Source organism: Synechococcus sp. PROS-7-1 (assembly GCF_014279795.1).
Lineage (GTDB): Bacteria > Cyanobacteriota > Cyanobacteriia > PCC-6307 > Cyanobiaceae > Synechococcus_C.
This window is the reverse complement of the sequence record NZ_CP047945.1, coordinates 1-230686: the sequence shown is the minus strand read 5'-3', so window position 1 is coordinate 230686 and position 230686 is coordinate 1. Positions and strand designations below refer to the sequence as shown.

The window sequence follows — 230686 nt, the reverse complement described above, 5'->3', positions numbered from 1 at the left end:
GGCAAGAGCGTGTTTGTGGTGCGCTTTGCAGGCGTTGAAAGCCGCGACGCGGCCGAAGCCTTGGTGGGCCAAACCTTGATGGTGCCTGCCGATGACCGCCCCGAGCTGGCAGAAGGAGAATTCCACCTGCTGGATCTGGTGGGTCTGGAAGCACGGTTGAGCGCCGATGGGGACGCCATCGGCACCGTGCAGGATCTGATCAGCGGCGGCAACGACCTACTGGTGCTGGAACGACCCGACGGCCGCACCCTGATGATCCCTTTTGTGGAGGCGATCGTGCCCGAAGTGCATCTGGAACAGGGCTGGCTTCTGGTCAACCCACCGCCAGGTCTGCTCGAGCTCTGAATCCACCCCGATGACTGCACAGGTGACAGCAACGGAGCTCCTGCGCGACAATCACCGCCACTCCGTCACGCGCCCCCAGTGACCACCCCCCTGATTCCGGTGATCCTCTGCGGCGGCACCGGCACGCGCCTCTGGCCCCTCTCCCGCGCCAGCTATCCCAAGCAGTACTGGCCCCTGGGCGGCAGCGGCGATGAAACCCTGCTGCAGCAGACCCAGCAGCGACTGGACGGGCTTGAAGGCCTGGCGCCGCCTCTGTTGATCTGCAACGACGACCATCGCTTCATCGTGGCCGAGCAGATGCGCCAGATCGGTGTGGAGCCCGGCGCGATCCTGCTGGAGCCCATGGGCCGCAACACCGCTCCGGCTGTGGCGGTAGCCGCTCTGCAAGCCACGGCCCGCGGAGAGGATCCGCTGCTACTGGTGCTGGCCGCCGACCACGTGATCCGTGATGGTGAACACTTCCGCGCTGCCATTGATGCCGGACGCAGCGCCGCCGAAGCGGGGCGCCTGGTGACCTTCGGCATCGTGCCCACCGCACCGGAGACGGGCTACGGCTACATCGAAGCGTCCGAACCGCTGCAGCCTGGGGCCCTCACCCCCGTGCCGATCGCCCGCTTTGTGGAGAAGCCCGACCGCGCCACGGCTGAGCAGTTCCTTGCCAGTGGCCGCTTCACCTGGAACAGCGGCATGTTCCTGTTCAAAGCCAGCGCCATGCTGGCCGAACTGGAGCGCCTGGCACCGGAGGTGGTGAGCTGCTGCCGTGCCGCTTTGGAACAAGACGTGGCCGATCTGGATTTCCTGCGCTTGGAGCGGGAAGCCTTTGCCAAATGCCCGAATGTGGCCATCGACGTGGCCGTGATGGAGAAAACCGAGCTGGGCACCGTGCTTCCCCTCGCCGCCGGCTGGAGTGATGTGGGCAGCTGGAGTGCCCTGTGGGACACCGCCGATCGCGATGACGACGGCAACGTGCTGCGCGGCCGCGTGATCAGCGAGGGCAGCCGCAACTGCTATCTGCGCAGCGAACACCGCCTGGTGGTGGGCCTGGGCGTGGAGAACCTCGTGGTGGTGGAAACCGACGACGCCGTGCTGATTGCCGATCGCAGCCAGGCCCAAAACGTGAAGACGATCGTGAAGCAGCTGGAGGCCGACGGCAGCCCAGAAGGCAAGGCCCATCGCAAGATCTACCGGCCCTGGGGTCACTACACCGGTGTGGTGGAAGACAGCCGCTGGCAGGTGAAGCGCATCTCCGTGAAACCTGGCGCCAGCCTTTCCCTGCAGATGCATCACCACCGCGCCGAACATTGGATCGTGGTGAAGGGCACAGCCCTGGTGGAACGCGATGGCGACCAGCAGCTAATCGGCGAGAACCAGAGCACCTACATCCCCCTCGGTTGCCGGCACCGGCTCACCAACCCCGGCCGCATCCCGGTAGAGCTGATCGAAGTGCAGAGCGGCGCTTATCTGGGCGAAGACGACATCGTGCGCTTCGACGATGTGTACGGCCGCAGCGATGCGGCCGCCAGGGCAGCCCTCACTCCACAGTGACGCTCTTGGCCAGGTTGCGGGGCTGATCCACATCCAGGCCCCGATGGGCCGCGATGTGATAACTGAGCATCTGCATAGGCACCACGGTGAGCAGGGGGCTGATCCACTCGCTCACCGCCGGCACCGGCAGCAGCTCATCAAACAGATCCGTATCCGGACCTTCGGGAGCCACCCCGATCAGCTGGGCATCGCGAGCCTTGGCTTCTTGGGCATTGCTGAGCACTTTCTCGAACACCACCCCCGGCACAGCGATCGACACCACCGGCACCCGGGCATCGAGCAACGCGATCGGCCCATGCTTCATCTCACCGGCCGGATAGCCCTCGGCGTGGATGTAGCTGATCTCCTTGAGCTTGAGCGCCCCTTCCAGCGCGATCGGGTAGTTGATGCCGCGCCCCAGGAAAATCACATCCTGGGTGTCGGCGAACCGGTGCGCCATCGCTTCTGAGAGCTGATCGTGCTGCTCCACCAAGGCGCTGAGCTGCTCGGGCAGGCCGCGAAGTTCAGTGATCAAACCGGTGATCTCCGCCTCGCTGCGGCTATGGCGACGGGCCGCAAAGGCCAGGGCCAGGGCGTAGAACGCCAGCAACTGGCCCAGGAAGGTCTTGGTGGCCGCCACGCCCACCTCGATGCCGGCACCGATGTCGAGAATGTGCGGCACCTGCCGGGCCAGGGAACTCTCCGGTCGGTTCGTTACCCCCAGCTGCCGGGGGGCAAAGGCTGGATCGCTATGGCCCTGGCGGCGCTCCACATCCATGGCCAGGGCCGCGAGCGTGTCCGCCGTTTCACCCGACTGGGTGACACCGATGGTGAGGGTGTTGGGCGCCAGCGGCGGCGGCGCGTAACGGAATTCACTGGCGTAATCCACGCTGGTGGGGACACCGGCGAACTGCTCCAGCAGATAGGCCCCCACCAGAGCGGCATGGCGACTGGTGCCGCAGGCCAGGATCTGAATGCGCTCGATACCGCTGTAAAAGGCATCGTCAAAGGGCAGAGCCACCGGCTGCTGCGCCGGTAACCCCTTCGGCAAATGGCGCTCTACCCAGAGCCGGGCCGTCTCGGGCTGCTCGTGGATCTCCTTGAGCATGAAGTGGCGGAAATGCCGCTTGTCGGCCACATGCTCCTGGCCGCTGAGAAGGGAGGGGCTGCGCTGCTGACGCGCCCCGTTGGCGTCATAAAGCTCGATCCCCAACGGACCAAGCAGGGCCACCTCCCCATCCTCCATGGGCAGGATCGTGCGCGTGAAACCGGCCAGTGCCGGGGTATCGCTGGCGCAGAGAAACTCCCCCTCGCCCAAACCGATCAGCAGGGGAGCCGCCTTGCGGGCCACCACCAGCGCCCCGGGCACTTCGGCCCAGAGCACGGCCAGGGCATAGGCACCCTGCAGGCGAGGAAGCACCGTTTGCACGGCCTCCAGCAGCAGCGCTCCATCAGCGCTGCGACCAACGGCCTGCAAGCGCGCCAATTCGGCGGAAACCAAGTGGGGGATCACCTCGGTGTCGGTGTCCGAGCGGAAACTCACACCGTTGGCGCTGAGCTCCTCCCGCAGTGCCCGGTGGTTTTCGATAATGCCGTTCTGCACGACCGCTACAGCACCACTGCCATCGCGGTGGGGGTGTGCATTGTGCTCCTCCGGCTTGCCGTGGGTGGCCCAGCGGGTGTGACCGATGCCAACCAAGCCCGGGGCACCTTCACGCTCCACTCGGGCCGACAGGTTCACCAACTTGCCCTTGGCACGGATGCAATGCAGCTGCCCCGATTCCACCGTGGCCACACCGGCAGAGTCGTAGCCGCGATATTCCAATTGGCGAAGACCCTCGAGCAGCAGGGGTGCCGCGTCCCGGGAACCGATCACCGCAACGATTCCGCACATACAAAAAAGCCCGGCACTGCCGGGCTGAGCTTATGGGTTGTGAAGCAAAAAGAGCTGTGAAGCGAACGAACCGTTGGATCGTTCAGTACGACAGGCCCATGCTGCGGCTGGTCTCATCACCGAGATACACGCGGATGCTGAGGAAATCGGTGGGGCAGGCGGTTTCACAGCGCTTGCAGCCCACGCAATCCTCGGTGCGGGGAGAGGAGGCGATCTGACCCGCCTTGCAGCCATCCCAGGGCACCATCTCGAGCACATCGAGAGGACAGGCACGCACGCACTGGGTGCAGCCGATGCAGGTGTCGTAGATCTTGACGGCGTGGGACATGAGCCCGTCTCAGTGCAGTTGACTTGGCGTCAACGTACCTGCCATGGCCGCCCCTGAGATCGTGCTCGCGCTTCGCCGTCACTGTTGTTAACGCCCGTGGCTGGTGCTGCCGGCGCCAGCCCGTAAGATGCGGCGTCCCGTCTTCACGGCCATGTCTCAGGAAGCGATCCTCGAAAAAGTCCGTTCGATCGTGGCGGAGCAGCTCAGCGTCGACGCCGGCGAAGTCAAGCCGGAGTCCAATTTCCAGAACGATCTGGGCGCCGATTCTCTCGACACCGTCGAGCTGGTGATGGCCCTGGAGGAAGCGTTCGACATCGAAATTCCCGACGAAGCCGCCGAAGGCATCACCACCGTCGGTGACGCCGTTAAGTACATCGAAGACAAGCAGGCCTGAGGTTCCGCAGCATGGTGGAGGGTCTCCAACGCGTCGTGGTCACCGGCCTTGGCGCGGTGACACCGATCGGCAACAGCGTTGCCGACTACTGGGACGCACTCACGTCCGGCCGCAATGGCGTCGCAGGCATCACCCTGTTCGACGCCTCCGAGCACGCATGTCGCTTTGCTGCGGAGGTGAAAGCATTCGATCCCACAGGGTTCATCGAGCCCAAGGACGCCAAGCGCTGGGATCGCTTCTGCAAATTCGGTGTCGTGGCGGCCAAACAGGCCCTGGCCGATGCCGGCCTGGCCATTACCGCTGACAACGCCGATCGCGTCGGCATCATCATTGGTTCCGGCGTGGGCGGTCTGCTCACCATGGAAACCCAGGCCCATGTCCTGGAAGGGAAGGGTCCCGGCCGGGTGAGTCCCTTCACTGTGCCGATGATGATCCCGAACATGGCCACAGGCCTGGCGGCGATTGCCGTGGGGGCCAAAGGTCCCAGTTCGGCTGTGGCCACCGCCTGTGCCGCAGGATCCAACGCCATTGGTGACGCTTTCCGCTTGCTCCAGCTCGGCAAGGCTGACGCCATGCTGTGCGGCGGAGCGGAATCGGCGATCACCCCCTTGGGAGTGGCCGGATTTGCAAGTGCCAAGGCCCTGTCCTTCCGCAACGATGACCCGGCCACAGCCAGCCGCCCCTTCGACCGCGAACGGGACGGCTTCGTGATCGGCGAAGGGGCCGGCATGCTGGTGCTCGAAACCCTCAGCCATGCCGAAGCCCGCGGCGCCAGCATCCTTGCTGAGGTTGTCGGTTACGGCACCACCTGCGATGCCCATCACATCACCTCGCCCACGCCGGGTGGTGTGGGTGGTGCAGCCGCCATGCGCCTCGCCCTGGAAGACGGTGGTCTTTCAGCGGCCAGTGTGGATTACGTCAACGCCCACGGCACCAGCACACCCGCCAACGACAGCAACGAAACCGCTGCCATCAAAAGCGCTCTGGGTGACCGTGCCCTGCAGATCCCGGTGAGCTCCACCAAGTCGATGACCGGTCATCTGCTGGGCGGTTCAGGGGGGATCGAAGCCGTGGCTTGCGTGCTGGCACTCCGGCACAACGTGGTCCCTCCCACGATCAATTACGCCAATCCCGATCCCGACTGTGATCTGGATGTCGTTCCCAACACAGCTCGAGACCACAAACTGGAGACGGTGCTTTCCAACTCCTTTGGCTTCGGCGGTCATAACGTCTGCCTGGCTTTCCGCTCGATGGGGTGAGCGGCGACACCGCACCCCTCCTTCAAACTGTCCGCAACGCACTTTTCACCATGGTCGCAGCGCCCGCCTCTCTCGACACGCTCTGCATCAACAGCATTCGCTTTCTGGCTGTTGACGCCGTCAACAAATCCAAGAGCGGCCACCCTGGCCTGCCCATGGGTTGCGCCCCGATGGGTTACACCCTCTGGGACAAGTTCCTGCGCCACAACCCCAAGAACCCCAAGTGGTTCAACCGCGACCGCTTTGTGCTCTCCGCCGGGCACGGCTGCATGCTGCTGTACTCCCTGCTGCATCTCACCGGCTACGACTCGGTATCGATCGACGACATCAAGCAGTTCCGCCAGTGGGGATCCAAAACGCCTGGTCACCCCGAAACCTTCGAGACCCCCGGCGTGGAAGTGACCACCGGCCCCCTCGGCGCTGGCATCTCCAATGCAGTGGGTCTGGCCATTGCTGAATCCCACCTGGCGGCCAAGTTCAACAAGCCCGACGCCAAAGTCGTTGATCACTACACCTACGTGATCATGGGCGACGGCTGCAATCAGGAAGGTGTGGCCTCGGAGGCCTGCTCCTTGGCTGGTCACCTGAAGCTGGGCAAGCTGATCGCGCTGTACGACGACAACCACATCACCATCGACGGCCGCACGGACGTGTCCTTCACCGAGGACGTGCTCAAGCGCTACGAGGCCTACGGCTGGCACGTGCAACATGTGGCCGATGGCAACACCGATGTGGAGGCCATCGCCACAGCGATCGAAGCGGCCAAGGCCGTCACCGACAAGCCCTCGATCATCAAGGTGACCACCACCATCGGCTACGGCTCCCCTAACAAGGGCGACACCGCTGGTGTGCACGGTGCTCCCCTTGGCGAGGAAGAAGCCGAGCTCACCCGCAAGCAGCTGGGTTGGAGCTATGGCCCCTTCGAGGTTCCCCAGGAGGCCTACGACCAGTACCGCCAGGCAATTGAGCGGGGCGCCAGCCAGGAAGCCGAGTGGAACCAAACCCTCGCCGCCTACCGCAGCCAATACCCCTCCGAGGCCGCTGAGTTCGAGCGCATGCTGCGCGGTGAACTGCCCCAGGGCTGGGACAAGGACCTCCCCACCTACACCCCCGACGACAAGGGCCTGGCCACCCGCAAGCATTCCCAGATCTGCCTGGGTGCCCTGGGTCCCAACCTGCCGGAGCTGATCGGTGGTTCCGCCGACCTCACCCACTCCAACTACACCGACATCAAGGGTGAAACCGGTTCCTACCAGCCGGAAACCCCTGAGAAGCGCTACCTGCACTTCGGTGTGCGCGAGCACGCCATGGCAGCCGTGCTCAACGGCATCGCTTATCACAACAGTGGCTTGATCCCCTACGGCGGCACCTTCCTGGTGTTCGCCGACTACATGCGCGGCTCCATGCGCCTGTCGGCCCTGAGTGAACTGGGCGTGATCTACGTGCTCACCCACGACTCCATCGGCGTCGGCGAAGACGGTCCCACCCACCAGCCGATCGAAACCATCCCCTCCCTGCGGGCGATGCCCAACCTGATGGTGTTCCGTCCAGGTGACGGCAACGAAACCAGTGGTGCCTACAAGCTGGCGATCGAGAACCGCCACCGCCCCAGTGCCCTTTGCCTCAGCCGTCAAGGCATGGCCAACCAGGCCAACTCCTCAATCGAGAAGGTGGCCCATGGCGGTTACGTTCTCGAAGACTGCGCCGGCACTCCCGATCTGATCCTGATCGGCACTGGCACCGAACTCGACCTCTGCGTGCAGGCCGCCAAACAGCTCAGCGCTGAAGGCAAGAAGGTGCGCGTGGTCTCCATGCCCTGCGTCGAACTGTTCGACGAGCAAAGCGACGCCTATAAGGAGCAGGTTCTCCCCTCTGCAGTGCGCAAGCGCATCGTGGTGGAAGCCGCTGAAAGCTTCGGTTGGCACCGTTTCGTGGGCCTCGATGGTGACACCATCACCATGGATCGCTTCGGCGCTTCCGCCCCCGGTGGCACCTGCATGGAGAAATTCGGCTTCACCGTGGAGAACGTTGTGGCAAAATCCAAAGCCCTTCTTGGATGACCTCATGCCCGTGAACCGTCAGCATCAGCCGACTGGTTCCAAGGAGCATGATCAACAGCCTGCCCCTTCTGCCGTCGTGCAGAAGGGGTTTTTTCATGATTCAGACCCTCAACCGGGCGAGCAACCTGAGAAGAAACGGGGACAGAAACGGCGCTTCGGTGCCGCTGGCCTACTGAATGTGCTGATCACCAATGCTGTGCTGCAGATTCTGCTGGCCAGCAACCTCGTGGCCGTGACCATGGCCACCCTGATCAGCCAAGTGATCAACACCTGCCTGGGCTATGCCATTTATGGGAAACTGGTATTCAGAGCTAAAGGACTGCGTCACCACAGGCCGTTGCTTCGTTATTTGTTATTGATGACGGCCATGTGGCTTCTGAATGCTGCAGGAATTGAGGCCGGCGAAAGCTTCGGCATTCAGAGAAATCTTGCCGCTGCCGCACTGATCCCTTGCCTCGCCGTGATATCCTTCGGCGCACAGAAGTACTGGGTGTTCAAGTAATGAAACTGAGCATCATCATCCCTTGTTACAACGAATCAGCCACGATCCTGTCGTTGATCGCTGCAGTTAAACAGTCGCCTGTGTCCGAGCGAGAAATCATCATTGTTGACGATGGCTCAAAAGACGGCACTCGCGACATCCTGAACACACTGGACGATCCCGAAGTGCGGGTGATCTTTCACAAGGTGAACCAAGGCAAGGGAGCTGCACTACGCACAGGCTTCCAGCAAGCCACCGGCGATATCTGCATCGTTCAAGACGCAGACCTGGAGTACGACCCCCAGGAATTTCCGATTGTGATTCAACCGATTGTTGATGGCAAAGCGGATGTGGTATTCGGCAGCCGTTTTCAGAGTGGCCGGCCCCATCGCGTGGTGTACTTCTGGCACCGCGTGGGCAACGGCGTTCTCACCTTGATGAGCAACTTCTTTACAGATCTGAATCTTTCAGACATGGAAACCTGTTACAAGGCGTTCCGCCGTGAGGTGATTCAAGCGATCAACATTCGCGAAAATCGCTTTGGCTTCGAGCCAGAAGTGACTGCCAAAATTGCAAAGATGAATCTCCGCATCTATGAAGTTGGAATCTCTTACTACGGCCGCACCTACGACGAAGGCAAAAAGATCGGCTGGAAAGACGGGGTCAGAGCCATCTACTGCATTCTCAAATACAATCTTTGGGCTCAACGCTGAAGCACTATGCGCATCACCCGTAACCTGATCACTGGTGGCGCTGGTTTTCTCGGCTCACACCTCACCGACAGGCTGATGAACGCCGGGGAAGAGGTGATTTGTCTTGACAATTACTTCACCGGGCGTAAAAGCAATATCGAACAATGGATCGGACATCCCCGCTTTGAACTGATCCGTCACGATGTGACCGAGCCGATTCGCCTGGAGGTGGATCGCATCTGGCACCTGGCCTGCCCGGCATCGCCGGTGCACTATCAGTTCAATCCAATCAAAACAGCCAAGACTAGTTTTCTTGGCACCTACAACATGCTCGGCCTGGCGCGGCGCGTGGGCGCACGTTTGCTCCTCGCCAGCACCAGCGAGGTGTATGGGGATCCAGAAGTGCATCCCCAACCAGAAAGCTACCGGGGGTGTGTGAACACAATCGGCATCCGCAGCTGTTACGACGAAGGCAAACGCATCGCCGAAACCCTCTGCTTCGACTACCAACGCATGCACGGCACGGAAATCCGAGTAATGCGCATTTTCAACACCTACGGGCCGCGCATGCTTCCCGACGACGGACGGGTGGTGAGCAACTTCATCGTGCAGGCCCTGCAAGGACAACCCCTCACCCTCTACGGCGATGGCAGCCAGACCCGCTCCTTCTGCTATGTGGATGATCTGGTTGAAGGAATGATCCGGCTGATGAATGGCAACCACACGGGCCCCATCAACATCGGCAACCCGGGTGAGTTCACCATCCGCCAGCTGGCCGAACTGGTGCGCGATCGCATCAATCCAAAGCTCGAACTGATCACAAAACCTCTTCCCCAAGACGATCCGCTCCAACGCCAGCCGATTATTGATCTTGCCAGACAGGAGCTGGGCTGGGAGCCAAAGATTGCCCTTCAAGATGGTCTAGAATCAACCATTGATTGGTTTCGTCAAATTACTGGAGGGGTTGATGCATAAGACCTGGCGCCAACTAACGAAATCAACATTTGGAAGCTTTGCCCACTGGTGGCTTATTCCAGCAATCGCGGCGATCATGGTTCTTTGGCCAACGGTTTCAAGTGGCTTGAATCAATTACAAACAGATCCTGGCGACGTCATCTTAAATATTTACTTTCTAGAACATTCACGTCAACATTTAACAAGTCTAAATATACTCCAGCCTTCTTTATTTTGGTCGCCTGACTTTTTTTGGCCAATCAAAAACACCCTTGCATGGAGCGATCATTTATTAGGACCCAGCCTGCTTTACAGCGGGTTCAGGCTTTTCATGCCAATGTTTACTGCGTATACGGCTTGGCTCTTGACTACTTTAATGTTTAACTATATGTCCGTACGCTGGGCTCTAACAAAAATCAGCCCTTACGCATTACCGAGCTGGATCAGTGCAATCAGTCTTTTAGCAGCGTTTAGTCCCGCCATTACCAGACAACTGGATCACCCTCAACTCCTCAGCCTTTACTTAATTGGGCCAATCCTGGCTCTTTGCAATCAATTAATTACTTCAAAAGTCTCAGATTTCACGGCAAGTCATTGGCTTTTCCTGGGCGCACTGTTACTCGCCAACGGATTTTTCAATATCTATATATTCACTTACACATTCTTTGGCGCTGCGATATGCATCGCGGTTCATATTCTCAAACGCATCAAGCAAAGCAACCTGGACTTCAAAAAAGGTGATTACTTACTGCCCTCAATTGCACTAATTACCGGATCCATTGCAGTTAATTTTTATATATATTCTCATTATATAAATTCTTTAAAGACGTTTGGAAAACGAGATATCAATGAAATCATAAGCAACTTACCTGAACCACTTTCGTGGTTTACAGACAGCAGCCAGCTTCTCATTGGGGCACCGTTTCATACGCAAACACTCCCCAGCGAATGGCTGAGTGGAGTTGAACAAGATATTTTTCCTGGGTGGGGACTTTTAATCGGACTCGCAGCAGCACTTTTAACGGTGAGGAGGGTCAAAGAAAAAGAGCAAAAAAAATCACTTTTACTGTGGCTCGTCGTCATCGGAATAATGATTACACTCACTCTCAATTGGCAAAACATAACCCTCTGGCCATTTGTCAGCAAACTTCTTCCAGGTGCAGGATCTTTACGAGCTTCGAGCAGAGTCGGTATTTTTATAATCCTTTTTAGCTCTGCACCAATCTCAATCGCTGCGTCTGAGTGGAAATACAAATACAAGAGTATTCCCAAAATAATTACGGAAAGCCTCTTACTAACTCTTTCTTTTGCGACCATATGGAGGGTAAATTTTTACACTTTTTCATTGCAAAATTGGGAGACAAGGCAAGCACATCTTAATCAGTCTCTCTCTAAGTATAAGTCGAATTGCGATGTTTTTTGGGTCCAACATGGCGAAGAACATCCTGTAGTAAGCAATATTCAGGCTCTTCATGCTCAATTAATAACTGGGATTCCTACGCTCAATGGCTACTCTGGACATCGTCCAAAGGGTCAACGTTGGGCTGTGGAAAAACAGAGCTTTGATCAAGTCAAGAAATGGCTTTTTTCTTCCAGTCAGGCCAGAAAACACCAATGGAAAACAGTTCCAGAATCAGCCACGATCTGCGAACTCACAAATCAAAACAAGCTCGCACCGTTTAACGTCCAAAAATATCAATTTAACATAAAAAAGTAACTGCAATAGTTATATTTTAATTATATTTAGAGAAGCATATGTTGAGGTCACTTTTTTGCTCCAGCCCATCAATTGATCTTGACTCCATCACAACATATTATCTCCTAAGCGAATCTTATATGGAAAGAAAGCACAACTCAATCTATGTCAGGAACTCTACGTACTTGAACTGCTTCTTGACAGTGGTCAGCTCGTAAAAAAAGAAGCCGAGCGACTTGCCCCCCCTTCAACTCATTCTCAGCTTACGATCACTTTCTCATTTTCACCCGGATCGACTGATTTATCCCAGATTGTGTCAGCAAATCCAACCAAAGAACATTTAAGGTATTATTGAATATCTGGGGAACAGATCTCAAACAAACCAACAGTACCTAAATGAAAACGTCATCCACTCTCGGAAGATTCGCTCTACTTACCTTATCAGCAGTTCTAGCATGGACAGTAATATTCACACCTTACAATAATTCTCCGCCAATCCGATCAGATGGAACTGGTTACCATATTTGGGTTCACGCTTTCAAAGATCGAACTTGGAACTTTTGCAATCACGAAGCGGTTCTTGAGCCAGTTGGAGCAATTGCAATGCGAAGCGTTGACAATAACGTATGCGGGAATAAGTATCCTCCAGGAGTGGGGTTAATTCAATTTCCGTTTACTAGTTTATTTTCTTCAGAAAATATCGTAGATGGCTTCACTGAAGAAGCGAATCTCACTATCTTAATCTTAGCCTCCGCTCTCCTCATTGGTACGGTTTACATTACAGGCTTAACAATGCATACGTTATCAGTAACACCAATAACTATTTTTTTAGCAAGTTTTGCAGGCATATTCGGGACTGGCCTCTTTCACTATGCGACTTATGACGCTTCTTTCAGCCATGTTTATAGTGCATTCTTTTTCGCATGTACGCTATATATAGCAACAAAATTGGATGATGCAGGCCGCACAAGCTCGGCTCTTTTAGGACAGATTTTATACGCAACTTTCTGTTTTTTACTAATTCTAATTCGCCAAACAAACATACTACTCATTATTGGTTCATCACTAATTCTGGCCATGAATAAAAATATTAAAAATAAAAGCAAGTCGGTTTATGCGCTCTTAAGTGCATCTACGACAATTCTCGGAGTTGCATTTTATATTGCTTACAATTATTATCATCTTAACGAGGTAACACTCTCAACCTATGGCGGCGAACAAATTGTAGGCATTGCCGAGCATAGTCTTAAGGTATTTGCCTCTTACGAAAGAGGTTTGTTTACATATTATCCGATTTTCCTAGTAGCATTAGGCATTGGAATCTTTGCCCGATATAAACTATTGTACTTTGTAATGATAGGTCAAATCATACTTTTTGGCCTCATTTATGGCTCATGGCACTCTTGGTTTTTGGGAGGAGGATTGGGACATAGAGGCTTTGTTGATATGACTCCAATACTCATCATAGTTATAGGCCTTGGAATCGAAGCTATTAAAAAAACTAACTTCTCTAAAATAGTTTTACCGTTGACATTAACATTAATAGCTTTAGCCATTTACGTAACCTCAACAGTACAACACGCTTATTGGAACTCAAATTATCCATTTGCAGGGGCAGATCAAACTCTTTACTGGAAAACAATACTGCCTGGAAAAACTAAATAAATACAATTTTTTGTAGAATTCTCGTCAAACTAGACATTAATGTTTAAAATCATTCAGCTTTTTCCATCTTCACCCCAGCCAGATCACCGGCTCCGCCCTTGGCCTCCAAAGCCTTCTCGAGCCCCTCGATGTCTTCGTCAGTGATCTTGGTCTGCATCGGGCAGTGCTTCGGTCCACACATCGAGCAGAACTCGGCCTGCTTGTAGATGTCGGCCGGCAGAGTTTCGTCGTGATACTCCTTGGCGCGCTCGGGATCAAGTGACAACTCAAACTGCTTGTTCCAATCGAAGTTGTAACGGGCACGGCTGAGTTCATCGTCGCGGTCGCGGGCACCAGGACGATGGCGTGCGATATCAGCCGCATGGGCCGCAATCTTGTAGGCAATCAAACCTTCACGCACGTCTTCCGCATTGGGCAGACCCAGGTGCTCCTTGGGGGTGACGTAGCAGAGCATCGCCGTGCCATGCCAGCCAGCCATCGCCGCACCGATCGCGGAGGTGATGTGGTCGTAACCGGGGGCGATATCGGTGACCAGGGGACCCAACACATAGAAGGGAGCCTCGTTGCACTCCTCCATCTGCTTCTTCACGTTGAACTCGATCTGATCGAGGGGCACGTGGCCCGGACCCTCCACCATCACCTGCACGTCGTGGGCCCAGGCGCGGCGGGTCAGTTCACCCAAGGTCTTCAGTTCAGCCAGCTGCGCCGCATCCGAAGCATCGTGCTGGCAGCCAGGCCGCAAGGAATCACCAAGAGAGAAGGTGCAGTCGTAGCGCTTGAAGATCTCGCAGATGTCGTCGAAGCGCGTGAACAAGGGGTTCTGGCGGTGGTGATAGAGCATCCACTGGGCCAGGATGCCGCCACCACGGCTCACGATGCCGGTGAGACGTCCCTTCACTTTGGGCAGGTGCTCAATCAGCAAACCGGCGTGGATGGTCTGGTAGTCAACGCCCTGCTGACAGTGCTTCTCAATGATGTGCAGGAAATCGTCCTCATCGAGCTTCTCGATGGAGCCGTGCACGCTCTCCAAGGCCTGATACACAGGCACCGTGCCGATCGGCACTGGCGAGGCCTCGATGATCGCCGTGCGCACCTCATCCAGGTTCACACCACCGGTGGAGAGGTCCATCACCGTGTCAGCGCCGTACTTCACCGCCAACTTCAGCTTGTTCACCTCTTCGGCCGCATCGGAGGCGTTGGGGGATGCGCCGATGTTGGCGTTCACCTTGCACTTGCTGGCGATGCCGATCGCCATCGGCTCCAAACCGGTGTGATTGATATTGGCCGGGATGATCATGCGGCCCCGGGCCACTTCCTCCATCACCAGCGACTCGGGCAGATTCTCACGCTTGGCCACATAGGCCATTTCTTCCGTCACCACGCCTTGGCGGGCGAAGTGCATCTGGGACACATTGCCCTGTCCGCGGCGGGACTCAACCCAGGAAGCGCGCATGATTCGTTCAGCGAGAGAACTGCCAGGGGCCGGCCCATAAGCCGCAGATCACGCGCATTCACTTCCCTTGCGCCGGCATCACCCGGATCAGGTTCGGAGGGTGTGATCTCAGCCCAGGCCTCCAATGGAGAAGGCCTCGGGCACCCCTAGTGGTGCTCAAAAGCTAGCAATAGTCAGGGCAAGCGGGGGATCAACCTCCCTGAAGACCATTCAGCGCCGCAGCCACCACCCGATGGTCCTGGTCCTGCTGCAAGGGTTGAAGCAGGGCGCGGGCCTGCTCGCCGATGGGGACACCCTGGGACTCGCGCACGATCCGCCCGAGAATTTCAGCACCGCTCACCCGCACAGTGCCGTCGCCATCAGCGATGGCGATCTCGGCCAGCTCCAACAGCCAAGCCAGGTTGATCTCCGGTTGTTCCGCCAGTCCAGAGAGGATGCTGCAGCGCACCAGCCAGGCGCCATCGGCACCAAACGCAGCGCGCAGCAACGGCCAGGAACGCACCACGCCATAGCTCACGAGGGCATTGGCGGCCTCGGCCCTCACATTGGCGTCCTCATCGCTGCTGAGAAGCTGCTCCAGCACGGTCCAGCCCTGGTCAGTGCGTTTGTAGCCCAAGCCACTGCAACTGAGAGAGCGCACCAGAAACGCCTGCTGCTGCGTTCCCAGCACCAGCAGGGGCACCGCCTCCTCATCGCTGCAGAAGCGCAGCTGGGTGAGAGCGGGCATCGCCCGGGTGGGATCCCCGGAGCCAATGGCCTCCCTGAGGGCGTCGAGATCCGGGGCGTCCCCCGGGGGGGTCTGGGGGCTGGATGCCATCGGGTCAGGACTCCTCGAAACGATTGCTGCGCAGGGCCACCAACAGCCGATGACGCCGACGCCGCCGGCCCACCACGGCATGGATCACCAGGCCTGTACCCACCAGGATGGCAGGGAGAGACTGCAATTTGTCGGCACCCTCCCGTTGCAGTAGAGCCACCACACCCAGCAACACCAACAGAGGAGCTGCCAAGGACAGCAGCACATGCAAGCGGGTGCGAGGTGGCCGGTTCATGCCGGAGGCTCCCAGGCGAGAAGCGCCGCCGTCAGCACGCGGATTCCCACCGCCAGACAGGCTTCATCCGGCAAAAAATGACCGTTGTGCAGGGGCGCGCAGCCCTCAGGCCCGGCCACCCCCAAACGGAACATCGTGCCGGGCACACCCTTGAGCAGCTCGGCAAAATCCTCAGCCCCCAGGGAGGGCTGCTCCAGCCTCAACACCTGGGTTGCCCCCAGCTGCTCGATAGCGCAGCGCTCCAACAGAGCCGTAAGGGCAGCGTCGTTGTGCACCGGAGGCGAGATGCAGCGGTAGTGCACCCGAGCCGTGGCGCCGAAGCCCGCGCACAGGGCCTGCACGGTGTCTTCGATCCAGGCGGGCAGACGGTCATGCACATCCGTGCAGAGACAACGCACCGTGCCGAGCAGACGCACCCGATCAGCGATCACGTTGAAGGCCTTCCCCCCTTCGATGTGCCCGAAACTCACCACCACCGGATGCAAGGCATCGAGCCGGCGACTGATCGCCTCCTGCAACCCGGTCACCACTCGCGAAGCGATCCAGATCGCATCCACCGATTGATGCGGACGGGCGCCATGCCCTCCTTCACCGATCACTTCGATCTCCAATTCACCCGCCGCGGCCGTCAGGCTGCCGCTGCGCACGCCGATGCTGCCAACCGGCAAGGACGGGAACACGTGCACGCCGAACAATCCGTCCAGTCCGTCGGTAGCTCCGGCATCGCGCATCCAGCGCGCACCTTGGGCAAGCTCTTCAGCGGGCTGGAACAGCAGGCGCAGGCCGACAGGCTGCTCCGGCTCACTGGCCAGCAGCCGGGCCACCCCCAGACCGATGGTGCTGTGCAGGTCGTGGCCGCAGGCGTGCATCACCCCCTGGCGCAAGGAGGCATAGGGCAGACCCGTGCGCTCCTCCACCGGCAGGGCGTCCATGTCCACCCGCAACCCAAGCTTGGGACCCTGCTCCGGCCCGAGATCCGCCACCACACCGGTGCGTCCCACACCCTCACGCACTCGCCAGCCGGCCTCCCGCAAGGCACCCGCGAGCAAGGCGGCGGTCTGGTGCTCTTCGCCGCTGAGCTCGGGATGGGCATGCAGGTGGCGGCGAAAGTCCACCAACTCCGGCAGCATCGCTTCCAGGCGCTCAGTCCAGGGCAACGAAGAGGTCATGACACCTCCAAAGCGAGAAAGCGCTCGAGATCAGCGATCGGTGTCGGCGGCCAGCGCCGCACCTGGGCCAGCCAGGCCGAATCCCGATAACTGGGATCCAGTCCGGCAGCCGCAGCCCAATGGCTTTCGGCTTCGCCGCGGGAGCCCTGCCGCCAGAGCAAAGCGCTGAGTGCGGCACGGGCATCAGCAAACAAGGGATAGCGGCGAATGAGATTGCGCAGCTGACGCTCAGCTTCCGCAAGATCCTCAAGCTGGTAGAGGGCCAGGGCATCACTGGAGCGAGCCATGGCAAATCCCGGGCGGGCATCGGCGGCTTGGCGATACAAACGCTGGGCTTGGGTCCAGTCGCCCTCAGAGCCACGCACATTGCCCAGGTTGTAGAGCGCCGAAGCATCGAGGGGATCGCGCTGAAGGATCCAGTCGTAATCAGCCGCGGCCTCAGGCCAACGCTGCAAGGCTTCCTCGGCGGTACCCCGATTGAGATGGGGATCGGCATCCTCCGGTGCCAGGGCGATCGAGCGGGTTTGATCGGCGATCGCCCCCTCAGGATCCCCCAGCATCAAGCGGATGTTGCCGCGATTGCTCCAGGCAGCAGCATCCCGCGGCGCCAGCTCCAGCACTTCATCCCAAAGGGGCAGCGCTGCCTCCGGATCGCCCTGGCGGCTCAGGCTCAAGGCCCGCTCAAACAAGCGCGGCAGGTCCCCGGTATCAGGATCGCCTGCCGCCATCACCGGCCCGGGCAGAACCAGCAGGGCGAACAACACCACCAAGGCGAAAAAAGAACGCAACAGCAAGGACAACCGAGTCATGCCACCTGCTCCTGGGACTCTGGCCAACCGAGATGGCCCCGGCCCGCGGCGGTCACCACCCGGCCCCGGGGGGTGCGCTGCAGAAAACCAAGCTGAAGCAGGTACGGCTCCACCACCGACTCCAGGGTGGCCGGGTCCTCACCAAGGGCGGCCGCCAGGGTATCGAGGCCGGCGGGACCACCGCCATGGGACTGCAGCAGTAGTTCCATCAGGCGGCGATCACTGGCATCCAACCCCCGGCCATCCACGCGATGCAGGGTGAGAGCTTCATCCACCAGAGCCTGATCAATGCAACCCTCACAGGCCCGCACGCAGGCCACGTCGCGCACCCGCCGCAACAGGCGGTTGGCAATGCGGGGGGTGCCCCTGCAGCGGCGGGCGATCTCCGTGCAGGCCGCCGCACTGAGTTCGAGATCGAGCAGGCCGGCAGCCCGTTCCACGATGGCCTGAAGATCCTCCAAGCCGTAAAACTCGAGCCGCTGAATCAGCCCGAAGCGATCGCGCAACGGCGAGCTCAGAGCCCCGGCCCGGGTGGTGGCCCCCACCAGCGTGAAGGGAGGCAGGTCGAGGGCACGGGTGCGCGCCGTGCTGCCCTTGCCCACGGTGAGATCCAGGCGACGATCCTCCATGGCCGGATAGAGCAGCTCTTCGGCCACCCGGCTCAGCCTGTGAATCTCATCGATGAACAGCAGATCCTTGGGCTGCAGGGTCACCAGCAACCCCACGATGTCGCGGGGGCGCTCTAGGGCCGGTGCACTGGTGATCCGGCAGGTCACCCCCAGCTCTTCGGCGAGCACCATGGCCATGGTGGTTTTGCCCAAGCCGGGGGGGCCGTAGAGCAACACGTGATCGAGAGCCTCGCCGCGGCCGACGGCCGCCTGCACGGCAATGCCTAACACCTGCTTCAGCTCGCGCTGACCGATGTAATCCGCAAGGCGCTTGGGCCGCAGGCTGTCCTCCTTGGCACCAGACCGTCCTGGATCGAGGTCATCCCCTGCCTGCCGGGCCCCGTCCACCACCCGATTGGGGACGCGATCCGGCCGCGAACCCTGGGATGCGGCGTTGGAGGAAACGATCGCCATGATGGAAGGGTACCGACCCCTGGATAGGGTCGGGGAATCAAGCGGCTGAGAGGCCTGAAGGGGGATGGCCAAAGGAGGAGGCAAGAAGAGTGCCGCTGCTGCGCGCGCCGCAGCCAACCGGCTGCTGGCGGATAACCGCTTGGCCCGGCATCAATACGACATTCTCGAGACGCTCGAAACCGGCATCGAGCTGGTGGGCACCGAGGTGAAATCAATCCGGGCCGGGCAGGCCAACCTGCGCGATGGGTTCTGCCTGATCCGCAATGGAGAGCTGCAGCTGCACAACGTGCACATCTCCCCCCACACCCATGCCAGCGGCTATTTCAACCACGACCCGTTGCGGGTGCGCCGCCTACTGGCGCACCGACGAGAGATCGACAAACTGCGCGGCCAGTTGGACCAGAAAGGACTGGCGCTGATCCCCCTCAACCTGCATCTGCAGGGCTCCTGGATCAAGCTCACCCTGGGACTGGGCAAGGGGCGCAAACTCCACGACAAGCGCGCCGCAGAAAAAGACAAGCAGATCAAGAAAGAAACTCGCGCAGCACTGTCGCGTTACTAATTCGAAACGAGAGCGGAACTAGTTCGTGTCAGAAGAGGAAGGCTGCGCGTCTGCCTCCACCACCGGCTGGGACGCCTCCTCAGCGGGTGGCTCCTCCACCCCTGCCGGCTTCGGACCGGGCGGCTCCGGCAAGGTTTCCACGGGGCCCTCGGCCCCGGTGGCCGGATCGGGGATGGGATTGGGATCCACATCGGGCAGGGGCTTGGGCTCCGGGAGATCCGCCCGACAGGACAGGGTGAGCAACCCGGAGGACACGCCGTCGTTGGTGATCAGCACCTGCACCGGCGATCCAGCGTCTTCGCTGAGGGTCACCACCCGCAGCGGCCCGCGATCGGCGGCCACCTCCCCGTCGGCGCCGTACACCGTCATCTGCATCAACGGTGTGCCGTTGATGCCCAATACCAAGCGTCGGCCGGCCGGGACGGTGATTGAAATCAAGCGGGCTCCGCCTGCGGGAACCCGGCTCGAGAGCACGGTGGGCGCGCCGGCACGGGCCTTCACCGCTTCGATGCGCACATCCTCCAGGCTGCGCAGTGCCGCCGCAAACCACAGTTGCCGGAACGGTTCAGGTGGCTTCACCCCCGTGGCCACACCGGGCAGAAGCGTCTGCGCCGATGCACTCACCAATTGCTCCACCACCCGGGCATTCACCCCCTGCTGCACCAGCGCCTGGCGCTGCTTTTGCCAGTCGGCATCTTTGAGGCGGCCCAGTCGGGCGCGCAGCATCGGCGGTAGCTGCTCCACCCGGGCCAGCCATTCCTCGGCCAGCTCATTCCAAACCTGCCTGAGCGGGGCATCCTCGAGGGAATCACTGGGCAGGCGGCCATTGCGCTCGGGGAAGCGGGCCAGCAGGCTGGCATCCACTAGTTGCAGGAACCAGCTGCGATCCACTTGCAACGCCCTCAAGCGGCTCAACAGTTGCTGGCGTTGATCCACTTCCGCCGGGGGAAGGCTGGCGGTGGGAGAGCGACCGATCACATCCCGCTCGGTTGATGGTGCCGATCCAGGGGGATTGCCGCGACTGAGCAGGAACCATCCGATCGCCGTCCCCACCAGCGCAGACACCAACAGGGCAGCCACAACCGGCCAGAGCCTTCCCTCCGCGGCTTGCTGGCGCTGTTCGGCGCGGGGACGGGGCCGCTCGGATGCCTCTGCTGTCGCCCCCAAAGGCGGCAGGTCTGGCGACGGTGGCGGCGCCTGGGGTGCTGCCACCACCACCGGTGCCAGCACCAGGGTGCGGTCCGCCCGAGGCTGGGGTCCGGTGGACTCGGGCATGGTGACCCGCTGCAACGCTTTCAGCGCCTCGCTGGCGGTGGCAAAACGCCGATCCCCCTGCTCGGATAACAGGCGTTCGAGAACCGTGCGATAGGGCAACTCCAGATCCAGATCCGCCGGCAACATCCAGTCGTCGGCTTCAGACGCCAGGAGCTGTTCGGGTGGACGGCCGCTCAGCAGGGTAAGGGCCGTGACCCCCAGCGCATGCAGATCCATCCAGGGCGCAGCGGGCTCCTGCCGCCCCTGGGCTCTGGGGGCATAGGCCGCCGAAGCCCCGGGAATCGGCTGCTCACCGCTGCGCTGCAGCAAACCGAAATCGATCAACACCGGCAGACCGTCCTGGTCGCGCCGGAGCAGATTGCGGGGATTGAGATCGCCATGCACCAGCTGCTGGCCATGCAGCACGGCCAAAGGCGGCAGCAGCTGGCGCAGCAGCAGGAGCACTTCGCCCGGCCCGAACACCAGCTGGCGCTCCAGACGCTGCGCCTGGATCTGCAGCAGGCTGGAGCCCTCCTGCCATTCGCGCACAAGCCAGAGGCTGCCCTGCTCTTCCAGGAGCCCACCGAAGCGGGGGATCTGGGGATGCAGCACCGACTGCATTGCCGGCCATAACCCACGGATGCGCTCCGAAGCCTGGGCATCCCGGAGCTGACGCACCGCCACCGGCGCACCGGCGGCCATCTGATCCGCCGCACACCAGAGCGTTCCCTGGGGATGATCTGGATCCGCAGACAGGCAGCGATCCAGGCGGTACCGGTCAGCCAGCAGGGTGCCGATCACAACGTGGAGGCGGTGGTGGGCTGAATGGTAGGGGCAGTGTCCTGCTGACACCGGGGTGGGTAGCCCCTAGGGTCACCGCCAATGCGCCCAACCGCCATGGCTTCCGGCACGCTTCTGACCCGGCTGATGGCCGTGCGGCATGCCAGCGAAGCCCTGATCGAGCCGCTGGACACCGAAGACCTCAACCTTCAGGGCATGGCCGATGCCAGCCCTCCCAAATGGCATCTGGCCCACACCACCTGGTTCTTCGAAACGTTTGTGCTGCGGCCCCACCAGCCGAGTTATGAACCGGCCGACGCCCGCTGGGGTTACCTGTTCAACTCCTATTACGAAGCCGTCGGCCCCCGCCAACCCCGTCCCCAGCGAGGCCTATTGAGCCGGCCGCCGATGCGGGAGGTGAGCCAGTGGCGGACCCGGGTGAACGAAGCCCTCGAACGCCTGCTGGAGAGCAGCGACGATGCGCCCTGGCTCGACCTGGTGGAGCTGGGACTGCAGCACGAGCAGCAGCATCAGGAACTGATGTTGATGGATCTGCTCGACGGCTTCAGCCGCCAACCGCTCGAACCGGCCTACCGGACGGACTGGCAGGAGCCCGCATCAAGCGGCAGCGATGGCCACCACCCCAGCTGGTTGGCCTGCGCAGGCGGCCTCGTGGAGGTCGGGCATGCCGGATCCAACTTTCACTTCGACAACGAAACCCCCCGGCACCGGGTGTGGCTCGAGCCGTTCCAGATCGCCGATCGCCTCGTGACCAATGGCGACTATCTGCAGTTCATCAACGCGGGTGGCTACCAGCGCCCCGAGCTCTGGATGAGCGAGGGCTGGGCGGAATGCTGCCAACGGGGCTGGCGGGCACCCCGCTACTGGCGCGGAGATGCCGGCGGCGACGGTCCCTGGCACTGGGAATTCACCCTTGGAGGACGCTGTCCCCTGGCGGAGCACAGGCCGGTGCGCCACCTCAGCTGGTTTGAGGCGGACGCCTATGCCCGCTGGGCCGGCGCTCGCCTTCCCAGCGAGGCGGAATGGGAACTGGCCAGCCGCACCCAGGGCGAGCAGCTGCAGCAAAGCCACGGCGAGCTCTGGCAGTGGACGTCGAGCCCCTACCGCCCATACCCGGGATTCCAGGCGGCCAGCGGTGCGGTGGGCGAGTACAACGGCAAGTTCATGACCTCCCAATTCGTGCTGCGGGGCAGCAGTCAGCTCACACCCAAGGGCCATTCCCGCGACACTTATCGCAACTTCTTTCCCCCGGCCAGTCGCTGGATGGCGGCCGGCCTGCGCCTGGCCCGATGACCACGCTCACGCCATCGAAACCGGAGCTGATCGATCTGCATCCGCCGGCGGCGGACATGCTGCGCCTGGTGCGCCAGGGCCTGCAGCAGGAACCGCGCCAGCTCCCCGCCTGGTTCCTCTACGACGCGGAAGGCTCACGCCTGTTTGATCAGATCTGCGAGCAACCCGAGTACAGCCTCACGCGCACGGAGATTGGGCTGCTGGAGCGCTCGGCTGCAGAGATCGCCACCGCCCTGGGAGACGGGGTGATCGTGGAGTTCGGCGCTGGCAGTGCCCGCAAGGTCGGCCCCCTTCTCAACGCCCTCCAACCCTCCGCCTATGTGGCCCTCGACATCAGCGCCGACCATCTCCGCCAGGCCACAGCCGCCCTGCAAACGCGCTATCCGGGCGTGCCCATGCTGGGCATCTGCTGCGATCACAGCGCACTGAAAGCCCTGCCGGGGCATCCTCTGCTGCAGGGCCAGCGCCGCATCGGCTTTTTCCCGGGAAGCTCCCTGGGAAACTTCACCCGCCTGGAGGCTGTTGCGCTGCTGCGGCGCTTCCGCCAGCTGCTTGATGGCGGACCCCTGCTCCTGGGCCTTGATCAACCCAAAACACCTAAATGCCTCGAAGCGGCCTACGACGATGCCGCCGGCGTGTCCGCTGCCTTCGCCCGCAACCTGCTGCATCGGCTGAACGCGGAGCTTGGGGCCACATTCGACCCCGAGCGTTTCCGCTATGAAGCGCGTTGGCAGGTCGCTGAGCACCGGGTGCGCATGGCCCTGGTGAGCCGAGAGCCTCAGTCGGTGTGGATCGCTGGTGAGTGCTGGCATTTTGCTGCCGAGCAACCGCTGGTCACCGAATACAGCGTGAAATACACACCGGCCATGGCCCGCGCCCTGGCCGCGGAAGCGGGCTGGCGTTGGCGGCAGCGCTGGCACGACCCGGCCGACGATCTTTCCCTGCATTGGCTGGAAGCGGCAGACTGAGTCCAGCAGTGGAGCGGGGCGCCGCCATGGGTCGAGAAGAGCAACGCCGCACGGTGCGACTGCAGCGGGAATCGCTGATGGAGGAGCTGGAAACGGTCTACCGGCAAGCCTTCGAAAGGCTCAGTGAGCTAGAGCTGGGGGACGGGTCGGTGGCCCGACTCACCCAGCTGCTGCTGCGCTCGCGGGATGGGGCGATCACCCCGCTGCAGGAAGAAATTGAAGCGCCATTGATCACCCGGGCTCCGGATGAGACCGTTCACGAGGCTGTGGACTGATGGCTCCGACCTGGCTGGATCAACTGGAACGCAACCTGGAGGATCGGCTCAATGCTTTTCTTCAGGCCAACCCGGACCAGGATCGCTTGCTGCGCCAACAGCATCTGCAAGACCGCCAGCGCGACCTGAACCGCCGCCGCGATCAGATGCAGAGTCAGGCCAAAGACCTGCGCCGGCAGCTGTTATCCCTGGCGGAACAGGTCCAGGCCTGGGGTGAGCGCAGCCGCAAAGCGCACGCTGCCGGGGAAAAGGAACTGGCGGCACGCGCTGAACGCCACGTGCAGACGTTGATGGAGCAGGGCCGGGATCTCTGGAGTGAACTGGAGACGCTCGGCCGCGATTTTCAAGGCCTGGACAGGCAGATCAGCGAGTTACGCCAACAGGCTTCAAGCCAATCGAAGGGACGCAGCCTCGATGAAGACTGGGCCCTCTTCGAAGCCAGACAGGAACTGGAAGAGCTCCGGCGCCGCCAAGGACTCGACTGATCGCCCCTTGATCACGCAGCCTTGATCAGGCCTTGGGCGCGGGGGGCTCCAGGCTCACGTTCTCCGGCGGAGGTGTGGGATCGGGATCGGCAATCAGCATGTGCTGAAGCACGATCTCGGGGCGCTCACTATCGCGCCAGCGAATCCGGTAGGCGGGCATCTTGGTGCCCCGGCTGGTGGTCTGCTCCACAGGCTCCATCACCCAGCCGCGGCGGGAACGGCCCTGGGGATTGCGCTTGACCACCGCATCGGCGTGCTTGAAGCGGAAACCTACGCGCTCACCACTCATGGGAAAGGGACCATGCCACTGTGCACCATTATCCACCCCGAGGGTGCCCAAGCGCTGAGTGGATGGTCCAGCTTGTCGCTCAGCCCTCCGGACGCAGCAACGGGAAGGCGATCACATCCCGGATGGAAGGACTGTCGGTGAGCAACATCACCAGGCGGTCGATGCCGATGCCCAGACCTCCCGTGGGGGGCATACCCACTTCCAGCGCCTGCAGAAAGTCCTCATCCACCCCCTGGGCTTCCTCATCGCCGGCCGCCCGACGGGCCTGCTGAGCCTCCAGGCGCCCGCGCTGGTCGACCGGATCAATCAACTCGCTGAAGGCATTAGCAGTCTCCCGTCCAACGATGAACAGTTCGAAGCGCTCCACCAGGCCGGGTTTGCTGCGGTGTTTGCGGGCCAGAGGTGAGATCTCCTCGGGATAATCGAGCACGAAGGTGGGCTGAATCAGGTTGGCTTCCACGGCATGTTCAAAGGCTTCATTGAGCAAACGGCCCACCGAATCGGCAGTGTCTGGAACCGGGAGCCCCTGGGCTGCCATGGCCTCTGCCGCCGCCCCCCGATCCTTGAAGGCCGTGAAGTCGAGGCCGGTGGCCTCCTCCACCAGCTCATGCATCGTCGCCCGGCGCCAGGGCGGAGTGAGATCGATCTCTGTGCCTTGATAGGTGAGCTGCGTACCGCCACACACCTGCTCACAAACCGACGCGATCATCGACTCAGTGAGGTCGATCATCCCTAGATAATCGGTATAAGCCTGATACACCTCCACCGAGGTGAACTCAGGGTTGTGGCGGGTGCTCACCCCCTCGTTGCGGAAGATGCGACCGAGCTCGTACACCCGCTCAAAACCGCCCACCACCAAGCGTTTGAGATGCAATTCGGTGGCGATGCGCAGGTAGAGCGGCAGATCCAGGGTGTTGTGGTGGGTGATGAACGGGCGCGCATCGGCTCCACCCGCCTCCGACTGCAGCACGGGCGTTTCAATCTCCAGGAACTCGCGCTCGTCAAGCCAGCGCCGGATCGCACTCACGGTCAGCGCCCGGCGGCGGAAGGTCTCGCGCGACTGGGGCGTCACGATTAGATCGAGATAGCGCTGGCGGTAACGCTTCTCGACGTCCGCCAAACCATGCCACTTGTCTGGCAGGGGCTGCAGCGACTTGGTGAGCATGGTCCACTCCGCCACTTTCACCGACAGCTCCCCCCGGTCGGTGCGGCGCAACGTGCCACGCACGCCGATCAGATCACCGGCGTCAACCAGAGATGTGATCTGCGCGAACGCCTCACCGAGCGCCGCCTTCTCCAGGAACAGCTGGATCGTGCCGGTTTCGTCGGCCAGGGTGAAGAACGCAAGCTTGCCCATCACCCGCCGGGTCATCACCCGGCCGGCAACGGCCACCGCGCAATCCCGCTCCTCTCCCTTGGGCAGATCGGCATGGTCGCTTTGCAGCCGAGCCATCCGATCGGTGGGGTCAAAGGTGAGGGCATAGGGCTCCCGGCCCTGGTCGCGCAGGGCAGACACCTTCTCGAGGCGGGTCTCACGCAGATCGGACACGGGGGGGATTGCAGTCGGCGCCATCCTGCCGGGCGACGGTGCCGTTGCGACAGATCAGCCCGCCGCGGCCACCGGGGCGTTGTCGCCCATGCGTTGAGAGGAGTAGCCGATTCCGCGCACCGTCAGAATCAATTCAGGGTTGCGAGGATCGGGCTCGAGCTTGCCGCGCAAGCGGGCCACGTACACGTCCACCACGCGCAGATCGGCCGCACGGCGGGGTGGATAGCCCCAGAGTTGCTCAAGGATCTCGGCGCGGGGGACCACCCGACCAGGTTCACGAAAGAGCAATTCCAAAAGGCTGAATTCCGTGTAGGTGAGGGCGATGCGCTCGCTGCCACGCGTCACCTGGCGGCGATTGGTGTCCACCACCAATTCACCGACCCGAACCACGCCTTGTCCTGTGGGCAGTTCCCGGGGCTCGGCATTTGCCGAACCGCGTCCCACCCGGCGCAGGATAGTGGCGATGCGCGCCTCCAGCTCCTTGGGGCTAAAGGGCTTGGGCAGGTAATCGTCGGCACCGAGATCCAAGCCGGCAACCCGTTCGGAAATGGCTTCCAGGGCTGACAAGAAAATGATCGGCACGCAGGATTCAGCCCGAAGACGGCGGCAGACCGCAAAGCCATCGAGCTTCGGCAGCATCACGTCGAGCACCACCAGATCCGGGGACTCCCGGCTGAACACCTCGAGAGCTTCTTCGCCGTCTTCCGCGCACACCACCCGATAACCAGCAAGCTGAAGACGCATCACCAACACGCGACGAACCGCCGGCTCGTCGTCCACCACAAGCAAAGTTGCCTTCGCTGACGCCGGTCCGCTGTCCACGGGCCCCTGGCCATTTTCAAGCTGGGATGGCCCGCCGGACATCAACCAAATAATGAAGAGATGCAACCCTACCGTTCAACCTGAACGGAATGAGGCCGAAGCACATCCCCAGAAAAAGCCTTTGGCTTCTTTTAAGAATTCCGCGACAAGCGCTTAAGGCCAGCGGGAGCTGGCGTAACGATTCCATTGCTGCTCCGCTTCCAGCAGGGCCTGATCGCTGCTGATCTGACCGAGCATCGCGCGCTGGAGCTGGGTGTAGACAATGCTCTGCAGCCGTTTCACCCCAGGGGTCGACGGCACCAACACCCGCGCGCGATTGAGAACATTGGCCGACAACAAACGAGCCTCTCGGATCTGAGCCTTGTCTGCGCTGGCCGGTTGCTCGGCTTCCAGCTCAGCCCGTACCTGCTCGAGGGCCTGGCGTGAGGAGGGCAGCACCCGCGCCTCCCGTGCGAAACGAGCCTGGTTGGGCCCATTGGTGAGAAACAGGGCCAACTCCACCGCCTCCTGGGCCTGGTCGCTCTGGCGCGGCACCGCCAAGGTCATCAGCGCCACATTGGCCGTTCCGTCATCACCAATGAGCGGCGGCTGGGGCCGGGTGACCGCCGCCACCCCGGGGGCATTGGTCTGGATGTTGCGCAGGGATTCAGCGCCAGTAGCCAGCAGCGCCAGCTCTCCGCTCTGATAAAGCTCGATCGCTCGCCGCTGCCCTTGGCTCACCACTTCCCTCGGCAGCAGCCCCTCCCGGTAGAGATCCGTCCAGAAGGCAAACGCCTTGCGGCCAGCAGGGGTGTTGAAGGCCGCCCGCTGGCGGTCATCGAGCAGAGTCACACCCATCTGCACCATCGACTCCAACAACTCAGCGGAGTCATCCGGCACCACAGTGACGAACAGGCCATAACGCCCGGTTCGTTCGCGGATTGCCCGGGCATAGGCGGGAACGTCCTCCCAGCGCCGAGGCGCCTGCTCCAGGCCGGCCTCGCGTAGCAGGTCGCGGTTCACCAGGCTCAAACGCACCGTGAGGTACCAGGGGATCGCGATCTGGCCGGCCTCTGGATCCTGGGCTGCCGACCAAACCGACGGCAGATAGCGCTCCGCCGCACCCGCAGGCAACAACGGGGTGAGGTCCGTGAGCCCTCCCTTGCTGGCCAGGTTGGCGGCGAAGGGGGGATTGAGATTCACCACATCCGGGGCTGTGCGCGCGAACACCGCGGCCAGCAGCTTGCGCTCCACCGATCCCCAGGGCAGATCGGTCCACCGCACCGGCGCTTCAGGGTGGCCGCTCTCCCAGGCCTTGATCACCGAGGCCATGTAGGGATTGAATTTGGGCGCTAGCTGCAGGGTCCAGAGCTGCAAGGTCCCCTCCGGCGCCGCCGGCCGGCCACATCCCCAGCCAAGCGTGGCCACCCCTGCGAGAGCCAGGCCCACCAGCCATCGCCGCGTTCGCCGTCGTTGCTTGAAAGTCATGCAGGTGCGCGGCGTCGCCAGAGGAGCAGTTGCCAGGATCCGACCATCGGCGCCAACAGTCCAGTGATCAACGCTTGAGCCAGGGTGGTGTGCAGGGCCCAGGCCTGAAGCATCGGCTCAGACGAACCCAGCACCAGCAGCTGCAACCAGAGGCTCAAACCCAGCACCAGGGTGCCGATCCAAGCGAGCAAGCCGATGCTGAGACTGCGCTGAATCGGGGCACCGCGACGGCCCAGGCGGCCCCACCACCATCCCATCAGCACAAGCGCAGGCACCTGGCTGACATCACCCAGGCTGAGGCCGTCGAGCACCAGACCGAGGGCCGCGCCTGCCATCCCCCCCGACACCGGGCCATCAACAAGTGCCCAGGGCAGCAACCAGAGCATCGCCCAGCTGGGCCCGACCCCATCCAGCGCCAGCCAGGAGGGAGCAACCAGCTGGAGCAGGGGGACCAGGAGAGCGGATGCCACGCAAATCGGTTGACGGTGCAAGCGAGCCATGCGTCAGCGCACCTGCACCTGCACCCAGTCGATGGCATCGGGCGGCGCAATCAACTGCACAAGGGCGGTGGGCGCGGGAACGCCGCGGAGATTGACGGACTGCACCACGGCCACCGGCAGGTTGGGGGGAAGCAGGGTGCTGGCCGGGGATGTGCTCACCAGATCACCGGGCCGCACCTGCACATCTTTGTCCAGAAACTGCAGCTGGGGCCGAGCAGTACCCAGACCTGCCAGCAGGCCATGCTGACGGGTTCTCGGCAACCAGACGCCGATACGGCTCCCCGGTGCCGTCAGCAAACGCACCCGACTGGTAGCCGGCGTCACGCTCTGAACGCGACCGATCAACCCACCGGGGCCAATCACCGCATCATCCTTGGCAATGCCATCGAAGGAGCCTTTCCCAAGCTCCAGTTGCTGCCACCAGCCCGATGGCGTGCGCGAAATCACGGCCGCCTGCACCCGATCACCTGTGGACAGCTGATCAAGCTCGAGCAGCCCGCGCAGCCGCGCATTGTCCTGCTCCAACAATTCCAGCCGAGACGCGTCGTTCTGGCGAGCGGCGGACTGAATCCACTCCCGCTGCGCGGACCCCGGCCAGAAAGGCCGGCTGAGCAGAGCAAAAGCATCTGCAAACCCGGCGCCCTTGCTCAGCCGCACCAGCCCGAGAACCGCCAGGAGGATGAACCAGGGCCACAGCCGCTGAAAAGAGCGCAGTCGGGACCCCTGAGGCCACTGGGACAACCCCATGACAATCAGACGGCAGCAGCGGCGCGCACGAACTCAGGGGTGTCCAGCACACGCTGCAGACGCTTGTAATCCTCAAGCACCTGCCCACACCCCTTCACCACGCAGAGCAGGGGCTCCTCGGCGATGTGGGTGAAGATGCCGGTTTCATGGCTGATCAGGTCGCTAATGCCGCGCACCAGTGCCCCGCCTCCAGCCAGCATGATGCCGCGATCCACGATGTCGGCAGCGAGCTCAGGAGGGGTGCGCTCCAGCGTGCGCTTGACCGCTTCCACGATCACATTCAGAGGCTCGGCAATCGCTTCGCGCAGATCACCGGCCTGCAATTGAATCGTGCGCGGGAGACCGGAGAGCAGGTGCAGGCCACGCACATCCATCACGGTCTGGTCGAACTCGTTGTCGGGGAAGGCCGAACCGATCCGAATCTTGATGTCTTCAGCGGTGCGTTCACCCACCACCAGGTTGTGAACCTTCTTCAGATAAACACCGATGGCATCGCTGATTTCATCGCCAGCCACCCGCACCGACTCGCTCAGCACGGTGCCGCCCAGGCTGAGAACAGCCACCTCAGTGGTACCACCGCCAATGTCCACAATCATGGTGCCGACGGGCTCGGTGACCGGCAGGCCGGCTCCGATCGCGGCCGCCACCGGCTCATCGATCAAATGCACTTCCCTGGCACCAGCGAGACCCGCCTCACGAACGGCGCGGCGCTCCACCCCGGTGACACCGCTGGGAATACCGACCACCAGCCGGGGGGCCACGATGCCGCGCCCCTCATTGCCCTTCTGAATAAAGGTTTTGAGCATTTGCTCAGCGGCGTCGAAGTCGGCGATCACACCGTCGCGTAGCGGGCGCACAGCACGGATATTGCCTGGGGTGCGCCCGAGCATCAGCTTGGCCTCATCGCCCACAGCGAGGGTGGCACCCCGCTCGAGATCGAGCGCCACCACGGAAGGTTCCTGCAACACGATGCCCTTGCCTGAAACGTAAATCAGGGTGTTGGCGGTGCCGAGGTCGATGCCGATGTCGCGGGAGAGTTGGAAGCGACGGAAGAGCACTGGCTGAGACTTGGTTCGGCGAATCATAGAGGCAGTTTTCAAGCCCATCTGTTACATCCGCCGATGAAGGTGGAACTCCTAGAAGGCAGCCACGACAACCGTCAGTTCTGACATCCGTGGCGCATCATTGACCCACTAACAGGAGAGATTCAATGGGAGTCAATTCCGTGACCCTGGTCGGCCGTGCCGGCCGCGACCCCGAAGTCCGCTATTTCGAATCGGGCAGCATGGTCGCCAACCTCACCATCGCGGTGAATCGCCGCAGCCGCGACGATGAGCCCGATTGGTTCAATCTGGAGATCTGGGGCAAGCAGGCCCAGGTGGCCGCCGATTACGTGAAAAAAGGGTCCCTTCTTGGGATCATCGGCAGCTTCAAGCTCGACCGCTGGACCGATCGCAACAGCGGTGAGGAGCGCAGCAAACCCGTGGTGCGCGTCGATCGGCTTGAGCTGCTTGGATCCAAACGAGACAGCGAAGCAGCCGCTGGTGGCGGCAGCTTCGGTGGCGGCAGCGCCAGCGACGAGGACGTTCCCTTCTGAGACTCTGTTCAATCGGCGGCGTTGCGGCGCCGCCAGACCCTGAGGCCAAGCCAGATACCGCCAGCGATCACTGCGATCACCAGCAGCACCTTGATGAGCTTGCTGACCGGCTCGATCCAGAGCTCCACATTGCTGTAGCCCTCGCCCAGCACCATGCCGGCAATGGTGAGCAACAGGGTCCAGATCAGACTTCCGGCCGTGGTCCAGATCAGAAAGGGCGTCAGCGGCATCAGCTCAATGCCTGCCGGAACGGAAATCAGGGTGCGGATGCCTGGAACCAGGCGACCCCAGAACACCAGGGCCGTGCCGTAACGGCTGAACCAGCGCCGGCTGCGCGCCAGTTCTTCCGGGCTGATGCCAATCCAGCGGCCATGGCGCCCGAGCCATTGCTCGATGCGCTCCTCATTGATCAGCCTGCCGATGCCATACCAAGGCAGTGCACCAATCACGGTGCCCAGAAGACCGGCAAGCACCACGGGAATGAACTGCAGCTGGCCCTGCTGCACATAGAAGCCCCCGAGGGGCATGATCAGTTCGGAGGGAATGGGCGGAAACAGGTTCTCGAGGAACATGGCCGCAAAGATCGCTCCATACCCAGCCCAGGGATTGGCGGCAACGGCCTGACCGATCCATTCCGGCAGCTGGGTGACGAATTCAGAAAGCCCCATGGAGCCTGCGCACGCTCGCGCAAGTCTTCCATGGGGCACGCTGGTTGCTGATCCGAAGGATCAGTAGCGGTAGTGGTCGGGCTTGTACGGACCCTCCACCGGCACGTTGATGTAATCGGCCTGATCCTTGCTCAGCTCGGTGAGCTTGGCGCCGATGCGATTGAGGTGCAGACGGGCCACCATCTCATCGAGGTGCTTCGGCAGTACATACACCTCCTTGCCGTACTCGTTGCCCTTGGTGAACAGCTCGATCTGAGCCAGCACCTGGTTGGTGAAGGAGTTGCTCATCACGAAGCTGGGGTGCCCGGTGGCGCAGCCGAGATTCACCAGACGGCCTTCAGCCAACAGGATGATCCGGTTGCCGCTGGGCAGGGTGATGTGGTCCACCTGGGGCTTGATGTTCTCCCACTCGTACTCCTTGAGGGACGCGACATCGATCTCGTTGTCGAAGTGGCCGATGTTGCAGACGATGGCCTCGTCCTTCATTCGCTTGAGGTGCTCGTTGCGGATCACCTGGTAGTTGCCGGTGGCGGTCACGAAGATGTCCATCTCCTCCACCACGTCCTCGAGACGGACCACGCGGTAGCCCTCCATGGCCGCCTGCAGGGCACAGATCGGATCCACTTCAGCGATGCACACGGTGGCGCCAAGACCGCGCAGGGACTGGGCTGAGCCCTTGCCCACATCGCCGTAGCCCATCACGAGAGCCTGCTTACCGGCCACCATCACATCGGTGGCGCGCTTGATGCTGTCCACCAGCGACTCGCGGCAGCCGTAGAGGTTGTCGAACTTGCTCTTGGTCACCGAGTCGTTCACGTTGATGGCCGGGAAGGGCAGCTCGCCGCTCTTCTGCATCTTGTAAAGACGGGCCACACCTGTGGTGGTCTCCTCAGTCACGCCCTGAATCTGAGCCTTGGTGCGGCTGTAGAAGCTGGGATCCTGGGCAAGCTTCTTTTTGATCGAAGCGAACAGGAACGTTTCTTCCTCATTGCCAGGGTTATCGAGCACGGTGATGTCCTGCTCGGCCTTGCTGCCCAGCATCACCAGACCGGTGGCATCGCCGCCGTCATCCAGGATCATGTTGGGGGAGCCACCGTCGCTCCACTCAAGGATGCGGTGGGTGTAATCCCAGTACTCCTCGAGGGTCTCGCCCTTGACGGCGAACACCGGGATATCACGGGCAGCCATGGCGGCCGCCGCATGATCCTGGGTGGAAAAGATGTTGCAAGAGGCCCAGCGCACCTCAGCACCAAGCTCCACCAGAGTCTCGATCAGACAGGCGGTCTGAATGGTCATGTGCAGGGAGCCGGCGATGCGAGCCCCCTTCAGCGGTTTCTCACTGCCGTACTTCTCACGCAGGGCCATCAGGCCGGGCATCTCGGTTTCGGCGATGTCCAGCTCCTTCCGGCCGAACTCCGCCTGATTGATGTCCGCGATGACGTAGTCCTGTGCGACCTGCAGGCCGGTCGTTGCCGAGGGTGTTGCCACCATGTTGAAACGCTCCCAGGGGAGAATGTGAACGGGAATCTCTGCGGAGTCTCCGAGGCTTCGGGCTCGCGTGTGGCGCAATCTACCGATCGGACCTGGACCCTGAAGGATCTCGAGGCGACGCGCGCCCTCGGGCAGTGGCTGGCAGGTGAGGAGAAACGGCCCGCACTACTGCTGTTGAAAGGAGAGCTCGGAGCCGGCAAAACCTCGCTGGTGCAGGGCATCGCCGTGGCCCTCGGCATTGAAGAACCGATTACCAGCCCCACCTTTGCCCTCTCGCAGCATTACCCCCAGGGGCAGCCACCGCTGGTGCATCTCGATCTCTACCGGCTGGAGCTTGCCGCCGCGGCCGACGACCTCTTTCTTCAGGAAGAAGAAGAAGCCCGGAGCCTCGGTGCGCTGCTGGTGGTGGAGTGGCCCGAACGCCTCAGCCTGGCGTTACCGGAAGCCTGGACCCTGAAACTGGCGCATCGGCCGGAGGGTGGACGCGAGGCAGCACTGACAGGACCGAACCTGCCTCCAGCGCCAGCAGGAGTGGAGATGTCAAGATCCGACGTGCCGTGATCACCCCCGCCCGTGGACTGCCTCTGCCTCGGCTTGCTGTGCGCTGATCTGGTATGCCATCCGGTGCCTTCGCTGCCGGAGCAAGGGCAGCTGATGGAAACCGAACGCATGGAGCTCAGCCTGGGGGGCTGCGCCGCCAACACCGCCTTCGATCTGGCCAGGCTGGGCGTGAGCACCGGGATCAGCGGTTGCGTTGGCGACGACGTGCTGGCCGACTTCATCGTTGCAACCCTGGATGCTGCGGGGGTGGACACCCGCGGGGTGGTGCGCTCGGCGGCCGTGGCCACGGCCTCCACCGCGGTGATCAACGTGCGCGATCAGGACCGGCGCTTCATTTCCTATGCCGGAGCTAACACGGCCATGACCGCGGCGGCGATTCCAGAGGGGCTGCTGGAGTCGGCCAGCGTTCTTTACATCGGCGGTTTTCTGATGCTGGACGGCCTCGAGAGCGACGCCATGCTCCAGCGCCTGACGCAGGCCAGGGAGGCCGGCACCCGCATCCTTCTTGATCTGGTGCAGGTGGACGATGCCGATGCCATGGAGCGCCTGCAACGGGTGCTTCCTTACACCGATGTTTTTCTCCCCAACAACGACGAAGCTGCTTTGCTCACTGGCTTCAGCGATCCCTGGGAGCAAGCCGAAGCCTTCCGCGCCGCGGGCGCCCGCACCGTGGTGATCACCGAAGGGGAACGGGGGGCTCATCTGATGAACGAGCAGTTCAAACTGCGCGTCGGCGCTTACGACACCGACTACCAAGGCGGCACCGGCGCCGGCGATGCCTTTGATGCAGGCTTCATCGCCGCACTGCTCCAGGGGCATGACCTGCCCACCTGCCTGCGCTGGGGCAGCGCCCTCGGCGCCAGCTGCGTGCGCAGCACATCGGCCACCGGCAGCGTGTTCAACCGGGAGGAGGCCCTCCAGTTCATGGAACGCCACGCGATCACGGTTGAGCGCTGCTGAGCTGCGCGAACACGGGCTTGAGCGCGGGGTACAGCTGTTTGTAAAGAGCATGACGTTCCTGCAGGCGCGGTGCCTCAGGTCCTGGGAACAACGGCGGAGCAACCGTCACCCAGGCTTCACAAGCGTCGCCCACGTTGGCGAACGCGCCTGCACCCACCGCGGCCAGCAGGGCCGCGCCGTAGGCCGTGGCATCCACCGTGGCGGTGAGCGCCACCGGGCAGCCCAAGAGATCGGCGCAGAGCTGGCGCCAGAGCGCGCTGCGCACGCCTCCTCCAGACAAATGCACGCAGCGGGGATCCAGACCGGCCTCCCGCAGAAGACCAAAGCAATCGCTCAACCCGTGGGTCACCCCCTCCAGCACAGCCCGGGCGAAATGACGACGGTCATGGCGCTGATCCAGGCCGATGAAACACCCCCTGGCACTGGCATCGGCATGGGGGGTGCGCTCACCGGAGAGATAGGGCAGGAAAAACAGATCCTCGGCACCGGCTGCAATGCCGGCCGCCATGGCCTCAATGTGCTCAAACGCATCGTCATCACTGAGGTCTGGCGTGATCGCGCGCCGGAACCAATCGAGGCTGCCCGCACCGCTGAGCATCACCCCCATCAGGAACCAGGTGCCGGGGGCTGCATGGCAGAAAGCGTGGAGCCGCCCCTCGTCTGCACTGCGCCAGCGTTGCATCGGTGCAGCCACCACACCACTGGTTCCCAGCACAGCACCAGCCGAGCCCTCATGCACCAACCCACAGCCGAGAGCCGCCGCCGCCTGATCCCCCGCACCCGCCACCACGGGGGTGCCCGGCCGAAGGCCGATCAGCGCTGAGGCCTGCGCTGACACCTGGCCCACCACCGCCGCACTCTCCACGGCCTCAGGCCACCAGGATCTCGGCAGTTTGAGGTCGGCGAGCAGCGCATCCGACCAGCGCCGTTGGGCGCAATCGAACACAGCTGTGCCACTGGCATCGGAGACATCAGTACCCATCGTTCCGGTGAGCCGAAACCGAATCCAGTCCTTGGGCAGCAGCACCGTGGCGATGCGTGCGAAAGCCTCGGGCTCGTGCTCGCGCATCCAGAGCAACTTGGGGGCCGTGAACCCGGGCAGCATGCGATTGCCGGTGCAGGCCAGCAGATGCGCCAGTCCGAGGTGCTCTTCCACAGCGCGGCACTGGAGTTCACAGCGCCCGTCATTCCAGAGTTGGGCCGGTCGGATGCACTCGCCCTGGGCATCGAGAGCCACCAGTCCGTGCATCTGTCCGGCGAGACCGACCGCATCGATCGCCCCGGGATCGAGACGGGCCTCCGCAAGAGCCGCAGCCACGGCCTGGAGGGTGCTGCGCCACCAATCCTCAGGGTCTTGCTCGCTCCATCCCGCCCGCGGCACCACGGGGCGATGGTCGCCATGCCCCACAGCGCACACCGTCCCAGCGGCATCAACCACCAGCGCTTTCGTGGCACTGGTGCCCAGATCAATGCCCAGAACAGCCATGGCTACACCTGCTCCAGGAACCCCAGCACCCGGGACGGCAGCGGCTGGGGATCAATGCCACCGGCACCAGCGCAGACCAGGGCACCGCAGGCGGCGGCATAGCGCACCACCGCTTGCACCCCAGCTGCATCCAGCGTCTGAGGCTGACCTTCCACCGGCGACAGAGACACCAATTGATGCAACAAGCCGGCGGTGAAGGCATCACCAGCGCCGGTGGTGTCCACCACCTGAGGCGGGGCCAGCACCGCCATCGCGCCGCAGTGACCAGCGATGCACCAGCGCACGGGGTCACCGCCATCAGTCACAACCACATCCGGACGCCGGGGCAGGGCCGCACTGATCTGATCAGGCGTACTGGTGTGAAACAGCCACTCCGCTTCTTCCCGGGCCAGCTTGAGCAGATCGGCCTTCTGCACCAGAGGCTGCATCAGCGCGAGCGCCTGGGCATCGGGTCCAGCCCCGGGATCAGCACCTGGATCCCAAAAGGTGGGGCGCCAGTTCACGTCCAAAGCCACCCGCACGTCATCGCGCTCGGCCTGCGCCACCAGCGAGCGCAGGGCCGCCGCCGATGGAGCACTGGCCAGCGGGATGGTGCCGATCAGCAGCCAGCGCGCCCGTTCCGCCAACGCCGGCCAGTGCGGATCCAAGGCAGCCTGATCCAGGAACTGGTCAGCGAAACCGGCACCACGATCACCGGCAAAACCTTGAAACACCCGTTCACCACTGGCATCGCGGCGCACCAGCACCACCCGTGAGGGCCGCTGATCGTCGAACTGCAGGCCACGCAGATCCACCCCCCGATCCCTCAGTAGTTCCAGAAAGCTGTCGCTGATCGCATCGCGGCCCAAGCGCCCGATGAAGGCCACGGAGGTTCCCAACCGGGCCAGCGCACAGGCCACGTTGGCCGGTGCACCGCCAAGGCGGTCGTCGCAATCACCGGGCATCGCCGTGGCCGGATCCCCGCCCAGGGGGCCGAGGCGATCCACCAAGGCTTCTCCCACGCAAAGCACTTGCGGAGGCGAACTCACCATCAAACGTGCTGCAGATTTCTGCAGGGTGGCCAAGGATCACCATGCCGTCAGTTGATTGCTTCACAGGAACCCAATCGCCTGAATCAACAGTGAGACACTTCTCTGACTACCGATGCAGTCCGGGCCATGGCGACGGAACGGATCCAACAACCGCAACGATCAAGCGGCTTATGGATCCTGATCCAGGTGCTGATGATTGGTCTCGGGGCGTACTACATCACGTCCATCGCCAGACCCGGCCGTACTGACGCCGACATCATTGTTGGAACGCTGGCTGGCCTGCACAACCTCACGCTCTTCTTCTGGGATCAAGACCGACTCGCCAACCTCACCGCTCTGCTGATCTCCCCGTTTCGAAGCATCTCCACCGCGATCTATGCCTACACCGCGGTGCAAGCGGCTTATTTCTCAGGCCTGGTGTTCATCATTTGCGGCTTGATGCATGCCCGCCGATCCACACGCCTGATCGCTTTCATCGCCGCCATGGCAATCCTGGGGCAATGGATTCCAGAGAAACAACTGTTTGTTTTCGCCAAACACGCCCAGCCCTATGCCGTCTCAACATTGGCTGTGCTGGCGGCTTACGTCTTACCGCTGAAAGTGAAGCAACGTCTGAGCCTCATCGCTGGCCAAATCAGCCTGATGTTGATGGCTCTACTGTTAAATCCTTTATCAGGCTTTCTGGCACTAACCCTGCCACTTTCGTCCGTCATTCTCTGCCGACGCGAACAACGGCGTCGAGCCATATTGTCAGCAGCAGGATGGATTGGGTTGTTGATTGGCACCATCCTGACCACGCGATGGATTCAGCAAATCTATCGCCAACGCATGAACGTTGTTGCAACACCTTTGTCGTTGAATCCTGGTCAAATTCCAGATGGATTGGCAGTTGCCTGGGAGCGCCTTCTCAAATCCTATGACGATCAAACCTTCGCACTGATAGCGCTTGGCCTCATGATCACCTACGCGGTGGTTTGCTGGATCTGGGAGAGCTTCTTGATCACCCACACCAAGAGTTCTGAAGCAAACACTGATTCAGGGACAATGGTGGGCTGGGCGATCACCCTGAATACCACCACCCTCCTGCTCATCGCCGCATCGGTGTGGGTGCAGGCCTTTGGATACCCCCTCCGCTACTTCTTCCCGATTTATTTATTAGCGATCACGGCGTGCGTCAAAACCACAGGTGATCTAGCAACGGCGGCTCAAAACTGGATCAATCACCATCCCCAATCCCAACGGTTCATGCAGGTCACCCTCGGCGCCCTGGGCAGCGCTGCACTGATCACAGGCTTGAGCCACGAGGCCCAACCAATCGCGCCACCACTCATGGCCTACACAGAAATCCGACGTGTTCAGCCGGTGTTCGACTATCTCGAACAGAGCAAGCTGCAATCGTCAGCGATCGGCGGCAATTTTGGCCTCAGCTGGGCTCTCTATGCCTACTCCCTTGAACAGAACAGACCGATCCCAACCGTTTCGGGGCGCTCCACATTCGACCCCGCTTCACAGGTTCAACATCAAGCCTTCGCCAACCAGATCCTGAGTGGGCAACCAGCCGATTTCTACTGCCTCAGGCGTCGCAAAAACGACCCCAATGAGTGCAGGGACTGGGTGCAGCACAAACTCAATATTCACTCGCCCGACAATCTCAACTGGACGGTCAGCGAGTCCACGGTGATCACCATTCCCAATGAGGGCAAACGGCCAACAACGATCCTGAAGTTTCGCAGTGAGCCTCAGCCAAAACCCGACGCCGTCACCCCAGAACGTTGAGCAGGGCCTCGATGATGCGGGCATTGGCCGCCGGGAAGGGAAAGTTGCCGAGCTCCTCGGGCTTTACCCAGCGCACCTGCTGACTGGCCAACGGCTGGGGCTCACCCGACAGCCAGCGGCAGAGGTGCACGATGAAGCGCAACTTCTTGTGGCTGTAGGCGTGGTCGACGGTGATCAGTTCCTGATCCACGGCCACGTCAATCGCCAGCTCCTCCTGGAGCTCCCGGGCAATGGTGTCGGTGATGGCTTCGCCAGGCTCCTGCTTTCCCCCCGGGAATTCCCAGAGTCCACCGAGCAGGCCCTCGTTGAGGCGCTGATCAATCAGCACCTCGCCCGCCTGATTGAGCACCACACCCACACCGATCACGGAGAACGGAAGGCTGCGGGGTGCATCGGTCACGGGATAGGCCTCGGGAGTGCCGGCAGCGTAAGCAGCGCAGTGGTCACGCCAGGGGCACCTCGGGCAACTGGGATTGCGGGGCGTGCAAAGCGTGGCCCCCAGATCCATCAGAGCCTGGTTGCAGTCGCGGGCTCGACCAGGCGTGGCCGCGATCAACGCCTCGCTCCACAGCCAGAACTGCGCCTGAGCCCGCATCGGCGGCGTGGGATGGGCCTGGAGCCGAGCGAGCACGCGCCGCACATTGCCATCCAGAATCGCCAAAGGACTGTTGAAGGCCGATGAGAGGATGCCTCCAGCGGTGCTGCGGCCAATCCCCGGCAAGGCCAACCAAGTTTCGAGATCGCTTGGCCAACCCCTGGGTTCGGCGCCACCCGCCCCCATCGCCACCAACACTCCAGCGGCCACCTTCAAGCGCCTCGCCCGGGAGTAATACCCCAGACCCTGCCAGCTCAGGAGCACAGCCTGTTCCTCCGCTTCGGCCAGATCCTCGAGCCGGGGAAAGCGTTCCATCCAGCGTGCCCAGTAAGGAAGCACCACCTGAAGCTGGGTCTGTTGCAGCATCACCTCGGCAATCCAGATGCCATAGGGAGACAGCACCTCATCAGGCCGTGGCCAGGTTTGATCCGCAGTAACCATCCAGGGTTTCTGCTCCGGATCCCGGCGGCCATGGGCCTGCCACCAAGAGAGCAGAGCGCGTGCGCGTGGATCCATCAGAACCAACCCGGAGCCGCCATCGCCACGCCGAGATAGGTGCCGATGGCATAGCCCAGCAGCCCAAGCGCCACCCCGGGCACGGCGAGATCATCCCGTTCGAGGCTGGTGGCCAAAGCCAGGGCCGTGCTCGGACCACCGATCGCCGCTTGGGAAGCCACCAACACCTCGGCCATCGGCACTCGGCAGCGCGCCAGCGCCAGCACCACCACAGCGTGCATGCCCACCACGATGGCGGCGTAGACAAGAATCCAGAGGCCTTCGCTGAACACACCGGCCAGGGGGGTGCTCAACCCCACCACTGCAAAAAACGGTTGGATCAAGAGCTGGCCGCAGTCTGGACAGGATCGGCGCGTCCTCGGTCCTGGCAACTGCGCTGCCAACACAGCCACCGTGGTGAGCACGAGGATGAACGGCACGCCAACCCCGATCCACGCCAGTCCCTGGCTGAGTCCATGGCTCAGCCCAACGGCGCCCAAACCCCAGAGCAGCGCCAACAGCCAGTCACGCCCTGCTGGCTGGGCCTGTGTGGTTGGCGGCGAGAGGGCCAACGGCTGCGGCGTTCGCGCTGATGCAATGAGGCGATTCCTGCGGCCAAGGCCCATGCTCAACGCGAACCAGAGCGTGAACACAATCTGATCAGCGGCTGTCGCCAGAGTCAGCAACGCATCCGGCGGGGACAAAATCCGTCCCACCGCCACAAGATTGAGGCTGCCGCCGGAAAACGTTGCGGTGTAAAGGCCCATGAGATCGGAACGCTGATCGCCGAGGGGTTGCGCCAGCGCAACGGCACCCACCACCACGCCCACCACGGTGGCCAACACAACAACGCCAAAGAGGAGCAGCAAAGGCCGGGCCCGCTGCAACAAGGTTTTCAACCTGATGGCGAGCAACAACTCAGCGATGGCCAGCGACGTCAGTGGCCCGCTGATCCAGCCTGAAATCCGCGCGTCCGGTTGCCAGCCGAGGCCATTGCGGACCGCCACACCGAGCAAGAGCACCAGCATCGTGACGCCCAGCCTCTGGCCCCAAAGCCATCGGCGCGACAGCCACCAACCCAGGGCCGTCAGCCCGGCGATTCCCAAGAAAGACAAAAGCCTGGTTGGGCAACAGACAGGCTCATCATGATGAAACGGTGGCCTCAACCAACGCAGCAAACGCGATGCGACCGAACTGGATGCAATGGATGGTCGTGCAGGCCTTCTTCTGCATGAACCTGGTATGCGTGATTGGGTATGCGATTGCTGCTGGCGATTTGGCCACACAGCTTGACCTCTCGCCAGAACAGTTGGGACTGATCGGTGGTGCCTACTTTGTTGCCTATTCCCTCTCCCAACTCGTCCTTGGCCTGCTGCTGACCTGCGTTCCATTGCGTCCACTGATCGGCGGCACCGCTGTCATGGCAGCGATCGGAGCCTGGGGAATGGTCACGGCCGGATCGTTCCTGTCGTTGCTGTGGGCACGTGTGCTCCTGGGTATCGGATTCGGCATGGCCTTCGTGGGCGTGGTGCATGTGATCGGGAGGATCTATCCCAAGCGCTTCCCACTGATGCTCAATATCAGCCAGAGCGCAGCCAATGGTGCCGGTGCCTTGGTTGGGTTGTTCGCCTTCTTACCCGTGGTGCACACGCCATCACGCCTGTTCAGTCTTTGCACCGCGATCCTGCTGATCCTGGCTGTGCTGATGCTTCTCCTGCTTGGAGACTTGGGGAATGGCACGAATCCCGCCCCAACACAACCACAGGGATGGCACGCGATCACGGCAGGCTTGGGCGAGTGTCTTGGCAGCCTCTCGTTCTGGGTTGGAACCCTCTATTTCCTTGGCCTGTTCTCTTGCTTCCTGGCCCTTGAGGATCTCTGGAACATTCGCTTTCAGATCAATGTCTTTGCCCTCAAGGCCGATCTTGCGGCCACGATCAATGCCATGCCTGTGATTGGCCTGGCCTTTGGTGGGGTGATCAGTGGCGTCTGGGCTGAGCGCACTGGCCTGCAGCGGCCAGCCCGATGGTTCTCCGTTCTGGCGTTGCTGATGATGATGCTTTTGATCAGTGTGCGGCTCAGCGAAGGGGTCGCCTTTGTGGTGCTGTTCTTGCTTGGCTTTGGCCTGGGAGCAGCACCCCTTGGACTTGCATTTGTGCGACAGCAGCTCTCCGAGCGCGCTGCGTTGGTGGCATCTCCGCTGCTGCTCACCGTTGTCTTCATGGGGGCTGGGGCCTTGATGGCAGGGGTGGGACAGGAGCTTGCGGATGACTCCGTGCTCTCGTTCAGCCTCTACCAAGAAGCGATGACAGCCTTCATCGTTCCAGTGGCGATTGCAGTGGGTCTTGGCTGTCGGATCCGGTCCCCATCCCATTCAGGAACAACGCCCTGAATCATCCAAGAGGGATGAAAGCTGGATCGTCGGATTGGCCCTTGCCCTTGCCTTGCTGGTAGAGGTCAGACAATTGTTGGTAGGTATCCCTTAAAGCCGAGGCGCGCTGTTCGAACGCGGTGCGATCACTTGGAGCGCAATTCTCAATCAGATCGCAGATGCCATAGCCCGTCCAGTAACTGTTCTCGCGGGCATAACCACCAGGCTCATGTTTGAACACTTCCTTTAAAATGTTGAGATCGTGCCCGATTTTGAAGGAGTCTCGCGAGTCTTCGTGGCTGAAAAAGTAATAGAAGTTGTCGAAGCCAGCCCAGGTGATCGCCGACGAGCAGAGCGGGCACGGCTCGTGAGTGGCAAGGAACAACACATCACTGGGCGCGACGTGCTGTTCCCTTGGAGAGGCGTAATAGTGGTTAATCGTCTGCACTTCAGCATGAAACAAAGGATTCAATGTTTCCTGATTGGTGTCAGCGATGATCGTGGATAAATCATGCTTATTCAGCATCGCTGCGCCAAAGAGCTTGTTGCCTTTGACGACCTCCCGTGCTGTGAGGGGAACAATTTCATGCTCCATCACCTCGAGAAGACGATGAATGAGCTGCGGGTTGGGCGTGGCTTTCTGCCCTGGGCGTTGATCTGATGCCATGACGATGGACCGGGGCAATCCCAGCGCGATCGAACTCAAGCGTGCCAGTGAAACTGACCGTTGTCAGTCCACCCACTGCAGAGCAGCCACCAGCATCGCTGCCGGCTTAAGAGCTCCGTTCTCTTCCTGGGCGAGGTCGAGGCAGTTGTTCACGATCAGGAAGGCATCGCCTCCTGGTGGCCCGAGGGCATAGGCCGCAGGAATCCAAACACCAGCTGAATTGGCCGCTGCCAAAAGAATCCTGCTCACGCTGGGCACGGCCGTGGGCTGCAAGTAAACAAGCGCTGGAACGGAGCCATCACTGGAAACGCTGCGATAAAAACTTCGCTCCAACCCTTTGACTGGCTCCAGCGTGTTGAGAAAAGACGCCGAGCCGTAGGCGGAGCACTTGGGGCCCGAATCGGCGCAATCCGCCGCTTGGCCATCCGTGCGCACAGCGATTTCCGAGCGCCTCCACACAGGGGGCAAGCGGGTAGGCGACCCGCTCATTCGGCGCTGCAGCTCCTTGGGGCTGAGGCGATTGAGTGCCTGGCTTTCTGCCTGATCAATCAGGATCGTGAGCGTCTGTTGGGCTTTCAGAAAAGCCTGGGGATCTTTGGTGGGATCCGGCACTCGGAACTGACCCTGCCCATCGCGAAAAGCAGGCATCAGGTCAGCGATGCCCTGCTTGCTCGCAAGCTGGCGCTCCAGATCACTGGACCCCATGGCTAATGCCGGCAGGCTTGGCACGAACGTGATCCAGAGGACGACCAGCAGCAGAACCAGACGACGACCCATGGGATGCCCCAAAACAGCAGCATTTTGCCCCCATTCCCTCCCCCGCGCTTGCTCTCATTCAGCAGGAGGGCTCAACCCGATGGGAACCGGCGTCGCGGTGGAACAGGCCGCTCAGATAGTGCTGAACCACGGCACGATCCTTGCAACCCTGCTGAAACAGGAAGCCGGCGATGGCGGACTGCACCAGCCGGTACTGATCCCATTGGGGGTGCTCCTCGATGAACACCCCCATGGCGCGATGCAAATCCTCGGGCATCTGGTTTTCCACACTCACATGGGCCGGTATCGCATCAGGCGTCTCGTGCAACTCAGACCTTCGTTGTCAACGACACCATCACGACACGGAACCTGCAGTGATGTCAAAAAACCGGACTCACTTCGACTTGCTCGCTCTGAAACCAGACAAAGGCTGTCCAGCACTGGCTTCAGCCGCAGCATCAGTGTCAACGAACACAGCACACAATCGTTTTTGCTCTTCCCGTCAAGGGGAAAGCTGCTTTTCCCCTGCCGCCAGACCAAGGCCTCCCCTGGTCCACGATCCGCGCGAACAGGCCTGTGGAAAAGCTGTGAAAAACGTTCGGGTTGGCGTGGAGTTGCCGTCTGTTCACCGCTCCTGATCAATGCAGCACAACCCACGAGCAAGTCCCATCACCCACCACTCACCCACCGCCTGCCAACGCTCACACACAACCACCGACGTCCCCCAAAAAAACAAGTAGGTTCCGCGAAGCAAAACCAATTCACTGTGCGGCGAACCCTGGCGCTGACCCTCACGGCTGCGACGTTGCTCGCTGGTTGTGGCAAGCCGAAAACCCAGGCGAAGAAGCTGCTCACCGTGAAGACGGCCCGCATCGCTGAGGCCACGTTCCAGCCGAGCATTGAAGCGATCAGTGTGCTGGAGTCCACGACCACGGTGTCGCTGAGGCCTGAAACCGATGGGCGTGTGGTGAAAGTGCTGGCCAGCGACGGTGAGCGCGTGAAGGCAGGGCAGCCAATCCTCGAGCTCGACAACGTGCAGCAGAGTGCTGCGCTCGACTCAGCAAAAGCCCAAGCACGCACCGACAAGCTCAACGCTGAGCGCTACGAATTCCTCTACCAAAACGGTGCCGCCTCAGCGAAACAGCGCGACCAATACGTCACCCAGGCGATCGCATCACGCGACCAGGCCCTCTCCGACGCCGCCACCCTCGGCTACAAGTTCGTGCGTTCGCCGATCGACGGGGTGGTGGGCGACCTGGACAGCGTGAAGCTGGGGGATTACGTGCAGACCGGCCAGGCGATCACCGGCATCGTGAACAACTCCACCCTCTGGACCCTGATGCAGATCCCCGCCACGCAATCAGGTGCCGTGAAAATCGGTCAAAAGGTGAAGGTGGCGTCGCAGACCAATCCGCCGGTCACAGGCGAAGGAACGGTGAGCTTCATCTCCCCCTACTTCGGCATCAGCGGCAGCACCAGCTCTCCCAACGCTTTGATGGTGAAGGCCACCTTCCCCAATCTCACCAACCAACTCAAGACCGGCCAGTTTGTGAAGAGCCAAATCATCGTGGGGAACAAACAAGCCCTGGCCGTGCCGGTGCAGGCCGTGTTCATGCAGGCGCAGCAACCCTTCGTTTACGTCACGGTTCCGGTGAGCAAGGCCCTGCCGAAGATCAAGGCCTCCGCCTCCGTGCCAGAGAAGCAGAAGAAAAAGCTCGAGAGCCTTCCCCCCAGCACTCAAATCGTGGTGCAAAAAGCAGTGGAACTTGGTGAATTGCAGAACAATTTCTATCCACTGAAGTCAGGCCTGAACAAGGGTGACACCGTCGTTGTGAGCAAAACAGCCCTGCTCAGCAACGGCATTCCTGTGAAGACCACGAACTGACCGTCCCATGGCCTTCTCCGACAACTTCATTAAGCGGCCGGTACTCACCACGGTCTGCAGCATCCTGATTGTGCTGATGGGCGTGATCGCGATCCCGACTCTGCCGATCGCCAATCTCCCCAACATCGCCCCGCCCCTGATCCAGGTCACCGCCAACTACAGCGGCGCCAATTCCCTGGTCACGGAACAGGCAGTCACCAATCCGCTCGAGCAGCAGATCAACGGTGCACCCGGAGCCTCTTACATCTACTCCACCAGCAACATGGAGGGGCAGAGCATCATCCAGGTCTACTTCGACGAGACCACTGACATCGACATCGACCAGGTGAACGTGCAGAACCGCGTGTCCCTGGCGATGCCCCAACTGCCCAGCCAGGTATCAGCCACGGGTGTCTCCGTGCAGCAGTCGACCCCCTCCATCCTGCTGGCCTATGAGGTGTCCTCAACCGAAGGACAATTCGACTCGGCCTATCTCAACGGCCTGGTGTACCAACAGCTCTATTACCCCCTGGAACGGGTTCCGGGCGTCGCCAACGTGAACATCCTGGGGGGAACCAATCCCGCCTACTGGCTGTTCATCGACCCCGACAAATTGGCAGCGAACAATCTCACCGCCAACCAGGTGGTGGATGCAGTCAAGGCTCAGAACACAACGGCGATCGGTGGTCTTGTGGGTGGGCCACCCGCAGCCGGCGATCAGGCCTACACCTACCCGTTGTTGGTGCAGAACAACGGCAATCTGCTCAGCCTGGAAGACTTCGAGAATCTGATCATCAGCCGCACGGAAACGGGGAATCTTCTTCTGCTCAAAGACGTGGGTGAGGTGCAATACGGCTTCAACAACTACACATCAGCGGCCGTGGATCGCTCGAGCCACGATGCAGTCTCTGTGGCGGTGTTTCAGACCCCGGAAAGCAACGCCCTGGATGTGGCGGATGCCGTGGTGAAACAAATTGACGCCTTTGCAGCGACGGCTCCACCTGGTGTGACCGTGTCGCAGGTGTACAACATTGGTCAATTCATCGAATCGTCCGTGGAGGGCGTCGTCGATGCCCTCGGCCTGGCGATCGTGCTGGTGCTGCTGATCCTTTTCCTCTTTCTGCAGAACTGGCGCGCCACGGTGGTGCCCAGCCTGGCGATCCCTATTTCCCTGGTGGGCACCTTCGCCTTCATCAAGGTGTTCGGATTCTCCATCAACCAACTCACCCTGCTTGGCCTCGTGCTGGCCACCGGTCTGGTGGTGGATGACGCCATCGTGGTGATTGAAGCGGTGTCGAAGAACATCGAATCCGGCATGAAGCCAAGGCAGGCCGCCCTGGCCTGTATGGGAGAGCTGTTCGGTGCCCTTGTGGCCACAGCGCTGGTGCTGATGGCGGTGTTTGTTCCTGTGGCGTTCTACCCAGGAAGCATCGGCATCATCTATCAGCAGTTCGCACTGACGATCGCTTTCTCAATCGCCATCTCCGCGTTTAACGCGCTCACGTTCTCGCCCATGTTGTCGGGCCTGATTCTCAAACCGGGACAGACCGCACCACCGAAAGGCTGGATCTGGCCAGTGGCCGGCGTGATTGTGGGTCTGGCCTTCGGGCGTTTCAGCTCAGCAGCCTTCGGCAACTGGACCTACGTGCTCGGCGTGGTGGTGGGCGGATTGGCAGGGGCGAATCTCTCCTTGATTTTCAGGGTGTTCAACACCAACTTCTCCCGGCTGCAGAACGGCTACTCCCGACTGATTCGCACGCTGATCAAGGCCAGACGCTGGGTGATGGTGACTCTGGCTGGCGGCATTGTGCTCACGCTTTTGGCCTTCACAGCCCTGCCCTCGGCGTTCATCCCCGATGAAGACCAGGGTTACCTGGCGGGCTTTTTCCAATTGCAGAACGGCGCATCGCTCAGCGAGACCCAAAGCTTGGCCAAGGAGATTGCAGCGGTCGTGAACGAGGAGGGCGATGTTCTGAACACCAGCGTGATCAGTGGTTACGGCTTCAACGGCTCCAGTCCCGACCAGGGCACGATCCTGATTGGTCTGAAACCGCTGAGTGAACGGCCGGGCGCGGTGAACAGTTCCTTCGCCATCGCTGATCGACTTAATGCCAAGCTCTCGGCCCTGAACAGCGGCTTGGCGGTGGTGGGACAACCGCCAGCGGTTCCAGGGTTCTCAGCCCAGGGTGGCTTCTACTTCCAGTTCAACGATCTCAGCGGTAATTACAGCTTCAATCAGCTCGATGATCAGGCGCAGACGCTGATCAAGGCCGGAAAAGCCAGTGGCAACTTCTCCAACCTTTACACCCAGTTCATTCCCAGTGCTCCAGCCTTCGGCCTGACGGTGGATCGCGCCGTGATGGGAGCCCTGAATGTGGATTACGAGGAGGCGATGAACACCATCGCCGTGCTGGCCGGTGGCTCCTACACAGGCCTCACCTATGAGGACGGCCAGGTGCGCAATGTGTACGTGCAGGCCGAAGCCGAACAACGCGACGACATTGAAAACATCCTCAGCTACTACGTGAAAAATCGCGATGGCGACATGATCCAGGTGTCGCAGTTCGCGTCATCGGAACTGTCGAGCGCTCCTCCGATCATCAGCCACTACAACCTCTATCGCACAGTGCTGATCCAGGGAGCCCAAGCGGTGGGCAAGAGCTCCGGGCAGGCCCTGAGTTCGATTCAGGCGCTGTTCAAGAAGGAGAACTTCAACAACATCGGCTATGCCTTCACCGGCCTTGCCGCCCTGCAACTCTCCGCCGGCAGCGCCAGTGTGCTCGTGTTCGGCTTCGGCATTCTGATCGTGTATCTGGTGCTGTCGGCCCAGTACGAGAGCTATGTCACTCCGGTGATCATTCTGATGACCGTGCCCCTAGCGATGCTTGGGGCCCTAGCGTTTCTGGCGATCCGCTCCATCGACCTCAACATTTACGCCCAGGTGGGTCTGGTGACCCTGATCGGTCTGGCGGCCAAAAACGGCATCTTGATTGTTGAAGTGGCGGAACAACACCTCGAAGAGGGCATGAGTGCCACCGATGCGGTGATCGCCTCAGCTGAATCGAGACTGCGGCCGATTCTGATGACGGCGATCGCGGCCCTTGCTGGCTTTCTGCCGCTGGTGGTCGCCAACGGCGCCGGTGCCCAAAGTCAGCAATCCCTGGGCACGGTGATCTTCGGCGGACTGGTGGTCGCCACCGTGCTCTCCCTCGGCGTGGTGCCGCCTTTCTACGTGGTGATTAAGGGACTAGAAGAACGCCTCTTCGGCAGCAAGCCAACGGATGGTGATGATGATGGATCCCTCGCCAGTGCCAGCTGACGCGGCGCACTGGACCTGGGAGCAGCCCGATGGATGCGGCCTTGATGTGGCCTGGCGCCGGCAGGGCCAAGGCCAAGACACCAGTGCATCGCCGGCTGTGGTGCTGGTGCATGGCTTCGGTGCCAGCAGCGGCCACTGGCGTCACACCATGCCGTCGCTGGCCGAACGAACCCCCACCTTCGCCCTTGATCTGATCGGCTTCGGCGGCAGCAGCCAGCCAAGGGCCGTGCTTCCCAGCGATCCCGATGCCCAGCGCCAGGCGCCAAGTGATGAAGCGCTTGTGTATGGGTTTGATCTCTGGGCTCAGCAGGTTGAGGCCTTTTGCAGGCAGATCGTGCAACGCCCTGTGCTGCTGGTGGGCAATTCCATTGGCGGTGTGGTGGTACTTCGCGCCGCCCAACGGCTGGGGGCGCACTGCAAGGGCGTGGTGCTGATCGACTGCGCCCAGCGCCTGATGGATGACAAGCAGCTGGCCAGCCAACCGGCCTGGATGGCCTGGATCCGGCCGTTTCTGAAAACCCTGGTGAGCCAGCGCTGGCTGAGCACGGCCCTGTTCCGCAACGCCGCCAGGCCCAGGGTGATCCGCAGCGTGCTCGGCCAGGCCTACCCCAGCGGAGCCAATGTGGACGACGACTTGGTTGACCTGCTGTACCGACCGACGCAGCGATCCGGAGCCGCCGAAGCCTTCCGGGGCTTCATCAACCTCTTTGATGACCACCTGGCTCCGGAGCTGCTGGCCAACCTGGAGCAGCCGGTGCACCTGATCTGGGGCGAACAGGATCCCTGGGAGCCGGTGGCGGAAGCCCAGGATTGGGCTGAGCGCTTTGCCTGCATTCAATCGCTCACAGTGCTGCCCTTGGTGGGACACTGTCCCCACGACGAAGCACCGGAGGCGGTGAACGCCCGGTTGCTGGAGATTCTCACGGCGCAGGGAGCATGAGCGACACCAGCACGCAGGCCCGCCTGGATCAACTGGCCGTCCACTGGAACGAAGCGGAGATCCCCCGGCCCTCTCTCGACCGTTGGCTCGCCCAGTTTGAAGCCGACGACCACAGCATCGCCCTGCGGCTGCTGGAGTGCATCGAGATGCACAGCTGGGCCAGGCTGCTGCGTGAATGCCGGCTGCTGCACCAACGGCTCTGCCGAGACCTGGCCGGCGATGGCTTTGATGTGGCCAGCTTCCGAGACATCGACATCACCCGCGCCTTCGTGTGCAAAAGCGGTGATCTGATTGCCTACGCCTACCGCAAGGCCAACCGCTTGCCGGTGACCTGTTTTCGCAGCATGGACGCACTGCTGGCCGATCCGCCGGCCGACCAGGACCGTCGAGCCCTGGTGGTGCTGGATGACTACATCGGCACCGGATCGCAGTTTCTGTTTCATTTCCTGGCCCGGCAACCGGCCCATCTCAACCTGCTGAAGCGCTACGCCAAGGTGCGGTTGGGGGCAATCGTGGTACACGATGATGCCCGGCAGAAATGGACATTGCTGCAACATCGCTGCTTCCGCGATGTGATGGCAATCGAAGAGCAAGAGCTGGCCTGCATCGATTTCTCCGGAGAACGGGAGCGTCTGATCACCGCCCTGGCCCAGCTCAACTGGAACGATTGCGGCTTGCTGGCCGCCCAAAAAGACTTTCCCGTGACCGCCCATCCGGGTCTCAGCCAAGAGGAACGGCTGGCTCTGCAGCACTTCCTGCGAAAGCAACAGCAAAAGGAAGGATCAGGCACCACCGAGTTTCTATTGGGTCACCACTCGTTCTTCTATGGCGCACCCAATGCCCTGGCGCGAGTGCTGCTCCCCCTGTTCAAACGGGTGGAGGACTTCACCGCCTACGACAGCAAGACTCTCGTTGGATTGCCTGCACCAATCATCGATTACGACATCGACAACCCGCAGGCCATCTCCTATCTCAGGTGAGCTGATTCAACAGAAGCATTGTTGACGCAAGGACCGATCCCAAGAGCCATGGAAGAACACAATCCAAAATCAATCCGGCACATTCCTCAACAGACGATTGAGATTATCCTCTGTGTTGTTCTTTTCTTCATCACCCTGGCACTCACTTGGCCAGGACTTAACCAGGCAGCTGGGTTAATCGGAGAGGAAAGCACCCGCGTATCCATCGCCGCTCAAATCGCTTCAACAGGAAATCTAGATCCTTACTGGTATGGCCATCCAGCAACACTGATTAATTATTTACTCGCACTGATCTACAAAGCTAGCTACGCATTAGACGGGCAAGCTTTTACACGAGAAACATACATCAAGGATCACGAGCAGCTCGTGACGCTTGGCCGCTTAATCTCTCGAATCATTGCAGCATTATGCGCCCCAATGATTTATCTGATGAGCCGAACAATTTTTCCAATTCGCTGGGCGCTTCTGGCAACAGCCATGACCATTTTTAATCCCCTTTTTATCACGCATTCTCATCGCGCCAGATCTGACCACCTGCTCACTCTCATCCTTCTCAGCTCAGGGCTGATCACAGCCTCAAAAGCATCGATCAAACAAAAGCTAATCCCACTCTCCATCCTCTCTGGCCTCGGGCTGACATTTAAATACCTAGCCGCTTCAGTTTTTGCCTCCACCCAGCTTCTCATTGGCCTAAGCTCATCACTGACTCGAAAGCAAAAGCTAGTCAATAGTCTCAAAAGCGTATCAATATTCGCTAGCACAATTCTTCTCACATCACCCTACTTATATCTGCGCTGGCAGACTGCCTACCTTCATTTCTCTGGAGAGGTCAACAAAAAATCAAACTGGGCCCCACTTGCCGCATTGAAAAAATTTCTACTTATTAATGCTTATGGCTACTCCGTGACCGGGATTCTTCTTCTCCTTGGACTCGCCCTCATGTTGCTCGCTCTGCAGCGCAGCAACTTCCAACAAGCTGTACGCAGATCACTGAATCCACATCGCTTCATAGGGATTGCAATCATTTATGCGCCCTTCATAGGCATCGGCTTTGCGGCGAGTACTTACAACTCAACATGGCTGACACCTGCACTCCCCTTCGTATCAGCTTGCATCACAGGCATTCTGAAAATCGGGGTTGACTCAACAGCAACCAAATCCAAGCGGGCTTTAAGAATAGTTTCCTTGATCACAATTGCGGCTATCGCCACCTCCCAGGCCAAAAAAACCTGGGCCATTCATCAACTGAGAGTACAAAATGGCTCCACTCGCAATGCAGAAGCATGGCTAAAATCTCAAGAAACATCTACCGTTCAAACGATTCTTTTTTTACATCCTAAGGATTCTCAAGATGCAGCAGGTGCGTTTCCAAGATTCAACCGCCAGCGCTATCAAGCTTTTATTGCTGCAGAGAATGGAATCATCCGAAGAATCTGCTCAAATTCACCTTATGACTGGATCAATGACAATCCCTCGAAACATCTTATTCATTGTGAATGCTTTCCGCAGCCTGTTTACAGCTCAAAATCTCACAAAACAATAGAAGAGCTTGTCCAAGAGTTTGACTTTGTTATTACATCTGAACGCTACCGAGAGAGTCTCCCAGAATCCACAGAAAAAGAAATTGTATTTTCAGCTCCCAGGAACATCGTGGCTTTAAATTACAGCAAATTTAATTTCCCTCAAGGTGATTCAGGTGCCTGGAAAACAATTATTGTTTATAGGCGATAATAAAATTATAGATTATTGATTTGGCGACCTCGATCAGCAGGCGACGTAAGCCTCCACCTGATCACTGAGGCGACGCAGACCGGCAAGTCCGTCACGCTCCAGGTTGCGAACCCGATCCCGGCTGATGCCGATCACGCGACCGATGCCTGTGAGGCTCATCGGCTCCTCGCCGTCCATCCCGTAACGCATCCGCAGCACACGCTCCTGCAGTTCTGGCAGCTGGCCCAGCAGATCTCTCAGGTCACCCTTCAGGCACTCACCTTCCACCTGCTCACTCGGCAGCTCTCCATCACCGGCCAATAAGTCCAGCAGCTCCGTGTCATCCCCATCGCCCACCTTCATCTCCAGGCTCACCGGCTGACGGGCACGGCACATCAGCTCCTTCACCTCGTCCTCGGGAAGCTCCACAAATGCCGCCAGCTCCGTCACTGATGGCGTCCGCCCTAAGTCCTGGCTCAGTTCACGCTGCCCTTTCTTCAGTTTGTTCAGCATCTCGGTGATGTGGATCGGCAGCCGGATCGTCCGGCTCTTCTCCGCAATCGCCCGCGTGATTCCCTGGCGGATCCACCAGTACGCATAGGTGCTGAATTTGTAGCCCCGTGTTGGGTCGAACTTCTCCACACCACGCACCAAACCAATCGTTCCCTCCTGGATCAGATCCAGCAGCTCCATGTTCCGCTTGGTGTATTTCTTGGCCACGCTCACCACCAGGCGCAGATTCGCCGCCACCATCCGCTCTTTAGCGCGGCGGCCCGCCTGCAGCTTGCGCTTCAGTTGCACCGCGCTCAATCCCGCTGCTTTGGCCAGCTCCGCTGCAGGCACGGCTTCTCCACCGCGCTTCTCCTGCAGCTCTGCTTCTGTGGCCTCAAGCTCCATCAGCTCCTGCACCTGACGGCCCAAGGTGATCTCCTGCTGATGGCTCAGCAACGGCACCCGGCCGATGTCGCGCAGATAGGAACGCACCAGGTCGACATCCGTGCTGGATGAACGAGAGGCCATCGACTTGGTCGGAGCACTCTTGGTGGGCTGCTGACTACTGGAAGCCGACTTAACGGACAGCGCAGGAATGGTGATTGAAGCTGCGGCGAGGGGGGGAGCCATATCGCTTCTTTGAGTTGTGTGAAGCGTACTCCTAAGAAACGTAAACGAGCTCTCAGAAAAGAGCTGCAGCCAAGAAATGAGCAGAAATACCTGTGGACTGAAGCAGCTGGGGCATATGCACGAGCAACCACTGCGCTGTTTGCAGATAGATCAGAGTCCCCACCACATCGGTGCAGGTGGTGATGAAGGGCGTGGACATCAAGGCCGGATCCAGCCCCATCCGATCGAACAGCAGTGGGAAACCGGCTCCGGCCGTGGCCGCCAGGGTGGTAATGGCCAGAAGGCTGGTGCCCACAGACAGACCCACCAGCGGACTCTCCCCTCGCCACCAGGCAAAGGGCACCACCAGGATCATCATCAGCACTCCCAGCAAGAATCCTGCCGTGGCCTCACGCACCACAGCCTTGATGCGCCCGAGGGAGGCGATGCTCTGGGTGCTCAGACCGCGGATCACCACAGTGGAGCTCTGAGCGCCCACATTGCCGCCGGTGCCCGCCAGCAAGGGAATGAATGCCGCCAGTAGCACCACCTCCTTGAGCACCTGCTCGTTGAGAGCAATCACTTCCGATGTGAAGAAGCTGGCCACCACGAGCACCGAGAGCCACACCACCCGGCGGCGGGCCACGGTGAACAGATTGCTCTGGAAATAATCGTCTTCGTCGCCGGCTTCCACAGCGCCGGCGGCGTAGAGGTCGCGGGTGGCCTCCTGTTCGATCACATCGATCACGTCATCCACGGTGACGATCCCCACCAAGCGTCGCTCCCGATCCACCACCGGCACCGCCAGAAAGTCGTAGCGCTGAATCGCCCTGGCCACGTCTTCCTGATCTGTATCGGTGCCCACGCTCACCACCTCCCGGGTCATCACATCACCGATCCGGTCTTCAGGGTCGGCTGTGACCAGATCACGCAGGGACAGGATGCCCGTGAGATGTCGCTCTCCATCAGTGACGTAGAGGCTGTAGATCGTTTCGGTCTGACGCGCCCGCCGGCGCACGATCGTGAGCGCCTGGGCCGCACTGTGAAACTCCTTGAGATCGATGTATTCCGTCGTCATCAGACGGCCGGCGGTCTCCGGGGCGTACCCCAGCAGCTGAGCCGTGACTTTGCGCTCCGCCGGGCTGAGCTCCGCCAGCAGACGGCGCACCACCTTGGCGGGGAGTTCATCGAACAACCGAACCCGGTCGTCCGGAGACATCTCCTCGACCAGCTCCAACACCTCGCCGGAGCGCAGCCGTTCCAACAGGCTCTGCTGCACCGCTGGATCGAGATACTCGTACACCTCGATCGCTTCATCTTTGCTGAGCAACCGAAAAGCCAAAGCCTGAAGGGTGCGCGGCAGGCTGCCGATCGCTTCGGCGACGTCCACGGGCTGCACGGGCGCCAACAGCATCTTGACGCCGTCGTAATTGCCCACGCTGAGCATGGATTCCAACTGGCGGGTCACCACCTCCGCTAGCACCGGTGCTTGATCCATGCCCCGTGCCCAGCAATCCCAAGTGTATGTCGGTTCCGGAGGGTTATCGTCTGCGCCGAATGCTTCGTTCCGCCATGGCTCCCAGCGTCAGCAACGTGTCCGTCCGTACCCCCGACGGCAGTGAAAAATCCCTCGGCAGCTATGCAGGCCAAGTGCTGCTGATCGTGAATGTGGCCAGCCGATGCGGATTCACCAAGCAGTACGCCGGTCTGCAGACCCTGCAGGACACCTTCGGACCCCGCGGCCTGCGAGTGCTGGGCTTCCCCTGCAACGATTTCGGCGCCCAGGAGCCCGGCACCCTGGATGAGATCAAGAGCTTCTGTTCCACCACCTACGGCGCCAGCTTCGAGCTGTTCGACAAGGTGCACGCCACCGGCAGCACCACCGAGCCTTACACCACCCTCAACCAAACCGAGCCGGCCGGTGATGTGGCTTGGAATTTCGAAAAGTTCCTAGTGGGCAAGGACGGCACGGTGCTGGCCCGCTTCAAGAGCGGTGTGGCCCCTGAGGACGCCGAACTCAGCGCTGCGATTGAGGCGGCTCTGCAGGCCTGAGCCAGCGGACGCTGACGCTGCGGCCAAGCCCAAGCCCAAGGGCTGCGCCACCCAGGCCCAGCCCGAGGGTGGCGCCGATCAGACCGATCGCGGCTGTGGGCTGCCCCGCTGCGATCAGACTGACGCAATCCACCATCCAGCTGCTGAAGGTGGTGAGCGATCCACAGAAGCCAATCCCGATCAGCAGCTGCAGCCGCGGCCGGTAGGGAAGCCCAAGCAGTAACCCCAGCACCAGAGATCCGAGCACATTGGCCAGCAGGTTGCGATCGGGTGCCAGCACAGACAGCTGCCAGCGCAAGAGAGCACCGGGAATGGCACCCAAGGCCACCAGCAGCAATTCCTGAATCTCCTGCCGTGCCGTGGGCTGGAATTGTTCAGCCATCAGCCAAACCCAGGCCGTAGCCACCAGAGGCCACCAACAGACCGGCCAGCACCGACCCGGCCGTGAGCAACAGCGCTTCTCCCCACTGGCGAGCGCGCAGGGTGACCAGCACCTCCACAGCAAAGGTGGAGAAGGTGCTGAGGCTGCCAAAGAAACCAACGCCGATCAGCAGAATCAACGACGACGTCGAGCCAGGAGGTTCGCAGCGGCCGGACGTCTGCAAACCGAGCACCAGCCCCAAGGCGAAGGCCGCCACCAGATTCACCAGGAAGGTGCCCCAGTGCTTGCGCGGCACCATCGGCTCGAAGTGATTCACCACCCGCAGGCGCAACCAGGCCCCGGGGACGGCACCTAAACCCACAAGGAGCGCCTGGGAGGGAACGATGTCAGCCATGAATCCAACCGCGTTGCCGGTCAGTCCCTCCAGGGAAGGCCGGATGGGACGCCACCTGCACTTGAATCCAATCGCGACCATCGGCGCTGCGCCAGTGACGCAACAATTGCAATGGGGTGCCAATCTCCAGACGACGCAGGGCTGGAGCCGATAAGCCAGGCCCGGCTTGAAGCAGACAATCACTGCCACTGAGTAAGGGCCCTTCGCCATCCTGACGGCGGATCTGGGGCAGACGCCGTTCGGCTCCACCGGCCGGTAAGGCCGCAGGACCCAGCAAGGCCACACCCAGCAGCCAGCCCCAGCGGAGCACGGAGGTAGCGGAACGGGGCATCAGATGTCGAGGGCCGCCATATCGAGCTCGGCGCTGTGGGTTTCGATGAATTCGCGGCGCGGGGCCACCTTGTCACCCATCAGGATCGTGAAGATGCGGTCGGCCTCGAGTGCATCTTCAATCTCCACCCGTTTCATGGTGCGGGTGGTGGGATCCATCGTGGTTTCCCAAAGCTGCTGGGGCATCATTTCACCAAGGCCCTTAAAACGCTGGATGTTGTAGTTGGCTTTCTCGCCAAATCCTTCCAGGGTTTTCTGAAGCTCCGATTCGTTGTAGCAATAAGTGTGATTCTTACCGCGCTCCACCTTGTAGAGGGGCGGGCAGGCGATGTAGATGTAACCACCTTCCACCAGTTCTTTCTGATAGCGGTAGAAGAACGTGAGCAACAAGGTGCGGATGTGGGCACCATCCACATCCGCGTCGGTCATGATCACGACGCGGTGATAGCGAAGGTTTTTAACATCGAAATCTTCTCCCTTAATCCCCAGGCCAAGGGCCGTGATCAGAGCCTGAATCTCCGTGTTCTTGTAGATCTTGGCGTCATCGGTTTTCTCAATATTGAGAATCTTTCCGCGCAGAGGCAGGATTGCCTGGAAGCGTCGATTGCGGCCCTGTTTGGCTGAGCCACCAGCCGAATCTCCCTCCACGATGTAGATCTCAGATTCGCTGGGATCGCGGGAGCTGCAATCAGCAAGTTTGCCGGGCAAGGTTGAACTCTCCAGCACGCTCTTGCGCCGCACCAGCTCACGGGCGCGTCGGGCGGCTTCGGCAGCATTGAAGGCCTGGATCGCCTTCTCCAGGATCATGTCGATCACACCCGGGTTGAACTCCAGGTACTGACTCAGGGACTCGCCCACCAGGCTGTCCACGATGCCGCGCACTTCGGTATTGCCGAGCTTGGTTTTGGTCTGCCCCTCAAACTCCGGCTCGGGCACTTTCACCGACAGCACGGCCGTGAGGCCCTCGCGGATGTTTTCACCGGCGAGGTTGGAATCCGACTCCTTGCGCTTGCCGCGCTTTTTGGCGAACGTGTTGAGCGTGCGGGTGAGCACGGTTTTTAACCCCTCAATGTGTGTGCCCCCGTCCACGGTGCGGATGTTGTTGGCAAAGCCCAGGATGCTGTCGGAATAGGCATCCACACACCACTGCAGCGCCGCCTCAACAGACACCCCGTCTTTCTCGGCATTCACATAGATGATCTCGGGATGAAGGGGATCCTTCTCCGCATTCATATAAGCGACGTATTCCTTGATGCCGCCCTCATAGAAATAGATCTCTTCGTGAGGGTTGCCTTCGGCATCGCGAGCGCTCTCGCGCTCGTCACGAAACACGATGCGCACCCCGCCATTGAGATAGGCCAGCTCACGCAGGCGAGCCGAAAGGGTGGCGTAATCAAAAACAATGCCGACGGTGAAAATCTGAACGTCAGGCTTGAAGCACACGCTGGTGCCGGTGAGGCCTTCCTCGTCTGCCGGCTGGGGCTCGGAGACCAGGCTGCCGATCGGAGCGCCGCGCTCAAAGCGCTGACGGTGCACCTGGCCCTGACGGCGCACGGTGACTTCCACCCATTCACTGAGGGCGTTGACCACCGACACGCCCACCCCGTGCAGGCCGCCGGACACCTTGTAACCACCGGCGCCGAATTTGCCGCCGGCATGGAGCACGGTGAGCACGGTTTCCAGAGCGCTCTTGCCGGTGCGGGGGTGGACGTCCGTGGGGATCCCGCGTCCATTGTCGGTGACGGAGGCGGAGCCGTCCTCCCCAAGCACCACCTTGATCTCCGTGCAATGCCCAGCGAGGGCCTCGTCCACCGAGTTGTCCACCACCTCATACACCAGGTGGTGAAGTCCACGCGGCCCTGTGGAGCCGATGTACATGCCCGGGCGCTTGCGGACGGGCTCAAGGCCCTCGAGCACCTGAATCTGTTCGGCACCGTAGGCCGCTTGAACTTTCGCGGCTTCGCTCATGCGATTTAGGTCGGCCAGGCTTCCTGTCAGGCTGAATCTACCACCGGCGTGCCAGAGGCGCTCACAGAGGCCTCTGAGGCGTCATTTTTCCTGGGGGTGCACCCCCTTTGATGTGCGATGCCTCACACCAGCCCTGAGACGGAGGCCCGAAACAACAGCAATGCCCCCCTCGTGGTGGTGCTGCTCGGCCCCACCGCCAGCGGCAAAACCGCCCTCGCTCTAGAGCTGGCCGAGCGCTTCGCCCTGGACATCATCAATGTGGATTCCAGGCAGCTCTACCGGGAGATGAGCATTGGCACCGCCAAGCCCAGCCCGGAGCAACAGGCCCGCATCTGCCACCATCTGCTCGACCTGCGCGATCCCGACCAACCGATCACTTTGCAGGAATTTCAGCAGGAAGCGCTGCAGGCCGTGAACCACAGCCTGGCCACCCGCGGCGCCGCCTTTCTGGTGGGCGGCAGCGGCCTTTATCTCAAAGCGCTCACCGGCGGCCTGCGTCCCCCCGCCGTGGCGCCCCAGCCGGCGCTGCGCCGGCAATTGGCACACCTGGGGCAACCGCTGTGCCACCAGCTGCTAACGCGCGCTGATCCTGAGGCGGCCGTGCGCATTGCCAGCGCTGATGCGGTGCGCACCCAACGCGCCCTGGAGGTGCTCTATGCCACGGGAGCGCCGATGAGCGGCCAGACCAGTGCCAGCCCGCCGCCCTGGCGCGTGCTGGAGCTGGGACTCAATCCCGCCAACCTGCGCCAGCGCATCAGTGAACGCACCCAGGCGCTGTACAACCAGGGATTGGTGGAAGAAACCCGCCATCTGCGCGAGCGCTACGGCGCAGACCTGCCCCTTCTGCAGACCATTGGCTATGGCGAGGCCCTGCACGTGCTCGACGGCACGCTCAGCCTTCAAGCAGCGATCGCCCAAACCACCCGGCGCACCCAGCAATTCGCCAAACGCCAACGCACCTGGTTCCGGCGCCAGCACCAGCCCCAGTGGTTGCCCGATGACAATCCCCTGAGTGAAGCCGGACGCCTGATCGAGGCGGGTCTAGGGTGAAGAATGCAACCGCGGCGGGTTCTCTTTCCAACGGCCCGCGGCCCCTTTCCTCACTGAATGCCACCACGTCCCCGTTTTGACCGCCGTGCTCCCGTCCGGGAGCTCCCCAACATCAACGACCGCATCAGCTACCCCCAGCTTCGGGTGGTGGATGCCGACGGCACCCAGTTAGGGGTCATCGACCGGGAGAAAGCGCTGGAGGTGGCGCAGGAACGGGAGCTCGATCTGGTGCTGGTCAGCGAAAAGGCCGATCCGCCGGTGTGCCGGATCATGGATTACGGCAAATACAAGTTCGAACAGGAGAAAAAGGCCAAGGAGGCCAAGAAGAAATCGCACCAGACCGAAGTCAAAGAGGTCAAGATGCGTTACAAGATCGATCAACACGATTACGACGTGCGGATCGGTCAGGCCCAGCGTTTCCTCAAAGCGGGCGACAAGGTGAAGTGCACCGTGATCTTCCGCGGCCGGGAGATTCAGCACACAGCGCTGGCGGAAACCCTGCTGCGCCGGATGGCCAAGGATCTTGAAGAGCCGGCTGAGATCCAGCAGCCCCCGAAACGGGAAGGCCGCAACATGATCATGTTCCTGACACCGCGGAAGACGCCGCTGGTGAAAAAGGACGACAAGGAGGAGAGCGCCACTCGGGCCGTGCGCACGATCACGGCGCCGCCCCGGCCCACCGCCGCCCGGCTTGCGAGCAAGCCCGCGGGCAACGGCTAACCCTGTCGATACAGGATCTCGAACAGCAAGGCCAGTGGGAACAGGCCTGGTTGCTGCTCAAGCAGCAATGGCTAGCCAAGGGATGTTGCACGGCCGATCACTGGCATCAGGCCGGACGCTTGCTGCAGCGTCTTGGCCGTCAAGCGCAAGCGCGACGGGCTTACCAACGGGTCCTGGAGCTCGAGCCCCAACGTCCACGCACCTTCAGCAACCTGGTGCTGCTGGAACTGGATGCGCTCCAGGCGGATGCGGCCAATCATTGGCTGCAACGGGGTCTGGCGTTACCAGACCTGAATGATGCCGATGCCGAACTGCTGCATGCAGCGGGATGCGACCTGCGCCTGTTTCAGCGCCGTCCATCAGAAGCTCTGGATCTCTGCAACCGGCAGCTACAACGACAGCCTTCGGTGACAGCCTTAGCCAACCGTGCCCTGTGCCTCCAGCAGCTCGGCCGCAAACCTGAGGCCATTCACAGCCAGGAGCAGGCCCTGCGGCTGCATCTGCAGCTTCAGGCACCCGAACTTGCCTCACAACCCTTCGAGCAGCTGGTGGGAACGCCCTGCCGGGATCTGGAGGCTTCGATTCAGCTGCAACGGCAATTGCTCAATCTGGGCATCTACCGCCTGCAGGCGGACGGCTTCGACCAAGCGGCACAGACGCTTCTGCTCGCAGGCCTCAGCAACGAGCGAGCCGCGTTTCTCGACCATCGGCGTCAAGCGACGTTGTGGAAGGGAGAGCTCTGCCAGCGGCTGATCCTCTGGGATGACCAGGGTTTCGGTGACGCCTTGCAAAGCGTGGGCTGGGTGTCTGCTGCGGCCCAGCGTTGCCAGCACCTGGAGCTGCAGGTGCGCCCTGCTCTGATCCCTTTGCTCGAGCAACGACTGCATCGCGAGCAGAACGTGACCATCAGCCCCTTGAACGGGGCACAACCTCCCTGGGGGGCCGCCGACAGCAGACAACTGGCACTGTTTTATCTGCCCTTTGTTCTCAAGCGATGGACGCCGGCCTCCCCCCCGCGGCTGGGCTATCTCAAGCGCTTGCGCACTGATCACAGCAAGCGGCCTCGCATCGGGCTGCTCTGGAACGCCGGGCGACACCGCACGCCAAGAGCAGAACGCAACGCACGGATCAGGGATGTTCCTTTCGATCAACTCTGGTCTGACTTGGGGGACCTACTCAACGCAGACAACCTCGATCTGGTGAGCCTGCAACTGGACCAGGACAACCGTGATGCCGTGGACCAATGCACAGGGGGGGCGATGGCCTGGCCCCTGGCATCACCCTGCTGGCTGCAAACGGCACGGGTGATGGACAACCTGGATGCGGTGATCTGCGTGGACACCTCCATCGCCCATCTGGCCGGTGCCATGGGAGTGCCAACCCTGCTGATGCTGGGCGATCCCTGTGACTGGCGCTGGGGAGCTGATGGGGACGCGACATTTCTCTACAGCGCGATGAGGCTAGTGCGCTGCCCATCACCAGGGGCCTGGAAACCCATGCTCGAGGCTGCCCGTTCCCACTTGATCGCCCTTCTCAGGCAGCGCGGAACGGCGTAAAAGCAAACTCCAACCCGAAGAATCACGGCCAAGAACTTGGGCCAGTTGCATCTCGCTACAGCTCATATCGAGCCCAGGAGCCGTGCGCACAAACAGAAGCAAAACCAGTCTAGAACGTATTCGTTACGCTACAGCCGCAAAATCGTTACGGAAACGCGTCAATAATGTTGCATCTCCGGATGAATGCACATCCGGAAAAACTGGCATAGGGACACAGACCACCCAGGCAATTGTCACCAAGCCTTCCTGTCCTTAGGGTGGCCGCATTCCGACCTGGCCCACCGGCGTGCGATTCCACATTCAGCAGGAAAGCGACATCCCGGCGTCGACCCAGCTCTACAACCAGATCTGCTTCGCGATCGCGGCCCGGCACTACCCCCCTGGGCATCGCCTGCCCAGCACCCGGCAGCTGGCCATGCAGACCGGCCTGCACCGCAACACCATCAGCAAGGTGTACCGCCAGCTGGAAACCGATGGTGTGGTGGAAGCCATGGCCGGCTCGGGCATCTACGTGCGCGACCAGCAGAAGCCCCGGGAGATCCGCACACCGATGAGCCCGCGCAACCGGGGGGTGACCGACCTCGACCGGGAAGTGCGCAAATGCGTGGACGGATTGCTGAACGCCGGCTGCACTCTTCAACAAACCCGTGATCTGCTCACCCGGGAAATCGACTGGCGCCTGCGCTGCGGTGCCCGGGTGCTGGTCAGCACCCCCCGAGAAGACATCGGCGCCTCGATGCTGATCGCCGAGGAACTGGAACCCTGCCTGGACGTGCCGGTGGAAGTGGTGCCAATGGAGGAACTTGAAAGCGTGCTGGAGAGCGCCAGCAACGGCACGGTGGTGACCAGCCGCTATTTCCTGCAGCCGGTGGAGGAACTCGCCAAACAGCACGGAGTGCGGGCCGTGGCGGTGGACCTCAACGACTTCCGCGCTGAACTGGCCATGCTCAAGGAGCTGCGGGGCGGCAGCGTGGTGGGTCTGGTAAGCATCAGCCCCGGCATCCTGCGGGCGGCTGAGGTGATCCTGCACAGCATGCGCGGCAACGAGCTGCTGCTGATGACCGCCACCCCCGATGTGAACAGCCGCTTGCTCGCCCTACTGCGGGCCTCCAGCCATGTGCTCTGCGACCGTCCCAGCCTGCCGCTGGTGGAACAGAGCCTGCGTCAGAACCGCTCACAACTGATGCGCATGCCCCAGGTGCACTGCGCCGAGAGCTACCTGAGCGCCGACACCATCGAACTGCTGCGCAAGGAAATCGGCCTGCAAACCGCCTGATGGCGTTCAACTGCCACAATGGCGCCGACTAGCGCTGAGGGCGCGGCGGACAGGCATGTTGAAGCACATCCGCGCCGACCTGGCGATCATCCGCGAGCGGGATCCAGCGGCCCGTGGCCCGCTGGAAATTTTGCTGTGTTACCCGGGCTTTCAAGCCCTGAGCCTGCACCGGCTCAGCCATCGGCTCTGGCGCTCCAGGCTCCCCTTGAAGCTGGCAGCCCGCCTGCTCAGCCAACTCGGCCGCAATCTCACCGGTGTGGAGATCCATCCCGGCGCCAGGATCGGCCATGGCGTGTTCATCGACCACGGCATGGGCGTGGTGATCGGCGAAACCGCCGAAGTGGGTGACCGCTGCCTTCTGTACCAAGGGGTGACCCTGGGGGGCACGGGCAAAGACCACGGCAAACGCCATCCCACCCTGGCCAACAACGTGGTGATCGGCGCCGGTGCCAAGGTGCTAGGCGCGATCAAAGTGGGCGCCAACACCCGAATCGGCGCTGGATCGGTGGTGGTGCGCGACGTGGAAGCCGATTGCACGGTGGTGGGAATTCCCGGACGCGTAATCCACCAAAGCGGCGTGCGCATCAACCCTCTCGCCCACTCCGCGCTTCCGGATGCGGAAGCGAATGTGATCCGCAACCTGATGGAGCGGATCGATCAGCTCGAGGGGCAAGTGCGAAGCCTGCAGGACAATCTCCGCACCATGGCCGCCGCCAGCGGTCGCCCCCTGCGAGAAGTGCGCACCGGCAAAGCCCAGAATCTCAAGGACCGGGAGATCCTCGAGTTCCTGGGGGATTAAAAGAGGCTCCCTGGCCTCAGGCCGTTGTTCGCTGGCTCGCCGACTGCCCTGCAGGCGGTGCGGGCTGGAACATGAACATGGAATAGATCACGTTGCGGCGCATGTTGGTCATCATGTCCAGGAACATGTCGTAGCCCTCGTTCTTGTATTCGATCAGGGGGTCCTTCTGGCCGTAGCCGCGTAGACCCACCGACTCGCGCAGGGCATCCATCGACTGCAAATGTTCGCGCCAGAGGGTGTCGATCTGCTGAAGAATGAAGAAGCGCTCTGCTTCGCGCATCAGGCCCGGACGCTGGTCTTCGATCTGGCCCTCCTTGAGGTCGTAGGCATTGCGCAGTTGCTCCTGGAGAAAGGCCTTGAGCTCCTCCATCGACAGGCCCTGGAGCTGATCGGGCTGGAGGTCGTCGAGCAGATACACAAACTCCTGCACCTTGCTCACCAGCTGGCTCACGTCCCATTCTTCCGGCGGCAGATCCGGATTCACGTAGGCCTCCACGATCTCGTTCATGGTGCGCTCGCCATAACCCACCACCTGCTTTTTGAGCTCACGGCCCTCCAGCACCCGGCGTCGCTCGGAATACACCGCCTTGCGCTGGTTGTTCATCACCTCGTCGTACTCGAACACCTGCTTGCGGATGTCGTAGTAGTACGTCTCCACCTTTTTCTGGGCCCCCTCAAGGGAGCGGGTGAGCATGCCCGATTCGATCGGCATGTCTTCCTCCACCCGGAAGGCATTCATCAATCCAGCCACCCGGTCGCCCCCGAAGATGCGCAGCAGGTTGTCGCCGAGGGAGAGGAAGAAACGGGTGGAGCCCGGGTCACCCTGACGGCCCGCCCGGCCGCGCAACTGGTTGTCCACCCGGCGGGATTCATGGCGCTCGGTGCCGATCACGTGCAAACCACCGGCCTCACGCACCCGCTGCTCTTCCTGCTTCACCACGTCGTCGTATTCCCCCTTCACCCGGGCGATGGCCGCACGCAGGGCGGCAATGGCGGGGTCGTCGGTGGGGGCTTTCTCTGCCGCGGTGGCGATGTGGTCTTCCAGTTCGATCACCGTGAGCGCCCGGTCGCCCCAGGCCTTGACCAGATCCTTGGCCAGATCGGCCAGAGCCTGATCGGTGTCTTCCGTGAGCTGACAGGGATAGAGGCTGCCGATGGCCCGGGCCTCACTGGGGGCATGGCCATGGGGGCCGCTGGCGGGAGCTGCCTTGGCAGCAAAACCGCCGCCACCCTCAGCGCCACTGCGCTGCAGGGGCACGGGCGGCCGGTGGCCTTCTTCGGGACGCACAAGCCTGGAGAGCAGCACCTCCCGCAGCTTGAGGCGGGCCATGTAATCGCTGTTGCCGCCAAGAATGATGTCGGTGCCACGGCCGGCCATGTTGGTGGCGATGGTCACCGCCCCGGAGCGTCCGGCCTGGGCCACGATCTCGGCTTCCCGCTCCACGTTCTCGGGTTTGGCATTGAGCAGGTTGTGGGGAATGTCCTCTTCCGCCAGCAGGGCACTGAGCAGCTCACTCTTTTCCACACTGGTGGTGCCCACCAGCACCGGACGGCCCTGTTGGTGCACCTCCGCGGTTTCCTTGGCCACGGCCCGCCACTTGGCCTCTTCGGTTTTGTACACCTGGTCCACCCAGTCCTGGCGGGCCCGCACCCGGTTGGTGGGCACGATGGTGGTTTCGAGCTTGTAGGTCTTCTCGAACTCGGTTTCCTCGGTTTTGGCCGTGCCGGTCATCCCAGCCAGGCGGGGGTAGAGCAGGAAGAAGTTCTGGTAGGTGATCGAGGCCAGGGTCTGGGTTTCCGGCTGGATCGGCAGGGCTTCCTTGGCTTCGATCGCCTGGTGCTGGCCGTCGCTCCAGCGACGCCCCGGCATCACCCGGCCGGTGAATTCATCCACGATCACCGCTTCGCCGTCGCGCACGATGTAATTCACATCGCGGGTGAACAGATCCTTGGCCTTGAGGGCGTTGGTGATGTAGTGGGCCCAGGGATCCTGGGGGTCGTAGAGGTCGGCCACGCCGATCATCTGCTCCGCCTTGGCAAAGCCCTCATCGGTGAGGGTGCAGCTGCGCTGCTTCTCATCCACTTCGTAGTCGCCCTCGGGATCGATCCCGTCCTTGCCCATCTCGGCGGCCCTGGTGAGGGCTGCGGCCACTTCCGCCGCCTTCTGATACTTCTCCTGGGGCCGCTCCACCTGGCCGGAAATGATCAGGGGGGTGCGCGCCTCATCGATCAGGATCGAGTCGACTTCATCGATCACGCAGTACTGGAACTCCCGCTGCACCACCTCGTTGATGTCGGCGGCCATGTTGTCGCGCAGGTAGTCGAACCCGAGCTCGGAGTTAGTGGCGTAGGTGATGTCGCAGCCGTAGTTGCGGCGGCGCTCAGCAGGGGTCATGTCCTGCTGGATCAACCCCACCGAGAGGCCCAGGAAACGGTGCACCTGCCCCATCCACTCGGCATCACGGCGGGCCAAGTAGTCGTTCACGGTGACCACGTGCACGCCGCGGCCGGTGAGGGCATTGAGGAAGCTGGGCAGGGTGGCCACGAGGGTTTTGCCCTCGCCGGTTTTCATCTCCGCGATCTGGCCCTCATGCAGCACCATGCCGCCGATCAGCTGCACGTCGAAATGGCGCATGCCCAGCACGCGCTTGCCGGCCTCACGCACCACGGCAAACGCCTCCGGCAGCAGCTCATCAAGCACAGGCCGCTGCTGGTCGAGGCTGCCGGCGTTGTCGAGGCGCTGACGGAACTCAGCGGTGCGCCGGCGCAGGTCGTCGTCGCTGAGGGGCGCCACCTCCTCCTCGAGGAGATTGATGTCGGACACGATCGGCTGATAGCGCTTCAGCTTGCGGGCATTGGGATCACCCAGCAGCAGCTTGAGCATGGAAGGCGCTAAATCGTCTGCGCGCCAGCCTACTGAGGTCTCTCAGCAGGGATACTGCGGCCATCCGTACCGCACAACGTTCATGGCACGCCTGGAGCAGGCCCTGCAGCTGCGCCGGCTCAGCCGGTCACTGAGCATCTGCAGCAACGACCCTGACGTACCTGCACGTCGGGTGATGAAGGCGTTGCGAGGCCTGGGAGCCGGACGCCCGCGGCTTCTCAAGGGATTGCGGGCCGGTGGTCGTGTTGGCCTCGACCTCAGTAGTCACCATCCCAAGCTGCGTTTGTGGTCGGCCGCTGCCGGCCACCCGAAGGCCGGATGTGGCGACGCTCTTGAGCTCCTGCAAATGCTTCAGAGCACCGAGGCCTGGCATCAGGCGGGCGAGACCCTTAGGCGAGAAGCCGCCAACCGTCGCCTGCAGCTGTGGAACCACCGGGGCCGCCTGAAGCATGCAGACGCCGTGCTGGCGCACCTGCGGCAGCACCCCCAGGCCCCCCTGTTTTTCTGGCACCACTACGACCGACGAGGGCTGCTGCCTCGCAGTTGGATGGCGGTGTTCCAAGGGCTGAAGGCCGCGGGCTGGTGCGTGGTCGTGTCCAGCTCCGAGCTGGCTGCAGAGGCTCTGGACGCCTTGCAACACCAAGGGATTCCAGTGCTGCTGCGAAACAACATCGGGCTCTGCCTCGGGGCCTACCGGGACTTCTGCTGCCTGCTGAACGAAAGCAGCGACCTGACCAGAGCACGAGCCACGCTGGTGCTGGCCAACGACAGCACCCTGCCGGTAGGAGGGGCCAACGCCTTCCTGCGCACGCTCAGCTTGATGGCGGATGAACAGGATCCAGCGCTCGGTCAACTGAGCGGGATCACCGATTCCGTTGAACGGGATCGTTACCACGTGCAGTCCTATCTATTGATGGGCAATGCACGGCTGATTCAAGCGCCCGCCTGGGAACAGTTCTGGAGAGAGTTCCCGATCAACGGCAGCAAGGATGATCTGATCAACCAAGGCGAGCTGGGACTCAGCCAGGCGTTGTTGCAGGCGGGATTCACGGTGAAAGCCCGCTTTTCTCTGATTCATATGTTGCTGGATGAATCCACCACCCATGGGGAACTGGCCCGTTTCGAGGTGCGCGAACCTCGCGAGGTCAACCTGAGCCTGTTCGCCTGGCAGTCACTGCTGAAGCAGGGCTGTCCCTTGCTCAAAAAGCAGGTGCTCTTCAACCTGCCCCTGCGTCAAACGCTCCCACTTCCCCTTAGCGAACTGAAGCCTTATCTCGGGCCTGACGACGACGGCCTGCGCGCAGACCTCGAAGACCTGCTGCGGTCCCGCTACTTGAACCCTTGATAAAGTCGCCTTCAAACGATCCTTCTTAATGCGGCTGTCCATCCTGGTGGTTTCAAGGACAGCAGCGCTGATCAATCGCCTTTGCGACAGCCTGGATGCTGCCTGCAGCCTGGCACCTCTCGACGTTGAAATCCTCTGCTCCTGGAACGGCAGCGATGCTGAGGAAGCGCAGATCCGCAACAGCAGCCGTTACGACTTTCACATTGCCCGCAGAGTGCCTTATCACTTCGCCGGCAACATGAATGGGTTGGCGGCGCGCGCCGGCGGCGAGGTGTTGATGCTCGCCAATGATGATCTGATTCTCGATCGCGATTGTGTTGACGCTGCTCTGAGCGTTCTCAAGCAACAGCCAGAGGTAAGTCTGGTGGGAGCCGTGCTGCGCGATCAACAGGGGCGGCTGACGCACGCGGGCATCAATTTCGACTCCAGGGGTTCTGCCTATCACCTGCTCGATCGCTTGATTCCCGCCGATCGACCCGAGGTCACGCCCACAGGACCGGTGGCGGCCGTCACCGGCGCCCTGCAGTGGATCCGTCGCGATGACTTCCAAAGGGTGCGGCTGAATGAGCACTACAAGGTGTGCGGGGAGGACGTGGAGCTTTGTCTGGATGTGCAGCAGACCCTCGGCCAGCAGGTCTGGCTGAGTGGAGGGTCGTGTGCGATCCATGAATCCGAGAGCACCCGCAGCACCCAGGAAGGACAGGCCGGCAATAGTGAAGACCTCACCCGTTTGCGAGCGCGCGTGCGCGCGTTCCTGAACCAAGCCACCCCAGCGCAGCTGCAGCTGTTTCTGCAGCAGCAGCAATGGGAGTCACATCAACTGCGGGAGATCGTGATCCATCAACTTCCCGAACTTCTGGCCAGGGTGCATGAGCTGGAACCCCTCCAGGCCGAAGTAGACCGTCTTCGCAGCATCGAAGACCAGATCAAGGATCTTGAGGAGGAATTGCGTGGTCGAGACCTGGTGCTGATGGATCTCAGGGAAGAACGGCTGCGCCTTAAGCAACGCAACGAGGCTGTGTCGCGATGACCAGTACATCCCCCATGCCGTCATCCCATTCCCTGCATGGTCTTCGGCTGGTTGTGACAGCCATCGATCTCGAGCAGAGCGAGCACCGCGGCATTGCCGTGTACAGCAAAGGTGTGCTTCGCGCCCTGAAACGAGCCGGCGCTGAGGTATGGCTGCTCACCCAATTTGATCCACCGATGAACGATCTGCGCTCGCGGCGCATCCCCAAAACCACGGCAGACACCGTGTTCTATGCCAGGGTGCTCGAGGGCCTGAACACCGGTCATCGCCATCTGGCACAGATGAGCCTGCGGCAGCGCGTGCTGCGGGCCTTGCCGATCGTGAATCAATGGGTGCCGCCAGTGCTGAGGGCCCGGAGCAAACTCAGCACCCTCTTTCCCCAGCGCCGCTACCCCAGTCGGTCTCTCAAATGCCTGCCCATTCGCGAACTGTTCGACAACCCCTACCTGCAAACCGAACGGCTCGACTATCTCCTGAATGTGGATGGGCTGATCTGCGCCGATGACATTTTTGTGAACAGCTTCCGCCTGGCCAATCAGAAACCCGGCGAGATGCTGGAACTCGACCTGCAGGGATTCGATGGGCTGATCACCACCTGCCCGTTGCAGATCAGGCCCACGAATCCAACCGTATTCATCCAGACCGTGCATGACCTGATCCCACTCGAGTACGTGCAAACGAGTGACCACGTGCCTGGTTTTGCCCGACGCCTGCGCAGTTGCGCCCCGGCAGGTCGGCTGTTCGTTTCCAGCGCAACCCAACGCAAATTCAATGCCTCCATTCTGCCAACGGCCATGGAGGGAGCTGCACACCACAGCAGGGTTCTGATCCAATCACCCTCCCTGCAATTTCCAGGCGACGCACTCGACTGGGAAGCACAAATGCCGTCGTTGAAGATCAACGCCGAAGGCAAAGAGCGGCTGCAGACGCTGCAACCCGGTGGTTATCTCCTGTTCAATTCATCGGTGGAACCGCGCAAAAACCTGCTGTTTGCGCTCCGGGCCTACGTGGAATCGGGCATCGAACGGCATGGCATCCGCTTCTGTATCACTGGCATGCTCAAAGACGATGCCTACAGCGCCTCGGTGAGCCGCCTCGTGAGCGGTCACAAGAGCATCCTGCTCACCGGCTACGTGGATGAAGCCACCAAACGCCACCTGTACCTCAACGCCCTGGCCCTGGTGAGCCCTTCACTGGTGGAAGGTTTCGGCATCCCCGTGCTCGATGCCGCCTGCCTTGGCCTCATGGCCCTTGCCAGCCCATCAGCGTCGCACCAGGAAATCCAGGCCCTGCATGATTTCGATCAGCACGTGCTGCTCTGCTCCACCCTGCAAACCAGTGACTGGGCCAGTGCCATGCGCCTGGTGACCCTCAAGCAGGAACAGGAGCAGACCGATCTGGACCCCCAAGCCCTTCGCCGGCACCTCAACCGTCTGCGCAGCGAAAGAATCCTCCGCTACCGCCGTTACCAGCGCTTGGTTGACCAGAGCTTCGACACCACCATCTGCGAACTGGTTCAAGCCGAATCCGGGGCGGCCACCCTCTCGCACACCACCAGGGCACGTCAGCTGGCGCCAAGAGCAGCCAACTGATCTCTGATCTGGGCGATCTGCCGGTCCACAGAGAGGGATCGGGCCAGGTCCAGACCGGCAGAGGAGAGATGGCTCCACAGAGCTCCATCCCCCAGCAACGCGCGCACCTGGCCGGCCATGGCCGTGCCGTCGTCGTCTGTGGGGAAAAACAGCGATGAACCCTCATGGAATTCCCGGTGCACAGGGATGTCGCTGATCAGGGTGGGAAGGCCTTCGGCCTTCGCCTCCAACACCGGGTAATCGAAGCCTTCTTCTGTGCTGGCGGAGAGCAGGGCCATCGCGGCGCGCACCAGGGCCATCAGCTCAGCCTGGGGCAGGGCATCGATCAACTCAACCTGCTCTGGCCGGGGCAAGCTTTGACGCAAGCGCTGCACCAGAGGGGTCTGGCGACCGCCGCGGCCGATGATGCGCAGCGTTCCACTCCACTGGGGCCACTGGCGCTGCAACTGGTCGATGCCCCGGAACAGAGCCGGCAGATTCTTGTTCACGTCGTGCCGGGCTAAAGCCACCAGGTCTTGGCTGGACGGCGCGAGGAGTGGCGGGCGCTGGATACGGATGCCATTGGGAATCACCTCGATGCGATCCGATTCCACACCGAATGCCACCAGTTGATCCGCCACATAACGACTGATGGCGATCAAGCGCGTGGCGGCCTGGCAATGGCGCGGTTGCCAGAGGCGATAGCGCAACCAAGCTTTGCGGCTGTTGGAGGCCACCAGGGGGGTGAGGTCGTGGCAGGTGATCAGCTGGGGAACGTCTGGCCAGCAGAGCAGGGCATCAAAAAAGGGCGAGTAGATCGCCTCGAACTGATCCAGCTGGATCCCATGGCTTTGCAGCAGAGCCGGCAGGTTGAGGCCGTGCTGCACCAGGCTGTAGCGCTGCAGAACGCGCATACGCCGCCCCGGCGCCCAGGCCGGAGGCTGAGGCAACCACTGCCCAGGCGTCAGCAAGGCGCCTTGACCATCAATCCCGAGCTGCAGGCGCAGACCATCGAGTCCGGGCACCACCCGCTGCACGTAGCTGCCGAAACCGGAATGGCCGGGCAGCCAGGAGAGCAGGTTGATCAACTGCATCAGATCAGGAAGGGGATGTTGCGACGTTCGCTGTTGAGCAGCCTGATCGCAATCCAGATGCCCAGGGCATTGGCCGCCAGCAGCACCAGGCCCACACCCCACTGCACCTCACCCGCCATCAAGGTGTGACGGATCGGCGACAGAATCCGGTAAAGAGGATTGATGTTGGCCGTCCAGGCCATGGCCCCGAGATTCTTCTTTTCATACAGAATCGGCGAGAGCAGAAACACCAACTGCAGCACGATCGGAACGAGCTGGTAGAGATCACGAAAGCGAGCCCCGAGCAGGCAGGTGAGCATCGGAAACCAATACAAAAACAGAAATAGATTCAGCAGTGGCAGCCAACCCCAAAGCAGCAGATTGATTAGCAGATTGTGCTGGAAGAAACTGAGCGCCAGCAACACCATCAGGAAGGATTGCAGGAAGGTTTGCAACTGAAACGCCCATTCCTCCAGGGTGTAAAAAATCGGATGCAGATTGATGTTGTGGAGGTGATCGCGGTTGTGCTCAAAGAGATTCGGCGCACCACTCACGGCCGCGCTGATGGTGTTCCACACCACCAGGCCCAAGCCGAGATACACCACATACACGGTGAAGTTCTGCACCTTGAACACGGTGCCGTACACCGCCGCCAGCACGGCGATTGAAAACAGATTGGAGAGTCCGAGCCAGAAGCTCCCCAGGGTGGTGCGCGCGAATCGGGCACGGGTGCGGGCCGTGGCGGTGAACCACCACACCCGGCGGCTGCGCCAGGCATCGCGCAGGGTGCGACGCACAGACTCGCGCCGGGGACGACCAGAAGCAGTGGAAGCAGACACGCTCATCAACCCTGGGACGCGTGGTAATGGCTGAGAGCCTGCTCAAGTGGCCCATCGAACACGATGCTGCCCTCGCTGAACACCAGCCCGCGGCTGCAGAAACGCTTCAAGAGATCGTCGGAATGGGACGCCAGCAACAAGGTGCCCGCCGACGCCAGAAAGGCCTCAAGGCGATTCTTCGCCTTCTCGTAAAAGCTGCTGTCTCCAGCGCCAAAGCCCTCATCCATAGCCAGACATTCATGCCGGGATCCGGTGAGCACAGCAAAGATCAGGCGCGCCGCCATGCCCTGGCTGTAGGTCTTCACCGGCAGATGCACGAAATCGCCAAGCCCGGAAAAGGTCACCACATCGCTGCAGAAGGCCTCGAAGCCTCGCAGGTTGCCGTGCATCATCAGGTAATGAGCCTTGATCGCTTGTTGTCCACTGAGCTCAGGGCTGGTGATGAAGCTCTTGTGGATCATCGGATGCACGGGTACATGGGCCTGAAACACCCCGGCTGAGTGTTGATACACCCCGGAGATCAGGCGCAGAAATGTGGACTTGCCAGCGCCGTTGTGGCCGATCAGGGCCACCCGCTCACCTTCATGCACGGTGCAGTTCACGTTTTCCAGGGCCGTGATTACCGCACCGCCACGGCTGCGATTGAGGCGTCCGCCCGTCACCGAGCGGATCAGGGTGGCCTTAAGGCTGCGGGTTTCGGTGGTCGCCACCGGAATATCCAGACGCACGTTCTCTAAATGCAAAGCCACAGGCTGTTCAGCGGCGACCTGAACCTGGGGCTTGGTTGTGAGAACGTCCTTAGGCATCGCGGGCAGACTACCGCTGATCCCAGGCGCTGAGATTCGTCAGCCAGACGCCGCGAGCAAACATCGCTCGGTAGCGCTCTCGGGCCTGCTGCCCCAAACGACGGCGCAACGCAGGATCAGCCGCCAGCCTCTGCAGCACCTCGGCAAGCGTGTCCGGGGTCTGCGCCCAGCGCAGGCCGGGCAACTGCCCAACCCAGCCCATGCCAGAGCGGCGGCGTTGAAACGCCAGTGCGGGAATGCCGGCCGCCATGGCCTCCAGTTGCACGATCCCGAAGGCTTCATTGCTGCGATCCGATGGCAACACCAGCACATCCGCCGCAGCTAGCTGGGCGAGCTTGGCGCTCTCATCCAAGCGGCCAAGGAACTGCACCGATCGCTCAACCTGACCTGAGAAGAGATCGCGGCTGAGGGATTCGAACAGCGAGCGCCGCGGCCCATCACCCACCACCACCAGGCGCCAGGGTTGGGAGAGGGTGGCCAGAGCCTCTAGCAACCAGTCGAGCCGCTTGTAGCTGTCGAGGCGGCCGATGAACAGCAGCTGCAGGGGCCGTTCAGGCTCGGCCAGCCGTTGCGGCAGGGCGAGAGCGCCGGCCTCCTGCTCAGCACTGAGGCAGCACGAGAGCACCGCCACCCGGTCCTGATGGCAGCCGCAACGCAACAACTCCTCGCGCAACAGCGGCGAGGTGGTGATCACACCGCCCAGCCGGGGCACCACCAGCAACGCCAGCCGCTGGTAGAGCGCATACAAACGGCCATTCAGGCCAGCCTCGGGCTCCAGAAAGCAATGCCAGTGGGCCGTGACCCGGCGGCGCGGCCGCAGCACGCGGGCCAGCACCAGCAGCAGCAACACCCCCGGAGAGGGCAGATGACCATGCAGAGGCCGCGAAGAGCGCAGCAGCTGCCAGAGAGCTCGCGACGGCAGGGGCAACCGCAGCCGTCCCAAGGCCGGCGTGCAAGGCAGGCAGCGGCGCGGGTAGGTCACCGCCAGGGCATCCAGCTCGCTGGCGCGCAAGCCCTGGACATCAAAGCTCCACACGGTGCCGCCCCACACGGCGGCCAACTCGTGGGCCACCCGCTCAACGCCGCCGTAACCGGGCGGCCATTCCCGCAGCAACTGGTCAGGCATGAACAGGCTCGCCACGCACGCGCAGGATCAAGGGCACCGTGAGGGTTGCAGGGTGGCTGATGCCGTGGGCCCAGAGACCATTCTCCCCCCAGCAGTCGCCATGGTCGGCACACACCATCACCGTGCCAGCGCTGAATCGTTGCAGCAGTGGTGCCAACTGCTGATCGACCCATTCCAGGCACGCCCGCTGCCGGCGCCGACTCTGCCGTGCACTGCAGGAAGACCCACCAAAGGGCTCACAGGGGCTGGGCCAGCGTGGCCAGTCCGCACCCTCATGCCAGTAGGGCAGATGGGTTTCACCAACGTTGAGAAACAGAAAACAGGGCTGGTCTGGCGGCAGCTCCTGCAAGCGATCATTGATCCAAGCCAATTGCCTGTGCAGACTCCAGCAGTCACCGGCGAACTGAAACCGGTCAAACGGTTGGGCCAACACGGAACCGGTGGCTGTTGCGGTGTCGAACCAGCCCACCGCACCACTGCCGATCGTGCTGTACCCCTTGCGCCGGAACCCATCGATCACATTGGCGCCTTCCAGTGCAAAGCCCAGGGCGTCGTCACCCTGATCCTGCTGGCGCTGCCCATGGCCCAGGCGAAACAACTTGAGCACCTTGGGATTGAGCAGAGGCGCTGAACTCCCTTGAACGCCTGGGGTGAAGCCCATCCAGAACGCCGCATGACTGCCGTAGGTGAAATGACTCGGAGCCATCGCCTTGTGCAGCGGCCCCAGAGACGCCAGGTGGGGGAGCGCACCCCTGCGATACGACGCTCGAAACGTGTCGTAGCGACAGGAATCGAGGCTGATGAACAGCACATCGTTCATGGCCGGGTCAAGGCGTCGCCAGCGGCAAATCCAGCCAGGGATGTCGATCCTGGAGCGTGCGCGAGAGCGCTCTCCAGGAGCGGTTGGTGGCGGTGTGGCTCATGGAGTCGGCGTGGCTGCGGTACACCGCCAACACTTCAGGGCACTGAAGTCCATAAAAACAGGCATCCAGCAACTTGCACCAGAAGTCGAAATCCTCCCAACCACCCTGGATGTGGGTGTAGCCACCGACGGCAAGCCAGGCCGTGCGGCGCACCAGAGCCATCGCATCCACCACATTGCCGCCAAGCAGGCGGGATCGCTGCCAGCTGGCTGTGCTTACCAAGCTGCGCTGATCATCCGGCCGGCCAGCTTCAACCTCCACGGCCAGCAACGGATGCACCACCGCCAGCTGCCCATCACCCGTGCCTGCCAGCTGCAGACAGGCCTCCACGGCCCGGGGATAGAGGGCATTGTCGGCATCCAGCACGAAGCACCAGGGGCTCTGAGCCGCTGCAAAGGCCGTATTACGGGCCGCTGCCAGGCCGGCATTGCGGGTATGGCTCAGCAGCAGCAGGCGCACAAACGGGTGATCCGCGTGGGCCAAACAGCGCTCCATCCAGCCCTTCACCTGTTCGGCTCCGGCATCGCTGGAGGCGTCATCCACCACGATCAGTTCGAGCCCTGCAGCCGTTTGCGCAACGACGCTGTCAAGCGCCTCACTGATGCGATCGGCGTAATTAAACAAGCTCACCACCACCGCGGCGGTTGGGCTGGTGCCATTGCCCCAGGCAAACAACTCCTGCGTGGGTGGAGAGGGGCGGTCTTCGGCCAACACCCGCAACGGACGTCCAGCCTGGAGTGCCCGCAGATCAGCAGGCGTCACAGACGCGGAAAGATCCCCGGCCTGCAGCACCTGGGCTGCCTCCTGGGATGCAGCGCTGAGCCAGCCGGCCCGAGCCAGGCCAGCCACCGCATCGGACACCACCAGCTCTGGCCAACCCGGCCAGTACTGAATGCGTGGCAACAGCAAGGTGCCAGTTCTGGATTCCTGGGTGAGGGCCTGCTCGAACTCCCGGCCTGCGGCACCCAGCACGACCAAAGCTCCCGGCTCCGGTGGGGCCATGCCCAGTTGCTGGGCCCAGGCAGACGCCATGGATGCCAACGGCTGCTGCAACCAGCCATTGGTCGGTGCGTGTGGATCCAGCCACCAAGCCGGCAGTCCCAGATTGCGGAGTAGCAGCACCCGGGCTGGTTCGGGATCAAGAATCAGCTGCTGGGCGCGCAGGTGCTCCAACCAGTGCTGGGCCCGCTCCGGCGGCGGCAACTCCAAGTTGAGGGCGATTCGCTCCAGGGGCCCCTTCGCAGCGGGATCGGGGCAGAGGCTGATCCTGTGGAGCCCACAACGCTGCGGATCGATGCGCCTGCCTCCGAGATCCTGCAGCGGGGCGCGTTGCAGCCATTGATGGGGCTCGAGCTCCTGCCATGCAGGACCACACACGTGCAGCACAGGATCCGGGGCTAACGGGGGCACGGCATGGGCCCGTGGCGCCGAACAGGAGCGATAACAGTCCAACCAGTCGCTCCAGGCCCGAGGGTCTGCTGCTGACGGCCGCTCGATGCCCAGAGCCAGAGCCTCCGCCAGCCTGCTGGGCAGGTCTGAAGCCGGAAGGCGATGGGGCAAGGGCTGGCGCAGCAGCCGTTGATGGAGCTGTTTCAGTTGGGGGTGCGTGGCCGGGAGCTCGGAGGCCTCGCCATCACGGTTCAAAGTCTGGTTCAGGAGGGCCAGCAGCCCTTGGCGCTGAACGGCCCCCGGGGAGACCCCTGGCAAGGCCTGAAGCCAACGCTCCAGCCAGGCCACAGGACGATCGCCCACCGACGTTGCATCGATGAGCGAGAGCGGGAGGGCAGCGCTGCGCGCGGCGTGAATGGCCTCGAGGTTGTGCCGCCACCAGAGCTGCTGGGCCTGGGATGAGGCGATTGTCGCCGGATCGCTCAGACAAATCTGCAGGTGCAGCGCAACACCGAGCTCTTGGGCCAGGTCCCTCCAGAACGGAACCAAACGTCCATCGCAGAGATGGTCGATCACCAGAACTTGCGTCGGTGCTGCCAACGCCGCTGCCAACTCTGTTTGCAGATCAAGGCGCGCCGCCGAGGTGGCAGGGTGCTCCCTCCAGCCTGGAGGCAAGGCACTGCTGTGGCCTGATGCCGGCCAACGCAGCTCCAGATCCGCCAGGAGGCGCGACTCGGCTTCGGCAACACCGTTGCGCACCATGCCAACGGAGTCGAGACTCCCCAGCAGGGGGAGGAGTGGCAAGCGCGTCCATTGCGGCATGCCCACGAGCAGCAGCAGCGCAGGATCGGACACAGGCCCAGCCAACCGAGGTCGGCGCGACGTTATCGCGCATGACCGCTGAGCCGCAGTCTGATGCCAGCATGCAGCGGCGAATAATGCGGTTCTAACTGGCGTGCTGCAAGCAACCGAGAAACGCTGTGTGCTGGTTCTGGGCATGCACAACAGCGGCACCAGCCTGCTCGGCAATCTGATGCACGCCGCTGGGCTGCCCCTGGGGCCGGATTTGCTGCTGCGCGATCGCATTCCTGAAGACCGCCGCCCCCGTTACGACTATTTCGAAGACGATTCGATCGTGCAGCTCCAAGACCGCTGCCTGCTCGACCTGCAACGGCACTGGAGTAGTTACCGCAGTGCCTTCCAGCTGCCGGAACGGGAGCATCCTGCGCGGGAGCACTTCCGGAACGCCCTGGCATCGCTGCTGCCTTCGCGGTTCCAACACAGCCCGCTCTGGCTGGTGAAAGATCCTCGCAGCGCCATTCTGGTGGAGGACTGGCTTGAAGTTCTGCAGGCTCTCAGCATCCAACCCTGTCCTCTGGTGGTGCACCGCGATCCGACCAGCAACATCCGTTCCTTCAGCAGCAAGGGGCAGGTGCCGCCTCTCTGGGCCGAAGCGCTCTGGCAACGCACCTATGCCCAGTGTCTTGCTGCAGTGCAGCAGGTGCCAGATGGAGCCAGCGCCTTCACCAGCTTCGAGCGGCTGATGAGCCAGCCTGCTGAGGAAATCGGCCGGCTTTGCACTTGGCTGCAGTGGCCCCTCGCCGAGACCTTGCAAAGCGCACTGGCGCAACGCGTGGACCGATCACTGCCCACAGAGCCCCTGGGCATGGCCTGCGATCGCCCGAACGATCCTGGAGCGCCTCAGGCCGACCTGCATCCGGCCACTCAGGCCCTGCGTCAATGCCTCGAACACCAAGGCGGGGGCAGCCACAACCTCCCTCCCCTCCTCGCCGACAGCCTGAGCCAAGCAGCAGCTCAGGGCACGGCGCCTCTGGAACTGAACAGCGTGCTTCAAGGAGAGCAGACGCTCCTGCCCAAAGTGGACGTCACCATCGTGACCAGTGAGCTGCAGGGCTGGGGCGGTGGAGGTGGGATTGGCTCAGCCCTGCGCGAACTGGCCGAGACCTTGCGTGCAGCCGGTCATCGGGTTGATGTGTTGCTGGTGCAACCGGGCAGCAGCGTCGACGGGCCAGAACTCAAAGGTGTTGGCGTGCATCGACTGGACAGCAGCGGCTGCAGCCGCCTGGAGCTGGTGAGACAGGTGGCCGCTTGGCTCAGGAATCACAACAGTGATGTGGTGCACCTGCATGACTGGTTGGGACTCGCGAGCGGGCTGAAAGAGGCTCTCCAGCCCCATCCACCGCAGTTGGTGGTTGGGCTGCATGGCCCCAGTGCCTGGGCCAGGAGCGGGAATCCCTGGCCCCGAGACGACGCCGGCGCGTTGCTGGCGGACGAAAGCCAGCTGTTTGATGAGGGGCTTGTGCGCGCCCTGGAAGTAGACGGGCTGCAGCAAGCCGATTGGCTCGTTTCCCCGTCTCAGGCGATGGCTCACTGGGTGAGTGAGCATCTGCTCCACGGCGCCAGGCCAGCACACCTGGTGGTGAATCGCAATTGCCCTCTACCGCAACGGCTGCAAGCCACCGACGCCAAGCAGACGCCTAAGGGTGAACGGGTGGATTGCGTGTATTTCGGCCGGATGGAGCAGCGCAAAGGGCTGACATTGTTTCTCGCTGCCTTGCAAGGCTTGGAGCCTGCACCCGAGCGCGTTCTCTTCCTCGGCACGGATTGCGTGGTGGGATTGCAAGCCAACGGAGAGCCGTTATGGGGAAGCCAGCTGGTGCGAGACCAGCTGCAGGGCATCGGGATCGCCACACAACATGAGCAGGGTCTGCTGCGTGATGCGGCACTGCAGCGCCTGATGGAGCTGCAGGCCGTGGTGGTGATCCCCTCGCTGATCGAGAACAGTCCCTGCGTGGTGGAGGAGTTGCTGGACAGTGGACTGACGATGGTGGTGACCGACGTGGGTGGCAGTGCCGAGCTGGTGCGAGCGCAGGATCGTCGCTGGCTCAGCGCCGCAGACGCCCCCAGCCTGCGCGGCCATCTGCAGGCCGCGCTGATGGCCAGACAAACCGGGTCTGAGGACTATCAGCTCGCCAGTGCGGTGGAGAGCTGGCGCATTCAACAGAGCTGGCAAGCCTTCCATGAGCGCTTGCCCCGGCGGCTGTCGCCGCTCCCCTCTCAGGAACCCGCTGCTGAGGCCGTCGCTGAGCCGCTTGCAGCAGCGGAGCCACGACCACCACTTTGGCGACGCGCCGCCGGCAAAGCCAAGCGTTTGGGCGGCAAAGTGAAGCGCAAACTGAAGGCCTTGGTTGGCCTTGGATCCTGATGGACCCGTCCTCCTCCCCGTCGAGCTTGCAGCGGCTCTCCAGCGCGGGCTTGCGGCAGTGGCGGCGAACCCGGGGACAACTGGGCCTGCGAGAGCGTGAACCAAGGCCTCACTTCCTGGGGGTGGGAACGCAGAAAGGGGGAACCACCACCCTTTATCAGCTGCTGAAAAGCCACCCGGAGATCTATCTCCCTGAGAACAAAGAAATTCACTACTTCACCAAGTTCTACGACCGTGGAGAGGCCTGGTACCGGCAGCAGTTCGCCAACGCACCAGCCGGACTGCTGAGGGGGGAGATCACGCCTTATTACCTGTTCCATGAGGCCGTGCCTTCACGCATCCATGCCCTCAGGCCCGACATGAAGATCATTGCGCTGCTGCGCCATCCGGTGGAACGAACGCTCTCGCAATATTTTCATTCCTGCCGGTGGAATCTCGAGACCCTGCCGCTGGAGGACGCCCTGGCAGCAGAGCCTGAACGGCTCCAGGGAGCTCTGGAGGTGATCCGTCAACCCGGTGGAACCCATCTGAGCTACCAGGAGCACAGTTATCTGGCCCGCAGCCGCTACGAGCAGCAGCTCACGCGTTATTTCCGCCTCTTTGGGGAGCAGAGGGTGCTGGTGTTGCGCAGCGACGATCTGTTTGCGGGTGACCGGGCCACCCTCGATCGGCTCAGTGCGTTCCTGAACATCGACTCTTTTGCAGCGTCCACGCCCGTGCCCAAAGCCAACAGCGGCGAAGGCGAAGCCAAGCAGGTGCCTGCCGAGGTGAAGCGGCGCCTTGAGGCCGAACTGGCCCCCACCTTCGACTGGCTCGATCGGGTGCTGGGGATCAGCTGGTAAGGCCCTGGCGACGGGCGGCAAGGGCCCTGGCTGCCGCCAAGAGGGACAACCCGAGCAAATCCGGACTGGAGCGCTGCAGCCGGCGCCGAGAGCGTGGCTGCAGACGCTGCTTCAACCAGCTGCGCGTAGACGGATCGAGCAAGGCCTGCAGCAGGCTGACCAGCTGATGGGGTTGGTCCACCTGAACGCGCAGTGCAGCCTCAGCGGCCGCCTCCCTCAGGCCGCGGCTATCGGCAACGATCACCACACCCCCGGCCGCGGCTGCCTCCAGAGCCGGCAGGCCGAATCCCTCCACACGACTGGGCACCACCACGGCCAAAGCCTGGCGGTAGGCCAGGGCAAGCTCCGGCTCGGTGAAGTGCACATCAACACAGCGGCCTACCAATTCGGGACTCGCCTGTTCCAACTCCTCACGGACGGATTTGGCGCTTTTCCCGCAAAGCACCAGCTGGAGCGTGGGAAGGGCCCCGACAGCCCGAGCGACCAACTCAGGGTTTTTATAACTGCCGAGGCGGCTCGTTCCTGGCAGCAGCACAAACGCGTCCCACAGGCCAAGGCGGCTCTGCAGAGAGTGCCAGAGTCGGTCGGCGCCTGGCGCAGCCACCGTGGCGGCAAAAAGAGGGTCAGCTGCGGGGTGACACCAGGGCACTGCACCCCTGGGCAATTGCAGAAGCTGCTCGATGTCATTGGCTGTGGCCGCGGAGACCGCAAGCTGCGCCTGCGCGCCCAGCAACCAGCGGCGGCGCAGAGCAGTAAGAGCCTCCGGCACCTGGCTGCGCTCCGGGATGCAGTCGTGCACCAAGGCCAGCTCAGGAATCGCCGGCAGTGGTTGATCACCGCAACTGGAGATCCAGCTGGAGAGAAACACCTGCGCCCGCCAGCGGCGAGCTAGATCCGCATTGGCCGTTGTGATTTCAGCCACTCCATCCCAATCCAGGGGATCGGCAGGGGCCGCCTGGATCACCTCGAAGCGACTGGTGAGAGCCATATGGCTGTCACGATCGATCAGGCACAGGGGTGCCTGGGGCGTGATCAGCCCGGGCAGGGACCAACAACCAAGAATCTGCTGCCACACCCGGCCGATGCCGCCCAGGGGCCGGCAGAACCAGAGGCCATCGAGCAGCAGCCTGGGCCCGGGAGCACCGGCAAGCCTCAGCTCGAGCTCCTGCTCCAGGGGCTTCAGCGGCCGGCTACTGGGGCGGTGGCTTGCCCAGTGTGAACGGGCTGCCTCCAGCCCCTGGCCATGCCAGCAGCGCAGCACCTCCGCCACTGGCCTCCCCTCTCCGAGATTGGCAGCACAACTGAGCGGTTGTTCGCGATCCACAGCCAAGGGCAGAGCCGCTTGTAGCTTGCCTGGCAGCGAACGGATGGTCATGGCCTCAGCGCCTCTGCCGGCGATGGTGGTGATCAATCTGGGGCGCAGCCAAACGAGGCTGGAGCAATTCCGGCAACGCAGTGGGGTGCCGGCGGCGCTGATCCCGCGCCTGCAAGCCATCGATGGCCGAGCTCTCCAGGCTGAGACGCTGATGGCGCGCGGACTGATCGACGCGAGCGTGCAGAGCTGGCCGAAAGGGCAGCTGGGATGCGCCCTGAGCCATCTCAAGGCATGGATGCACTGCCGCCGCAGCGGGCAGCCCCTGCTGATCTTTGAAGACGATGCCCTGTTCGCCGCAAACTGGACGCAACGCCTCCGCCACTTGATGGATCAGGCGCCTGGCGGTTGGGATCTGCTGCTCCTGGGGTGGAACATGGACAGCTGCCTGCACGTGGGCTGGGGCCCGGCGATCACGGCCACGGCACTCTTTCAACCGCGCTTCCCGGCAGCAGACGCGCTGGAGAGCAGTTTGAACAGCAGCCAGGGGCATCTCTGGTTTCCGCTGCACAAGGCCCTGGGGCTGGCGGGGTACGTGCTCAGTGCCGCCGGAGCCGCTCGCCTGCTCAGCTGGAGTCTGCCCCTGCGCACCCTGCCCATCGAGGCTCCAGACCTGCCGTCGCGCCCATGCTTCAGCCTCGACGGGCAGCTGAACAGCCTTTACCCGCAGATCGCCGCCCACGTGTGCGTGCCCCCCCTGGTGCTGGGCGCCAACGACAAGCCCCGTTCACTCACCAGCCGATGAGGGCCGCAAGCGTGAGGCCGATCCTCTACTACGTGGATCACACCTGCCGGTTTCCCCACAACAGCGGCATCCAACGCTGCGTGCGCTCGATCGCCAGGGCTTTGATCCATGCTGGCCAGCCGCTGATTCCGGTGATCTGGAACCGCAACAGCCAACGGCTGGCGGAACCCGGACCCGCTGCTCTGAAGCATCTGGCCGCCTGGAACGGCCCGGAGGTGACCAGCTGGAGCCGCTGGACCACCGAGACGCCACCGCCACAGTGGCTGCTGGTGACAGAACTGGTACGGGGCGCGAACAACCCCAGCCGCGAGGCCTTGCTGAAGGCCTGCCGGCCCTTGCCGCTGGCAGACGCCTGGCTGTTTCACGACGCCATTCCCCTCCGGCAGTCGCAGCTTTACGGGCCAGCAGCCCAACGGGTCGCGGCCGAGCATGGGGCCTTCATGCACCAACTGGGACAGGCTCGGGTGGTGTTCTGCAATTCGCAGCAAAGCCACCACGAGCTCAGCGATTTCCTAGAGCAGAACGGGGGGAAACCTGCCAGCCATCTGCACACCCTGGTGCTGGCAGAACGGTTTGGAGCGGAACGTTCGGCGCCGATCACCCGCAAACCGGCCTCAGCGCCCCTGGAGCTTCTCTGTGTGAGCACCCTGGAGCCCCGCAAGAATCATGCAGGCCTGCTGAAAGCCCTGGCCTGGCTACACAGCCAAGGAGTGCGGCATTGGAGGCTCACCTTGGTGGGCTGGCCGGCAGAACCGGCGATTCAGCGCCTGCTCGATCGCAGCCTGCAACGCGGCCTGCCCCTGCGCTGGTTCGATCGGGTGACGGACGCCCAGCTGCTGGCGCTCTATGAACACTGTGACTTCACCGTCTTCCCCTCCTTGGAGGAAGGGTTCGGACTGCCCGTTGCCGAGAGCCTCTGGCATCGGCGACCGTGTGTCTGCAGCGGCAGCGGAGCCCTGGGGGAGCGGGCTGCAGGCGGAGGGTGCGAAACGGTTGATCCCCAGCAGTGGCCATCCCTGGCCGCCGGCCTGATGCGGTTACTCACGGATCCGCAGCGCCGCGGCCAGCTGGAGCACGAGCTGGAGCAACGCCATTTCCGCAGCTGGTCCGACGTGGCCCAGGAGCTGCTCCACCGTCTCAAGCAGCTGGAGCCGCCGCCGCCCAACGCAGGGCAGTGAGCAGATCGGCACCGAGCTCCTCCAGCACCTGAATCGCCAGACGCTGCCCGGCGGCGGCAATGGCGGCGCAAGCGCGGGGATGGCTGCGGCACCAATCGATGCAGACCTCGAGATCCGAGAGATCGGCGCGGATGGGCACCAGATGTTCATAGGCGCGAAGCCGGTGATGAAACCACTGGCCGCGAGCGCTCTGCACCCGCAGCACACAGCTGCCGCTGAGGAGCTTCCAGAGCAAACCCCAGGAATTGACATTGCCATCGATGTCGAGCAGCCAGCGGTGAGCGGCCAGCTGCTCAGGAGCCAGGCGTTCCGTCAGCAAACCGTCTGCTTGCAACTCCTGGCGCAGGTCGTGATCGGCCTGGCTGGAGGCCGCCTGCACCACGGCGGTGAAGCGGGCATCACAGCCCTCGAGCTGCTGCAAGCGGCGGCAGAGCCGGTAGCGCGGCAGCTGGAGCAGCCGGTGGCGATCAAGCGCGGGCAGACCGGTGCTGCTGCCCCGCCAGATCACCCGGTCGTGGCGCTGGGACCAGGGAGGCAAGGGTGTGTGCCGCCAGGCCTGGCGCAGGAGCAGAAAGCCGCGGCTTGCCAGGCAGTAGGGATCGGGAACCCCACCGAACGATGGAGCACTGCGGGCGAACGCCGCATCGAAATGCAGCAGGCGGGCGTGGCGGGGCTGTTCATCATGCAGCTGCAACCCCAGGGTTTGCCCCTGTGCCGGCAAGCCCAGCGCCTCGGCCATGGCCAGCAGCTGCAGCAACGGTTGCCGGCGGCTCAGGGCCATGGCCGCCATCGCCGGCGGCTTCAGCAACTGAACCCCTCCATCAGCGCAGCGCTGCAGCTGCAGGCAGGTGTCAGGCCCCGAGAGCACGGAGGCGAATGCGTTGTGCTCACGCTGCCAGCAGGCCACGGCCGCCTCCCGGCGGGACAGCCCCTGCAGCTCCCGCAGGAACCGGTCTGGACCGAGCGGGTCCCAGACCGGCATGGCGTCTCTCACGCGTGACGGGCCAGCCAGTTGAGCACCTGCTCAGGCGCCACCTGCTGCATGCAGGGGTGGCCGTCCACGAGGCAGGCATCGTTGCGGAAGCGGTTGTCGGCGCAGAGGGTGCAGCGATGCTCCGACACGGTGCGATCAAGGTTGTCCACCCGCGGCAACCACAGGCGAATCGGACTGGCCCCATCGCCCTGGGCATCGTTGCCGACCACCGCCAGGGTGGGGGTGCCGACGGCGGCGGCGATGTGCAGAGGCCCGGCATCCACGCTCACCACAGCCCGCGCCTGCCGGCAGGCGCCCGCCAGCTGGATCAGGCTGGTCTGGCCGCGCAGATCGATCAACTCGGTGCTGGCGAGCAGGGCCTCTTCCCCGCCTTCGGAGTGGTACTCGCTGCGCTGGGTGGCGGGGGCACTGCCCACCAGGCCCACGCGCAGGCCCCGGGCACTGCAGTGCTCCACCACGGTGCGCCAATGGGCAAAGGGCCAGATCTTGGCTTGGCGCGCTGTGGTGGCATGAATCAATACCTCCGGCACCGGGAATCCCGGGTCTTCCCAGGGCAGCTCGATCGCCGCGAAGTCGGTGCGGATGCAGGCCAGCCGGCAGAACAGCTCAGCGATGTAATTACTGCTGAAGTGGTCGCGGTAGCGATCCAGAAACTCAGGACGGTCCCAGTCGGGATCGGCCAGGAAGCGTTGGTGGGGCTCCTCTCCCCAGGGCAGATCACGGCGCAGGTTGGCGCTGAGACTGCCGCCCGCCACCCAGGTGGGGGCGAGCTGGGCGGTGAGCACCTGGGTGACGGGGTTGAAGCCATCGAGGTTGATGGCGAGATCCACCGGGCCGACCGTGTGAGAGCGCTCCTGCAGGGCCTGGGCCAGCTGCGCCGACGCCTCGAGACCGGCTTGATCCCAGCTGCTGCGCCAGGTAATCCAGGGGCAGGCCTGCTCGAAGTCAGCGGTGACCTCACTACCGATGAAATCAATGCAAGCCGACGGCCAGCGCTGGCGCAGCCCGCGCAGCAGGGGCGTGCTTTTCACATAGTTGCCCACCTTGCAGGAGCCGAGCACCACGATGCGAGGCGCTGCTCCGAGCTCCTCTCCGCTGTAGCGCTGCATCAACCCAGCTCCGATCCGGCTCTGATTGTCATGGCAGCCTTGCCGTTCCTGCAAGCGCCCGTTGTCCACTCCCGGCCCCCGCATCGACCTGCTGGTGAATGCCCCGGGCAGCTGGAACACGGTGCGGGTGGCGCAACCGTTTGAAGCCTTAAAGGCTCAGGGATGGGATGTGCGCATCCATCACCCACCGATCCAACCCCTTGCCATGGTGCGCGCCTCCAGCCTGGTGATCTGGCAACGGCCACTGCCAGAACAAACCGCCTCCTGGGCGAATGCCCTGCAATGGGTGCGTTCCCGCGGATCGCTGCTGCTGGTGGAGTGGGATGACCACCCCGATCTATTCCCGGAGCGCACCCGCCAGAAACTACGGCGAACGCACTGCTGCCACCTCAGGCTCGCCCATGCCCTGCAGGTGTCCTGCCCGAAGCTGGCGCAGGCACTGACGCCCTTGAACCCCCACAGCCTGGTGGTGGAGAACGCCGTGGCGCCGATCCCGCCTCTCAATCTGGGCAAACATCAGGCTCGGGAACCCCTACGTGTGTTTCTGGGCAACCTCAACCGCACCCAGGAGCATCAGCAGCTGCAACCAGCTTTGCAGGCCTGGCTGCAGGAGGCCCCGGAGCTGCAGTTGGTCTGCGCCGGTCACCAAGACCTGCCGCTTCAGGCCCGACCGGGCCAGATCGAGCAGCATCCGCTGCTGGCCTATAGGCGCTATCGGCAGCTGCTGGCAAGTTGCCACATCGCTCTATTGCCCCTACAGGAAGGCATCCCCCAGGCCTGCAAAACACCGATCAAGTGGCTGGAGGCTGCTGCGGAGAGCACCGTGGTGGTGGCCGGACCGGAGCTCTATGGCCCCTGGCTCGCCAACGATCGCCTGGGGCTTTGGGCTGCCGATGGCCCTGACCTCGTGGCCGCCGCCCGGCGCCTGGCCGCCAACCCAGACCTACGCCGCACGATCGCGGCGGCAGCACACCAGGCGATCCAGGCCCATGGGCTGATGCAACAAAGTCAATGGCGCGGCGCGCTCTACCGCCATCTCTGGCGTGTGCGCGGTGCCCTGGATCAGCGCCTGCTGCAACGCTTTCCCAGCCTGCAGACTGGGCCGCAATGATCCCGCAGCACCCTTAACCGCGATGCGCATCCTGATCACGATCGTGCATCACTGGAATCCAAAAGGGAATGGCAATCACGCCTCCTTGCGGCCCAACCCCGAGCCCCGCCTGCACGCCCTTCAAGATCAACTGCTCAGCTTCCGGCGCCTGGATCGACGCCAGGGAGCCCTGAATATCCACACCAAAACCGTCGAGAACGCCAACCAGAGCCTGCGCCACAAACTGAGCGTGCGGCTGGTGACCGATGGCCAGCACCATCTGGCGGAACGGCTTGACCCGCTCTATCAAAACTGGGTTGAGCACGTGCCCACTAGCCCGGAGGATCCGCGCCATCTCGGCTTCGAAGCCCAGCGCCTGCTGGCCGAGGGGCTCGATGAGCACTATGACCTCTACGCCTACTTCGAAGACGACCTGCTGATCCACGACCCGTTCTTCTTTCACAAGATCGCCTGGTTCCAGGCCCACATCGGCAAGGACGCCGTGCTCCTGCCCCAGCGCATGGAGTTGTTCTGGAAAGCCGATACCAACGTGGACAAGTTTTACATCGATGGCCCAATCCCGAGGGATTACCTGGAGCCTTTCCTGAAGCACACCAGTACTCCTGTGGGGGCTCCGCTACCAGGGGGAGACATCGTGTTCATCCCACCGGTGAATCCCCATGCGGGCTGCTTCGTGCTGACCCACGCTCAGATGCAGCATTGGAGCGAGCAGGACTGGTTTCTCGACGGAGACTGCAGCTTCATTTCACCGCTGGAAAGTGCCGCCACCTTGGGGCTCTGCAAAACCTTCCGATTGTTCAAGCCCCATCTGGCCAATGCCGCGTTTCTGGAACTGCAGCACTGGGGAACCAGCTTCCGCAGCTTGATCGGGGGCGTGGTCAGCTCGCCTGGGACAGATCCCGGCGCAGCCAACGGCGCAGACGCAGCAGACGACTGCGATTGAGCTGGGACAGGTCCCGTTCAGCCTGGCGGCGCTGCTGCAGTTCTTCTGCCAGGGTGCGGCCATAGAGCGCTTCCGCCCAGGCCAGCTGCTGGCAGATCACATCGGGCATCAGGCGCTGGCGCGTCTCGCCCCGGGCCTCGGCCTGCAACCACTGGTGCAATTCCAATGCCATCTGCAGCAGGGGTGATCCCTCCACCGACTGGGGGACATCGGACCGTTCCGCCGACCACGGGTTGTGGCGCTGCGCCTGTTCCTCCTGTTCCCAAAGCAGCAGGCGTTCATGGCTGCGCTCTGGCAGCTGCAGGTGGAAATGGCGCTCCAGCTGGTCGAGCACACCGTCGGGATCCCAGCTCAAGCGTTCCTGCTCCAGCACCAGGCGCTCCTCGCCACGGGTGGCGGCCTCCATCGCCAGCATGCTCTGCAACCAGATCAACAGGCCGCGATCCCGGCTGCAGCCAGACTGCCTCGACAAGCTCTCTGCCACCTCGAGGGGATGGCGCAGCACCAGCACGAAACTGGTGCTGATCGGCAGCGCCGCGAGCGTTTGCTTCCAAAGGGGCAAGAGCCGTTCCTGGCCGGGGAGCTGAAGCACCCGCAGGCCCTGGTTGGGCAGGCACCCTTGAAGCACATCCAGCAGCTGCTGCTGCAAGCCGGCAGCGGCGTCACTGCCGTACCAACGGGCTGGCAAGCTGCGGATCGACAGACCATCGGTGCCAGCGGCTTCCAAACTGGCTGCATGCAGCTTGGCGAGGGGCTCGCTGCTGATGGCGGGAGCGCCGCAGAGTTCCAGGCAGCGACGCAGACGCTGGCCCCCAGCCTGGGGCAATCCCAGAACCAGCATCAGCCGAAGGGTGTCTGCAGTCATGGAATCCCCGTTGAGGGGCTCAACGTATCGTTCGCACAGAGGGATGGCCAGAACAGCCGGTGCGGTTTCTGTTGATTCACCAGAACTTCCCCGGACAGTTCCGCCAGCTGGTTCCCTTTCTGAGCCAACGGGGCCATGAGCTGGTCGGGATCTGCAGCCATCAGCGCCCTCTCGCCGAGATTGCTAACACCCGGGTGCTGCGCTACCCGGAGCCAGCACCAGCGCCTCCAGAGCTCCAAGGCCGTTCGCGGCTTTGGCATGAAGCGCTGGCACGGGCTGAGGCCGTGGCCCGACTCTGCACTGAGCTCAAGCAGCAGGGCTGGCACCCCGACGGCATCGCCGTGCATTGCGGCTGGGGTGAATCTCTGGGGCTGCAGGAGATCTGGCCGGACGTTCCTCAAATCGTGTGGCCTGAGCTGTGGATGCGCCCGGAGCATCTGGGGCTGCAACCCACGGATCCTCTGGTCCATCTGGAGCGCAACCTGCTCACCCGCACCGCCCTGAGCATGGCCAAGGCCTGGGTGCTGCCCACCCAACACCAGGCCCGGAGCCTCCCCCCCTGCTTTCAGGATCAGCGCCTGCATGTGATCCATGAAGGCATTGATGCCAAAACAACAGCCATCCCCAATGCGCAGATGGCGTTTGAAGTGAGGGGCAGCCGCATCGACCGCACGGTTCCCACCCTCACCCTGGTGAACCGCCAGCTGGAGCAGCTGCGAGGCTTCGACACGTTCATGCACTCACTGCCCCAGCTCCAGAAGCGCCATCCACGGCTGCGGGTGTTGATCGTGGGTGACAACGAGTCGGGATATGGCCCTGGCCATCCCAGTGGACGCGCGCTCAAGGAGGTGATGCTCGAAGAGCTCAGCGGCCAACTGGATCTGGGGCGCATTCACTTTCTCGGCCGCATCCCCCATCCCCATCTGATCAGCCTGCTGCAGGTGAGCAGCGTGCACGTGTACCTCAGCTCCCCGTTCATCCTGGGCTGGAGCCTGCTGGAAGCGATGGCCTGCGGCTGCTGCATCGTGGGCAGCACAGGGGCTCCCGTGAACGAAGTAATCGAGCACGGCGTGGAGGGCCTGCTGGTGCCCGGCCGGGATGCCAACGCCCTGGCGCAGGCTGTGGATCAGCTGCTGAACCATCCTGAGTTGCGCCAACGGCTGGGGAAAGCGGCCCGGCAACGAGCCCTGCTCTACGACCAGCGCCTAACGCTGCCCGCCCTGGCCGCACTGCTCGAGCAGAGCGGAAGGAGCAAGCAAGCGACGTAATCTTGCGCCCATGAAACGCCCCTTGCTTCGGCACCTGCTGATCCGTCTGCGGGTGAGCCGTTGGCTCGCACCCGGTGTGTGTGCCGTGCCCTACGTGGGCTCTCTGCTGTGGCTGCTGCTCAAAGGCCAGACCTGGATTGCTGGGGTGATGCTCTCTCCCTTGCTGGTGCTGGCGCTCCTGCTCGGGCTCACCTGGCTGCTGGCCCAACTGGAATTCAAGGGCCGCTGGAATGGCTAAATGGCCCGCTTTGATGGTGGCGCCGGACATGTTCCGGCAAACCACCAATCTCAACGGTCGGCGCTGGGCAGGCAGCGCACTGCTGGAGGCCTGGGCTCAGTTCTTGGGAAATCGTGACCTCCACCTGGCCTGCGCTGATCCTCAGTACCCCGCCCAACTGAGCGATGTGCTCGCTCAGGCCGGCCACCGGGGACAACGGCATGGGCATGGCTTGCTGCATCCCCATCCGTATCAAGCGATCGGGGGCTTGTTCATTCCCGATCCCAACCTGGGGCGCTGGAGCCGCTGGCGGGCGCGCTGCGGCTCCCAGCACTTCTCATTAATCGGCCAGATCCACACCCTGAACACGTCGTCGGCGGTGAGGATGATGGAATCCCTGGTCACCGAGCCCGTCCAACCCTGGGATGCCCTGATCTGCAGCAGTTGCGCAGGCCGGGATGTGGTGAACGCGATCCTGGACGACCGGGAAACGTGGATGCAGCGTCGCTTCGGACCGCACCAGCCTCCCCAGCGGCCCCAGTTGCCGGTGATCCCCCTACCGGTGGCCGTGAACGCACTAATCGAGGCCCTGCCGGACCGCAACGCAGCCCGCAAGCAACTTGGCCTGCCGCCAGAGGCATCGGTGTGCCTCTGGTTGGGCCGGCTGTCGTTGTTCACCAAACTCGACCCCTGGGCGCAATACCGGGTGCTGGAGGCGGTGGCCCGCCAGCTCCCGCAGGAGCTGTGGCTGATCGAATGCGGTCCGGATGATTCAGAGCCGCAACGAGATCACCTGGCCCAGTTGCGGGCCCTCTGCCCGAACGTGCGCTTTCTCAGGCTCGGCGGCAGCGAGGCGGTGCCGGAAGAGGTGAAGCACCAGGCTCTGGCTGCAGCTGATGTGGCGATCTCCCTGGTGGACAACTGCCAGGAAACCTTCGGCCTGTCGCTGGTTGAGGCGATGGCGGCGGGGCTACCGATGCTCGTGTCCGACTGGGATGGCTACCGCAACCTGGTGCGCCAGGGGGTGGATGGTTTTCTGGTTCCCAGCCGTTGGCTGACCGATGCGCACCTGGCCTCCGAAGGGCTGGCCTGGGCCCAGGAACTCGGCTTGCAGAGCTACCCGGGAATCGCAGGAGCCCTGGCCCAGCTGGTGGCTCTCGACACCAACGCAGCCGAGGCGATGCTGCTCAGCCTGCTCCAAGATCCCAGCATGGCCCGGGCCATGGGACGCCAGGGACGGCAGCAGATGCAGGAGCGCTGCGAAGGGCAGCAAGTGATGCGCCGCTACGACGACCTCTTCGCCGATCTCGCTGAACGGCGGGCCCAAGCGCAACCACAAGCTGAGCCACCGGCCGCTGCGATCGGCCTGAACCCGGTGCGCCTGTTCAGCCGTTATGCCAGCTTGCCAACGGCAGCCAGCAGCCCTAACGCCACCAACAGCCTTGATGCGCTCCCAGACGTGGTGCGGCAGGGCCGCCTGCCGCTCTGGAATGAGGTGCTTAGAGCCTGCCGGGATGAGGACAGCCGAGCACGCCTGCAGCAGGCCCTGCCCGAGAAGCATCTGTGAGAAAGTTGCAACGATTCTCCCCATCACAACGATGAAGGCCTGGACCGTGACCAGCGCAGTGGCTGGAAGCATGCGCGATGAACTGGCCCAGTTCTGGTTGGCAGCACCTGAGGACATTCTGGAAAGCCTCTGGAACAGCCAGGTGGGTGAAGCCACCCGCCAGCTCACGGCCCAGCTCACCCCCAGCACCTACCTGCCGCCGGAGCAGGTGGAGCTGCGCAACCGCCTGGGAGCCCAGCTGCAAAAGGGGCTGCAGCAACCCGGTGCCGTCAAGGCTTTAATCGCCAATTTCCTGTTCTCACCCCCCGGCAAGCTCACGATCGCCAACCCCCAGGCCAACCTGCCCGGGTGGCTGGTTCCAGGCTATCTGGCGCTGTACGAACAAGGCGGGGCCAGCGGTGCTGGGCAACCACCCGTGCCTGCACAAATGCCGCAGCCCACCCCCAGCCAAGCGCCAACCGCTCCGGATTTCGGGGCGATGCCCTCGAGCCTGGAGGCGTTCGTGGCCAACCGCATTCAGCTCAATCGCCTGTTGGGGCTCTCCAACCTCTATTACATCGATCCTGAGGATCAAGAGATCCAACAGGAATTGCGCCAGCTGCGTCTGCAGCTCGCACAACTAATCCTGCAGTGCCCCGAGCAACAACTGGAAGGGCATTTCCAGGGGGATTTCAGCGATCGCTACTGGGCGCTGGTGCGCTCTGGTGTGCAGAAAGAAGTTCTGCAACCGGTGGAAGAGCAACTGCGTGAGCGGGTGACGCAACGCCTGCAACCCACACAAGGTGGAGGCTTCGGGACCCCGGGGGCGGTGAATGCCTTCCTGGTGGCCATGACGCTGTTCGAACCCGGCAGCATGCAGGTGGACCAGCCGGAACAGAAGCTGCCGCGCTGGTTGCTGCAGGGGTATCACGACGTGTTTGCCCAGGCCCTGAAGGGCTGAAGGAGCGCCGATGCGCATCCTGATCAGCCACAGCACCTATCCCTCCCAGTTCCGCAGGCTGGCCCCCGCCCTGGTGGCCGCAGGCCACGAGGTGGTGTTCCTGCATCAAGGCCGGGAATGGCACGCACCGGATCCCCAAGGGGTAAAGCTGGTGGGTTACGCCGCTGCGAGAAGCAAAGATCCGGAGCACTGTCACCCCTACCTGCGGCGCTTGGAAACCGCTGTGTGCCAGGGGCAGGCGGCCTATCGGGCCGCCAGAACCCTGGATCACGAGGGGTTCCAGCCGGATGTGATCCTCAGCCATGCCGGATTCGGCGCAGGGCTTTACCTCGGTGATGCCTTCCCCCAAGCCAAACGCATCAGCTTGTTTGAGTGGTACTACAACGCCTTCGGCAGTGATGTGGATTTCCTGCAGAAGGGGGTGGTGGAAGCCGATCGCCAACTGCGCCTGCGCACCTGGAACGCCCAATTGCTGCTGGAACTGGCGGATTGCGACGCCGCCGTGGTGCCCACCAATTGGCAACGCCAGCAGTTTCCCGAGGCCCTGCGCTCCCAGCTCACCCTGATCCATGAAGGGGTGGATGTGGAACGCTTGGTGGCCTTGCGCATCCACAAACCGGCTCCTCCTCCCTGGCTGCCCCAAGGCAATGGCGTAGAAGTGGTGAGCTACGTGAGCCGGGGCTTCGAGGCCTACCGCGGTTTTCCCCAGGCGATGGAAGCCCTGGCACTGCTGCAGCAGCAGCGCCCGATGGCACATGTGTGCATCGCCGGGAACGACAGCGTTTGCTACGGGCAGGAGCGCAGCGATGGACGCAGCTGGGGGCAATGGGCCAAGGACTGCTGCGGCCTCGACCCCGCCCGCACCCACTGGCTGGGCGCCCTCGGCACTGAGGACTACCACGGGCTGCTCGCTTACAGCCAAGCCCACCTGTACCTCACGATCCCCTTCGTGCTGAGCTGGAGCTTGCTGGAGGCGATGGCGGCCGGTTGCGCAATCACCGCCAGTGCCACGGCTCCCGTTGAAGAACTGATCAGCACGGAACGCGAAGGCCTGTTGGCGGACTTCTGGGACCCCAAGGCGATCGCCAGCCAACTCAACCGGCTGTTGGGCGATTCGGCTCTGGCCGAGGCCCTTGGAGAGCGCGCTCAAGCCAAAGTTGCCCCCTACAGCGCGGCAGCTGGACTTGAAGGTTGGGCTGCTCTGATGGCAACCCTGCAGTGAGACGGTCTTGGGACCTGAACAATCCGATTGACCAATTATTCAGGCATGAGTAAAAATGCCACTGCTGTGATGGATTACCCGTCACACAAGCTCAATCCGGCCCCGGGTGGGTCGGTTGTGAGGAGTCCACACCCCCCCCACCTCTCACCATCGATCGATGACATCCACCGTCTACAACTCCATCCTCGGCACGGACACCGTTGACAACATTTCCGGAACTTCCGGTGCTGACTCAATTTCTGCTCTTCAAGCCAGCGACTTCGTTAACGGCCTGGGCGGCGCTGACCTGCTCTTTGGCGGCAAAGGCAACGACGAGCTCGTGCAATCCGCTACAGCCAACGAAACCCAGATCAGGGGCGACGAAGGCAACGATGTGATCACCCTGGGGGTGACCGCTTCTGGGGCCACCCTCTACGGCGGCAAAGGCAACGACGTCATCACCTTCGGCAAAACCTTCACCAACGCCTACGCCAGCGGTGACAAGGGTGCTGACACTCTGGATTTCAAAGTTGTGGTCAACTCCACACTGAACGGTGACGGCGGCGTTTCGGCCGGCGACGAAGGCAATGACGAGATTACCTTCACCACCATCAGCAACGGTGTGGTGCTTGCCGACATCGGTGACGACATTGTTCAGTTCAACGGAAAAGCGATTAGTTCTACCCTTTACGGCGGCAAAGGCGACGACACCATCACTGACGATGGGTCCAGCCTGAGCAAAACGCTCGTGCGCGGCGACCTGGGCGACGACGTCATTAACTTCGCAAATACCGCACAATTCATCAACTCCACCATCCTGGGTGATAACGGCAGCAGTGATGGCGGTGATGACAGCATCGTGCTGACCAACACCGACTCCTCCAGCGTTTTCTCATCTGTTTCTGTTGAGGGTGGTGCTGGTGCTGACACCATCGAGTTTTATGCTGGCGAACTTCTTTCCTCCAGCTTCAACGCCAACGCCGGCAATGACGTCTTCTCCGTGGGCGGCAGCCTGATCGGTACCACCGTCTACGGCGGCCAGGGCAACGATGTAGTCTTCCTGACCGGAGATACCAGCGCCAACTTCGGCATCACCGGCGGCGTGGTTTCCCTCGATAAGGGCAACGACGTTGTCAGCGGCAAAGCCATGAGTGCCACTCTGCTCGGTGGCGACGGCGTCGACGTCATCGGTGGTTCCTTCTCCAGCGCCTACCTCCAAGGCAACGCCGGTAATGACTTCATCGGCAGCTTCACTGCTAATAAAGTCACCATCTACGGCGGCCAAGGCGCTGACACCGTTGCTGCTTCCTCCGACAACGGAGTTACGGTCGAAGGCATCGTGATGACCTCCGGCAAGGTCTATCTGGACAAAGGCAACGACGTCTTCTCCGGTGCCAACTACATCTCCTCTTCCAAGATTCTTGGTGGTGACGGCAACGACACCATTTCCTTGGGCGTTGCAACTCAAGGTGGCGTGTCCTTGGTTGGCGGAACTGGCGCTGACTCCATCAAGTACAACGTGGTCGAGGGCGAAGCCTCAGGAACAACTGGTCAAAACCTTGGCACCTACTTCTTCGGTTTTGGTGGCGGCAACGACACCATCGACTTCACCAGCACAATCACAAACGGCAACATCACCTTTGCCATTGATGAAACTTTCAACGGCACAGGAACTTACGTCACCTTGGGCGGCACGAGTAACGCTGCAACGTTGACTCTGGGCACAACCACCGTCACCTTCACCGCCGGTGCGGCCTCGTTCGGTTCAACCAGTGCTTCAGTAGGCGATCTCTCCATTACCTTCACCAACGTGAGCGCTTCCTCGATCACCAGCCTCGGCTGATCGATCCTTCACACACTGTGTGCTCCAGGCTCCCTTCGGGGAGCCTTTTTTATGCTCGCCCCTGGCCCTGATCTGCACGCCATGCCTGCTGCCACCTATGCCCTGCCCCTGGAGCAGGAGCGCTGCTGCTGGCCCCAGGAGGCGCAACGCCAGCTACAAGATTGCCCGCCCCACGCCATCCTGCGCCGGGCCGTGCTCTTGCAACGCCTGGGTGAGCTCAGCGCTGCCGAAGCAACCCTGCTGGCCGCCCTGCAGGGCGGCGATCCAGCTGATCGCTGCCTGGCCCTAGACCTCTTAGTGGGCCAGCAGCAGCGCCGTCAGCAGCGCCTCTGGGCCCTGCAACTGCTCGAGCAAGCCGAAGCGGCGCTGGCCCAAGCAGGAGAGACCTTGGCTGCAGCACGCCGGCAGGCACTGCAAGCCAGCCTGATGCTGCGGCGCCGCCAGCTCCAAGACCTCGCCAGCGCCAGCGAGCCACCCGATGCATCCAAACACTCGCCGCTGCAATGGCTGCAGGCGCTGCAGGAGCAATTCCTGCGCCAGGAACTCGATGGCCTCAGCCTCAGCCTCTGCCAGTGGCCGAGCAATCTCGACAGCCCGGAAGCGCTCGAACTCAAGGCTGTGGCCCTGCGAGCCCTCGGACAACGGGACGCAGCCATGCAGACGCTCGATTACCTGCTGCAGCGCGGCCACGGCAGCGCCCTGGCCTGGCAGCAAACCCTGCAGCTCAACAATGCCGCCGGCCTTCACAACGGCCTGGCGATCACCGTGGCAAGCCGGCAGCATCCCCGCCACCCCGAAATCGCCCACATCCGCAATGCCGTGCAGCTGATCGGTCGCCAAACCGCTGAAGGCCGCCGCAGTGCTTTTCAGGAGCGCCTGCAATACAGCCTCGGCAGCCTGAACGCCCACCCCGGCGAGAGCGATGGCAACCTGCTCAATGCCTACGACCAAACCGGTTGCAGCCATTTGATGCCCTGGCTGCATCCAAACGCCTGGCAAGCCCTAGAGCAACGACCGCTGCTCTGCTCCAATCTGGTGATGCAGCTGGCCTCCCAGTCCCACCCCCGGGCCGTTGAGGCCACCGAACGGCTAGCAAAGCGTTACGCCGTCCCTACAGCCCCCACCCCTGGCCCCGCCAGCACACCCCTGCGGGTGGCCCTGGTGGGCCCGGATTTCGCTTACCACCCCGTTGGCCGGTTCGTGCAGATGCTGCTGGAAGCCGGTCTCGGCCAGGGCGGAACTCTGTTTCTGGCCTCAACACAAGGCACACCCATGCCCCGCACCCAGGAGCTGGCCGGTAACCAGCTGATCGATCTCTCCCAGCGCAGCGAGGCTGATCAACTGCAGAGGATGCGCGATCTCCAGCTTGATGTGGCCGTGGATCTCACGGGTTGGACCGCCAACCACAGCGCCCACCTGTTCGCGCCGCGGATCGCCCCCGTGCAGATCAATTACCTGGGGTATTACGCCTCCAGCGGTCTGCCGGCGATGGACGCCTGGCTCGGCGATCAGGCCCTGTTCCCCACACCGATGCAGGAGTGGCACAGCGAGCGCATCGTGCGCCTTCCCCGCGCATTTCTGGCCTGGAAGCCCAGTGAGCACCTGCCTGAAGGCAGGGTGGACGTGCCGCCAGGGCCGGACGGCCCCGTGACCTTCGGTTGCTTCAACCATGCTCGCAAGCTCAGCGCCGCCACGCTCACGCTTTGGGCCCAGCTGTTGAACGCCGTGCCCTCCGCCCAGCTGGCCTTGAAAGCGTTCGCCTCCGATGATCCCGGGGTGGCCGAGCTGATCCAACGGCGCATGCGCCGCTGCGGCCTCCCCCTGGAGCGGGTGATCTGGCTGCCCACCACGGCCCGGCCCGACGACCACCTGCGCCAATACGGCCTGATGGACATTGCCCTGGATCCCTTCCCAAATGGAGGCTGCACCACCACGTGCGAAGCTCTGTGGATGGGGGTGCCGGTGATCACGCTGTGCGGCAGTCACTACGTGGGCCGCATGTCGACGGCCGTGTTGGCAGCGGCCGATCTGCCGCAGTACATCGCCAACAGCGAAGACGCCTATCTGCGCATTGCGGTGGACGCGGCCGCCCAAGTGAACGCCCTGCGTCAGGGGCGCCGGGCGTTGCGCAGGCGGGTGCAAACCAGTGCCCTAGGCGATGCCGAAGGGCTCGCAACAGCCCTGTGGAGCTGCTGGGGAGCGTTGCGTCAGAGCCTGGCGGCGTAAGACCGCCGCTGCCAGAGCTGGCGATAAAGCGCCTCCATGGCCCGGGCCAGGGAGGCACTGTCTGCCAGATCGGACGCGGCCACGTGTGCGCGTAAAGCCAGTCGTTGCGGCTGATCGCGCGGACCCTGGGCTGCCGCCAAACGGGCTTTCTGCACCATCTCCTCGAGGCTGCGGCTGATCGCCGAACCCAGGCCAGCGGCAGCGAGCACGGAGGCGGTCTGCCGTTCCACCATCACCTGACCCATCACAGTCAACACCGGCACCCCCATCCACAGAGCCTCACAGCTGGTGGTGGTGCCGCTGTAGGGCCAGGTGTCGAGGGCCACATCCACCTGGCCGTAGCTGGCCAGGTGGGCGGACTGATCAACGCTGCGGGGCAGCAGCTCCAGGCGTTCCGGAGCAAGACCCCGCTGCATCAACCGCCCCTGGATCCGGTCCCGTTCAGCCTGTTCTTCAAAGGTGGTGCTCTTGAGCACCAGCACGCTGTCAGGCACAGCCTGCAACACAGCCACGAAACGATCGAGGCAGCCATCCCCGAGCTTGCGGCTGTGGTTGAAACTGCCGAAGCGAAAGCGCTGATCGGCAGCGGTGCGCTCCGGCAGGGGAGCCTCCTCCGGCTGCGGATAGGCCAGGTAGGCCCGGGGCAGAACCAGCAACTGCTCGTTCACACCACGCTCGTGCAACTGAGCAGGGCCAAAACAGGCGGCGTCACCAATCCAACCATCGATACAGCGCAGGTAGGTGCTGGCGGGATAGCCCAGATAACTGAGCTGAATCGGAGCCGGACGGGCCGTGAGCGGCCGCAGGCGCTGCTGGGCGGTGTAGCCCCCCAGCTCCACGATCACATCCAGCTGAAGATCGGCCAGCAAGCGCGCCACTTCCTCATCCCTGCCGAAGCGCAGCTCATGCCAACTGGAGCAGGCAGCCCGGATGCGCTCGGTGAAGTGATCCTGCAGGCGCCCGCAGGAGAGGCCCACCAGCTCCAACTGTTCAGGATCGTGGGCCTCCAGCAGGGGCGCCATGAAGCGCCCCACCGGATGCTTGGAGAAATCAGCCGAAAGAAATCCCACTCGCAAGCGGCGCTGGGGATCAGGATCGCGGATGCGGTCTTGCCAGATCTCTTGCAAGGGCAGCGCCCTGCGCTGTTCCCAGCGCTCCACCTCCTGGCGCAACTGCTCGGCGGGAAGCAGGCGATGGCCAGCCGTGATGAACTGATGCACCGTGAACGGCTCATCCTTGAGCCCGGGCTGATCCAGGGTGCCCTGCAACAGGCGCAAGCCTTCGGCGCTGTGGCCCTGCTCCACCAGCAAACTGCCAAGCGCCAGCTGGAGGTCCGGCCGTTCCGGGGCCAGGCGCACGGCCTGGCGCAGCGCCTGGGTTGGCGCCACCATGCGCCGCAGCTCCTTGTGGCAGGCCGCCACATTCAGCCAGTGGTCCGCCACCGCCGGCTCCAGGCCGGTGAGGCGTTGGTGAAGTGCCAGGGCACCCTCCGCATCGCCTTCGCTCATCAACAATTGAGCCCGGGCCCCGAGCATGCGCGGAGACTCTTGATCCACATCACCGCGTTCGAGCGCGGTGCGGGCCTCCTGAAGGCCGCCCTGCTCCGCAAGCAGAATGATCAGATTCGCCAGCGCCCGGGGATCGTTGGGAGCGATGGCCAAGGCTTCACGGAACTGGGCGATGGCCTCCCGGGGTGCGTCGCGTTTGGCCAGGCAGGCGCCATATTCCAGGCGAAGTTCCGAGCAGCCCGGCTGCGCGGAGACCAAGCGTGGCAGCAGTTGCAACGCCTCATCCACGCGATCGCAGTGATGCAACGACAGCGCCAGTGCCTTGGTCAGATCGTGGTTGCCGCTGCTGCGTTGCAGTGCCTGCTGCAAAAGATCAACGGTGATGGCGGCCTTGCCCTGATCGCGCAGCAGATTGCAGGCATTACAGAGCAGATGCACATCATCGGGGAAGGCCGCCAAGGCCCTGCCGTAATGAGCCTCCGCGGCATCCAGCCGGCCCTGGGAGCGCAGCAGGCTGCCGTAATTGGCAGCGAGATCAGCGGCGGGCGCCTCGGCCATCAACTGGAGATAAGCCTGCTCAGCCTCGTGCCAGTGGCCCGCCCGATGGGCTTCCACAGCCTGCTGACGCAGCTGGGCCGCGTTCATACAACTCAGCGGATCAGCTCAACTTAAGGTCTACGTTCGATCGAACCGACGGATGTGGGGCCTGGAGACTGCCTGCTTGCTCTTTCTGAAGGCTCCCTGAAGGCCGAGACGGCCCTCAACCAAGCCCGTGCAGAGCTTGATCAGGAGCATGCATCGGCCGAATGGGCCGTGGTGGCCTCCGCCGCTCTCTGGATGCTGAAGCGTTTCCAGGAGGGCTACGAACTGCACCGCAGCTTCAGCAGCCATCTCCAGAACGACGGCAATGCCTGGCTCATCGCCGGCCTCTGCGCCCGCAAGCTGGCCAACCACCACCAAGAAGCGGAACAGGCCCTGCTGCGCGCCACCAGCCTGCTGCCCGAGCGCAGCGACGCCCACTACAACCTGGGCAATCACTACAGCGACCTGGATCAGTACGACAAGGCCGTGCTCGCCTATGAACGCAGCCTCGCGCTCGATGCCAATGGAGCACAGGTTTGGCACAACTACGGCATCGCCCTGCGCGAACGGGACCGGCTGGATGAAGCCGAAATGGCCCTGCAGAACAGCCTGCAGTTGGATCCCTGCAACGCCGATGTGTGGTGCAATTTCGGGCTGATTGCCCATGCACGCGAACACTTCGACCTGGCCAAACGCTGTTATTTGCAATCGATCCAGGTGGACCAGCACCACGCCGAAGGCTGGGTGAATGTGGGCATGGCCCTGCTGGAGGAACTGAAGCCGGAGGAAGCGCTCGAAGCTCTGCAACGCGGCAGCGCCCTCGATCCAAGCTCACCGGAAGCGGTGTTCAACATGGCCCTCACCCTGCTCTTGCTGGGCGACTACGACGAAGGTTGGCGGCTGTACGAAACGCGCTTCACCACCAAACAATTCAGCGGCAAACAACCCCCCTGCAGCGGGCCCTGGGTGTTGACCATGGAGCAGCTGCAGGCGCTGGCCCGTGAGCAGCGCCGTTGCCTGGTGTGGACCGAACAGGGACTGGGGGACGTGATTCAGTTCCTGCGTTACCTGCCGATCCTGCAGGCGCTGGGGGTGTCGTTTGTGTTTGCCACTCGCCGCACCCTGATCCCGCTTGTGCAGGAATGGGGACCTCCAGGCCTCACAGTGTGCGATGACACAGCCCTCGATGAAGACCTGAAAACAGCCCCGCACCTGGCCCTGCTCAGCCTGCCCCGGCTCCTGCGCACCACGCTCAGCACCATCCCTTCAGCAACCCCCTACCTAAGGCCGCCAGGCCCACCTCCAGCCCAGCTGCTGGTGCCAGCTCCCCCAGGGGGGATCGCCGTGGGCCTGGTGTGGGCCAGCAATCCCGGCAACAAGGCGATGTATCGCCAAAAGAGCCTGCCCCTCAAACTGCTCCTGCCCAGACTGTTGCCAGCTCTGAGCAACGACCTGATCGAATTGCACAGCCTGCAGGTGGGCAGCGATGCGGATGAACTGGCTCCTTACCAGCACCTGGAGGGGCTCGTAGACTGGAACGGACGCCTGGATCACTTCGGCGACACCGCCCATGTGGTGAGCCAGCTGGATCTGGTGATCAGCGTGGATACCGCCGTGGCCCACCTGGCTGCAGCCCTGGATCTGCCCACCTGGGTGTTACTCCCCAACAATGCCGACTTCCGCTGGTTGCGGGATCGCTCGGATTCCCCTTGGTACAGCAGCATGCGCCTGTTCCGCCAACCCAAACGCCACGACTGGAGCAGCGCCATCGATGGGGTGGTGGACGCCCTAGGCGAGGTGCTCGGCCTCGATCTCAACGCCCTGGCCCAGGAGGTGCGCTGATGCAGTGGCAACACTGGACCATCGAGGACGAAGCCCTGCAGGGCCTGATCCGCCGTCAGGAGCTGGCCCCCACCCTGCTCAAACGCTGCATCGAAGAAGAGATCACGGCGCTTGTGAACCTCAGCGATGCTTGCCTCGACGATCTGGAACAGCGGTTCCGTGAGCAGCAGTCGCTGCAGAGCGACGAGGATCTCCAGGCCTGGCTGGAACGCAAACACTGGAGCCAGGAGGATCTGCTCCTCCATCTCGCCCGTCCAGAAGCGTTGAAATGCTTCTCGGAGCAGCGCTTCGGGCCGGGCCTGGAAGAGCATTTCCTCACCCGCAAAAGCAACCTCGACACCGCGCTCTATTCCCTGCTGCGCGTGCGCGATCCCGGGCTGGCCAGGGAGCTCTGGATTCAGATCAGTGAAGGGGAGATCAGCTTTGCCGATGCCGCTGCCCAGCACAGCGATGGTCCTGAAGCCAGCAGCCGTGGCCTGCTGGGGCCCATGGCACTGGGTGATCTGCAACCGGAACTGGCTGAGCGACTGCGCCACATGCAACCCGGAGACCTCAGGCCCCCTGAAGCCCTCGGCCCCTGGGTGCTGCTGCTGCGCCTGGAGAAACTCACCCCGGCACGCCTGGATGAGGGCATGCGCCAACGCCTGCTGCAGGAGCAGCTGGATCAGTGGCTGCAGGCGCGCTGCCAGGCCGTTCTCGAGGGTGAGCAGCCCGAGGAGTTGCATTACGATCCATCCCCATGAGCACCGTCGAAACACTCCAAGGCCTGCTTCGTCGTTTCGAAGCCTTCGCCCATCTGAGCGAGGGCGATCTCAAACTGCTCAGTGAGCAAGCCCAACCGTTCTCCTGCAGCACCGGCCAGGAGTTGCTCAAAGCCGATCGCATGCCCGAGCAGGTGTACGCGATCGTGGAGGGGCGGGGCCGACTCCTGCACAACGACCCGGGCGTGCGCCGCCCGCTCACCTTGGCGCTGTGCCATCCCGGTGACCTGGTGGGCTGGGCTGGCCTGGCCTGCAATCATCCCTGTGAGTGGCTGACCGCCTCAACGCCCTTGAAACTGATCGGCATTCCCGCCGACACCTTCCTCGCCCTGGCTGAGTCGTCCGACTCCCTGAGAGCCTGGGTGGATCGCAACAATTCTCCGGCCGAAATCATCACGGCCCTCGAACCCTCCCTACGCAAGCGCCCTCACGCTGACCCCGACGAACGGGAGGTGCTGCGGCGGCTGTTGCCCCACATGCAGGTGATCCAGGCCCGAGGACTTCGCCGGTTGCCAGCTGAAACGCCAGAAGCGATCTGGCTTTGGGACAGTCTCCCCTGCGCAGACCAGGCCGCAGACATCCGCATCGGTGAGCCGGTGGATCCAAAGCAGCTGGCGGCCTTGGCCGAGAACCAATCCCTGCGTCTGCTGCGCATCGATGCGGAGGCCTGGGAGCGGGAGTTGAGCCCTCCTCTGGAATCTCCGGATGTAGTGAATCAGATCAGTAGCACCAACCTCTGGCAGGGCGATCGCTATGCCGACATGGCCGCGCCTGAACCCACCGGCGCCATCACCACCAGCACCCCATCCGCCGCTGATGGCAGCGGGCTGGGCCCCAAACTCGATCGCCTGCCCGTGCGCACGGGCATTGGTCCGGTGGCCCAGGCCCTGGCCTGCATCGACATGCTGTGTGCCTTCCACGGCATGCCGTTCCGCCGCGATGTGCTGGAACGCATCACCAAGGAAAAACTGCGCGACCGGCCCGCGAGTTTGCAAAGCATGGGCGAGCTGCTCAGCTTCGCCAGCTTCCGGGTGAACCAGGTGGACATCGCCGTGCATCAGATCCACCGTGCCAGTACGCCCTGTGTGGCCCTGGTTCAGAACCAACCCACCGTTCTTTACAAGGTGGTGGCCGGTGAAGTTCTCGGCGTGATCCCGGAGTTCGGGCGGGTGCGCTTTCCCGTGTCGGAACTGGGAGCACCGAATGAGGGCCTCAGGATGCTGGTGGTCACACCCGGAGCTGATTCCCAGCGCCGCAAGTTGGGTTTCGGCTGGTTCCTCCCCCAACTGCGCAAATACCGGCGCAGCCTGATCGAAGTGCTGGTGGCCTCGCTGATCCTGCAGCTGCTCACCCTGGCCAACCCACTGATCATCCAGCAGATCATCGACAAGGTGATCGCTCAGCAGAACCTCGACACGCTCTACGTGCTGGGGATGCTTCTGCTGATTGTATCTGTGTTTCAGGGACTGCTTGGTGCCCTGCGCACCTATCTCTTCGCCGACACCACCAATCGCATCGACATCGCCCTCGGCGGCGAAGTGATCCAGCACCTGCTGCGGCTGCCCTTGCGCTACTTCGACAAGCGACCGGTGGGTGAACTGCAGACGCGGCTCGGTGAGCTCGCCAACATCCGGGGCTTCCTCACCGGCACCGCCATCACCCTGCTGCTGGATTCGGTGTTCTCCGTGATCTACATCGGCGTGATGGTGGCTTACAGCGGCGTGCTCACCGTGGTGTCGCTGGGTGTAGTGCCGTTATTTCTGGGACTCACCTTGCTGGCCTCACCGATCATCCGCAGCCAGTTGCGCAAGGCGGCGGAAAAAAATGCCGTCACCCAGAGCCAGCTGGTGGAAGCCCTCAATGGTGTGCAAACGATCAAGGCGCAGAACGCCGAGATGAACATGCGTTGGCGCTGGCAGCGCAACTACTCCGCCTTCATGAGCGAAAGCTTCCGCACCCTGCTGATCGGGGTGAGCACAGGAACCGCGGGCAGCTTTCTCAACGAACTCACCGGCCTGCTCACCCTCTGGGTGGGGGCCTTCCTGGTGATCAAGGGCGAGCTGACGATCGGCCAGCTGATCGCCTTCCGGATCATTTCCGGTTATGTGGTGGGCCCGCTGCTGCGCCTGGCCACCTCATGGCAGAGCTTTCAAGGGGTGGCGCTCTCGATTGAACGTCTCAGCGATGTGGTGGATGCCAAGGCCGAAGGCGAAACCGAGTCGGGAGATCAATTGCCCCTGCCGCCTGTGGCCGGAGAGGTGAGCTTCCAAGGCGTGGATTTCCGCTTCAACGAAGGGGCTCCCTACGTGGTGAAAAATGTGAGTTTCAGCGTTCCCGCCGGTTCATTTGCTGGAATCGTGGGCCGCAGCGGCAGCGGCAAGAGCACGATCATGAAGCTGCTGCCGCGGTTGTATGAGCCTGAAGCAGGCAGGATTCTGATCGACGGCTACGACATCAACAAGCTGGAGCTGAGCTCGATCCGCCGGCAGATCGGCATCGTCCCCCAGGACAGCCTTCTGTTCGATGGCACAGTGCGCGAGAACATCACGCTCACCGCGCCGGAGGCCACCAGCGAAGAAATCACCTATGCCGCCAAGGTGGCCTGCGCCCACGACTTCATCATGGAGTTGCCCCAGGGCTACGGCAGCCGGGTGGGCGAACGGGGCAGCGCGCTTTCTGGCGGACAACGCCAGCGCATCGCCATCGCCCGCGCCGTGCTGCAACGCCCGCGGCTGCTGATCCTCGATGAGGCCACCAGCGCTCTTGACTACATCACGGAGCGTCAGGTATGCCTCAATCTGAAAAAAGCCTTCGAGGGCAGCACCGTTTTCTTCATCACCCACAGGTTGTCAACCATCCGCGCCGCGGACGTGATCCTGATGATGGATCAGGGGTCGCTCGTGGAACAAGGAAGCCACGCCGAACTCCTCGAGCAGGAAGGTCGTTACTTCGCCCTCTACACCCAGCAGGACACCGGCCTTGACTGATCCCTCCACCTCCATCACCCCGCTCCCGAAGGGTCACAAACCTTGGGAAGGCAGTTCCGCGGTTGTGGAACAGGGCCGGCACTGGTCGTCGACGCTCGTGTGGCTGAGCTCCGCCATCTTCGGATCGGTGCTGATCTGGGGTTTCAGCGCGAAAGTGGATCAAACCATCAGTGTGCGCGGCAAACTGGAACCCGCCGGCAGTGTGCGCGAGGTGGATTCACCAGCCTCAGGCGTGGTGAGCAAGGTTCTGGTGCGAGACGGTGAAACCGTTACAGCCGGCCAACCCTTGCTGGAGGTGGAAGCCGAGGGGATTCGCAGTCAACGCCAATCCACCCTCACCACGATCGCCCTGCTCGAGGCTCAGAACCGCTCCCTGCAACGTCTGCTCGACAGCAATGGCAGCAGCGAATCCCTGGGCACCACCCTGGAAGCCCCCACCAATCTTGCTCCTGCTCTGCAGGAGAAGGTGACCACGGCCCTGCAGCAAACCCAGCAGATCAAGGCGCGCCTCAAACAGATCGATGTGCGCCTGAAAAGTCGGCGTGAAACCCTGGCGCTCTCCCAACGGATCGCCGACGACCTCAAGCCGCTGTTTGAAAACGGTGGTTACTCCCGCATTCAGTACCTGCAGCAACTGAATGTGATCCAGGAACAAACCAGCGAAATCTCCTCTCTCAATGAAGAACGGGAGAGTGTGATCGGCAGCGTGGCCGGCCTGATCAACCAGAACAACCGGGATCTCGCCAATCTGAAAGCCACCCTTAATCAAGTCAACGAAACCCTCTCCTACCGAACGGTGAAGGCTCCGATCAGCGGCACGATTTTCAATGTGCAGGTGAGCCCCTCAGGTTTCGTGGCCACCGATCAGGTGGTGATGGACATCGTGCCCAGCGAACGCTTGCAGGCTCAGGTGGCCATCAGCAACAGTGATGTGGGCTTCATCAAACCTGGACTTCCCGCCACCGTGGCCGTGGACTCCTTCCCTGCCGGTGAATTCGGCTACATCCAGGGCACGCTCACCTCGCTGGGCTCCGATGCCCTGCCTCCCGACAGCACCAATGGCATGTCTCGGTTCCCGGCCACCATCAGCCTGAAGGAACAGACCGTGGAATCGGGTGGCCGCAAACTCAATCTTCAAAGCGGCATGGCCGTAACCGCCAACATCAAGTTGCGTTCGCGGCCCGTGATCACCCTGGTGAGCGACATGTTCACCAAACAGCTCGATGGCGTGAAGCAGTTCCGCTGATCCATGGACCTGCTGGTGATCACCAACCTCTACCCCCCTCAGGAGCTGGGGGGGTACGGCCGCGCCATGGCCGATTTCGTGTGGGGGTTGCAAGCACGGGGCCACCGCATCCAGGTGCTGAGCGGCGATGCCCCCTATCTCGGACCGAGCAGCCATGGGCCCAGCGGCGAACCGGTGGAACGGCAGCTGGAGCTCAAGGGAAATTTCTGCAACGGCATCAATCATGAGTTCAACTGGCCCAAGCGGCGAAGCATTGATGCCCGCAACTGCGCCCGCCTGCAGCAGTGGCTGCAACGGCACCGCTGGGATGGCGTGCTGCTGGGCAATATGGACCTTCTCGGCGTGGAGTTGCTACCCACGCTGATGCAAGCGGGACTGCCCGTGCTCCATCACATCGGCTTTGTGGTGGAGCCCTACGAGGCCAAACATGCTCCACCCATGGCTTCCTACCGCATGGTGGCGGCCAGTGAAGCCGTGCGCGCCGCCCAGATCAGGCATGGCTTTCGCGTGGATCCTGATGCCGTGGTGTACCCGGGATGCCGTGATGACCTATTCGGTGCAGCCGCAACCGAAGGCAGGCCGCTGCCTCCACCCCCCGGAGGCCTCAACCAGCAACCGCTGCGTGTTGGATTTGCCGGGCTGATCATTAGCTCCAAGGGCGCGCACACCCTGCTGAAAGCGGTGCGCCTGCTCAAGGAACGGGGGGTGCCGATCGTGGCCAGCTTTGCGGGCAAACGCTTTGCCCGCGCTTACGCCCACGCCATGGACGTGTACATCGAACGCCACAACCTGCAGGAGCAGACCTCTTTCGTGGGCGAACTCAACCGCAGCCAACTGGCCCGTTTCTTCCGGCTCCAGCACGCCTGTGTGTTTCCATCGATCTTCCCGGAAGCCTTTGGCATCGTGGCCGCCGAAGCGATGGCCAGTGGTGTCACCCTGGTGAGCAGCGGTGCTGGCGGTGCTGCAGAGCTGTTCGAACCCGAGATCAGCGGCCTGACATTTGCAGCGGAGGACGCCTACGCCCTGGCCGACCAGCTCACGCGCCTGGCCACCGACCCTGATTTACTCCTGCGTCTGCAACAGGCAGGCGAGCAGAGGGTACGCCAGCACTTCAGTGTGACGGCCATGGCCTGCAAGCTGGAGCAGCTGTTCCACACCACACCCAGGAGCTGATCCAGGCAGCGTTCGAGCTGTGAGCAAGATCACAGCCGCGCCTGATCCTGATCATCAACCCAGAGAAAGTTTCGAACGACAGTAAGTGCATCGGAGGAACAACTCCACCCCTCCGCCTCACCTCTTCTCTCCTTCATTCCCCTTTCTCATCATGGTCTTCGCTCCGATTTACAACGCAACCGATGAAGCCAACCAGTTCCAAATTGAAAGCGAAACTGTCAACTACTCCAACAGCAACGATGTTGTCGACGTGAACAACGCCTCGGATCTGATCCGCGGCAAGTACACCCTGCTGCACAGCGGTGATGATCAGTTCTTTGGCACCAGCTTTGATTCACCCGGCTGGGACAACATCGCCAATGGCAACCGAGGCAATGATTACCTTGAAGGCAGGCTGAACAGCCGCGACTACCTGCGTGGCGGCAAAGACAACGACAAGATTTACGGCAACACTGGTGGCAACGACATGCTCTTTGGCGACTTCGGAGAAGACGTTGTCGCCGGCTCCGACTGGGGCAGCAACATCATCCGCGGCGGCAAAGGTGATGACACCCTCCTTGGTGGCAACAAGCGTGACCTCCTGGTTGGCGACTTCGGCACCGACACAATGAAAGGTGGTGCCGGCAGCGATTTCTTTGTGCTCCGCACCGACACCAGCAGCAACACTGGCCTCAGCAACCTCACCCCCAACGCCGCAGAGGCCGATCGCATCACCGATTTCGCCGCGAATGATTACCTCGTGATCACCGGGGTGGACTCCAGCTTCGATGTGAACCTGGTGTGGAACAACGGCGACTACCTCGTGGAGGTGATCACCGAAGGTGGTCCTCAGTACGCCGGCATCATTGAGAGCCCTGGCTTCTTCCCCAATCAAGAACAGATCCTGATCGGCCAAACCGCCTCCGACATCCTCGCTGCAGCCGATGGCAACGCCCAGGCCTTCACCCAAGACCCCAACCTGCTCAACAGCTTTGGCGTCTAAGCAACCCCTTCCTCTCCGCCAAACGCGACGCCCTCTGCCATCACTGGCAGGGGGTTTTTCGCGACCCATCAAATTCTTAAAACTTCCTGGAACACACCAACCCTTCAGCTCACCACCAACACAGTTAAGGAGCGCTCCATAGGCACAAGCAAGGCACATGAGCTTCAATCCTTCGTTTCCCGATCAATACAAGCCGACATCCACCCAAAACGTCTTTGACTTTGTTGACAACGTTGTTCAATATTCAACCTCCAATGATGTGATTGGCCTTCCTGGAGACAACAGTGCTTTTCCTGAGGCAATCCGCGGAAAATACGTGCTGTTGCATGATGGCGCAGATGAATACTACGGCACTGATTTTGATTCCTCTGTTTGGGACAACATCGCCAATGGCAACAAAGGATCCGACTTCATGCGGGGCCTAAACAACAGCCGCGACTTTTTACGAGGCGGCAAGGATGATGACAATATTTGGGGGCGAGAGGGAGGCAATGATTTTGTCTTAGGCGATGCAGGCGATGACCTTGTTTACGGCTCACTCACTGGCGAAAACATTGTTCGTGGCGGCAAAGGCAATGATTTACTTGTTGGCTATGACAAGCGCGACCTCCTGGTCGGCGACTTCGGCAAAGACGAATTGAGAGGCAACGGCGGCAGCGATTTATTTGTGCTCCGCACCGACACCAGCAGCAGCTCAGGCCTCAGTAACCTAAGCGCAAATGCCGCCGAAGTAGATATCATCCAAGACTTTGACAACACAGAAGGGGACTATGTTGTTCTGACAGGAATCAGCTCAACAGACCAGATCAGTCTTCAATACAGCGGCGCGGACATATTCATCAAAGTCATCCAACCTGATTTCACCAGCCTCTACGCCGGCAAACTGACAGCTCCAGTTGGCTTCGATAAAACTCGCATTTTGGTTGGCGACACAGCCGATCGGATCCTCGCTGCGGCCAGTGGGGACACGAATGCATTCGGCATCGATCCCAACCTGCTCAACACTTTTGGCATCTGAGTCGCAACGACCGTGCTGAGTCAGCCCTCTGCTCTCACAAGCAGGGGGCTTTTTCATGCCTCAATACCCCCTGTGAGCAAGATCACAGCCGCGCCTGATCCTGATCATCAACCCAGAGAAAGTCTCGAACGACAGTAAGTGCATCGGAGGAACAACTCCACCCCTCCGCCTCACCTCTTCTCTCCTTCATTCCCCTTTCTCATCATGGTCTTCGCTCCGATTTACAACGCAACCGATGAAGCCAACCAGTTCCAAATTGAAAGCGAAACTGTCAACTACTCCAACAGCAACGATGTTGTCAATGTCAACGACGCCTCGGATCTGATCCGCGGCAAGTACACCCTGCTGCACAGCGGCGATGATCGCTACGTCGGCACCAGCTTTGATTCACCCGGCTGGGACAACATCGCCAATGGCAACCGAGGCAATGACCGCCTCCAAGGCCTAAACAGCAGTCGTGATTATCTGCGTGGCGGCAAAGACGACGACAGGATTTACGGCAAAATAGGAGGCAACGACATGCTCTTTGGCGACCTCGGAGAAGACCTTGTCTATGGCTCCGCTTTTGGAAGCAACATTCTCCGCGGCGGCAAAGGCGACGACTTCCTGCAAGGCGGCAACAAGCGTGACCTCCTGGTTGGCGACTTCGGCACCGACACAATGAAAGGTGGTGCCGGCAGCGATTTCTTTGTGCTCCGCACCGACACCAGCAGCAGCACTGGCCTCAGCAACCTCACCCCCAACGCCGCAGAAGCCGATCGCATCACCGATTTCGCCGCAAATGATTACCTGGTGATCACCGGGGTGGACTCCAGCTTCGATGTGAACCTGGTTTGGAACAACGGTGACTACCTCGTGGAGGTGATGACCGATCTCGGCCCTCAGTACGCCGGCATCCTCGAGAGCCCGGGCTTCTTCCCCAATCAAGAACAGATTCTGATTGGCCAGACCGCCTCCGACATCCTCGCTGCAGCCGATGGCAACGCCCAGGCCTTCACCCAAGACCCCAACCTGCTCAACAGCTTTGGCGTCTAAGCAACCCCTTCCTCTCTGCCAAACGCGATGCCCTCTGCCCTCACAGGCAGGGGGTTTTGTCTTGGCGCAGGGGACAATGGATGGAAACTGTCGATCTGCAACGCCCATGGCCCCACCTGTCGCTCTGATCACCGGCATCACCGGCCAGGACGGCAGCTATCTGGCGGAACTGCTGTTGGAAAAGGGCTACCAGGTGCACGGCATCAAGCGCCGGGCCTCCTCCTTCAACACCACCCGGATCGATCACCTCTATCAAGATCCCCACGATCTGGATCGGCACCTCTCCCTGCATTACGGCGATCTCTCCGACGGCAGCAACCTGCAGCGCATCATCGAGCTGGTACAGCCTGATGAGATCTACAACCTCGGCGCCCAGAGCCATGTGGCGGTGAGTTTCGAGGCCCCTGAATACACCGCCAACGTGGATGCCCTCGGCACCCTGCGCATCCTCGAGGCCGTGCGCATCCTCGGCCTCACAGGCAAAACACGCATCTATCAGGCCTCCACCTCCGAGCTCTATGGCCTTGTGCAGGAGGTGCCCCAAAAGGAAACCACCCCCTTCCACCCGCGCAGTCCGTACGGCGTGGCCAAGCTCTACGCCTACTGGATCACCGTGAATTACCGCGAGGCCTACGGGATGTATGCCTGCAACGGCATCCTCTTTAATCACGAAAGTCCGCGCCGCGGCGAAACCTTCGTGACGCGCAAGATCACCCGCGGTCTCGCCCGCATCGATGCCGGGCTCGATCAGTGCCTCTACATGGGCAATCTCGACTCCCTGCGCGACTGGGGCCACGCCCGCGATTACGTGGAGATGCAGTGGCGCATGCTCCAGCAGGAGCAGCCACGGGATTTCGTGATCGCCACCGGCCGCCAGGAATCGGTGCGCCGCTTCATTGAGCTCTCCGCCAGTGCCCTGGGCTGGGGTCCGATCCGCTGGGAGGGCAGCGGCATCGAGGAAACCGGCCGCCGCAGCGACACCGGCGCTGTGGTGGTGCGCATCGACCCCCGTTATTTCCGCCCGGCAGAAGTGGAGACCCTGCTCGGGGATCCAAGCCAGGCCCAGGCGCTGCTGGGCTGGACCCCCACTACCACTCTCGAGGAGCTGGTGACCGACATGATCCACAGCGATCAAGACGAAGCGCGCAAAGAGGCCTACCTCAAGCGCAAGGGCTTCCAGGTGGCCAGCGCCCGCGAATGACCCACTCCCCAGCCATGGCTCTCTTGCGCCCCAGCGATCGCATCTTCATTGCCGGTGCCCGCGGCATGGCCGGCAGTGCCATCAGCCGTGCCCTTACCCGCGCCGGGTACCACGAGCAGCTCACCCCCAGCCGCCAGGAGCTCAACCTGCTTGATGATGCCGCTGTGTCCGCCTGGATGCAGACCCAGCAACCCGATGTGGTGGTGCTGGCGGCTGCCACCGTGGGCGGCATCGAGGCCAACCGCAGCCGCCCCGCCGATTTCCTGCTCCAGAACCTGCGCATCGAAACCCAGGTGATCGAGGCGGCCTGGCGCGCCGGCGTACGCCGCTTGCTGTTTCTGGGCAGCAGCTGCATCTATCCCAAATTCGCCGCGCAACCGATCCGCGAGGAGGCCCTGCTCACCGGCGCTCTTGAGCCCACCAATGCCTGGTACGCCATCGCCAAAATTGCCGGCATCAAGCTCGGTGAGGCCCTGCGCCGCCAGCACGGCTTTGATGCCATCAGCCTGATGCCCACCAATCTCTACGGGCCCGGCGACAACTACCACCCCACCGGCAGCCATGTGCTGCCGGCCCTGATCCGCCGCTTCCATGAAGCCAAACAAGCCGGCGCCGCCGCGGTGACCTGCTGGGGCAGCGGCACACCCCTGCGCGAATTCCTGCACGCCGACGATCTCGGCGAAGCCTGCGTGTTCGCCCTCGAGCATTGGTCAACGCTTGGCTCGAACGCTCCCTGTGATGACCAGGGCGAGCCACTCGCCTTCCTGAACGTGGGCACGGGCATCGATCTCTCGATTCGTGAACTTGCCGAACAGGTGGCGGCCACAGTGGGCTTTCAAGGTGCAATCCACTGGGACACCAGCAAGCCCGATGGCACCCCCAAAAAACAACTGAACGTGAGCCGGCTCAGCCAGCTGGGCTGGCGTGCACGCATTGCCCTTTCAGAAGGCTTACCCCTGGCCTATGAGGATTTCTGCGCTCACCTCAACGACGGCAGCCTGCGCGGTTAGGGCCTTTGAAAGCCTGAGCCGATGCGCTCCCCGCCGTAGCCGGCGCGGCTGCGCACGGTGCTACACCAATGCTGATGCTCGAGATACCAGCGCACCGTGGCCTCCAGCCCCTGCTCAAAGCGGTGGCGCGGCTGCCAGCCCAGCTCGGTGGTGATGCGGCTGGGATCAATCGCATAACGGCGGTCGTGTCCGGGCCGATCCTTCACCAGGGTAATCAGGTCTGCATGGGGCGCAGCACTGGGGCACGCCTGATCGAGCAAGGCGCAGATGGTCTCCACCACCTCGCGGTTGCTGCGCTCCCCATGGCCGCCCACGCAGTAGCTGCGGCCGATCTGCCCCTGGGACGCCACCAGCAGCAGGGCATCCACGTGATCGTCTACGAATAACCAATCGCGCACGTTGGCACCATCGCCGTAGAGGGGGATCGGCTCACCAGCCAGGGCCTTGAGGATCACCACCGGGATCAGCTTTTCCGGGAACTGCCAGGGGCCGAAATTGTTGCTGCAGTTAGTGAGCAGCACCGGCAACCCATAGGTGTGATGCCAGGCACTCACGAGATGGTCGCTGGCGGCCTTGCTGGCGGAATAGGGACTGCGCGGGTCGTAGGGGGTGGTCTCCGAGAAACGGCCCGTGGCCCCGAGAGAGCCGAACACTTCATCGGTGCTGATGTGCTGGAAACGGAAGGCCTGCTGACGCTCCTGAGGCAGAGCCTCCCAGTGGGCAAGGCAGGCCTGAAGTAACGAGAACGTACCGGAGACGTTACTGTCTAGAAACGCGGACGGGCCATCGATCGAGCGGTCCACATGGCTTTCCGCCGCCAGGTGCAGCACCAGATCGGGATCGGCCTGCTGCACGGCCGCTGCCGTGGCCACCGGATCCACCAGGTCGACCTGCTGGGGCACATGGCGTTCGGCGGCGTCTGGCCCGAGATCCTTGAGCACAGCCTCAATGCTGCTCAGATCACTGGCGTAACCGAGCTTGTCGAGGTTGAACACCTGCGCCTGGCTGTCTGTGAGCAAACGGCGGACGACCGCGCCGCCGATGAAGCCGGCACCACCGGTGACCAGCACCCGTTGAACCGACGCAGGCACACAGGACACAACGCTTAGGCGAATGGTGCGGCGAGCTTACGCAGCCCGCTCAAGCCAGGGGCGGTGCCTCCGACCCAAAGCGGTAGCTCCAGAGTTGGTTGTTCATCACCGCCTCGGAGGCATCGCCAGTGGTGATGGCAGCAAGCTGCTCCAGATTGAGGCTGGAGCCGGTGTAGAGCGCTTCCAAACTGCCATCAGCGAAAATCCCCAGGCCGGAGAGGCCACGGGCTGAGGCCTCAGCAAACGACAAACGATCGGTGCTCACCCCGAGGATGCGGATCTGATCAAAGGCATCAAGGCCTTCAATGATGTCGGCCTTTTCGCCATTGGGACTGTTGCCGGCTTTGCCGTACCAGTAATTCTCAAGGAACTGATCGGACTTAATCGCGATCAGATCGCTCGAGCCATCGCGCTGATCGGTGTAGGTGTTCCAACCGAAATCACCGTGGAGCTCATCAGCGCCAGTGCCGCCCATGAGGATGTCGCGGCCATTGCCGCCGCGCACCAGATCATCACCGCCTTTGGCATCGATGATGTCCCAGCCGGCGAGGCCACGCAGGATTTCGCCTTGATCGCTGCCTTCGAGAATCGAAGCGGCCACCTCAATGCTCTGAGAATTCGGGAGTTGGGATCGATCAAAGCTGAGCTGCTTGGCCTTGAGATCGTTCCCACCCGTGCCGGCACGGGCGATGCGGTTCACCGCCAGGGTGGAGGTCCAGCTGCTGGTGCGAACCTCAACCGTGCGCCCGCCGTCATCCAGCACCTGCAGGTTGCTCTTCTCAAACCCAAGCCACTGACTCATCAGCGCCGACACTTCCATGCCGCCTGAGGCCACCAGCAACTGACTGGTGCTGTCGCTGTCGCTTTCCGTACCCCAGAGCGAAATCAGGGCGTTGAGGTCGTTATCGGTGAAGAACTCGGGCCAATTGCCGCCCTTAGGGTTGCGATAGGCCATGACCGTATCTTCCGGGAAGGCACTGGCCCAGGGATCGGTGCTGCCGTTCACCGTGTCGCCATCACCATCCTCGAAAGGATGCTCGAGGCCGAGGGCGTGGCCGAGCTCATGGATCAGCACGTAGCGGCGGTAGTTCTCGTCGAACTCCACCTCGGGATAGTTCACGAACAGTTCCCAGCCACCGAGGCCGGAAGTGGTGGCCAAACCGAGGGTGTTGCCGCCCCCGCCCAGGTTGATCTCCATGTCGTAGAAGAGATCCACATCCGCACCAGCAGCCGTGCTGGATTCACGAAAATCCAGATCGAGGATGGCGTCGAGACGCTCCACCACCGAGCGGAAATAGTCCTGATCGGCCGCAGAAATTCCCACCGATTCGATCGTCTGCTCCCCGAAGCCGCCGCCAGCCACGGTGACGGCGCCGCCCGGGGTGTGCAGGTAGTAATCCAGCACCCCGTCGGTCGCCGTGGCGCGCTCGGTGTACGCGGCGTTGCTGTTGTCGATCAGCCCCTCGGGGGCGATGGATAAGGAATACACCGGTGTGCCGTCACCGCGCCTGCCCGCCGCAAAGCGCTGCGCCCGGGCCTGGTTGCAGAGCATGCACATGGGAAATCAACAGTTGGCAATAGCAGACCCAAGGTACCGAGATCAGCCCAAAGGGATGTGTCTGAACTGTGAACAGCGTCTGAGTACTGGCTGAGAGCTGAGCGATGAGGGCTCAGCGGCCGCCAGCCTTGAGCACGGTTTTCACGGTGCGCAGCAGGATCACCAGATCCAGCCAGGTGCTGAAGTGCCGCAGATAGTAAAGGTCGTAGGAGAGCTTGAGATCGGAATCCTCGATGCTGCTGGCATAGGGCGCGCACACTTGGGCCCAACCGCTTAAGCCCGGTCGCATCCAGTGACGTTTGCGGTAATGGGGGATGCGCTGCTCCAGTTCCTCCTCCAGTTCCGGGCGCTCCGGGCGCGGGCCAATCAGGCTCATCTCCCCGTTGAGCACATTGAGCAACTGGGGCAGTTCATCGAGTCGAACCCGCCGCAACCAGCCCCCCACCGCTGTGATGCGTTGATCGCCAGGCTGGGTCCAGCGGGCCGGGGCATTCGCTGGCTGCACCGTCATCGTGCGCAGCTTGTACACCGTGAAGGGCCGGCCCAACCAACCGCTGCGCTGCTGGGCGTAAACCACCGGCCCGCGGTCTTCCAGCCAGATCAGCAATGCCGCAAGCAGCACGAAGGGAGCGGTGAGCAGCAACAGCACGGCCGCCACCAACAGATCGGCCATGCGCTTGAGCTGGGCCTGCACACTGAAGGTGGCGGCCCAGGGCAGGTCGTCGTAGGCGAGCACGGTGTCAGCCATGAGCACCGGCGGCAAGCGCTCCTGCTGCTGCTCAAACAGGCTCAGCACCGAGAGTGCACGCACCTGGCGCGGATCGCGCATCTCCAGGCTGGCGCGCAAGGGGCGCAGCCCCGGGTCCTGGCGCACCGCCTGGCTGAGTGCCACCAGGATCGGCTCCTCGGTCTGATCGAGCTGCTGGGCCAGGATCTTGGCATCCACCGGGCGCAAACGCTGGCGCTGAGGTACCCGCCGCCAGGCCCCCAGCACCGTGTCCAGCTCCTGGGGCTGGGCAAGCAGCAGCATGCGCGGCGCCTCAGGCAGCAACAGCCCCCGGCGCAGCCCCACGCGCACCGCCAGCGCCCAGAGGGTGAGCGCCCCGATCCAGAGCAGCTGCACCCGCCGGTACACCAACCACACCGCCTCGCTGGGGTTAATCAACCAACGGGCGATCGCCACCACCATCAAGGTGACGGCCGCGGTGATCAGCAGGCGCTGCAGCAGCACGGGCAAAGCCAGCCGCCGCCAGCGCAGCACGGTGTAGCTACCGAACAACCAGCCCAGCAGGGGATAGAGCAGCAGCACGAACACCAACCAGGGCCCCTGCCCCTGAAGGCTCTCGCCGCCCAGGGCAACGCCGGTCCAGGCCGGCATCGAGAGAATCAGGGCCAGGATCAGGACCTGACCGAGCCAGTCGAGCAGCAGGGCCCGCAGCAGCAGCGTGCGCGGATCATGCATCCACACAGGCGATCACCTCCGCAAGGGCCTGGCGCCAGTGCCGGGCAGGCAACCCCAGCTGGGCGCGGGTGGCCTCGCAGGCCAGCAGGGAATAGGCAGGACGCTGGGCCGGGGTGGGGTACTCCGCAGTGGTGATCGGCTGCACCGCCGCCGCTGCGGGGATCAGGCCCCGGGCCGCAGCGAGCTCGCCGATGGCCACCGCAAAGTCGTACCAGCTGGCGGCACCGGCATCACTCCAGTGCTGCCATCCGCTGAGGTTCTGCTGGATCAGCGCCCAGCAGGCAGCGGCCAAGCCCGGGGTGGCCGTTGGGCAGCCCACCTGATCAGCCACCACCCGCAGGGGCTGGCCCGCTTCGGCGTTGCGGCGGTGCAGGCGCAGCATGGTGAGCAGGAAGTTGCGGCCCACCGGGCCATACACCCAGCTGGTGCGCAGGATGGCGGCCCGGCCCCCGTCGTCGGCTCCCAGTTGCTTCGCCACGGCCTGCTCGCCGGCGGCCTTGGTGGTGCCGTACACCCCGAGGGGATCGCAGGGCTGATCGGGCTGGCAGGGTTGCCCCTGGGCTCCGTTGAACACGAAATCCGTGCTCAGCTGCAGCATGCGCCCGCCCGTTTCCGCTAAGGCCTGAGCCAAGGCCGCGGGAGCGCCAGCATTCACGGCCTGAGCCAGAACCGGTTCGCTCTCGGCCTTGTCCACAGCGGTGTAAGCACCGGCATTGAGCACCCAGGCCGGCCGGTGGCGGTGCACGGCGGCGCGGCAGGCCTGGGGATCGGCCAGATCGAGCTCTGCGCGGCCGGTGGCGATCAGTTCAATGCCAGGGGGGCACGCGGCGATCAAGGCCTGGCCCAGCTGTCCGCCGGCGCCGGTGAGCAGCACTTTCACGGGAACACCTCAGCAGCAGCTTCCGCGCTGGCTAGCAGCGGTGCTTCGGCATCCTTGGGCGCCAGCAGCGGCTCGGGCACACCTGCTTGCTCCAAAGGCCAGGCGATCGCCAAAGCCGGATCATCCCAGCGCAGGGAGCGTTCGCAGTCGCGGTTCCAGAAGCCGCTGGCTTTGTATTGCACTTCCGCCACATCCGTGAGGGTGAGGAAGCCATGGGCAAAGCCCACCGGCACCCAGAGCTGCTGATGGTTTTCGGCGCTGAGTTCGGCGCCCACCCACTGCCCATAGGTGGGCGAGGCCCGGCGCAGATCCACGGCCACATCAAAGATGGCACCCACGCTGCAGCGCACCAGCTTGCCCTGGGGTTCGGGGGGCAACTGGTAGTGCAGGCCCCGCAGCACACCGCGACTGGAGCGGGAATGGTTGTCCTGGCGGAACACCAGCGCCTCCGCCTCCGCGGCGGGCACACCGGCATCGATCAGCTCAGCGCGGAAGCGGCGCTCGTTCCAGCTCTCATAGAAAAAGCCGCGGTCGTCAGCGAACACCCGGGGAGTGATCAGCAGGGGGCCCTGCAAGAGGTGGCCCGCAGCGGTTTGGAGCACTTCAGCTGGCATGCACCTGCTCCCGGGGTTGCCCCTCCAGATTGCGCTGCAGCAGGGCATGCTCACCGCCACTCTCCTTGAGCATCTGCAGCAGATAGGCGCCGTAGCCGCTCTTGCACAGGGGCTGGGCCAGGCTCTCAAGTTGATCGTCGTTGATCCAACCTTGGCGCCAGGCCACCTCCTCCGGGCAGCCCACCTTGAGCCCCTGGCGGTGCTCGAGGGTGCGGATGTAGGCCCCGGCCTCATGCAAGGAATCAAAGGTGCCGGTGTCGAGCCAGGCCATGCCCCGCCCCATCAGTTCCACCGTGAGCTTCTGCTCGTCGAGATACATCTGGTTGAGACTGGTGATCTCCAGTTCCCCCCGCGCCGATGGCCGCACCTGACGGGCCCGCTCCACCACCGAAGCGTCGTAGAAATAAAGACCAGTGACGGCGTAACGGCTGCGGGGCTGGGCCGGTTTCTCCTCGATGCTCAGGGCCCGGCCTTCGGCATCGAACTCCACCACGCCGTAGCGCTCCGGATCACGCACGGGATAGGCGAACACCGTGCCCCCCTGGTCGCGAGCGGCAGCGGCTTGCAACTGGGGGATCAGTTCATGGCCATGGAAGAGGTTGTCACCAAGCACCAAAGCGGCCGGCGATCCATCTAAGAAGTCGGCGCCGATCAGAAAGGCCTGGGCCAGGCCATCGGGGCTGGGCTGCACGGCGTAGGCGATGGTCATCCCCCAGGCGCTGCCGTCGCCGAGCAGGCGCTGAAACGCCGCCTGGTCGTGGGGGGTGGTGATGATCAGCACCTCGCGGATCCCCGCCAGCATCAAGGTGCTGAGGGGGTAATGGATCATCGGCTTGTCGTACACCGGCATCAGCTGCTTGCTCACCGCCGTGGTGAGCGGCGCCAGGCGGGTGCCACTGCCGCCCGCCAGGATGATGCCCTTGCGCGTCATTACCGCCCTGCCGCCAACTGCTGAACCGGCGTTATTTCAGCATGGGCGCTCTGTTCGTGTCCTGCTGGGCCACCCGCACCAGCCAGGCGCGAAAGCTCTGAAGGTCGGCCGCCAGGGCCTCCCACACAGCCGGCAGATCGCGAATCAGCAAGGCGATGGGTTCAGGCCGCAGTTCATCGGCGTAGAGATTGCGCACCAGGTGGCGAAAGCGCAGGTACTCCTGCAGCCGCTGTTGCGTGCGCTCCCTCAACACAGCGGGTCGGCTTTCGCTTTGCAAGGCCATGCGCTCCAACAAGCGCCGGTGCCAGCCCTCACCGCGCGCCGGCGTGCCGCCATTCACAACCCTGCTCACCAACAGAAGGGATCGCTCCACACCGGTGTAAAAACTGTGCAGCCGCAGTGCTGCGGCTTCAACCACCTCGGATCCATCGGGCAGACGGGGCTCCATCGCCTCAAGGCCTTGCACCAGCTTCTGGAGCCTCTGCTCTTCCCGCAAAAGGTCGTCGCGCAGTTCCAGGAGGTCGGACGGGGTCATGACAGGTGGTTTAAAGCTCCTGGCTATGGCGCAGCAAACGGGCCAGCAGATCAGGCGGCAGATCTTCGGCGCGCTTGAGATCAACGCTGAGCGGTCCAGGGCGCTCCGCCAGGGCCACCGCCTCCAGCCAACCTTCAGGCGGCAAGCCCTCAATCAACAGATCCAAGTCGGAATGTTCGCGAAAGCCTGAGGCCAGCACCGACCCGAAGCACCAGATCCGCGTGATCGAGGGCCAGCGTTGCCGCCACAGGGACGCAGCCTCCCGCGCCTGGTCGAGCCCCTGGGCACGGCGCCGCTCCAGGCGCTGCCTGTCGGCAGCAAAGCGCTGCTGCCAATGGTGCTGGGCATGAACCGTCATGGCCCCATTTTGACTGGGACCGCAAGAAGTAAGGAGTAAGGACGCATTCCAGCTAACTTGTTTTTATCGGGATCAAGAAACCTGCATGACCATCGACATCGCCACCGTCACAGCCAAAGGACAGGTGACGGTGCCTAAAGCCATTCGGGAAGCGCTCGGGCTGCGCCAGGGCGATCGTTTGTCCTGGGAAGTGGAGAACGGCGCAGCACGGGTGAAGCTTGTCTCACCCCTTGATCTCGACTACCTGCAGGGGCTGGAAGCCAACCTTCAGGACTGGGCCAGCGCAGCTGACGATGAAGCCTTCGCGGATCTGTGATGAGTGAGCCTTACCCCACGTTTTCACTGGTACGGGTTCCATTTCCCTTCACGGATCGCACCACGATGAAGCGGCGCCCTGCATTGGTGGTTTCGGCACCACACTTTCAAAGCAACAGCGGCCATTTGGTGCTGGCCATGGTGACCAGCGCCACAAAGTCAAGCTGGCCGCTGGATTGGTCGATTCAAGAGTTGGAGGGCACCGGGTTACCCAAGCCATGCATGGTGCGGCTCAAACTCTTCAGCCTGGATGAACGATTGATCCTCAACGGCCTGGGTGCCTTGGCCAAGAGCGACCGCATCGGTGTGGCCGAGTGCCTGCGGCAGTTGTTACCTCTGCAGTGAACGCCCACTCGCTTGCCGAGGCCCATGGCCGCCACGATCTACCTGCACTGGACTGCCACCGGCTACGACTGGATCCGGCCTGGCCACTATCACGTGATCATTGGCGGCGACGGCCGGGTGCACCGGCTGCATGCCACCAGTGTGGATCTGCCGGCCCACACCTGGGCGCGCAACAGCAATGCCGTGGCCCTCTCCTGCGCCTGCATGGGCGGTCAACCTGATCCCTGGACGCTGCCGCCTACGCCGGCGCAGCTGGAAAGCCTCTGCGCGGAAACCGCTGCGATCGCCACGAGCTGGGGCTGGAGCGCCAGCGACATCACCATCCAGCGGGTGATGACCCACGCGGAAGCCGCCTCCAACAAAGACGGCCGCGTGATGCACGACAACTACGGGCCGGTGGTGTGGGGCGGCACGGGTGAGCGCTGGGATCTGCTGCAGCTGGAGAAAAACGGCCCCCTCGATGGCGGTGAGCAGCTGCGGCGACGGATCCGGGAGCTGATGGCTGGCGGCACAAGCCAGACGCCCAGCCCCAGCACTGACCGCCTCATCTTCAAGAGCAACACCACAATCCAGGCACGCGGCGAAGCTCTGGATGTGGCGATCGACAGCGAAGGGCGCTCCTGGGCCCTGGCCGCTGATCTTCTGGAGCGCTACGCCATCCCCCATGCCTGGGATGCCAACCAACGCCGGATCCTGATCGGCGCCTTGGATGTGGCTCCCACCTACCGGGACGACAGCGTGCAGGCGTCGGTGGGTTGGCCCCTGTTCACAATGACCCTGCAAACCGGCAACGCGCCGGTGATCCTTACCGGCGTCGTGCGGCCGTCCGAAGCTAAAGATCGCGCCTGGTGCCGGGTGCTGGAGTTCGCCGAAGAATTCGGCATCTCCGTGAGTTACGAGCCGTTCACGCTGCTGCAGCGGCGAGGCGGCTAGGAGCCAGGGGGATAGGAGGATGGCGTCATGACCCGCTACCGCCTGGTGGAACATGCCCCCGGAGCTCCGGGGCTGCGTTGGTTTGGCCTGGGACCAGACCTGCGGCCCACGCGAGGCCTGCTCAAGCTGCAGCGCCTGTTCCGCAAACACGCTTTCTGGGCGGAGAGCCGCAGCCAAGGCCAGCTCAAGCGCATGCTCAAGGGCAGCACCGTGGTGATGAGCCTCTGGCGCGGCAAACGCCTGGTGGGCTTTGGGCGGGCCACCAGCGACGGCATCCACCGAGCCGTGCTCTGGGATGTGGTGGTAGCCGGCGACCTCCAGGGCCGAGGCCTGGGCCGGCGCGTGGTGGAGGCCCTACTCAGCGCCAAAACAATCCGCCAGGCGGAGCGGGTGTATCTGATGACAACCAACAGCGCCGGTTTCTACCAGCAACTGGGATTTCAAGAAGCCACCCCCCAACAACTACTGGTGCGCAGGCAATGAATCAGATCAAGCGGATGAAGAGATTCGAACTCTCGACCCTCTCCTTGGCAAGGAGATGCTCTACCACTGAGCTACATCCGCAGGTCGACGCAGGAGCTGTGCTCTCGGCGACATGAAGAGTATGCACTAGCGAGGGCCCAGGGATCAAGCAGCTAGGGCGATGGGTTGGGATGAGACTCAATGGTGGGAGTCCACACAAGGCTGATTTAGCTGCTGGTGTCTGCTCTTTTCCGCAGGGCATCACCTGTGCGCTGGATGGCCGTTGCCAAGGGAATCGTCACTTCAAGACCAAGGCCATGACGCGCCTTTGAGATGTCAGGTACGTAGCGATTGCGAACAGCACCTGGAGCGGGCTGGCCAAGAACGCGAACAGGTTTCTCTGGCGCAAGGATGTCACGAACCAAATAAGCAAGGTCAGCAATACTGAACACCTCGTCTAATCCAACATTGCAATGCTCTCCAGACTTGCACTACCAAATCAAGGCGGAGAGCCAGTGAGCGAAGCCCACTGATCGAGAAATTTGCAAAAAGGGGGCAAGTGCAGTCAAAACGGACAGTAATGGCGCAGAAAGCGAGAACACCTCATAAGAACATTTGGAAGCAAAGTATTGAATGAGATGCAAAGCCAACCCAACAATGGCAAAGTAGCGGGCCGCAACAGATTCAAAACTGTCAAGCTCTAAGAATCAAGCATAAAGATGCGAAACAAAAAGTTACTTCAGACCGTAAACATTATTAGAAATGTTCAAAACGGAATAATATGGAAAGCCTTCAAAAAACAAAGGATCAACCGAAGGCACGAAAACAAAAAAGCAATTGCAAATAAATATCGTATTATAATAATTGTCACATGAATGGCAAGAAACTACGGAGCCTCGAATCAGGGTGCACAAAAAAATAATTAGTGTGAATGGTTTCATCGGTGACAGTATCAAAAAGGTCTAAGCAACAGTCGCTAGAGGCTACGAAGACGGAGTAACCCATACCCCTCATAAGGTGCAAAACATCATTAGGATGACAACCAAATGGTGCACTCCATTTGCGCAACAATTCAAGAAATAGAATAGGCTTGTGTGTATTTATAAATTCAAGGCCACCTTGCATAACAAACAATTCATTACCCTCGACGTCACATTTAACAAAGTCGCAACGTGAGTCAGAAGAGAGTTGAGAAGAAAAATTATCGAGGGTACTGAGCTGACATTCAATCTTCTCAACGTCTTGTCTATCCGCTAGGTTTCTCATCGATGCATTGCCAGAACCCTCTGGATAAAAATAGAAAGGAAAAGTACCAGGAGAAGATGAAAAGCCAAAGTTATGGCAAGTAATATTGGTACTGCATTCAAGTGACAGTGTCGAAGCAGTCGGTCAAATGTCTTGGGAATAGGCTCAAAAGCATGCACAGATGATTCCTTATTCGTCGATGCAACAAGGAGAGAATACCAACCTATATTTGCACCGATGTCCAGCATCGTATTTATATGCCCAGCAATTTTACGGACTATAGATGTCTCTGTCAATTCATAATCATTGAAATTTAAAGCCTCAATAGGTGCAGTGCGAAAATCAAGAGGATCTACCTCCATCAGAAGATTGTCAACGCGAGATCTCATTACAACAAGATTGTCTGTGATTTCAATGCTAGCAATATCTGTCTCGGCAATGTCTCTTGCATAAGCAAGAAGCTTTGAGTGAAAATCAGCATGAGCTTCCTTGATATATCGGGTTTCACAATTAGATTACCAACGTATTTGGCCTTTAAATCACGAAAAGATTCTGATTTTGAAATGAGTCAATAGCAAAAAAGAAAGCGGCGGAGAAGGGACAAATCGAGAAACTTACCGCTTTAAAACACTATACAAAATTACAAGAAAAACATCAAGGATAATCAAGAACAAAGAAATGATTCAATAGTTCTTGAAAATCCGTCTTTAATACCAATCACCGGTTGCCATCCTAAATTCATAATTTTTTCGATACTAGGAGTAGCATACTGGATTGGGCTCTTCATATAAGTGTCATCAGTAGGCTGATTCACAAAATTGACACTTTTTACTCGCTCCGGATACAGATCTTGCAAGATATTAGCGAGTTCACGTATTGAAACATCCGAATAAGGATTTGCAATATTGTAAGCTTCACCCTGAAGACCATTCAAGAGAACAGTTAAAAAACCTCTAGTAGCATCAGATATGTAGCAGAATGACCTTCTAGCAAGTCCATCACTTTTCAAACTAATATTTTGCGCCAATATTACGTCTTTAACAAAATCTGCAAAAACACGGCCATCATCAAGGTCAAAACCAGGGCCGTAGGTATGAAAAGGCCGAACTACCGAAGTGTGAAGACCAAATTGTTGGGCCCATGACGCACACATAGTTTCACCAATCCTTTTGCTTTCAGCATAGCAAGATCGGACCTTAATTGGATCTAAATAACCATAATTTATCTCGGATATAGGAAGATCTAGATTTGTTGTGGAACCATATATTTCACCACTACTGAAAAATAAGAAACGTCTAGTGTTATTACTTACGCAATAGTCAAGAAGGTGAGAAGTCCCTAGGGTATTAGCTTTTAAAGTTCCTACGGGATCCTTTCCATAATATTTAGGGCTAGCTTGACTAGCTGCATGGATTACATATTCAGCGCGACTAAAATTACCAGGCAGTGGAATTGTAATGTCATGTATTACAATATCAAGCCTAGGGTTTTCCAAGCAAGAATTTAGCCGCTTTTTAACGTTTTCAATATTACGAGATAAACACACTACATGGATATCAAGACCATATAGTTTATTTAGATTGAGCAATGATTTAACTAAATATGAACCAAGTAAACCGCTACCCCCAGAAATTAAAATGTTAGCGCCATTCAACAAAGACCAATCTAAGCCACAAGAGGCAATTTCATCCAGGTCAGAGCCAACAATTGGGTTGGGATCAACTTGAAGCATGAATCAAAAAAGAAGTATCAGCTAAGGGGTAATGATCAGAAATCGATCAGTAGGAAGCCGAATCAGAATGCTATAAAGAAATACATATTTGTTTATGCTGTGTTTAACACTCAAATCCAAGAGCATTTAACTGCTTGATGACACTGATGGGCAAGTCTGGTTGCATATTGCACAAAGGAGCAGACTCTAGAGTACCATCAGCCTTCTTGATAGTTTTCGTACGCGGAATTATGGATTCATCTTCAGGACATTTCACCTCACACACAATTGGGAAAGATGCATTGGAAGACTCAAGAACAACACTCTCCAATGAATCCAATGCCTCAGCATATCGATACTCAATCCCGTAAGCTGCACACAAAAGCCTCAAATTCGGAAAATCAACACCGGTAGACGAATCCGTACCGCATTGCCTCCCCGGGAAAAACGTATTCTGTGTGCTACGAATCGAGAGATACCCACGATTGTTAAGAACATAAAGAGTGATAGGAAGATTGTTTGTAATTAGAGTCTGCAATTCTTGAAGGTTTAACTGAAACGAGCCATCGCCAGTAACAGCGTGTACTCTTCTACCTCCTGAAGGCAGCCATGCAGCAACACCAATTGCAGCAGGCAGCGAGAACCCCATATCCGCCTGTGCTCCGGACGTTACATATCGTTGGCTGAAAGTTTTAACAAACATAATTGATGAAACATAATATGCACTGCCGGCATCACTTACTAAAAAATCATGCTCACCAAAATTAAGACATATTTGGGAAACAACATCGTAAATACTTATGGATCCACGCGAACTAAATTGTTCCTGAACAGGCAGCAAGGCTTTCATCCTCAAACAAGCATCAAGCCATTGCAAGCGCCCATCTTTATAAGAATCACCAGTACGAAGAGAAGGCAGGAGCTTGGTGAATTCAAATGCATCTATTTGAAGCAAGACCATAGCAGAACGAGTCTTCTTAGAATGCTCATTTGAATCAATATCTACAATATAAACTTTGGCATTGGGTGCAAACTTTTCATATTCAAATCCTATTACTGATGTTGCCAACCTACTTCCAATGGCAATAACCAAATCTGAATTATAGATAGCAATATTTGCACGCCTGGCTGCCTTAAGTCCCGCTACACCAAGATAGTTAGGGCAAGATTGATCAATAAAGTCTGCGGCTAAATAAGTAGAAACGATTGGAATATCATGAGTGACACAATACTCCTCAAGAAGGGCAATACCTTTACCACCATTACTGAGTCGCAGCCCATTACCGACAAGAATGACCGGCCGTTGAGAAGATTTGAGCGAATCGATAAAACTATCCAAAACCTCCTTATCTAGGCTTGCAAAGCCAGCATCAAAGGACAAAGCAACAGAATCAGGCTCAGGTAGCGCCTCTTCCTCTGCACTTAATACTTGAGATTGCACATCCATTGGAATATCAATCCAAACTGGACCGGGCCTACCAGAAAAAAGCCACTTTGGTATTTTTGCCAGGCAGTCAAAATATTCTTCTTTAGATCCAATATATATAGCTTGCTTAGTAAGCGATTTGACAACAGGAATTATATCAAGCTCTTGCACGCCAAATGAACGCAATGCAAGTCCAGAATGATATGTAGTTTCTTTTTTCTTTACCTGTCCCGAAATAAAAAGCACAGGCTGACTATCTTGCCATGCGTCCAATAAACCGGTAAGTGCGTTTGTGGCCCCACATCCGGTAGTAGTTACGCAAACTCCAATTCCACAAGCTTTTGAGTAACCAAGAGCACCCATTGCAGAAGCCTGTTCGTGATGATTATAAATGCAAGTCAATCCAGGGGTATTTCCAAATGCATCATTTAAAAACATAGCTCCACCCCCAGTCAAAGTAAAAACTGTGTTGCAGTTAAGGCAATTTTTAACGAAAAGTGCGAGATGCTGGGAAAGATTCATTGCAATCAATCTCCGTTATAACTGGACAGTGCACTATAAAAATAAGCACCCAAGTCTGCTATATCTACATCTGAGCCTGCACAGCTCAATCGAAGATGTGACTCTCCTTTGGAGCCAAAGTAAATGCCTGGCACTGTTGCAATACCAGCCTCATTAAGCAAATGCATTGCAAATTTCTCGGAATTGTTTGAAAATTTACTTATGTTGGGAAAGACATACATCGCGCCTTGGGGCAACCAATTCATAACCAATCCAGCAGATTGGAGTTGAGAACATATCTCAATTTGCCTACGCCTGTATGTTGAATACATTTGTTTTGTAGTCGCTCTTGGACACAAAATTGCTGCACGAGCAGCATCCTGAATAAAACCTGGGACACAAGAAACTATTGACTCAGATAGTAAAGTAATTTTAGCGGATACATTAGCAGGAGCAATTACAACACCGACACGCCAACCTGTCATAGCAAATGCTTTGCTAAAGCCATTTATAACAATTGTCCTTTCTTTGCACGAGTCGAGTGTTGAAGCTGAGGCAAATTTTACCTCATAATCATAAATCATTCTAGCATAAACCTCATCGCTTATAATATACAGATCGTGCTTTACCGCAAAATCATATAATTTTCCAATGGTTTCTGACGAAAAAACAGTGCCCATAGGATTAGATGGTGAATTAATTAAAATCGCTTTCGTTCGTGACGAAATAATTGATTCAAGGTTATCAAAATTTGGAATGAAGAAATTTTCAGCGGAAAGACCATAAAAAATAGGCTTAATTGCGGCGATTTCAACTGCTGCTAGATATGATGGGAAGTAAGGATTTGGAATAAGAACTTCATCCAAAGGATCGCAAATAGACTTTAATGTATAAAAAATAGCTGAATTCGCTCCTGTCGTGATAGTAATTTGTTCTTTGCCGGGGATAAATCCTCTCGAAATACCAGTTGTCATGCGGACAGCTTCAATTAGGTCATCAGCGCCTCTAGCAGGCATGTAGTGCGTATTACCTGATTTCAGCGATTGAATACATGTTTCAGTGATAAGCTCTGGAGTATCAAAATCAGGATCTCCCAGTTCAAAATGCAATATGCGTTTACCAGCTTTTTCTAAATTCTGGCAAGCCGCCAAAATTTGAAACATTGGTTGACCTTTGAGATTGTCGAGCGAACTAGAAGGGGTAGGCATTTTTTAAAAATTGGCATGGATCATCTTGTTCAGTTTAAATTACATATAACAGCAATTTTATTTTGTATTGCTGGCGACAAGGGATTTTATTACTGATATCTCAACGTCCAACATTTTGGGAGTCAGACCCGGATATGTCCCCAAAAACAAAGTGTTTGCCATGATTTCATCAGAACCCACCATATCGCCGACGATTCGCAGAGCTTCAGGCTTGTCAACCCGCATCTGCACAAAGGCCGGCTGACGAAGCAAATTGCCGCCAAACAACATGCGATTGCCAATCAGATTGCGGTCCAACTCCTGCGCAAGCTCCGTGCGGCTGAAATGTGAGTTGGACTTCACTGCAATCTTGAAGCCAAACCAACTGCAGTCTGTACGACAACCGGTCTCATCCCAGGAAAAACCGTGAGTGGAATCCCAACCGCTGGCATGCGTTGGCAAAGCAAACTCCAACACGCCCTCGTAAGAGGCTAGGCCCCGTCGCAGTGTCTCCCAGTTTTGCTTGCGAGCCTCGATGAACTCGGGCAACCGTCGAAGCTGAACACGCCCGATGGCCGCCTGCGGATCCAACGGTTTGAGGTTGTAGCCCAAATGGCTGTAGGTGTACTTGTGGTCGTAACCCTCAGGCAGTTCACCAAGCTGCCAGCCAAAACGCTTGTTGCAGGTGTTGTCGACACCACTTGGACACCAACAATCCCGGCCCCAATCGCGGAAGCTCTCGGCAATCACCTTCAGCTTCTGATCGCGCACGATGTTCACAGCACCGCCTTCGCCCATGGTGAGGTGGTGAGGCGGATAGAAGCTCTGAGTGCTGAGATCACCCCAGGTGCCAGTCCAGCGGATCACTCGATCAGGGCCTTCATCGAGGCCAGGGCTGTTCTCCATGAAGCCAAGGCGTTCCGCCAGCTCCCGGGGCATGGAATAACTACAGCCCAAAGCGTCGCAGTTGTCTTCCACCAACCAAAGGTTGTACTTCTGGCAGAACGCCAAGGTGGCAGCAAGATCGAACGGATTCCCCAATGCGTGAGCCATCATCACGGCCTTCGTTTTGCCCTTGCGGTAAGCAGCCTCAAGTTGATCGCAGCGCGCATTCCCAGTGATGGGATCCGCATCGATAAACACCGGCACGGCCCCCACCTGCACAATCGGCGCCACGGTGGTGGGGAAACCAGCCGCAACGGTGATCACCTCATCGCCTGGCTTGATGCGGCGTTCGTCCGCAAGCTTGTGAGACGTGAGGGCGGATATGGCGATCAGGTTGGCACTCGAGCCCGAATTCACCAGCAGGCTGTGACGCACACCGAGAAACGCGGCTAACTCCTGCTGAAACGCAGTGCCTTCATGGCCGAGAGTGAGCCAGAAATCCAGCGTGGTGGAAACAGCAGCCTCCACCTCATCTTCCGTAAACACACGCCCGGCATAGGGGATTGGCGTTCCAAGCTGCCACGGCTGCCGATCGGCATCAGCCGCAGGCCGAAAACCAGCATGAGCAAGGCGAGAGTACTCACGCGTGAGCTCAAGGATTTGCTGTTTCAGTGCAGAGAGCTCAGTCATCAATCGTCCTAGGAGTGACGTGCCTTAAGGGCAACCTGGTACGCCTGCAGATCGGCAAGGCAACAGTCCACTACTGATTTGCCGTCATTCTGCCCCACGTACCAGTGCGCAGTGCGACGCACGGTTATGCCGAAATCCCAGAGGGGCCGCCAGCCGAGCCTGTGATGCGCCTTATCAATCTGCAAGTGAAGGAGACTGGCCTCATGTGGGGCTGTCGGGTCGCTCTGATCAACCCATGTACCGGGCCAACACTCCAAGATCGTGGCAACCAACTCCTTCACAGACCGGTTGCTCTGGAGGGTCGGGCCGAAATTGAACGGTTCACACGGCGGTTTGTCCTCAGTTAGCAAAGCTTGGGCGAGCCGTAGGTATCCAGCCAGAGGCTCAAGCACATGCTGCCAGGGCCGTGTGGCCTTGGGGTTACGAACCGGGATCGGTTCGCCAGCGGTGAGTGAGCGCATGGCATCAGGAACAATGCGATCTCTGGCCCAGTCACCACCACCGATCACATTGCCAGCCCTGGCGGTAGCGATGCGTAAATGCGCCGTTTGATGCGGGCCTGTGCCACAAAAGCTGGAACGCCAGCTGGAAATGGCGATTTCCGCTGCTGCTTTGCTGGCGCTGTAGGGGTCGTGACCACCGAGGTGATCAGCCTCTCGGTATCCGTAAACCCACTCCCGGTTCTCATAGACCTTGTCGGTGGTGACCATCACCACCGCGCATGGGTGCTGCAACGGCCTCAGCGCCTCGAGCACATGCAAACTGCCCATCAGGTTGGTTGACCAAGTGCCGAGGGGATCCTCATAACTACGGCGCACCAAAGGTTGGGCCGCCAGATGGAACACCACCTCTGGCTGTGCTTTTAAAACCAGGGCCTTAAGAGCTTCAAGGTCTGCCAGGTCTCCGATCTGATGCTGCCAAGCCTTTCCTGGAAGTCGCGCGCGGGCCAGCTCTCGGAAGAGGTTTGGCGCTGGTTCCGGCTCCAGAGCCAAGGTCCACACCTGCGCCCCGAGCTCCTGTAACCAGAGCAGCAGCCAACTGCCTTTGAAACCTGTATGGCCGGTGAGCAGTACGCGCCGCCCACTCCAGAAAGAAGGATCAAGCATTACCAAACCTTCCAGGGAGCCTTGCCCTTACCCCAGAGATCTTCCAGAAGCACACGGTCCCGCAGCGTATCCATGGGGTGCCAGAAACCATTGTGCTGATAAGCGCTGAGCTCGCCATCGGCAGCAAGACTGCGCAACGGTTCCTGTTCCCAGATCGTGGTGTCGCCATCAATGCGGTCGATCACATCGGGTTCCAGCACAAAGAAGCCACCACTGACCCAACCGCCATCTCCTAAAGGCTTTTCTTGAAAGCCGCTAACGCCAGCACGATCGGTGAGATTCAATGCGCCGTAACGTCCGGGCGGCTGAACAGCCGTAACGGTTGCGAGGCGTCCATGGGCCTTGTGATGAGTAATGAGAGCTTTGATATTCAAATCAGCCACCCCATCGCCGTAGGTAAAACAAAACGGCTCGTTTCCCAGATAATCCCGCACACGCTTTAAACGACCACCAGTCATGGTTGATTCACCAGTGTCGACCAACGTAACCTTCCAAGGTTCTGCTTTTTTTTGATGCACCTCCATTGTATTTGCGCTCATATCAAACGTGACATCACTCATATGCAAAAAGTAATTGGCAAAGTATTCTTTGATCACATAGCCCTTATAGCCGCAGCAAATCACAAATTCGTTAACTCCATAAGCACTAAAAATTTTGAGGATATGCCATAGAATGGGCTTCCCACCAATCTCAATCATGGGCTTGGGCTTAAGGTGGGTCTCTTCGCTGATGCGAGTTCCCAGACCACCTGCTAAAATTACAGCACGCATTACTCTTTTGAAATAACATCCAAATTAGCATCAATCAGTTGCTCGATGCGTAGCGGAGAGAACTCTGCTGCACCTATAGGTGAACCTCTAAGTGCCTCAAAGCTTGAGCCAACAACATAATCAACAGCACTTGAAAAGCCCAAGGTGTAAGGCCAGCCACCAACAAGAAATTCACGCGAATTTAAAACAGAAGGTTCAAGTAAAAAAATTAATCTCGACTGACTATTAGCAAATAACGCAAAGTTAGTACATCCACTACTCTCAGCGAGAAAAATGCTAGGTCGCGAAAAAAGAGAAAGCCTTTCCGAAGCTGAATATTGAACTGGATCAACAACATGACCACCCATGGAAACCACGAGATCTTCTATATCGGCAAGATTTTTGATACGAGCGCGACGAGCATCATTCCGAGTTAATAAGACAATTCGTCCATTCAGAGGTGTAGCCTGAGATTGAGACAAACCTTTAGAGCAATTGTGATGTAAGTAATGTCGGGCATGAAACAAAGAAAGCGGCTTATTCTCAAAAACAGGGAAGATTATTGATGACGGACAAAACCAAAAAGCCGTGGTGTTGAATTGTCGGAAAAGATCATGAAAGAATCGAGGCTGGAAACGATTGATAAGACCAAAGTATTCACTCTGCCAAGAGACTGGAGCTTCGAAGATAGGGATTTCACTCGGCAATGATTCGAGGGGCAACCCCGAAGATGAGAGCTTCGCAAATAACGACCAAAAATCAAGCAAAAAATGTGTAAAATTTAACGAGTGATTCGCGTAAAAGAATGCCGAATTAGGCGATATGCTTGGCAATTCAGATGGCAAATTAAAGGAGATAGCATTTTTGCTACTTTTAATAAAAGAAAATGCACGATCCCAAAGTGATTGCTCACTTGACTCAAGCAAAAAACCTGATTGTGTAGTCACAAAAGAGCGAACCTCTCCACTCGGGAATCTGTAAACCAAGATGCGAGGATTGTGGATCTCTAAGAGTTCTAATTTTGTGTTAGCAAAAAGATGATTTTTTAGATAGCTCTTCGAGTTTTCGGCAAGAGGCATATGGGGAATAGACTTGTAGCACTTATGGATAAATTCCCAATCCTCAAGGTTGATCGAAGCAACGTGCGATACAGAAGGATCTACACAAAGCGTATTCACATCAAGTGAGCGCTGAAACAATTGATTAGACATTAAATTTTACTCAATTGAAAAGGAATTTCTTCAAAAAGATTCAAACGATTCAAAAGAATGGTCCTTATAGAAGGCAAGACAGTAGAATCACCTAAAATCTGATGAAGATATTGCTTTACCTGCCTACAACACGCATCGATGTCAGATCCGAACTGAAGTGTCCATTTGTAGCCAGGCAACAAATTAGAGATTGATTCAGAACCACAATAAATTGGCATGGACCAACCCAAGACAGCATCAGCAATCTTCTCAGTAATATAAAACGGGTGAGAGCTATTTTCCAAAACAATTGTAGCCAAGTATGGATCAATCGCATCTTTTTTATTGGCCAAAGGATTATGGCCAAATCCATAAATATCAATCAAATCTCCGAAATAACTCTTTAATGCATTGGCAAATTGCAGTCTCCACCCGTAACCAAGCCCACCATTTTTAGAGCTGAGTATTATTGAAAGTAATTTATCTTTTTTAGGCATCGGGAAAGTGATCAGCTGGCTCAGCTCACTAGTTGAATGGAGAGGTACATGAGTTAAACCAGCATTTGTAGAAAAATCGATATCATAAAACCAAGGAACGCAAGGATACGACTGGATTACTCTACATTTGGTCGGGAGATTTGCGAGCACTTGCGGGAATGGCGTAAATATGAAATCAATATTTGATAAAAATTTCAAGGATGGTGACCAGATATCAGGGTTCTCCATACATATATGAATGCGCTTTACTTGCGGATATTTTCTGGCAGCAGACATATTTTTTTCATCTTGTACAAGAATATAATCATAGCCAAAATCTTGATCACAATTAGAACTAAATTTAGCTCTCGAAGACAAGCCAGAGCAATTTATTGTCTGGCGTAGAATACTAATTGGACCCCACATCTCGTCTAAAAGAAGGATTTGCATCTAGCTCGTTAAATTACCACTATACTAACACGCAGAAAAGAGTGGAAAAACGAGCATCAGACAAACAAATTATTATGCTTATATTATGAATAATTTTTAGGCAATTAATTCAGCGAAACAAACAATAAATATGTGGCAAAACTAACATTAATATTAAAAAATTAAAGCCAGACACAAGCAAGTTTTATGGCATATATCGACCAGACCTGGCACCAGCCAAATACACTTTCTACAGAATCAAGCAAATTAAAGTTAACGCAGAGAACCCTAAACTGGATTATTTTAGCATATATGTTGCCACAGCGAACACAAGAAAAAGGCCTGCGAAAGACGCGGGTATTTTTAATAAAAACGCATTTATATATGCCCCGATGGACTTGATTCCACTAACTAAATAATCAAAATCAACGAATCTTCCGAAGATCTTAAACTTTTAGAATGTAGCGCTTGCTGAGTGATGGCAAATGCCACCAATTATTGACTCAAATTCATGAGAATCACTCACATTTTCGAATATCAGTTCGATTCTAATAATATTGACAAAGTCAGGAAGCTGGCTATTAAATATAATCAATAGCAAATCAATAACTTTCTCACAGTTTGAGCCATAAGGCCGCCCACTGCCGCAGAATAAATGTTACATTATTTATAATAATAATGAGACTTATTTATGGGTAATTTTATTCATTGATTGGTTTAAATTATTTGAACAAGTATTTAAGGATTGAAAATAGTAAGGCCTGTCAATGGCGCCAAAAATTAAAGAACAAATTAATTTAGAGAGGCCTTTAGAGTCAAGCAACTCAGAGTTATTCATGAAAATAGTTTCGAACAATCCTTTGCAACCTATAGAGTTTAGACCAAAGTCAGATGTATAAGAGTCAATTTTACTATCCAAATCATAGTGCCTCAACATAATATGGTAAGCAAGAGGAAGAACTCTCGCCCAGTCGTGAAGTCCAGACCTAAAACCTAAAGTGATTATATTTTGATTCATCTGGGAAAAAGAATATAATACTGATGGTCTAAGGTCAGAGGCTAAAAAAGACCACTTTGCATGTAAACGATTCAAATGACTACCACCACCTGGATAGCCATATGAATTGGTATTACTATTTATCCTAATAATTATGTTAGAATTGTCATGCAAATTTGCGCAAAATCCATAAATCGCTTGTATGATAGGATCCCAAAAATCAAAAATATTACATATATTTTGAGGGTGATGATTAGACTCTGGATATATAGCTATCAAAACACGCTTGGGCAAAGAAATTGAAGATCCTAAAGCATTAAGCTGGCATGATTGTGCAAAATTTTCCAAAGCAAAATCATTATTAGAGTCACCAAATATGTAAGGATACGCACATGGATTATTCCAGCCCCAATAGAAGCCAGGACAATCAATGAAGGGTCTTAATCCTCTATACCATCTATGCAACGGATGATGAAGACAAAGATAGCGTGTTACAGCTACTTCATCCATGACATCCTCAATATATATAAGCTCAAGTACACTCGACGACCCTTTAAATATATTGTCCGAAGAGATACTTATAAAAAGATCAACAATTTCTTTTTGGCGCCTCCAAGCAATGATTTTCCATTTTATGGTCGGACGCTTGTAATTTAACCAAAGTAAAGCATTAAACGTGTCACCACCACTACACAAGAGCAAAATGTAAGCAACTTCATTTTCAGAATAGTCAATTTTATCAATTGACTGAAGGGTTTTGATTTTAAAAAAATTCATTTGCCTATTTTGAGGAAGATTCATAAAATTGGATATATGATAAACCAGAGTTTCTCTTTGCATTCACAGCAACAGCTGTCTTTAAACCGCTAGGCTTGCGATCATTAATTAAAATTCTTTCTCCGTGACCTAGATTGGAAAGAAGTTCAACTCTACAGTCAACTATGGCTTTGATCTTGTCCATAATTAAAACAGAATCTTCCGCAGATCTTGCAGTTGTTATGACTAACGTATCACATGAATTTATATTCTTCAGAAAGTCTTTCACGCCACTCAAAAATTGCTGAGAATCTCCAAGTTCTAAATGCGAATTATGCTTAACAATAACCCCGTCAATATCTATAAACCAAGTCTTGGGCAACCTAGAAACTAAATTAACAGAAGTATTCAAAAAATCATTGTACAATATTACTCCTTTAAGAAAAGCTCCGATTATTCCATTGACGTCATTTTCTAAATATCCGGCAAGACTCATCCAAATAAGGGAGTGCAAAAGTCTTAAAATATCAGGTCTATCGACCTGATTATAAATTAATTCAGAATATTGTGAATAGGCAGAACGTGGCAAATAGAGAGTGTATTCATCCGAAGAAGTAACAAAAACAGTATAATTATTCTTATTAAATAAATCATAGGCTCCCTCAACGGAGTATAATATTTTTGCATAATCGTAATAACTATCGCCATAAACCAAAGACGAACCAAACTTGCCTCTTGGGTCTATAAAATAGCAATTACGATCATTCGTAATAATTGTATTAGAGAACGTGGGATCCCCATGAATTGGAACGAATTGATCGCAATGGTTAGCAAAACTAGATAAAATTATAGATCTAAAGTCGCTTAAATTATTTGAACATAGGGGATTTATGTAGTTCTTTCCATTAATACAAATATTGGTGGGCTCAATCGGGAGTAGTTTTTGTACTTTATGAACGCGGTGCAAAGTTTTTTCGAGATATACATTTATTATGTCATCTTGCTTGGAAGGTACAGAGTCAAATTTGTGCACTAATTTTATGCTGGATAAAATCGAACGAATGATTTCTTCTGAAGGCTCAAGATCATCCGGATGGAACCCATCAATTTTTTCTATGACCAATGGATCAAAACTATAAATACTTGGTATACAACTTAATTGTCCGGAGAAGTGTTTATACCAATTAATTTCTGAATCGAGAACATTTTGATATTCTTCTACAATGCACTGTTTCCTTACATGCTCCCCAAGAAAATCAATTCTGTTGAAAAATCTAGCTCGAGAATATGTGTTCCGACTGAAAAGCTTCTCGTAACTTTTTAAATCTCCGACTTCAGCTAAGTCTTTCGCGTAACACGCTAAAGGATTATAATTCTCTTTTTTTGCAAGATATTTACAAAATTCTCCACTAGAAGGCATATCGACAAATGTAGTTAGAGCATCATAGAAATAAAATATTCCACAAACACCGTACTCGTTGCTTGGATGCTCAATAAGACCCTGACCTTTAATATAAGACCATCGACACGTAAAATCTCTTGAAAGACATATAGTATCAATTGAGTTAGAAATATCAATTTCTTCAAAGGAAGAGGCACATAAATACAAATCACACCACATTATTAGAACTTTTTCAAGATTATTTTCTGCCACTATTTCGCTAATGCCACTTGCTGTGCCACGACCAGATGGAGCATGCAAACGCAAATTGAATTTAGGATAAGAATCTAGGAAAGCCTTTAGAATATCTTTCTTATAATCAGCAATAATATAGATTTCGGGATCATCAAAAACCGAATTTATAACACTAAGGTTATGATAAAGTAATGTTTTATGCCCAACATTAACTAAGCATTTCGGAATATTGATCGTTTTATGGCCCAATCTTGCTCCTTTCCCACCAGCCTGAATAATTATCGATAATTTATCGGCAGACATCTTTGTAAAATCTAAACGTATTTATTCTAATGCATGTCAATCCAAAATGTCTCCTGACTAGTAAAATTCTTAATACATCACAGATATGATGACTAATTTTTGTATGAGGATATTGAGTGGCATTAGCGCGCAACATTCGAATCGCTAAAGTTCTTTTAATGCTTCGACCAACTCTCCGTATTTATAGAATACAAATATAACAATCACGGGGCTACCTTAGTATTAGGGCTTGGTCAAAAAATTATTTTCCTATAGCAGTAGCATCTAGTAAGTATACTCTAAGAACAATTATTATCACAATATAAATAAATACTATTGTATTTTCGCACTCCTGGCAATTTTCAAATTAATTCAATAAATACTAACGCTAGCAGGCGATCTAACAAGCCTAGATACTAATAACTCACATTAATTTTTGATTACCAGGACGTCTTGATGTCAAAAATTTAGCAGTATTGTACGTAATTAATTTACTAAACAAATTGGAATTTATCTTCAAATGTAAACTTTGTTGCTGGGTTAACAAGCAAAAATTATCGATACGAAAAGAATCTTTATTTTTGACAAGGTATCCACAAGAAATGCTGTTACTATCGTGAATAATTCTATATTTTAAAACAAGGTGATAGTGGGTCAAATATGTTTACATGATTTTCCCAAATGGATCAACTCCTGAAACGTAGAGCTTGATATTAATGATTTTTTGGTCGCTACAACTTGCTCCTGTCGCACAGAAAGCATGTCCTCCAGGGCCTCCACTGCCTTACCGGCCACCTGCACCAGATCGGCATCGGGGCCATCGGTTTTGAGCTTGCGGCTCAGTTCAAGGAAGCTCAGGATCGAATTGCTGGCTTTCTTGCCCGCAGCCGTCGGCACAATGCCGTGCTTCTCGTTGTAGGCCTGCTGGATCGTGCGTCGGCGCTCGGTTTCGCTGATCGCCTTGGCCATCGAATCGGTGAGGTTGTCGCCATAGAGCAACGCCACACCCTCCACATGGCGCGCAGCCCGGCCGATGGTCTGAATCAACGACCGTTCCGCCCGCAAAAAACCCTCTTTATCCGCATCCAGAATCGCCACCAGGCTCACTTCCGGGAGGTCCAAACCCTCCCGCAGCAGGTTCACCCCCACCAGTACGTCGTATTCACACAAGTACCTTCATCAGACTCCCCATCTCCAAGGCCTGCAATCCATAGCTCCAACCCAGATTGCTCTTGATACCCGCTCGCTCCAAGGCTTGCTGCATCGTGTCAGTCGTAAGCACCCCAAAGATCACCGGAACGCCCGTATCCCGTGCCACAGAGGCGATGCCTTTGCTGGCTTCGGCGACGACAACGTCGAAATGGGGGGTGTCTCCGCGGATCACCGCGCCCAGGGTGATCAATACCTGATAACGGCCGCTACGTGCCAGGTTTTGAGCCACCACTGGAAGCTCAAACGATCCCGGCACCCAAGCCACATCCAACTGGCTGCTCTCGGGGGTCACGTCCACACCGTGGCGGTGCAGACAGTCCAGGCATCCGCTCAAAAGCTTGCCGGTCACCAAATCATTGAAACGAGCAACCACCACAGCGATGCGCAGGCCCTGCGCGTCAGTGAACCGTCCTTCAAAGGTGGCCATTGCTGGTCGCTGTCAGAACAACCATCGTGGCATCACACCACAAAGAAGCTCATCCCCCAGTTCACCAGCACCAGCGCCACCCAGGCGATGCCGCCCAGCAGGATCAGGCGGTTGGAGCGGCCGCTGTCCTCATTGGAGGCGTAAAGCACCGGCACCGCCACGATCAGGGCGAACGACATCACCACCAGGGCCAGCACGGTGAGAGTGTTGAGGATCTGCATGGGAGAGGGCGACGCCGGGTCGATCGATGGGGATTCTCCCACGGACCAGCCCGCCCCTGCGGCAGCGGCGATAGCAAGCTTCACAGCCTGTGGTGATGCCAGTGCGCAGGCACCGAGAATGGCTGCATGCCCATGCCCGTCTGCCTGGTTCACTTCGGCCCCTACCAGCCGCTCTGGCAGCAACCAGGGCTGCTCCAGGCGGGGCCGCAGCTGCCTGATGGTCCTTACTCCCTGCAGCTCAGCCAGCCCACCATCCAGGCCTTGCGCGCAGGCCTCAAGCGCCGCGCTTGGCCCAGCCGCAGCGTGCTGCTGCACTACAGCGACCCCTTCTTGATGCGCGCCTGCCCGCTCCAAGGCGTGCGGCAATGGCCTGGCCCGCGCCTGCTGGCCTGCGGTGATCTGCACCACGGCCCTGCGCCCCTCGACACCCTGGCTGCTTACCAGGGCGAAGAGCCCCACGACGCCGTGATGCTCACCTTCAATCCAGCCCTGTTGGGCGAGGTGCAGGCACGCCTGAACGTGCCCGTGCGCTGCCTGGCCCCCAGCTTCTTTCGCTACCCAGCAGCCCAACGGGCTGCATCACCAGAGCGGGTGCTCTTGCACGTGGGCAGCCTCGGGCCCCATCACCCCAGGCGCCGCGCACTGGTTGAAGCCCTGCAGGCCAGGGGCCGCATCCCCTTCCGCCATGCCACCACCGCCAGTGCCGAGGAAGCCGCGGAGCTCTACGCCCGCCATGCCCTGGTGCTGAACGTGCCCCTCAACCACGATCTCAACCACCGGTTGTTTGAGGTGATGGCCGCCGGCACCGCTCAGGTGGTGTTTGCAGATCCTTCCCTGGTCGGGCCCCTGCAACACCTGACAGAACGCCCGGATGTGTTCTGGGCAGGCTCGATTGAGCAGCTGGAAGCACTGGTGCAGAGGCTGTTCTCCAGCCCTGAGCCCCTGGATGGCCTCGCCGTAGAACCTCCCCCGTACTGGGCCCTCCAAGACCTACTGAAAACTGCGTTTCAACCTCAGTTGGGATCAGTACGATCCGGCCAGACCGTTCTGCTCTGATGCCGCGCTCCGCTGCCCAATCCGAGGAGCAGACCCTCCAGGGCAGTCTGTTCGGGGCTCCAGAACCCGCTGAACCAGCCAAAAGCCGCTCCAGCCAACCTGCCAACCCGGAGCTGGAGGACCTCACGGACGCCAGCCTCAGCGCCGATGCCGCCGCCCGGCCCCGCCAACGCCAGCAGCGCGAGGAGAACAAAACCGATAGCGCTGATCCAACTGCAGAAGGCTCCGGCGACGACGACGGCAGCAGCGACGAACCCGCCTGGGCCCACCACAGCCAGGTGGATCCGGCCCAGCTCACGCCGATGCTGCGCCATTACGTGGAGCTCAAATCTGAGCATCCCGAGCGGGTGCTGCTGTATCGCCTCGGTGATTTCTTCGAGTGCTTTTTCGAGGATGCGGTGGAGCTCTCCCGGGTGCTGGAGCTCACCCTCACCGGCAAGGAAGGGGGCAAAGCAATCGGCCGCGTGCCCATGGCCGGCATTCCCCACCACGCCGCGGAGCGCTACTGCGCCGAGCTGATCCGCCGCGGCTATTCGGTGGCGCTCTGCGATCAACTGGAAACCACCCCCGCCAAGGGCGCCCTGCTCAAACGCGGGATCACCCGCGTGCTCACCCCCGGCACCGTGCTGGAGGAAGGCATGCTCAGCGCCCGCCGCAACAACTGGCTGGCTGCCGTGGTGGTGGAGCCCGCCACCAGCAAAACACCCTTGCGCTGGGGCCTGGCCAGCGCCGATGTGAGCACCGGCGATGTGCGCGTGATGGAACGCACGGGCAGCGATGGCCTGCACCAACAGCTGGCCCAGCTCGAGGCTTCCGAGCTGCTCTGGGCAGCCGAAGACAGCGCAGAAGCCGCGCGACCCGCCTGGTGCCCCGATCGCCTGCGCCTCAGCCCCATGGCCCGCACCCCCTTCAGTGCCCCCCAGGCCGAGCAAACCCTCAAAACCCACTACCAGCTGACCAGCCTCGATGGCCTCGGTCTGCCGGAGCTGCCCCTGGCCCTGCGCGCCTTCGGGGGGTTGCTGCAGTACGTGAACGACACCCAGCCCCTGGAGGAGGACGCCCGGGTTCCCCTGGATGTGCCGGCGATCGTGCACAGCGGCGAGGCCCTGGTGCTCGACGCCCAGACCCGCCGCAACCTGGAGCTCACCGCCACCCAGCGGGACGGCCAGCTGCAGGGGTCGTTGCTCTGGGCCATCGATCAAACCCTCACGGCCATGGGCGGCCGCTGCCTGCGCCGCTGGCTGGAAGCCCCACTGATGGACCTCAGCGCCATCCAGCAACGTCAGGCCGTTGTGAGCCTGCTGGTGAGCGGCCGCCCCCTGCGCCAGGCCCTGCGCCGGCTGCTGCGGCCCATGGGCGATCTCGAACGCCTGGCGGGCCGGGCCGGTGCGGGCCATGCCGGCGCCCGCGATCTGGTGGCGATCGCTGATGGCCTCGAGCGCCTGCCCCAACTGGCATCCCGCCTGCAAAGCAGCCTGGAGCAGTGGCCAAGCGAGCTCACGGCCTTGCAGAAGCCGGAGCCCGCCCTGGCTGAGCTGGCCGCCAGCATTCGCCAGACCCTGATCGACGCCCCGCCCCTCTCCCTCAGCGAAGGTGGACTGATTCACGACGGCGTCGATCCCCTGCTCGATGGCCTGCGCAACCAGCTCGACGATCAAGACGCCTGGCTGGCGGAGCAAGAGCGGCTGGAACGCGAACGCAGCGGCAACAACAACCTGCGCCTGCAATACCACCGCACTTTTGGCTACTTCCTGGCGGTGAGCAAAGCCAAGGCCGGCTCGGTGCCGGACCACTGGATCCGCCGCCAGACCCTGGCCAATGAAGAGCGCTTCATCACCCCCGAACTCAAGGAGCGGGAGGGGCGCATCTTCCAGTTGCGGGCCCGGGCCTGTCAGCGCGAATACGAGCTCTATTGCAGCCTGCGCGAGCAGGTGGGAGCGATGGCCGCGCCGATCCGCGCGGCAGCCCGAGGCATCGCCTGCCTCGATGCCCTCAGCGCCTTGGCGGACACCGCCGCCACCGGCGGTTGGTGTGCCCCGGTGCTCAGCGACAGCCGCCAGCTGGAGATCGTGGCCGGGCGCCATCCGGTGGTGGAGCAGCTGCTGGTGGAAACGTCCTTCACCCCCAACGACCTCAACCTGGGCAATGGCACCGACCTGATCGTGCTCACTGGCCCCAATGCCAGCGGCAAAAGCTGCTACCTGCGCCAGATCGGCCTGATCCAGCTGCTGGCCCAGATCGGCAGCTGGGTGCCGGCCACCTCAGCCCGCGTCGGCCTCGCCGATCGCATCTTCACCCGGGTGGGCGCCGTGGATGATCTCGCCGCCGGCCAGTCCACCTTCATGGTGGAGATGGCGGAAACGGCCAACATCCTCCACCACGCCAGCGCGCGCTCCCTGGTGCTGCTTGATGAGATCGGCCGAGGCACCGCTACCTTCGATGGCCTCTCGATCGCATGGGCAGTGAGTGAACATCTGGCCGGCGATCTCAAAGCCCGCACCGTGTTCGCCACCCACTACCACGAGCTCAACAACCTGGCCGGCGAACGCGCCAACGTGGCCAACTTCCAGGTGATGGTGGAGGAAACCGGCGCCGATCTGGTGTTCCTGCATCAGGTGCAGTGCGGGGGCGCCAGCCGCAGCTACGGCATCGAGGCCGCCCGCCTCGCCGGCGTGCCCACACCCGTGGTGCAACGGGCCCGGCAGGTACTCGATCAACTGGCGGCCTGAGCAGCCCGCAGCAAAGCATTCACGGAGGCAGCCACCAAGCCGGCGCCGCCGCGGGTGCCTTCCAGGCGAATCTGGGTCAGACCAGTGGCCGCCAGGCGTCGCTTGCTCTCCGGCACCCCCACAAACCCCACCGGCATGCCGATCAGAACAGATGGGGCATCAGCGCCGGCCTGCACCTGATCGAGCAGCTGCTCAAGCGCGGTGGGGGCACTACCCACCAGCACCAGCGGCAAGGCGCTCCCAGCCGAGCGGGCCGCTGCGCTGAGCTCCGGCCAGGCCCTTTGCATCGCCGCCGCCGAGCGGGTGGACCCCTGCGGCGAGAGCGCCGGAGCCCAGTCGAGCAGGCAGCGCACCTCATTGCCCAGGGTGCGGGCCGCCATCGGTGCCACCGCCGCCGCCGCCATGGCCGTGTCCGTGAGAATCACAGCCCCACCGGTGAGCGCCTGCACAGCGCGGGCGCAGGCGCCATCGCTGAACTGCAGCAGGGGCCTGAGACCAGGATCACCGCTGCTGTGCACCAGGCGCTCCAGCACCTGCTGCTCCAAAGGGCCTAAACCCGTCTCCCCCAGCAGGGCCCGAATGCGCCGGATGCTTTCCGTGAAGATCGGGTGATCGGCCATGGGGGCGCTCCTCAAATAGGCATTGCCACACAGGGCAGACTTCAGCATCCTCTGATGCCTCGCCGCCATGCCGATCCAGTTGCTGTGGGGCGATGATTCCGCGGCACTGGAGCGGGCCATTCAAGCCGTGATCGACAGCGCGCTCGATCCGGCCTGGGCCAGCGTGAATCTGAGCCGACTGGATGGCAGCGAAAGCGGGCAGGCCCGGCAGGCCCTGGAAGAAGCGCGCACACCGCCGTTCGGCAGCGGAGCGCGGGTGGTGCTGCTGCAGCGCTCACCTTTCTGCAATGGCTGCCCCAGTGAGCTGGCCGATCGCTTTGAAGCCTCCATCGACGCCATTCCCGACAGCACCGAGCTGCTGCTCTGCAACCCCAACAAACCCGATGGCCGGCTGCGCACCACCAAGGCCCTGCAGAAACGGGTGAAGGCAGGGCAGGCCAAAGAACTGAGCTTCAAGCTGCCGGCGGTGTGGGATGGCGCCGGGCAGCGCCAGTTGGTGGAGCGCACCGCCAGCGAGCTCAAGCTGAGCCTGGAGCCCAAGGCGGTGGACGCCCTGATCGATGCCATCGGCAGCGATAGCGCCCGGCTGGCGATGGAACTGCAAAAACTGGCCCTGCATGCGGAAAGCACAGGCAGCCCACACATCAGTGCCACGGCGGTGCAGAGCCTGATCGATGGGCTCAGTACCAATGCCCTGCAGGTGGGCGATGCCCTGCTCGCCGGCGACCCCGGAGAAGCGATCGCCCTGCTGGATGCCCTGTTCGATGGCGGCGAACCGGCCCTGCGCATCGTGGCCACCCTTACCGGACAAATCCGCGGCTGGCTCTGGGTGCTGCTGCTCGAGCAGCAGGGGGAACGGGATGTGGCCGTGATCGCCAAGGCAGCCGGCATCGGCAACCCCAAGCGGATCTACGTGATGCGCAAACAACTGCAAGGCCGCAGCCCAGAGCGCTGCCTCAACCTGCTTGGCCGGCTGCTGGATGTGGAAGCAGCGCTCAAACGCGGCGCCCAACCCGGCGATGCCTTCCGTGACGGCCTGCTGGGATGAACCGGCCAGCCAACCGCCACGGTGAGACAATCACCTGCGACATGAGGCGGCGTGGATGGCCCTGCTGGTGCAGAAGTTCGGCGGCACCTCCGTTGGCAGCGTGGAGCGCATTCAGGCTGTGGCCCGGCGCATCGCCGCCTGCAAGGAGGACGGCAACGACCTGGTGATCGTGGTGTCGGCCATGGGCCACACCACCGATGAACTCACCGCCAAAGCCCGCGCCATCAGCAGCAACCCGCCCCAGCGGGAGATGGACATGCTGCTGGCCACTGGCGAGCAGGTGTCCATCGCCCTGCTCTCGATGGCCCTGCATGCCCTGGGCGTACCAGCGATCTCGATGACCGGCGCCCAGGTGGGCATCGTCACCGAATCAGCCCACGGCCGTGCCCGCATCCTCGATGTGCGCACCGACCGCCTGCGCAGCCGCCTGGCTGAAGGGCAGGTGGTGGTGGTGGCCGGCTTCCAGGGCACCAGCCAGAGCAGCGGCGGCACAGCTGAGATCACCACCCTGGGCCGTGGAGGCTCGGACACCTCAGCGGTGGCCCTGGCGGCAGCCCTCGGCGCCGATGCCTGCGAGATCTACACCGATGTGCCCGGAGTGCTCACCACCGATCCGCGCAAGGTGGCCGATGCCCAGCTGATGCCGGAGGTGAGCTGCGATGAAATGCTCGAGCTGGCCAGCCTCGGCGCCGCCGTGCTCCATCCCCGCGCCGTGGAGATCGCCCGCAACTACGGCGTCACCATGGTGGTGCGCTCCAGCTGGAGCGAGGACGCCGGCACCACGCTCACCAGCCGCAGTGCCCGGCCCATCGGCCGCGACGGCTTAGAGCTGGGCCGGCCCGTCGATGGCGTCGAACTGGTGGAAGGGCAGGCGGTGCTGGCGCTCTCCCACGTGTCAGATCAACCGGGCGTTGCCGCCCAGTTGTTTGAAAGCCTCTCCGCCGGGGGGGTGAATGTGGATCTGATCATCCAGTCCACCCACGAGGGCAACAGCAACGACATCACCTTCACCGTGGCCGAATCCGAGCTGGAGAAGGCCCGCCGCATCTGCGCCGACCAGCTGCAGACCCTGGGCGGTGAGCTGGTGGCGGAAGCCGGCATGAGCAAGCTCAGCATCAGCGGCGCGGGGATCATGGGCCGCCCCGGCATCGCCGCCGGCCTATTCCAGACCCTCTCGCGGGTGGGCATCAACCTGCGCCTGATCGCCACCAGCGAAGTGAAGGTGAGTTGCGTGGTGGAGGCATCCGCCGGTTCCAAGGCCTTGCAGGCCACCCAGGACGCCTTCGAGCTCGCGAGTGATCTGATCAGCCTCAACCCCCTGCCCAGCGGCGAAGGCGAACCGGAAGTGCGCGGTGTGGCGCTCGACCGGGATCAGGCCCAGATGAGCGTGCGCCACGTGCCCGACAAACCCGGCACGGCCGGTGCCCTCTGCAACGCCCTGGCCGATGCGGGCATCAGCCTCGATGGCATCGTGCAGTCGGAGCGGCAGCATGCCGACGGCAGCCGCGACATCAGCTTCACGCTCAAACGCGACGACCGCGCCGCCGCCGATCGCGCCCTCTCCCACCTGCTGGCCCAATGGCCCGGCGCCCTGCTTGAGGATGGACCCGCCATTGCCCGCGTCAGCGCCGTGGGTGCGGGCATGCCAGCAACGGCCGGCACCGCTGGGCGCATGTTCCGCTACCTGGCCGACGCCGGCGTGAACATCGAGATGATCGCCACCAGCGAAATCCGCACCAGCTGTGTGGTGGCCGAAAGCGATGGCATCGCCGCCCTGCAAGCCGTGCACGCCGGTTTCCAGCTGGGCGGCAGCACCCGCCATCAGGCGCAGGGAACGGAATCGCCGAACGCTTAAGAACTCAGACAAAACTCTTAACTACTTAGATAAAAATCCCGTGAGATACCTTGTCCCAAGCCCAGACCGATACGGACGATTTGGACATCAAACACACTCAATCCTGTCGGCCCTGCTCCTCGCCTATCTCTCGGATAGCAAGGTAGTTCATCCCAGATATATGTATTTTGCAGAAAAATGGAACAGTGTCGTTGACTGGAGCAGAAGCAGATTTGCAACAAAAGAAATCCCAGATAAGCCTCTGCACATCAACTATTTACAATTCAGCACCAAGCCCGATGAACACGGCAATACAAAAAGTCGCTTTAACAGCGCAAAAGCCATCAATGCCGCTCTTCAATCAATCAACAATACAAAAGACAATAGTTTGATTTTTCTACCATTCGACCAACCAACAGGGCTGCTAACAAAACTGTTGGATCTTCATGAAGTCAGGCAAGACTTTAGAAATTTGTTCATTGACAAGAATTTCAAAAGACCCAGCGATCGCTATGCTTGCATTCACATCAGGAGAGGCGATTGCACCCAAGAAAGGCATCCCCAGTGGTTCGTTGACGATGCTTTTTACATTAAACTAATTACGCTACTCCTGAAGGATTTACCAGCTGATTACGAAATTCAAATCTGCACCCAAGGTTCTAGCGAATGGATAATACAAAAATTTAAAGATGCATCTTTTAATGGTCGCCTAAAAATCAATACAACCGACCAACTCTTTATCAATGACGCAGAAATCAACGATTTCTTATTGATGAAAAATGCAGATATATTGTTCTGCGCCGGTTCATCTTTTTCATATGTAGCAGCATATGCTGGGAATCACAAATTAGTGTTTGACGTCGAAAAAGGCATTAGCTTAATGCTAAATGAATGCATTAATCTCAGCACAATGCATGAGGAGTGGAGCTGTGTAGTAGAATTGATTAAGAAAGAAATTGCAAAATTCAAATAAGAATACATTGTTCAAATAACAAAATCATTTTACTCGCCATTTCGACCACGACAGATTGGGTGTGTTCGCACTAGTAAACTGGTTCCTCGAAGTTGAGCTTCTTAAAATATCCACCTCATCTTCAGCGCCAGCTGATCAAAGAACTGGGACTTCAGCACGTTACAAAAAGCGCCAATAAGAGACGCAGTAAAGATATAAAAAACTGACAATTAATCCTAGAAAAATATTCAAGTAAAATGAATACTGTACCAAGAAAAGTTATATTATACATTAACTAAAGGCACTAATCCAATCCATTTAAGTAATAAGATACAAATTCTTCTCGAAACGGCTGAAGCAGACTTGCATGAATAGCTCCACCAATATGCGTGAAGGGCAAAGACATATGATTCCCCAGCAAAGCAATTATTTTAAATCACTTGACTTCAAAGCACGCTATGCTAAAATTTAATTTAAGAATTTCTCAAAAATGAGTTTAAAAATTCTAGCTTCTGCGTTAAAATTGTATAAAATAGTGTTATTCCGCGAATCTCGGACAAGGATTTAAAATGAATTTAAATAAAATTTTCTACAATAATTTTCTAGAATCAGGAAATTTAGCAGTTTATGATATATTTTCAACTAATTTTCAGTATATTGTCTCCGGAAAACCCAAAAATACGAGCATAAACGCTGGAATTGTGATTCAAGGAGGTGTTGCAGATAGCTTTACATTGGAACTGGTAAAACTTGCAGTCCGCAGGTATAAGCTAACATATTCAACGTGCAAAATAATTATCAGCACATGGGATAATATCAATGAAGAAATTAAAGAATCATTAATAGCTGCAACGCATGAACATAAGGATGTTTTTTTAATATTGAATCAAATGCCCGAGTATACAGGACCCAACAATGGTAATTTGCAAATTGTTAGTACCATTAATGGGGCAAGATTTGCAAAAAATCTAGGTGTTGAATATGTCTTAAAAACACGAACTGATCAAATATTCGGTGAATTCTTGTTCCTTGATCAACTATTATCATTACATAGATCTTTTAAGGCAAGACTACCAAAATCACAGAAGGGGAGAATAGTTGTAGGCTCAATGGGGACATTCCGAGCAAGGCCCTTCTGTGTAAGTGATTTCTTTTCATTCGGCTTTACAGATGATATAATCTTAATGTGGGATTTAAAACTCGACGATCCAAATCAAACACCAAGAGACATCATTATTAGACATAGATCAATTAATGATGAGCTCCCATTTACTGAACATGATCTAGAGCATTTTAGATTTGTCACTTCGAGCTCAAGAGCCGGAGAAGGTTATTTTGCAAGCAACATATTATACAAATCAGGGCGCAATTACAGCTATGATTGGAAAGATAGCGAGGAATTTATCGCAAGTTGTTTTATTGTTGCTGATACTTCCAGTCTAGCTCTAATATGGCCTAAATATGGAATGACTAGCTCATTTAGTAAATATAAATCAGGGCATGCATGGGGAACAACATTTGAAAAATCAACATATGGGATGTCAGAAATTAATTTCTGCAAATGGTTAGAGTTTTATATGGAATTAACCGATCACAATCCGAATAAGAAATAAGTAGATTATAAAGCCATAGTTCATCTTCAATAAGCACTAAATTACTGGTTGAAGATTCTTACAGAAAATCAGGTCTGAAATGTCTCCTTGTTTAAGCATAAACTTTTAAAGATGCTCTTTAATAACTACTTGCATAAAAAGGAGGTTATCCCATTTCCCTTACTGATACAAAAGCATGATATTGCAGGTGCGAATTCAAGGAATACAACCTCTACTCTTGCAATAGATTTAGCTAATTTGATCATTAATTGCATCAAGAGCGGTATGCAAAATACTATTACTATAACTTAAATGGCAGCCATCCTGAAATATACCCGGCTTAGGCGTCAAGTCTTGTGTTATTAATTCATTAAATATTGATGCATAGTAAATATTATTATTTAATGCCCTAGTTTTTAACCCATCGGCCCATAATTGCGAAATATAATTACGATATTGTGTGTCAGCGTATCTTGGATATGTGCGATCATCTCCTGTTGAATCTGAACTAGGATGCCCCCCCCAAGCAATAGGCTTGTAGCCTAAGTTTTTCAACGCCATCAGAACATTAAAAAAACGATTTAAACAATTATCGACAATTACTTCTATTTTTTTATCTTGCAAGTGGGCTTGTCGTGGTAAGTGTAATCTGCAATCAACTTCACCCACAGGTATCAACAAACAGTCATTATGTTTTACATTATTCAATTCAAGCATCGTAAGGAGTAAAGGTAGGTGCTTAATGCCAAATTTATAGGCAGTTGTTGGACCAATTGAACATGACTGGATCTTTAAATCATGCTCTTTTGATATAAAGAACTTAGGCGACCATCCGAAGTGACCAGGGTGTGTAAAAGTGAAAAAATGAGCATGGCTATTGCCAACAACGTAAAGGTTTTTCATGTCTATTTTTATCCACAAGGCATTTCAATTTAACATGCAATAAATAATGGGACTAGATAAGAAGCCTTTATTGTTTTGAGAGTATTCTAGCCAATAACTAATACATCAATCACGTGGTGTCATCTATTGGAGAAGCTTTGGTTGTATTCTAGTGTATCTAAAATTTCAGAAATTAGATAATAAACAAATACACAGCGTAGTCCGTTGCTAAAATGATTGTCTCTGAGCACCATTTCCACAATAAGACTAAATACTGTCAATTCAGGCCGATCTGTTATTGACTTACGATGCACGAGGCCATATAATTAAATTGTATAATAACTATGAAATGAAAATTGATCATATTTTAGCGCATAGGGGTATTTTTTCAAGCGTGGCTGATCCAAACTCATCGGATGCGTTGACTTTAGCTTTAAATAGTGGCTTCGGCATCGAAACAGATCTACGTGATAACGATGGAAAAGTTGTTGTTTCACATGATCCACCTCGAGCAGGAACAAAACCCCTCACCCTTGAATGGCTTCTCGAGAACGTCGCCCTATCTTCAACAACTAGCCGTATTGCTCTTAATATTAAATCTGACGGACTATCCTCAATGGTTGAATCAGCAATAAAACAAACAAATATACCTATGAGTCGCTTTTTTGTGTTCGACATGTCGATACCAGACAGCCTTTCCTATTTAAACGGAACGATTCCAGTCTATTCACGAATCAGTGATTACGAGCAAATTCCTGCATTTAAAGACAAAGCCAAGGGTATTTGGATTGATAATCTAGACGGAACTTATCCACAGGTAAAAATCGCAAAAGATCTTATTAGTGAAGGCTTTCGGGTCACAATAGTCTCACCAGAATTGCATGATCGTGACCATAAAATTGTTTGGGCTGAAATCCTTGATTGCAAAATCTACCGAAGCCCACTCTTCGAACTCTGCACCGATTTCCCTAGGGAAGCTCAAAAACAATTTTGCTTGGATTAAGGCATTATGATAAAAGCTATTCTATTTGACATGGACGGAGTACTGATTGACGCCAGGAATTGGCACTATGACGCTCTTAATCGTGCTCTCGAACTTTTTGGATACACTATCAGCCCTGAAAGCCATTTATCTACATTTGACGGACTTCCAACAAGAGAAAAACTGAAGATTCTCTCGAAGACAAGAGGCTTACCAGAGGGTCTGCACGAATTTCTCAATACACTCAAGCAAACCTTTACTCTGGAAATCAGTTATCAACACTGCAAACCAAAATTCAATCACCAATACGCACTTAAGAATTTAAAAGCAGATGGCTATCAAATTGCGGTTTGCTCAAACTCTATCCGTAAAACAATTGAGACAATGATGGATCTTGCCTCACTGTCTGATAATCTTGACATGATTGTCTCTAATCAAGATGTTAAAAATGGAAAACCTGATCCTGAAATGTACCTTAAAGCTATGGCATCTCTCGAAGTTGACCCTTGTGAATGTTTAATTCTTGAGGATAATCCCCACGGTATTCAAGCCGCGATTGCATCAGGTGGTCACCTACTTAAAGTTGCCACGCCTGATGAAGTATCATATCAAGCAATTCAAAGGCGAATCCTTGAGATTGAGGAATTTTAATCTTATGCAGATTCTCATACCTATTGCTGGTTATTCGGCTTTTTTCCCAAAGGAAGAATTTTATTTCCCAAAGCCACTTATCGAGGTTTCGGGAAGTCCAATGATTGAAGTTGTGGTTAAACAACTCCAAGTTCAATTCAAGGATGCGTCCTTTATTTTTGTTATTGATCAAGATGATGCCCGCACTTTCTCTCTAGATCGTACCCTTAGGCTTCTTACAAACAAGGATACAAAAATAATAGAAAAAGCTGGCGCCACTTCTGGTGCGCTCTGCTCTTGCTTATTAGGAATTGATGCGCTGGATGATAAAAAACCCTTAATTATAGTCAATGGAGATCAGTTAATTGAAGGCGAATTGCAAGATACTGTTAATAAATTTGTTGCCAGTAATTGCTCGGCCGGAGTGCTTACATTCGAGTCTCTTCATCCTAGATGGTCCTATGTTGTAGAAAGTAAAGATGGAGAAGTTGAGCAAGCCTGTGAAAAGAAAGTTGCTTCACGTAATGCCATTGCTGGTTTCTACTACTTCAAGAAGGCTTCCATTTTCTGTGACGCGGCAAAAAAAGCTATTTTAAATAATGCCCAAACGGATGGAATGTACTTTATTTCTTCAACGATTAATGAAGTTATTCTTACAGGTGAACATGTTATTCATCAACGCATTAATAGTCAGAGATTTCATTCTTTTTACTCTCCTTCTAAAATAGCAGAATTTGAGAAGCAAGTCAATGCAAAGGTGCTAGGAAGTAATCCCAAAAACAAAAAAGTAGTCAATTTAATAATTCCAGCAGCTGGCGAAGGAAGTAGATTTGCCAAAGAAGGATGGAAAAAGCCAAAACCATTCATTGATGTTGAAGGTCGTTTAATGGTTGAGCGAGTCATTGATAATGTCACCCCAAATGATGCTGAAGTCACAATACTTCTTCGGCAAGATCATCTTAGTGCTCACCCAGAAGTTGCTTCTAAGCTAAACAAAAGTGGCCATCAAATTACTTCTGTATCCCAACTAACAGAGGGTACGGCCTCAACTGTATTACTAGCGAGAAAGATTTACGACAATGATAATCCAATGATTGTGGCAAATTCAGATCAATTAGTCCAGTTTGATATCAATAATTTTATAAGAGATTGCTTTGAGCGCAAGCTAGATGGTTCTATTTTGGTTTTTCGTGATCCATCTATGAACCCCAAGTGGTCATTTGCCAGAGTTAATGAGAGTGGCTTGGTAACCGAAGTTGCTGAAAAAGAACCAATTTCAAATTTAGCAACAATTGGAATTTATCTATTTTCAAAGGGTAAAGATTTTATAGTTGCAGCATTAGACATGATATTGGCGAACGATCGTGTAAATGGTGAATTTTATACATGCCCTGTTTACAACTATATGATTAAAAATGGTGCCCGAATTGGCATTTATGAAGTGCCCATGAATTCTATGTCAGGTCTAGGAACTCCTGACGATCTGAGCGGATATCTACTAAAACGTGGTTCCTCACCATCGCTTGATGCTCCGGATAAGTAACAATGCATGTAATTGTCCCTCTTGCTGGACCCGACTTCATTCGAGAAGACGGAAATATAAAAGCATTATCATCTTTTGAAAACCAACCACTCCTTCAATATGTACTTAATTCAAGGCCTTGGGCTTCAAAAGTTGAATTATATACATTTATACTTTATGATTGCAGTCAAACGAGGTGCTTTGTAGCAAATCACCTAAGCAATTGGTTCCAAAACTTTTCTATTGTATACATTACAAACTTTAGCCGAGGCGCTGCCATTAGTGCTCTTGCAGGAATATCCTTAATAAGGGATTTTAATAAACATATAATAATCGATTTAGCCGATATTGTGTACAAAAGCAACGTCAATGTTGAGGAGATCTTTCAGTCTAATTCAGTAATCGGCGGAATTGCGCTAGTATTTGATTCTCGTAATCCGCAATACAGCTACCTAGCAACCGATTACAAAGGAATTGTGACTGAAGCTGTAGAAAAAGTTGCTATCTCCAACAATGCCTCTGCAGGTACCTATATCTTCAGAAATTCCGCCACTGTTTTAAATTCTCTAGCTCATGCAATTGAAAATGAAGCCAGTCAAACTTATAATAATTTATTCTATGTATGCCCACTTTTTAACGGTGTTCTTGCACAAAAGAAGCGAGTTGTCCTTGAACATGTCTCTAAAGTAATTGATATAAAAAATTAGACATAGTCCAATAAATACTAGCAAATACTTAATGCTAATAAAAATGATTACTATACGTTTCCTGGCAAGCCACTAAATCACTGCATAGATCTCGACAACAAGAATGATTTTCAACCCGTCAACCGCGTAACCCTTGAGTGCAGAAGACCAGTTCGCGTCATTAAGGCGTTAAGGAATAGCTAAAAAAATTAGCCCACCAGCTTCTGGCGTAGCTGCTTGATACGGTCGCGCAGATTGGCCGCTTCCTCGAAATCGAGCTTCTTGGCTGCCTCCTTCATCTTCAGCTCCAGCTGATCGATCAGCTCCGGCAAGGCATCCAGGGCCATGCCATCGGCATCGTCCTCCAGGGCCTCCACCGCCTTACCGGCCACCTTCACCAGATCGGCATCGGGTCCGTCGGTTTTGAGCTTGCGGCTCAGTTCAAGGAAGCTCAGGATCGAATTGCTGGCTTTCTTGCCCGCAGCCGTAGGCCATGCCTTCGGCTATATCAACTTCAAGTCCACGGTTCAGGACTAAGCGCCACACCCCATGCGACTGTTCTTCATCGTTGGAGCCCAGAAGTCCGGCACCACCTGGCTGCAGCGCAGTCTCAACAGTGTGGCAGGGGTGCATTGCCTCGGCGAAGGGCATTTCATCGACAAGTTGATGCTGCCGTTCACCGCCACCCTGCGGGAATACAACACCCTGATGGAGCTCGTCGCCGAGCGAGTTTACGAGGGTCAGGGCTATTACGACCCGATCAAAGATGTGGAATTTCGCAGCGTGATGCGCGGGTGGATCCTGCAGCGCATGGTGAACAGCACCAAGGTTGATCACACCACAATCACCGCCATCGGCGACAAAACCCCGGCCCACAGTTTTCATATCGACAGCCTCCGGTTTCTGTTTCCAGAAGCCCGCTTCATTCACATGCTGCGGGATGGACGGGATGTGACCGTTTCGGCCTTTCACCACAAAGAACGGGTGTTGCGCAAGCTGGGGCAGAACGATCCCAACGCAGATCTGAACCAGGAAGCCGCGGCCTTGCTGCACAAATGGGCTGAGTTCACCCGCGCTGTGCTCAAAGCAGACGCCAACGGCCACCCCATTCACACTGTGCGTTATGAAGCCATGCTGGCGGACCCCACCGCTACCCTGCTCGCCTGCCTGCAGCACATCGTTCCCGACCACAGCTGGGATCAGGCCATGGTGCAAACCGCTGTTGATGCCAACAGTTTTCGCCAAAAAAGCGGCCGCGATCCTGGCCAAGCCAGCAGCACGAGCTTTCTGCGCAAAGGAACCGCCGGTAGCTGGCGAGAAGAGCTGGATCCAGCGGCGCTGAGCCGGTTCGCACCAGAAGATCAAACACTGCTCAACCAACTGGGCTACAGCGACTGACGCAGCCCCAACAGCGGCCTAGTGCGACCCAACCAGCTTCTGGCGCAGCTGCTTGATGCGGTCGCGCAGGTTGGCCGCTTCCTCGAAATCGAGCTTCTTGGCCGCCTCCTTCATCTTCAGCTCCAGCTGATCGATCAGCTCCGGCAAGGCATCCAGAGCCATGCCATCGGCATCGTCCTCCAGGGCCTCCACCGCCTTACCGGCCACCTGCACCAGATCGGCATCGGGTCCGTCGGTTTTGAGCTTGCGGCTCAGTTCAAGGAAGCTCAGGATCGAATTGCTGGCTTTCTTGCCCGCAGCCGTCGGCACAATGCCGTGCTTCTCGTTATAGGCCTGCTGGATCGTGCGTCGGCGCTCGGTTTCGCTGATCGCCTTGGCCATCGAATCGGTGAGGTTGTCGCCATAGAGCAACGCCACACCCTCCACATGGCGCGCCGCCCGGCCGATGGTCTGAATCAACGACCGTTCCGCCCGCAAAAAACCCTCTTTATCCGCATCCAGAATCGCCACCAGGCTCACTTCCGGGAGGTCCAAACCCTCCCGCAGCAGGTTCACCCCCACCAGTACGTCGTATTCACCCAGCCGCAGGTCCTGGATGATCTCGATGCGCTCGATCGAATGAATCTCTGAGTGCAAATAGCGCACCCGCACCTCGTTCTCCGCCAGGTAATCGGTGAGGTCTTCCGCCATCCGCTTGGTGAGGGTGGTGACCAGCACCCGCTGATTCTTGGCCGCTCGGTCGCGGATTTCACCCAGCAGATCATCCACCTGCCCCGTCGTCGGCCGCACCTCCACGATCGGATCGAGCACCCCAGTCGGGCGGATCACCTGCTGGGCTACCTCGTCGCCGCTCACCTCTAGCTCCCAGTTCCCCGGTGTGGCGCTCACAAACACGGTCTGGTGGGCTTTGGTCCAGAACTCCTCTCCCTTCAACGGCCTGTTGTCCGCTGCGCTGGGCAAGCGGAAGCCATGGTCGATTAACACCTTCTTGCGGGCCTGGTCGCCGTTGTACATCGCTTGCAGCTGGGAGCAGGTCACATGGCTCTCATCCACGATCAGCAGCCAATCGTCGGGGAAGTAATCAATCAGGCATTCCGGCGCTGAACCCGGCTCACGTCCGGCCAGATGGCGGGCGTAGTTCTCCACTCCGTTGCAGTAGCCCACCTGTCCCAGCATCTCCAGGTCGTACTTGGTGCGCTGCTCCAGTCGTTGTGCCTCCAGCAACTTGCCTTCGGTATTTAAAAAATCCAGCCGTTCATTGAGCTCCGAGCGGATCGCCTGCACCGCCGTGTCCAAGCGGTCTTTGGGGGTCACGAAGTGTTTGGCCGGATAAATGTTGATCGTCTCCAGGCTCTGCAGGATCTCGCCGGTGGTGGGGTCCACGTAGCGGATCGCTTCCACCTCATCGCCGAACAGCTCCACCCGCACCAGCCGGTCTTCATAGGCGGGGCCGATCTCCAGCACATCGCCCTTCATGCGGAAGCGACCGCGGGCAATCTCGGTGTCATTGCGGCTGTACTGGTTGTTCACCAGCTCCCGCAACTGACCGCGGATGTTTAACGTCTCCCCCACCTCAAACTTCACCGCAGCCTTGAGGTATTCGCTCGGGATGCCGAGGCCGTAGATGCAGCTGATCGAAGCCACCACGATCACATCGCGCCGTTCAAACAACGAGCGCGTCGCCGAGTGGCGCAGCATGTCGATCTCTTCATTGATCGACGCTGTTTTGGCGATGTAGGTATCGCTCACCGGAACGTAGGCCTCCGGCTGGTAGTAGTCGTAGTAGGAGATGAAGTATTCGACGGCGTTGTGCGGGAAGAACTCCCGCAACTCATTGCAGAGCTGGGCCGCCAGGGTTTTGTTATGGGCCAACACCAGTGCCGGCCGACCGGTCTGGGCGATCACGTTGGCCATCGTGAACGTCTTGCCCGTGCCCGTGGCGCCCAGCAGAGTCTGATACCGCTCACCGCCATTCACCCCCGCCACCAACTGCTTGATCGCCGTCGGCTGATCACCCTTGGGTGTGTAGGGAGCAGTGAGGTCGAAGGCGGGCATGGTCCTTGCGCGTGTCGCCCGGAATGGCCAACTACCTTACGAAGATTGCTGCGGGCGCGGAGTCTGACGCAACAGCTCCAGCACGTAACCCGCCCGGTTCTGATAGCGATAGGCCTCGGCTTCCTGCACCGCTCCGAAGCGCTTCACCGCCTCCGCCGGCACCGGCCAACCCAGAGGAGGCACCCCCCGGAGATCCCCCTGCAGGTGCTGCAGCACATGGATGAATTCGTGGCTGATCAGCATGCAGCGCACCGCAGCGCTCATCGGCCGCTGGCGCAGGGTGATCCGCCCCAGCCGTCCAGGTTCGGCCCGATAGGTGGCGTCCTTTCCGGGAAGCTCCGGTTCCCCGGCCACCACCGTGATCCCTAGCCGGGCACCCTCCTTCAGGAGCTGTTGATCAAGCCCGGGATCCTGCTCACAGCTGGGGAACTGCCCGCTGGGCTTCTGCCGGTAATCCGGACGCTGTTGCTGAGCCTGAGCCTGGGTTGGCAGGGCGGGCGGCTCGGATTGCACCGACAGCCGCCAACTGCCGATCAGCAGCACCCCCAGAGGGAACAGCAAAGGCAGAAACCTACGCACCAGGCCCCAACAGAGCACGCACCGCCACAGTGCCGATCAGGCTGTACACCCCAGCGCCGAGCAGGGCACTGAAGAACCCGCGCTTAAGCGTGAACCCATCGATCAGCCGACTCGCCAGGGCAAACAGGATCGTGGCAATCAACCAGTTGAACAGGAACGACACCGGGAAGATCAAACCGCCCAAGGACGTCACCAGCCACACCGGCCCCAACAGCAGTTTCAAGGGCAGGATCAGCAACGTGCCCAGCAAACCGATCAGCACGGCGGCCCACAACGCTGTGCCGAAATTGGCCACCTCAACCCCGAGAGGCAGGGCCGCCACCACCAGCAGCACCACCGCTCGGACGGGCCATTGCAGCAGCCAGGCAAGGGTTCCCATACAACATGGATTGATCAGAGTTTCAACCTAGAAACCCTCGCCCGCGCTGCCAAGGGCATGGATCACACGCGGCTGGTCACGGTGCTGGCGCTGAGCGCCTCACGCAGGCTGCGCACCACGGCCACCATCGCCAGCTCATCACTGAGCCGATTCACCGCCGAGCCCACACCCACGCCGGAAGCACCAGCGGCGATGGCCATGGGCAGGGTGACGGCCGACAGACCGGAGGCGCAGAGCACCGGCGCATGCAGACCGGCCTGCTGCAAGGCGGCGCTGATGCTGTGGGCAGCGGCCAGGGTGGGGGCGGCCTTTTCGATCAGGCCGAGGCTGCCGGCACTGAAGGGCTTGGCGCTGGTGCCGCCTTCGGTTTGGATCAGATCAGCGCCAGCGGCCACCAGGTCCACCGCCAGCAGCTCCTGCTGGTCCATCGGCAGGGTGTGGGGCACCGTCACGCTCATCACCACCTCGGGAAGCAGGGCGCGGGTGCGGCGGGTGAGCTCCAGCACCTCCTCGGCACCGAAAATCCGGCCCTGGGGATAGAAGGCGTCGTAATTGCCGATCTCCACCATCGCCGCGCCGGCAGCCACGGCTGCCGGGAACTGCTCGGGCTCCACCGACGACACGCACACCGGCACACCACCGGAGACTTCCAGCGCCAGCGCCACCAGCTCAGGGTCACAGGCCACATCAATCAGATCGGCCCCGCCCAGCCCCGCGGCGCGGGACACGCGTGCCACCGAGGCCGCATCGAAGTTCATCAGGCCAGCGATCACCTTGAGCGTGGACCGCTGGTCCAGGCTGCGGCGAAGAGCGGCAGGCAGCAGTGAAAGGCGAGTCATCCAGCTGAATGATCAGATTCGAGCATTCTCCCACCGCGTGTGCGGGCAGGATCAGAGGGCCACTCCTCCAGCCCGATGACCGCCAGCGAGCCCTGGCTGCACTGGCACGACCGGCTGCATCGCCAGCTGCTGCAGACGCCCACCCTGCTGCCCCAGGGCACCACCCTGCTGCTGGCGCTGTCCGGCGGGCAGGACTCCATGGCCCTGCTGGGGCTGCTGCGCGATCTGCAAAAGCACCACTACTGGACCCTGCGGCTCTGGCATGGCGACCACGGCTGGCATCCAGGCTCAGCCGCCGTTGCTGAAGCCCTGGCCCAATGGTGTGACCAGCAAGCTCTGCCTCTGCGGGTGAGCCGCAGCACGGCTGCGATCACCGGCAGTGAAGCCGCAGCACGCACCTGGCGCTACAGCGAACTCAGTCGGTACGCCCAGCAGCTGAATCAGGCCGGCGCAGCAGGCAACGCCTGCACGGTGCTCACCGCCCACACCGCCAGCGACCGGGCCGAGACCCTGCTGATGCAGCTCAGCCGCGGCACGGATCTGGCGGGCCTGGGCAGCCTGCGCCAGAGCCGGCCCTTGCAGGCCGATGCCAACGAGGGCCCCCGGCTGGTGAGGCCCCTGCTCGATTTCACCAGGGATGAAACTGCCTCGATCTGCCAAGACCTGCATTTGCCGGTCTGGCACGACCCCAGCAACAGCGATCCGCGCATCGAACGCAACCGCATCCGTCAGGAGGTGCTGCCCGTGCTCGAGTCCCTTCATGCCGGTTGCAGCCGGCGCATGGCCCTGCTCAGCGAACGGATCTCCCAGGTGCACGACAGCCAAAACGCCCTAGTGGATCTGAGCCTGCAGAGCCTCCAAACGCCCGGCAACGGGCTGCAACGCCCTGCTTTGCAAGCTCTGGCTCTGGATCCCAGGCGCACCCTGCTGCAACGCTGGCTGCAGCAACAGGGTGTCCAGCCCCTAAACGCCCGCCAGCTGGAAGAGCTCAGCCGCGCCATCGGCCCCCAGCAACCGCCTGGAGAACGTCACCTGGCCGGAGGCCATCGCCTCCACTGGTGCCGGGACTGGGTACAACTAGACCACAGGGGCTGAACAGCGTGGACGGCGATTTTCAGACGCGCTATGTGGCGGCCGAGCAGGCCTACGGAGCCGGTGATTTCGAGGCGGCCCAGACCATCACCAATGCCCTGCTGGCCGAGCTGGAGCCCCTGCCGGAATCCGCTGAGGAACGGGATGCAGCGCTGGCCTGGCAGGCCTTCGTGGCCCTGCTTGCGGGCCACATCCATCTCTATGGCCTGCAGCAACCGGATCAAGCCCATAGGTTTTACAGCCTGGTGCTCAGCAGCCATCCGCCCGACACGCTGCGGCAGCTGGCGGAGCAGGGGCTGGAGCGCCTGGCGGAACAGAACTCCACACCAATGCCGGAGCAGGCTCAGGCCTCGTTGATCAGCGACCCGTTTCTGGTCGCTTCGTCGGAGTCAACGCAGGCAGCGATCCCGCAGGCGCAGACCACGGCCACACCCTGGCTCGACCTGACTCCAGAACCGGTCACCCAGCCAGAGGCAGTGGTTGAGGTGGAAACTCTGTCAGAAAAAACGGGGCTTCAAGCGAGTACTGCGGTCAGCGCAGAGGAAGTGGTCGACCAGAAAGAGACGACCGTGGAGGAAGAACCAATCGCCGAAGAGACATTCGCTGACGCAGCTGCCGACGTTCCAATGCCCAACCTCCCAGACACCAAGAGCAGCCCCCCCGTGCCGGAGGGTCTGCTGCAGAAGCTGAAGGCCGGACGCCTGCGCGTAGATCTCTGAGATCAGGCCGCTGCAGAGCGGCGGCGGCGGGTGCGGCCCGCTGGCATCTCCTGATCGACGGCTGAGGCCGTTGGGGCTGCTGTTGCAGCCGCCGCTGGCGTTGGGGCAGGAGCGGACGCAGGAGCAGCGGACGCTGGCGCGGATGCAGGTGTTGGGGAGGCAGCGGCGGGCTTGGCCACCCGGGCGGGGGCTGCATCGCGGTACCGGCCACCACCGCCACCACCGCCGTTGCGGCCACCACCACCATGGCCACCGCCACCGTGGCGACCGCCGCGGCCGCGAGGTGCCGGACGGTTGTCGGGCTCAGCGTCGGCCCGGCCCTTGTAGACCGGCGTGCCACCAGGAGCCGGCTGCACCAGGCAGAGAATCAGGGGTTCCACCTGCAGTTCACGGCGCATGCGGCGGCTGAGACCCACCTCCACCTCACGCTGCACGCCCATCCAGTCCACCTCGGGCGCCTTGCCGCCGGTGTTGCGGGTGAGCTGCTTCCAGCGGTTCTCCAGCACCCAGTTGATTTCACGCTCGGTCCACAGCGACATCTTGCGGGCATCGGCGGTGGTCACCACACCGCGCAGATTCACCCGAGGGGGGGCCACCATCGCCCCATCGGTGCTGATCGCCGCCAGGATTGTGACGATGCCGTCTTCAGCGAGCTGCTGACGCTCCTTGAGCACCCGGGCATCGACGATGCCATTGCGCGACTGGTCGAGGAGCTCGATGCCGGCCTTCACCGGATCGCCCTTGCGCAGGGAATCTGGCGTGAGTTCCACCACATCACCGTTGTCGATGATCAAAGTGTTGTCTTCCGGCACGCCCATGGAATGACCGGTGCGGGCATGACGCACCAGCATGCGGTGCTCCCCGTGCACGGGTACGAAGAACTTCGGACGGGTGAGCGCCAGCATCAGCTTCTGGTCTTCCTGGAAGCCGTGGCCGGACACGTGGATGCCCTCGCCTTTGCCGTACACCACCTTGGCGCCCAGCATCATCAGCCGGTCGATGGTGTTCACCACCGAGATGGTGTTTCCAGGAATGGGGCTAGCCGAGAAAATGATCGTGTCGGAGCTCTTCACCTTCACCTGGGGGTGATCGCCGCGGGAAATCCGGCTGAGGGCAGCGAGAGGCTCACCCTGGCTGCCGGTCATCAGCAGCAGGGTTTCCCGGTCGGGCACATCGTTGATCTGCTTGATCGGCACAAACAGCTCATCGGGGGCCCGCATGTAGCCCAGCTCGCGGGCCTTGGCGATCACATTCAGCATCGAGCGGCCCAGCAGACCCACCTTGCGGCCGTTCTTGAGCGCAAGCTCAAGAATCATCGACACCCGGTGAATCGAACTGGCGAAGGTGGTCACGATCACCCGACCCTCAGCATCGGCCATGTGGCGATCGAGGTTGGCGAACACGGAGCGTTCCGGAGGGCAGAAGCCGGGAACTTCAGCGTTGGTGGAATCGCTGAACAAACAGAGCACTCCCTGATCTCCGTGGTGAGCCAGGCGCGCCAGGTCGAAGTGCTCCCCATCCACCGGGGTGTGATCGAACTTGAAGTCACCCGTGAAGATGATCGTGCCCACCGGGGTGCTGATCGCCAGCGAGAAGCTGTCGGCCATGGAGTGGGTGTTGCGGATGAACTCCACGGAGAAGTGCTGGCCCACTTTCACCACATCGCGCGGGCCCACGGTCTGCAGGGTGGTGCGGTCGGTGACGCCTGCCTCGTCCATTTTTCCGGTGAGCATCGACAGCGCCAGGCGCGGGCCGTAAATCACCGGGATGTTGAAGTGCTTGAGGTGGTGCGCGATGCCACCGATGTGGTCTTCGTGACCGTGGGTGACGATCATGCCGCGGATGCGTTGCTGGTTCTCGCGCAGAAAGCTCGTGTCCGGCAGTACCACGTTCACACCGTGCATGCCGTCGCTGGGGAAGGCGAGGCCGGCATCCACCAGCATCAGGTCATCGCCGTACTCGAACACGCAGGTGTTCTTGCCGATCTCATGCAGACCCCCGAGCGGAATCACGCGAAGGCAGGGTTGCTTGGCAGTGGCGGTGGAGGCGGTCATGGATTCAGTTCAGAAAAGGGAGGAAATCAATGGAGATGGCGCGCGCAGCGCTGTCAGCAGCCGTGGCGTCAGGTCGGACGCAGGGCAGCGAGGGTGTCGGAGAGGGCAGCGCGCATCGCGGGATCGAGGGGAAGAAGAGGACAACGGGGAGAACCCACCGGCCAGCCGCTCAGCTCGAGCGCGGCTTTCACCGGAATGGGATTGGTGGTGGCGAACAGAGCCTTGAACAGAGGGATCAGTTGTTCGTGATGGCCGAGTGCCACAGCGGGCTGACCACCCAGGTAGGCCTCCACCATGGCGCGCATCCGGCGGCCCACCAGATGACTGGCCACACTCACCACTCCCACGGCACCCACCGACAACATGGGCAACAGCAAACCGTCGTCACCGCTGTAGATCGCCAACTTGGCTCCACAGGCCAGACGCAGAGCCGTGACTTCTTCGGTGGTGCCGCTGGCGGCCTTAAAACTGACAACGTTGCTGCAGTTCATCAAGCGCGCCACGGTGGCCGGGTCCATGGAGCAACCCGTTCGGCCGGGAATGTTGTAAAGCATCAGCGGAAGCTCGGGAGCTGCTTCAGCGATGGCCCGGAAATGAGCCTCCAGGCCCTCCTGGGGAGGCTTGTTGTAATAGGGCACCACCACCAGGGCCCCATCGGCACCGGCCGCGGCGGCCTCGCGGGTGGCCTTCACCGCTTCCTGCGTGCAGTTGCTGCCTGTGCCGGCAAGCACCGGCACCCCGGGGCCGACGGCTTGACGCACGGCTTCCAGCAACTGGACCTGTTCATCCCAGCTGAGTGTGGGGGATTCACCGGTGGTGCCGCACACCACCAACCCGTCGGATCCCTCATCCACTAGATGACGGGCCAGGCGGCCGGCCAAGGCGAGATCCACAGCGCCGTCCGCATCAAACGGAGTGACCATGGCCGTAAGCAAACGGCCAAAGGGGGTGGGAGAGAGTTCTGCAGCAGGGCTCATAACGATTCAGGCGGGGAGCAGCAGTTCGGCGATCTGGATGGCGTTGAGAGCAGCCCCCTTGCGGATCTGATCCCCACAAAGCCAGAACTCAAGAGCCTTGGGCTCACTGATGTCTTCCCGCACACGACCCACCATCACAGGATCGCGGCCGGCCACATCCGTGGGCATCGGGAAACGGTTGGCGGCTGGGTCTTCCATCAGCTGCACCCCCGGAGCTGCAGCGAGCAGATCTCGGGCTTCCTGAACAGGGAAAGGGGCATCGAACTCCACATTCACGGCCTCAGAATGGGCCCGAAGCACAGGCACGCGCACACAGGTGGCCGTAAAGCGCAGATCCGGCAATCCCATGATCTTGCGGGTCTCGTTCACCATCTTCATCTCTTCCTCGCAGTAGCTGTTCGACTGCAGCGGTGAATTGTGAAGAAACAGGTTGAAAGCAAGGGAATGGGGAAGCACCGCAGGAGTGGGTGTCGTCCCAGCGAGCACTTGATGGGAATGCGTCTTCAGCTCTTCCATGGCCTGGGCGCCTGCACCACTGGCGGATTGGTACGTGCTCACCACCACGCGACGCAGCGCCCGTCGGGCCGCCAAAGGGGCCAAAGCCAGAGTGAGCAGGATCGTGGTGCAGTTGGGATTGGCGATCACACCGCGATGCTTGAACGCCTCCTCCGGGTTCACTTCAGGCACCACCAGGGGGACCTCGTCATCCATGCGGAAGGCACTGGAGTTGTCCACCATCACAGCGCCTGCGGCCACGATCGCATCGCGCCACTGCCGTGACACAGAGCCCCCGGCGGAGGCCAGCACCAGATCCACACCCGCAAACGCAGACTCGCTCACCTCCAGAACCGTCAGATCTTGGCCGTTCCAGGTGCAACGGCTTCCTGCGGAGCGGGCTGAGGCCAACAGGCGAAGTTCCTTGACGGGGAAATGGCGCTCCTGCAGGAGTTGCAGCAGTTCCTGCCCCACAGCCCCGCTAGCACCAAGAATGGCCACCGTGAGAGGTCGATTCGGCAGTGAGGCGGCAGTGGACAAGCGGACGCGTATCGAAACAAATAAAACCAGCGGTTCTGCGCTGGGTGATTCAGCACCGCCTGAGCGGACTTGCAGCTGTTGCTGATCGTTCTGCCAGCTTACGCGGCAGAGCATGGTCGGGCACTTAATTAAGGTATTGGGCTGCTTGTACCTCCGACCCGCCAATGAGTGCCGCCAGCCTGAAGGTCACCACCACCTCCCGCCCCGGCAGCCGCCTGGCCGTGGAGGTGGCCGTTCCAGCGGAACGCAGTCAGGCCAGCTACGAGGAGGCGATCAATCGCCTCAGCCGCAGCGTGAACCTGCCCGGTTTCCGCAAGGGGAAGGTGCCCCGCACGGTGCTCGTGCAGCAGCTCGGAGCCCTGCGCATTCGGGCCACAGCCCTGGAATCCCTGGTGGAAAGCATCTGGCGTGATGCCCTGGCGCAGGAAACGATCGAGGCCCTTGGCCAACCGGAACTGAGCGGAAGTTTCGAGGAGCTGCTGGACAGCTTCAAGCCCGGTGAAGCCCTCACCGTGACGATGGAAACCGATGTGGCGCCGTCACCAAAGCTCAAGAGCACCAAGGGGCTGAAAGCGGAAGCAGAAAGCGTTGCTTTCGATGCCGCCAAGGTGGATGAAATGTTGGAGCAGTCCCGCCGGCAGCTGGCCACGGTGGTGCCTGTGGAAGGTCGCAAGGCTGAAAAGGGTGATATCGCCGTGGTGGGCTTCAAAGGCACCTACAGCGATGACGGCAGCGAGATCGAAGGCGGCAGTGCCGACTCCATGGATGTGGATCTCGAGCACGGCCGCATGATCCCTGGCTTCGTGGAAGGCGTGGTGGGCATGGCCGTTGGCGATAGCAAAACCGTGGACTGCACCTTCCCCGAGGATTACCCCAAGGAAGATGCCCGCGGCCGCAAGGCCAGCTTCGCCATCGAGCTCAAGGATCTCAAGACCCGCGAACTGCCGGAACTGGACGACGCCTTTGCCAAGCAGGCCAGCGAACAGGAGACCCTGGCTGAGCTGCGCAGCGACCTGGAGCAGCGCCTGAAAGATGACGCCGAACGCCGCTCCCGCAGCAACCGGCACGATGCCCTGCTCGCGGCCCTGGTGGAGCAGCTGGAGGTGGAACTGCCCGAAAGCCTGATTCAGCAGGAGGTGCGCAACCTGGTGGAGCAAACCGCTGGCCAGTTCGCCCAGCAGGGCATGGATGTGCAGTCCCTGTTCACCCCCGAACTGGTACGCAATCTGATGGAGTCATCCCGGCCTGAAGCCGAAGAGCGCCTGCGCCGCAGCCTGGCTCTCACCGCCCTGGCGGAAAGCGAGAAACTCAGCGTGGATGACGCCGATCTGAACGCCAAGCTCAAGGAGGTGAAGGGCCAGCTCTCCGGCGAACGGGACATCGACCCCGAACGCCTGCGTCAGGCCGTGCTCGACGATCTGCTGCAGGAGAAACTCCTGGGCTGGCTGGAGGAGAACAGCACGGTGACCGAAAAGGCTCCGGACGCCGAATCAGACACCGCCAAGGCCAGCAAGCCAGCAGCAGCCAAGAAGGGTGCCAGCAAAGCCAAGACGGCCAAAACCAGCAAAGCCAAAACGGCCAAAGCCGACAGTGAAAGCGCCGAATCCTGATCGGCGCCCATAGATTGCAGTTCAAGCACAGCCCGCCAGTCGCCGCGTGATCGACGCCCGCACCCCCCATCCGATTCAGAACCGCTGGCGGGGCATTCAGCCCATGTCGGTCCATCCCCAGGCCGCACCCGGTGTGCTGCCGACAGTGGTGGAGCAGTCCGGCCGCGGTGACCGGGCCTTCGACATCTACTCACGCCTGTTGCGCGAGCGCATCATCTTCCTCGGCACCGGCGTCGACGATGCCGTGGCTGATGCCCTGGTGGCTCAGATGCTCTTCCTTGAAGCCGAGGATCCTGAAAAAGACATTCAGGTGTACATCAATTCCCCGGGCGGATCGGTGACAGCCGGCCTGGCGATCTACGACACCATGCAGCAGGTGGCTCCTGATGTGGTGACCATCTGCTACGGACTGGCCGCCTCCATGGGCGCTTTCCTGCTCTCCGGCGGCACCAAGGGCAAACGCCTGGCTCTGCCCAATGCTCGGATCATGATCCACCAACCCATGGGGGGAGCCCAGGGTCAGGCGGTGGATATCGAAATCCAAGCCAAGGAGATTCTCTTTCTCAAGGACACCCTCAATGGCCTGATGGCCGAGCACACGGGCCAACCGCTCGACAAAATCGCCGAAGACACGGATCGCGACAACTTCATGTCTCCGGCTCAGGCCGTGGACTACGGGCTGATTGATCGGGTGGTGGACAGTTTCGGAGACGGAGAAATCGTTACGGGGGGCTGACATTGCCCCGTTCCACCGCGATCCTGAGTGTTCCGAACGATGACCCATCGAACGGGTTCCGTGTACTGACTGATCTGCCAAGCGCCCGATGGCCAAATTCGACGCCCATCTGAAGTGCTCGTTCTGCGGAAAATCCCAGGAGCAGGTGCGCAAGCTGATCGCCGGTCCCGGCGTTTACATCTGCGATGAGTGCATCGATCTCTGCAACGAGATCCTGGATGAAGAACTGATTGATTCCCAGGGCGGAACCCGCCAGGGCGGAGAAGCCTCCCGCAAAGGGGGTGCAGTGCAAGCTCGCAAGAGCACAAAGCCCGTACCCACCCTGGCCTCCATTCCCAAGCCGCAGGAGATCAAGGAGTTCCTTGACCAGCAGGTGGTGGGGCAGGAAGGCGCCAAGAAAGTGATGTCGGTTGCCGTTTACAACCACTACAAACGCCTGGCTTGGCAGGGTGATGGCAAGGGCGAAACCGAAGAAACCGCCACCCGCCTGCACAAATCCAACATCCTCCTGATCGGACCCACCGGCTGCGGCAAGACGCTCCTGGCTCAGACGCTGGCGGAGATGCTGGATGTGCCCTTCGCCGTGGCGGACGCCACCACGCTCACCGAAGCGGGCTACGTCGGCGAAGACGTGGAAAACATCCTGCTGCGCCTGCTGCAGAAGGCCGACATGGATGTGGATCTGGCCCAGCGGGGCATCATCTACATCGATGAAATCGACAAGATCGCCCGCAAAAGCGAAAACCCGTCGATCACCCGGGATGTTTCAGGGGAAGGGGTGCAGCAGGCCCTGCTCAAGATGCTGGAAGGCACCGTGGCCAACGTTCCTCCCCAGGGAGGGCGCAAACATCCCTATCAGGACTGCATCCAGATCGATACCAGCCAGATCCTGTTCATCTGCGGCGGGGCCTTTGTTGGCCTCGATGACGTGGTGCAGAAGCGCATGGGCCGCAATGCCATCGGCTTCGTGCCCGCCGATGGTCGCGGACGTGGCAAGGCCACCCGCGACCTTCAGGCTGCCCAGGTGCTGCGCCACCTCGAACCGGATGACCTCGTGCGCTACGGCCTGATCCCCGAATTCATCGGTCGCATGCCCGTGAGTGCCGTGCTTGAGCCCCTCGATGAGCACGCCCTCGAATCCATCCTCACCGAACCGCGGGACGCCCTGGTGAAACAGTTCCGCACCTTGCTGAGCATGGACAACGTGCAGCTGGAGTTCGAACCTGGCGCCATCGAAGCCATCGCCCAGGAAGCCCACCGCCGCAAGACTGGCGCCCGGGCCCTGCGCGGGATCGTGGAAGAGCTGATGCTCGATCTCATGTACGAGCTGCCCTCCCGCAAAAACGCGTCGTCGTTCACCATCACCCGGGCCATGGTTGAGGAGCACACCGGCGGCAAGGTGCTGCCCCTTCCTGGAAGCGAGCGGCAGCAGGAATCGGCCTGAGGCCATGGCCGCTGCCGACCACCTGCGGGTGCCCCGCCAGCACGGACTGTTTCTCCACCACGGCATCGATCTGGGCGACGGCAGCGTCGCCCACTACCTGGAAGGGCGGGAAATTCTGCGCAGCCCACTCGCGGAGTTCAGCCGCGGCCAGGAGGTGAGCGTGGTCAGTCACGATCAGGCCTCGCCGGCTGGCGTCACCCTGCGCCGGGCCATGAGCCGCATCGGCGAGCAGAACTACAACCTGCTGTTCAACAACTGCGAGCATTTCGCCAACTGGTGCAAAACCGGCCGGCACCGCAGCGGACAGGTGGAGGACTGGCTGCACACCGGCAGCCTCGGCGCCCTAGCCCTCGGTCAGCTGATGCCCGCCGCTTTACTCACCGGGCTGGGCCTGCTGCTCCGAAAAGGTCTGATCGACGAGGCCTCGAAGGAACGGGCCCGCCAGGGACTGGTGCAGCTGCAGCGCCTGCGTCAGACCCTGCTGGAGAAGCTGGAGTCCACCCTTGAGCAGGCGGAGGTCTGGCTCAAAGGCATGCCAGGCCAGGGTGCGGATGATCGCCTGGATCGCCGTGGACGCCAGCTGCTGCTCACCGGCCGCACCATCGCCGACGAACTGGCTGCTGTGGAAGACCTAGAAACCCGGATCAGGACTCTCCTGGAGACCAACCCTGAAACCTAGGTAGCCTCAGCATCTCGCAGGCTGTGCATGGGTCAGGCTTACCAGCCACTGCATCACAAATACAGGCCCCAGCGTCTCGATCAACTGGTGGGGCAGGAGGCGATTGCCGCGACCCTTGGCCACGCCCTGCGCAGTGGCCGCATCGCCCCGGCCTACTTATTCAGCGGCCCAAGGGGCACCGGCAAAACCTCCAGCGCCCGGATCCTGGCCCGCTCCCTCAACTGCCTCAACAGTGAGGGCCCCACCCCGGAACCCTGCGGCCACTGCGAGCTGTGCACCACGATTGCCGCCGGCACGGCCCTCGATGTGATCGAGATCGATGCGGCCTCGAACACCGGCGTGGACAACATCCGCGATCTGATCGAACGCTCCCGCTTTGCACCAGTGCAGGCGCGCTGGAAGGTGTATGTGGTGGATGAATGCCACATGCTCTCTACGGCTGCATTCAACGCCCTTCTCAAAACCCTCGAGGAACCGCCGCCTCAGGTGGTGTTTGTGCTGGCCACCACCGACCCGCAACGGGTGCTGCCCACGATCCTCAGTCGCTGCCAGCGCTTCGACTTCCGGCGCATTCCCCTGGAGGCGCTTGAGCGCCATCTCACCTGGATTGCAGAGCAGGAAACCATCCCGATCCAGCCCGAAGCGCTGCATGTGGTGGCCCAACGGGCCCAGGGCGGCCTGCGTGATGCCGAAAGCCTGCTGGATCAGCTCAGTCTGTTGCCAGGACCGATTCAGGCCGACGCGGTGTGGGATCTGCTGGGTGCCGTGCCCGAACAGGAGCTGCTGGCGCTGGTGACGGCCATGAGCAGCGGCGAACCGGTAGCCCTGCTGGAAGCCACCCGCACCCTGCTGGACCGCGGTCGCGATGCAGGCTCCGTGCTGCAGGGCCTGGCAGGAATCTTGCGCGATCTGGTGCTAATGGCTGCGGCTCCGGACCGGCCGGAACTCACCAGCGTGTCGCCCCAGTTCCGCGACCAGCTGCCAGAGCTGGCCAAAGCGATCGGCCGCAACCGCTTGCTGCAGTGGCAATCCCAGCTGCGCGGGTCAGAGCAACAACTGCGCCAGAGCGTGCAACCCCGGCTCTGGCTGGAGGTGCTGCTGCTGGGATTGCTCTCAGAGCCCACGGCCCCCCAGCCCACTGCCCCCCAGCCCCCGACAACCGCGGCCCAAACCCAAGCCCCAGCACCGCCTGTTCCCACTGTTCCTACCGCCGCTCAGGCCCCACAGGCCCCGCCAACGCAGGCCTCCCCGCCACCGCCGCCCGTCAGCCTGCCGGTCACCAGCACCCCGGCAGCAGAGCCTGCTGCTGCAACCAGCCCGTCGCCTCCCCAGGATCTCGGAGAACTCTGGCAACAAATCCTGGCTGGTCTGGAACTGCCTTCCACGCGCATGTTGCTGTCTCAACAAGCCGAGCTAGTGCGCCTGGACAACCACCGCGCCGTCGTGCAGGTGGCTGGCAACTGGATGGGCATGGTGCAAAGCCGTGTGGCCTTGCTGGAGAAGGCCATCGCCAGGGCTGTCGGCGGCAGCCGCCAACTTGTGCTGGAGAGCCATGGGGGGGCTGCACCGATGGCCGCCATGCCGGCACCATCGACACCAGCACCTACTCCCACACCAGCTCCAGTTCCAGTTCCAGCCCCCGCCGTCACGAGCAGCGAAGCGCAACTGCCGCCGCGACCGGTGGCCGCACCACCAACACCAACACCGACACCAGCTCCTGGTCCTGGTCCTGGTCCTGGTCCTGGTCAACAATCGGACTCCGACCCTGTGGCGGCTCCTCGACAGGAACCGTCAGTGCTGGATGACAAAGCCAAGCGCCTGGCCGATTTCTTCAACGGTCAGGTGCTGAATGTTGATCTGGACCCTTGAGCCAGCCAGACAGGGTCAGGCTTGAACCGCTTCCTCTTGGCCGCGATGGCTCGTCTTCGCCCACACCAGTCGTTTGGGGCGCAGCGCCATGCGCAGAGTCACCCAGGGAATCACCACAAACCAGTGGCTGAGGTAGGCGATACCAAACAGCAAATTGAGCAGATCCGGGTGGGGCAGATCAGGACCGTCGCTGGCCCGGCGGCAGCCTCGCCAGTAAGCCACCCCCGACACACTGAACGCCACGATCGAGAGAGGCCAGTACGCCGGTGTAGTGCGGCTCACCAGGCTGGTGAGCAGATCCGACCAGGACACCACCGGCAGGGCGTATTGGAGCAGGAAGAAGCTGGCGAGATCGCGGCGCTGGGCCAGGGTGAGCCGGGATGAGAGCAAACCCGGCCAGTAATCGAGAAAACGCTGCAAACCTCCCTCAGCCCAACGCTGACGCTGCTTCCAGAGGGCCTGCAAGGTTTCCACTGCCTCCTCTTGCACCGGTGGATTCCAGAGAATGCCGATGCGGGCCTCCTGCAACAGCAACCGGAAGCTCAGATCCAGATCATCGGTGACCGTTTCCTCGTTGAAACCGCCACAGGCCTCCAGCAGATCCCGGCGCAGCAGCTGGCCATTTCCGCGCAGTTCCGCCACCCCACCACCGGCCAGGCGTCCCTGCTGAATGTGGGCATCAAAGGCCATTTCCATGGCCTGCACCCGGGTCAGCCAATTGTCTTGCGCATTGGTGACGGCCTTGCGCATCTGCACGGCCGACCATTCACCGCCGCAGGCAAAAGGAATCAGCCGCTCGAGCTGATCTTCCGCAAGCTGAGCATCCGCATCAAGGATCAGCAACCACTCCCCCTCGGTCTGAGACAGGGCTGCATTGAGTGCACCGGATTTCCCTCCACCAGCGTTGCGTGGCCGGCGGATGACCCGCAGCGACGGAAAGCGATCCTGCAGCGCAGCCAATCGGTCGGGCGTGCGGTCTTCGCTGCCGTCATCCACCACACACAGGCTGAGGCGATCAGCGGGGTAGCGCAGCGCACTCAAACGCTCCACCAAGCGCGTGACGACGGCCTCCTCATCCCTGGCCGCCACCACCACATCCACCGTTGGCAGCGGCGTGTTGACCGCTTTCGCTGAGTCATCCGTTGCCAATCCGGGCTCAGAGCCATCGGCAGACGACTGCCGGCGGAGCACCGTGCGAAGGCTGTACCCCCCAAGGAGCACAGCGAGCGTGAGGGCAGGCAGGAGGCTTCGGCTCGGATCCAGCCAATGGGGCGCCGCTCCGGCCCAGCCGCAGGCCGCAAGAAAGAGAGCCGTCTTGCCGCGTCGGTGATCACCTGTGCCTGCGGCCACGCCCCTCCCCAACTGCGAATACCACGAACTTTAAGGGGCTTGAACAGGAGGAGTCGGTGGAGCCTGCCGAAGCGGCTCCAATCGGGTCCCGGGGTAGTAGTGCTGAAGGATGCGCTGCGCACTCCAGCCGCGACCGGCCAGATCAATGGCCCCGGCCTGCGACAGGCCCACGCCGTGACCGAATCCACCGCCCTGGAATTGCCAGGCACCAGCTCCCTCAGGCTCAAGCACAAACAGGGTGCTGGGGAGGCGGCGGAGGGTCCGGCGGATCGCATCAAGGCGCAGCACTACCGAGGGCGCACCCCCATCCCGCTCGATCGCCAGAGCCAGCACACGTCCGCTCGGCCCCCGGTCCTGCACGCTGACTTTGGTGGGAAGGGCATTGCCCTTGCCGGCTGCCGCCAACGCCTGGGCCAGTTGGCCAGCTGAATAGCTGAGTGTCCAGCGGAAGCGCGGATGACCGGCGCCATAAGCGCCATCCCGGCGCTGCAGGAGCGCTTTCACGCCCTCCGCCGACTGCAGGGGCAGCAGCGTGGACTCGCGCCAGGCCTGGGTTCCATCCGCCTGCACGCGCACATACGGCAATGGGTCCATCGCCCAGGCTTCCTCACCGCTGGCACTGATCCCGCCATTGGTGGCGTGGTACACCGCATGAATGGGTTCGCCCTCCCAGCGGAGCACCTCACCGGACGTCGCTCGGATGGCCGCACGCACGGAGGCTGAAGCCTGCCGCGGATCGCTGTACACCTGGCACTGGGTATCGCTGCAGAGGTGATACCCGTCAATCGCGAAACGATGGCTGTTGGCCAGGGCCCAGGTCCGGGCCAGAACCGCCTGAGCCTGCAAGGCTGCAGCGGGAGACCCTGCACCGATTTCATGGGGCACAACGCCCTCCAGGTATCGCTCCAGAGGCACCTGCTCCAGCAAGGTCCAGCTGCCGTAGGCATCGGCCTGCAGCCGGAAGGGGCCACGCATCACACCACCCTTCCAACGCAATCCATTCGGGGCTTGCACCTGCAGAGGTCCCTGAAGCGTGCGGCCACCCTCAGCTCCCTCCAGCACGGGTCGAACCACGGCCGCAATCGTGGTCGTGACATCACGCAAAGCCACACCGGAGAGATCCGGCGCATCGAGCGGTGCCCACACTTCCCACTCATCGGGGTGGGCGACCTTGGCCTCCACACCTTGATCCCGCCAACGATCCGCGAGCCGCTCGGCTGATTCGAAACTGGCCAGAGGCCCTGCCACCCGTCTGGCCACGGCAAGGGGAGTCTCTAAGGGCACCAATCGCCAGCTGAAGCGCAGGCTTGGGCCATCGGCCACAACCGTTCCGCTGGGATCGAGAAGCTGCAGCGGCGCTTGGCCGGCACTGGTGAGCGTGAGCAGAGACGCGGAATGCTGCGGAAGAGTGCCGCGGCCAAGGTGATCTGCCAGCGACACCCACAGAGTTGCCTGACCCGCAGCGGGCGGCGCCGGCACGGAGCGATGGGTGGGAAGTACCGGCGCCTGAAGGTCTGGCGGCATAGACCTGATGTCTTGAGCCCGGCAACCGACCGTCGCCACAACCGGCAGCACCAGCAGGTGGGCCAGAGATCGGACACCGAACATTTGGCTGTGGGGAGGGTGAGGTTCTATTGTCTTCGTTTGTGCCCCGTGCCGCCAGAGACATGCCCAAGCTCAAGACCCGCAAAGCAGCCGCCAAGCGGTTCAAGGCAACAGGCACTGGCAAGTTCCTGCGTCGGCGCGCCTTCCGCAATCACCTGCTGGATCACAAGAGCCCGAAACTGAAGCGCCACCTGGCCACCAAAGCTGTGGTGGACCGGACGGACGAAGAGCGGGTGGCCCTGATGATGCCCTACGCCTGATCAGCTTCAGCGCACGATCGTTTCTTAATTACCCACCGAATTCATGGCACGCGTCAAGAGAGGCAACGTCGCCCGTAAGCGCCGCAACAAGATCCTCCGCCTCGCTCGCGGTTTCCGCGGCAGCAATGGAACCCTGTTCCGCACCGCGAATCAGCGGGTGATGAAGGCCCTGTGCAATGCCTACCGCGACCGTCGCCGGCGCAAGCGCGATTTCCGCCGTCTGTGGATTGCACGCATCAATGCAGCAGCCCGTCTTAACGGTGTGAGCTACAGCCGTTTGATCGGTGGTTTGAAACAGGCCGATGTGCGCATCAATCGCAAGATGCTGGCTCAACTTGCCGTGGCTGATCCTTCCAGCTTCACAACTGTGGTGAATGCCACTCAGGGTTGAGTAGCGTCCCGCCTCGGGACCATCTCTTCCCCCCATGGAATCCCTTCTGCCGCAGACCTATCTGCTGGGCCTGACTGGCCTGCTGGCAATCGTTGCCGTTGTCGTTGGTCGCCAGCTTCTGCGCGTCCGCCGCGATGAACAGAACCTCATCCGTCTTGAGCAGGCGGATGCAGCTGGTTCTCGCGATGCCGGTGACCTCTACGAACTGGCCTCCGTTCAACTGCGCAAGCGCCTGTATCCCCAGGCCACAGCCACCCTGCGACAGGCTGTGAAACGGCTTGGAAACGAACCGCAGGAAGCGCGCGCACTGATCCAGAACGCTCTGGGCTTCTCTCTGGCCGCCCAGAAGGATTTTTCAACAGCGATCCGGCATTACAAATCAGCGCTGCAAGCCAAGGCGGATTATCCCGTGGCTCTCAACAATCTGGCCTTCGCAGAAGAACGCCTGCTCAACAGGGATGCGGCCTGTGAGCTGTATCAGAAGGTTCTCAAGCTCGAGCCCAACAATCAAACAGCGAAGAAGCGCCTCAATCGCTTGGAGCGCGCTGCTAAGCGCCAGGCCAGCAGCCGCTCCGAGACAACACCCACGAGTGATTCACCAGAGAGCCCGGATGGGAGGGGCTTCTGAACCGGAGCAGCTGGGAGCCAGGCTGAGACTGCCGCCCAGATTGGTCAGTCTTGGCGCTTGCCAACCGGACAGACTCATTCCCTGCAGTCCGAGAAAGTCACCACCGGCTTCAAGATCGTCAGCAAGCTCACCGGCCAAAGGGAGCAGATCAAGCTGGTCCGAGGTGGCATTGAGATTGCCCTGCACGGGCGTGCTGACGCCGGCGATCACCATGTCACCGCGCAGATCCACCATTTGGCCGATCGGTTGCACGCTCGCCAGCGTGAGCTTCACATCCACCGCGTTGCCGGACGTGAACGACTTGTAACTGCCGCACCATTGACGGGGCATGGTGGCAGCCAGATCAGCCGCACGCAGCACCGGATCAAATTGCTGAACCGTGCCATCCAGCACGAGGGGCTCGTCCAGAACGGAGCTATCCAGGGGCAGAGATGGTTCGAAGGTCGCCGGAATCTCAATCGGCGCGTTCATGTCCATGGTGACAGACGTGACGAGAACGGATGATGGGCGCACGGTAGTGCCCTTCAGTGGTGCTCGTCCGTTTTCCGATCCGGTTCCCTAACCAGTCCCTCCGTCCCTTTTCATGGATTCGACCCCGACCAGCACCGACACGCTTGTGATCGGTGGCCGCCAGTTCCGCAGCAGGCTGTTCACCGGCACGGGGAAATATCCGAGCCTTCCGTTAATGCAACAGAGCCTGGAGCGTTCTGACTGCGAGATGGTGACTGTGGCTGTTCGCAGGGTGCAAACGGTGGCGGCCGGACACGCCGGACTGATGGAAGCGATCGACTGGACACGGATCTGGATGCTTCCCAACACCGCTGGCTGCACCACGGCAGAGGAAGCCATCCGGGTGGCACGGCTGGGACGGGAACTGGCACGGCTCGCCGGCCAGGAGAACAACAACTTCGTGAAGCTGGAAGTGATTCCCGACAGCCGTCACCTGCTGCCGGACCCTTTCGGAACACTTGAGGCCGCTGAACAGCTGGTGAAAGAGGGCTTCACGGTGCTCCCTTACATCAATGCGGATCCATTGCTGGCCAAACGCCTGGAAGAGGTGGGTTGCGCCACGGTGATGCCCCTGGGTTCTCCGATCGGATCCGGTCAGGGGTTGCGCAACGCCTCCAACATCGCCCTGATCATTGAGAACGCCTCAGTTCCCGTGGTGGTGGATGCAGGCATTGGCGTACCCAGCGAGGCATCTGCTGCCTTGGAGATGGGAGCGGACGCCGTTCTGGTGAACAGTGCTATCGCGCTTGCTGGCAATCCGCCGCTGATGGCCGAAGCGATGGCTTCCGCCGTGCGGGCCGGGCGCCAGGCCTTCCAAGCGGGCCGCCTGCCAACCCGGGCCCAGGCCTCACCTAGCTCCCCCACCACCGGCAAGGTCAACGGCTGACGTGTCTGTAACGGCAGATCAAGGCCTATGAAGCTGCATTGAGGATCCAGGCCCCTGCACCATCAGCTCCATAAGGTCCGGATCAATTGATGAGGAACCCATGCAGGTCACCCAGGAGGACGGAGGCCGTTTGAACGCATTTGCGAACGAGCCACGCATGGAGGTGCTGAGCAAGGAAGCCAGCCACAGCAATGGCTCCCGACTGATCGTGGTGGGCGGCTCCCTGCTTGTGATCGCCCTGATGGCTTTCACTGTGGCGATCAGCTGAAAAGCCTGTAGTAGCTTGCCCCAGATTGGCGGCTTGCACGCTTCAGCAGGAGTTTGAGGTGAAAGTTCTCGTTCTCGGTGGTGACGGCTTCTGCGGCTGGCCCTGTGCCGTGAATCTCGCTGATCAGGGCCACGACGTGTTGATCGTGGACAACCTCAGCCGGCGCAAGATCGACATCGACCTCGAGGTGGAATCGCTCACACCGATCACCACCATCGGCGAGCGTCTCAAGGCCTGGGAGGAGATCGGCGGCAAGCCGATGCGCTTCGTGCACATGGACATCGCCCATGAGTACCAGCGACTGCTCGATCTGCTGATCGAGGAAAAGCCCGACTCGGTGGTGCACTTCGCCGAACAGCGCGCTGCTCCCTATTCGATGAAGAGCAGCGCCACCAAGCGCTACACCGTCGACAACAACGTCAACGGCACCCACAACCTGCTCGCCGCGATCGTGGAGAGCGGCCAGGACATCCATGTGGTGCACCTCGGCACCATGGGCGTGTACGGCTACGGCTCCCACCGCGGCGCCACGATTCCCGAGGGCTACCTCAAGGTGGAGGTCCCCCAGCCGGACGGCAGCCGCTTCGAGGAGGAGATTCTCCATCCCGCCAGCCCGGGCAGCGTCTATCACATGACCAAGACGCTCGATCAGCTGCTTTTCCTCTACTACAACAAGAACGACAAGGTCCGCATCACCGACCTGCACCAGGGGATCGTTTGGGGCACCAACACCGATGCCACCGACCGCGACCCGCGCCTCACCAATCGCTTTGATTACGACGGCGATTACGGCACAGTGCTCAACCGCTTCCTGATGCAAGCGGCGATCGGTTACCCCCTCACCGTGCACGGCACCGGCGGCCAGACCCGTGCCTTCATTCACATCCGCGATTCCGTGAAGTGTGTGCAGCTGGCCTTGGAGAATCCACCAACCCAGGGCGAGCGGGTGAAGATCTTCAACCAGATGACCGAAAGCCATCAGGTGGGTGAATTGGCCAAGAAAGTGGCCGCTCTCACCGGAGCTCAGGTGAACAATCTGCCCAACCCCCGTAATGAGGCCGTGGAGAACGACCTGATCGTGGACAACCGCTGCTTCATTGAGCTGGGACTCAATCCCACCACCCTCGATGACGGCCTGCTCAAGGAAGTGGTGGAGATCGCAACGCGCTATGCCGACCGCTGCGATCGCAACCGCATCCTCTGCACCTCCGCCTGGACCAAGACCCAGGCCCAGGCCATCGCTACCGCTTGATCAGGGCACTCCCTTGAAAATCGCCTTCTTCACCGAGACCTTCCTCCCCAAGGTCGATGGCATCGTCACCCGTCTCACCAAAACGGTGAAGCACCTCGTGGATGCCGGTGATGAAGTGACCGTGTTCTGCCCGGAGGGATGTCCTGAGGAGTACATGGGAGCGCGCCTGATCGGCGTTCCGGCCATGCCCCTGCCGCTATACCCCGAACTGAAGCTGGCACTGCCCCGACCCGCCGTCTCCGAGGCGATCGACAACTTCCAGCCTGACTTGATCCACGTGGTGAATCCGGCGGTGCTGGGCCTTGGAGGAATCTGGCTGGCCAAAGCCAAATCGGTTCCGCTGGTGGCGAGCTACCACACCCACCTGCCCAAATACCTCGAGCACTACGGCATGGGCATGCTCGAGCCCCTGCTCTGGGAACTGCTCAAGGCAGCCCACAACCAGGCACTGCTCAATCTCTGCACCTCCACCGCCATGGTGCAGGAACTGAGCGAGAAGGGGATTCAGCACACAGACCTCTGGCAGCGCGGTGTGGACACCGAGCTGTTCCGGCCCGAACTGCGCAGTGCGGAGCTCCGGCAGCGGCTGCTCGGCTGCCATGACGACCGCGGAGCCCTACTGCTCTACGTGGGCCGCCTCTCCGCTGAGAAACAGATCGAGCGCATCAAGCCTGTGCTCGAAGCCTTGCCCGACGCCCGCCTCGCCCTCGTGGGCGATGGGCCTCACCGTCAGCAGCTGGAAAAGCACTTCGAAGGCACCGCAACCACCTTCGTGGGCTACCTGGCGGGCGAGGAGCTCGCTGGTGCCTACGCCAGCGGTGACGCCTTCCTTTTCCCCTCCAGTACCGAAACCCTTGGCCTGGTGCTGCTGGAGGCCATGGCAGCGGGATGCCCCGTGGTGGGAGCCAACCGGGGGGGCATTCCCGACATCATCACCGACGGGGTGAACGGCTGCCTCTACGAACCCGACGGCGCCGATGGCGGTGCGGCCAGCCTGATCGAAGCCACCCAACGCCTGCTGGGCAACGACCTTGAACGCCAGGCCCTGCGCAATGCCGCCCGCTCGGAAGCCGAGCGCTGGGGATGGGCCGGCGCCACCGAGCAGCTGCGCGGGTATTACCGCCAGGTTCTGAAGCAGCCTCAGCTGAACGCAGCCGCCTGAATTAGGCGCTAGGAAGCCGATGGGATCGGTTGGGCACGGTTGCGGTTCCACACCTCCATCACCTTCTTGGCCATCGGCAGAGCATGCACGGACCCTCCCCCGGGGGTGTTCTGAGCAAAGGCCACGATCACAATCTCTCCTTCCGGATAAGGGGCATAGGTAGCGAACCAGGCATGGTCCGGACCGCCAGTGCTGTCCTCTGCGGTCCCCGTCTTACCGCCTGCTGGAGGAATGCCCGGCCCGTTCAGAGCAAAACCAGTGCCATCAGACACCACCTTGCGCAGACCTTCACGGATTTTGGCCAAGGTTGAAGGCTTCATCTCCACCTTGGTGCGACGGGACGCATCGGTCCAATCCAGACCCTGATCCGCCAGGTGGGGTGTGACCAGCCAGCCACCGTTGGCAAACACCGAATACGCCCGAGCCAACTGCAACGGCGTGATCTGCACCACCGACTGACCGATGGACGCACTGGCCATATCCTCCGGAATCCATGGGGTCGTCCCCGGTTCCGCCCAGCCACGACCCGCCGCGGCCCAGTCTTCATCACCCACCAGACCGACACTTTCCTCCCAGCCGATCTCAATGCCTGATTTCTGCCCAAAACCGAGGGCCGTCGCTGCCTTTTGCAGGGCGCGCGAACCAGCTCCCACCCCCACCTGATAGAAGAACGTATTGCTGGAGAAGCGCAACGCGTCGGCGTAACCGATGGTGCCGAAACCAGCGCCGTTGTGGTCGGGGAAGCAATGACCGCCGTAGGTGATGCAAGCCATCGTGGGCAACTTGGTGTCCGGCGGGAATTTGCCTGACTCCATAGCAGCCATCGCTGTCACCGCCTTCCAAGTGCTGCCGGGGTCGTAAGGATTCATCGCCCGGGAGAGCAAGGGCTTCTTCGGGTTGGAGAACAGCGCGTCGTACTCCTTCTGCGTGGTGACGAGCTTGGAAAAGAAGTTGGGGTCGAAGGTGGGTTTGCTGGCCAACGCCAGGATGGCGCCCGTCCTTGGATCCATGGCCACGATGGCGCCCCCGGGCTTGTCCGCCAGGGCCTGCTCAGCCACCTTCTGCAAATCCAGATCCAGGGTAAGGGTGAGATCCTTGCCCGCCACCGATGGGCGGTCACCGAGGTGGCGCTGCACCTCGCCCATGGCATTCACCTCGAGCATCTGGCCGCCCCAGGCGCCGCGCAGGTGAGATTCGTAGGCCGCTTCCACACCGATCCGGCCGATCCGATCACGAATCTTGTAACCCTTCTTGGCCAGCGATTTGTATTCGTCTTCCGTAATCGGCTGGGTGTAACCGAGGGCATGGGCGGCCAGGGTTCCATGGGGATAGGCCCGAAGGATGTCCACATCCACCTGCGCCCCCTTGAGCCCAAGTGCCTGCTCCCGGAAACGCAGCACCTGTTCCGGCTTCAGATCGGTGGCCAAATTGATGCGGTAGCCATCCCTGGCCAGGCCACCACCCCGACGCTGCTCCAGCACATCCGCATCAAGATTCAGGAGGCGGGCTAGCCGATCGCGCAAATCCGGCCAGGCCGCATCATCCACAAGACGCGGTTCCACATACAACGAGTAGGTGAGCTTGCTGGAGGCCAGCACCCGGCCCTTGCGGTCGAGCAGCCGACCGCGGGTGGGCGACCGCGGAACCAAACGAATTCGGTTTTCATCAGCAAGTTGGCGATAGCGCGGCGCTTCCAGCACCTGAAGCCACACCAAACGAGACACCATGGCGGTGCTCACCAACAGCACCAGACCCAGTAACACCAGGGGCTGCTGGCGCAAACCGGCATGCCGCTGCCCGTCCCCCTGCGCGAAACCCGCCACGGTGTTAATCCCCTGGCGTGATCAAGGCATCGAGCCGCTGCAGGCGCTTCTCGATGCGAACCAACACCTCCTGCAGCTCCTGGGGATCATCCGAAAGCGAAGGCGATTCCTGCGCCTCAGCGGGCTCATCCACCTGCACCTGCACCGGCATCACAGGGTTACCAAGGCCCGGGCTGATCTGATCCAATCGCTCCCGCAACACCCGCGCGGCAGGCTCCCCTTCCTTGCGCAGGTCGGCCAACGGATCACCGCCCTGGGACAACGACTCCACAACCCGAGCCGGTCCTTCGCTGCGCACCCGGTCCACGAAGGCCAGTCCCATGGGCAGCACGTCCTGCATCAAAGCCAGACGAAGCTCATCCAGCGGTTGGCCTTCAGCCATGGATCCGGAACGCCTTACTCAACGAACTCCAGTCTGCTCCGGCGGAAGCACAAGTGTCGGACAACTGGATCGTGACGACCCCAGGGACCAGCCCGCAACAGCGGAGAGCACCAGCAAGGCCACCACCGGCACCAGAGCTTGATGGGTGGTGTCCAGAGCGATCCATTCTCCCCATCCCCGCAAGAAACGGTTGCGGGCAAAACGCCGCTTTTCCCTGGACTCCTCCCGGGTTCTGCGGCGATAGGACTTCTCAACCCAGCGCTCGAAGGAGCGTTTCTTGGTGATGGCCATCTTGCGTTCCACCTCCAGAAGCTGCCCGGAGGTGAGCTCGGGATGAAACGTGCTGATCAGCTCCAGGCTCTTGAGAAACATCTCAACGGCGCCATCCTTGATCTCCTGATCACGTTCATCGAGGAGCGCCCACTCGAGCTCCGGATAGAAGCGAATTCGATTCTGCTGAATTTGCTCTTCGCTGAGCTGGCCAGGTTCCCTCAACCAGCGATCCGTGTTGCTGTCAAACCGTCTCCAGTACAGGAACGGATTGATGTAAATGGTCTTGCCTGCGAGCTGGATGCTGTCCTGCTGCAGACGACGCTGAAGTTGCAGGTCCTGCTGTTGGGCAGCGGTCACAGACTTGAGGCCGGGGGCTCAGGGTATCGGCACTGAGCGTGGCCCACCAGCCCCTACGCCCCTTATTCCCACTCAATCGTCCCCGGTGGCTTGCTGGTGATGTCGAGAACCACCCGATTCACGCCCTTCACCTCATTGACGATGCGGTTGGAGATGGTCTCCATCAGGTCGTAAGGCAACCGCGACCAGTCCGCTGTCATGCCGTCCTCGCTGGACACGCAACGGAGAACGATTGGCCAGGCATAGGTGCGTTTGTCACCCATCACACCCACGGAGCGCACGGGCAGAAGCACGGCGAACGCCTGCCAGATCTCGTGATAGAGCCCCGCCTCTTTCACCTCTTCGCGGACGATCAGATCCGCGTCGCGCAGGCAATCGAGTTTCTCGGCCGTCACTTCGCCGAGGATGCGGATGGCCAGCCCAGGCCCTGGGAAGGGATGACGCCGGACGATCTCCTCCGGCAAGCCGAGCGAACGACCCACCTTGCGCACTTCGTCTTTGAACAACTTGCGCAAGGGCTCCACCAGCTTGAACTGGAGATCCTTCGGCAAACCACCCACGTTGTGGTGGCTCTTGATCTTCACCGCCACCCGCTCACCGGTTTTGGGATCCACGTCGGTGCCGGCGCTCTCGATCACATCGGGATAAAGGGTGCCCTGGGCCAGGTAATCGAAGGGGCCCAGGCGACGACTCTCCTCTTCAAACACGCGGATGAACTCCGTTCCGATGATTTTGCGCTTCTGCTCCGGATCGGTGATGTCTTTGAGTTTGTCGAGAAAACGCCGGCGGGCATTGATGTATTCAACGTGAATGTTGAACTTGCGATCAAAGAAATCCATGAGGAATTCCGGCTCCCCCTTTCGCATGAATCCCTGGTCGATGAACATGCAGGTGAGCTGATCACCGATGGCCTTCTTCAGCAAAAAGGCCAGAGTGGAAGAATCGACACCCCCGGACAGGGCCAGCAGCACCCGCTTGTCACCAACCTGAGACCGCACCTGCTTCACGGCTTCCTCGATGAATGCCGCCGTGGTCCAATCCGGCTCGCAGCCGCAGATGTGATAAACGAAATTGCGGATCATCGCCATCCCGCAGGTGGAATGCACCACCTCGGGATGGAACTGCACGCCGTAAAGCCTGCGCTGGTGATTGGCCACAGCCGCCTCGGGCGTGTTGGCGGTATGAGCCAATCGCACGAACCCTTCCGGCAGGGCCTCTACCGAGTCCCCATGGCTCATCCACATCGTGGATCCGTTGGCCACATTCGTGAGCAAGTCGGTGGGGTCATCCACCTCGAGCGGTGCCTTGCCGTATTCGGCTTTGCCGGTGGCCGCCACCACACGACCGCCCAGCTGCTGCACCATCAGCTGCATGCCGTAGCAAACCCCGAGAACGGGAATACCCAAGTTCCAGATCTCTGGGTCACACAGGGGTGCGTGCTCTGCGTAGACGGAGCTGGGTCCACCGCTGAGGATGATTCCCTTCGGAGCCATCCGGCGCAGTTCCTCCGCCGAGGTGCTGTAACCGAGCACCACGGAGAACACCTCGGTCTCTCGGACCCGCCTGGCGATCAGTTCCGAGTACTGAGAGCCGAAATCAAGAATGACAATGGCCGGCTGACGCTGACCTTCATTCGGAGCCTGTGACATCTCGCCCGTGAGCCGTGGAACGGGTGACCGCGCAATCGGCGGCCGATCCATCAGCGTAGAGAAGGACCTCACAGCGCTTGAGCATCTCCTGCCCGCTAGGTCCTGCCCAGCGCAACTGGCGTTGACGATCGAACAAAGCGGCACCCACGCGCATGCCGCTGCAGCCATAGCGCGCGAGGTAGGCCAAGCTTCGCTCTTCCACGGCTGCGGCCACGGCCTGCCACAACGCCGCAGCCTGATCACGATCCTGATCCGCAAGCCAGCGGAAAGCCTCCTCCAAAGACGCAGCAGCCATTAATCCGCGCAGGCGATCACCAGGCAGGCCCTGCTTCACCCCTTGCGCCACCAGCACCTCTAGGCGCCCATCAGCCAGATGGTGATGGGTGTGGAAGATGCCGCCAGCCAGCTTCACCAGTTTCCCGTGATATCCGAAGAGCAGAAGCTCCTCCACACCCGCTTCAGCGGCCGCCACCAACAGCGGGCCCACCCAGTTGCCGGACTTCAGCTGAGGCTGATGGGACGAGAGGCCCAGAGATCGGGCCAGATCAAGACCGTTCTCGCCGATCACCAACGTCAGCCGCCCCTGAAAACCAGGAGTCCCCGTCAAAGTCTGAAGACGCACCAGCGCGGCTTGGAGCTGATCTGGAGAAGCGCTGGCCTGCACCTCCGCTTGCGTGCCGATGAGCGCCAGACCTTCCACTACCCCGAAGGCAACGTTGCTCGTGCGTTGCGCCAACTCTCGCCCCCTGGGTAGCACCACCTCAAGCTCCAAACACTGGCCACTGGGCACGAGATTCTGGAGATTGCACTCCAGCAGATCCTTGGCGAAACCTGAAATGCACAGGGAGCCATTGCGCTCAAGCCGGCCAACCCCCGCCCCAGCCTTCAGCGTCAGCCAGTGTTGATCAGCAGGACCCCAGCAGGCGTGCACCCAAATTTCAAGACCACGGGTGAGATCGAGGCCAGGACCGGGGTCACACACGCTGATGGCCAGAGCCTGGGCACCATCGCGAACACAACACGCGGTCTGGACCGGCACACTGCGGGGCTCGGACTCCCCAGGTATCTGCAAGCTGACGCGATCAGGAGCTGAATCGCCGAGCAACACCTGGGTGGCAGCGCAAGCTGCCGCTGCCACCCACACCGGCAGGGTGAGCCCGGATCCGGAATCAAGAACAGGGGCAGCGATAACGGGGAAGGGCAGCGGATCGTTTTTTAGGATGGAGGATTGGCACTCCAGAGGCCGTGCAGGACAAGCTGACCCTGATGATTCCCGGGCCTACCCCGGTGCCCGAAACGGTGCTCAAGGCCATGGGACGACACCCGATCGGTCACCGCAGCGGGGAATTCCAGGCCGTGGTGGAGCGCACCAATGCCCAGTTGCGCTGGCTGCATCAGACCAGCAGCGACGTGCTGGTGATCACCGGAAGCGGAACGGCAGCCATGGAAGCCGGCATCATCAACACCCTGAGTCGCGGCGATCGTGTGCTCTGCGGAGACAACGGCAAGTTCGGTGAACGCTGGGTGAAGGTGGCGCGGGCCTACGGACTCGAAGTGGACGTGATCAAGGCCGAGTGGGGGCAGCCTCTCGACCCCGACGCATTCCGCAAAGCGCTCAAGGCCGATACCGACAAGGCCATCAAGGCGGTGATCCTCACGCACTCCGAAACGTCCACCGGAGTGATCAACGACCTGCAGACGATCAGCAGCCACGTGAAGGCCCATGGTGAGGCGCTCACCATCGCCGACTGCGTCACGAGCCTTGGCGCCACCAACGTTCCCATGGATGCCTGGGGCTTGGACGTGGTGGCCTCAGGCTCCCAAAAGGGCTACATGATGCCCCCGGGCCTGAGCTTCGTGGCCATGAGCGATCGGGCCTGGGCCGCTTACGAGCGCTCGGACCTCCCCAAGTTTTATCTGGATCTCGGGCCTTATCGCAAAACGGCAGCCAAGAACAGCAACCCATTCACGCCAGCGGTGAATCTCTATTTCGCCCTGGATGCGGCGCTGGAGATGATGCAAGCGGAGGGACTGGAAGCGATCTTTGCCCGGCACGCTCGCCATCGGGCTGCGGCGACTGCAGCGATGAAAGCCATCGGCCTGCCGCTCTTCGCGGCTGAAGGCTATGGGAGCCCTGCAATCACAGCTGTGGCACCGGATGGGATTGATGCTGAGCAACTTCGCAAAGCTGTCAAAGAACGATTCGACATCTTGCTGGCTGGCGGTCAGGACCATCTCAAGGGTCAGGTGTTCCGCATCGGCCATCTTGGGTTTGTCTGTGATCGCGATGTGCTCACAGCTGTAGCCGCAATCGAATCGGTTCTGCAGTCTCTGAGTCTGCACAAAGGCACGATGGGGGCAGGCCTCAGTGCAGCCTCTTCAGAACTGAATCGCTGAAACAATCACGATTGAGCCGATCTTTGATTGAGGGCATGAGATACCATCATGCCCATAGCGCGGGTGTAATTCAGTGGTAGAATGTCAGCTTCCCAAGCTGAACGTCGCCGGTTCGAGTCCGGTCACCCGCTTGCCTTAAAGATTCCAACCACACTCAACTGCGGTTGCCCCACGATGCACGTGGTTTGATTAATTGCATAACCTGTGGACCCACGCTTCCTGCACGCCGTTCCTGATCAAGAGCCTTGAGAATCATCTGAGCGGATTCAGCAATCTGACCTGCCTCTGCATTGGAACGCGCTTCTAAATAATGCTGTTCAGCAAGCTTCAAGCAATGATCGCGTGAAGGACCAGAATTCTTACCTAGGCTTGAAGGCTTCAATAGCGTGGCAACCACGTCTTTACTTTTTCTACTTGCACAAAGTATATCAACAAAAGATCACAAAGAAAAGCCCACATCAAAGATTCTTCGAGCGCTAAGACAACGCACTCATTCAATGATGAGTTTCAGACCAAAGCTTCAGGTTCCTGGTTCTTCAACGTTGCCACCCAGCTCGGCAATCTGAGCCCGAAGAAGTTCTGATCGGTTCTCGTCGCCGCGGGTGATCGCAACAGCGAGGGCGAACTCCAGCTTTTCAAGCTGATGACCACCTTCGAAGAAGCTGCGACGATGTCCTGGCATTGACAGACCGGAGGAGGAACAGCCTGGTCGCGGAACGTTTCCGGAACCGCGAGTACCAGATGTGGAAAGGGTTGTGAGTGCCATGGTTGGCTTTCTTTTTATTTTGCCACCCCTGGCCAGCCTTATGCGGCCAGATCCACCTCCGGTTCATCGAGCTGGTGTTCTGAACGACCAAGCAGCTCTTGACATTCCAGTAGCAACTGATCGACACCATCCAGGCGATGCAGCTCTTCGGCAGGCATCGTCTGCGCTTCGCTGCGTTGCTGCTTCATCTGCAGTTCAACACTCTCCAGCCGTTGCTCCAACCTGATCAGGCGTTGGGACAAGGCGTTGAGCGTCTGAGCGACATCCTCTGCCGTTCGGGTGATACGGAAAGACACGGACTGGGTCATCCGGGAAAAGAACAGTGATGGGCAGATCACAACACATGCAAGACAGACCCTCAAGTCGGACCCGCGAGTCAGAACCGCATGTCGTGCGTCCGATGATGCCACTGTGGACAGAGACTGAACCACCACCCGCTGGGAGTTTGATGTGCTGGCTTCTCCGTTAACCCTGCTGGCGTACGTCCTGGCAGGCACCATTTTTGGATTGCTGGCACTCAAAACAGGGCTTCCTGCGGCGCCGCTCGCCGGAGCTCTGATCGGAGCTGCCGTGGTGAGCATGAGTGGGCGCGTGGAGGTGGCGGAGTGGCCGAGCGGCACGCGAACGGCGCTGCAGATCGGCATCGGCACCGTGATCGGCACTGGTCTGACGCGGGCCTCCTTCGATCAATTGCAAAATCTTTGGAGACCTGCGGTGCTAATCACGGTGACGCTGGTGCTCACCGGAATTGTGATCGGTCTTTGGACCAGCAGGCTCCTGGGGGTAGACCCCCTGATCACCTTGCTGGGTGCCGCGCCAGGAGGCATTAGCGGCATGAGTCTGGTGGGCGCTGATTACGGGGTTGGAGCTGCCGTGGCAGCACTGCATGCCGTCCGTTTGGTCACGGTGCTTCTGGTGCTGCCCCTGGTGGTGAAATTGCTAGCGCCGCTGGGCCTTGGCAATTCCTGATCCACCTCTGGACAGCGATTCAAGAATCGATACGTTGGCGCAGATCGCCTTAACTGTCTACCAATGGCCAGCCTTCCCATGCGCCTTGCCCTGTTGCTGCCGATGGCGGGCATGCTGTGGTCTGCGGCCCCAGCTCAGGCCGCAGCCAACGGTCCCGCCGGTAAGGGAGCGCAGGTTTACTGCTACATGCGCAGCAATGGCAACAATCACAACGTGAGTTGGGAAGCCTCCTACGCGCTGATCAAGCGGCAGGGGAGCGGCCTGTTCAAAACCTCTCCCGAACACGCAGCCGTAATGATCACCGAAGCAGTGGTTGAAGATCCCGGCAGCTATCCAGACTGCGGCAAATACCTCGGCGATCTGTTCGGTGGATCAGGCCGTGCGTCTGCATCCTCCATCGCCCCAAGCAGCTCCAGCGGCAACGAAGAGATCCCCAACTGGGATGCTGACGATCGTTACAGCTACTGATGCGGCTCGTTTCCAGCCTTGTCCTCGGCGGGTTGCTGATCAGCAGCATGGGCTGCGGGAAGCAATCCAATCAAGCCGCTCCAACTGAAGCCGCTGAAGTGGCGGCTTCCGAGTGTCTGGAAAATCTGAACCTCAAACGCTTGGATGCCGCCTTGGATCGCTGCAATGCGGTGGTTCGCGCCCACCGCCGCAATCCAGCCCCCCTGGTGGATCGATCGTTGATTTTCAACCTGATGAAGAGGCCTGAGGAGGCCTGCAACGACGTAGCCAAGGCCGCACGCTTACTCAAGAAGAGCCAACAAAAAGCCGACCCGATGCTGCTGCATGAACTCAGCGTGCGTCAGCAGTCCTGCAAACTGCGGGCCACCATCGCCGGCAACGACTGACGTTCAACGCTCACCCGTCGCGCACCCATCATCAGCTCGATGCGACTGGCTTTGCTGGCCACCAGCCCGTCCACGAGTTGGTCCGCTGGACCGAGCTGAAGCCAATGGCTCACAAGCTCCCCATCCATTCCCAGCCGATGGCAGCGATCCTCGGCCTGATCAACATCGCCAGGAGTCCAGGGGCGCTCCAACAACACCACCTGACGGGCCCTATGGAGCGTGAATCCCAGGCCACCGGCTCCGTAGGTCGCCAGCAGCAGATCAGTCGACCCGTTCTGAAAACGATCCACAGCCATCTGACGCTCTTCTGGTTTCTGCCGACCGGTGAGCAGTGCTCCGCCCAAACGTTGCTGCAACAACACAAGGGGCGACACAAACGAACTGAACAGCACAACGGATTCACCCTGAGCCCGCAGCTGCTGCACGAGCCGTTCAGCTGCCGGCAGCTTGAATTCCGCGGCAATCAAACGCAATGACGTCAACACCGCCAGTGATTCGGCATCGGAACGCACATCTCCGGCCCTGACCCGACGGCGATAGTCCTCGACCACCAAGGCAAGCCGATGGTCCATTCCACGGGCCTGAGTGGGCTCCAGTGCCACAGGCTGAAAAGACCGACGCTTCGGAGGCAGGCCCAGCACCTGCTGCTTGCGGCGATGGAGAACCAGTGGCCTGGTCAGACGTCGCAGCTCCTCGAGACGGCTGGCTCCATCCACGCGCCAACGTCGCTGTCCTCCACGTTCGCTCCAGTGGCCCTGACAAAACATCTCCTCAAAAGAACGCTGATCACGCGCGAGAGGATGGTCGATCGCAGCGAGCAGGGGATAAAGCTGAATCGGTCTGCCGTTGCGAACTGGAGTTCCCGTCAGCATCCAAATCGCACGCAAGCGTGGATGGCGGGCTAAACGCAACAGAGCCTGGGTGCGCTGCGCCTGCATCGTCTGGGCGTAGTGCGCTTCATCCACCACCATGACGGTGCCTGCTTCGGGAAGGTCGCTCGGCAGGCGTGCCCAGCTGTGCAGACAAACCTCAAGATCCACGGCCGACGCTTCCCTTTGCCAGTGGGGATGCAGCCCTACTGGAGCGACGACCAGCAGGCGCAGAGGGACCACACGCACAAGAGCTCGCGCTGCCAACAGGGCCGTGAGGGTTTTACCCAGCCCCATCTCGTCGGTCAAAAGCGCCCCCCGACGGGCGAGGAGCCAACGGGCACCGGATCGTTGATGGGGAAGAGGCCGGCGGCCATCAGCCAACGGTTGGTTCAGATCAGCATGCGCGATCAATTCGCGGTGGTGAGGCAAAGGCGGTAAGGGATGCCTATGCCAATGCAGCCAGCGCAGGAGCTCCTCATCCACGCGAAAGCGGTGACCAAAACGTTCGAGCAAGGTCTCTGCAGCCGCAAGCGGAAATTCCCAACCCAGGGATGAACCTCGCCACAGCCCACGAGGACGAATGCGACCCATTTGCGCATGCGTCACTGCGTCAAAGGGATACGTTGCGCGCACAAGGCCCGATGGGGTCAACCCAAGACTGCAGCTAGGAGGAGATCCCGCCGTGGACCCAAATCAGCAATCACTATCTTATGCCTTCCAGCGAGAGAAACAAGGGGTCAGACACCACCAGCAAGACCTCACAACGAAATCGCGAAAATGCAGTCTTCAACACATTGACGATGGTGCCGGTCGCGGCAAACTTCAGGCAACCGAATGATTCGGATGCACAACAGAGATGCAGTCTTTCTCGAAGATCTCTGTCCTAAATTACGTGTCCGAAGATGGCGTCAATCACTCCATACTTACACTGGTAAAAGCTGTATTTATTGCGGCAAACCTTCTGAATCAATCGATCATGTATTGCCGAGAAGTCGCGGCGGGCTAAGCATCACTGAAAATTGCGTACCCGCTTGTTTGTCTTGCAACGGCCACAAGTCGGATGCTGATGCATTCGATTGGTATCGGCGTCAGCGTTTCTATGATCCGCGCCGTGCCATGGCGATCCGAGCCTGGATGGATGGCGACCTGCGCCTGGCACTGCGCTTGCTGCAATGGGCCCAACCAGATCTTCAACAAACAACAGCTGACTCCACAAATGCTGACTCGCTCCTAACCAATCAACAAGACGACAGCGACTGGGCCTTCCAGGTGGCCTGATCACCAAACCCGGCAGGCATCCACTGAGTGATGCTGTTGGCAGATTGAAGCCTGCTGCTCCGGCTGCTCTGGAGCCAGCAGAAATGCTCCGCTGACCAGTGCAGCCGCTGCGGCGGCCATCACAGCACGCAGCAGGCCTTTGTCCTGACGACCTACGGCACGAGCCCTGCGGATCGGCTCACGACGCGGCAGCATGGAGTTCTGGGATGACACCAGAGAAAGACAAGATCCGGTCACGACTGAATGGCGAATAATACGTTTGTACTCATGCCTGAATCACTTGTCAACCGCTGTCAGCCCCTGCCTGCCGGATCCAAGCTCTGCATCCTTGGCGCCGGGTTCAGTGGCAACCGCCTGGCTTCACTCGCTGCTGCCCTAAAGATCCCTGTCATCAGCACCCGTCGTGATCCCGCGCCGGACAGCAGACACCTCGCCTTCGACTCGGCAACTGGAAGGAGTCCTGATCCTCACCTGCTCGAGGGCGTCACCCATCTGCTCAGCACCATCCCACCCGATCGCGATGGCAACGATCCGGTCCTGAAAACGCTCGGCGATCAGATCAAGCAGTGGCCGCTGCGCTGGGTCGGCTATCTCTCGACCACAGGGGTGTACGGCAACACCGATGGCGCCTGGGTCTGTGAGGACGACCCCCCAGAACCCACCCAAGATCGAAGCCGGCGTCGGCTGGCGTGCGAGCAGGAGTGGCAGGCCAGCGGACTTCCCCTACAGATCCTGCGCTTACCAGGAATCTATGGACCGGGCCGCTCCGCTCTCGCTGCGGTGAAAGCAGGAACGTTGCAGCCGGTGGACAAGCCTGGGCAGATGTTCTGTCGCATTCATGTGGATGACGTAGCCGCGGCCTGCCTCCATCTCATGCACCGATCCGCTCAGGGTCAGCACCCAGAGATCGTGAACGTCTGCGATGACGAACCAGCCGCGAGTGTTTCAGTGCACCGCTATGCCGCATCCCTCCTGAACTGCGAGCTTCCCCAACCCAAACCGTTCTGCGAAGCGGAGGCCAGCATGAGCGCCATGGCCAGGTCGTTCTGGGCGGACAACCGACGGGTCAGCAACCAGCGCCTCCGCCAGGATCTCGGTTATGAGCTGGTGTATCCGACCTACCGCAGCGGACTAGCGCAATGCCTCGCGATCGAAACCCTCAGGGAGTCGGAGACTCCCTCGTCTCCGGCTTGAACATGGGCAGTTCATGCAGTTCAAGGGGCTGGTCAGGATCGATGAATGTCAGCCCGGCGTCATGGAGAAATTGACTCCACTGAACCTCCAACCACCCTTGCCGCAGAGCAGTTCCCAGGCCGTAGAGCAGCAACCCGATCAACAGCCAGCGCAGCATGATCCCGCTCCATCAATCCACAGACGCTAATCAGCATCTCGTGATCGCTCTAGGGGATCCCGCTGGGATCGGCATGGAAGTCACCCTCAAAGCCCTCGCAGATCCCCGCTGTCCGCAGGGCATGAAACCGTTGCTGGTGGGCTGCAGAGCCAGCCTCAAACGCACCCATCAGCTCTTGCACAACCTGAAGGGCGTTCCCCTGGCGAATCCTGATGACCTTGAGGTTGAAGACCTTCCGATCCCCAACGGCCCAGTGGATCCAGGCAATGCGGGGGCCTGTAGCGGGGAGGCTGGTTTCCGCTGGCTCAGTCGCGCTGTGGAACTGATCCAGGGAGGTCGCGGTCGAGCCCTGGTCACGGCGCCGATCGCAAAGCACACCTGGCATGCAGCAGGCCATCCCTATCCCGGGCAGACCGAGCGATTGGCCGAACTCGACGGAGCGGCGTCCGCATCCATGCTGTTCACTGCCGTTTCACCCAGCACCGGCTGGCGACTGAACACCCTTCTGGCCACCACCCACATCCCTCTGCAACAGGTGTCTCAGGCCCTCACCCCGGCTTTGGTGAGCTCCAAGCTGGAGACCCTGGCCCGGTTCTGCCAACGCTTCAATCCCTCACCGCAACTTTTGGTGGCCGGTCTCAATCCCCACGCCGGCGAGAAAGGGCAGCTCGGCAGCGAGGAAGAGCAATGGCTCACACCTTTGCTGCATCAATGGGTGGAGGCAAACCCCACGATCCGGCTCAAGGGACCCCTACCGCCCGATACGTGCTGGCTCAGCGCAGCCCAGGCATGGAGCAGCACAAACACACCCGGCCCTGACGGGATTCTGGCCCTGTATCACGATCAAGGGCTGATCCCCGTGAAACTGCTCGCCTTTGACCAGGCGGTCAACACCACCCTTGGCCTCTCGTTTCTGCGCACATCACCCGATCATGGAACCGGATTCGACATCGCTGGCCAGGGCATCGCACGCTGCGACAGCATGCTGGCCGCCATCGACGCAGCCTGGACGCTTAGCCAGGCTTGACGCGCATCAACACCTGACCGAATTCCACGGGCGTGCCGTTGTCCACCAGAATTTCCACCACTTCGCCGCTTAACTCGGCCTCCAGCTCGTTCATCAGCTTCATCGCCTCGAGGATGCAGATCGTCTGACCAGCAGAGATGCGGTTGCCGATCTCCACGAAGGAAGCTTCACCGGGTGCAGGAGCCCTGTAAAAGGTACCCACCATTGGAGCCGTGACATCCACCAGATCCGAGCGGGTTCCTGCAGCTGCAGGAGGAGCAGCGGACGATGACTCGCTCTGAGTCTTGATCTCCAGCGCTGGTACTGGAGCAGCTGCAACAGGAACCATCTGGGTGGCCGCAGCCGACACAGGAAGATTCCTGCGAACCTCCAGGCGGAAGTCATCGCCCTCGAGACGAAATTCCTGAATGTCGCTCTCCGCCAGCTTGTCGAGAAGCTGATTCAGCTGATCGTGGTCGAGGTGCATGATCAGCTGTTCTCCCGACCCAGGTAGGTGTCGTTGCGGGTGTCGACCTTGATCTTCTCACCAATGGAAAGAAAGAGAGGCACCATCACCTGGGCACCGGTCTCGAGAATGGCTGGCTTGGTGCCACCGGTCGCGGTGTCGCCTTTCACGCCCGGATCCGTCTCCTTGATCTCGAGCACCACCGAATTGGGCAGTTCAACCTCAAGGGGCTTGTCATTCCAGGAGACAACATTCACCTCCATCCCTTCTTTGAGGTATTTGCGGCTCTCGCCGATCTGCTTCGCAGACAGGCGGGTTTCTTCATAAGTGCCCATGTCCATGAAGACATAGTCCTCACCTTCCATGTAGGTGTGCTGAAGGGTGGCCTTCTCAAGAATGGCCTGGGGCAGCATCTCGCCAGCGCGGAAGGTTTTCTCCACCACGTTGCCGCTTTGCACCGCCTTGAGCTTGGTGCGCACAAAGGCGGAACCCTTACCGGGCTTGACGTGCAGGAACTCGACCACACGCCAGACGGCACCGTCCAGCTCAATGGTGGTGCCAGTGCGAAAGTCGTTGCTGGAAATCATTCCCGCTAAACGGTTCAGGGGATCATACGGCTGTGCCAAAGTCCTTTCAGCACCTGGGGTTCTCCTTGGCGATTCGGTTGGCTATTCAGCGTTTGAGCACTGGCTTGCTCAGCCTTCTGATGATGGTCGGCTTGGTCTGGGCCGAACCAGTCTGGGCCGGACTGCCCCAGGGAAATGCCGTGAAGGATCCCGCCGCGATCCTGCGAGATTCCCTGCCGATGGACCAGGACGATCTGCGTGAACTGCAGCACCGACTGGAAGGCACGAGCGACGATTTGCGGGCCAAGCGCTGGAGTGCACTCGGACGCAGCATCAGCCGCTGCGAAGCGCTGCTGAACACGCGACGCAACAACATTCTCAACGCCGTGCCCAACGCCGAGCGTCAGCAGGCCGAACAGCTGCTCGACACGGTCAAAGACGACTTGGTGCTACTGCAGGAACGGGTGGATGCCGCTGATAAATCAGGATTCATCCAGACCCGCCGGCAGACGCTGACCACGATCGGCGATCTCGAGTACCTGTTAATTGATGACCGGATTCCTCCCATTCCGGCGGAGTTCGATGACCTGCCCCGCCTCAATGGACGGGCCACCGTGGTGATCAGCACCACCCAGGGCGATCTCACTGCCGTGGTGGATGGATACAACGCACCCCTGACGGCCGGCGCCTTTATCGATCTCAGCCTCAAGGGCTTTTACGACGGCCTTCCCTTCAGCAGAGCCGAGGATTTCTACATCCTGCAAAGCGGCGATCCTGAGGGTCCTGCTATCGGATATGTGGATCCAACCAGCAAGCAGGAACGGCATGTGCCGCTGGAAATTCGTGTTCCAGGCGAGCCGGACACCTTTTACAACGAAACCTTTGAGGATGTGGGTTTGTACAAGGCCACCCCCGTTCTTCCCTTCGCCACCCTCGGCACCCTTGGCTGGGCCCATTCCGATCAAGCCCTCGACGATGGCTCCTCCCAGTTCTTCCTGTTTCTTTACGAAGCGGAGCTCACCCCTGCCGGTCTGAATCTGGTGGATGGACGCAATGCCGCCTTCGGCTATGTGGTGAATGGCTTCGATGTTCTCGAGGAACTCAGCGTGGACGACCAGATCAACCGCATCGAGGTAGTGGATGGAGCTGATCGGTTGCAACCCCACGCCTGACCTGCAGTGACGCAGACACTGGCTGACCTCGGTGAAGCGGAACTGCTGCGGCGCCTAGCGCGCTTCGCTCCGCCGGGTCAGCTGGAGGACGACACCGCTCAACTGCAGCAGCCAACAGCGGATCTGCTGATCAACACCGACGTGCTGGTGGAGAGCATCCACTTCAGTGATGCCACTACCGCATCAACCGATGTGGGCTGGCGTGCCGTTGCCGCCAACCTCTCCGACCTTGCCGCCAGCGGTGTGGATCAGATCCTGGGGATCACTGTGGGGCTTGTGGCGCCAGCACACACACCCTGGAGTTGGGTGGAGGGTGTCTACAGCGGCATCGGCTCCCTCCTGCAGGACAGTGGGGGCGTGCTGCTGGGGGGCGACTGCTCCCAGGGCCCCGTCAGAATGCTTTCGATCACAGCGCTGGGCACGCTCGGAACCTTGCGACTGCACCGTTCCCAGGCCATGCCTGGAGATTCGATCGTGGTGAGCGGAGCCCATGGACTGAGTCGACTGGGATTGGCCCTGCTGCTCAAGGATCCCTCGTTGCTGGGCATCACCCTGCCAGGCTCTCTGAGAGAACAGGCGATCCAACAGCATCAGCGTCCACTGCCGAGGCTTGATGCGCTCAAGTCACTTGTGACCTGCAAGCCAGAGCAACTTCCCTGGAGAGCCGGTGGAACCGACAGCAGCGACGGTCTACTTCAAGCCATCGACTGCCTCTGCCGAAGCAGTGGTTGCGGCGCTGTTTTGGACAAAACAAAGTTGCCTCAGGCAGAGGGATGGCCCGATGGTCCGCTCTGGCAGCGGTGGTGCCTGAGTGGAGGTGAAGACTTCGAACTGGTGGTCACTCTTCCCGCACCATGGGCCAAAGCCTGGATGGACGAGCAACCGTCCTGCCGGCAGGTGGGAGTCATCACCGATCAACCCCAGGCAATCATCTGGAGCGACGACAACACACCGGTGGTCGCGGAGGGTTTCGCCCATTACGGAACGTCCTAAGCAAAAAAAATCCCCCCTGTTCAGGGGGGATAAAACCGCTCAGATCCGTGAGCTCTGCTGAATCACTTCCAGTTGCGGGCCACCACTTCAGCGAGATCCACCACGCGCTGGCTGTAGCCCCACTCGTTGTCGTACCAGGCAAGGATCTTCACAGCTTTGTCACCCATGGCATAGGTGAGGTCTGCATCAAAGATGGTGGATTCGTTGGTGCCGGCGTAATCGGTGGAGACCAGGGGTAGGTCGCTGTACTTGATGATCCCCTTCATTCCGTTCTCGGAAGCGGCCTTGATCACGGCCTTCACTTCCTCAACGTTGGTGGCGCGGGAGGGTCCGAAGGTGAGGTCAACAGCGGAGACGTTGGGCGTGGGTACGCGCATGGCGAAACCCGTGAGCTTTCCCTTCACTTCGGGGTAGACCAGAGCCACAGCCTTGGCAGCACCGGTGGTGGTGGGAACCATGTTGAGCGCAGCGGCACGGGCACGGCGCAGATCCCTGTGGCTGTTGTCGAGGATGCGCTGGTCACCGGTGTAGCTGTGGATGGTGGTCATCAGACCCCAATCCAAACCAAAGCTCTGATCGAGAACCTTGACGATCGGTGCCAGGCAGTTGGTGGTGCAGCTGGCATTGGAGAGGATCTTCCAATCTTCGTGGCGGTACTGATCGTCATTCACGCCCACCACAAAGGTGCCCACACCGTCACCCTTGCCAGGCGCCGTCAGGATCACCTTGCTGGCACCAGCTTCAAGGTGCATGCTGGCTTTCTCGTCGGTGTTGAACACACCGGTGGACTCGATCACCAGGTCCACACCCCAGTCCTTCCAGGGACAGTTGAGAGGGTTGCGATCAGCGAAGAATTTGATCTCCTTGCCGTTGACGATCATCGTGTCGTCGGTGGTCTCGATCTGAACGCTGCGGTCGATATGACCGAGGATCGAGTCGTAGGTCAGGAGGTGGGCACTGGTTTTGGGATCAGATGTGGAGTTCATCCCCACGATCTCAAGACCAGTGTCAGCGCCGCGGCTGAGCCAACCCCGCATCACATTGCGACCAATCCGGCCGAATCCATTGATCGCAACGCGCAGGGTCATAACAAAAGCGGATCGTCCGCTACTGGGGTTTGGCCGCCGATCATACAGAAATCACAGGATTTACTTTGTTACAAGGGTTTTTGGGGTTGCGACCAGGCCAGAGCTACAAAGTTCCTGAACGACTGGTCAGCTCGAAAAGCTGATTTATCGTGCACGTCCACGGCGATGGTCATTGGTCTGCACGCTTGACATCCAGATTCCTGTGCACTTCATCGGTGCGGGAGGAATCGGGATGTCTGCACTGGCACAAATTCTGCTCAGCCGAGGCCATCGCGTCAGCGGTTCGGACCGCCGACTGTCTCCCGCAATGGAGAGCCTGAAAAGCGCGGGGATGGTGGCTTTTGATTCCCAAGTTGCTGCCAACTTCCAGGCCTTGGATCAGCTGGGTCGCTCGTCACCCATCGTGGTGATCAGCAGTGCCATTCCCGATCACAATCCTGAATTGGTTGCCGCCAGAGAGCGGCAGCTCGAGGTGTGGCATCGCTCGGATTTACTCGCAGCCCTGATCGACCAGCAGCCTTCAATCGCCATCGCAGGCAGCCATGGCAAAACAACCACCAGCACGGTGGTCACAACGCTTCTTCATGGTGCCGGCGAAGACCCCACCGCTGTGATCGGAGGCATCGTTCCCTGCTACGGCAGCAATGGTCATGCCGGCCAAGGACGTCTCCTCGTGGCTGAAGCAGACGAATCCGACGGCTCGCTTGTGAAATTCGCAGCCTCCTTGGGTGTGATCACCAATCTTGAACTGGATCACACCGACCATTACCGCGATCTTGACGACCTGATCGCAACCCTTCAACGCTTCGGACACGGTTGCAAACGCCTGCTCGCCAATCAAGACGATCCCATTCTCAGCGAGCACTTCCAAGCGGATGCCTGGTGGTCCATCCAGCGCAGCGACAACGTTGATTTTGCGGGCTTGCCTGTCGCACTTGAAGGCGACCGCACCATCGCCGACCTCTATGAACAGGGGACCTTTGTGGGGCAGATCACCCTGCCCATGCCCGGACTGCACAACCTGAGCAACACCATCGGCGCCCTCGCCGCCTGCCGCATGGAAGGTGTGCCCCTAGAGCATTTGATCAGCCATATATCCGAGCTGAAAACCCCCGGTCGCCGGTTCGATTACCGAGGCGACTGGCAAGGCCGTCAGATCGTTGACGACTACGCCCATCACCCGAGTGAAGTGGCCGCAACGCTGGACATGGCCAATCTGATGGTGTCTAGCGGTCGCAGTCCTCTCCCTAAATCACCCCAGCGGTTGGTCGCCGTGTTCCAACCCCATCGCTACAGCCGCACCCAGGAATTCCAAAACCAATTCGCCGAGGCACTGATCTCGGCCGAACTGGTGCTGCTGGCTCCGATCTTCTCAGCCGGCGAAGCAGAAATGCCCGGGGTGAACAGTGAAGCTTTGGCCAGCATCATGCAAGAACTCTCAACGAATCAATCCGTTCTGGTGGCCTCAACAATGGATGAACTTGTCACCCTCGTGAAGGAACACAGCCTTCCCGACGATCTGGTGCTGGCCATGGGCGCCGGTGACGTGAACAGCCTCTGGTCGCGGTTGTCGCAGTCTTCCAACGAGGGTCAGACGCCATGTCCACCGGCACTGGCAGCCTGACGGCTCTGCAGGATTGCGGTGTCCTGCAACAGGAGGTTTCGCTCGCGGAGTTCACCACCTGGCGGGTGGGAGGTCCGGCGCAATGGCTGGCTGAACCAACCACCACCGAGCAGATCCCCGAGCTCCTGCAGTGGGCCATGGAGAGGGGACTCCCCATTCAGATGATCGGAGCCGGCTCGAATCTGCTCATCGCCGACGGTGGCTTGCCTGGACTCACCCTCTGCCTGAGACGGCTTCAAGGCAGTGAATTGAATGCAGCGACAGGCCGCATCCATGCCGCCGCTGGAGAACCGCTGCCCACCCTCGCCAGGCGTGCTGCCAAGGCCGGCTTGCAAGGGATGGAGTGGGCTGTGGGGATCCCTGGCACCGTCGGCGGTGCCGCCGTGATGAATGCCGGAGCTCAGGGAGGCTGCACGGCTGAACAGCTGATCGGTGTGGATGTGATCCGCTTGAGCGATCCTCAACCCACCGTCACCCACATCAGCCGGGACGAGCTGGCGTTCAGCTACCGCCACAGTGCACTCCAAGACAGCCAGCTCCTGGTGGTGGCTGCCGAATTTCAGCTCGAACCCGGCCACGACCCGGCCGAACTGCAGCGCCGCACCAGCGGCAACCTCAACCATCGCACCACCACCCAGCCTTACAAGCTGCCCAGCTGCGGAAGCGTCTTCCGCAACCCCGAACCGGAGAAGGCCGGGCGACTGATCGAATCCCTGGGGCTCAAGGGACGGGCCATCGGTGGTGCCCAAGTGTCTGAACTTCACGCCAATTTCATCGTGAACACCGGTGATGCCACAGCCGACGACATCCGGGCCCTAATCAGCCTGGTGCAAAGCGAAGTGAAGGATGCCAAGGGCATTGCGTTGCATCCAGAAGTGAAACGGCTGGGCTTCGAGACGCCCGATTAATCTTCCAGTTCCTTCAGTAGTTCCATGGCCGGTTTCGGACTTCCCAATTTCGGACAGCTCACCGAAGCCTTCCGCAAGGCCCAGCAGATTCAGCAGGACGCCCAGAAACTGCAAGAAGAGCTTGATGCCATGGAAATCGAGGGCAGCAGTGAGGATGGTCGGGCCAGCATCTGGCTCTCCGGCAACCAACAACCCCTGCGCGTAACGCTGGATCCCAGTTTGCTGAGCGAGGGCCAGGAGAGCGCCGAAGCCGCCGTCCTCGCCGCTCTCCAATCGGCTTACGAACGCTCGACCGCCACCATGAAAGAGCGCATGCAAGAGCTCACCGGAGGCCTCGATCTCAACCTCCCCGGGATGGGCGGCTGATTCCCAGTAACTCCTCCACCGCTCCGCGATAGAGGGCATAGCGCTCCCAGTCGCGACGCACACCACAACCCGGTTCATCGCGATGGAGACAATCGCGAAAGCGACAGGGATGAATGGTGAGCTGGTCCCGGAGTTCCGGGAACAGCACTTCAAGATTGCGGGCATCCCCAGGTAGATCCGGTCGGTTGAAGCCCGGCGTATCAGCCACACGGGCGCCTGGGCTGAAGGGATGGAGCTCCACATGCCTCGTCGTATGCCGGCCCCTCTGCAGCCGTCCCGACACAGCGCCAACCCGCAGGGCCAGGCCGGGCAGCAAGGCATTGATCAACGAACTTTTGCCCACCCCTGAAGGACCGCAGAGCACGGTGATGGCCTCGGATGCGAGCACGGCGCGCAGCGTGTCCAAACCGATGCCTGTCTGAACAGACACCATCACGGGCGAATAGCCCCAGCCCTCCAGGCGCTGCTGCAAGGCCACCTGCTGCTCCGGAGCAAGAAGATCACTCTTCGTGAGCACCAGCTGCACGCGCAGACCGGTCTGTTCCGCCGTGAGCAGAAAGCGACTGGCCTGATCGGCATCGAAAGCAGGTTGCTCCACAGCCAGAGCAACGAGCACGCAGGACGCATTGGCAACCGGAGGCCGCACCAAGAAACTGCTGCGTGGTTCCACATCGGACACGACGGCACGAGCCTGAATGGGATCAATCGCCTCCACCGTGACCCGATCTCCCACATACACAGCAGCGCCGCGATGGTTGAGCCTGGTGCGGCGGGTGCAGAGAAGACGAGCCGGCGTTCCGGGCGATGGGGCATCCAGTTCCACCTCCAGGTAATTGGCCTGCAAAGCCACCACCATTCCGCGATGGGGTACGGCCTCACTCACCGCTGCAGATCACCAGGAGGCGGACCCGGTCAGGCCCCAAACGTTCCACAGTCACCGCGTGGCCATCCCGGCGCAGTCCTGGAACCACCATCTCTTCAGGCTCTCCAGGATCGAGATCCACCTGCAGGCATTGCCCTGAGGCGAGGGTTTCCAAGGCAAGCCGGCAACGGATGAAGTTGAGCGGACAGGGCGTACCGCACAAATCCAGCACTTGATCAGGCTGGCGGGCTGCCATGGTCAGCGCTGACCAAAGAGACGCGCAAACAGTCCGCTCTTGTGATGGTGGTGCTGTTCCCCCCTTGCAGAGTGGTGTCCGGCGAGCTCCTCGAGCAGTCCACGCTCTTCGTCGTTCAAGCGGGTGGGAAGTTTCACCGTGACAGCAACCCGCTGATTGCCTCGAGCCACAGGGTTTCCCAACTTGGGAATGCCCTTGTTCTCAAGCGTGAGAACGGCATTGGGCTGGGTGCCAGCGGGAAGTTCCAGGCTGGTGGGGCCATCCACCGTCTCCACCTCGATCGTGTCACCAAGGATCGCCTGCAGGTAACTCACCTTCACTTCAGACAGCACGGTGAGACCGTCACGCCGAAGCGTGGGATGGGACTTGACGGTGAGGAACACATAGAGATCACCAGAGGGACCACCACGAAGACCGGCGTTGCCCTCACCAGCAACACGCAGACGCGTTCCGGTATCAACTCCCGCAGGGATATTGATCCGCAGTTTTTTACGAACCTGCACCACACCCTGGCCTCCGCAGGCGTTGCAGGGGTCAGCGATCACCTGACCACTGCCGTTGCAGGTGGGGCATTCCGCCACCTGGGTAAAGCTCCCAAACGGAGTTCGGGTGGCCCGGCGCACCTGGCCGACTCCTCCGCAGGTGGAACAGGTGGTGGGACCACTGCCGCTCTTAGCCCCACTGCCTCCGCAGGTGGTGCAGGATTCCAGATGGGGTACCCGAATCTCACGTTCCTGCCCAAACACCGCCTGCTCGAAATCGATCGTGAGGTCGTAGCGGAGATCGTCCCCCTGCTGGGGGCCGCGGCGACGCTGCTGACGTCCTCCCCCAGCGGCACCACCGAAGCCGCTGAAAAAAGTTTCGAACAGATCAGCGAAACCACCCATGTCGCCCATGTCGGGCATGCCAGCGGCACCACCGAGTCCCGCCTCTCCGAACTGGTCGTAACGACCCCGTGTTTGAGGATCGCTGAGCACTTCATAGGCACGACCGATCTCTTTGAAACGGTCTTCAGCCCCAGGCTCTTTGTTGATATCCGGGTGGTACTGGCGAGCCAGACGGCGGTAAGCGCGCTTAAGAGTGTCAGCGTCGGCATCCCTGCTGACACCGAGAAGCTCGTAATAATCGGCCATCAGCTGGAAATCCCGAAGGTCACAGTAAGGGGAGGCGTCTGATCATTGGCTCAACCGTTGCCATCGCCTGAACCGCTTTCTTCAGCGGATGCATCAGCCGGTGGTGGCTCAACAGGCTCGGATGTCGCGCCATTCTGTGGGCCCGGACCCATCGACACTTTCACCATGGCGTGACGCAGCACTTTGCCGTTGAGGTGGTAGCCGCGCTGCAACTCCTCGATCACCACATCTTCGGGGTGGGCATCGCTGGGTTCCCTGAGAACCGCTTCATGCAGGGTGGGATCGAACTCCTGACCCACCACGCGCATCGGTGCCACCCCAAGCTGCTTGAGCACGTCAACCAGTTGCTTGTAGAGGCCCTGGTAGCTGCGGTGCAGAGCCTGTGCTTCCTCTCCCTGGGGATCGAGTTGCTGGCGGGCACGCTCGAAGTTGTCGACAACAGGAAGAATCTCGCTCAGCGTGCTGCAGGTGAGCTGGATCTTGAGATCATCTTGATCCCGGCTCTGGCGCTTGCGGAAGTTGTCGAAGTCGGCGGCGATGCGCATGTACTGACCCCGCAGGACATCGTGTTCGTCGCGCAGGCTGGTGTGCTCCCGCTCCAATTGCTCCAGTCGAGCGTCGTTGTCGCTGGTCTGAGGGGATGCCTCAGCCGTAGAACCAGGATCGGGAGTCGGGGTGGTCTCGACCGGATCAGTGGGAGTCTCGACAGGCTGCTGCCCGTCAGAGACAGCCTGGGCCGGGTCCTGCTCAGGGGTGGAGGCGTCGCCACTCATGCTGACCGGTTGCGAATTCACGTCTAGACATGTTGATAGGTGAGGTAGGCCTCCCACAAGCGGCGGAAGCCCGCACCTTTTGAAATTGATGTGCTGTGAGTGACGAACGCCGCCGACTGGAACTGGAACTGCTGCTGAAACGCACGATCCCTGGGACCCTCAACAGCTCCGACGAACCGGATCTTCTGAACCACCTCACGGCGATGGGATTGGATCCGACTCGCCACAACGACCTGACAGCCACGCTGCACAGCCTTCTCGAAGCATCCGAACCGTCTCAATCGGTCCAGGCAGAGCACGCTCAAACGCCGCAGGAAGCTCCTCAGCAAGTGCCTGAGAGCATTGCCGACACCGCCACCTCTTATCTCGCGGAATTCACCGTGGACGGGGTCCTAGAGGACGACCCCGATGCATCCGCGATGCAATCGTCCTCCATCGTGGACCTGGAAGACGGGCTGGACGATGCCGATCGTTCTCCAGTGATCAATCTCGTGGACCGGATCCTGATGCAGGCGCTGCAGCTGGGAGCCAGCGATATTCACGTGGAGCCGCAGCAGGCTGGACTGCAGTTGCGGTTCCGCCAGGACGGCGTTCTGCAAACCAGCATCGAACCCCTACCAAGCCGCTTGGTGCCAGCGGTGACCTCCCGCTTCAAAATCATGGCGGACCTGGATATCGCCGAGCGAAGGGTGGCCCAGGACGGGCGAATCCGACGCAGATTCCAGAACCGCACCGTGGACTTTCGGGTGAATTGCCTACCCAGTCGCTTCGGGGAGAAGATCGTGCTGCGACTGCTGGACAGCTCCGCCACCCAGCTGGGGCTGGACAAGCTGATCACCAGTGAGACAACGCTCGACACCGTGCGGTCTCTGGGCTCCAAACCCTTCGGCATGATCCTGGTGACCGGACCCACCGGATCGGGAAAATCCACCACGCTCTATTCCCTGCTGGCCGAACGCAACGACCCTGGAATCAATATCTCCACGGTGGAAGATCCCATCGAATACACCCTCCCCGGCATCACCCAATGCCAGGTGAACCGGGAGAAGGGGTTCGATTTCAGCCAGGCGCTGCGGGCTTTCATGCGCCAAGACCCGGATGTGCTGCTCGTGGGCGAGACCCGCGACCTGGAAACGGCCAAAACCGCGATCGAGGCAGCACTCACCGGTCACCTCGTGCTCACCACCTTGCATTGCAATGACGCTCCCAGTGCCATCGCCCGACTGGATGAGATGGGCGTTGAACCCTTCATGGTGAGCGCTTCGTTGATCGGCATCGTCTCCCAGCGACTGCTGCGGCGTGTCTGCCCGGAGTGCCGCATTCCTTATCACCCGAAAGCCGAGGAACTCGGTCGGTTTGGCTTGATGACCAGCAACGAAGAGGGCGTGACGTTCTTCAAGGCCAATCACCGCGAGGGGCATTCGGACGCTTGTCCCACCTGTCAGGGCAGCGGCTACAAGGGCCGGGTGGGGGTGTACGAGGTGCTGCGCATGAATGAAGTGATGGCCGCTGCGGTGGCCAAAGGAGCCACCACCGACATGGTGCGCCAGCTGGCCCTGGAATCAGGGATGAAAACGCTGCTGGGCTACAGCCTTGATCTGGTTCGCGAAGGGCGCACCACCCTGGAGGAAGTCGGCCGCATGGTGCTCACCGATGCCGGCCTGGAATCCGAACGGCGGGCCCGAGCCCTGAGCACGCTCACCTGCAGCGGATGTGGTGGCGGACTTCAGGAAGGTTGGCTGGAATGTCCGTACTGCCTTACCCCACGCCATTGAGGGCTGCGTCATGGAAGTGATGATCGAAGACCTGATGCAGGAGCTGGTGGAGGCAGGCGGTAGCGACCTGCACATTGCCAGCGGTCAACCGCCTTACGGCCGCTTCAGCGGCCAGTTGCGGCCCATGCGGGACGAGCCCTTGATGGAGGAAAGCTGCAACCGGCTGATCTTCTCCATGCTCAACAACAGCCAGCGCAAAACACTCGAGCAGACCTGGGAGCTCGACTGTGCCTACGGACTCAAAGGGGTGGCTCGCTTCCGGGTGAATGTGTATCGCCAGAAAGGCAGTTATGCAGCCTGCCTACGGGCTCTCGGCAGCAAAATCCCGAGCATCGAGCTGCTGAATCTGCCCCCCGTGGTGGTGGAAACCAGCAAACGCCCCCGAGGATTAGTGCTCGTGACCGGCCCGACTGGATCAGGCAAAACCACCACCCTGGCGGCCCTACTGGATCACATCAACCACAGCCGCGCGGAACACATTCTCACGATCGAGGATCCGATCGAATTCGTCTACAAGAGCGATCAGAGCCTGGTGCATCAACGCCAGCTCAATGAAGACACCCGCAGTTTCGCCAATGCACTGCGAGCAGCCCTCAGGGAAGACCCCGACGTGATCCTGGTGGGAGAAATGCGCGATCTGGAAACCATCCAGCTGGCGATCAGCGCTGCTGAAACCGGGCACCTGGTGTTCGGCACATTGCACACCAGCTCAGCGGCCCAAACCGTGGACCGCATGGTGGATGTCTTCCCCCCCGCTCAGCAAACCCAGATCCGCGTGCAACTCTCGGGGAGCCTGGTGGCGGTGTTCTCCCAGACCCTGTGCCGCCGCAGCAACCCGGCGCCTGGACAATTCGGCCGGGTGATGGCCCAGGAAATCATGATCAACACACCGGCCATCGCCAATCTCATCCGCGAAGGAAAAACCGCCCAGCTGTATTCACAAATTCAAACCGGTGGCGAACTGGGCATGCAGACCCTGGAGAAGGCCCTGGCCGATCTAGTGAAGGCCAAACAAATTTCGCAACCAGAAGCCATGAGCAAAGCGTCCAAACCTGGAGAGCTCGAACGATTAATCAACGGATGATAAATATGACGAAGTATCGAGCTGTTTATATCAATCAAGAAGGCCAGAGAGCAAGCAGCATTCTTGATGCCAAGGATGAATCAACGGCAAAACAGAATCTGAGACGACGTGGCTTAAAACCCATTCAAATTGAAATCCATAACGACAAAAAACCGGCACAAGCACCACGCACCCAGCGCTTCGAGGCTCACTGCATCACTGTGAAAGGTAACAAGCGCACCGTAACCATCGATGCACCCAATCCTGCCGCTGCCAAAAAACAACTCAGACGTTCTGGCTTACGCGCAGAATCAATCGCATTAGCCATCAACCCAACCGGTAAAGACAGCAACACCAACGAAAGCAAACCAGGCAACCGATCCGGATTTCTTCAAACCCTCGAGGAAGCACTGCAGAAGCCCCCCGGCGTGAAAGACAAAGCGGTCTGGGCCAGCAAGCTGGCCGCGCTGGTGGATGCCGGCGTACCGATCGTGCGCAGCCTCGATCTGATGGCCACCCAGCAGAAGCTGCCGATGTTCAAGAAGGCGCTCACCGCCGTGGGACTGGAAGTGAACCAGGGCACGGCCATGGGAGCTGCCATGCGCCAGTGGCCAAAAGTGTTTGATCAACTCACCGTGGCCATGGTGGAAGCCGGCGAGGCGGGCGGGGTGCTGGATGAATCACTCAAGCGCCTGGCCAAACTGCTGGAAGACAACGCCCGATTGCAGAACCAGATCAAGGGAGCCCTGGGCTACCCGGTGGCCGTTCTGGTGATTGCCATTCTGGTGTTCCTAGGAATGACCATCTTTCTGATTCCCACCTTTGCGGGAATCTTCGAAGACCTGGGGGCCGAACTGCCCTTGTTCACGCAGCTGATGGTGGACCTGAGCAAACTGCTGCGCTCTTCGGCTGCACTTGTCTTCGCTGGAGTGCTGCTGGTGGGCATCTGGCTGTTCAGCCGCTACTACGCCACCCACAAGGGCCGCCGGGTGATTGATCGCCTCATGCTCAAAGTTCCGCTGTTTGGCGACTTGATCATGAAAACCGCCACCGCCCAGTTCTGCCGGATTTTCAGTTCACTCACGCGCGCAGGCGTACCGATCTTGATGTCGCTTGAGATCTCCAGCGAAACAGCAGGCAACTCAATCATTTCCGACGCGATCCTGGAATCGCGCGGCCTGGTGCAGGAAGGGGTGCTGCTGAGCACGGCGCTCACCCGCCAGAAAGTGCTGCCGGATATGGCCCTGAGCATGCTCTCGATCGGCGAGGAAACCGGTGAGATGGACCAGATGCTCAGCAAGGTGGCCGACTTCTACGAAGACGAGGTTTCGGCATCCGTGAAGGCGCTCACCTCGATGCTTGAACCCGCGATGATTGTGGTGGTGGGCGGCATTGTGGGGTCCATTCTGCTGGCGATGTACCTGCCGATGTTCACCGTGTTTGATCAGATTCAATAAACAGGATGAGAAAGCATTTCCATTGCTTCGGTATTTAGCAATCAGCTTGATTAACACCTGCAATCGCCATCCCAGCCAGCCAGCCGCCGCTCCAGCAGGCCTGGAAATTGAAGCCGCCCGTCACTCCATCCACATCCAGGAGTTCACCGGCTAGATACAAACCAGGGCAGCGGCGGCTTTCCATCGTGGCCAGGTTCACCTCACCGAGATCCACACCGCCAGCCGTTACAAACTCCTCTCCAAACGGGCCACGTCCCTGGATCGCCAGCCGCTGCGCGCAGAGAATCTCCACCAGCTGGCGCTCGGCCTTCACCGGCAGATCTGCCCAGCGCCGCTCCTCCTCCACCCCAGCCAATGCAAGAAAGGCCTGCCATAGGCGGCGCGGCAGGTGGTCCATAGGCTTGGCGGCTGACACAGTGCGCCGGGCCTGTTCACGGCGCCACTGCTGCAACCGCTGCTCCACCCCGGAGCGGCCCAGCCCAGCACTCCAATCCACCTTCAGATCACCCTTGTAGTGGCTCTGATGCAGAGCTCGGGCCGCAAACGCAGAAAGCCGCAGGGTGGCAGGACCGCTCAAACCCCGGTGGGTGATCAGCACCCGGCCGGTCTGGCGAAAGCGCTGATCACCCAGCTTCAGATCCAAGCCCACAGCATCAAGGGCGATGCCGCTGCAGGCGGTGAGCTCCCGGGCCTGCAGCGTGAGGCTGAACAGCGACGGCACCGGTTGCACCACCTGGTGACCCAACGCTGCAGCCAACTTGCGGCCGCTGGGATGACCGCCGGTGGCCAACATCACGCTGCGGGCTCGCAAGGGCTGCTCCAGACCGCGGCCCTCAACCAGAAACCCACCCTCAGGATGAAGCGTGATCTGCTGAACCATCGCTCGCATCTGCCATTGCACCCCCGCGGCGGCGGCGGCCTGCTGCAGGCAGCGGATCACCGCTTCCGATCGGTTCTCTTTGGGGAACAGGCGTCCGTCGGACTCCTCCACCAGGGTGAGACCCCGTTCATCAAACCAGGCAATCGCATCACCACAAGCGAAGCGACTGAACGGACCACGCAAGGGTCTACTGCCGCGCGGATAGTGGCTGGCCAACTCACGCGGATCCCAGCAGGCATGGGTCACATTGCAGCGACCGCCCCCACTGATGCGCACCTTCTGCAGGGGCTCCGGAGTGCCTTCGAGCACCAGCACCCGAGCCAGACCCTGCTCGGCAGCGGTGATCGCTGCCATCGTTCCGGCAGGACCACCACCAACAACGATCAGATCAAGCTGGCTGGAAACGCAGGGCAACGCCGTTGTTGCAGTAGCGCTTGCCGGTTGGCCGGGGGCCGTCATTGAACACATGGCCCTGGTGTCCGCCGCAGCGGCTGCAGTGGTATTCCGTGCGCGGAACGATCAGTTTGAAATCTACTTTTGTGCCGATCGCACCTGGCAAAGGCTCAAAGAAACTGGGCCAACCGGTGCCACTGTCGAACTTGGCTTTCGACGAAAACAGAGGCAGATCGCACCCGGCGCAGTGATAAGTACCAGTTCGTTTCTCGTTGTTCAACGCGCTCGTGAACGGACGTTCGGTGCCCTCCTTGCGAAGCACCGAATAGGCCTCGGGTGTGAGGCGCTTCTTCCATTGCGCATCCGTCAGATCCCAGGCCGCATCAGATGCCTTGGAGGCCGCCAACACCCGGTCTGGAGCCCTGAACACCCCAAACAAACCCGCTGCCATCGCCACCATCAGGGAACGGCGGCTCAGCAACCACTGCTCAAGAGTGGGAGTCATCGCTGTCATCTCAGCTGTGTTCCATCTGTTCTAAGCAAACCGAATCCCAAGGCCAGGCACCATGGGGGGATGGATTCCCTCACCGATGCCGATCGGGAACCCCCCTGGCGTTTCAGTGTCGCCCCGATGCTGGACTGCACCGACCGGCATTTCCGCCAGTTGATGCGGCAGATCAGCCGCCGTTCGCTTCTCTACAGCGAAATGGTGGTGGCCCAGGCGCTGCACCACAGCAACCGCAGGGAACGGCTGCTCGGTTTCGATCCAGAAGAACATCCGATCGTGCTGCAGGTGGGAGGCGATGATCCCCAGCTGCTGGCCGAAGCCAGCCGCATGGCGGCGGACTGGGGCTACGACGAAATCAACCTGAATGTGGGCTGCCCCAGCCCGCGGGTGCAGGCCGGCAATTTCGGTGCCTGTCTGATGGCGGAACCTGAGCGAGTGGCGCAATGCGTGGAGGCGATGGTATTGGCCAGCGATCGACCCGTCACGGTGAAGCACCGCGTGGGGATCGATGATCTCGACAGCGACGATCTACTCACGGCCTTCGTGGACCGAGTGGCCGATGCCGGAGCCTCTCGCTTCAGCGTGCATGCACGCAAAGCGTGGCTGGAGGGTCTTGACCCCAAACAGAACCGCACGATTCCCCCCCTACAGCACGACCGGGTGATCGCCCTGAAAGAGCGCAGACCGCAGCTCACGATCGAACTGAACGGAGGCCTCGACACACCGGAACAATGCCTTGATGCCTTGCAGCACTGTGACGGTGCCATGGTGGGGCGTGCGGCCTATGCCCACCCCTTGCGCTGGGCGTCAGTGGATGCGCTGATCTATGGCGATGCCCCTCAAAGCGTGCGGGCATCGGATGTACTGATCGGCCTGATTCCCCATGCCGAACGGCACCTGCAGCGCGGAGGCCGGCTCTGGGACATTGGCCGCCATCTCGTGCAACTGGTGGAAGGAGTTCCTGGTGCCCGTCACTGGCGCCGTGATCTCGGTGAGAAGGCGCAGCGCGCTGGCGCCGATCTCACAGTGCTGGAAGCATCAGCCCGGCAGCTGATCGATGCCGGGCTGTAACGAGACAATGCGGAAGCGTCAGCCTTCAGCGCCGCCGTAGCCGCTGTAGTCATCTCCGCCGCCCTCACTAGGTGCGGCTCCACCCCGGCGGCGACGGCTACGGCCGTCGTCTCCGCCGCCACCATCGCTGTAACCACCGCCAGCGGCTCCGCCGCCACCGCCGTAACTGCGATCTTCCCAGCCACGGGCACCCGAACGGCGCTCACCGCCACCGCCTGGACCGCCGTAACCACCACCGCCGCCGCCATCGTTGTAGCCGCCACCGCCACCGCGGTAACCACCACCACCGCCATCGTTGTAGCCACCGCCGCCGCCGCGATAGCCGCCACCGCCGCCTGGACCGCCGTAACCACCACCGCCACGGCGGGGTGCGCTGCCGCGGGGCTCCGCCTTGTTGATGCGCAGAGGACGGCCCATCAGCTCTGCACCCTGGAGGGCTTCAATGGCAGCGGCTTCAGCCGCGTCATCAGCCATTTCCACGAAGGCAAAACCTCGTTTGCGACCGGTGTCGCGCTCAAGGGGAAGGGCACAGTTCGTGACCTCTCCAAAAGCAGCGAACAATTCAATGACGTCTTCCTGCTCAGCGCGGAAGGGCAAATTGCCTACAAAAATGCTCACGTTCCTGATTGAACCTGAATGAAAGAGACCCTTGGGATCAGACAAGCCATCGGGTCAAGGTCCAGTAAAGGAACGTGTCACCTCCGGCTTACTCAGCGTAGACCCGTCCACGCGAAATATTCATCCATTCGCTAAGTCCAAACGCTCACTCCAAGCTGACAGCTGTTCTTGCACACGATCGAAGCCCGTTCCACCTTCACTGGTCCGCGCCGCAACAACCTGGCGAGGAGCCAGTGCGTCATAGAGATCGGATTCAATCGCCGGATGAAAACTCTGCCAGCGATCCAGGCTGAGGTCGCGCAGCAACAACCCCTCGCTCAGACACTGTTTCACCACCGAACCCACGATCTGATAAGCCTCCCGAAAGGGAACCTGGCGGGCCACCAGGTAATCAGCCACGTCAGTGGCATTGGAAAAGTCGGCAGCCACTGCTGCCTCCAGACGGTCCTCCCGGAAGCTGAGGCCCTCATCCATCAAGATCGTCATCGCTTCCAGGCACTGGGAACCGGTGGAGACCACATCGAACAGGGCTTCCTTGTCCTCCTGAAAATCCTTGTTGTAAGCCAGTGGCAGGCCCTTGATCATCGTCAGCAGGCCCTGAAGATGACCAAACACCCGTCCGCACTTTCCCCTCACCAATTCGGGAACATCAGGATTTTTCTTCTGAGGCATCAGGCTGCTGCCAGTCGCGCAGCGATCACTGAGCCGAACAAAGCCGCATTCCTCGGAAGCCCAGAAGATCACCTCTTCGCCAAGGCGGCTGAGATGCACCATCACCAGAGAGATTGCCGCAGAGAATTCCACCGCAAAATCCCTGTCACTCACTGCATCAAGGCTGTTGGCATAGAGGCTTTCAAAACCCAAAGCCGCAGCCGTACTACGCCGGTCGATGGGCACGGGAGTTCCGGCCAGGGCCGCGGCACCCAGCGGTGAAACATTCACACGCTTGCGCACATCCTCAAGACGCTGACGATCCCGCTCAAGCATCTCCACATAGGCCAGAAGATGATGGGCCAGACACACCGGTTGCGCGCGCTGCAGGTGGGTGTAACCGGGAATCAACGTTTGCCGGTGGCTCAGGGCCTGACGCAGAAGAGCCTGTTGAAACGTCTTCACCTGGGGAATGAGCTCATCGATACGTCGCCGCAGCCAGAGGCGCAGATCCGTACCCACCTGATCATTGCGACTGCGACCGGTGTGCAATTTCTTGCCAACAGGTCCAAGCAGAGCGATCAGCCGGCGCTCCACCGCAAAATGCACATCCTCATCCTCCAGGCCTGGTTGGAAACGACCCTCAGCGGCCTCAGCCCGAATCTGCTCCAAGCCACCGCAGAGTTGATCCGCCTCAGCTTCACTAATCACACCGCACTGCGCGAGCATGCGGGCATGGGCAATGGATCCGTCGAGATCCTCCTGCAGAAGGGTGATGTCAAAGCCGATGGACGCATTGAAACGCTCAATCGCTGGATGCAATCCCTGCTCGAAGCGATCACTCCAGGTTGCAGAGCCTCCTCCTGTCACTCCGCCAGCCATCCCCTCACCTCTGCTCAGATGCCCTCAGCTTGTCAGGCCGGAGACCGGGGAACCGAGGGGAGCATTACCTCCTCACGCACCTTCAACACCACCATCGAGGCATCATCTTCCAGCTGACGATCGGCCCCGACAAAACGATCCAGGCGGTCGAACAACTGATCGAGAATTCCCTGGGATCCAGTGCCGGAGCGACAGGCTGATTCCAGGCTGCGGATCAGCCTTGCTTCATCAAAACGATCCCCGGTGATGCCTGGAGCTTCCGTGACCCCATCGGTGTAATAGAGCAGCACATCTCCAGGTTCCAACACGATGGAGCCAGTGCCGTAATCCGCCTCAGGCTGCAGGCCGATCAACAATCCCGGCGCATCCAGGCGGCTGATCGTGCGTTGCTGAGCACGCCAGATCAAAGGCGGATTGTGCGCGGCATTGGCAAAGCGCAACCGCCGGGTTCGCGGATCGAAATCCGAATAAAACAGGGTCACGAAGCGATGGGACTGGGACAGATCCTCAAGAGCCAGCTGATTGAGATCGTGAAGAATCCGATCCGGCGGCAATCCACTCAGCACCTCGGCGCGCAACATGCCGCGAAGCATGGTCATCAAGAGGCCCGCGGGTACCCCCTTGCCCATCACATCACCCATCACCAAGGCCCAGCGCCCCCGTTCACGGCGGCGTCCGATCAACTCGGGACGCGTTGGAATGAAGTCGTAGTAATCGCCACCCACCTGAAACGCCGGCCGACAGCGCGCCGCCAGCTCCACCCCTTCAATCACCGGGCAATGATCCGGCAAGAGCTGCGCCTGGATCTCCGCGCCAATGCTGAGCTGACGATCCACGCGCTCATGGCGCCTGGCCTCCTGCAGCATCTGATCATTTTCGATCGCAACACCGGTGAGATCAGCAACCAGCTGCACCTGCCGGCGATATACGTCGCTCCACACCAGAGACCCTTTGGGCTCAAACACGTAAAGACGACCTCGCTGTCGGCCTCTCGCCACCACAGAGGTGGCAAACATCCCGGCAGACCCCAGCTGACCCTGCACCAACCGATCCAGCGCCAGCACAAGAGCGTCATCAGAGCCGAACCCTGCAGACCGGCCAGGTTCGTGCTGACTCAACGTCTGAAGCAGCGGCGCCGAACGCACGCCGGGAAGCATCTGAATCTGATCCGCCCAGAGGCGACCATCCCCCTGAAACGGCACCAGCAATGCACCTTCAACGCCAACCAGGCGCGCTGCCACGACGGGGACGAGTTCGAGAAAACGGTTGAGGTTGGTGAAACTGCGCAGAGCAAACCCGATTGACACCAACAACTCCTGGTTGGAGCGTTGTTCGCGAACCAGGCTGTCGAGAAGCTGACGCAGCGATGCTGTCGCCGTCAGGGGCTGCTGACTGGCACTACGGGCAGGGGAGGCCGGATGTCGCCGTGGTGGCTTGCTGCTCACGGCACCACCATGGCAGGGCCCGCAACGTAGCAAGGTTTACTGCCGGCTACTGCAGCCCAAGGGCAAGCGAGCACTCAGCGACCGGCGAGCAGCGCTTCCACGAATTCAAAACTGTTGAAAGGCCGCAGATCACGGATCCCTTCACCGGCACCGATAAAACGGATCGGAAGCCCGGCTTCTGATGCAACAGCCAGAGCGACACCGCCCCGGGCCGTGCCATCGAGTTTGGTGATGACCACCCCGGTCAGCCCAGCTGCACGGGCAAAGGCCATCGCTTGTTTGAGACCGTTCTGTCCTTGGCTGGCATCGAGCACGAGCAGGGATTCCACGGTTGCGTCTGGGGCCAAGCGATCCACAACCCGGCGAATCTTGTTGAGCTCTTCCATCAGGTTGTGTTTGGTCTGCAGGCGACCGGCGGTGTCCACCAGCACCAGATCCGTACCTTTCGATCGGGCAGCCCCGATGGCATCAAACACCACAGCTGCGGGATCGGCATTCGCAGAAGGGTTCGCCACCACTGGAACGTCGCTGCGATCACCCCAAACCTGCACCTGCTGTACTGCAGCCGCCCGGAACGTGTCAGCGGCAGCAATCATGGCGGAGTAGCCGCTGCGGACCGCCAGATTGGCCAGCTTGCCAAGGGTTGTGGTCTTTCCCACCCCGTTCACGCCGACCATCAGCCAAACATTCAGCTGACCGCGCTGAGGTGCCAGTAGATCAACGCCGCTTGACTTGATCGGAGCCTCTAAGAGATCTCGAAGCTGCTCTTTGAGGAAACGAATCCCTTCGCTCGGGTCCACCACCTGCTCGTTCATGCGCTTGCGCAAGGCATCCAGCACCTGGTCGGTGGCCTTCACCCCAGCGTCGGCGCGAAGCAGCAACGACTCCAAATCATCGAGCACCTCTGGGGTGAGGGGGTCATCACCCAGGTTCTCCAGAAGCCCGGTAACAAAACCTTGTCGGGTTTTCTCCAGGCCTTGCCGCAAGCGACTGAGCCAGTCGATCTCCTCGAGGGTGACCTGCCCTGCCTGACGGCCCTGGGCGGCGAGCACTTCCGCAGACCAAGTGAAGGTGTCGTCAAAATCACCAAGAGTCGGCTCCTCATCGCGATCGACTTCAACGGTTGCATCAGCAATCGGTTGGTCGGCGACCTCCGGCTCCTGCTCGAGCTGCTGCTGTCGTTCCTGGCGTTGGGCCGCGGCCTGCTCAAGCAGGGACAAACCAGCAACGGGTGCTTGCTCTGCTGCAGCTGGCTCTGGCTCTGCTGCAGATTCAGGTTGGGATTCGGATTCCGCTTCGGGGATTGATTCAGGAACCGGTTCTGCTGCGATCGCATTGGCCTGCTCCTTCTGCGCTTTCAAACGGGCATAGGCCTGCCGAGCCCACTCCAGAGGATCGTCGTCGGCATTGACAGCCGTTTCCTGCTGCGATTCCGGCGATGAAGCTTCGGGATCGGCTGGGGGTTGGGTTGGAGCAGTCTCAGACTGCCGGTTGAACCAGTCGTAGACCATGAGGTTCAGGACACTGCCTGGGAAGAGGCATTCTGCAGGCGGCGCAGCACCCCATTGATCATGCGGCGACCCTGCTCATCGCTGTAGCGGTTGGCGAGCTCGACGGCTTCGTTACAGGCGACAGACGCAGGTGTCTGCATCGATTGCAGATCAACAACAGCAAGGCGGAGGATGTCGCGATCGATGCGAGGAAGGCGACTCAGACGCCAGCCCTCCATCACCCCATCGAGCTGGTCATCAAGGGATGGACGGGCATCGAGGACCAGTTGAATCCTGCGCATGGCCTCCTTCTGCACCATTTCCTGATCAGCCAGTGCCAACAAACGAGGTAACTCAAGGCTTGCCGAGAGACCGTTCAGCACCTGCTCCGCATTGGATAAGGATTCACGCAGATGATCACGAACGGGCATGACTGCGGCCGTTGATCCCTCCTGAAGCTCACTGTCCAACAAGGATTGCTGGGCCTTTTCCAGATCAGCAGCGCATCGATCGAGAACCTCCCGCCAATGCTGCATCAAACTTTCCAGCGCCTTCTGCAGAAGAACCTCGAGAGAGTCGACCGAAAGGGAACGATCCCTCTCGGCACACTGGCTGAGCACGAGCAAGGCGAGCTCACGGGAGAGGGAACGGGTCTGCATGGATCGTTGACGAACGACTCAGGAGGAGGAGGGTGCCACAGAGGCTCTGAGCTGGGCGATCAAGCTCGAAAAGCTACGGCCAGCAGGCGCTTCCCTGGCATCGGGGTTCACGATTCCGGCCGAAATGATCGTTTTAAAGGCATCTTCAACCGAAAGATTCAGATCCCTCACAGAGGATTCGGGAACGAGGGTGTACCAACCGGTGGTGGGATTGGGGGCTGTAGGGATGAACACACTGAGCAAACGCTCTTCAAGCTCCGCTTGCAGCGAGGGTCCGACTTCTCCAGTAACGAAACCGACGCTGTAGAGACCCTGCCTGGGATATTCCACAAGAACAACCCTGCGAAAGCGTTGGGAGTTATCGCGCAGAAAGGTTTCAAGGAGTTGCTTGAGAGTCTTGTAGACCGATCCTGCAAGCGGAATGCGCTGGAGAGTTCCCTCACCGAACTCCAGCAACCAACTGCCCACAATGTTCCTGGCCATCAGACCGATCAGCAGAATTCCGAGCAAAGGAACCGTGAGCCCAAGGGCCAGGTTGATCAGATCCTGCAGAAGCGGATTGAGTGTGATGAACGGGTTGAACTGCTTGGGGATCGACGTCAGGAAGGCCAGCACGAAGCGGCTGACAATGGTGGCCAGCCAGATCGTGGTGGCTAGAGGAATCACCACAAGCAGACCTGCAATCAGGTCATTTTTGAGATCCTGCTGAAGCCTGGCGCCGAGAGGCAGATCAGGTCTTGGATTGGACTGGACCAAGGAACGCCCGGGGCCTGCGGCCAACGTGTCCCACTAACTTAACCAGCGATCAGAGGACAGCGGCTATCGCCAGCAGTGCCAAGGCCACTGCGAGCACCACTGCACTAAGGGTGCCTCCGAAACGGCGCTGATTCACCGCAAGATTTCGCTGGCGTTCGGCCTGTTGGATCTGCTGATCCATCTGTGACAACTGCTTGTCGATGAACTCCTGAGCCGCCTTGGCCTTGTCCTCATCGGTTGCATCAGCGGGCAGTTGACCGGCTTGGGCGAGCTGCTCCCCCAGAATTTTTACGTTGTCGGGATTGGCGGACTGCTGTCTCGCCATCTCCAACTGCCCACGCTTCTGATTCAGATTTTGATCGGCTTCACCGGAGAGGGACTGATTACCACTGATGCCAAGGGGAATCACAGCGATCATGGCCAGAGCCAGCAGTGCGGAGAGCACGCAAACCACGATCCGAATCGGCGGACGCGCTGACGCGGGCTGATCCAATCGCGAAGAAATGAGCATGAGCAGCAGACCGATGAATCCCATCGGCGCCTGACTGACCAACCGTTCGATCAACAGCTGCTGATAAACCTCATCACTCCAATCCGCAGCGCTGAGCACCACGCCGATCTGCAAAGCGAGGAGCAGAACCAGGGTGAGCCCAAGCCAGCGCAGAAGCGGCGCAAGCCGAGGTGAGGACTCCTGGTGGGATGCAGACACGTCACGATGTCAAAAGGTGCCCAACTTTACGGTCAGTTTTCGTGAACGTCCCCGACGACGGTGTACAGCTAAGCCTGGCCCTCAAGGAGCGGGCCAAAGCAGAAGGATTCGAACCCGTCGGTATCGCCGCGCTCCCCGGCAGCCCACGCCTGCGCCTGCGCACGGACGCCTTGCAACGTTGGCTGGACGCCGGACACCAAGCCGATATGGGCTGGATGGCAGCACCGAGACGCAGGTCTGCGGACACCGTTTTGGAGGGAGCCCGAAGCTTGCTGGCCGTTGGGCTGAATTATCACGTTGCGCATGAACGCCGCCACGACCGCCTGGCCGTGGCTCGCTACGGCTGGGGCCGCGATTACCACCGGGTGGTGAACCAGCGCCTGAGGAGGGTGGGTCGCTGGCTGCAGGATCAGAAACCGAACTGCCGCTGGCGGGCCTGCGTGGACGCTGAACCACTGCTTGATAAGGCTTGGGCGGAAGAAGCTGGGCTGGGCTGGATTGGAAAGCACAGCAACGTGATTCACCCCACGCGCGGGTCATGGATGGTGATCGGGCATCTGCTCACCAGTGAACCCCTCGTTGCTGATCAACCGGCTGCGTCCCGTTGCGGTCGTTGCCAAGCCTGCATAGACGCATGCCCGACGCAGGCAATCACCGAACCGTTTGTGGTGGACTCCAGGCGATGCATCGCGTACCACACGATTGAAAACCGCAGTGAAGAACTCCCGGCGTCAATCGCTAGCGCCCTGGGGCCCTGGGTTGCCGGATGCGACATCTGCCAGGACGTCTGCCCTTTCAATCAACAGGATGTGCCCTCCAGTCATGATCCCGACCTTCAACCAAGACCCTGGCTGCTGGATCTGACCCCGGACATCATCCAGAATTGGACAGATCAGGACTGGTCGGAACGGTTGAAAGGGTCGGCACTGAGGCGCATCAAACCCTGGATGTGGCGTCGCAACGCGGAAGCCGCACACCTCGAGAGCGGACCTACCCTGAGATGAACTTGTGGTTCAACGATGGGACCGGCTCGTTTCTGGAAGCTCTGGCAGAAGTCCCTGGTGATGTCCCTAGTGCTGGGATCGGTTGGTGCCACGACAACGGCCCCAGCAAGGGCCTTGGTTCCCTACGTGTACACACCAAGCACCCAGGAATTGGAGGGTGCAGGCGTTGGCATTGGCCGTACGGCCGCACAGCTGCTGAGACTCGGTCAACCGGAGGAAGCCTCCCGTCTGGCGGCCCTGGCTGTTCGGCTACAACCGAACGATGAACGCTTGTGGTCGGTGCTGGCAGAAGCCCAGCTCCGCAGTGATCAACTCAAAGCTGCAGCGGGATCCCTGGCCAAGGCCAAATCTCTGAACCCCGGGAAAGCGGGTCTCTGGTTTGCTGAAGCGTCGCTGGCCCTCAGGGACAACCGCCCCGATGACGCTATTCCGTTGTTGGATGAGGGCTTGCGTCTTGATCCCAAGAACGCAGGGGCCTACTTCGATCTCGGCAATGCCCGAGTGATGCAGGACGACCTGCGCCAGGCCTTGCGTGCATTCGAACAAGCCACCACCATCAAGCCAAGTTTTTGGGAAGCGCTCAACAATCAGGCGCTGGTGCTGTTCGAAATGGGCAACACGAGCGAGGCGATTAAACGTTGGCGTTCCGTGCTCACGATCAAACGCAACGCAGAGCCAATGCTGGCGCTGGCCGCTGCTCTTAATAAACAAAAACCCGGAGACTCTGAATCCATCGAACTGGCACGCAAGGCCCTTGCCGAGGATCCCAATTACGTTCTTCCCGGTCATCAGGAAAACCAACTCTGGGGCCTGAAATTGCGTCAGGCCACTGAAACCTTGCTCTCAGAAGGAGCCTTAAAAGCCGCTGTTGAACGGGCAGAAGCCAATGCCGATCCCACAACGGCCGAATGAATTGGCGACTTTTCCGCAGAACTTGGGCTGGTCAAGCGAAGGAAGATCTGTAGGCTGAGCACCCTTCTGCCTTCTTGATTCCGAACCGGATGGCTGAGGAGCGCGTTCAACCGATCGCCCTGCATCAGGAGATGCAGCGCTCCTACCTCGAGTACGCCATGAGCGTGATCGTGGGCAGGGCACTGCCTGACGTCCGCGATGGACTCAAACCGGTTCAACGCCGCATCCTCTACGCGATGCATGAACTGGGCCTGACGCCAGACCGGCCCTACCGCAAGTGTGCGCGAGTTGTGGGTGATGTTCTGGGTAAATACCACCCCCACGGTGATCAGGCTGTCTACGACGCCCTTGTTCGTCTGGTGCAGACCTTTTCCAGCCGTCACCCCCTGTTGGATGGGCACGGCAATTTCGGCTCGGTCGACGACGATCCTCCCGCAGCCATGCGCTACACGGAGACCCGCTTGGCTCCAATTGCCCATGAAGGCCTCCTGGATGAGATCGGCAACGACACCGTCGACTTCGCCAACAACTTCGATGGGTCCCAGCAGGAGCCCACGGTTCTGCCTGCTCAGCTGCCATTTCTTCTCCTCAACGGGTGTTCAGGCATCGCTGTGGGCATGGCCACCAGCATTCCCCCCCACAACCTTGGAGAGGTGGTGGACGGACTGATCGCCCTGGTACGCAAACCGGATTTAAGCGATGAGAAATTGCTCAGCCTGATCCCAGGCCCCGATTTCCCCACTGGCGGTGAAGTGCTTCTTGGAAGCGGAGTCCGGGACACCTACCTGCGCGGGCGCGGAAGCATTCCAATGCGCGGTGTGGCCCATGTGGAAGAGGTGCAACTGGGCAAGGGCCGTCACAAACGCAATGCGGTGATCGTGACCGAACTGCCCTACCAACTGAGCAAAGCCGGGTGGATCGAAAAGCTGGCCGAACAGGTCAATGACGGCAAGATCGGCGGCATCGCCGACATCAGAGATGAAAGCGATCGCGAAGGAATGCGCGTCGTGGTGGAACTTCGCCGCGATGCCGATCCAGATGCAGTTCTGAAGGATCTCCAACGACGAACATCCCTGCAGAGCAATTTCGGAGCCATCATGCTGGCCCTTGTGGATGGCCAACCCCAGCAGCTGTCCCTGCGCCGGCTTCTGCAGACGTTCCTCGATTACAGGGAACTGACGCTGATCCGCCGCACAAGCCACGCCCTGCGCAAAGCGGAAGACCGCCTCGAGGTGGTGGAAGGTCTGATCACCGCACTGCAATCCCTGCAGCGAGTGATTGCCATGATTCAAGAGGCACAGGATGCCGCTGCGGCGAGGGCCAGCCTGATGGTGCATCTCGATCTCAGCGAACGTCAGGCCGACGCCGTCCTGGCCATGCCCCTGAGACGGTTAACCGGTTTGGAACGGGAGAGCCTCCGGCAGGAAGCTGAAGAGCTGAGAGCTGAACGCCAGCGCCTGAAGCTGCTCCTTGACAATCGCGATCAGTTGCTGGATGCCCTCATCCAGGAACTGCGTCAACTCAAAAAGCGATTTGCAACCGCACGTCGCACACGCCTTGTGGAAGGGGGTGATCACCTCCTGGCAGAACGGGCTGCCAATCAGCGCCCCAATGCAGAACTGCAGCGCCGCCAAGCCCTCGATGCACTGCCTCCCGAGTCGCGGATCCTGATCCAAGACGACGGACAGGTGAAGGTGATCAGTCCTCAATTGATGGGCCGACTGCACCTCAATGAGCCAACAGCACTGGGTGATGAGCCATCCCCAGCCAGGATCATCCTGCCGATCAAACCAGTGGCCAAACTCTTGGCTGTGACCGCCAGTGGACGGGTGGCACTGATCCGCTGGGAATTCGCAGGGCAACAACCCGGAAGCCTGGAACGATTCCTCCCCACAGCGTTGCAGGGAGATCCGGTTGTATCGGTCTTGCAGTTACCCGATGCGGAGGGCGACAGCGACAAAGCAGCGGTCTCATCCCTCGGACTTCTGAGCAGCGACGGCCGTTTCAAACGGCTGCCGATGCAGGAACTTCTGGACCTCTCCGGACGGGCAGCCAGTGTGGTGAAACTGAAGGAAGGCGTTGAACTCAAAACCGCAGTGATCTGCCAGGAGGGAGGAGCTCTGTCTCTGATCAGTGATCTCGGTCGCGTCCTGCATCTCCCGATCACAGAAGCCAACCTCCCCTTGATGGGCAAGTTGGCTCAAGGCCCCGTCGCCATGCGTCTGCTGCCTCAAGAAACCTTGATTGCTGCAGTCACCACAGACCCGGAACAACGGGATCCGCTGCTGCTGTTCAGCCGGCACGGCACGATCAAATCGCTGTCTCTCGACGATGTACGTGTCTGTCAGCGGGGAGATCTGGGTGTGATCGGTTGGCAACCCGAACAGGATGGAAGCGAACGGGAGGACCGACTCTGTGCAGCTTGCGTCGGCTCCGGACTGGTCGGCATTGTCACCTCATCCGGCCGTCATGGCCGACTGCTAACGGAGGAGCCGAAGCATCTGACGCTCAAAACCGGAGAAACGCTCGAACGCATTGTTCCGCTTCTGAGCTGATTTCAACCCAGGTTGGCAGCCACACCGGCGGGTTCCAGCATCAACTTGCTGGATCGCATCGACTCATCCATCGGCACGGGGTAATCACCGTCAAAACAGGCGGTGCAGAAATGTTGGGAATCAGCGCCAGCCGCCTCCAACATTCCTTCTTGGCTGAGGTAAGCCAGTGAGTCCACCTTGAGATGGGCCTCAATTTCCTCCAGGGTGTAACGGGCAGCGATCAGTTGATCCTGCGTATCGGTGTCGATGCCGTAGAAGCAGGGATGGGTCACCGGTGGTGAGCTGATGCGCATGTGCACCTCTGTGGCTCCGGCGTCGCGAAGGGCCTGCACAAGCTTGCGGCTGGTCGTTCCACGCACAATCGAATCATCGATCACCACGACGCGTTTGCCATTGAGCACATCGGGAAGGGGATTGAGCTTCACGCGAATGCCGGCTTCGCGCATCGCTTGGGTGGGCTGAATGAAGGTGCGACCGACGTAACGGTTCTTGATCAGACCATCGGCATAGGGCAGTCCGGTGGCCTGGGAGTAACCGATGGCGGCAGGAATGCCGGAATCAGGAACGCCGATCACCAGATCAGCCTCCACTGCCGATTCCCTGGCAAGGATCTGGCCAATGCGCTGGCGATAGCTATACAACGATTCACCGAAAAACCGACTGTCCGGCCTGGCGAAATAGATCATTTCAAACACGCACATGCGCGTGGTGGGCTCAATCCAACACTCCCTTTGGGGAGTGGGATCTCCAGGGAGGAAGGTGACCAACTCACCCGGCTGGACGTCGTCAACGAAGGCTGCCCCGATGATGTCGAGCCCACAGGTTTCACTGCTGAGAACCCACTGACCACTGGAGTCCTCACCAAGCGAACCGAAAACCAACGGTCGGATGCCATAACCATCGCGCAGACCGTAAAGCGCTCCCGGAGTGCCGATTACCAGGCTGAAGGCCCCCTGGCAGAGCGACACCGCAGAGGTGATCGCAGCCTTCCAGTCGAGCCCACGATCCACAGCCTGCTGAACTGCAAAGGCAATCAACTCGGAATCTGTGGTGGAGGTGAATTCCACCTGTCCATCATCAATGCGTTCCCGCAATTCAGCGGCATTGACCAGATTGCCGTTGTGGGCCAGCGCAAATGGACCGAGGCGCGTCATCAGAACCACCGGCTGGGCATTGCAGACCCTGCTGCTGCCAGTTGTGGAATAACGGTTGTGGCCGATGGCGAGATCACCGGGCATCCGGGCGAGCACGTCTTGATCGAACACCTGACTGACCAGGCCCATGTCTTTGTGAAGACGGACCTTGCCCTGGTTGAACACAGCGATGCCTGCGGATTCCTGACCGCGATGCTGCAAGGCATAGAGGCCGAAATAAGCCAGGTTGGCCACCGGTTGCTCGGAGGCCTGAACGGCGAATACACCGCAGGCTTCCTCCATCCGATCGGGACGCTCCGCCTCGAGCTGATGCACGGTCCGCCTCGACTTCGGATTTCCTTCAGAATTCTGCATCACGCTGTTCCCAGCCGACGGGGAAGAGCTTGCTCAAAACACTCCGTCAGGGTTTGCACCGGCTGATCCAGCACGGGTTGCGATCCCAAGGAAAGTCGAAAGCGTCCGTGATCCGCCACGGCTCCGAGAGTGGTCACCGGAACGGCGGCATGGGCATCAGAGGCCAGCAGCGCCGTCCAGGCTTCCGTGCACTCCGCCCGCACGGACACGACGATGCGGGCTCCTCCTTCAGCGAAAAGACTCCGCTCCGGGCGTACGCCATCGCCAGGCAACGACCCATCCACACCGAGGCCCGAGGCAATCGAGCATTCCGCCAACGCAACGGCCAGTCCGCCATCGCTGCTGTCATGGGCAGACGCGAGCAGACCTTGTGCCAGGGCCTGCCGGACCAAAGCCTGAACGCGCAGCTCAAGATCAAGGTCAACCCTCGGAGGTCGACCGGTCAGCAGACCATGGATGACCCCCTGATAACTGCTGCCGGCCAATCCAACCCGGTCATCCTGGCGCTCATCGGTGGAGACCCCAAGAAGCACAACGGCATCGCCCGGTTGCCGCCAGGCCAGGCCACCCACCAGACGAAGATCTTCGACCAGTCCCACCATGCCCACCACGGGCGTGGGATGAATCGGTTGGAGGCTGCCGTCGTCGGCGCGGGTCTCGTTGTACAGCGACACATTCCCACCCGTCACTGGAGTGCCCAGCACCCGACAACCCTCGGAAAGCCCTCGGCAGGCCATGGCCAACTGCCAGTAGCCCTTGGGCGTTTCCGGAGATGGAAAATTGAGGTTGTCAGTGACAGCCACCGGGACAGCGCCAACGCAAGTGAGATTGCGGGCAGCCTCTGCCACGGCAGCCATCGCTCCACGCTCAGGGTCCAGAACCACCCATCGATTGGGACAGTCGACCGTGGCCGCGACCCCTCGGTTCGACCCCCGAAGCGATCCATCCCCTTGCTGAGGCCGAAGCCGCACCACAGCAGCATCCGCTCCACCAGCGGGCACCACCGTATTGGCGAGCACCTGCTGGTCGTATTGGCGATACACCCAGCGTTTACTTGCGATGGTGGGGTCATCCAGCAGAGCCAGCAGATCCGCTCCCCAGTTGTGATCACTGGGAACCTGGGGAAGATCTGTCTCCGACCAACACCAGTGCTGCTGAATGTCCTCTGGAGGCTCTGAGATCAAGGTGTGCTGATTGATCGGAGTGTCTTCCGCAAGAGCCCGGGCAGGAACCTCGGCAGCCACCGATCCGTGCTGAAGCACCCGCACAACGGGTTCGGCAAGAACCTGTCCCACAACGGCAGCCTGCAAGCCCCAGCGGCGGAAACGCTGCATCAACGCCTCCTCACGACCGGCCTGCACCACGAACAGCATCCGCTCCTGCGATTCGGAGAGCAGGAACTCGTAGGCAGTCATGCCCTGTTCACGGGCTGGGACCCTGTCGAGATCCAGTTCCACCCCCACATTGCCTTTGGCGGCCATCTCTGAGCAGCTGCAGGTGAGGCCCGCAGCCCCCATGTCCTGGGCAGCCACCACATCCCCGCTCTGGAATGCTTCGAGGCAAGCCTCAATCAGTCCCTTTTCAAGAAAGGGATCGCCCACCTGCACCGCAGGACGATCATCCAAGGAATCCGCGCTGAGTTCAGCACTGGCGAAGCTGGCGCCCCCCATCCCGTCACGGCCCGTGGTGCTGCCCACGTACACCACAGGATTGCCCACACCGGACGCCCCCGATTTCACGATGTCATCGGTCTCCATGAGGCCCAGAGCCATCGCATTCACCAGGGGGTTGCCGCGATAAGCGGGGTCGAAGGCCACTTCCCCACCAACGGTCGGTACCCCGACGCAATTGCCGTAATGGGAAATCCCTGCCACAACACCTTCCACCAGCCCGCGGGTGGCAGGTTCATCGAGAGGACCGAAACGCAAGGCATTGAGCAAAGCGATCGGTCGGGCACCCATGGTGAAAATGTCCCGAAGGATCCCTCCCACCCCTGTAGCGGCACCTTGAAAGGGCTCCACTGCCGAAGGATGGTTATGACTTTCAATCTTGAAAGCCAGGCGGTGCCCCTCCCCCAGGTCCACAACACCGGCGTTCTCTCCTGGACCAACCAGGACGCGAGGGCCATCGGTGGGGAAACCGCGCAGGAGAGGCCGGGAATTGCGGTAACAGCAATGCTCGGACCACATCACACCGAACATTCCCAGCTCCGCCCTGTTGGGATCTCGCCCAAGTCGGCGCTGAATTTCGCCGTAATCCTTCTGCGTCAGCCCTTCCTGGCGCAGTGCAGAGGTCACATCAAAGGATCCATCCACTGAAGGGGACTGAGTCACAGCCAACCGTTCATCTCTCCCCAGTGTTGCCGACAGCCTGCAGGCCATCCGCATTCAGATCCAGGGGTCTTCGTCGTGATCAGGCCGGGATCGATCCCGGCGGGACTCCCCAGGATCAGACCAGTTCTCGTCATCCCAAGCTTCGCGGGCATCCGAAGGGGTTGACCGTGACTCAGGCCATTGATCGTCGTGAGCGTCACGCCGCAACGGCTCCTCCCAAGGCGGCTCCTCCAGCCAACCTTCCAGCCGTTCTCCAGCGCGATCACCCAACTGCTGGAGCTGCTCACGCCATTGACGGGAACGGCGCACGAAATCTTGACGGACACTGGCGCGAGCCTGGGGCAGATCATCAAGATCCCGAAGGGCCGTCGAGACCCGTCCGGGCTGCTGATCGACGATGCGCTCGGGGCTGAGACGCCAACGGCTGCTTCCAGGAAGCCTTGGATCGCTGCGAGCCACGAGGTAATAGAGGATCTCACCTGTCGTGGGAACAAACGCGAGATCGGCGACCTGGCCCAACCGCTGGCCATCCCGATCGAGGAGATCCGCATCCAGAAGCGTGGGCAGTCGATCCAGCGTCAGCTGGTCGGTCTCCGCCGGCAGTCCTTTCACAAACACCTGTTGATCATCCATGCCGCGGCATTGATCCAACCTCCAAACATCCCGACTGCTGCGCAGAGCGGACGGACGGCTGACCCAACCCAAAAGGCGATGCACTGGAGGGTGCATCCAAGCCATCACGCCAGGTCCATGATCAAGTCCCTGATCGCAACGCACCCGATGGCGAAGCAGATCGCTGAGAAGAAACGGATCGGGCAGGGGCAAGGCTCAGGAGCGAATCTGCACGGGCATCACGAGATAGGTGAGGCCTGAACCATCATCCGACGGAGAGAGAATGGCTGGAGTGGTGGGCGCATTGCATGACAAGACGATGCGTTCACCATCCATGGCCTTGAGGCCATCGAGCACGTAACGCACGTTGAAGGCAATCTGCACCTCCTCCCCTTCGATCAGAGCAGGCAAGGACTCAGATCCACTTCCCACGTCCTGGGCATCAGCTGAAATCTGAATCAGTCCCTTGCTGGGATCACTGCTGATCCTCACAACGTTGTTGTGCTGATCCGCCAGCACCGCAATGCGCTCGAGAGACGCAACGAAGGCCCGTCGATCCAAGGCGATGGTGCGGCTGAAAGACTCAGGAATCAGCTGCCGGTAGTTGGGATAGGTGCCCTCAAGGGTGCGGCTGGTGACCATCTGATCGGCCGCCAGAACCACCACCTGGCCGCGCTCGAAAAAGAGGCTCACAGGATCGCTGCCTTTCCAGCCAGCCATCAACCGCTCCACCTCTCGCAGGGAGCGGGCGGGGAGAGTGACCGCCAGGGCTGCACTTTCCTCGGCTTCGGAAGCATCATCGCTGGCAATGGCATCCTGCAGGGCGTTGTCCACGCTCAACACGGCGAGACGGTGTCCATCAGTGGACGCTGCCTCAAGGCGGGTTTGATCGAAACGCAGATGCACACCAGTGAGCAGCTGCTTGGCTTCGTCCGAACTGCTTGCAAACAAGGTGCTGCGCAAAGCACGAACCAACGCAGCAGGATCAAGCTTGACCGCTGTGCCGTTTTCCACCAAAGGCAGATCGGGGAAATCATCAGCCGGCATGCCGCGCATCTGATAGCTACCACTCAGGCTGGTGAGTTCCACCTGCTCACCGGTGTCATCGGTAGCCAGGGTGATGGGGGAATCGCTGGACAGACGGGACACAATCTCACCAAAAAGGCGAGCCGGAAGCGTGACCGCTCCGCTGGTGTCCACGGATGCGGGGAGCGAAGTCTGAATGCCGAGGCTGAGGTCAAATCCCGTCAGGCTGAGGCGGTCCGTGCCGGCATCGGCGGTGAGCAGCACATTGGCGAGCACCGGATGGGTGGGACGGGACGCCACGGCCCGACTAACCAGCTGAAGTGCGGTGTTGAGTTCCGTCTGGGAACAGACCAGTTTCATCGCGTTGGTAACCGCAGCTGGGGAAGAAGATCACCCAAGGTTTCACAGGCGAGCAGGAAGTGCAATGGCTCTGAACTGAGGCGCGTTGATCCTGTTCTACTGGATTAAAAAGGTTTCAAGAGAAGAACTACTAAACAGCCGTAATAGGGGCTGGGGAAACGGTGGAAAACCTT

At 60.1% G+C, this 230686-nt stretch carries 212 protein-coding genes, 2 tRNA genes, 3 pseudogenes and 1 riboswitch (1 of these 218 cut by a window edge); of the genes and pseudogenes, 106 read left to right on the top strand and 111 right to left on the bottom strand.

Annotated elements, in window-relative coordinates:
* A protein-coding gene (rimM, locus tag SynPROS71_RS01090; RefSeq protein WP_186597797.1) for a ribosome maturation factor RimM crosses the window boundary here: on the top strand, positions 1-345 show its 3' portion. 183 nt of this gene lie to the left of the window's left edge; only the last 345 of its 528 coding nucleotides appear in the window; its start codon lies beyond the left edge, outside the window; it ends in the stop codon at positions 343-345.
* A gap of 78 nt (positions 346-423) precedes the next feature.
* Positions 424-1890: a mannose-1-phosphate guanylyltransferase/mannose-6-phosphate isomerase gene (locus SynPROS71_RS01085; protein WP_186596095.1), complete on the top strand. Its 1467-nt coding sequence runs from the start codon at positions 424-426 to the stop codon at positions 1888-1890.
* Here the strand turns inward: SynPROS71_RS01085 and glmS are convergent.
* Both glmS and psaC read right to left on the bottom strand, forming a co-directional pair.
* Positions 1877-3763, bottom strand: a complete 1887-nt coding sequence (gene glmS / locus SynPROS71_RS01080; protein WP_186596094.1) for a glutamine--fructose-6-phosphate transaminase (isomerizing) — start codon at positions 3761-3763, stop codon at positions 1877-1879. The two genes, SynPROS71_RS01085 and glmS, sit on opposite strands and share 14 nt — an antisense overlap.
* An 82-nt stretch (positions 3764-3845) precedes the next feature.
* Complete coding sequence (gene psaC, locus SynPROS71_RS01075; protein ID WP_006042515.1) at positions 3846-4091, bottom strand: photosystem I iron-sulfur center protein PsaC; 246 nt, start codon at positions 4089-4091, stop codon at positions 3846-3848.
* A gap of 151 nt (positions 4092-4242) precedes the next feature.
* Here psaC and acpP point away from each other — a divergent pair, with 151 nt between their 5' ends.
* The 8 genes from acpP (at position 4243) to SynPROS71_RS01035 (ending at position 13292) form a co-directional block, all read left to right on the top strand.
* Positions 4243-4485: an acyl carrier protein gene (gene acpP / locus SynPROS71_RS01070; RefSeq protein WP_007099572.1), complete on the top strand. Its 243-nt coding sequence runs from the start codon at positions 4243-4245 to the stop codon at positions 4483-4485.
* A gap of 11 nt (positions 4486-4496) precedes the next feature.
* Positions 4497-5744, top strand: a complete 1248-nt coding sequence (gene fabF, locus SynPROS71_RS01065; RefSeq protein WP_186596093.1) for a beta-ketoacyl-ACP synthase II — start codon at positions 4497-4499, stop codon at positions 5742-5744.
* A 50-nt stretch (positions 5745-5794) separates the two neighbouring features.
* Entirely contained in the window at positions 5795-7804 is a 2010-nt protein-coding gene (gene tkt, locus SynPROS71_RS01060; protein WP_186596092.1) for a transketolase, read from the top strand.
* 4 nt (positions 7805-7808) lie between these two features.
* The gene (locus SynPROS71_RS01055) at positions 7809-8306 is read left to right on the top strand and encodes a GtrA family protein (RefSeq protein WP_186596090.1); all 498 of its coding nucleotides are present in this window, start codon (positions 7809-7811) and stop codon (positions 8304-8306) included.
* Positions 8306-8998: a glycosyltransferase family 2 protein gene (locus tag SynPROS71_RS01050; protein WP_186596088.1), complete on the top strand. Its 693-nt coding sequence runs from the start codon at positions 8306-8308 to the stop codon at positions 8996-8998. The genes SynPROS71_RS01055 and SynPROS71_RS01050 overlap by 1 nt, the downstream gene beginning before the upstream one ends.
* A gap of 6 nt (positions 8999-9004) precedes the next feature.
* A complete protein-coding gene (locus SynPROS71_RS01045; protein ID WP_186596086.1) occupies positions 9005-9952 on the top strand; it encodes a UDP-glucuronic acid decarboxylase family protein in 948 nt (315 codons plus the stop codon).
* Positions 9945-11648 carry a hypothetical protein gene (locus SynPROS71_RS01040; RefSeq protein ID WP_186596084.1) on the top strand — a complete coding sequence of 568 codons (1704 nt, stop codon included), beginning with the start codon at positions 9945-9947 and terminating at the stop codon, positions 11646-11648. The genes SynPROS71_RS01045 and SynPROS71_RS01040 overlap by 8 nt, the downstream gene beginning before the upstream one ends.
* Before the next feature lie 375 nt (positions 11649-12023).
* The gene (locus tag SynPROS71_RS01035) at positions 12024-13292 is read left to right on the top strand and encodes a hypothetical protein (protein ID WP_186596083.1); all 1269 of its coding nucleotides are present in this window, start codon (positions 12024-12026) and stop codon (positions 13290-13292) included.
* Positions 13293-13341: 49 nt separating this feature from the next.
* Here the strand turns inward: SynPROS71_RS01035 and thiC are convergent, their stop codons facing one another.
* From thiC to ruvB, 6 genes are all read right to left on the bottom strand, one after another.
* Positions 13342-14745, bottom strand: coding sequence for a phosphomethylpyrimidine synthase ThiC (gene thiC / locus SynPROS71_RS01030; protein WP_186596082.1), 1404 nt, complete (start codon positions 14743-14745; stop codon positions 13342-13344).
* A 46-nt stretch (positions 14746-14791) separates the two neighbouring features.
* Positions 14792-14903: riboswitch (TPP riboswitch) on the bottom strand.
* A gap of 32 nt (positions 14904-14935) precedes the next feature.
* Positions 14936-15562, bottom strand: coding sequence for a HEAT repeat domain-containing protein (locus tag SynPROS71_RS01025; RefSeq protein ID WP_186596081.1), 627 nt, complete (start codon positions 15560-15562; stop codon positions 14936-14938).
* 4 nt (positions 15563-15566) lie between these two features.
* Positions 15567-15797, bottom strand: a complete 231-nt coding sequence (locus SynPROS71_RS01020; RefSeq protein WP_186596080.1) for a DUF3188 domain-containing protein — start codon at positions 15795-15797, stop codon at positions 15567-15569.
* Entirely contained in the window at positions 15794-16966 is a 1173-nt protein-coding gene (locus SynPROS71_RS01015) for an amidohydrolase (protein WP_186596079.1), read from the bottom strand. Before SynPROS71_RS01015 ends, SynPROS71_RS01020 begins: the two co-directional genes overlap by 4 nt.
* Positions 16963-17775, bottom strand: a complete 813-nt coding sequence (locus SynPROS71_RS01010) for a tetratricopeptide repeat protein (RefSeq protein ID WP_186596078.1) — start codon at positions 17773-17775, stop codon at positions 16963-16965. Before SynPROS71_RS01010 ends, SynPROS71_RS01015 begins: the two co-directional genes overlap by 4 nt.
* A complete protein-coding gene (gene ruvB, locus SynPROS71_RS01005) occupies positions 17772-18857 on the bottom strand; it encodes a Holliday junction branch migration DNA helicase RuvB (RefSeq protein WP_186596077.1) in 1086 nt (361 codons plus the stop codon). Before ruvB ends, SynPROS71_RS01010 begins: the two co-directional genes overlap by 4 nt.
* Before the next feature lie 64 nt (positions 18858-18921).
* Here ruvB and smpB point away from each other — a divergent pair, with 64 nt between their 5' ends.
* Positions 18922-19419, top strand: a complete 498-nt coding sequence (smpB, locus tag SynPROS71_RS01000) for an SsrA-binding protein SmpB (protein ID WP_186583847.1) — start codon at positions 18922-18924, stop codon at positions 19417-19419.
* Between the two features lie 18 nt (positions 19420-19437).
* On the opposite strand, the gene SynPROS71_RS00995 is transcribed toward smpB, so the two are convergent.
* The gene (locus SynPROS71_RS00995; protein ID WP_186596076.1) at positions 19438-21474 is read right to left on the bottom strand and encodes a protein kinase; all 2037 of its coding nucleotides are present in this window, start codon (positions 21472-21474) and stop codon (positions 19438-19440) included.
* 96 nt (positions 21475-21570) lie between these two features.
* Between SynPROS71_RS00995 and egtB the strand changes: the two genes are divergently transcribed.
* Genes egtB through SynPROS71_RS00975 form a run of 4 tightly spaced genes read left to right on the top strand, consistent with a single transcriptional unit; the run spans position 21571 to position 24495 of the window.
* A complete protein-coding gene (gene egtB / locus SynPROS71_RS00990; protein ID WP_186596074.1) occupies positions 21571-22767 on the top strand; it encodes an ergothioneine biosynthesis protein EgtB in 1197 nt (398 codons plus the stop codon).
* Entirely contained in the window at positions 22764-23735 is a 972-nt protein-coding gene (egtD, locus tag SynPROS71_RS00985) for an L-histidine N(alpha)-methyltransferase (RefSeq protein WP_186596072.1), read from the top strand. The genes egtB and egtD overlap by 4 nt, the downstream gene beginning before the upstream one ends.
* Positions 23736-23761: 26 nt before the next feature.
* Positions 23762-24010, top strand: coding sequence for a hercynine metabolism small protein (locus tag SynPROS71_RS00980; protein WP_186597796.1), 249 nt, complete (start codon positions 23762-23764; stop codon positions 24008-24010).
* The gene (locus tag SynPROS71_RS00975; protein ID WP_186596070.1) at positions 24010-24495 is read left to right on the top strand and encodes a hercynine metabolism protein; all 486 of its coding nucleotides are present in this window, start codon (positions 24010-24012) and stop codon (positions 24493-24495) included. The genes SynPROS71_RS00980 and SynPROS71_RS00975 overlap by 1 nt, the downstream gene beginning before the upstream one ends.
* Before the next feature lie 25 nt (positions 24496-24520).
* Here the strand turns inward: SynPROS71_RS00975 and SynPROS71_RS00970 are convergent, their stop codons facing one another.
* From SynPROS71_RS00970 to SynPROS71_RS00940, 7 genes are all read right to left on the bottom strand, one after another.
* Positions 24521-24784, bottom strand: a complete 264-nt coding sequence (locus SynPROS71_RS00970; RefSeq protein ID WP_006042532.1) for a hypothetical protein — start codon at positions 24782-24784, stop codon at positions 24521-24523.
* Positions 24785-24863: 79 nt separating this feature from the next.
* A complete protein-coding gene (gene lysS / locus SynPROS71_RS00965; protein ID WP_370586834.1) occupies positions 24864-26333 on the bottom strand; it encodes a lysine--tRNA ligase in 1470 nt (489 codons plus the stop codon).
* Positions 26334-26387: 54 nt separating this feature from the next.
* A complete protein-coding gene (gene rpaB, locus SynPROS71_RS00960; RefSeq protein ID WP_186596066.1) occupies positions 26388-27197 on the bottom strand; it encodes a response regulator transcription factor RpaB in 810 nt (269 codons plus the stop codon).
* A gap of 111 nt (positions 27198-27308) precedes the next feature.
* Complete coding sequence (locus tag SynPROS71_RS00955) at positions 27309-28622, bottom strand: ABC transporter substrate-binding protein (protein WP_186596064.1); 1314 nt, start codon at positions 28620-28622, stop codon at positions 27309-27311.
* Positions 28619-29122, bottom strand: a complete 504-nt coding sequence (locus SynPROS71_RS00950) for a rod shape-determining protein MreD (RefSeq protein WP_186596062.1) — start codon at positions 29120-29122, stop codon at positions 28619-28621. Before SynPROS71_RS00950 ends, SynPROS71_RS00955 begins: the two co-directional genes overlap by 4 nt.
* Positions 29123-29125: 3 nt before the next feature.
* The gene (gene mreC / locus SynPROS71_RS00945; RefSeq protein WP_186596060.1) at positions 29126-29869 is read right to left on the bottom strand and encodes a rod shape-determining protein MreC; all 744 of its coding nucleotides are present in this window, start codon (positions 29867-29869) and stop codon (positions 29126-29128) included.
* Positions 29870-29874: 5 nt separating this feature from the next.
* Positions 29875-30927: a rod shape-determining protein gene (locus SynPROS71_RS00940; protein WP_304623128.1), complete on the bottom strand. Its 1053-nt coding sequence runs from the start codon at positions 30925-30927 to the stop codon at positions 29875-29877.
* Positions 30928-31079: 152 nt separating this feature from the next.
* Between SynPROS71_RS00940 and SynPROS71_RS00935 the strand changes: the two genes are divergently transcribed.
* Positions 31080-31466 (top strand): single-stranded DNA-binding protein, encoded by a 387-nt coding sequence (locus SynPROS71_RS00935; protein ID WP_186596058.1) that lies wholly within the window; start codon positions 31080-31082, stop codon positions 31464-31466.
* 8 nt (positions 31467-31474) lie between these two features.
* Here the strand turns inward: SynPROS71_RS00935 and SynPROS71_RS00930 are convergent, their stop codons facing one another.
* Together SynPROS71_RS00930 and ahcY are read right to left on the bottom strand one after the other, a co-directional pair.
* The gene (locus SynPROS71_RS00930) at positions 31475-32134 is read right to left on the bottom strand and encodes a DedA family protein (protein ID WP_186596057.1); all 660 of its coding nucleotides are present in this window, start codon (positions 32132-32134) and stop codon (positions 31475-31477) included.
* Between the two features lie 60 nt (positions 32135-32194).
* The gene (gene ahcY / locus SynPROS71_RS00925; protein WP_186596056.1) at positions 32195-33625 is read right to left on the bottom strand and encodes an adenosylhomocysteinase; all 1431 of its coding nucleotides are present in this window, start codon (positions 33623-33625) and stop codon (positions 32195-32197) included.
* 69 nt (positions 33626-33694) lie between these two features.
* Between ahcY and tsaE the strand changes: the two genes are divergently transcribed.
* Together tsaE and SynPROS71_RS00915 are read left to right on the top strand one after the other, a co-directional pair.
* Positions 33695-34186: a tRNA (adenosine(37)-N6)-threonylcarbamoyltransferase complex ATPase subunit type 1 TsaE gene (gene tsaE, locus SynPROS71_RS00920; RefSeq protein WP_255442256.1), complete on the top strand. Its 492-nt coding sequence runs from the start codon at positions 33695-33697 to the stop codon at positions 34184-34186.
* Positions 34187-34198: 12 nt separating this feature from the next.
* A complete protein-coding gene (locus SynPROS71_RS00915; RefSeq protein WP_186596051.1) occupies positions 34199-35146 on the top strand; it encodes a carbohydrate kinase family protein in 948 nt (315 codons plus the stop codon).
* Here SynPROS71_RS00915 and xylB read toward each other — a convergent pair.
* Complete coding sequence (gene xylB, locus SynPROS71_RS00910; RefSeq protein WP_186596050.1) at positions 35127-36632, bottom strand: xylulokinase; 1506 nt, start codon at positions 36630-36632, stop codon at positions 35127-35129. The genes SynPROS71_RS00915 and xylB overlap by 20 nt on opposite strands.
* A gap of 2 nt (positions 36633-36634) precedes the next feature.
* The gene (locus SynPROS71_RS00905; RefSeq protein WP_186597795.1) at positions 36635-37663 is read right to left on the bottom strand and encodes a carbohydrate kinase; all 1029 of its coding nucleotides are present in this window, start codon (positions 37661-37663) and stop codon (positions 36635-36637) included.
* 126 nt (positions 37664-37789) lie between these two features.
* Here SynPROS71_RS00905 and SynPROS71_RS00900 point away from each other — a divergent pair, with 126 nt between their 5' ends.
* The gene (locus SynPROS71_RS00900) at positions 37790-39439 is read left to right on the top strand and encodes a hypothetical protein (protein ID WP_186596049.1); all 1650 of its coding nucleotides are present in this window, start codon (positions 37790-37792) and stop codon (positions 39437-39439) included.
* Here the strand turns inward: SynPROS71_RS00900 and mutT are convergent.
* Positions 39423-40550: an 8-oxo-dGTP diphosphatase MutT gene (gene mutT, locus SynPROS71_RS00895; protein ID WP_186596048.1), complete on the bottom strand. Its 1128-nt coding sequence runs from the start codon at positions 40548-40550 to the stop codon at positions 39423-39425. The genes SynPROS71_RS00900 and mutT overlap by 17 nt on opposite strands.
* Positions 40550-41644 carry a DUF819 family protein gene (locus SynPROS71_RS00890; RefSeq protein WP_370586833.1) on the bottom strand — a complete coding sequence of 365 codons (1095 nt, stop codon included), beginning with the start codon at positions 41642-41644 and terminating at the stop codon, positions 40550-40552. Before SynPROS71_RS00890 ends, mutT begins: the two co-directional genes overlap by 1 nt.
* A 41-nt stretch (positions 41645-41685) precedes the next feature.
* Here SynPROS71_RS00890 and SynPROS71_RS00885 point away from each other — a divergent pair, with 41 nt between their 5' ends.
* A complete protein-coding gene (locus SynPROS71_RS00885) occupies positions 41686-42921 on the top strand; it encodes an MFS transporter (protein WP_222929538.1) in 1236 nt (411 codons plus the stop codon).
* Position 42922: 1 nt separating this feature from the next.
* Here the strand turns inward: SynPROS71_RS00885 and SynPROS71_RS00880 are convergent, their stop codons facing one another.
* From SynPROS71_RS00880 to SynPROS71_RS00870, 3 genes are all read right to left on the bottom strand, one after another.
* A complete protein-coding gene (locus tag SynPROS71_RS00880; protein ID WP_255442255.1) occupies positions 42923-43495 on the bottom strand; it encodes a deaminase in 573 nt (190 codons plus the stop codon).
* Between the two features lie 135 nt (positions 43496-43630).
* Entirely contained in the window at positions 43631-44344 is a 714-nt protein-coding gene (locus SynPROS71_RS00875) for a hypothetical protein (RefSeq protein WP_186596043.1), read from the bottom strand.
* A 58-nt stretch (positions 44345-44402) separates the two neighbouring features.
* A complete protein-coding gene (locus tag SynPROS71_RS00870; protein WP_186597793.1) occupies positions 44403-44630 on the bottom strand; it encodes a DUF2811 domain-containing protein in 228 nt (75 codons plus the stop codon).
* Positions 44631-45089: 459 nt separating this feature from the next.
* Here SynPROS71_RS00870 and SynPROS71_RS00865 point away from each other — a divergent pair, with 459 nt between their 5' ends.
* From SynPROS71_RS00865 to SynPROS71_RS00845, 5 genes are read left to right on the top strand one after another with little or no spacing between them, the layout of a single operon-like run.
* Positions 45090-46208, top strand: coding sequence for an efflux RND transporter periplasmic adaptor subunit (locus SynPROS71_RS00865; protein WP_186596041.1), 1119 nt, complete (start codon positions 45090-45092; stop codon positions 46206-46208).
* A gap of 7 nt (positions 46209-46215) precedes the next feature.
* A complete protein-coding gene (locus SynPROS71_RS00860) occupies positions 46216-49506 on the top strand; it encodes an efflux RND transporter permease subunit (RefSeq protein WP_186596039.1) in 3291 nt (1096 codons plus the stop codon).
* Positions 49481-50446 carry an alpha/beta fold hydrolase gene (locus tag SynPROS71_RS00855; protein ID WP_186596037.1) on the top strand — a complete coding sequence of 322 codons (966 nt, stop codon included), beginning with the start codon at positions 49481-49483 and terminating at the stop codon, positions 50444-50446. Before SynPROS71_RS00860 ends, SynPROS71_RS00855 begins: the two co-directional genes overlap by 26 nt.
* Complete coding sequence (locus SynPROS71_RS00850; protein ID WP_186596035.1) at positions 50443-51426, top strand: hypothetical protein; 984 nt, start codon at positions 50443-50445, stop codon at positions 51424-51426. Before SynPROS71_RS00855 ends, SynPROS71_RS00850 begins: the two co-directional genes overlap by 4 nt.
* Before the next feature lie 21 nt (positions 51427-51447).
* Positions 51448-53157 (top strand): glycosyltransferase family 39 protein, encoded by a 1710-nt coding sequence (locus tag SynPROS71_RS00845; RefSeq protein ID WP_186596033.1) that lies wholly within the window; start codon positions 51448-51450, stop codon positions 53155-53157.
* 33 nt (positions 53158-53190) lie between these two features.
* On the opposite strand, the gene SynPROS71_RS00840 is transcribed toward SynPROS71_RS00845, so the two are convergent.
* Positions 53191-54156 (bottom strand): RpoD/SigA family RNA polymerase sigma factor, encoded by a 966-nt coding sequence (locus SynPROS71_RS00840; RefSeq protein ID WP_186597792.1) that lies wholly within the window; start codon positions 54154-54156, stop codon positions 53191-53193.
* A gap of 154 nt (positions 54157-54310) precedes the next feature.
* The gene (mgtE, locus tag SynPROS71_RS00835) at positions 54311-55735 is read right to left on the bottom strand and encodes a magnesium transporter (protein ID WP_186596031.1); all 1425 of its coding nucleotides are present in this window, start codon (positions 55733-55735) and stop codon (positions 54311-54313) included.
* Positions 55736-55809: 74 nt separating this feature from the next.
* On the opposite strand from mgtE, the gene SynPROS71_RS00830 reads away from it, so the two are divergent.
* A complete protein-coding gene (locus SynPROS71_RS00830) occupies positions 55810-56289 on the top strand; it encodes a glutathione peroxidase (RefSeq protein ID WP_186596030.1) in 480 nt (159 codons plus the stop codon).
* Here SynPROS71_RS00830 and SynPROS71_RS00825 read toward each other — a convergent pair.
* The 4 genes from SynPROS71_RS00825 to gyrB are packed head-to-tail and all read right to left on the bottom strand — an operon-like array spanning position 56255 to position 59363.
* Positions 56255-56671, bottom strand: a complete 417-nt coding sequence (locus tag SynPROS71_RS00825; protein ID WP_186597791.1) for a CrcB family protein — start codon at positions 56669-56671, stop codon at positions 56255-56257. The genes SynPROS71_RS00830 and SynPROS71_RS00825 overlap by 35 nt on opposite strands.
* The gene (locus SynPROS71_RS00820) at positions 56664-57065 is read right to left on the bottom strand and encodes a CrcB family protein (protein ID WP_186596029.1); all 402 of its coding nucleotides are present in this window, start codon (positions 57063-57065) and stop codon (positions 56664-56666) included. Before SynPROS71_RS00820 ends, SynPROS71_RS00825 begins: the two co-directional genes overlap by 8 nt.
* Positions 57058-57396, bottom strand: a complete 339-nt coding sequence (locus SynPROS71_RS00815; RefSeq protein WP_186596028.1) for an SH3 domain-containing protein — start codon at positions 57394-57396, stop codon at positions 57058-57060. The genes SynPROS71_RS00820 and SynPROS71_RS00815 overlap by 8 nt, the downstream gene beginning before the upstream one ends.
* Entirely contained in the window at positions 57396-59363 is a 1968-nt protein-coding gene (gene gyrB / locus SynPROS71_RS00810) for a DNA topoisomerase (ATP-hydrolyzing) subunit B (RefSeq protein ID WP_186596027.1), read from the bottom strand. Before gyrB ends, SynPROS71_RS00815 begins: the two co-directional genes overlap by 1 nt.
* A 117-nt stretch (positions 59364-59480) precedes the next feature.
* Here gyrB and miaA point away from each other — a divergent pair, with 117 nt between their 5' ends.
* The 5 genes from miaA (at position 59481) to cysE (ending at position 64764) form a co-directional block, all read left to right on the top strand.
* Positions 59481-60413, top strand: coding sequence for a tRNA (adenosine(37)-N6)-dimethylallyltransferase MiaA (miaA, locus tag SynPROS71_RS00805; RefSeq protein ID WP_186596026.1), 933 nt, complete (start codon positions 59481-59483; stop codon positions 60411-60413).
* A gap of 57 nt (positions 60414-60470) precedes the next feature.
* A complete protein-coding gene (gene infC, locus SynPROS71_RS00800; protein WP_186596025.1) occupies positions 60471-61133 on the top strand; it encodes a translation initiation factor IF-3 in 663 nt (220 codons plus the stop codon).
* Between the two features lie 50 nt (positions 61134-61183).
* Positions 61184-62689, top strand: coding sequence for a tetratricopeptide repeat protein (locus SynPROS71_RS00795; protein WP_186596023.1), 1506 nt, complete (start codon positions 61184-61186; stop codon positions 62687-62689).
* 286 nt (positions 62690-62975) lie between these two features.
* Positions 62976-63965 (top strand): GntR family transcriptional regulator, encoded by a 990-nt coding sequence (locus SynPROS71_RS00790; protein WP_186596021.1) that lies wholly within the window; start codon positions 62976-62978, stop codon positions 63963-63965.
* 55 nt (positions 63966-64020) lie between these two features.
* Complete coding sequence (cysE, locus tag SynPROS71_RS00785; RefSeq protein ID WP_186596020.1) at positions 64021-64764, top strand: serine O-acetyltransferase; 744 nt, start codon at positions 64021-64023, stop codon at positions 64762-64764.
* A gap of 16 nt (positions 64765-64780) precedes the next feature.
* On the opposite strand, the gene secA is transcribed toward cysE, so the two are convergent.
* Complete coding sequence (gene secA / locus SynPROS71_RS00780) at positions 64781-67648, bottom strand: preprotein translocase subunit SecA (RefSeq protein ID WP_186596019.1); 2868 nt, start codon at positions 67646-67648, stop codon at positions 64781-64783.
* Positions 67649-67730: 82 nt separating this feature from the next.
* Here secA and SynPROS71_RS00775 point away from each other — a divergent pair, with 82 nt between their 5' ends.
* From SynPROS71_RS00775 to SynPROS71_RS00765, 3 genes are read left to right on the top strand one after another with little or no spacing between them, the layout of a single operon-like run.
* Entirely contained in the window at positions 67731-68993 is a 1263-nt protein-coding gene (locus SynPROS71_RS00775) for a hypothetical protein (protein ID WP_186596018.1), read from the top strand.
* A gap of 28 nt (positions 68994-69021) precedes the next feature.
* The gene (locus SynPROS71_RS00770; protein ID WP_186596017.1) at positions 69022-70023 is read left to right on the top strand and encodes a glycosyltransferase; all 1002 of its coding nucleotides are present in this window, start codon (positions 69022-69024) and stop codon (positions 70021-70023) included.
* On the top strand, positions 70020-71615 hold the full coding sequence (locus SynPROS71_RS00765; RefSeq protein ID WP_186596016.1) for a glycosyltransferase: 1596 nt from the start codon (positions 70020-70022) through the stop codon (positions 71613-71615). Before SynPROS71_RS00770 ends, SynPROS71_RS00765 begins: the two co-directional genes overlap by 4 nt.
* Here the strand turns inward: SynPROS71_RS00765 and SynPROS71_RS00760 are convergent.
* Genes SynPROS71_RS00760 through SynPROS71_RS00735 form a run of 6 tightly spaced genes read right to left on the bottom strand, consistent with a single transcriptional unit; the run spans position 71588 to position 78605 of the window.
* Positions 71588-72688, bottom strand: a complete 1101-nt coding sequence (locus tag SynPROS71_RS00760; protein ID WP_186596015.1) for a glycosyltransferase — start codon at positions 72686-72688, stop codon at positions 71588-71590. The two genes, SynPROS71_RS00765 and SynPROS71_RS00760, sit on opposite strands and share 28 nt — an antisense overlap.
* The gene (locus SynPROS71_RS00755) at positions 72688-73512 is read right to left on the bottom strand and encodes an ABC transporter permease (RefSeq protein WP_186596014.1); all 825 of its coding nucleotides are present in this window, start codon (positions 73510-73512) and stop codon (positions 72688-72690) included. Before SynPROS71_RS00755 ends, SynPROS71_RS00760 begins: the two co-directional genes overlap by 1 nt.
* Positions 73512-74312, bottom strand: coding sequence for an ABC transporter ATP-binding protein (locus SynPROS71_RS00750; protein ID WP_255442252.1), 801 nt, complete (start codon positions 74310-74312; stop codon positions 73512-73514). The genes SynPROS71_RS00755 and SynPROS71_RS00750 overlap by 1 nt, the downstream gene beginning before the upstream one ends.
* Positions 74313-74322: 10 nt before the next feature.
* On the bottom strand, positions 74323-75453 hold the full coding sequence (locus SynPROS71_RS00745; RefSeq protein WP_255442250.1) for a glycosyltransferase family 4 protein: 1131 nt from the start codon (positions 75451-75453) through the stop codon (positions 74323-74325).
* On the bottom strand, positions 75431-76258 hold the full coding sequence (locus SynPROS71_RS00740) for a sulfatase-like hydrolase/transferase (protein WP_186596012.1): 828 nt from the start codon (positions 76256-76258) through the stop codon (positions 75431-75433). The genes SynPROS71_RS00745 and SynPROS71_RS00740 overlap by 23 nt, the downstream gene beginning before the upstream one ends.
* 7 nt (positions 76259-76265) lie before the next feature.
* A complete protein-coding gene (locus SynPROS71_RS00735; protein WP_186596010.1) occupies positions 76266-78605 on the bottom strand; it encodes a glycosyltransferase family A protein in 2340 nt (779 codons plus the stop codon).
* A gap of 100 nt (positions 78606-78705) precedes the next feature.
* Between SynPROS71_RS00735 and SynPROS71_RS00730 the strand changes: the two genes are divergently transcribed.
* Together SynPROS71_RS00730 and SynPROS71_RS00725 are read left to right on the top strand one after the other, a co-directional pair.
* Entirely contained in the window at positions 78706-80976 is a 2271-nt protein-coding gene (locus tag SynPROS71_RS00730) for a glycosyltransferase (RefSeq protein WP_186596008.1), read from the top strand.
* Positions 80976-81818, top strand: a complete 843-nt coding sequence (locus SynPROS71_RS00725; protein ID WP_186596006.1) for a sulfotransferase — start codon at positions 80976-80978, stop codon at positions 81816-81818. The genes SynPROS71_RS00730 and SynPROS71_RS00725 overlap by 1 nt, the downstream gene beginning before the upstream one ends.
* Here SynPROS71_RS00725 and SynPROS71_RS00720 read toward each other — a convergent pair.
* Positions 81808-83193, bottom strand: coding sequence for a glycosyltransferase (locus SynPROS71_RS00720; RefSeq protein ID WP_186596004.1), 1386 nt, complete (start codon positions 83191-83193; stop codon positions 81808-81810). The two genes, SynPROS71_RS00725 and SynPROS71_RS00720, sit on opposite strands and share 11 nt — an antisense overlap.
* On the opposite strand from SynPROS71_RS00720, the gene SynPROS71_RS00715 reads away from it, so the two are divergent.
* A complete protein-coding gene (locus SynPROS71_RS00715) occupies positions 83192-83935 on the top strand; it encodes a glycosyltransferase family 25 protein (RefSeq protein WP_186596002.1) in 744 nt (247 codons plus the stop codon). The two genes, SynPROS71_RS00720 and SynPROS71_RS00715, sit on opposite strands and share 2 nt — an antisense overlap.
* The gene (locus SynPROS71_RS00710) at positions 83932-85113 is read left to right on the top strand and encodes a glycosyltransferase (protein WP_186596000.1); all 1182 of its coding nucleotides are present in this window, start codon (positions 83932-83934) and stop codon (positions 85111-85113) included. The genes SynPROS71_RS00715 and SynPROS71_RS00710 overlap by 4 nt, the downstream gene beginning before the upstream one ends.
* Here the strand turns inward: SynPROS71_RS00710 and SynPROS71_RS00705 are convergent.
* Together SynPROS71_RS00705 and SynPROS71_RS00700 are read right to left on the bottom strand one after the other, a co-directional pair.
* On the bottom strand, positions 85073-86095 hold the full coding sequence (locus SynPROS71_RS00705) for a glycosyl transferase family 90 (protein ID WP_186595998.1): 1023 nt from the start codon (positions 86093-86095) through the stop codon (positions 85073-85075). The genes SynPROS71_RS00710 and SynPROS71_RS00705 overlap by 41 nt on opposite strands.
* Before the next feature lie 8 nt (positions 86096-86103).
* Positions 86104-87300, bottom strand: a complete 1197-nt coding sequence (locus SynPROS71_RS00700; RefSeq protein ID WP_255442249.1) for a glycosyltransferase family 9 protein — start codon at positions 87298-87300, stop codon at positions 86104-86106.
* On the opposite strand from SynPROS71_RS00700, the gene SynPROS71_RS00695 reads away from it, so the two are divergent.
* Both SynPROS71_RS00695 and SynPROS71_RS00690 read left to right on the top strand, forming a co-directional pair.
* Positions 87278-88327, top strand: coding sequence for a glycosyltransferase (locus tag SynPROS71_RS00695; protein ID WP_186595997.1), 1050 nt, complete (start codon positions 87278-87280; stop codon positions 88325-88327). The genes SynPROS71_RS00700 and SynPROS71_RS00695 overlap by 23 nt on opposite strands.
* A 22-nt stretch (positions 88328-88349) precedes the next feature.
* Positions 88350-89270, top strand: a complete 921-nt coding sequence (locus SynPROS71_RS00690) for a calcium-binding protein (protein ID WP_186595996.1) — start codon at positions 88350-88352, stop codon at positions 89268-89270.
* Here SynPROS71_RS00690 and SynPROS71_RS00685 read toward each other — a convergent pair.
* A complete protein-coding gene (locus tag SynPROS71_RS00685; protein WP_186595995.1) occupies positions 89206-90135 on the bottom strand; it encodes a hypothetical protein in 930 nt (309 codons plus the stop codon). The genes SynPROS71_RS00690 and SynPROS71_RS00685 overlap by 65 nt on opposite strands.
* Positions 90136-90194: 59 nt before the next feature.
* On the opposite strand from SynPROS71_RS00685, the gene SynPROS71_RS00680 reads away from it, so the two are divergent.
* The 7 genes from SynPROS71_RS00680 to SynPROS71_RS00650 all read left to right on the top strand — a co-directional run bounded on the left by SynPROS71_RS00680 (position 90195) and on the right by SynPROS71_RS00650 (position 99397).
* Positions 90195-91403, top strand: coding sequence for a glycosyltransferase (locus SynPROS71_RS00680; RefSeq protein WP_186595994.1), 1209 nt, complete (start codon positions 90195-90197; stop codon positions 91401-91403).
* 10 nt (positions 91404-91413) lie between these two features.
* Positions 91414-91641: a hypothetical protein gene (locus SynPROS71_RS00675; protein WP_186595993.1), complete on the top strand. Its 228-nt coding sequence runs from the start codon at positions 91414-91416 to the stop codon at positions 91639-91641.
* Positions 91634-93187: a glycosyltransferase family 4 protein gene (locus SynPROS71_RS00670; protein WP_186595992.1), complete on the top strand. Its 1554-nt coding sequence runs from the start codon at positions 91634-91636 to the stop codon at positions 93185-93187. The genes SynPROS71_RS00675 and SynPROS71_RS00670 overlap by 8 nt, the downstream gene beginning before the upstream one ends.
* Before the next feature lie 31 nt (positions 93188-93218).
* A complete protein-coding gene (locus tag SynPROS71_RS00665) occupies positions 93219-94127 on the top strand; it encodes a hypothetical protein (RefSeq protein ID WP_186595991.1) in 909 nt (302 codons plus the stop codon).
* A 10-nt stretch (positions 94128-94137) separates the two neighbouring features.
* Complete coding sequence (locus SynPROS71_RS00660; protein WP_186595990.1) at positions 94138-95349, top strand: glycosyltransferase; 1212 nt, start codon at positions 94138-94140, stop codon at positions 95347-95349.
* A 157-nt stretch (positions 95350-95506) separates the two neighbouring features.
* A complete protein-coding gene (locus SynPROS71_RS00655; protein WP_186595988.1) occupies positions 95507-97171 on the top strand; it encodes a calcium-binding protein in 1665 nt (554 codons plus the stop codon).
* Between the two features lie 51 nt (positions 97172-97222).
* A complete protein-coding gene (locus tag SynPROS71_RS00650; protein WP_186595986.1) occupies positions 97223-99397 on the top strand; it encodes a hypothetical protein in 2175 nt (724 codons plus the stop codon).
* On the opposite strand, the gene SynPROS71_RS00645 is transcribed toward SynPROS71_RS00650, so the two are convergent.
* The gene (locus tag SynPROS71_RS00645) at positions 99379-101550 is read right to left on the bottom strand and encodes a glycosyltransferase family 41 protein (RefSeq protein ID WP_186595985.1); all 2172 of its coding nucleotides are present in this window, start codon (positions 101548-101550) and stop codon (positions 99379-99381) included. The genes SynPROS71_RS00650 and SynPROS71_RS00645 overlap by 19 nt on opposite strands.
* 54 nt (positions 101551-101604) lie before the next feature.
* Here SynPROS71_RS00645 and SynPROS71_RS00640 point away from each other — a divergent pair, with 54 nt between their 5' ends.
* The 10 genes from SynPROS71_RS00640 to SynPROS71_RS00595 all read left to right on the top strand — a co-directional run bounded on the left by SynPROS71_RS00640 (position 101605) and on the right by SynPROS71_RS00595 (position 114742).
* A complete protein-coding gene (locus SynPROS71_RS00640; RefSeq protein WP_186595983.1) occupies positions 101605-103329 on the top strand; it encodes a tetratricopeptide repeat protein in 1725 nt (574 codons plus the stop codon).
* A complete protein-coding gene (locus SynPROS71_RS00635; protein ID WP_186595981.1) occupies positions 103329-104072 on the top strand; it encodes a peptidylprolyl isomerase in 744 nt (247 codons plus the stop codon). The genes SynPROS71_RS00640 and SynPROS71_RS00635 overlap by 1 nt, the downstream gene beginning before the upstream one ends.
* The gene (locus tag SynPROS71_RS00630) at positions 104069-107077 is read left to right on the top strand and encodes a peptidase domain-containing ABC transporter (RefSeq protein WP_186595979.1); all 3009 of its coding nucleotides are present in this window, start codon (positions 104069-104071) and stop codon (positions 107075-107077) included. Before SynPROS71_RS00635 ends, SynPROS71_RS00630 begins: the two co-directional genes overlap by 4 nt.
* On the top strand, positions 107070-108323 hold the full coding sequence (locus SynPROS71_RS00625; RefSeq protein ID WP_255442244.1) for an HlyD family secretion protein: 1254 nt from the start codon (positions 107070-107072) through the stop codon (positions 108321-108323). Before SynPROS71_RS00630 ends, SynPROS71_RS00625 begins: the two co-directional genes overlap by 8 nt.
* Positions 108324-108326: 3 nt before the next feature.
* Entirely contained in the window at positions 108327-109496 is a 1170-nt protein-coding gene (locus SynPROS71_RS00620; protein WP_186595978.1) for a glycosyltransferase family 4 protein, read from the top strand.
* A gap of 151 nt (positions 109497-109647) precedes the next feature.
* Positions 109648-110478 carry a calcium-binding protein gene (locus SynPROS71_RS00615; RefSeq protein ID WP_186595977.1) on the top strand — a complete coding sequence of 277 codons (831 nt, stop codon included), beginning with the start codon at positions 109648-109650 and terminating at the stop codon, positions 110476-110478.
* 157 nt (positions 110479-110635) lie between these two features.
* Positions 110636-111496 (top strand): calcium-binding protein, encoded by an 861-nt coding sequence (locus SynPROS71_RS00610; protein ID WP_186595976.1) that lies wholly within the window; start codon positions 110636-110638, stop codon positions 111494-111496.
* A 204-nt stretch (positions 111497-111700) separates the two neighbouring features.
* Positions 111701-112531 (top strand): calcium-binding protein, encoded by an 831-nt coding sequence (locus SynPROS71_RS00605; RefSeq protein WP_186595975.1) that lies wholly within the window; start codon positions 111701-111703, stop codon positions 112529-112531.
* A gap of 106 nt (positions 112532-112637) precedes the next feature.
* Complete coding sequence (gmd, locus tag SynPROS71_RS00600; RefSeq protein WP_186595974.1) at positions 112638-113732, top strand: GDP-mannose 4,6-dehydratase; 1095 nt, start codon at positions 112638-112640, stop codon at positions 113730-113732.
* Between the two features lie 14 nt (positions 113733-113746).
* Positions 113747-114742 carry a GDP-L-fucose synthase gene (locus SynPROS71_RS00595; RefSeq protein WP_186595973.1) on the top strand — a complete coding sequence of 332 codons (996 nt, stop codon included), beginning with the start codon at positions 113747-113749 and terminating at the stop codon, positions 114740-114742.
* Here SynPROS71_RS00595 and rfbB read toward each other — a convergent pair.
* From rfbB to SynPROS71_RS00555, 8 genes are all read right to left on the bottom strand, one after another.
* A complete protein-coding gene (gene rfbB, locus SynPROS71_RS00590) occupies positions 114739-115842 on the bottom strand; it encodes a dTDP-glucose 4,6-dehydratase (RefSeq protein ID WP_255442240.1) in 1104 nt (367 codons plus the stop codon). The two genes, SynPROS71_RS00595 and rfbB, sit on opposite strands and share 4 nt — an antisense overlap.
* Before the next feature lie 40 nt (positions 115843-115882).
* Complete coding sequence (locus SynPROS71_RS00585; RefSeq protein WP_222929536.1) at positions 115883-117391, bottom strand: M10 family metallopeptidase; 1509 nt, start codon at positions 117389-117391, stop codon at positions 115883-115885.
* A 112-nt stretch (positions 117392-117503) separates the two neighbouring features.
* Complete coding sequence (locus SynPROS71_RS00580; RefSeq protein WP_186595970.1) at positions 117504-118853, bottom strand: sugar transferase; 1350 nt, start codon at positions 118851-118853, stop codon at positions 117504-117506.
* On the bottom strand, positions 118846-119733 hold the full coding sequence (rfbD, locus tag SynPROS71_RS00575) for a dTDP-4-dehydrorhamnose reductase (RefSeq protein ID WP_186595969.1): 888 nt from the start codon (positions 119731-119733) through the stop codon (positions 118846-118848). Before rfbD ends, SynPROS71_RS00580 begins: the two co-directional genes overlap by 8 nt.
* Positions 119730-120347 (bottom strand): dTDP-4-dehydrorhamnose 3,5-epimerase, encoded by a 618-nt coding sequence (gene rfbC / locus SynPROS71_RS00570; RefSeq protein ID WP_186595968.1) that lies wholly within the window; start codon positions 120345-120347, stop codon positions 119730-119732. The genes rfbD and rfbC overlap by 4 nt, the downstream gene beginning before the upstream one ends.
* Positions 120337-121278: a glucose-1-phosphate thymidylyltransferase RfbA gene (gene rfbA / locus SynPROS71_RS00565; RefSeq protein WP_186595967.1), complete on the bottom strand. Its 942-nt coding sequence runs from the start codon at positions 121276-121278 to the stop codon at positions 120337-120339. The genes rfbC and rfbA overlap by 11 nt, the downstream gene beginning before the upstream one ends.
* A 31-nt stretch (positions 121279-121309) precedes the next feature.
* Positions 121310-121813 (bottom strand): hypothetical protein, encoded by a 504-nt coding sequence (locus tag SynPROS71_RS00560; RefSeq protein ID WP_186595966.1) that lies wholly within the window; start codon positions 121811-121813, stop codon positions 121310-121312.
* A gap of 10 nt (positions 121814-121823) precedes the next feature.
* Positions 121824-122171: a nucleotidyltransferase family protein gene (locus tag SynPROS71_RS00555; RefSeq protein WP_186595965.1), complete on the bottom strand. Its 348-nt coding sequence runs from the start codon at positions 122169-122171 to the stop codon at positions 121824-121826.
* Between the two features lie 85 nt (positions 122172-122256).
* On the opposite strand from SynPROS71_RS00555, the gene SynPROS71_RS00550 reads away from it, so the two are divergent.
* From SynPROS71_RS00550 to SynPROS71_RS00535, 4 genes are read left to right on the top strand one after another with little or no spacing between them, the layout of a single operon-like run.
* Positions 122257-122487 (top strand): AbrB/MazE/SpoVT family DNA-binding domain-containing protein, encoded by a 231-nt coding sequence (locus tag SynPROS71_RS00550; RefSeq protein WP_186595964.1) that lies wholly within the window; start codon positions 122257-122259, stop codon positions 122485-122487.
* A complete protein-coding gene (locus tag SynPROS71_RS00545; RefSeq protein ID WP_186595963.1) occupies positions 122487-122831 on the top strand; it encodes a type II toxin-antitoxin system PemK/MazF family toxin in 345 nt (114 codons plus the stop codon). Before SynPROS71_RS00550 ends, SynPROS71_RS00545 begins: the two co-directional genes overlap by 1 nt.
* A 24-nt stretch (positions 122832-122855) precedes the next feature.
* Positions 122856-123764, top strand: a complete 909-nt coding sequence (locus SynPROS71_RS00540) for an N-acetylmuramoyl-L-alanine amidase (RefSeq protein ID WP_186595961.1) — start codon at positions 122856-122858, stop codon at positions 123762-123764.
* Between the two features lie 27 nt (positions 123765-123791).
* A complete protein-coding gene (locus SynPROS71_RS00535) occupies positions 123792-124247 on the top strand; it encodes a GNAT family N-acetyltransferase (protein ID WP_186595959.1) in 456 nt (151 codons plus the stop codon).
* Between the two features lie 9 nt (positions 124248-124256).
* Here the strand turns inward: SynPROS71_RS00535 and SynPROS71_RS00530 are convergent.
* The 16 genes and pseudogenes from SynPROS71_RS00530 to psbZ form a co-directional block, all read right to left on the bottom strand.
* A tRNA-Gly gene (locus SynPROS71_RS00530) sits at positions 124257-124328 on the bottom strand.
* Between the two features lie 125 nt (positions 124329-124453).
* Positions 124454-124678 carry a hypothetical protein gene (locus SynPROS71_RS00525; protein ID WP_186595957.1) on the bottom strand — a complete coding sequence of 75 codons (225 nt, stop codon included), beginning with the start codon at positions 124676-124678 and terminating at the stop codon, positions 124454-124456.
* Between the two features lie 415 nt (positions 124679-125093).
* Positions 125094-125719 (bottom strand): annotated as a pseudogene (locus tag SynPROS71_RS13980) (FkbM family methyltransferase).
* Positions 125720-126135: 416 nt separating this feature from the next.
* Positions 126136-127203 (bottom strand): NAD-dependent epimerase/dehydratase family protein, encoded by a 1068-nt coding sequence (locus tag SynPROS71_RS00510; protein WP_186595951.1) that lies wholly within the window; start codon positions 127201-127203, stop codon positions 126136-126138.
* A 103-nt stretch (positions 127204-127306) separates the two neighbouring features.
* On the bottom strand, positions 127307-129130 hold the full coding sequence (locus SynPROS71_RS00505; protein WP_186595949.1) for a thiamine pyrophosphate-binding protein: 1824 nt from the start codon (positions 129128-129130) through the stop codon (positions 127307-127309).
* 5 nt (positions 129131-129135) lie between these two features.
* Entirely contained in the window at positions 129136-130317 is a 1182-nt protein-coding gene (locus tag SynPROS71_RS00500; protein WP_186595947.1) for a pyridoxal phosphate-dependent aminotransferase, read from the bottom strand.
* A 57-nt stretch (positions 130318-130374) separates the two neighbouring features.
* A complete protein-coding gene (rfbH, locus tag SynPROS71_RS00495; RefSeq protein WP_186595945.1) occupies positions 130375-131871 on the bottom strand; it encodes a lipopolysaccharide biosynthesis protein RfbH in 1497 nt (498 codons plus the stop codon).
* 8 nt (positions 131872-131879) lie between these two features.
* On the bottom strand, positions 131880-132977 hold the full coding sequence (gene rfbG, locus SynPROS71_RS00490; RefSeq protein ID WP_186595943.1) for a CDP-glucose 4,6-dehydratase: 1098 nt from the start codon (positions 132975-132977) through the stop codon (positions 131880-131882).
* Entirely contained in the window at positions 132977-133747 is a 771-nt protein-coding gene (rfbF, locus tag SynPROS71_RS00485) for a glucose-1-phosphate cytidylyltransferase (RefSeq protein ID WP_186595941.1), read from the bottom strand. The genes rfbG and rfbF overlap by 1 nt, the downstream gene beginning before the upstream one ends.
* The gene (locus tag SynPROS71_RS00480) at positions 133747-134937 is read right to left on the bottom strand and encodes a glycosyltransferase 61 family protein (RefSeq protein WP_186595939.1); all 1191 of its coding nucleotides are present in this window, start codon (positions 134935-134937) and stop codon (positions 133747-133749) included. The genes rfbF and SynPROS71_RS00480 overlap by 1 nt, the downstream gene beginning before the upstream one ends.
* Complete coding sequence (locus SynPROS71_RS00475) at positions 134937-135842, bottom strand: glycosyltransferase family 10 domain-containing protein (protein ID WP_186595937.1); 906 nt, start codon at positions 135840-135842, stop codon at positions 134937-134939. The genes SynPROS71_RS00480 and SynPROS71_RS00475 overlap by 1 nt, the downstream gene beginning before the upstream one ends.
* 664 nt (positions 135843-136506) lie before the next feature.
* Positions 136507-137619 (bottom strand): hypothetical protein, encoded by a 1113-nt coding sequence (locus SynPROS71_RS00470; RefSeq protein ID WP_186595935.1) that lies wholly within the window; start codon positions 137617-137619, stop codon positions 136507-136509.
* Positions 137600-139513: an NTP transferase domain-containing protein gene (locus tag SynPROS71_RS00465; protein ID WP_186595933.1), complete on the bottom strand. Its 1914-nt coding sequence runs from the start codon at positions 139511-139513 to the stop codon at positions 137600-137602. Before SynPROS71_RS00465 ends, SynPROS71_RS00470 begins: the two co-directional genes overlap by 20 nt.
* A gap of 747 nt (positions 139514-140260) precedes the next feature.
* Positions 140261-140662 (bottom strand): annotated as a pseudogene (locus tag SynPROS71_RS00460) (helicase-related protein); the annotation flags it as partial.
* Positions 140655-141131 carry a 6,7-dimethyl-8-ribityllumazine synthase gene (gene ribH, locus SynPROS71_RS00455; RefSeq protein WP_186595931.1) on the bottom strand — a complete coding sequence of 159 codons (477 nt, stop codon included), beginning with the start codon at positions 141129-141131 and terminating at the stop codon, positions 140655-140657. The pseudogene SynPROS71_RS00460 and the gene ribH, both read right to left, overlap by 8 nt.
* A 32-nt stretch (positions 141132-141163) precedes the next feature.
* Positions 141164-141352 carry a photosystem II reaction center protein PsbZ gene (gene psbZ, locus SynPROS71_RS00450; protein ID WP_011932021.1) on the bottom strand — a complete coding sequence of 63 codons (189 nt, stop codon included), beginning with the start codon at positions 141350-141352 and terminating at the stop codon, positions 141164-141166.
* A gap of 126 nt (positions 141353-141478) precedes the next feature.
* On the opposite strand from psbZ, the gene SynPROS71_RS00445 reads away from it, so the two are divergent.
* Positions 141479-142408 carry a glycosyltransferase gene (locus SynPROS71_RS00445; protein WP_186595929.1) on the top strand — a complete coding sequence of 310 codons (930 nt, stop codon included), beginning with the start codon at positions 141479-141481 and terminating at the stop codon, positions 142406-142408.
* A complete protein-coding gene (gene mutS / locus SynPROS71_RS00440) occupies positions 142408-145137 on the top strand; it encodes a DNA mismatch repair protein MutS (protein ID WP_186595927.1) in 2730 nt (909 codons plus the stop codon). Before SynPROS71_RS00445 ends, mutS begins: the two co-directional genes overlap by 1 nt.
* Here mutS and SynPROS71_RS00435 read toward each other — a convergent pair.
* Complete coding sequence (locus tag SynPROS71_RS00435; RefSeq protein WP_186595925.1) at positions 145122-145757, bottom strand: precorrin-8X methylmutase; 636 nt, start codon at positions 145755-145757, stop codon at positions 145122-145124. The genes mutS and SynPROS71_RS00435 overlap by 16 nt on opposite strands.
* Positions 145758-145824: 67 nt before the next feature.
* On the opposite strand from SynPROS71_RS00435, the gene holA reads away from it, so the two are divergent.
* The 4 genes from holA (at position 145825) to SynPROS71_RS00415 (ending at position 151204) form a co-directional block, all read left to right on the top strand.
* Entirely contained in the window at positions 145825-146805 is a 981-nt protein-coding gene (gene holA / locus SynPROS71_RS00430) for a DNA polymerase III subunit delta (protein ID WP_186595923.1), read from the top strand.
* Between the two features lie 55 nt (positions 146806-146860).
* Positions 146861-148660 (top strand): aspartate kinase, encoded by a 1800-nt coding sequence (locus SynPROS71_RS00425; RefSeq protein ID WP_186595921.1) that lies wholly within the window; start codon positions 146861-146863, stop codon positions 148658-148660.
* A 160-nt stretch (positions 148661-148820) separates the two neighbouring features.
* Positions 148821-149612, top strand: coding sequence for a hypothetical protein (locus SynPROS71_RS00420; protein ID WP_186595919.1), 792 nt, complete (start codon positions 148821-148823; stop codon positions 149610-149612).
* Between the two features lie 548 nt (positions 149613-150160).
* Positions 150161-151204 (top strand): WavE lipopolysaccharide synthesis family protein, encoded by a 1044-nt coding sequence (locus tag SynPROS71_RS00415; protein WP_186595918.1) that lies wholly within the window; start codon positions 150161-150163, stop codon positions 151202-151204.
* Positions 151205-151432: 228 nt separating this feature from the next.
* Here SynPROS71_RS00415 and SynPROS71_RS00410 read toward each other — a convergent pair whose 3' ends face one another.
* Positions 151433-152086, bottom strand: coding sequence for a hypothetical protein (locus SynPROS71_RS00410; protein ID WP_186595917.1), 654 nt, complete (start codon positions 152084-152086; stop codon positions 151433-151435).
* A gap of 277 nt (positions 152087-152363) precedes the next feature.
* Between SynPROS71_RS00410 and SynPROS71_RS00405 the strand changes: the two genes are divergently transcribed.
* The 4 genes from SynPROS71_RS00405 to SynPROS71_RS00390 are packed head-to-tail and all read left to right on the top strand — an operon-like array spanning position 152364 to position 155906.
* The gene (locus tag SynPROS71_RS00405; protein ID WP_186595916.1) at positions 152364-153068 is read left to right on the top strand and encodes a hypothetical protein; all 705 of its coding nucleotides are present in this window, start codon (positions 152364-152366) and stop codon (positions 153066-153068) included.
* 6 nt (positions 153069-153074) lie between these two features.
* On the top strand, positions 153075-153698 hold the full coding sequence (locus SynPROS71_RS00400; RefSeq protein WP_186595915.1) for an HAD family phosphatase: 624 nt from the start codon (positions 153075-153077) through the stop codon (positions 153696-153698).
* 4 nt (positions 153699-153702) lie between these two features.
* On the top strand, positions 153703-155220 hold the full coding sequence (locus tag SynPROS71_RS00395; RefSeq protein ID WP_186595914.1) for a glycosyltransferase family 2 protein: 1518 nt from the start codon (positions 153703-153705) through the stop codon (positions 155218-155220).
* 2 nt (positions 155221-155222) lie between these two features.
* The gene (locus SynPROS71_RS00390; protein ID WP_186595913.1) at positions 155223-155906 is read left to right on the top strand and encodes a hypothetical protein; all 684 of its coding nucleotides are present in this window, start codon (positions 155223-155225) and stop codon (positions 155904-155906) included.
* A gap of 188 nt (positions 155907-156094) precedes the next feature.
* Here SynPROS71_RS00390 and SynPROS71_RS00385 read toward each other — a convergent pair.
* Positions 156095-156376: pseudogene (locus SynPROS71_RS00385) on the bottom strand (UvrB/UvrC motif-containing protein); the annotation flags it as partial.
* Between the two features lie 58 nt (positions 156377-156434).
* Here SynPROS71_RS00385 and SynPROS71_RS00380 point away from each other — a divergent pair.
* Positions 156435-157283, top strand: a complete 849-nt coding sequence (locus SynPROS71_RS00380; protein ID WP_186595912.1) for a sulfotransferase — start codon at positions 156435-156437, stop codon at positions 157281-157283.
* A gap of 18 nt (positions 157284-157301) precedes the next feature.
* On the opposite strand, the gene uvrB is transcribed toward SynPROS71_RS00380, so the two are convergent.
* The 4 genes from uvrB to SynPROS71_RS00360 form a co-directional block, all read right to left on the bottom strand.
* The gene (gene uvrB, locus SynPROS71_RS00375) at positions 157302-159338 is read right to left on the bottom strand and encodes an excinuclease ABC subunit UvrB (RefSeq protein WP_186595910.1); all 2037 of its coding nucleotides are present in this window, start codon (positions 159336-159338) and stop codon (positions 157302-157304) included.
* Between the two features lie 36 nt (positions 159339-159374).
* On the bottom strand, positions 159375-159917 hold the full coding sequence (locus SynPROS71_RS00370; RefSeq protein WP_186595909.1) for a hypothetical protein: 543 nt from the start codon (positions 159915-159917) through the stop codon (positions 159375-159377).
* Entirely contained in the window at positions 159910-160296 is a 387-nt protein-coding gene (locus SynPROS71_RS00365; RefSeq protein WP_186595908.1) for a phage holin family protein, read from the bottom strand. The genes SynPROS71_RS00370 and SynPROS71_RS00365 overlap by 8 nt, the downstream gene beginning before the upstream one ends.
* A 62-nt stretch (positions 160297-160358) precedes the next feature.
* On the bottom strand, positions 160359-161135 hold the full coding sequence (locus tag SynPROS71_RS00360; RefSeq protein WP_186595907.1) for a DUF561 domain-containing protein: 777 nt from the start codon (positions 161133-161135) through the stop codon (positions 160359-160361).
* Positions 161136-161210: 75 nt separating this feature from the next.
* Here SynPROS71_RS00360 and tilS point away from each other — a divergent pair, with 75 nt between their 5' ends.
* Together tilS and SynPROS71_RS00350 are read left to right on the top strand one after the other, a co-directional pair.
* On the top strand, positions 161211-162230 hold the full coding sequence (gene tilS / locus SynPROS71_RS00355; RefSeq protein WP_186595906.1) for a tRNA lysidine(34) synthetase TilS: 1020 nt from the start codon (positions 161211-161213) through the stop codon (positions 162228-162230).
* Between the two features lie 5 nt (positions 162231-162235).
* On the top strand, positions 162236-162946 hold the full coding sequence (locus tag SynPROS71_RS00350; protein WP_186595905.1) for a hypothetical protein: 711 nt from the start codon (positions 162236-162238) through the stop codon (positions 162944-162946).
* 2 nt (positions 162947-162948) lie between these two features.
* On the opposite strand, the gene SynPROS71_RS00345 is transcribed toward SynPROS71_RS00350, so the two are convergent.
* The 3 genes from SynPROS71_RS00345 to SynPROS71_RS00335 all read right to left on the bottom strand — a co-directional run bounded on the left by SynPROS71_RS00345 (position 162949) and on the right by SynPROS71_RS00335 (position 167012).
* On the bottom strand, positions 162949-165000 hold the full coding sequence (locus SynPROS71_RS00345) for a ribonuclease J (RefSeq protein ID WP_186595904.1): 2052 nt from the start codon (positions 164998-165000) through the stop codon (positions 162949-162951).
* Positions 165001-165068: 68 nt separating this feature from the next.
* Complete coding sequence (dapA, locus tag SynPROS71_RS00340) at positions 165069-165977, bottom strand: 4-hydroxy-tetrahydrodipicolinate synthase (protein WP_186595902.1); 909 nt, start codon at positions 165975-165977, stop codon at positions 165069-165071.
* A gap of 6 nt (positions 165978-165983) precedes the next feature.
* Positions 165984-167012: an aspartate-semialdehyde dehydrogenase gene (locus SynPROS71_RS00335; RefSeq protein ID WP_186597785.1), complete on the bottom strand. Its 1029-nt coding sequence runs from the start codon at positions 167010-167012 to the stop codon at positions 165984-165986.
* A 164-nt stretch (positions 167013-167176) separates the two neighbouring features.
* Between SynPROS71_RS00335 and tig the strand changes: the two genes are divergently transcribed.
* The 5 genes from tig to SynPROS71_RS00310 all read left to right on the top strand — a co-directional run bounded on the left by tig (position 167177) and on the right by SynPROS71_RS00310 (position 173350).
* Complete coding sequence (gene tig / locus SynPROS71_RS00330) at positions 167177-168622, top strand: trigger factor (protein WP_186595901.1); 1446 nt, start codon at positions 167177-167179, stop codon at positions 168620-168622.
* 46 nt (positions 168623-168668) lie between these two features.
* Positions 168669-169358: an ATP-dependent Clp endopeptidase proteolytic subunit ClpP gene (gene clpP / locus SynPROS71_RS00325; protein ID WP_186595900.1), complete on the top strand. Its 690-nt coding sequence runs from the start codon at positions 168669-168671 to the stop codon at positions 169356-169358.
* A gap of 88 nt (positions 169359-169446) precedes the next feature.
* Positions 169447-170802: an ATP-dependent protease ATP-binding subunit ClpX gene (clpX, locus tag SynPROS71_RS00320; protein ID WP_186595899.1), complete on the top strand. Its 1356-nt coding sequence runs from the start codon at positions 169447-169449 to the stop codon at positions 170800-170802.
* Positions 170803-170806: 4 nt separating this feature from the next.
* Positions 170807-171481, top strand: coding sequence for a lecithin retinol acyltransferase family protein (locus SynPROS71_RS00315; protein ID WP_186595898.1), 675 nt, complete (start codon positions 170807-170809; stop codon positions 171479-171481).
* A 27-nt stretch (positions 171482-171508) separates the two neighbouring features.
* A complete protein-coding gene (locus SynPROS71_RS00310; RefSeq protein ID WP_186595897.1) occupies positions 171509-173350 on the top strand; it encodes a DNA polymerase III subunit gamma/tau in 1842 nt (613 codons plus the stop codon).
* 15 nt (positions 173351-173365) lie between these two features.
* Here SynPROS71_RS00310 and SynPROS71_RS00305 read toward each other — a convergent pair whose 3' ends face one another.
* Complete coding sequence (locus tag SynPROS71_RS00305; protein ID WP_186595896.1) at positions 173366-174700, bottom strand: glycosyltransferase family 2 protein; 1335 nt, start codon at positions 174698-174700, stop codon at positions 173366-173368.
* Positions 174701-174730: 30 nt separating this feature from the next.
* Positions 174731-176308 carry a SpoIID/LytB domain-containing protein gene (locus tag SynPROS71_RS00300; protein WP_186595894.1) on the bottom strand — a complete coding sequence of 526 codons (1578 nt, stop codon included), beginning with the start codon at positions 176306-176308 and terminating at the stop codon, positions 174731-174733.
* Positions 176309-176367: 59 nt separating this feature from the next.
* Here SynPROS71_RS00300 and rpmI point away from each other — a divergent pair, with 59 nt between their 5' ends.
* From rpmI to SynPROS71_RS00285, 3 genes are read left to right on the top strand one after another with little or no spacing between them, the layout of a single operon-like run.
* Complete coding sequence (gene rpmI / locus SynPROS71_RS00295; protein WP_186583793.1) at positions 176368-176565, top strand: 50S ribosomal protein L35; 198 nt, start codon at positions 176368-176370, stop codon at positions 176563-176565.
* A gap of 43 nt (positions 176566-176608) precedes the next feature.
* On the top strand, positions 176609-176956 hold the full coding sequence (gene rplT / locus SynPROS71_RS00290; protein ID WP_011931992.1) for a 50S ribosomal protein L20: 348 nt from the start codon (positions 176609-176611) through the stop codon (positions 176954-176956).
* A 34-nt stretch (positions 176957-176990) separates the two neighbouring features.
* Entirely contained in the window at positions 176991-177584 is a 594-nt protein-coding gene (locus tag SynPROS71_RS00285; RefSeq protein WP_186595893.1) for a hypothetical protein, read from the top strand.
* Here the strand turns inward: SynPROS71_RS00285 and SynPROS71_RS00280 are convergent.
* Positions 177552-178061, bottom strand: a complete 510-nt coding sequence (locus SynPROS71_RS00280) for a hypothetical protein (protein ID WP_186595892.1) — start codon at positions 178059-178061, stop codon at positions 177552-177554. The genes SynPROS71_RS00285 and SynPROS71_RS00280 overlap by 33 nt on opposite strands.
* 106 nt (positions 178062-178167) lie before the next feature.
* On the opposite strand from SynPROS71_RS00280, the gene SynPROS71_RS00275 reads away from it, so the two are divergent.
* The 4 genes from SynPROS71_RS00275 (at position 178168) to SynPROS71_RS00260 (ending at position 181662) form a co-directional block, all read left to right on the top strand.
* Positions 178168-178980, top strand: coding sequence for a thiazole synthase (locus SynPROS71_RS00275; RefSeq protein ID WP_186595891.1), 813 nt, complete (start codon positions 178168-178170; stop codon positions 178978-178980).
* A gap of 100 nt (positions 178981-179080) precedes the next feature.
* The gene (gene psb34, locus SynPROS71_RS00270; protein WP_186595890.1) at positions 179081-179248 is read left to right on the top strand and encodes a photosystem II assembly protein Psb34; all 168 of its coding nucleotides are present in this window, start codon (positions 179081-179083) and stop codon (positions 179246-179248) included.
* Positions 179249-179306: 58 nt separating this feature from the next.
* Positions 179307-180500 (top strand): NAD-dependent epimerase/dehydratase family protein, encoded by a 1194-nt coding sequence (locus SynPROS71_RS00265; RefSeq protein ID WP_186597784.1) that lies wholly within the window; start codon positions 179307-179309, stop codon positions 180498-180500.
* 13 nt (positions 180501-180513) lie between these two features.
* Positions 180514-181662, top strand: coding sequence for a glycosyltransferase family 1 protein (locus SynPROS71_RS00260; RefSeq protein WP_186597783.1), 1149 nt, complete (start codon positions 180514-180516; stop codon positions 181660-181662).
* An 8-nt stretch (positions 181663-181670) separates the two neighbouring features.
* Here the strand turns inward: SynPROS71_RS00260 and mrdA are convergent, their stop codons facing one another.
* The 5 genes from mrdA to cbiD form a co-directional block, all read right to left on the bottom strand.
* Positions 181671-183485 (bottom strand): penicillin-binding protein 2, encoded by a 1815-nt coding sequence (mrdA, locus tag SynPROS71_RS00255; RefSeq protein WP_186595889.1) that lies wholly within the window; start codon positions 183483-183485, stop codon positions 181671-181673.
* 4 nt (positions 183486-183489) lie between these two features.
* Complete coding sequence (locus SynPROS71_RS00250) at positions 183490-183867, bottom strand: hypothetical protein (RefSeq protein ID WP_186595888.1); 378 nt, start codon at positions 183865-183867, stop codon at positions 183490-183492.
* 18 nt (positions 183868-183885) lie between these two features.
* Entirely contained in the window at positions 183886-184497 is a 612-nt protein-coding gene (locus SynPROS71_RS00245; RefSeq protein WP_186595886.1) for a hypothetical protein, read from the bottom strand.
* Between the two features lie 62 nt (positions 184498-184559).
* Positions 184560-186146 carry a glutamine-hydrolyzing GMP synthase gene (guaA, locus tag SynPROS71_RS00240; RefSeq protein ID WP_186595885.1) on the bottom strand — a complete coding sequence of 529 codons (1587 nt, stop codon included), beginning with the start codon at positions 186144-186146 and terminating at the stop codon, positions 184560-184562.
* Entirely contained in the window at positions 186127-187335 is a 1209-nt protein-coding gene (gene cbiD, locus SynPROS71_RS00235; RefSeq protein ID WP_186597781.1) for a cobalt-precorrin-5B (C(1))-methyltransferase CbiD, read from the bottom strand. The genes guaA and cbiD overlap by 20 nt, the downstream gene beginning before the upstream one ends.
* 56 nt (positions 187336-187391) lie before the next feature.
* Here cbiD and SynPROS71_RS00230 point away from each other — a divergent pair, with 56 nt between their 5' ends.
* Both SynPROS71_RS00230 and SynPROS71_RS00225 read left to right on the top strand, forming a co-directional pair.
* Entirely contained in the window at positions 187392-188543 is a 1152-nt protein-coding gene (locus SynPROS71_RS00230) for an alanine--glyoxylate aminotransferase family protein (RefSeq protein ID WP_186595884.1), read from the top strand.
* Between the two features lie 59 nt (positions 188544-188602).
* Positions 188603-188674, top strand: a tRNA-Gly gene (locus tag SynPROS71_RS00225).
* A gap of 23 nt (positions 188675-188697) precedes the next feature.
* Here the strand turns inward: SynPROS71_RS00225 and SynPROS71_RS00220 are convergent.
* The 3 genes from SynPROS71_RS00220 to SynPROS71_RS00210 all read right to left on the bottom strand — a co-directional run bounded on the left by SynPROS71_RS00220 (position 188698) and on the right by SynPROS71_RS00210 (position 189617).
* Positions 188698-188874 carry a hypothetical protein gene (locus tag SynPROS71_RS00220; protein WP_186595883.1) on the bottom strand — a complete coding sequence of 59 codons (177 nt, stop codon included), beginning with the start codon at positions 188872-188874 and terminating at the stop codon, positions 188698-188700.
* A gap of 189 nt (positions 188875-189063) precedes the next feature.
* Positions 189064-189309, bottom strand: a complete 246-nt coding sequence (locus SynPROS71_RS00215; protein ID WP_255442236.1) for a hypothetical protein — start codon at positions 189307-189309, stop codon at positions 189064-189066.
* Between the two features lie 38 nt (positions 189310-189347).
* Positions 189348-189617 carry a chemotaxis protein gene (locus SynPROS71_RS00210; RefSeq protein WP_186595881.1) on the bottom strand — a complete coding sequence of 90 codons (270 nt, stop codon included), beginning with the start codon at positions 189615-189617 and terminating at the stop codon, positions 189348-189350.
* Positions 189618-189759: 142 nt separating this feature from the next.
* Between SynPROS71_RS00210 and SynPROS71_RS00205 the strand changes: the two genes are divergently transcribed.
* The 3 genes from SynPROS71_RS00205 to SynPROS71_RS00195 all read left to right on the top strand — a co-directional run bounded on the left by SynPROS71_RS00205 (position 189760) and on the right by SynPROS71_RS00195 (position 191132).
* A complete protein-coding gene (locus SynPROS71_RS00205; protein WP_370586832.1) occupies positions 189760-190278 on the top strand; it encodes an AbrB family transcriptional regulator in 519 nt (172 codons plus the stop codon).
* Positions 190279-190341: 63 nt separating this feature from the next.
* Complete coding sequence (locus SynPROS71_RS00200) at positions 190342-190746, top strand: DUF6554 family protein (RefSeq protein WP_186595880.1); 405 nt, start codon at positions 190342-190344, stop codon at positions 190744-190746.
* Positions 190746-191132 carry a hypothetical protein gene (locus SynPROS71_RS00195; protein WP_186595879.1) on the top strand — a complete coding sequence of 129 codons (387 nt, stop codon included), beginning with the start codon at positions 190746-190748 and terminating at the stop codon, positions 191130-191132. The genes SynPROS71_RS00200 and SynPROS71_RS00195 overlap by 1 nt, the downstream gene beginning before the upstream one ends.
* Here SynPROS71_RS00195 and SynPROS71_RS00190 read toward each other — a convergent pair.
* Complete coding sequence (locus SynPROS71_RS00190) at positions 191087-192595, bottom strand: DEAD/DEAH box helicase (protein ID WP_186595877.1); 1509 nt, start codon at positions 192593-192595, stop codon at positions 191087-191089. The two genes, SynPROS71_RS00195 and SynPROS71_RS00190, sit on opposite strands and share 46 nt — an antisense overlap.
* Before the next feature lie 252 nt (positions 192596-192847).
* On the opposite strand from SynPROS71_RS00190, the gene SynPROS71_RS00185 reads away from it, so the two are divergent.
* A complete protein-coding gene (locus SynPROS71_RS00185; protein ID WP_186597777.1) occupies positions 192848-193282 on the top strand; it encodes an HNH endonuclease in 435 nt (144 codons plus the stop codon).
* Here the strand turns inward: SynPROS71_RS00185 and SynPROS71_RS00180 are convergent, their stop codons facing one another.
* On the bottom strand, positions 193283-193477 hold the full coding sequence (locus SynPROS71_RS00180; protein WP_186597775.1) for a serine protease inhibitor: 195 nt from the start codon (positions 193475-193477) through the stop codon (positions 193283-193285). It abuts the gene before it with no gap.
* 72 nt (positions 193478-193549) lie between these two features.
* Between SynPROS71_RS00180 and SynPROS71_RS00175 the strand changes: the two genes are divergently transcribed.
* Positions 193550-194476 (top strand): SDR family oxidoreductase, encoded by a 927-nt coding sequence (locus tag SynPROS71_RS00175; protein ID WP_186595876.1) that lies wholly within the window; start codon positions 193550-193552, stop codon positions 194474-194476.
* Here the strand turns inward: SynPROS71_RS00175 and SynPROS71_RS00170 are convergent.
* Positions 194442-194633 carry a 4-hydroxythreonine-4-phosphate dehydrogenase gene (locus SynPROS71_RS00170; RefSeq protein ID WP_186595875.1) on the bottom strand — a complete coding sequence of 64 codons (192 nt, stop codon included), beginning with the start codon at positions 194631-194633 and terminating at the stop codon, positions 194442-194444. The genes SynPROS71_RS00175 and SynPROS71_RS00170 overlap by 35 nt on opposite strands.
* On the opposite strand from SynPROS71_RS00170, the gene pdxA reads away from it, so the two are divergent.
* Positions 194632-195660 (top strand): 4-hydroxythreonine-4-phosphate dehydrogenase PdxA, encoded by a 1029-nt coding sequence (gene pdxA, locus SynPROS71_RS00165; RefSeq protein WP_186595874.1) that lies wholly within the window; start codon positions 194632-194634, stop codon positions 195658-195660. The two genes, SynPROS71_RS00170 and pdxA, sit on opposite strands and share 2 nt — an antisense overlap.
* On the opposite strand, the gene accB is transcribed toward pdxA, so the two are convergent.
* Together accB and efp are read right to left on the bottom strand one after the other, a co-directional pair.
* Positions 195647-196126: an acetyl-CoA carboxylase biotin carboxyl carrier protein gene (gene accB / locus SynPROS71_RS00160; RefSeq protein WP_186595873.1), complete on the bottom strand. Its 480-nt coding sequence runs from the start codon at positions 196124-196126 to the stop codon at positions 195647-195649. The genes pdxA and accB overlap by 14 nt on opposite strands.
* Before the next feature lie 2 nt (positions 196127-196128).
* Positions 196129-196692: an elongation factor P gene (gene efp / locus SynPROS71_RS00155; protein WP_006042657.1), complete on the bottom strand. Its 564-nt coding sequence runs from the start codon at positions 196690-196692 to the stop codon at positions 196129-196131.
* A gap of 32 nt (positions 196693-196724) precedes the next feature.
* Here efp and SynPROS71_RS00150 point away from each other — a divergent pair, with 32 nt between their 5' ends.
* Both SynPROS71_RS00150 and thiL read left to right on the top strand, forming a co-directional pair.
* Positions 196725-197843: a peptidylprolyl isomerase gene (locus SynPROS71_RS00150; RefSeq protein ID WP_370586831.1), complete on the top strand. Its 1119-nt coding sequence runs from the start codon at positions 196725-196727 to the stop codon at positions 197841-197843.
* A gap of 6 nt (positions 197844-197849) precedes the next feature.
* The gene (gene thiL / locus SynPROS71_RS00145; protein WP_186595872.1) at positions 197850-198836 is read left to right on the top strand and encodes a thiamine-phosphate kinase; all 987 of its coding nucleotides are present in this window, start codon (positions 197850-197852) and stop codon (positions 198834-198836) included.
* A 62-nt stretch (positions 198837-198898) separates the two neighbouring features.
* On the opposite strand, the gene gap is transcribed toward thiL, so the two are convergent.
* Complete coding sequence (gene gap / locus SynPROS71_RS00140) at positions 198899-199924, bottom strand: type I glyceraldehyde-3-phosphate dehydrogenase (protein WP_186595871.1); 1026 nt, start codon at positions 199922-199924, stop codon at positions 198899-198901.
* A 172-nt stretch (positions 199925-200096) separates the two neighbouring features.
* On the opposite strand from gap, the gene murC reads away from it, so the two are divergent.
* The 3 genes from murC to SynPROS71_RS00125 are packed head-to-tail and all read left to right on the top strand — an operon-like array spanning position 200097 to position 202822.
* A complete protein-coding gene (gene murC / locus SynPROS71_RS00135; protein WP_186595869.1) occupies positions 200097-201548 on the top strand; it encodes a UDP-N-acetylmuramate--L-alanine ligase in 1452 nt (483 codons plus the stop codon).
* The gene (gene murB / locus SynPROS71_RS00130; protein ID WP_186595867.1) at positions 201524-202456 is read left to right on the top strand and encodes a UDP-N-acetylmuramate dehydrogenase; all 933 of its coding nucleotides are present in this window, start codon (positions 201524-201526) and stop codon (positions 202454-202456) included. The genes murC and murB overlap by 25 nt, the downstream gene beginning before the upstream one ends.
* Before the next feature lie 24 nt (positions 202457-202480).
* Complete coding sequence (locus tag SynPROS71_RS00125; RefSeq protein ID WP_186595865.1) at positions 202481-202822, top strand: YbaB/EbfC family nucleoid-associated protein; 342 nt, start codon at positions 202481-202483, stop codon at positions 202820-202822.
* Here the strand turns inward: SynPROS71_RS00125 and rsgA are convergent.
* The 4 genes from rsgA to grpE are packed head-to-tail and all read right to left on the bottom strand — an operon-like array spanning position 202797 to position 205846.
* A complete protein-coding gene (gene rsgA / locus SynPROS71_RS00120) occupies positions 202797-203678 on the bottom strand; it encodes a ribosome small subunit-dependent GTPase A (protein WP_186597771.1) in 882 nt (293 codons plus the stop codon). The genes SynPROS71_RS00125 and rsgA overlap by 26 nt on opposite strands.
* Positions 203679-203697: 19 nt before the next feature.
* Complete coding sequence (locus SynPROS71_RS00115) at positions 203698-203940, bottom strand: sulfurtransferase TusA family protein (RefSeq protein WP_186583766.1); 243 nt, start codon at positions 203938-203940, stop codon at positions 203698-203700.
* A 2-nt stretch (positions 203941-203942) separates the two neighbouring features.
* The gene (dnaJ, locus tag SynPROS71_RS00110; RefSeq protein WP_186595864.1) at positions 203943-205073 is read right to left on the bottom strand and encodes a molecular chaperone DnaJ; all 1131 of its coding nucleotides are present in this window, start codon (positions 205071-205073) and stop codon (positions 203943-203945) included.
* A gap of 50 nt (positions 205074-205123) precedes the next feature.
* The gene (gene grpE / locus SynPROS71_RS00105) at positions 205124-205846 is read right to left on the bottom strand and encodes a nucleotide exchange factor GrpE (RefSeq protein WP_186595863.1); all 723 of its coding nucleotides are present in this window, start codon (positions 205844-205846) and stop codon (positions 205124-205126) included.
* 95 nt (positions 205847-205941) lie between these two features.
* On the opposite strand from grpE, the gene SynPROS71_RS00100 reads away from it, so the two are divergent.
* Genes SynPROS71_RS00100 through SynPROS71_RS00090 form a run of 3 tightly spaced genes read left to right on the top strand, consistent with a single transcriptional unit; the run spans position 205942 to position 210141 of the window.
* On the top strand, positions 205942-207621 hold the full coding sequence (locus SynPROS71_RS00100) for an ATPase, T2SS/T4P/T4SS family (protein WP_186595862.1): 1680 nt from the start codon (positions 205942-205944) through the stop codon (positions 207619-207621).
* A gap of 10 nt (positions 207622-207631) precedes the next feature.
* Positions 207632-208705, top strand: a complete 1074-nt coding sequence (locus SynPROS71_RS00095) for a type IV pilus twitching motility protein PilT (RefSeq protein ID WP_186597769.1) — start codon at positions 207632-207634, stop codon at positions 208703-208705.
* A gap of 5 nt (positions 208706-208710) precedes the next feature.
* Positions 208711-210141, top strand: a complete 1431-nt coding sequence (locus SynPROS71_RS00090; RefSeq protein WP_370586830.1) for a type II secretion system F family protein — start codon at positions 208711-208713, stop codon at positions 210139-210141.
* A gap of 34 nt (positions 210142-210175) precedes the next feature.
* On the opposite strand, the gene SynPROS71_RS00085 is transcribed toward SynPROS71_RS00090, so the two are convergent.
* Together SynPROS71_RS00085 and msrB are read right to left on the bottom strand one after the other, a co-directional pair.
* On the bottom strand, positions 210176-211375 hold the full coding sequence (locus SynPROS71_RS00085) for an NAD(P)/FAD-dependent oxidoreductase (RefSeq protein WP_370586882.1): 1200 nt from the start codon (positions 211373-211375) through the stop codon (positions 210176-210178).
* 34 nt (positions 211376-211409) lie between these two features.
* Positions 211410-211928, bottom strand: coding sequence for a peptide-methionine (R)-S-oxide reductase MsrB (gene msrB, locus SynPROS71_RS00080; RefSeq protein ID WP_186583760.1), 519 nt, complete (start codon positions 211926-211928; stop codon positions 211410-211412).
* A gap of 60 nt (positions 211929-211988) precedes the next feature.
* On the opposite strand from msrB, the gene dusA reads away from it, so the two are divergent.
* Positions 211989-212993: a tRNA dihydrouridine(20/20a) synthase DusA gene (gene dusA / locus SynPROS71_RS00075; RefSeq protein ID WP_186595860.1), complete on the top strand. Its 1005-nt coding sequence runs from the start codon at positions 211989-211991 to the stop codon at positions 212991-212993.
* Between the two features lie 18 nt (positions 212994-213011).
* Here dusA and SynPROS71_RS00070 read toward each other — a convergent pair whose 3' ends face one another.
* The 7 genes from SynPROS71_RS00070 to SynPROS71_RS00040 all read right to left on the bottom strand — a co-directional run bounded on the left by SynPROS71_RS00070 (position 213012) and on the right by SynPROS71_RS00040 (position 220203).
* Complete coding sequence (locus SynPROS71_RS00070; RefSeq protein WP_186595859.1) at positions 213012-213611, bottom strand: RNA-binding protein; 600 nt, start codon at positions 213609-213611, stop codon at positions 213012-213014.
* Positions 213612-213731: 120 nt separating this feature from the next.
* Entirely contained in the window at positions 213732-215144 is a 1413-nt protein-coding gene (gene argH, locus SynPROS71_RS00065) for an argininosuccinate lyase (protein ID WP_186595857.1), read from the bottom strand.
* A gap of 32 nt (positions 215145-215176) precedes the next feature.
* On the bottom strand, positions 215177-216589 hold the full coding sequence (locus tag SynPROS71_RS00060; RefSeq protein ID WP_186595855.1) for a PP2C family protein-serine/threonine phosphatase: 1413 nt from the start codon (positions 216587-216589) through the stop codon (positions 215177-215179).
* A 74-nt stretch (positions 216590-216663) separates the two neighbouring features.
* On the bottom strand, positions 216664-218100 hold the full coding sequence (gene ftsY, locus SynPROS71_RS00055; protein WP_186595853.1) for a signal recognition particle-docking protein FtsY: 1437 nt from the start codon (positions 218098-218100) through the stop codon (positions 216664-216666).
* Positions 218101-218105: 5 nt separating this feature from the next.
* A complete protein-coding gene (nusB, locus tag SynPROS71_RS00050; RefSeq protein ID WP_186595852.1) occupies positions 218106-218738 on the bottom strand; it encodes a transcription antitermination factor NusB in 633 nt (210 codons plus the stop codon).
* An 18-nt stretch (positions 218739-218756) separates the two neighbouring features.
* Positions 218757-219494: a DUF502 domain-containing protein gene (locus tag SynPROS71_RS00045; RefSeq protein ID WP_186595850.1), complete on the bottom strand. Its 738-nt coding sequence runs from the start codon at positions 219492-219494 to the stop codon at positions 218757-218759.
* 49 nt (positions 219495-219543) lie between these two features.
* Entirely contained in the window at positions 219544-220203 is a 660-nt protein-coding gene (locus tag SynPROS71_RS00040) for an HpsJ family protein (RefSeq protein ID WP_186595848.1), read from the bottom strand.
* 41 nt (positions 220204-220244) lie between these two features.
* Here SynPROS71_RS00040 and queG point away from each other — a divergent pair, with 41 nt between their 5' ends.
* The 3 genes from queG (at position 220245) to SynPROS71_RS00025 (ending at position 224674) form a co-directional block, all read left to right on the top strand.
* Positions 220245-221207, top strand: coding sequence for a tRNA epoxyqueuosine(34) reductase QueG (gene queG, locus SynPROS71_RS00035; protein ID WP_186595847.1), 963 nt, complete (start codon positions 220245-220247; stop codon positions 221205-221207).
* A 60-nt stretch (positions 221208-221267) separates the two neighbouring features.
* On the top strand, positions 221268-222119 hold the full coding sequence (locus SynPROS71_RS00030) for a tetratricopeptide repeat protein (protein WP_255442538.1): 852 nt from the start codon (positions 221268-221270) through the stop codon (positions 222117-222119).
* Positions 222120-222208: 89 nt separating this feature from the next.
* Positions 222209-224674: a DNA topoisomerase (ATP-hydrolyzing) subunit A gene (locus SynPROS71_RS00025; RefSeq protein ID WP_186595843.1), complete on the top strand. Its 2466-nt coding sequence runs from the start codon at positions 222209-222211 to the stop codon at positions 224672-224674.
* Between the two features lie 2 nt (positions 224675-224676).
* On the opposite strand, the gene purF is transcribed toward SynPROS71_RS00025, so the two are convergent.
* The 4 genes from purF to dnaN form a co-directional block, all read right to left on the bottom strand.
* Positions 224677-226182 (bottom strand): amidophosphoribosyltransferase, encoded by a 1506-nt coding sequence (gene purF, locus SynPROS71_RS00020; protein WP_186595841.1) that lies wholly within the window; start codon positions 226180-226182, stop codon positions 224677-224679.
* Positions 226182-228479, bottom strand: coding sequence for a phosphoribosylformylglycinamidine synthase subunit PurL (gene purL, locus SynPROS71_RS00015; protein ID WP_186597766.1), 2298 nt, complete (start codon positions 228477-228479; stop codon positions 226182-226184). Before purL ends, purF begins: the two co-directional genes overlap by 1 nt.
* 90 nt (positions 228480-228569) lie before the next feature.
* Positions 228570-229340 carry an RNA methyltransferase gene (locus tag SynPROS71_RS00010; RefSeq protein WP_186595840.1) on the bottom strand — a complete coding sequence of 257 codons (771 nt, stop codon included), beginning with the start codon at positions 229338-229340 and terminating at the stop codon, positions 228570-228572.
* Positions 229341-229343: 3 nt separating this feature from the next.
* Positions 229344-230513, bottom strand: a complete 1170-nt coding sequence (gene dnaN, locus SynPROS71_RS00005) for a DNA polymerase III subunit beta (protein ID WP_186595838.1) — start codon at positions 230511-230513, stop codon at positions 229344-229346.
* Positions 230514-230686 lie beyond the last annotated feature (173 nt).

What these genes read in the sequence shown, in the direction of transcription:
- glmS (WP_186596094.1), bottom strand. Translation starts at nt 3,763, where the DNA reads ATGTGCGGAATCGTTGCGGTGATCGGTTCCCGGGACGCGGCACCCCTG.
- psaC (WP_006042515.1), bottom strand. Translation starts at nt 4,091, where the DNA reads ATGTCCCACGCCGTCAAGATCTACGACACCTGCATCGGCTGCACCCAG.
- acpP (WP_007099572.1), top strand. Translation starts at nt 4,243, where the DNA reads ATGTCTCAGGAAGCGATCCTCGAAAAAGTCCGTTCGATCGTGGCGGAG.
- fabF (WP_186596093.1), top strand. Translation starts at nt 4,497, where the DNA reads ATGGTGGAGGGTCTCCAACGCGTCGTGGTCACCGGCCTTGGCGCGGTG.
- tkt (WP_186596092.1), top strand. Translation starts at nt 5,795, where the DNA reads ATGGTCGCAGCGCCCGCCTCTCTCGACACGCTCTGCATCAACAGCATT.
- SynPROS71_RS01055 (WP_186596090.1), top strand. Translation starts at nt 7,809, where the DNA reads ATGCCCGTGAACCGTCAGCATCAGCCGACTGGTTCCAAGGAGCATGAT.
- SynPROS71_RS01050 (WP_186596088.1), top strand. Translation starts at nt 8,306, where the DNA reads ATGAAACTGAGCATCATCATCCCTTGTTACAACGAATCAGCCACGATC.
- SynPROS71_RS01045 (WP_186596086.1), top strand. Translation starts at nt 9,005, where the DNA reads ATGCGCATCACCCGTAACCTGATCACTGGTGGCGCTGGTTTTCTCGGC.
- SynPROS71_RS01040 (WP_186596084.1), top strand. Translation starts at nt 9,945, where the DNA reads ATGCATAAGACCTGGCGCCAACTAACGAAATCAACATTTGGAAGCTTT.
- SynPROS71_RS01035 (WP_186596083.1), top strand. Translation starts at nt 12,024, where the DNA reads ATGAAAACGTCATCCACTCTCGGAAGATTCGCTCTACTTACCTTATCA.
- thiC (WP_186596082.1), bottom strand. Translation starts at nt 14,745, where the DNA reads ATGCGCGCTTCCTGGGTTGAGTCCCGCCGCGGACAGGGCAATGTGTCC.
- SynPROS71_RS01025 (WP_186596081.1), bottom strand. Translation starts at nt 15,562, where the DNA reads ATGGCATCCAGCCCCCAGACCCCCCCGGGGGACGCCCCGGATCTCGAC.
- SynPROS71_RS01020 (WP_186596080.1), bottom strand. Translation starts at nt 15,797, where the DNA reads ATGAACCGGCCACCTCGCACCCGCTTGCATGTGCTGCTGTCCTTGGCA.
- SynPROS71_RS01015 (WP_186596079.1), bottom strand. Translation starts at nt 16,966, where the DNA reads ATGACCTCTTCGTTGCCCTGGACTGAGCGCCTGGAAGCGATGCTGCCG.
- SynPROS71_RS01010 (WP_186596078.1), bottom strand. Translation starts at nt 17,775, where the DNA reads ATGACTCGGTTGTCCTTGCTGTTGCGTTCTTTTTTCGCCTTGGTGGTG.
- ruvB (WP_186596077.1), bottom strand. Translation starts at nt 18,857, where the DNA reads ATGGCGATCGTTTCCTCCAACGCCGCATCCCAGGGTTCGCGGCCGGAT.
- smpB (WP_186583847.1), top strand. Translation starts at nt 18,922, where the DNA reads ATGGCCAAAGGAGGAGGCAAGAAGAGTGCCGCTGCTGCGCGCGCCGCA.
- egtB (WP_186596074.1), top strand. Translation starts at nt 21,571, where the DNA reads ATGGCTTCCGGCACGCTTCTGACCCGGCTGATGGCCGTGCGGCATGCC.
- egtD (WP_186596072.1), top strand. Translation starts at nt 22,764, where the DNA reads ATGACCACGCTCACGCCATCGAAACCGGAGCTGATCGATCTGCATCCG.
- SynPROS71_RS00980 (WP_186597796.1), top strand. Translation starts at nt 23,762, where the DNA reads ATGGGTCGAGAAGAGCAACGCCGCACGGTGCGACTGCAGCGGGAATCG.
- SynPROS71_RS00975 (WP_186596070.1), top strand. Translation starts at nt 24,010, where the DNA reads ATGGCTCCGACCTGGCTGGATCAACTGGAACGCAACCTGGAGGATCGG.
- SynPROS71_RS00970 (WP_006042532.1), bottom strand. Translation starts at nt 24,784, where the DNA reads ATGAGTGGTGAGCGCGTAGGTTTCCGCTTCAAGCACGCCGATGCGGTG.
- rpaB (WP_186596066.1), bottom strand. Translation starts at nt 27,197, where the DNA reads ATGTCCGGCGGGCCATCCCAGCTTGAAAATGGCCAGGGGCCCGTGGAC.
- SynPROS71_RS00955 (WP_186596064.1), bottom strand. Translation starts at nt 28,622, where the DNA reads ATGACTTTCAAGCAACGACGGCGAACGCGGCGATGGCTGGTGGGCCTG.
- SynPROS71_RS00950 (WP_186596062.1), bottom strand. Translation starts at nt 29,122, where the DNA reads ATGGCTCGCTTGCACCGTCAACCGATTTGCGTGGCATCCGCTCTCCTG.
- mreC (WP_186596060.1), bottom strand. Translation starts at nt 29,869, where the DNA reads ATGGGGTTGTCCCAGTGGCCTCAGGGGTCCCGACTGCGCTCTTTTCAG.
- SynPROS71_RS00935 (WP_186596058.1), top strand. Translation starts at nt 31,080, where the DNA reads ATGGGAGTCAATTCCGTGACCCTGGTCGGCCGTGCCGGCCGCGACCCC.
- SynPROS71_RS00930 (WP_186596057.1), bottom strand. Translation starts at nt 32,134, where the DNA reads ATGGGGCTTTCTGAATTCGTCACCCAGCTGCCGGAATGGATCGGTCAG.
- ahcY (WP_186596056.1), bottom strand. Translation starts at nt 33,625, where the DNA reads ATGGTGGCAACACCCTCGGCAACGACCGGCCTGCAGGTCGCACAGGAC.
- xylB (WP_186596050.1), bottom strand. Translation starts at nt 36,632, where the DNA reads ATGGCTGTTCTGGGCATTGATCTGGGCACCAGTGCCACGAAAGCGCTG.
- SynPROS71_RS00905 (WP_186597795.1), bottom strand. Translation starts at nt 37,663, where the DNA reads ATGGTGAGTTCGCCTCCGCAAGTGCTTTGCGTGGGAGAAGCCTTGGTG.
- SynPROS71_RS00900 (WP_186596049.1), top strand. Translation starts at nt 37,790, where the DNA reads ATGGCGACGGAACGGATCCAACAACCGCAACGATCAAGCGGCTTATGG.
- mutT (WP_186596048.1), bottom strand. Translation starts at nt 40,550, where the DNA reads ATGGATCCACGCGCACGCGCTCTGCTCTCTTGGTGGCAGGCCCATGGC.
- SynPROS71_RS00880 (WP_255442255.1), bottom strand. Translation starts at nt 43,495, where the DNA reads ATGGAGCATGAAATTGTTCCCCTCACAGCACGGGAGGTCGTCAAAGGC.
- SynPROS71_RS00875 (WP_186596043.1), bottom strand. Translation starts at nt 44,344, where the DNA reads ATGGGTCGTCGTCTGGTTCTGCTGCTGGTCGTCCTCTGGATCACGTTC.
- SynPROS71_RS00860 (WP_186596039.1), top strand. Translation starts at nt 46,216, where the DNA reads ATGGCCTTCTCCGACAACTTCATTAAGCGGCCGGTACTCACCACGGTC.
- SynPROS71_RS00855 (WP_186596037.1), top strand. Translation starts at nt 49,481, where the DNA reads ATGGATCCCTCGCCAGTGCCAGCTGACGCGGCGCACTGGACCTGGGAG.
- SynPROS71_RS00850 (WP_186596035.1), top strand. Translation starts at nt 50,443, where the DNA reads ATGAGCGACACCAGCACGCAGGCCCGCCTGGATCAACTGGCCGTCCAC.
- SynPROS71_RS00840 (WP_186597792.1), bottom strand. Translation starts at nt 54,156, where the DNA reads ATGGCCTCTCGTTCATCCAGCACGGATGTCGACCTGGTGCGTTCCTAT.
- mgtE (WP_186596031.1), bottom strand. Translation starts at nt 55,735, where the DNA reads ATGGATCAAGCACCGGTGCTAGCGGAGGTGGTGACCCGCCAGTTGGAA.
- SynPROS71_RS00830 (WP_186596030.1), top strand. Translation starts at nt 55,810, where the DNA reads ATGGCTCCCAGCGTCAGCAACGTGTCCGTCCGTACCCCCGACGGCAGT.
- SynPROS71_RS00825 (WP_186597791.1), bottom strand. Translation starts at nt 56,671, where the DNA reads ATGGCTGAACAATTCCAGCCCACGGCACGGCAGGAGATTCAGGAATTG.
- SynPROS71_RS00820 (WP_186596029.1), bottom strand. Translation starts at nt 57,065, where the DNA reads ATGGCTGACATCGTTCCCTCCCAGGCGCTCCTTGTGGGTTTAGGTGCC.
- SynPROS71_RS00815 (WP_186596028.1), bottom strand. Translation starts at nt 57,396, where the DNA reads ATGCCCCGTTCCGCTACCTCCGTGCTCCGCTGGGGCTGGCTGCTGGGT.
- gyrB (WP_186596027.1), bottom strand. Translation starts at nt 59,363, where the DNA reads ATGAGCGAAGCCGCGAAAGTTCAAGCGGCCTACGGTGCCGAACAGATT.
- miaA (WP_186596026.1), top strand. Translation starts at nt 59,481, where the DNA reads ATGCCTCACACCAGCCCTGAGACGGAGGCCCGAAACAACAGCAATGCC.
- infC (WP_186596025.1), top strand. Translation starts at nt 60,471, where the DNA reads ATGCCACCACGTCCCCGTTTTGACCGCCGTGCTCCCGTCCGGGAGCTC.
- cysE (WP_186596020.1), top strand. Translation starts at nt 64,021, where the DNA reads ATGTTGAAGCACATCCGCGCCGACCTGGCGATCATCCGCGAGCGGGAT.
- secA (WP_186596019.1), bottom strand. Translation starts at nt 67,648, where the DNA reads ATGCTCAAGCTGCTGCTGGGTGATCCCAATGCCCGCAAGCTGAAGCGC.
- SynPROS71_RS00775 (WP_186596018.1), top strand. Translation starts at nt 67,731, where the DNA reads ATGGCACGCCTGGAGCAGGCCCTGCAGCTGCGCCGGCTCAGCCGGTCA.
- SynPROS71_RS00770 (WP_186596017.1), top strand. Translation starts at nt 69,022, where the DNA reads ATGCGGCTGTCCATCCTGGTGGTTTCAAGGACAGCAGCGCTGATCAAT.
- SynPROS71_RS00765 (WP_186596016.1), top strand. Translation starts at nt 70,020, where the DNA reads ATGACCAGTACATCCCCCATGCCGTCATCCCATTCCCTGCATGGTCTT.
- SynPROS71_RS00760 (WP_186596015.1), bottom strand. Translation starts at nt 72,688, where the DNA reads ATGCAGTTGATCAACCTGCTCTCCTGGCTGCCCGGCCATTCCGGTTTC.
- SynPROS71_RS00755 (WP_186596014.1), bottom strand. Translation starts at nt 73,512, where the DNA reads ATGAGCGTGTCTGCTTCCACTGCTTCTGGTCGTCCCCGGCGCGAGTCT.
- SynPROS71_RS00750 (WP_255442252.1), bottom strand. Translation starts at nt 74,312, where the DNA reads ATGCCTAAGGACGTTCTCACAACCAAGCCCCAGGTTCAGGTCGCCGCT.
- SynPROS71_RS00740 (WP_186596012.1), bottom strand. Translation starts at nt 76,258, where the DNA reads ATGAACGATGTGCTGTTCATCAGCCTCGATTCCTGTCGCTACGACACG.
- SynPROS71_RS00725 (WP_186596006.1), top strand. Translation starts at nt 80,976, where the DNA reads ATGGACCCGTCCTCCTCCCCGTCGAGCTTGCAGCGGCTCTCCAGCGCG.
- SynPROS71_RS00715 (WP_186596002.1), top strand. Translation starts at nt 83,192, where the DNA reads ATGGCCTCAGCGCCTCTGCCGGCGATGGTGGTGATCAATCTGGGGCGC.
- SynPROS71_RS00720 (WP_186596004.1), bottom strand. Translation starts at nt 83,193, where the DNA reads ATGACCATCCGTTCGCTGCCAGGCAAGCTACAAGCGGCTCTGCCCTTG.
- SynPROS71_RS00710 (WP_186596000.1), top strand. Translation starts at nt 83,932, where the DNA reads ATGAGGGCCGCAAGCGTGAGGCCGATCCTCTACTACGTGGATCACACC.
- SynPROS71_RS00705 (WP_186595998.1), bottom strand. Translation starts at nt 86,095, where the DNA reads ATGCCGGTCTGGGACCCGCTCGGTCCAGACCGGTTCCTGCGGGAGCTG.
- SynPROS71_RS00700 (WP_255442249.1), bottom strand. Translation starts at nt 87,300, where the DNA reads ATGCGGGGGCCGGGAGTGGACAACGGGCGCTTGCAGGAACGGCAAGGC.
- SynPROS71_RS00690 (WP_186595996.1), top strand. Translation starts at nt 88,350, where the DNA reads ATGCGCATCCTGATCACGATCGTGCATCACTGGAATCCAAAAGGGAAT.
- SynPROS71_RS00685 (WP_186595995.1), bottom strand. Translation starts at nt 90,135, where the DNA reads ATGACTGCAGACACCCTTCGGCTGATGCTGGTTCTGGGATTGCCCCAG.
- SynPROS71_RS00675 (WP_186595993.1), top strand. Translation starts at nt 91,414, where the DNA reads ATGAAACGCCCCTTGCTTCGGCACCTGCTGATCCGTCTGCGGGTGAGC.
- SynPROS71_RS00670 (WP_186595992.1), top strand. Translation starts at nt 91,634, where the DNA reads ATGGCTAAATGGCCCGCTTTGATGGTGGCGCCGGACATGTTCCGGCAA.
- SynPROS71_RS00665 (WP_186595991.1), top strand. Translation starts at nt 93,219, where the DNA reads ATGAAGGCCTGGACCGTGACCAGCGCAGTGGCTGGAAGCATGCGCGAT.
- SynPROS71_RS00660 (WP_186595990.1), top strand. Translation starts at nt 94,138, where the DNA reads ATGCGCATCCTGATCAGCCACAGCACCTATCCCTCCCAGTTCCGCAGG.
- SynPROS71_RS00655 (WP_186595988.1), top strand. Translation starts at nt 95,507, where the DNA reads ATGACATCCACCGTCTACAACTCCATCCTCGGCACGGACACCGTTGAC.
- SynPROS71_RS00650 (WP_186595986.1), top strand. Translation starts at nt 97,223, where the DNA reads ATGCTCGCCCCTGGCCCTGATCTGCACGCCATGCCTGCTGCCACCTAT.
- SynPROS71_RS00645 (WP_186595985.1), bottom strand. Translation starts at nt 101,550, where the DNA reads ATGAACGCGGCCCAGCTGCGTCAGCAGGCTGTGGAAGCCCATCGGGCG.
- SynPROS71_RS00635 (WP_186595981.1), top strand. Translation starts at nt 103,329, where the DNA reads ATGCAGTGGCAACACTGGACCATCGAGGACGAAGCCCTGCAGGGCCTG.
- SynPROS71_RS00630 (WP_186595979.1), top strand. Translation starts at nt 104,069, where the DNA reads ATGAGCACCGTCGAAACACTCCAAGGCCTGCTTCGTCGTTTCGAAGCC.
- SynPROS71_RS00620 (WP_186595978.1), top strand. Translation starts at nt 108,327, where the DNA reads ATGGACCTGCTGGTGATCACCAACCTCTACCCCCCTCAGGAGCTGGGG.
- SynPROS71_RS00615 (WP_186595977.1), top strand. Translation starts at nt 109,648, where the DNA reads ATGGTCTTCGCTCCGATTTACAACGCAACCGATGAAGCCAACCAGTTC.
- SynPROS71_RS00610 (WP_186595976.1), top strand. Translation starts at nt 110,636, where the DNA reads ATGAGCTTCAATCCTTCGTTTCCCGATCAATACAAGCCGACATCCACC.
- SynPROS71_RS00605 (WP_186595975.1), top strand. Translation starts at nt 111,701, where the DNA reads ATGGTCTTCGCTCCGATTTACAACGCAACCGATGAAGCCAACCAGTTC.
- gmd (WP_186595974.1), top strand. Translation starts at nt 112,638, where the DNA reads ATGGCCCCACCTGTCGCTCTGATCACCGGCATCACCGGCCAGGACGGC.
- SynPROS71_RS00595 (WP_186595973.1), top strand. Translation starts at nt 113,747, where the DNA reads ATGGCTCTCTTGCGCCCCAGCGATCGCATCTTCATTGCCGGTGCCCGC.
- SynPROS71_RS00585 (WP_222929536.1), bottom strand. Translation starts at nt 117,391, where the DNA reads ATGTGCATGCTCTGCAACCAGGCCCGGGCGCAGCGCTTTGCGGCGGGC.
- SynPROS71_RS00580 (WP_186595970.1), bottom strand. Translation starts at nt 118,853, where the DNA reads ATGCATGATCCGCGCACGCTGCTGCTGCGGGCCCTGCTGCTCGACTGG.
- rfbC (WP_186595968.1), bottom strand. Translation starts at nt 120,347, where the DNA reads ATGCCAGCTGAAGTGCTCCAAACCGCTGCGGGCCACCTCTTGCAGGGC.
- rfbA (WP_186595967.1), bottom strand. Translation starts at nt 121,278, where the DNA reads ATGACGCGCAAGGGCATCATCCTGGCGGGCGGCAGTGGCACCCGCCTG.
- SynPROS71_RS00560 (WP_186595966.1), bottom strand. Translation starts at nt 121,813, where the DNA reads ATGACCCCGTCCGACCTCCTGGAACTGCGCGACGACCTTTTGCGGGAA.
- SynPROS71_RS00555 (WP_186595965.1), bottom strand. Translation starts at nt 122,171, where the DNA reads ATGACGGTTCATGCCCAGCACCATTGGCAGCAGCGCTTTGCTGCCGAC.
- SynPROS71_RS00550 (WP_186595964.1), top strand. Translation starts at nt 122,257, where the DNA reads ATGACCATCGACATCGCCACCGTCACAGCCAAAGGACAGGTGACGGTG.
- SynPROS71_RS00545 (WP_186595963.1), top strand. Translation starts at nt 122,487, where the DNA reads ATGAGTGAGCCTTACCCCACGTTTTCACTGGTACGGGTTCCATTTCCC.
- SynPROS71_RS00540 (WP_186595961.1), top strand. Translation starts at nt 122,856, where the DNA reads ATGGCCGCCACGATCTACCTGCACTGGACTGCCACCGGCTACGACTGG.
- SynPROS71_RS00535 (WP_186595959.1), top strand. Translation starts at nt 123,792, where the DNA reads ATGACCCGCTACCGCCTGGTGGAACATGCCCCCGGAGCTCCGGGGCTG.
- SynPROS71_RS00510 (WP_186595951.1), bottom strand. Translation starts at nt 127,203, where the DNA reads ATGCTTCAAGTTGATCCCAACCCAATTGTTGGCTCTGACCTGGATGAA.
- SynPROS71_RS00505 (WP_186595949.1), bottom strand. Translation starts at nt 129,130, where the DNA reads ATGAATCTTTCCCAGCATCTCGCACTTTTCGTTAAAAATTGCCTTAAC.
- SynPROS71_RS00500 (WP_186595947.1), bottom strand. Translation starts at nt 130,317, where the DNA reads ATGCCTACCCCTTCTAGTTCGCTCGACAATCTCAAAGGTCAACCAATG.
- rfbH (WP_186595945.1), bottom strand. Translation starts at nt 131,871, where the DNA reads ATGACTGAGCTCTCTGCACTGAAACAGCAAATCCTTGAGCTCACGCGT.
- rfbG (WP_186595943.1), bottom strand. Translation starts at nt 132,977, where the DNA reads ATGCTTGATCCTTCTTTCTGGAGTGGGCGGCGCGTACTGCTCACCGGC.
- rfbF (WP_186595941.1), bottom strand. Translation starts at nt 133,747, where the DNA reads ATGCGTGCTGTAATTTTAGCAGGTGGTCTGGGAACTCGCATCAGCGAA.
- SynPROS71_RS00480 (WP_186595939.1), bottom strand. Translation starts at nt 134,937, where the DNA reads ATGTCTAATCAATTGTTTCAGCGCTCACTTGATGTGAATACGCTTTGT.
- SynPROS71_RS00475 (WP_186595937.1), bottom strand. Translation starts at nt 135,842, where the DNA reads ATGCAAATCCTTCTTTTAGACGAGATGTGGGGTCCAATTAGTATTCTA.
- SynPROS71_RS00470 (WP_186595935.1), bottom strand. Translation starts at nt 137,619, where the DNA reads ATGAATCTTCCTCAAAATAGGCAAATGAATTTTTTTAAAATCAAAACC.
- SynPROS71_RS00465 (WP_186595933.1), bottom strand. Translation starts at nt 139,513, where the DNA reads ATGTCTGCCGATAAATTATCGATAATTATTCAGGCTGGTGGGAAAGGA.
- ribH (WP_186595931.1), bottom strand. Translation starts at nt 141,131, where the DNA reads ATGGCCACCTTTGAAGGACGGTTCACTGACGCGCAGGGCCTGCGCATC.
- psbZ (WP_011932021.1), bottom strand. Translation starts at nt 141,352, where the DNA reads ATGCAGATCCTCAACACTCTCACCGTGCTGGCCCTGGTGGTGATGTCG.
- SynPROS71_RS00445 (WP_186595929.1), top strand. Translation starts at nt 141,479, where the DNA reads ATGCCCATGCCCGTCTGCCTGGTTCACTTCGGCCCCTACCAGCCGCTC.
- mutS (WP_186595927.1), top strand. Translation starts at nt 142,408, where the DNA reads ATGCCGCGCTCCGCTGCCCAATCCGAGGAGCAGACCCTCCAGGGCAGT.
- SynPROS71_RS00435 (WP_186595925.1), bottom strand. Translation starts at nt 145,757, where the DNA reads ATGGCCGATCACCCGATCTTCACGGAAAGCATCCGGCGCATTCGGGCC.
- holA (WP_186595923.1), top strand. Translation starts at nt 145,825, where the DNA reads ATGCCGATCCAGTTGCTGTGGGGCGATGATTCCGCGGCACTGGAGCGG.
- SynPROS71_RS00425 (WP_186595921.1), top strand. Translation starts at nt 146,861, where the DNA reads ATGGCCCTGCTGGTGCAGAAGTTCGGCGGCACCTCCGTTGGCAGCGTG.
- SynPROS71_RS00420 (WP_186595919.1), top strand. Translation starts at nt 148,821, where the DNA reads ATGTATTTTGCAGAAAAATGGAACAGTGTCGTTGACTGGAGCAGAAGC.
- SynPROS71_RS00415 (WP_186595918.1), top strand. Translation starts at nt 150,161, where the DNA reads ATGAATTTAAATAAAATTTTCTACAATAATTTTCTAGAATCAGGAAAT.
- SynPROS71_RS00410 (WP_186595917.1), bottom strand. Translation starts at nt 152,086, where the DNA reads ATGAAAAACCTTTACGTTGTTGGCAATAGCCATGCTCATTTTTTCACT.
- SynPROS71_RS00400 (WP_186595915.1), top strand. Translation starts at nt 153,075, where the DNA reads ATGATAAAAGCTATTCTATTTGACATGGACGGAGTACTGATTGACGCC.
- SynPROS71_RS00395 (WP_186595914.1), top strand. Translation starts at nt 153,703, where the DNA reads ATGCAGATTCTCATACCTATTGCTGGTTATTCGGCTTTTTTCCCAAAG.
- SynPROS71_RS00390 (WP_186595913.1), top strand. Translation starts at nt 155,223, where the DNA reads ATGCATGTAATTGTCCCTCTTGCTGGACCCGACTTCATTCGAGAAGAC.
- SynPROS71_RS00380 (WP_186595912.1), top strand. Translation starts at nt 156,435, where the DNA reads ATGCGACTGTTCTTCATCGTTGGAGCCCAGAAGTCCGGCACCACCTGG.
- uvrB (WP_186595910.1), bottom strand. Translation starts at nt 159,338, where the DNA reads ATGCCCGCCTTCGACCTCACTGCTCCCTACACACCCAAGGGTGATCAG.
- SynPROS71_RS00365 (WP_186595908.1), bottom strand. Translation starts at nt 160,296, where the DNA reads ATGGGAACCCTTGCCTGGCTGCTGCAATGGCCCGTCCGAGCGGTGGTG.
- SynPROS71_RS00360 (WP_186595907.1), bottom strand. Translation starts at nt 161,135, where the DNA reads ATGACTCGCCTTTCACTGCTGCCTGCCGCTCTTCGCCGCAGCCTGGAC.
- tilS (WP_186595906.1), top strand. Translation starts at nt 161,211, where the DNA reads ATGACCGCCAGCGAGCCCTGGCTGCACTGGCACGACCGGCTGCATCGC.
- SynPROS71_RS00345 (WP_186595904.1), bottom strand. Translation starts at nt 165,000, where the DNA reads ATGACCGCCTCCACCGCCACTGCCAAGCAACCCTGCCTTCGCGTGATT.
- dapA (WP_186595902.1), bottom strand. Translation starts at nt 165,977, where the DNA reads ATGAGCCCTGCTGCAGAACTCTCTCCCACCCCCTTTGGCCGTTTGCTT.
- tig (WP_186595901.1), top strand. Translation starts at nt 167,177, where the DNA reads ATGAGTGCCGCCAGCCTGAAGGTCACCACCACCTCCCGCCCCGGCAGC.
- clpX (WP_186595899.1), top strand. Translation starts at nt 169,447, where the DNA reads ATGGCCAAATTCGACGCCCATCTGAAGTGCTCGTTCTGCGGAAAATCC.
- SynPROS71_RS00315 (WP_186595898.1), top strand. Translation starts at nt 170,807, where the DNA reads ATGGCCGCTGCCGACCACCTGCGGGTGCCCCGCCAGCACGGACTGTTT.
- SynPROS71_RS00310 (WP_186595897.1), top strand. Translation starts at nt 171,509, where the DNA reads ATGGGTCAGGCTTACCAGCCACTGCATCACAAATACAGGCCCCAGCGT.
- SynPROS71_RS00300 (WP_186595894.1), bottom strand. Translation starts at nt 176,308, where the DNA reads ATGTTCGGTGTCCGATCTCTGGCCCACCTGCTGGTGCTGCCGGTTGTG.
- rpmI (WP_186583793.1), top strand. Translation starts at nt 176,368, where the DNA reads ATGCCCAAGCTCAAGACCCGCAAAGCAGCCGCCAAGCGGTTCAAGGCA.
- rplT (WP_011931992.1), top strand. Translation starts at nt 176,609, where the DNA reads ATGGCACGCGTCAAGAGAGGCAACGTCGCCCGTAAGCGCCGCAACAAG.
- SynPROS71_RS00285 (WP_186595893.1), top strand. Translation starts at nt 176,991, where the DNA reads ATGGAATCCCTTCTGCCGCAGACCTATCTGCTGGGCCTGACTGGCCTG.
- SynPROS71_RS00280 (WP_186595892.1), bottom strand. Translation starts at nt 178,061, where the DNA reads ATGGACATGAACGCGCCGATTGAGATTCCGGCGACCTTCGAACCATCT.
- SynPROS71_RS00275 (WP_186595891.1), top strand. Translation starts at nt 178,168, where the DNA reads ATGGATTCGACCCCGACCAGCACCGACACGCTTGTGATCGGTGGCCGC.
- psb34 (WP_186595890.1), top strand. Translation starts at nt 179,081, where the DNA reads ATGCAGGTCACCCAGGAGGACGGAGGCCGTTTGAACGCATTTGCGAAC.
- SynPROS71_RS00250 (WP_186595888.1), bottom strand. Translation starts at nt 183,867, where the DNA reads ATGGCTGAAGGCCAACCGCTGGATGAGCTTCGTCTGGCTTTGATGCAG.
- guaA (WP_186595885.1), bottom strand. Translation starts at nt 186,146, where the DNA reads ATGTCACAGGCTCCGAATGAAGGTCAGCGTCAGCCGGCCATTGTCATT.
- SynPROS71_RS00215 (WP_255442236.1), bottom strand. Translation starts at nt 189,309, where the DNA reads ATGGCACTCACAACCCTTTCCACATCTGGTACTCGCGGTTCCGGAAAC.
- SynPROS71_RS00210 (WP_186595881.1), bottom strand. Translation starts at nt 189,617, where the DNA reads ATGACCCAGTCCGTGTCTTTCCGTATCACCCGAACGGCAGAGGATGTC.
- SynPROS71_RS00200 (WP_186595880.1), top strand. Translation starts at nt 190,342, where the DNA reads ATGGCCAGCCTTCCCATGCGCCTTGCCCTGTTGCTGCCGATGGCGGGC.
- SynPROS71_RS00195 (WP_186595879.1), top strand. Translation starts at nt 190,746, where the DNA reads ATGCGGCTCGTTTCCAGCCTTGTCCTCGGCGGGTTGCTGATCAGCAGC.
- SynPROS71_RS00190 (WP_186595877.1), bottom strand. Translation starts at nt 192,595, where the DNA reads ATGGGTCGCATTCGTCCTCGTGGGCTGTGGCGAGGTTCATCCCTGGGT.
- SynPROS71_RS00185 (WP_186597777.1), top strand. Translation starts at nt 192,848, where the DNA reads ATGCACAACAGAGATGCAGTCTTTCTCGAAGATCTCTGTCCTAAATTA.
- SynPROS71_RS00180 (WP_186597775.1), bottom strand. Translation starts at nt 193,477, where the DNA reads ATGCTGCCGCGTCGTGAGCCGATCCGCAGGGCTCGTGCCGTAGGTCGT.
- SynPROS71_RS00175 (WP_186595876.1), top strand. Translation starts at nt 193,550, where the DNA reads ATGCCTGAATCACTTGTCAACCGCTGTCAGCCCCTGCCTGCCGGATCC.
- pdxA (WP_186595874.1), top strand. Translation starts at nt 194,632, where the DNA reads ATGATCCCGCTCCATCAATCCACAGACGCTAATCAGCATCTCGTGATC.
- SynPROS71_RS00170 (WP_186595875.1), bottom strand. Translation starts at nt 194,633, where the DNA reads ATGCTGCGCTGGCTGTTGATCGGGTTGCTGCTCTACGGCCTGGGAACT.
- accB (WP_186595873.1), bottom strand. Translation starts at nt 196,126, where the DNA reads ATGCACCTCGACCACGATCAGCTGAATCAGCTTCTCGACAAGCTGGCG.
- efp (WP_006042657.1), bottom strand. Translation starts at nt 196,692, where the DNA reads ATGATTTCCAGCAACGACTTTCGCACTGGCACCACCATTGAGCTGGAC.
- gap (WP_186595871.1), bottom strand. Translation starts at nt 199,924, where the DNA reads ATGACCCTGCGCGTTGCGATCAATGGATTCGGCCGGATTGGTCGCAAT.
- murB (WP_186595867.1), top strand. Translation starts at nt 201,524, where the DNA reads ATGTCCACCGGCACTGGCAGCCTGACGGCTCTGCAGGATTGCGGTGTC.
- SynPROS71_RS00125 (WP_186595865.1), top strand. Translation starts at nt 202,481, where the DNA reads ATGGCCGGTTTCGGACTTCCCAATTTCGGACAGCTCACCGAAGCCTTC.
- rsgA (WP_186597771.1), bottom strand. Translation starts at nt 203,678, where the DNA reads ATGGTGGTGGCTTTGCAGGCCAATTACCTGGAGGTGGAACTGGATGCC.
- SynPROS71_RS00115 (WP_186583766.1), bottom strand. Translation starts at nt 203,940, where the DNA reads ATGGCAGCCCGCCAGCCTGATCAAGTGCTGGATTTGTGCGGTACGCCC.
- dnaJ (WP_186595864.1), bottom strand. Translation starts at nt 205,073, where the DNA reads ATGGCCGATTATTACGAGCTTCTCGGTGTCAGCAGGGATGCCGACGCT.
- grpE (WP_186595863.1), bottom strand. Translation starts at nt 205,846, where the DNA reads ATGAGTGGCGACGCCTCCACCCCTGAGCAGGACCCGGCCCAGGCTGTC.
- SynPROS71_RS00095 (WP_186597769.1), top strand. Translation starts at nt 207,632, where the DNA reads ATGGAAGTGATGATCGAAGACCTGATGCAGGAGCTGGTGGAGGCAGGC.
- SynPROS71_RS00090 (WP_370586830.1), top strand. Translation starts at nt 208,711, where the DNA reads ATGACGAAGTATCGAGCTGTTTATATCAATCAAGAAGGCCAGAGAGCA.
- SynPROS71_RS00085 (WP_370586882.1), bottom strand. Translation starts at nt 211,375, where the DNA reads ATGGCAGCGATCACCGCTGCCGAGCAGGGTCTGGCTCGGGTGCTGGTG.
- msrB (WP_186583760.1), bottom strand. Translation starts at nt 211,928, where the DNA reads ATGACAGCGATGACTCCCACTCTTGAGCAGTGGTTGCTGAGCCGCCGT.
- dusA (WP_186595860.1), top strand. Translation starts at nt 211,989, where the DNA reads ATGGATTCCCTCACCGATGCCGATCGGGAACCCCCCTGGCGTTTCAGT.
- argH (WP_186595857.1), bottom strand. Translation starts at nt 215,144, where the DNA reads ATGGCTGGCGGAGTGACAGGAGGAGGCTCTGCAACCTGGAGTGATCGC.
- ftsY (WP_186595853.1), bottom strand. Translation starts at nt 218,100, where the DNA reads ATGGTCTACGACTGGTTCAACCGGCAGTCTGAGACTGCTCCAACCCAA.
- nusB (WP_186595852.1), bottom strand. Translation starts at nt 218,738, where the DNA reads ATGCAGACCCGTTCCCTCTCCCGTGAGCTCGCCTTGCTCGTGCTCAGC.
- SynPROS71_RS00030 (WP_255442538.1), top strand. Translation starts at nt 221,268, where the DNA reads ATGTCCCTAGTGCTGGGATCGGTTGGTGCCACGACAACGGCCCCAGCA.
- SynPROS71_RS00025 (WP_186595843.1), top strand. Translation starts at nt 222,209, where the DNA reads ATGGCTGAGGAGCGCGTTCAACCGATCGCCCTGCATCAGGAGATGCAG.
- purF (WP_186595841.1), bottom strand. Translation starts at nt 226,182, where the DNA reads ATGCAGAATTCTGAAGGAAATCCGAAGTCGAGGCGGACCGTGCATCAG.
- dnaN (WP_186595838.1), bottom strand. Translation starts at nt 230,513, where the DNA reads ATGAAACTGGTCTGTTCCCAGACGGAACTCAACACCGCACTTCAGCTG.